Here is a 226414-nt window from a genome sequence, read left to right on the forward strand (position 1 = left end):
CGACAGCGCTTGCTTGCGCTCTTGCGCGAACAGCGAGAACTCCGTCGCATTGGTCGCGCCGCACAGGCTCGCCGCGATCATCATCACGATCAGATCACCGAGCCGGTGCGTGGCGTTGGCAGCACGCGGATCAGGAACCGAGCCGAAATAGCTCTCAAGGCTGGAAATGGCAGTCACTCCTCAGTGGACTGCCTTCCCAAAGAATCCCTTCTCACACCAACTTCAAGCGCAAAATCGCCATATGCGATTCCCCTGCCCCTCGGGGGGAGATGGCCGGCAGGCCAGAGGGGGTCGGTTCGACGGGACGCGACCTCCTGCCGCCGAAGAAGGTTGGCGCCCAGTCGAACCGACCCCCTCTGTCGCCTTCGGCGACATCTCCCCCTCGAGGGGGGAGATCACACTCCTCACAAGGACAACCCACAATGACATCCCCCCATGCCGAAACCCTCGGCAGGGCGCGGACGGCTGCCGAATTCGCGGCCGTCATCGCCTTGCTCGACACCGACCTCAACGACGCGCTCGCTCGCAAAAGCGCCCTGGCGCAAGCCGAGGACCGCGCGGTCTTTGGCGACGGCGACCTCGCCGCCGCGCGTGCCGCGCTGGACGACTGCAACGACGAGATCGCGCTGCTCGAAAAAACCATCGACGCCGCCGGCAAGCGCCGCGCGGAGCTTGCGCGGGGCGAAGCCCGCGCCGACATCGCAGCCCTTGGCGAGGAGATCAAAGCCAGGGCGGCAATGCTTGGCGGGCGCTGGCGCGGCGTCCATCGGCTGGTCGAGCAGCTGCGCCAGGAATTGTTCGAGGCCGATGCGCTCGCCCGTGGCATCGCCACCGCCAACGGTCTGTTCGACGCCGCCGGCGTCAGCGAGCTGAAGGTGAACCTGACCGCCACGCGCCGCGCCGCCATGGCCGGTCTGCGGGCCGCCGCGCCCGCCCGGCTCAGCCGGCCGGCGCTGCAGGCCGACAAGCTGCTTTTGTCCTTCCTCAGCCCCGGCGGCGCGCTCGACCCGCGCCCGCCGCTCGGCGCGCCCGTGGACGGCGTCAAAAGCAAATTCATTCCCGCAAGCACCTCCTTTAGCGAACGAGGCTGAGCCATGTGTACACTTGCCCTTATCGGCACGGTTCTTTCGGTCGGCGGCGCGTTGGTCGAAGGCCAGCAGCAGAAGCAGATGGCCGACTATCAGGCCAAAGCCTACGAGCAGCAGGCGCGGGCCGAGGCGCAAAGCGCCGCCTTCGAGCAGGGCCAGGAGCGCCACAAGCAGGACCTGCTGCAGGCTCAGGCGCGTGCCCAGGCCGGCGCCTCCGGCGCCGGTATTGCCGGCTCGCCGACCGAGGTGCTGGCGGCAAACGCCAGGCAGGGCCAACTCGACATCAAGGCGATCCAGTACGGATCGCAGTTGCGCCAGAACGGTCTCAACACCCAGGCCGCCATCTCGCGCTTTTCCGGCAAGCAGGCGGTGACGGCGTCGATCTTCAACGCAGGCAATTCGCTCGTTGGCGGCCTCTCCAAAATCTACGGCCCGACGACGGGCACGACAACAACCACGATGCCTGCGCGGTCCGTGATCTTCGGCAGCTCGTCGATCCGCGCACCCTGGGCAGGGAACAATTAAATGGCGACCATTCCTCTCCAGCTTGCCCAGCGCCGGCTCGATACCGGCAACGCGCCGCAATATCCGCGGGGATCGCCGATCGGCGGCGCCATGCAAGGGCTGGGCGATCACCTTTCCGCTGTCGCCGAGCGCTACCAGCAGATGAGGGATCAGCAGGAGGCCTTCGACGCCGAGCTGAAGCGCCGCCAGTTCAACGGGCAGATCGCGCAAGCGGAAGACGAGGTGGCGGCGAACGCGCCGGCCGATGGCGCCGGCCTGCATGAGACGATGTACGGCCAGGTCGACCCGCTCAGCGGCCGGGTGGTCAAGACCGGGCTGTTCGACATGCTGTTCGACAAGTTCTTGCCGACCATGCCCGAAAGCCAGCGCGCCAACTTCGCCAGACAGAAGGAACCGATTCGCGCGGTTGGCACACGGCGCTTGGCGCAGCGGCAGAAGGCGCAGCGCGACGACTATGAGCTGGCCGAGTGGACCAAGGTCGACACCATGTCGACCAGCGCCATCGCAAACAGCGATCCGGACGATACCGCGAACTTCGAGGCGATCCGGCAGAGCGGATCCGACCTGATCGGCAAGATCGGCAATCCGCTCATCAGGCAAGCGGCGGAAGCCGCCTGGCGCACCAACACGGCCAAGGCGCTGGCGCAGGCGATGATTGCCAAGGACCCGAAGCGGGCCGCCGAGATGCTGGGTGCGGCGCAGGGTCGGACGAAGGACGATACAGCTGAGCCAGTGGGTGGCCGGCAAGAAGCCGGTGCGAGTGGCGAGAACGAGACGGCCAGCGCTTCGGATAGCACGGCGACGGCTCCTTTGAATGCCGGCTCCAGAGCACCGGCACCAGCGGCCGACAGAACCGCCGTCCTGGCGGCAGCTCCATGGATTGCCGACCTGCCGCAGAACGATCTGCAGGTTCTCGGCCAGAAGGCCCAGGTCGCGATGACGGCGCAGCTCTTCGATGCGCGCACCGATGTCCAACTCGCTCATCAGAATGCGCCGGATGCCCTCATGTACACCGGCTCCTACTCCGGTAGGAGACCGGATGATGCAGACTTCGCCGCAGTCTATGGCGTGGAGGAGGGCGGTAAACAATCTCTGGATCTCGAACGGACGTTCAAGGTCGGCCACCAGGCATTCGACATGGTCAGGATGCCGAAAGATGCCATCGAGGCAAAAGTGCTCGCTGCCAAGCCCAAGCCGGGCAGCGCCACTCCGGAGCAGGATCAGGCAGAGTTTGACACAACAGCGGCCGCCGCCAGGCAGGTTTTGCAAGCCCGTGCCGCCGCTCCCGCCGACTTTGTTCGCAAAATCGACCCGACGGGGGATGCAAACTGGAATGCGGTATCGACCGAGGACAGCTACGACCCGGCTGCATACCAAAAAGCAATCGCCCGCTCGGTCGCGGTGCAGCTGCAGCTTGGAATCAAGCAAGTCCAGCCGCTGCCGCCATCTGTCGTCAAGAGCATCGTCGACACGTTGAACGACGAGAAGATCCCGCAACGCGAGCGGGATGACGTGCTGGAGGATTTGTTCGCGGGCACGTCCGATCGAGGTGTTCTGGCAGCCATGGCGCTGCAACTGAGCGACGAGAACCTGTCTCGCATAGCGCGAAGCATTGCGAACAGCGCAATTCCTGTATCCGCGGAGGAACGTGTCAACCGAAATCTGGCCGCCTTCGATGTCTTGCCCGCGCCCCTGAAGGCGCTCGTAGCGCTCAATGACACCGTCCGCCTGATGGCGGACGGAGCGACATTTGGGTACGCCGACAAATTCGCTGCCACCATGAATTCGCTGGCCCAGGGCAGCAGTTACGAGGACGAACTCGCCGTTCAACGTGCCGGGACACAGGATGCGAGAGACCGGGCTGGGTCCGCAGGGACCGCTGCGGAGATGCTTGGCGCATATGTGAGCGGCAGCGGCCTTGGAAATGCGGGCATCACGCTCACAGGCCGGTTCGGCACAGCTACGATGGAGGGCTTGTCCGGCATCCTTGCTCGCGCAGGTCTTATGGGCGTCGAGGGTGCGGCTTATGGCGGCGTCGAAGCGACCGGTCGTGATGAGCCGATCGGCAGCGGTATGGCTTCCGGCGCGCTGTGGGGAGCCGGCACTCAGTTCTTCAAGGAAAAGTCAACGGCGATTCACGACGAGTTGCCAGGCTGGCTCGGAGGCCGCTCCAAGTCTCTTCGTAAGAAATGGGAAGTGGAATACAATCTCGATTGGCCTATAGACCCTGACACGGGCCGCAACATGCACGTTCATCACAAGCGTCCTCGATCTGAAGGCGGGACAGATGATGTGTGGAACTTGGAACCTCTCAGTCAAGCCGATCACGTTAAACATCACATGGAACGGGGCGATTACAAGAGGTGGGGCGCCTTGGGCAAGGGTAGAAGGAAACCAAAGCCGTGATAAAAGATGTCGAAGACGCCAGCCCTGATCTGAGTAAGGTTAGGCTGTTGGCACCTGGCAATCTACGAGGCAGTGTCGAATTCAAGGATGCCCGGCGTCGGGCCCGTACGTATCTGGAGTCTCATAGCTGGGTTTCAGCTATCCGTGGAGAATATCTCGGATATCGCCTCGACGGCGTCATTTACATATTTCTCTTTAATTTTATGCCAGCCAAGCCGGACGTGCCATATTGGGTATGGGTAATTGTTGGTGATGTGCCTTCGGCCTATATAGACTGCGATTATGGAAAGACGCCCTATCTTGCGTTAGATGGCTATATTGGTGCTATGGAAGAATGGGTCGAAGCCGCCCGGGAGGGAAAGCCCGTCGATAATATTATCCCTGTCAATGTCCCGGCTACTCCTGAGTACGCCGAAATGCTGGGTGGACGCCTCAGATTCCTCAATGACAACGTTCTTCCGTTACTTCGAAAGTAATTTCGGACGGCATCACAAGGAAGCTGGGGATTTTCAGCGCTGGGCTAGGAGACGATGGCGCCAGAAAAAAATCAATATTGGGGAAACATCGTGAACGCAGTTACACCAGACCTCAATAAAGTTAGTCGTTTGCCGCTGGCTGCCGACGATCCTGACTCGGGGGATGATATTGATGCAGCTCTGATGGAATCCCATCAATACCTTCGGTCTTATAAATGGAGGAAAAGCTTGGGACCCCAAATATACCATCAAACAAAACATCTGCCTCACGGGACGAGGATTAACAAGGTAACGATCGGAGATCGGTAGTGCTTTCAAAATTTCGACAGAGTTTTTTCGCGGATACTGATCGTAAACCTGAGGTTGTCCGTAGTCGACACGGGCGTGCCAAGCCTGAATGAACTGCTTTCCAGTTTTGGCGGCGTCTCGTTCAACCACGGTCTCTACCGCATTGTCGGGGCTAAGGATTTGCCTGCTTGGAGTGACAGAATCACGCGGGGATTCCCCGCATTTGCGGGACGAATTACCAGTTTTGGATACGACTGGCTGGGAAGAACATTCGCGGTCGATACTAAAACAACCGAGGAAGGCGAGCCCGGCGTCGTGATGTTCGAACCTGGTACGGGTCAAGCGCTTCAAATACCGGCCAATGTCCAGACTTTCCATGAAGTTGAGTTGCAGGATTACGAGGATGCGGCGTTGGCTTCAAATTTCTATAAGGCGTGGCGTGGGAGTGGCGGTGCCGCCCCAACCTATGACCAATGCATCGGCTACAACGTTCCGCTCTTCCTGGGCGGGAAAGATGAAAGTGAGAATTTGGAGCTCACAGATTTGGAGGTCTATTGGCATATTGTTGGCCAACTCATCGCTAAGGCAAGAGACTTACCTCCGGGAACACCAATTAACATCAAAGGTGAGTGAATCTTGCGTGCAACTAGAAATTGTGATACGATGATGAGATCCATCCATTGATTGAAAAGAAGAAGTTACCAGAACTACGGTAACGGTGCGTTTTATCAGTCGCGCCCTAATGTTGCGCTCTCAGCGCAATTCCCGAAGACGAATGATTGCTGCGAATGCGGCAAACAAGATGCCAGTTTCACTGTCTATTCTGAGTATATACCGGTCGGCGCGTGAGCGCTTCGTTGGAGACAACTCCATGGCGTCCGCGAAGCGTAAGCGGCCACGCGACCTGCGCAGGCATATCAAATAGGCTGAGGCTAGCCAGCCAACGCACTGATCCCAAATTCCTTTCAAGCCTCGCTTTCGCGAGGCTTTTTTCATGGAGCAAGCCTTATGGCCCGACCTGCAACTGCCGCCGTTCGCCTGTTGACCGGCGAACGCGAACCCTGCCGCGTGGCGACCTCGGCGGACAAGGTCCTCTACGGGCTGCAGGTGATCGACACCATACAGCTCGAAGTCGGTGATCGCGTCCTGGTGAAAGCCCAGACCGATGCGCGCCAGAACGGCATCTATTCGGCAAGCGAGGGCCAGTGGTTCCGCGCTGCCGACGCTCGTACCTCGCGCGCCATGCAGAAGGGGACGACAGTCCCCATTCAGGCAGGCGGGATAAGTGCCGGCATGGTCTATTCATTCCAGACCGACGGGCCGGTGGTCGGCACCGACAACATCACGCTCTCGCTTTACCTGTCCGAAGACACGTTGGGCGATGCGCAAGCAGCTGCGACGGCCGCGGCCGGCAGCGCTTCCGCCGCCGCCGGATCGGCCACTGCCGCGTCGGTGAGCGCGACCAATGCCGCGACATCGGCCACTGCCGCATCCGGATCAGCCGCGGCGGCTTCCAGCTCGGCGTCGACGGCGGCAACGTCGGCCACCAATGCAGGTACCTCGGCAAGTGCCGCGTCCGGCTCCGCCTCGGGCGCCGCGACCAGCGCCACCAATGCCGGCAATTCGGCCACGGCGGCGGCCGGCTCGGCGAGTGCGGCCTCGGGCTCGGCCACGGCGGCGTCGACCTCGGCGACCAACGCCGCAACCGCCGCCACCAATGCCGCGGCATCGGCCACGGCGGCGGCAAATTCGGTGACGGCGCTGAGCTACACGTTTTCGACGACGACCATCGATGCCGATCCCGGCAGCGGCACCTTGCGGCTGAACAACGCCACCGCTGCCTCGGCCAGCGCTGCCTATGTCGATAATCTCGACGCCGGCGGTGTTGCGGTAACCGGCATTCTCGACACGTTCGACGACAGCACCAACACGATCAAGGGCCAGCTGACGCTGCGCTCAAAGGCTTCCGCCGCCGTCTCCTATGTTTACAACGTCACCGGCGCGGTGGTGGACGGCAGCGGCTACCGCAAGCTGACGCTCGCCTATGTCAGCGGCGCCGGCTCTTTGCCGACGGCGGCAAGTGGTATCTGGCTGATGTTTGACCGGGCCGGCGACAAGGGGGCGGATGGGCTGGGGGCGGGTGATTTCACCGGGCCGGCTTCTTCGGTGGCCGACAATATCGTGACCTTTGCCGGAACAACGGGGAAGATGGGTAAGGATAGCGGCATCAAGGCGACTGATCTGATTGCCGGCCCGGCCTCCGCGGTTGCTGACAACATCGCCACGTTCAACGGGACTACGGGCAAGATCGCCAAGGACAGCGGCGTCGCAGTGTCCAGTCTGGCGCCTAAGGCCAGCCCTACGTTTACAGGCACACCAGCCGCGCCGACAGCCGCGCCTGGGACGAACACGACGCAAGTGGCGACGACGGGATTCGTAAAGGCTGCGATCGATGTCGTGCTGGGTGGCGTGTCGGCGGCATTTGATACCTTGTCGGAAATCGTCGCGTCGATGGTGCGCAAGGATGCGGACACGACTTTGACCGCAGGATATTTCGGAATCGATGTTTCGGATGGCGTGAAGTCGAGCGGTGCCTATACGCCTTCGCCGGCTGGCGGCAACTTTCGTTCTGCGACCAACAACGGTGCTCATACCCTGGCCGCCCCCTCGGCTTCGGGCTCCTATTCCATGGTGATCGATTACACGAACGGCGCTTCGGCCGGCGCTATCACAATTTCGGGATTCACCAAGATTACTGGCGATGCTTTCACAACGACCAACGCGAGCAAGTTTCGACTGTTCATCTCGAAAGGGCAGGGAGGCACCCATCTTCACGTGCAGGCACTGCAATGAGCTTTCCATTTCCCATTGTGGCCCCGGCGGTTCCGGCAGCCGTTAACCAGGGCGCGGTCCTCAACCAGATCATCACCACAGACGGGACATCGTTTACGTTCACGTCTATCAGCGCCAACGTGGCCTTCGATACGTATCCAATCATCGGTGTGATGCTCCGCAGCGCGTCGACGCCAGACATAGCAAGCATGACTATGGGCGGCCTGCCTTGCACGCAGCTCTACGCGCAACTCGCCGGTACCACTTTGCTTGCCTTCTATGCCGCGCCGCGCGGAGCTACGGGCAATGTGGTTGTGACGTCGAGTGTTACGTGCGTGCGCGCAGCGGCTTGCGTGTTCCCGCTCGCCAATCTGGCCAGTTCGACCACACCAGCCGACGCCAACACCAATGCGTCAGATCCGATGGTCGCGACGATCAACTGTCCGGCAAATGGGTGGATTGGCGGCCTTGCTTACAATGGATCAACCTCGGACAACATCGTCTGGTCGAACCTCACTGAGAAATTCGATGTCCAGCCCGAGAGCGTGGCGTGCTTCAGCGGGGCAGGTGACGTGTTCGCTTCTGCCCAGACTGCGCGAAGCATCACCGCAAATCCCGCTAATGCGGGCTCCGGGCAGCTGCTGATCCTGATGGCAATGCGATAGGGAGAAAAGCCGTGTTAGTTCTGATGAAAGATGGCGCGATCATCCGCGCCGTGTCGAAGGCGGATGGGTGAGCTTGGACGCTGATCGATGCGTTTCACCCGCGACCGAGGGATGGCTCGACGAGGACGGCCATTGCCTTGTTCAAGTTCTCTCCGCCGATCCGATACCGGAGGGTCGGTGCGCGGTCGATACATCTGTACAATTGGTGAGCGGGTTGCCGAAGTTTGTTCATGAGCTGGCCAACATCCCGGTTCCCGATCGTGTATTTGCCCGGCAGTTTCGCATGCAGCTTCGAATTTCGGGGCTCGTTGATCCAGTCAAGGCTTGGATCTCGGCGCAGGAAGGCCTTGTGCAGGACTCTTTTGAATACAGCAGTTCGTTCGTGCGCACCGAGCCAATGATGCTGGCAGGCTTCGCCAAGCTCGGATTCTCGTCCGAGCAGGTCGACGCATCCTTCCTCAGCGCCAGCCGGATCGGCACAACGGAGCCTTAAGCCTCCACACCGTCGGAGAACCGACGCGTATACCTACGCAATTTCTCTTTGAACCGGTGGAGCCGATAAGCCGCCCTCGCCGAATAGGTCGGCTTAATCCGATACGGAGAGAAGAGCTGCTCCCATATTGTTTCCGTGCCACGCCAATCGTCAGCGAGAACGTCTTCTGGCGCTTCGATCAATGCATAAATTTTAGCAGGTGCCCTAGTATTCAAGTATTCTGCAATCGCGGATTTGGTTTCCGCCGCCGCTTCATTGGCAAACACAAACAATGTTGATGCTCGGTTGGTCAAAAATGATCTGGTCGTTGCGCACCATGTGTCGTGGTTTTGCCTTGCGGTCGCGTAGTGCAAATCAAGGACTGTTTCATCAATATGTTCGGAGGGGAATTCGTGATGATGCATCGTTCCGACACGCCTATTCACGACAATGCCCTTATCGGTGATCGTCAGATCCTCGCGTTCGAACATCCCCCTAAAGTCGGACTCGAGATAGAGGATCAGCGCGTCGCCTGACGTGATCTGCCAGTCGAAAACGCCGCGCTTGGCTGTGTGTTTCCCGTAGTAGCGCTGGATATGATATTTCGGACGGCAGTTTGGCCCCAGGCTAACGATCTGTTGAAATGAACTCGGATTATCCATCGTCCAGCTTTAACGTCATTTGGCCGTCGCCTCAATCGTAGCCCGCAATGCGGTCCTGCCGGCCGGCGGCACCAAGTACCGCTGCGCCAAAGTCACCGGCGAGGCCCCGTCTCGACAATCGACGCCTAGCTGGGCAGCCGTAGCGCGTTGCGCACGATGTCGGCATCGTTGGCCTTGCCGCTCATCTTCACTTCCCAAGGCCGTCCACCAGCGTCAGCAAGCCGCGATCGAAGGTATGGATCTCGCCAGCCGCGGCGGCGACCTCGTCGCGCAATCCCCGCCGTAGGTCCGACCATGGCTTGGGTGCGCTCGTCATCTTCCACTGGCAACCCTCCCGCTCGCGGCCGACCACTAGCCGATCACCCTAGAAGGAACACCCCATGGACCGCAATTTCGCGCGGGTGCTTGCGCTTGTCTTGAAATCCGAGGGCGGCTGGTCGGACAATCCGGCCGACACTGGCGGCGCCACTATGAAGGGCGTGACGCTGGCGAACTTTCGGCGCTATGTGAAGGCCGATGCCAGCAAGGCCGATCTGCGCAAGATCGGCGATGACCAGGTCGCGACCGTCTACCGGCGCTTCTATTGGGACGCCGTGGCCGGCGCCGAACTGCCCGATGGCGTCGACTATGCCGTTTTCGATTTCGCTGTGAACAGCGGGCCGGGCAGGGCGGCCAAATACCTGCAGGCAAGCGTCGGCGTCTCGCAGGACGGGCGCGTCGGTCCGGCGACGCTGGCGGCGGTCAGGGCAAGACCGGCCGGCGTCGTCGTCGACCAGCTTTGCGATGCGCGGTTGGCGTTTCTCAAGCGATTGCCGACTTGGGCGACATTCGGGCGCGGCTGGTCCGATCGCGTCCGATCGGTGCGGGCAGATGCCCTGCTGATGTCGGCCCCGGCGACAGTGTCCGCGCCCGTGCAGCCCGCCAAACCAGTGCCTCGGCCAGTCCCGACGCCGCCCTCGGTCGAAACACCCACCGGAAACGCGCCCGCGACCGAGCCGGCGTGGCCGGCACCTGTCGGTTCCGGTGTGCCGGCTGCCGCCAAGGCAGGCGGGATCGTCGCCGCCGTCCTGCTCATCGCCTATGCCGCCTGGCATCACATCGCCGTCGCCCTGCAAGGGATCTTCTGACCATGGCCACCATCACCCAACCGACCATCCTCCCGACCAACAAGCTGACTGCCGCGACCATCGCCGCCGCGGCCATGTCGGTCTCCGGCGTCTTCGTGCGCAACGTATGGCCCTCCTGGTACGACGCCGAGGCATGGGCGACGCTCCTGCCTATCGCCGTCTTTGCCATCGGCTATCTGGTCAAGGATGAGCCAAACCGATGAGCGCGCTTCTCACATTCCTGCTTGGCAACCCGACCCTTCTCGGCATCGGAGCGGCCATTGTCGCCGCGCTCGGCTGGGGCGTTCGCCAACGGCTTGCCGGCGAGCGCAGCGAACGTGCCCGGCTGGCCGCCGCCGAAGCCGCGGCGCACGACATCGCCGACCAGATCCAGAACGACATCGGCGCGCTGCCGGGCGCCAACGCGCGAAAGGAGCTCAAATCATGGGCAAGGGATTGATGCTGGTGTCCGTCCTGGCCGCGACCGTCGGCTGCACGACCGTCAAGGGCGGGTTCTGCGCAGTGTCCAGCCCGCTGCGCCTGTCGGCGACCGCGGTCGATGCGCTGTCGGACGCCGAGGTCAAGGCGCTGCTGGCGCATAACCGCAAGGGCGAAAAACTGTGCGGATGGAAGCCATGACCGTCGTCGCATTTCCGCTGGACCCGGCCATGCTGCCCGGTGGACTGGTCATTTTCGGCGCCGGATCGGTTTTCGGCTCCCTTGTCGCGAGGGCAATGAAATGATGCACGATCTCTTCGACCTGCTCGGCATCAAGGGGCCGGTCGTTGTCGCCGGTCTGGCCGGCGGTGTGCTGCGCGCCCTGTCGCGGCACCGCTACAAGCTGCGCGAAATGGTGGCGTCGCCGATTTGCGGCGCGCTCGCCGCTGCCTATCTGACGCTGCCCATGGTCCAGTATTCCCGCGCCACGGGCTTGCCCCTTGCCAATGACGACACCACCACGCTGGCGGCGGCGTTTCTCATCGGCGTATGCGCCATGTGGATCTCCGACATCCTGTTCGAGGTGATCGTGCGCAGGTTCAGGCCAAGTACTGAGGAATAGGCCTTGTCCAGGGGTCTGGGAAATCCGTACCTGACCGCTCGATCGAACCAAAGCCCGCCTCGGCTCACGCCGGGGCGGGCTTTTTTTGCGTTTGTGGCTCCCGACCGGCCACTGCTATATCCCGGTGCAGGGCCGCCGGACACGCGGTGGCGTCGATCCAGCCCAGGCATACGGATGCAGATTGAACGATATGACGGGGACCGCAAGGCTTTACAGCCGCTGTTTGCCCTGGCGGACGATTCCCCCACGCAAATCTCCTCCTATATCAACAAGGGCGAGGTGCTGGTCGCGCGCGACGGCAACAGGATCGTCGGCCATGTGCAGGTCATCGAGACGGGCGAGGGCGGTGTCTTCGAACTCAAGAGCCTTGCGGTCCGTCCGGCGAGGCAGAGCGAGGGCTTGGGGCGTGCCCTTGTCGCGGCGGCAATCACCCGCTGCCGCGAGCGCGGCGGCCGGCGCCTGATCGTCTCGACCGCAACGGCCGATATCGGCAATCTGCGATTTTACCAGCGACAGGGGTTTCGCATGTGCCGTATCGTGCACGACGCGTTCGGGCCATCGACCGGTTACCCCGAAGGCTTGGCCGTGAACGGCATTCCGCTGCGCGACCAGGTGATCTTCGAACGCGACCTCGGCGCGGATTGAGGGCAGTGGATCCGCCATGCCGGGCTCGGCTTCGGGACATGCGCAGACAATCCAATAGCCCGCCCGTTCGCCGGGGCGGGCTATTTGCGTTTCTGGGCCTAGGCGAGGATGTTGACGGCGCGGGCCGCGACCAGTGCGATCGTCAGCAGCGAGATCATTGCTTCGGCCATCATCAAAAGCTTGGCGCGCTGGGAGAGCGGCAAGGTGTCGGTTGGCGAGAACGCAGTCGCGTTGGTGAAGGCGAGGAAGAAATAGTCGACGAAGCCAGGCAGCCAGTCGCGAATCTCGCGGTCGTTCAAGGTCATTTGCGGGAAGAGGAAGTCGGAATGGGCTCGGTTGACGAGGCCGCAGGTCGGCGGCCCGCCGCGATCTGTGCTCCAGAACCACAAGGCAAAGACGATGACATTGGTGACCCAGATGTTGAGCGCGTCGATCAGAAGCGTCTCGCCGCTGGAGCCGGCATGGCCCGCCAGCAGGGCGCGCACCAGGAACACCAACGAACCGCAGTTCATGACGCTGACGACGCCGGTCATCACCAGCGCCGTCCTGCGGATCATGACGCGAAACCGGCCGACCAGCCACCAGTGCTCTTCCTCGACCGCCTTCTGGGTGGCGACCTGTGTCCAGGCGGTGGCGACGGACAGAGGCACGAGCAGGGCAGCCTCCAGCGCCGGCGCCAGCCAGCGAGGGCCGAACGAGAGATCGTTGATCACCAGGAGTTGCAGACAGATGATGACGAGGACAGCCGCGCGCGCCAGCCAGAAGTCGAGCGCGCGGTGGTGGATGACGGCATGGGGGTGACGCATCGAATATCCGGGATGTGCAGATTGGATCAGATGTACGGGCTGTTCTGCCGGGGAAGGGCAACGGAGCGCCGAAATTCCCGCCCAATCTTGGTCTTGCGATGGCGGTGGAAGTATACATTTTCGTAAGCTTCGATATCGGCACTATTCGGAAAACCTGTCGGTGTGATTTAAGCGCCGCATGACGGGAATTGACGACTCCATTGATGGTTGGCTGCCGACCAGCTTGCCTATCGCGGGCATCGACCGTGCATCGATCTGGCCCGGTCTCATCCGTCGTCCCTGGTACCTGCTGGCGCTTTTGTGCCTGGTGCAGATCGTCTGCTGGACGATGGTGCCCGCGCTGGTCGACGCAGCTCCGCCTCGCGATGTCGTCGAAGGCTTTATGTGGGGTCGCGAATGGGTGCTTTTGACTTATAAGCATCCGCAGCTTCCCGGCTGGCTGCTTGAGACCAGCCATCTTCTCACGGGATCGTTTCGCTGGCCGCAATATCTGCTCGCCCAACTGACGATTTCTTCGACCTTCGTTCTGGTCTATCTGCTGGGCCGCGACATGTTGGGGCGAAGCCGCGCGTTGGCCGCGGTGCTTTTGATGCCGTCGATCTATTTTTTCGGCTGGCCGACGCCGCAGTTCAATCACGACTATGCGCAGATGCCGTTCTGGGCAGCCATTTGCTGGCTGCTTTGGCGCGCCGGCCGCGGCGGCGGGCCGGGCTGGTGGCTGGCGCTCGGACTGGTGTCGGGCGTCGGGCTCTACGCCAAGTTCTCCACCGGCCTGCTGCTTGCCTTCGGCGCTCTCTGGCTCTTGTCCAATGCGCGTGCACGCAGCCGGCTAGCGACGCCCTGGCCCTGGCTCGGTCTAGCCGTTTTTTTCGCGGTTGCCGCGCCGCTGGCCATCCATCTTTACCGTATGGATTTTCTACCGCTGACCTATTTTGCCGACCGCGACCAATGGGTGATGGAGCACCGCGCGCGCCTTTATTATATCGGCGTTCAGCTGGCTGGCCTTTCCGGCTTTCTTTTGGTGTTGGCGATATCTGGATTGCTGCGCCGCTCACCAGCGCCGGATAAGCCTGTCGAACACGGTACGCTCGTCTATCTCGCGTGGATGGGGCTTGGACCAGCGATCCTAATCATGGTGGCTTCGCCGTTCACCGGTACCGGCGAAGCCTGGGGCGCGCCGATGTACAATCTTGTCGGTGTCGTGGTTCTCGCCCTCGTGGGCCATCGGCTTGGCACCCGCGAAATGCGAAGGCTGGCGATTTGCGCGCTGATCTGCATTGTCGGCACGTCCGGAGCCTATGCGGCAATGCGTTGGACGAACTGCAATTTGTGGGGGCACATGGAGCCAGTCTGCTGGCCTGCGCGACCGATCTCGGATGAGGCTGAAGCCGTCTGGCATTCGGCATCGCCCGGTCGGCTCGACATCGTTGGCGGGGATCCGGATCTGGCCATGCTTGCTGGCCTCAATGCCTATGACAAGCCGTCGATCTTCACTGACCTCGATATGCGGTTCGCGCCCTGGATCACAAGACAGCGATTGCGTGACCACGGCATGCTGATGGTTTGGCCAGGCCGTGACGTGCCGTCGGGGCTGCAGGCATGGCTGCATGACATCCCGGTCAAGACTGTTCTTTTCAGCTGGTCGCTCAAGGCGCCGCCTGTGGCCATAAGTTTTGCCGCCATTCCGCCTGGCACGCGCAACCTGCCGGTCGCCGTCGACAGCCGGACCCGGCATCTGCGCGGCTGAGGTCAGCGGCGGTTCGCTGCCGTTCCGCGTCGTGATATTATGGCCGCACGCACTCTGCCGGGTGTCGCCTTCATTCCCGGACGGCTGGACGAAGGCGCAGACAATGCCCATTTATGGGCTATCAAATTTGTTGTTGTGCAATTCAGGCCGGAAATCGCTAACCGTTTTCCCGTGAATTGCTCTTTGAGGAGAGGTGACATGGCGACTTCGACCGAACGCGCAGTGCTTGCCGGCGGCTGCTTCTGGGGCATGCAGGACCTGATACGGCGCTATCCCGGCGTCACTTCCACCCGTGTCGGCTACAGCGGCGGTGATGTACCCAACGCCACTTACCGCAACCACGGCACCCATGCCGAAGCTATCGAGATCAATTTCGATCCAGCGGTGATCAGCTATCGCACGCTGCTGGAGCGCTTTTTCCAGATCCATGATCCGACGACGCGCAATCGCCAAGGCAACGATGTCGGGATGAGCTACCGTTCGGCGATCTACTACACCAGCGACGAGCAGAAGCACGTTGCCGAAGACACTATCGCCGATGTCGATGCATCCGGCCTGTGGCCCGGCAAGGTCGTCACCGAGGTGGCCCCGGCCGGTGCCTTCTGGGAGGCGGAGCCCGAGCATCAAGATTATCTGGAGAAATATCCCAACGGGTACACCTGCCATTTCGTCAGGCCGGGCTGGAAGTTGCCGGTTCGTGAGAAGGCAGCGTCCTGACGGTTTGGCGATAAGAGCGCGATCGTCGATCGGTCTGTGCACCCTCTTCGCGACCCATGGAGTGATTGCGGGGAATGATTTTCGAAAGCCGCCGGGTGTCCGGCGGCTTTCCGATTTTGATCGATAGATTACTTGCCGCAGTTTTTGTCGTTCACGGTGGGCGCCGTCGCATTGCCGTTGGCATCGGACTGCGCGCCTTGCGGGCTGGTCGGGCAATTCTTATCCGCATTGGAGTTCATGTCGGTCGGTGCGGTGGTCGTGCTGTTGGTTGTTGCCGGATCGACCGGATTGGCCGAAGCTGGCGTGCTCGGGTCTACGGTGACCGATTTGCCGCTGCCGGACGATCCATCCGTGCCGGCTGCACTCTGCGCCATCGCCGACGTGGCCAGGGCAACGGTAAACGCCGAAGCTGCGAGGATTTTCATGAACATGGTTCTGTCTCCATTTCTGTGAACTCGTCGCCTTGCGACTGGTGGGACAACCTCGCGGGTTGGCGAAGGTTCCCGATAAAAGTCACTTGGGAGGACCTCCTCGCGTCCATCTGGTGACCAGGCCTGGTGCAACGCTTTTGGCGCAGTGCGCTGAAAAAACGTCTTTCCCTTCAGTTCGAATGGTGCTTTAACGCGCCCATCCACAGGGGTGCTCCGTACGGTCGGGGCTGAGACGGGGGCGGCAAGCCCACAGACCCTAGAAGCTGATCTGGGTAATACCAGCGGAGCGAGGCGGGCGATGTTTTCAGGCGCACAGATTTCCCTATATCCCATGGCCGACGATTTCGTCGGCGTTATCCTGGGCGCGCTCGGCGCGCTCGATCCCTATCGGGACAGGCTGAGGATCGAGACCGACGACATCTCGACCTTGCTGGTCGGGCCACCGGAAGTGTTGTTCCCGGCGCTGCGCGATCTGTTCGTGGCGGCGGCGCGGAGCGGCAAGCATTGTGTGCTGTCGGCCGCCATTTCGCGCGGCTGTCCAGGTGAGCCGGATGATCCGATCTGCCGCTCCGACGCATTTGGCGGACCTGTCGGGCCGCTCGGCCCACGCAAGGAAGCCGCCATCAGCGCCGTGCGCAATGCTGCTGCCACCGGCCAGCCGGCGGCGGCGCAGTTCTCGCTCTACGTCATGGGCACAGGCGACCACATGGACGAGATCTATGGCTGTATCGATTTCCTGAAACAATCCGGCGTCTATGATCGCTCCAAGAATTTCTGCACCAAACTGCGGGGCGATACGGGCGCGATCTTTTCGGCGCTGAACGAGGCTTTCTGCCGCTTCGGGCCGGGCGCCGGCCACGTAACCCTCGACGTCACGGTTTCGGCCAACAGCCCGTCGGCTGTCTGAGCCTACCGCGCTTGCGCGCGACCCCTCGTCAAAGGTTATGCCCGTGGTCTCACCAGTCGCGCCGCGCCCGCTCTCGGCTTCCCTTGCCAAGGCAGTACCCGCCATCATCTCCGTCGGGTTGCTCGCCGTGGCGTGGCAACTCTACGCTACCTATTCCGGCATCAAGCCGACGATTCTGCCAGCTCCCTCACGCGTCCTCGAACAGGCGATGCTCAATCGTGACGCGCTGATCGACAACGCCGTCCCCACCATCCGCGCCACGCTGGCCGGCTTTGCCTGCTCGCTCGCCGCCGCCTTCGCGCTGTCGATGCTGGTCGACTTTTTCCAGCCGATGCGGCGCGCGCTGTTTCCCGTCTTCATCGTCAGCCAGACCTTGCCGCTGGTGGCGATAGCGCCGCTGGTGGTGCTGTGGTTCGGTTTCGGCCTGGCCCCGAAGATCATGTTGGTGGCGCTCGTCACCTTCTTCCCGATGCTCGTGGCTCTGGTGCAGGGCTACGAGGCGACCGAGGTCGAGATCGGCCAGATGCTGCGCGCCATGGGGGCAGGGCGCTGGCGCGTCTTTGTGGTGGCGCGCCTGCCTTCGGCGCTGCCCTATTTCTTCGCCGGCCTCAGAATCTCCATCACCTATGCCGTGGTCGGCGCCATCTTTGCCGAATATGCCGGCGCCGCGAAGGGGCTGGGCATCTACATGCTCAACGCCAAGAACAATTTCCGCCCCGATCTGGTGCTGGCCGCCGTCGGTGTCAGCGCGACGCTGACGCTTGTCCTGTTTGGGCTGACAGTGCTCTTGCAGCGCCTCGCCATGCCCTGGGAGCGGGCCGGCCAGCAGCGCGCGGGAAAGGTGCCGCGGCAATGAGGCGGCTCGAATTGCGACATGTGCGCAAGGCGTTTGACGGGCTCGACGTGCTCGCGGACATTTCGCTCAGCGTCGGTGCCGGCGAATTCGTCTCGATCCTGGGACCTTCGGGTGCCGGCAAGTCGACGCTGTTCCAGCTTCTGACCGGCGCCGAGCATGGCGAAGGCGAGATGTTTTTCGACGGCGCGCCGCTCGACGATCATGGCAGGCATTTTGCCTTCATGCCGCAGCGCGACGCACTGATGCCGTGGCGGCGCATCCTCGATAACACGACGCTCGGGCTCGAGGTGCAAGGCGTTAAACGCAAGGCCGCGCGGGCGCGCGTCGCGTCGCTGTTCGCCGAGTTCGGGCTTGCCGGTTTCGAGCGGCATTTTCCGGCGCAACTCTCGGGCGGCATGCGCCAGCGCGCGGCACTTTTGCGCACGGTGGTGCAGGAGCGCGACATGCTTTTGCTCGACGAGCCGTTCGGCGCTCTCGACGCGCTGACACGCGCGGCCATGCAGCGCTGGCTCGAGCAGATGTGGCGGCACCATCGCTGGACGGCGCTGCTGATCACACACGATGTGCGCGAGGCCGTGTTCCTGTCCGATCGCATCTATGTGTTGTCGGCGCGCCCGGCTCGTGTGGTGCGTGAAATCAGGGTGCCGTTGCCCCGCCCGCGCGATCCGGCCGGCGCCGCCGCGCAACAGGCCGGCGCACTCGAAGCCGAGATCCTCGACATTCTGCTCAACCCTCAACCATTCAAAGGACACGACCATGATTGACTTGACGCGTCGACAAGCCCTGCTGCTCGCCCTTGCCAGCAGTCTTCCGCTCATCGCCGGATCTAGCCGCTCCTTCGCGGCAACGCAAAAGGTCTCCGTCGCGCTGGACTGGACGGTCAACACCAACCACATCGGGCTCTTCGTCGCCCGCGACAAGGGGCTTTATCGCGAGGCTGGCCTCGACGTCGACATTCTACCCTACAGCGACACCGGCGCCGGTACGCTGGTCGCCAACCGCGTTGCCGACTTCGGCATCAACGGCACGATCAGCCTGTTCACCCAGAAGACCGCCGGTGCCGACCTGAAGGCCGTCTATGCCGTGGTGCAGTCCGAAACCGGCCGAGTGGTCTTCAACGCGGCGCGCAGCGAGATCAAGAGCCCGAAGAATCTCGACGGCCTGATCTATGGCGGTTTCGGCAGCGCCTGGGAAAACGCGCTGATCTCGACCATCATCCGACATGACGGCGGCAAGGGCAATTTCGAAACGGTGACGCTCGGCACCTCCGCCTATGAAGCGCTGGCCAACGGCTCAGTCGACTTCACGCTCGAGGTCTCGACCTGGGAAGGCGTCGAGGCCGAGCTCAAGGGTGTCAAGCAGCGCAGCTTCGTCTATGCCGATTACGGCGTGCCTGACGAGCACACGACGCTGATCTCGTCGAGCGAAGCCTATCTCCAGGCGAATCCGGCGCTGGCGTCGGCCTTCGTCCAGGCAACGCGGCGCGGTTATCAGTTCGCGGTCGATCATCCCGGGGAAGCCGCCGCGCTGCTGATCGCCGCCAACAAGGATGCCCTGACCAATCCGGCATTGATCGAGGCGTCGCTGAAGTCGCTGATCGACGGCCACTATCTGCGCGCAAAAGACGGCGCTCTCGGCACGATGGATCCAGCCAAGATGGACGCGATCGGCGACTATCTCTTCACGGCGGGAATTCTGCGCGATGGCGATGGTAAAATTCTGGCGCAGCGCCCTGATTTCGCGAAGTATTTCAGCAATTCGGCTCTGGGCTAGGAGGCTTCGAAACATGCCGAGGCGAATTCCGGTAGCATCGTTTCGATCTTGCCGGTTAACCGCCCGGCAATGGTTGCGTGCAAAGGTCGCCCTGAGGGATCATCGGGGTGCTTGCGTTGCTCACGTCAAAGAGTGAAGCGTTTTCGCATAATCAGGGCGGGTTATTCTCGGCCGCGCGAAGGCGTGACATGCTGGTCGACCTACGCGAGGGCTTCTTCCGCATCTGTGCCCTGGCTTGCGCAGCCCTGTTCGTCTATCGCGGCTTGTATCAGGTCATCGAGGATCCGACCCGGCTCAACGCCGCGTTGGTTGCGATTTCCGAGATACTCACCTTCACCTGGCTGCTTCTGTCGCGGCGTCCGGTAACGCGTGACTGGAAACCGCTTACCGTCGTCGTCTCCGTAACGGCCAGTTTCGGTGTTGCCTTGGTCAGCCTCCAGCCTGGCGTGGCGCTTGTCCCGGTCTATATAGCGGCGCCGTTGCAACTCCTGGCGCTGATGTTTGTCATCTGGGGGAAGATTTCGCTCGGCCGTTCCTTTGCCATCCTGCCCGGAAACCGCGGCGTGATGACGGGCGGCGCCTACCGGGTGGTTCGGCACCCGATCTATGCCGGCTACCTAGCCGGCCATGTCCTCTTTTTGCTGTCGGCCTTTTCCCTCCACAACCTCTTTGTCTACGCCGTGATTACCTATCTGCAGCTCTATCGCATTTTGCGCGAGGAGGCGCTGCTGGCCGCCGAGCCGGAGTATCGCGCCTATATGGAACGGGTGCGCTACAGGCTGTTGCCGCGATTTTTCTGAGGGTAGGGCCGAACTGGCCGATCCTGTCTGCCCGGATTGGTCAACTGCGCTTCGTTGAAGCGGGTCGCGGTTCCAGACAAACGCCGGCCTCCTCCCTTTGTCCTACCGGAATTCTTGGCGGAAGCCGATGTCCGGTCTTTGCGCTCCGCGCCAGACGGCCTTATCTGTCGGCAATTCGGCAAGGGCCATAAAAAATCGTTATTCCTTTCGATATGTTGTACATATCGATATTACTGTTCTCAATCATGCAATATTTTTTTCAACTGTATTATAATTTTATTACTCTTATATATCCATCGTTTCTTTAATAAATACCATCGATTTCGTAATTACGTGTGGATTTGAAACTTGAGATCGCCTGTCTCGTAGTTGAAGTAGCAATCGGTTGTATGCCGAATGCTTTAGCACAACGACAACAGGAGAGTGTTATGGCTTCTATCATCAGAACAGTCGCCAGTGTTTTGGCTGGTAGTGCACTAGTTCTTGTTCTTTCCATGCCGACGAACGCGGCGGGTCTGGGCGTTGGTGTCGGCGCCTCCGTCGGCGGTAGCGGCGGCGTCAATGCCGGCGTGGGCGCATCGGTCGGCGGCAGCGGCGGTATCAATGCCGGCGCAGGTGCCTCCGTCGGTGGGAGCGGTGGCGTCAACGCCGGAGCCGGCGCCAATGTGGGCGGCTCGAGCGGTGTCAGCGCCGGACTTGGCGCCTCGGTCGGGGGCAGCAACGGCGTCAATGCTGGTCTTGGTGCCAATGTCGGCGGCACCAGTGGCGTGACGGCAGGGCTCGGGGCCAATGTCGGTGGCACTGGCGGTACCGGCGTCGGTGTTGGCGTGGGTATCGGCGGAACCAATCCCAGCAATCCGTCCAACCCGAGCAATCCCTCCAATCCCAGCAATCCTAGCCTGCCTGGCGTCGTGGCCCAGATGTCCAACAGCCAGCTGGCGCGCATGAAGAAGCGCTGCGTCGACGTGCTCAGCAGCGAAGGCACCTATGACCGGGACCTGCGTCAGCTCTGCCTGCTGATCGCCCGCCGCTGATTTCAGTAGCGTGGGGTTCGGAAGTGCGGAACCAGCCGTGAGGCTTTGACCGCACTCTCCTGACCTCCGGCCGGTCGGAAAGCCCGCCGTCCAGGCGGGCTTTCTGCATCTTCAGTGGTTCCAATCTCGCCCCTGTCTTGCCGGTGGGGTATCTGGCCTCTTGGTTTCCCGGCGAAATCTCTTCCTTGCGGATACCACTCTACGATCATACGGAACGGTAAGGCTGCCCGAACGTTCTCTTCTCCGAAACATCGTATGCGACGATGTTAGCCAGCGCGTCAGCGCCTACAGGAGCGGGAACCATGAGCTTAGGCACCATACTCATCATCATTCTTGTCATTGCGCTGCTTGGCGGCTTCAGCGGCCTCGGCGGCGGACCCTTCTACGGAACAGGTTACTATGGTGGCGGCGGACTCGGGCTTGTGCTCCTGATCATCATCGTCCTTGTCGTCCTCGGGCGAATTTAGAAGCTCGCAAAGCTTCGGATGGTCGCGATCTCGTGACCAGTTCCCGGTCGCGGCGCACCGGATTGTGATGACGACAAGCCGGCTTGTGATCCAAAATTCTTCGCGACTCTCGTATTGTCAATTCGGTCCACACCCCCCGTGGAAACAAGAGGACAGGGTCCCACCCCTTCATCCTCCTCCAAGGCCCGCCCCGGTATCCCGGAGCGGGCTTTCTTCTTTCCAAGGCAATTGTTTTGAAGGCTCGCCGCCCCGGCCCTTCATCGACGACGAGCATTCCGGCTTGACCGCCGGGCACCGTCAGTCAGTGCCCTCTGATCTTCCAGCGATCGTTGACAGGCTTGTCTCGGCCATATATTGAACAGGACTATACAGGTTCACTGAACAGGTATGAATATGAAGCGGCGCGCGGTTCAACTGTCTCCCGGCACGGGCAAGCCCGAGCAGATCGCCACTGTTCTGGAGCATGAAATCCGCTCCGGCGTGCTTGGCTTCGGCGATCGCCTGCAAAGCGAGAACGAGCTCGTCCAACGCTTCTCCGTCAGTCGCAACACGGTCCGCAAGGGCCTCGAGGAACTGTCCAGCCGCGGCCTGATCACCACCAAGGTGGGCATTGGCTCTTTCGTTACCTTTGACGGCAAGCCGGTCGACGACGCCATAGGCTGGTCGCGTGCGCTGGCCAACGCCGGTGCCAATGCCGAGACGAGGACGCTGCGGCTGGAGGTCATCGAAGACGCCGATCTCGCTGCCTTGCTGGAGATCGACAGCCCGTTCTTCATCGCCGTCGACCGGGTGCGCACCAATGCCAGCGATGGCCACGCGATTTCCATCGAGCGCAGCCGGCTGCCCCTGTCGCCGGAGCTGGAGGATGTGCCGCTCCGTGGCCTGCGCGAAGGCTCGCTGCACCAGACGCTGCGCGCCGCCGGCCTCATTCCCGACCATGGCGAGGAATGGGTCGGCATAGAGATGCTCAACGCCGAGGACGCGGCGATCCTTGGCTGCCCGCTAGGGACGCCCTTCCTGCGCGGCCGCCGGCTGACGCGGGCGGCCGACGACCGGCCGATCGAATATGTCACCAGCCTGCTCAATCCCGCGCATTTCGCGCTGCATATGAGGTTCTGAGCGATGCCGGACATGCTTGATCGCGCCATGGGCGCGCTTGTTGGCGGAGCGCTGGGAGACGCGCTCGGCATGCCGACGCAGCTTTTGTCGCCGGCGCGCATTGCCGAACTTCATGGCCATGTCGAGGATTTCATCGCGCCCTTCGCCGACCATCCGGTGTCCAAGGGACTTCTGGCCGGCACCATCACCGACGATACCGAACAGGCGCTGCTGCTCGGCCGTATATTGGTCGAATCCGGCGAGCGTTTCGATCATGCGCGCTGGGTCAACGCGCTGCTCGACTGGGAGCGCGAGGTCAAGGCGCGCGGCAGCTACGACCTTCTGGGTCCTTCGACCAAGCGCGCCATCGACGCCATCAACAATGGCGTGCCGGCCGAGGAAGCGGGGCGCGGCGGCGACACCAATGGAGCGGCCATGCGCATCGCGCCAGTCGGCATCATGATGCCGCTGGAGCCGCTCGATACATTCGTCGCCAAGGTGGCGGAGACCTGCCGGGCGACACACAACACCTCGATCGCCATAGCATCGGCAGCGGCGGTCGCGGCCGCCGTCAGCCGCGGCGTCGCCGGGGGTGACTGGCGCGCCGCGTCCGACAGTGCCGTGGCGGCGGCGAGGCGAGGGGCGACGCTTGGCCATTGGGTGACCGGCGGCGACATCGCCGCGCGCATCGTCTGGGCGCAGGACCTGGTGCGTGGCAAGGTGACGAGGGACGCCATCCGGCTGATCACCGATCTGGTCGGCACCGGCGTCGCCAGCCAGGAATCGGTTCCGGCGGCCTTCGCTGTGCTGGAAGTCGCTGATGGCGATCCTTGGCAAGCGGCGGTCATCAGCGCCAATCTCGGCGGCGACACCGACACGATTGGCGCTATCGCGGCAGGCATGGCCGGCGCCTGCACGGGCTTTTCGCGGCTGCCGCAGCAGCATATCGCGCGGCTGAAGGGCATCGACATGGCCGACGTTCGCGTGTTGGCCGCCGACCTCGTCGCTGCAAGGGTGGCGAGAGCCGGGTCCGGCAAGGACGCGGCTGCGTGAGCGGCCGTCTCGTCCATATCGGCAGCGCGGTGGTGGATTATGTCTACCGCATCGATGCCTTGCCGGCGCCCGGAATGGAAAAGACCGCATCGAGCTTCGCCCAGGTAGCCGGCGGTGGCTTCAATATGATGGTTGCCGCGGCCCGCACCGGCACGAAAGTCGTGTTCGGCGGCCAGCTCGGCAGTGGGCCGAACGGCGATTTCCTGCGCGCCGCCTTCGCAGCCGCAGGCATCGAGACGCTAACGCCGCCAGCGCCCGCCATGGACAGCGGCAATTGCGTCGCCATGATATCGAGCGATGCCGAACGCACCTTCGTCTCGTGGCCCGGTGCCGAAAGTGTGCTCAGCCTCGACATGATGGCGCCGGTATCGGTGGCGCCTGGTGATTGGGTGTTCGCCTCGGGCTATACGCTGAGCTATGCGGGCAGCCGCGACGCGCTTACCGACTGGATCGAGGCGCTGCCGGGAAACATTCCCTTCGTCTTCGACCCGACACCGATCATTTCAGACATTCCGCGCTCGATCCTGTCGCGTGTGCTTGCCCGCACCACCTGGCTGAGCTGCAACGCGACGGAAGCCGCGGAGATCGCCGGTCCTGGTGATGTCGAGGACCTCGCGGTGCGGCTGCTTGCCGAGCATTGCCCGCAGGCGGCGGGTGTCGTCATCCGCTCCGCCGCCAAGGGCTGCCATGTCGCGCTGGCCGACGGTACGGCGCAGACCGTTGCCGGGTTCAAGGTCGATGCCGTCGACACCAACGGCGCCGGCGACACCCATATCGGCGCTTTCGTCAGCGCCTTGGCGCGTGGCGCGCCGCCCTTTGAAGCAGCGCGCTACGCCAATGCGGCGGCGGCCATTTCGGTCACCCGCCACGGCGGTTCATCGGCGCCGACCGATGCCGAGATCCAGACTTTCCTGAGCCAGGCCGCCGCGACCGGCGCGCCGGGCCAGAACCAGAAGGCCCATCAGACAGCCTGACAAGCCCCGCCGAAGCGGGCAAACAAAGAGAGGAACCGACATGCGCATGCCAAGACTGACTGCTCTGTTGACGGCGACCGCCGTCCTCACCACCGCCTTCACGCTGGCCGCCAGTGCCGCTGAAGTGCATGTGCTCAACTGGAAGGGCTACGGCGCCGACGAGCCATGGGCCGTCCAGGCCTTCGAAAAAGCCACCGGCAACAAGGTCGTCAACGACTTCTTCAATTCCGAACAGGAAATGCTGACCAAGATCCGGACCAATCCGGGCCTCTACGACGTCGTCATGATCAACGCCGCCTTCAACGACCAGGCGATGTCCGAGAAGCTGATACAGCCGATCGATACGTCCAAGCTGCCGAACTATGCCGATATCAGCAAGGACAAGGCGGGCTCGCCGATGCTCGACCATGACGGCAAGGTCTATGGCGTGCCGTGGGTCTGGGGCCTGACCGCGCTCGCCATCAATGAAAAATCCTTCGACAAGCCACCGACGTCGATCGCAGAAATGTGGGATCCCGCGCATAAGGGTCGTGTCATCATCCGCGACGACGCCGTCGAGGCGGTGCAGTTCGGCGCCATCGCCACCGGCCAGAACATCAACGACATCAAGGATATGGACGCCGTCAAGACGAAGCTCACCTCGCTGATGCCGCAGATCAAGACTTTCTGGAGCTCGGAGAACGACTGGAACCAGATGGTCGCCTCCAACCAGATCGACATCGGCACCTATTGGAGCGGCTCGGCCGACCGCGCCAAGACCCACTTCAAGCTTCCGGTGTCGCTGGTCATTCCCAAGGAAGGCGCGGTCGCCTGGCTCGACGCGTTCTCGATCCCGGCCGGTTCGAAGAATGTCGAAGGCGCGCAGGCCTTCATCAACTGGATGATCGACCCGAAATTCTATGTCGAATGGGTCACCAAGGTCGGCGCTCCGGTGTCGGCCAACACCAAGGCGGTGGAGGCGCTGCCCGAGGATGCCTTCAACCGCAAGGTGATGGGCGACCCCGAAGTCGCCAAGCGCATCCAGTTCCAGGCGCCGATCACCGATGCCCAGCGCGAGGCCTATCTGGCGCTGTGGCAGCAGCTCAAGGTCGACGTGAAGTAGGCTTACATCCGGACCAGCCGGCGGTTCGCGCCGGCTGGTTCTTTCAATCCTGGGGAGGAGGAGGATGGCATGGCAGTACCAGGCGCGACCGCATCGCGCAGCGGGCTGAGATCGGCCCTGCCGCTGCTGGCGCCGGCCTATCTCTGGCTGACGGTGGCGATCTTCCTGCCGCTGTCGGCCATGGTCTTCTTCTCCTTCATGACTGACCTGCCGCTGTCCGGAAAGCCGTGGGCATTCACGCTGGGCAATTACGCCGCCTTCTTCTCGCAAAGCCTCTACCTGACACTGCTGCTCGCCTCGCTGCGCCTCGGTCTCGAAGTGACTTTGTGGTGCGTCGTCATCGGCTACCCGGCGGCCTATGTGCTCGCCAAGGTGCTAAAGGGACGCAGCCGCGAGGCAATCTTCCTGCTGGTCATCCTGCCGTTCTGGTCGAACGGGCTGGTGCGCATTTTTTCCTGGGCCATGGTTCTGCGCGAGGGCGGCATCCTGGACACCGCGCTCAACGCCGTGCTGCCGTTCAAGATCAACATCGATCTGATGTATTCCTACCCGGCCGTCATTATCGGCCTGGTGCACTCCTATGTGCCCTACATGGTGTTGACCTGCTACCTCACGCTGCAGGCGATCGACGACTCGCTGATCGAGGCCGGGCGCTCGCTCGGCGCCTCGCGGCTGCAGGTGCTGAAGCGGGTGATCATCCCGCTGTCCTTGCCCGGCCTGGTGGCGGGCGCGGCGCTGATCTTCGTGCCGGTCGTCGGTTCCTTCATGGAGCCGCGCATTCTCGGCGGGCGCACAGGAACCTTCTACGGCACCGTCATCGAGGACCAGTTCGTGGCCGTGTTCAACTGGCCACTTGGTGCCGCGCTGTCCTTCATCCTGCTCGCCGTCGTGCTGGTCATCCTGGCCGTCGCCGCGCCGGTGCTCAGGAGGGCTGCCTGATGATGACCACCCGCATCCTCGAAGGGCTTGGCCGCTTCTACATCGGGCTGCTGCTCGCCTTCCTCTATCTGCCTATCATCATCATGGCGCTGATGTCGTTCAACGTCTCGCCCTTCTACCAGCTGCCGTTCGAGTGGACGACGGAATGGTATGCGTCGCTGTGGCACAACGACCAGCTTATCGCGGCCACCTGGAACAGCCTCGAGATCGCAATCGTCACCACCATCATCTGCGTGGTGCTCGGCTCGGCCGCGTCGCTGGCGCTTTATCGATATGAGTTTCGCGGCAAGAAGCTGCTGCAGGCGCTGCTGTTTCCGCCGATCGCCATTCCGTGGCTGATCACCGGCACGGCGATGCTGATCTTCTTCTTCGGCGTCGGCATCGGGCGCGGCCTGTTCGCCATCCTGCTCGGCCATGTCGCGCTGGCGCTGCCCTACGTGATCGTCGTGGTCTCGGCGCGGCTGCAGACCTTCGCGCCGGAACTGGAAGAAGCGGCGCGCTCGCTTGGCGCCAACCAGTGGCAGGTCACGATGCGTGTCACGCTGCCCTGGATCATGCCGGGCGTCATTGCCGGCGGGCTGTTCGCCTTCGCGGTGTCGTTCGACCAGTTCGTCGTCTCCTATTTCCTGGCGACGCCCGGTCAGACGACGCTGCCGGTCGAAATCTACGCCGCGATCCGCAAGGGTTTCACGCCCGAGATCAATGCGGTCTCGACCATCATCATCGTCGTGTCGATGGCGCTCATGCTGCTGACGGCGCGCTTCTTCAAATTCGGCGGAGAGAAATAATGGCCGGCGTGCAGGTATCAAACGTCTCGCGCAGCTTCGGCGCGCACAAGGCGCTGGACGACGTGTCGATCGATTTCGCCGATGGCGGCTTCTATGCGCTGCTCGGGCCATCCGGCAGCGGCAAGACCACGCTGCTGCGCCAGATCGCCGGTTTCGATTTTCCCGACTCTGGCCGCATTTCCATCGGCGGCGAGAGCGTGGAGCGGGTGCCGGTCGAAAAGCGGCGCATCGGCATGGTGTTCCAAAACTATGCGCTGTTTCCCAATATGAGCGTCGCCGACAATGTCGCCTTCGGCCTGTCGGTGCGCGGCGAGAACAAGGCGGTGATTGCCTCCGAGGTGCAGCGCGCGCTCGACCTCGTGCAATTGGGCAAGCTTGGCAGACGGCGTCCGCACCAGCTGTCCGGCGGCCAGCGCCAGCGTGTCGCGCTGGCGCGCGCCATCGTCACTAAGCCGCGCGTGCTGTTGCTGGACGAGCCGCTGGGCGCGCTCGACAAGGCGCTGCGCGTCGACATGCAGATCGAACTGAAGCGTATCCAGCGCGAGATCGGCATCACCACCATCTTCGTCACCCACGACCAGGAAGAAGCGCTGACGATGAGCGACCGCATCGGCATTCTGCGCGACGGCAGGCTGGTGCAGGAAGGGCCGCCGGAGGAAATCTACGACCGGCCGAAAAGCGAATTCGCCGCCACCTTCCTCGGCAACGCCAACATCTTTCGCGGCGATGCGACCGGCAACGGCATCCGCCTGCCGGACGGCACGGCAATCGCGGCAAAGGTGGGCGACCGGCTTGCCGGCGGCGCCAAGGCCAGCTGCGCCGTGCGGCCCGAGCGCATAAGGATTGCGACGGACGCCGTGGTTTCGGATGCAGCCGATGCGAATATGCTCAAGGGCAAGGTCTCCAAGCGTATCTTCGCCGGCAACAACAGCACCTATTTCGTCGAGCGCGCCGGCCAGACGCTGAAAGTCATCGTGCAGAACACCGGCGCCGACAGGCTGGCGGAGGGGCAAGATGTGGTGCTGCGTTGGTCGCCGGAGAGCACGGTGTTGATCGCGGCTGGGTAGGTAGCGCGGTTCGATAGCTGGGACTGTCGGCGTTCCGTGGCGTCCCCCCTCTGTCCTGCCGGACATCTCCCCCACAAGGGGGGAGATTGGCTGTCGCCACCGATTTCGCAAATGTCCTGCATTGCAAGAATGAGCGCCAGGGTCGAAGCTGCCAATCTCCCCCCTTGTGGGGGAGATGCCCGGCAGGGCAGAGGGGGGCGCTGTCCCTCCGTCCTTTCCGACAACGAGCCGGGAGCTGCAATGACCTTGGAATTAACCGCACGGGACCGCTCCATGCTCGACGGCGGACAAGGCCCGTCCGCGGCCGCCGCGATGAAAATCCTCGTCGCCTTCTCCAACGCCATCGGCGCGCGCGGCCTGCTCGACATATCGGGCGCCCATATCGATGGTTGCCTTTATCATGGCAAGGCCGGGCTCGATTTCGTCGAACGGCTGGTCGAGGGCGGCGGCCGCGTGCAGGTGCCGACGACGCTCAATGTCGGCTCGTTCGATCTCATCCACCCCGGCATGGTGAAGATGCCGGCGGCGGAAGAGGTGCCGGCGCGGCGGCTGATGAAGGCGCATCTGGAGCTTGGCTGCCAGGCGACCTTCACCTGCGCGCCCTATCAGACGCGCTTCCGGCCTGACTTCGGACAGCAGATCGCGTGGGGCGAATCCAACGCCATCGTCTTTACTAATTCGGTGATCGGCGCCCGCACCAACCGCTATGGCGACTTCATCGATCTGTGCTGCGCGATGACCGGACGCGCGCCGGCCTGGGGCCTGCATCTCAGCGAAAACCGGCGCGGCCGCATCCTGTTCGACCTGGACATTGCCGAGGCCGAACCAAGCGACAGCCTGTTCGTCGGGGTCGGGCTGATCATCGGCCAAGCCAGCGGCGACCGCATTCCGGTGATCTCAGGCCTGCCGAAGCCGCGTGACGAGGACCAGTTGAAGGCGCTGGGTGCCGCGGCCGCGACGACGGGTGCGGTGGCGCTGTTCCATGCGATCGGGATCACCCCCGAAGCGCGGACGCTGGATGAGGCGTTCCAGGGTCATCTTCCTGAAGAGACCATACGCATCGCCCGGGCCGATATCGATCAGGCGCTAGCCAGGCTGTCGGGGGTGCCCGACGGTGCGTCGCTTGCAGCCGTGTCGCTGGGCACGCCGCATTTCTCGCATGAGGAATGGATGCGCCTGTTGCCGATGCTGCGGGAGGCTGCACCCGGCAGAGGCATCCCGATCTACGTCAACACCGGGCGTGCGACGCTGACGCGGCTGCGGGAGGAGGGCGCGCTGGCCGGCATGGAGGCTTTCGGCCTGATCCCGGTCGCCGACACCTGCACCTATGTCACCGCGATCCTCAAGCGGCTCGACGGCGTGGTGATGACCAATTCCGGCAAATGGGCGCATTACGCGCCGGGCAATATCGGCGTGACCGTCGCTTTCGCCGAGATGAAGGACTGCATCCGTTCCGCCGCCGTCGGCCATGTCGTGCGAGGTGTCTCATGACACCAGAGGCGGGAACGGCAGTCGTCGAACGGCTGGGCACTTTCCAACTTGCCGGCGAGGCCGATGGCCTGGCTCTGGTGTTCTCGCAGCCGCTCAGCTTCTGGGGCGGCATCGACGCCGAGACTGGGGAGATCATCGACCATTCGCATCCAGGGCTTGGCCAGAGCGTCACCGGCAGGATCCTGGTCATGCCGAGCGGGCGCGGCTCGTCGTCTTCGTCCTCGGTGCTGGCCGAAGCGATCCGCAGGGGAACGGCGCCGGCCGGCATTCTTCTGGAGCGTCCGGACCCGATCCTGGCGGTAGGCGCCATCGTCGCCGAGTTTCTCTACGACATCCATATGCCGCTGGTGGTGTGCGACATTTCCGGCATTGTCTCCAGCGACCGGATCGCGATCGGTGCGGATGAGGATGGTGGGGCGATGATAAGAGTTAGAGCAAAAAGCTAACCGCTCAGATCTCCGGGATATTCTCCTTGAAGATCACCTGCAGCCTCGGCTGGTGCAACTCATAGGGCAGCCCGCGGACCGCGTGGGTCAGCGTGTTGAGCGCCTCGCGCGCCTCGACGCGCGGGTTCTGGTCGATGACGGCATCGAGCGTGCCGTCGAGCAGAAGGTCCTTGGTGCCGTCGGTCACCTCGTGGCCGAGGAAAACCATGGATTGCGCGCGGCCGCGTTCCTTGAGCGCGCGGGCGATGCCGGTGTTGCCGGCGCCGACATTGTAGATGGCGGCAAGGTCGGGGTGGCGGTCCAGAAGTGCCGATGCTTCCGAATAGGCCTTCTCGCGGTCGTCGAGCATTTCGCGCATCTCGACGATCTCGAGATTGGGGGATTCCTCGGTCAATATGTGCCGGAACCCCATCTCGCGTTCCTCATGGCCGCGATAGGACAGCGAGCCGGCGAACAGCGCCACCTTGCCGGGGCGTTCCGGCCCCATGAAGCGGTTGAGCAGATAACCGGCCAGCCGCCCGGCGGCGCGGTTGTCGATGCCGATATAGGCGACCCTGGGCACATGCAGGATGTCGGAGGCGATGGTCACCACCTTGACATCGTTGGCCGACAGCGAGCGGAGCGCCTCGCGCACCGTCGGATGATCGAGCGCGATGACGCCGACGCCTTGCGTCTGTCCGCGCAAATCCTGCAGCAGGCGAGCGAGCCGGTCGGGGTTGAAGCCCTCTATGGTGGCGATGTGGACATCAAGATCGGGGCGCGCCACGGCCTGCGCCTCGATGTGACGATGCAGCATCTTGATGAAGGAATTGGTGCCGGCCGGCAGCGCGAAGTCGAGCCGGATGACCTCGCCGGGTAAGGGCCGTGGCGGCGCCCCGTTTGGGCTTTCGGCGATGTAGCCGAGGCGCTGCGCCATTTCGAGCACGATCTCGCGCGTGCGCGCCCGCACGCCGGGACGGTTGTTCAGCACGCGGTCGACGGTGGCGGCGGAAACGCCGGCTTCCCGGGCTATGTCGGTCAGGGTGGAACGCACCGTCTTTCATCTCCTCAACGCATCAGGATCACGCAATGCCGGCGGCCCGTCTGACGGCGACGGCTGCCAGCCATCGGCGATTCTGATGGGAAATGATGTATCCGGCCTTGGTCGAAGCGCAAGCCTTCGGACTAAATCAGGTCGCCCGGCACTGCTGTTCCAGGACGGGAAGACACATTTCCCATCAAATCGAGGCATAAGGAGCGATATATGAATCCCGGTATGACGCATTTCCTCGCCCCATTGCGATGTTGTGAGGTGTTTTGATTATTTATGATGTTGACAGCCTTCCGATACTGCCGTCAATATCCCTCATGGGCTCGTGGAGGAAACCTTGGCCCTGAGGGAGGAATTCCAATGTCTGATCTGATCCGCATATCGCGGCGCCGATTGTTGGCGTCCGGAGGAAAGGCGGCGGCGTTCGTGGCCGCGGCCGGTATTGCACCGCAGTTCATCCGCCCCGGCCGCGCCTTTGCCGCCGACGCACTGGCGCCGGGCATGATCGGCGGCCCGACCGGCTTCGAGGGCGCCGAGCGTTACCAATATGGCGCCGACACGCCGGAAGGCCGCGCCATCGAGGCGGCCAAGGCGCTGAAGGGGGCAGGCAAGGCGCCGGCCAAGATCGTGCTCGGCCTGTCTGACGGCTCGATCGGCCAGCTCACGCAGCCTTTCCCGGCCGGCGCGCCATCGATCAGGGAACTGTGGGAAAAGGAAACCGGGATTCCGATCGAGATCGTCGGCTTGCCGAACGGCCAGGAATTCACCAAGACGATGCAGGACATCTCCACCAAGGGTGGGGCCTACGACATCTATTCCACCGAATGGAACCGCCTTGGCGATCTCGCCGAAACCGGCGGCATCGCCAAGCTCGACGACTTCGTGGCCCAGTACAAGCCTGAATGGGACGACCCCAAGACCGGTTATGTCGACGGCGCCAAGGGCGTGTCGCTGCTCAACAAATATCGCGGCTCGAACTATGGCGTGTCGCTCGACGGCGACTTCCAGACCTGGGTCTATCGCACCGACCTGTTTGGCGACGCGGCCGAGCAGAAGGCGTTCAAGGACAAATACGGCTACGATCTGGCGCCGCCGAAAACCTGGAAACAGCATGGCGATATCGCCGCCTTCTTCCAGCGCCCGGACAAGGGCCTGTTCGGCTCGACCGATCTGCGCAACCAGGGCTGGGGCTACACCAACTGGTATCAGCGCTATGTATCGATGGCCTCGCCCAACCAGTTCCTGTTCGGCGACGACGGCAAGCCGCTGATCAATTCCGAGCATGGCATCGCCGCCACCAACGAATATGTGGAATCGCTCGTCCACCATTCGCCGGATGCGATCTCGTGGGGCTGGCCGGAGCAGTACGGCAATTTCGCCAAGGGCGGGGCGGCGATGACCTGTGCCTTCTCCAACCTGCCGAAATTCCTCGACAATGCCGGCAACAAGGATTCGGCCGTCACCGGCAAGATCGGCTCGATGCTGCCGCCGGGCCGAGAGATCGACGGCAAGCTGATCAGCCGCTCCGTTCTGTGGTTCTCGCTGACCGGCATGGTCTCGTCGCAGTCGAAAAACCAGGAGGTCGCCTACCTCCTGCTGCAATGGCTGGGCTCGGCCCGCATCTACGCCTGGATGAGCGCCAACCCCGGCGGCTATCTCGATCCGTTCCGCCTTTCGGACTTCTCCGATCCGCTGGTGCGGCAGACCTACCACGCCTACCACATGGACGTGGTGCGAGAGACGGTCGCCCGCACGGTGCCGACCATCAACTATCCCGGCGCCACCGCCTTCCACAATGCGCTCGACGAAAACCTCATGGCCTCGCTGACCAAGGCCAAGACATCGGAGCAGGCGATGGCCGACACCGAGGCCGAGTGGAAGAAGATCGCCCGGCGCATCGGCGAGGACAAATTGCTCGAAGCCATCAGAACCAACAAGGAGGCCTGGCCGACCGTTCTCGATCCGATCAGCTGATCCGTCTCCCTGGATCAGAGCTGTCTCCGGTCCAAACAAGCTGAGGGGAAGAGCGAAAGCTCTTCCCCTCAGCACTCAACGCCACCAGCAAAAGCAGCCAGATGAAGCGTTCCGTTCCTTTCGAGATATTCCGCTACGCCGCGATCCTCGCGGCGATGGCGGTGACGCTGGTGCCGATCCTGTGGATGGTATCGATGGCCTTCAAGCCGATCGCCGAATGGTCGGCGACCGGCGCCGACCTGACATGGTGGCCGAAGAATCCGACGCTCAGCAACTTCCGCTTCGTGTTCGGCGACTCCACCAACAGCCTGATCGTCGCGCTCGACCGCACCGCGCTGAAGCCGATCCTGTCGTCGCTCTTGTCGGCGGTGTTCGGCACCGCCATCGCCATGTCGGCCGGCACGGCGGCGGCCTATGGGCTGTCGCGCTTCGGCTCGGGCCAGAACCTGCCGCTGGCGCTGATCCAGCTCAGGCTGTTTCCGCCGATGGCGGTGATGATCCCGGTGATGATCATGTGGTCGTTCCTGAACTTCACCGACAGCTGGTGGGGCCTGGCGCTGATCTATGGTATCGTCACCTTGCCGTTCGCCTTCTGGCTGATGAAGACCTTCTTCGACGACATGCCGCGCGAGATCGAGGAGGCCGCCCTTGTCGAAGGCTGTTCGCGGCTGCGCGTCTTCACCCGCATCACGCTGCCGATGATGCGCGCGCCGCTGGCCAGCGCCGCCCTCTTCGTCTTCATCCTCAACTGGTCGGATTATCTGATCGCACTGCTTCTGACGACGCGCGAATGGGTGACCATCCCCGTCTACATGGCCTCGCTGTCGTCCTCGATGACGGGCCAGCTCTACGGCGCCAAGGCAGCGCTCGGGCTCATCGCCGCGGTGCCGCCGGTGATCATGGGCATCGCCATTCAGCGCCATCTGGTGCGTGGGCTCACCTTCGGGGCGCTCAAGCAATGAGCGCGGTGATGACGACGATTTCGGAGGGCGAGATGGACGCGCGGACAAAGCCGGCCCTGCGTGACGAAGGCGCGCGGCTGGGTTTCCGGCTGACGCTGCCGGCGCAGATCCTGGTGCTGTTCATCTCGGCCTTTCCGCTTTTGATGCAGCTCTACATCAGCGTCACCGACTGGTCGCCGCTCTCGGGTCTCGGCTGGTGGAATGCGTGGGAGATGTGGAACAGTTTCGCCAACTACACCGATCTCGCCGCCGATGCCCGCTTCTGGAGCGCGTTGAAACGCACGGCGATCGTCATGGTCGTCTGCGTGCCGGCTGAGTTCCTGCTGGGCCTCGCACTGGCGACGCTGTTCGCCGATGATTTTCCCGGCAAGCGCATCTTCTATTCGATCCTGCTGATGCCGATGATGGTGGTGCCGGCGGTGGCCGGCTACATGTTCTTCATGCTGTTCCAGTCGGGCGGCCCGGTGAACGACATCCTGTCGTCGCTAACAGGTTCTCCGGTCACCATCGCCTGGCTGTCGGACCCGACGCTGGCGCTGATCGCGGTGATGATCGCCGATATCTGGCAGTGGACGCCGCTGATGTTCCTCATCCTGCTTGCCGGCCTGGTCGGCGTGCCGGAGGATCAGATCAAGGCCGCGACCTTGCTCGGCGCCAATCCCTGGCAGCGCTTCACCACCATCGTGCTGCCGAAGATGAAGACCATCATCGTCATCGCGCTGGCGATCCGCGTTATCGAGAACTTCAAGATCTTCGACACGCTCTACATCATGACCGGCGGTGGCCCCGGCGTCGCCACGGAAACGATCTCCGTCTACATCTACAAGGTCACCACGCAGGATCTGATCTGGGGCTATGTCGCGGCGATCGCGCTCGCCATCCTGGTCGTCCTCTCCATCGTCGCCGTGTTCGCCATGAAGCGCATGGCGCGGACAAAACAGGTGGCGGCATGAGCGCGATCCAGCTCAGGCATCTCACCAAGACATTCGGCGACTTCACCGCGCTGAAGACGATGGACCTCGAGATAGCGGACGGCGAGTTCATGGCGCTGCTCGGGCCATCGGGTTGCGGCAAGTCGACGACGATGAACATGATCGCCGGCATGGAAGAGCCGAGCAGCGGCAATATCCTGTTCGGCGAGCGCGACATGGCCGGCGTGCCGATGGGGCGGCGCGGCGTCGGCTTCGTGTTCCAGAACTATGCCATCTTTACCCATATGACGGTGCGCCAGAACCTCGCCTACGGGCCGAGGATGCGCGGCGCCACCAAGGCCGAGATCGACCGCCGCGTCGGCGCCATCGCCGAGCTGCTGCAATTGACGCCGCTGCTCGACCGCAAGGCCGACCGGCTGTCGGTCAACATCCTGCAGCGTGTGGCGATCGGCCGCTCGGCGATCATGGAGCCGGCGATCTTCCTGCTCGATGAGCCGCTGTCCAATGTCGACGCCGCCTTCCGGGCGGTGATGCGCACCGAGCTGAAACAGCTGCAGCGCCAGTTCAGGCAGACCATGGTCTATGTCACGCACGACCAGCTCGAGGCGATGACCATGGCCGACCGCATCGCCGTCATGGACCATGGCGTGCTGCAGCAAGTCGGCACGCCGCTCGAGGTCTACAACAATCCGGCCAATGTCTTCGTCGCCCGCTTCATCGGCGCGCCGGGCATGAACCTGCTCAAGGGTAGGCCGGCGCAGAGTGATCGCGGGCTGGTTATCGATCTCGGCCCGCTGGGCATCACGCCACCCCTGCCGGATGAATTGGCTACCACCTTGCGTGCCGCACGCGGCGACGTGCTTTACGGCTTCCGGCCGGAACAGGTGGCTTTGGCGCCGGACAGGCGCGGGCTTGCCATGCCGGTCACCTTCGTCGAGCGCATCGGCGCACGCACCATCGTCCATCTCGGCGAAGGCGAGGGCACCGTGAAAGCGGTCTTCGACAATGATGTCGGGCTGTCGATCGGGCAAACCGCGGCCGTCGCGCCAACAGCGGCGGCGGTGCGCGTCTTCGACGCTGCCTCCGGCGTTGCGATGAAGGCAGGTTGAGATGGCTGACATCGTCTTTCGTAATGTGACCAAGCGCTACGGCAGCACGCTCGCCGTCGACGCCGCCTCGTTCACGGTCAACGACAATGAGTTCTTCTGCTTCTTCGGGCCGCCGCTGTCGGGCAAGTCGACGATCCTGCGCCTGGTGCTCGGGCTGGAAGCGCCGGACGCCGGCGAGATCCTGATCGGCGGCAGACCGGTCAACGCGGTGTCGCCGGCCGAGCGCAATGTCGCCATGGTGTTCCAGAACCTGGCGCTGTTCCCGCATATGAGTGCGCTCGACAATGTGCGCTTCCCCCTGGTCGAACGCGGGGTCGCCGAGCTCCAGATCAAAAAACGGGTCGCCGATGTCGCGGCCAAGCTGCATATCGGCCATATCCTGCACAAGCCGCCGGCGCAGCTTTCGGGCGGCGAGCGGCAGCGCGTGGCGATCGCGCGTGCGCTGGTGCGCGATCCCAACGCCTATCTGATGGACGATCCGATCTCGGCACTCGATGCGAGGCTGCGCGAGGAAACGCGGGTCGAGCTGAAGCGCATCCAGCGCGAGCTCGGCAAGACGCTGATCTATGTCACCCATGACCAGGAGGAGGCAATGTCGATCGCCGACCGCATCGCCATCCTGGACAATGGCAAGATCAGGCAGGTCGGCGCCCCGGCCGAGATCTATGACCGCCCGGCCAGCACCTATGTGGCGCGGCTGCTCGGTTCGCCTGTCATGAACATCCTGAAATCGGCGCGCGGCGAGGGCGGCGTCGAGGCGGCCGAAGGCACGATCCGGATTGCCGACAAGGCTGCTCCCGCCGATGCAATCGAGATCGGGCTAAGGCCGGAAGATATCAAGGTCAGTCCGTGGGCGGATGGTGGCCAGGGCCGCCCGGCGCGGGTGTTCGAGGTCGAGCCGCTTGGCGGCTATACCGTGGTGACACTCGCCGCCGGGCAGGCGCGGCTGAAGGCGCTGCTGCGCGGCCAGCCTGACATCAGGCCCGATGCGATGGTGGCGATATCCTGCGAGCCGGCGCGCGTGCATTATTTCGGGCAGAGCGGAGGCGCGTTGGCGAGATGATTGCGGCCGCGAGGACAGAATTTCGGGAGGAAGACATGGCAGGCAAAGGCTTCGAGCCGGACGTGAAGGTCCGCACCAAGGAATACAGGATCGGCTGCGTCGGCGCCGGCATGATCATGGCCGAGTGCCATCTCGCTGCTTACAAGGAGGCTGGCTTTCCAGTCGTGGCGATCGCGTCGCGCACCCCTGCGAACGCGCAGAAGGTCGCGACACGCTGGGGCATCCCGACCGTGCATGATACGCCCGAACAGCTGATCGAGGACGATGCCGTCGAGATCATCGACCTTGCCTTCCCGCCGGACCAGCAGCCGGCGCTGATCCGCCATGCGCTGAAGCAGAAGCACATCAAGGCGATCTTGGCGCAGAAGCCCCTGGCGCTGTCGGTCGAGGAAGCGGTCAAGCTGCGCGACGAGGCGGCGAAAGCCGGCAAGATCCTCTCGGTCAACCAGAACATGCGTTACGACCAGTCGATGCGCGTGTTGAAGCAGATCATCGACAGCGGCGCGCTCGGCGACATCGTCTTCGCGCAGATCGACATGCACGCCATCCCGCATTGGCAAACCTTCCTCGAGGATTACGACCGGCTGACGCTCGCCAATATGAGCGTGCACCATCTCGACGTGCTGCGCTTTCTGTTCGGCGATCCCGATGAGATCACCACGCTGACGCGCAAGGATCCGCGCACGACATTCGACCATCTGGACGGCATCACCGTGTCGACCCTGCGCTTCCCCACGGGCGTGCTCGCCGTGTCGCTGGAGGATGTCTGGTCCGGTCCGCGCCAGGAGGGCTACAAGGACGACCAGCACATCAACTGGCGTGTCGACGGCACCAGGGGTGTCGCCAAGGGCACGATCGGCTGGCCGACAGGTGCGGCCTCGACGCTGACCTATGCCTCGGCCGAGACGACCGGCGGCGAATGGGTCAGCCCGAGCTGGGAGACGATGTGGTTCCCGCATGCCTTCATCGGCGTCATGGAGCAGCTGCAGCATGCGGTGAAGAACGGCACGCCGCCGGCGCTCTCCGTCGCCGACAACGTCAAGACCATGGCGCTGGTTGAGGCGGGCTACCGGTCGATGGCATCCGGCCGCACGGTCAGGCTTTCCGAGATCGCCATCAACGCAACCGAAACACCAGACAACTGAATCGCTTACAGGGAGGAATTCACACCATGATGCAGGCAGGTATTTTCACGGGCTATTTCCCGTACGGCCTCGAAGAGACGGCACAGAAGATCCGCGGCCTCGGTTTCAACACGGTGCAGCTCGACCTGCATTTCAAGGATGTCGACCTGTCGGCTGGCCAGATCACCAAGGACAAGGCCAAGAAGGTGCGCGATGTCTTCCGCGACCACAATCTGCCGGTCTGCTGCGTGTCGGGCTATACCAACATCATCCATCCGGACAAGGCCGAACGCGAGAAGCGCGTCGGCTACCTCAAGGAGATCATCCGCAACGCCCGCCATTTCGGCTCGCCTTACGTGATCTCGGAAACCGGCACCTACAACACCGAATCCGACTGGGTGCATCACCCCAAGAACAAGACCGAGGAAGGTTTCGAGGAGTGCCGCAAGGTGATCGCGGACCTTGCGCAGACGGCTTACGACCACGGCGCGGTGTTCCTGCTCGAAACCTATGTCAACAACGTCGTCGGCTCGGTCGAGGAGACGGTGAAGATGTTCGCGCAGGTCGACCATCCCGGCCTTGGCCTGTTGATGGACCCGACCAACTATTTCGAGACCCACAATATCGACCGTATGGACCAGATCCTGAACCAGGTGTTCGACACGCTGACCGACAAGATCAGGATCGCGCATGCCAAGGACGTCAAGCGCTCGGGCGACGACAAGTCGGAGAAGCACGCCGATATCGGCGACGCCGATGCGATGGAAAGCCATACTTTCCGCGGCGTTGGCGAGATCGAGCTGCCGGCGCCGGGTCTCGGCTCGCTGAACTACGACCTCTATCTCAAGCGGCTGGCTGAGAAGCACCCGAACATCCCGGTGATCATCGAGCATCTGTCGGAGGACGACGTGCCGCGCGCCAAGAAATTCCTCGACGGGAAATTCCGCGCCAACGGCCTTTGAGGATTATTCCGCGCTGCCGGTTCGCGGCGGCGCGGCTCCAAACAAGGGAGGAAAGAATGTTGAAATTCGCTTGGAAATTGGCGGCCGCCGCGACAGTGCTCGCCGGCGTCGCCCTCGTCACGACGGCGCAGGCGGCGGAAGGCCAGAAGACCTTTTATCTCCTGTCGCATGGCGGCCCCTCGGATGCGTTCTGGATCGACTGGAATGCCGGTGCGACCAAAGCCTGCGACCAGCTCAAGGTGACCTGCAAAATCTCCTTCAGCGGCGGCGACATGGCGGCGCAGAAAGAGGCCTTCAACTCGGCGCTCGCCGCCAAGCCCGACGGCATCGCCACCACCTCGGCGCAGCCGGGGCTTTGGACAGAGGAGGTGAAGGCGGCGAAAACCGCCGGCATCCCAATTGTGTTCTTCAACACCGACGATCCGGCGACCGGCCGCCAGGCCTATGTCGGCGCCGACCTCAAGGAAGCAGGCGCGATCTGGGCGAAGTACCTGGTCGACCACAAGATGGTGAAGCAGGGCGACAAGGTGTTCCTGCCGGTGGAAGTTCCCGGCGCCAGCTATCAGCAGCTGGAAACCGAAGGCATCGCCGGCGTTTTCGATCCGTTGGGCATCAAATATGACGTCGTCGATTGCGGCACCGATCCGGCTGGCATCATCGCCAAGATGACCGACTACATGGTGGCCAACAATCCGCCGGCGATCATCGCGCTCGGCGATTCCGTGGCGGCCAGCGTCAAGCGGGTGTTCGATGGCGCCGGCGTGCCGGCCGGCAAGATCCCGGTCGTCGGCTGGGGCAATTCCAAGGAGACGGCGCAGGCCGTCAAGGACGGCTTCGTCAACGCCGCCGCCTGGCAGTACCCGTCGGCGCAAGGCTTCATGCCGGTGGCGCTGCTCGGGCTCGCCGCCTCGGGCGAGCCGATCGGCTACGACATCCACACTTTCGGCCTCTACGACGCCTCCAGCGTCGACCCGATCCTGAAGCTCTACGACAAGAAGTGAGAAAAGCAGCGCCCGCTGCGAAAGCGGCGGGCGCCTTTCAAGCATGGTTCAAACAGTCATGACGATCGCCGCAGAAGACGAAATGCCTGTCGGGAAACGCAGATCGAGCCTGATACGCTCGCCGCAATTCTCCTCGCTCGTCATCCTCATTGTCCTGCTTGCGGTGTTCGCCATCGCCGACCGCAACTTCCTGTCGCCGCTCAACATCTCCAACATGATGGCGTTCCTGCCGGAGCTCGGCATCATCGCGCTCGGCATGACGCTGCTTTTGACGGCGGGCGAATTCGACCTGTCCGTCGGCGCCGTGTTCGGACTGGCGCCGGTGTTGGTGATGCTGCTGGTGCAGAACGGCAACTGGGATATCGGCGTCGCCCTTCTGGCCGGGCTTCTGCTCTGCATCGCGATCGGCGCGATCAACGGGCTGATCGTCACCAAGATCGGCATCTCGTCCTTCCTGGTGACGCTGTCGATGCTGCTCGTCGTGCGCGGCGCGGCGCTCTACATCACGCAAGGGTTTCCGCTGAAATCCTGGGACCAGCCCGGCTTCTTCGTCACGCTGCTCGCCGGCAGCTTCAATGTCGGTTCGTTCCGCTTCTACACGTCGCTGTGGTGGTTCATCGGCCTGTCGGTGTTTGCCATCTACATCCTGCGTTACGCCAAGCTCGGCAACTGGATCAGCGCCATCGGCTCCAATCGCAACGCGGCGGTGGCGCGCGGCGTGCCGGCCGACGCGGTCAAGATCTGGCTGTTCATCGCGACCTCGGTGCTGGCCGGCCTTGCCGGCATGATCAGCGCCTTTCGCATCTCCGCCGCCTCGCCGGTGGCCGGCACCGGCTATGAGCTGGAAGTGATCGCCATGGTGGTGGTCGGCGGCACCGCGCTGACCGGCGGCCGGGGTACCATCCTGGGCACCATCGTCGGCGCGCTGATGCTGCGCGCCATCCGCAACGGCATCGTGCTGATCGGCGTGCCGGGGCTGGCCTACAACATCTTCGTCGGCCTCATCATCCTCGCCATGCTCATCCTGCACGCTTTGCTGCAGAAGAACGCCGCAAGGAGCTGACGATGGACGTGCTTCGGCTGCAGAATTTGCAGAAATCCTTCGGCAGCGTGCGAGCGCTGAAGAATGCCTCGCTGACGCTCAGGGAAGGCGAAGTGGTGGCGCTGCTCGGTGACAATGGCGCCGGCAAATCGACGCTGATCAAGGCGATCTCGGGCGTGTTCCCCATCGACCGTGGCGAGATCTTCGTGCGCGGCGAGAAGGTCTCGATCCGCTCGACCCGCGACGCGATGGACCTCGGCATCGAGACCATCCACCAGGACACCTCGCTGGCGCCGGATCTCAGCATCGCGCGCAATCTTTTCCTCGGCCGCGAGCCGGTCAATTTCGGCTGGCTCGGCGTGTTCGCGCCGCTCGATCTCGCCAAGCTGCGCAAGGCCGCTTCCGAACTGCTCAAGCGCGTCGGCATCTCGAAGAAACTCGACGCCGATGCGCTGGTCTCGACGCTGTCGGGCGGCGAACGCCAGTCGATCGCCATTTCGCGCGCCATGCAGTTCGCCGCCAAGGTGATCATCCTCGATGAACCGACCAACAATCTCGGCGTCGAGGAAACCCATGGCGTGCTGCGCTTCGTCAAGGAGGTGCGCGATGCCGGCCATTCGGTGCTGCTCATCACGCACAACATCCACCACGTGTTCCAGGTCGCCGACCGCATCATCGTCATGCGGCGCGGCGAGATCGTCGCCGAACAGACGGTCGCCGACACCGACCTTCTGACCGTGGAAAGCATCATCACCGGCGCCGACATGTCGGCCTTGCTCAAGGAGGCGAGGGCAAAGTGAAGGGCGTCGCATGGTAGAGCTTTACGGCAAGACGCTGTCGCGACGGCAAGTGGCCGAGCGGTCCGGCATGCTGTCGCAATTCGCCGGCGTGCGGCTGATGACGCTTGGCGACGGCGTCGAGCGCGGCATCCGGATGCTGGAGTTCCGCACCGGCTCTGGGCTTCGCTTCACCGCGCTGGTCGATCGCGCGCTCGACATCGCCGATTGCGACTTCAAGGGCCAGGCGATCGGCTGGCATTCGCCGAGCGGTTTTCGTCATCCCGGCCTGCACGATCATGAGGGGGAGAGCGGGCTTGCCTGGGCACGTTCGTTCTCCGGCCTGCTCGTCACCTGCGGCCTCGACCATATTCTGGGCCGCGAAAACGTGCCGGCCGACAATTACAACTATCCCACCAAGAAGACCGTCACCCATTCGCTGCATGGCCGCGTCGGCACTATACCGGCGCGGCTGACCGGTTATGGCGAGCGCTGGGATGGCGACCGGTGCGTGTTGTGGGCCGAGGGCATCGTCCAGCAATCGGCGGTGTTTGGCGAGGATCTGCACCTCATCCGCCGCATCGAGGCCGATGTCGGCGGCAACGAGATCCGGTTGTCCGACCGCGTCGTCAATCACGGCTTCAACAGCACGCCGCATATGTATTTCTACCACGTCAATGTCAGCCACCCCTTGCTCGACCGCGGCTCTCGCTACCTGGCGCCGATCCGCGACGTGGTTTGGGCCGGCCATGCCGGCGCGCGCTATGAGGCGCAGAACGTCGGCTACCGCACCGTGCCGGAACCGCAAATGGCGTTCAGCGAACAGGTCTGGCAGCATGAGATGGGCGCCGGCGCAAAGGGCGAGGTGCCGATGGCGGTGGTCAACGACCGGCTCGGCCTCGGCTTCGAAGTGGTGACGCGCAAGGACCAGCTTCCCTGCACCTATCAATGGCAGAATTTCCAGGCCGGCCAGTATGCGCTGGGCATGGAGCCGTCGACGCATCATGTGCTCGGCGATCTCGCCGCGCGTGAGCGCGGCGAGATGATCTGGCTGGAGCATGGCGAAAGCCGCTCCTATGATGCGGTGTTCCGCGTGCTCGACGGTCAGGATGCTATTGCCGCTGCCGAAGGCAGGATCGCGGCCATCGCCCGCCAGCCCGAGCACGATTATCCGCAGCCCTCCGGCAACTTCCCGAAACTGGCAGGCAGGACATGAGCGCGACATCTATCCATGGCAACCCCTCCGGCCCGCGGACCGGATTGCCAGCGCTGCGCGAGGATCGGAGGCAGATATGACGACAGCAAGAAAGCGCGACTACAGCCTGGTCGGCGAAAGCACGCGGACCGCGATCGAGACCGGGCTGGCTTCGGCCGAATGGTACCACACCGACGTGCCGCGCAAGGCGATGAAGGAGCTGATGCAGCGCTCCGACGGGCCAGCGATCCGCGACACCGTCATCTGGCTCGCCGTCATCCTCGGCTCCGCCGCCGGCATCGTCTGGTTTTGGGGTTCGTGGTGGGTGGTGCCGTTCCTGTTCGTCTATGGCGTGCTCTACGGCTCATCGAGCGACTCGCGCTGGCACGAATGCGGCCACGGCACAGCTTTTCGCACGCGCTGGATGAACGATGTCGTCTACCACATCGCCTCCTTCATGCTGATGCGCAATCCCGTGCAATGGCGCTGGAGCCATGCGCGCCACCATACCGACACCATCATCGTCGGCCGCGACGCCGAGATCGCGGTCATGCGTCCGCCGGACCTGGTGAAGGCAGCGCTCGCCTTCACCGGTATTCTCGATTTCCGCTATTCGCTGCCGACTTTGGTTCGCCAGGCCTTCGGCACGCTGTCGGACGACGAGAAGAGCTACATTCCCGAGATGGAGCAGCACAAGGCCGTGGTCGTCGCCCGCTGGCATGTCGCCATCTATGTCGCGACGATCGCGCTTGCGATCGCGCTGCGGTCGTGGATACCGCTGGTGCTGATCGGCCTGCCGCGCCTCTACGGCACCTGGCACATGGTGGCGACCGGCCTGTTGCAGCATATCGGGTTGGCCGACAACGTCACCGATCACCGGCTCAACAGCCGCACCGTCTACATGAACCCGGTCAGCCGCTTCATCTACTGGAACATGAACTACCATGTCGAACACCACATGTTCCCGATGGTGCCGTATCACGCGTTGCCCAGGCTGCACGAACTGATCAAGCACGATCTGCCCGAGCCGAACCCGTCGATGTGGCATGCCTATCGCGAGGTCTGGCCGGTTCTGCTCAGGCAGCTGAAATACGAGGATTTTTATCTGAAGCGCGAACTGCCGCCGACGGCCAGGCCGTATCGCGGCGAATTCCACGCGGTCGATATGTCGGCGGCGGCTGAATAGCTGAGGAGACCGAGATGGCTGATTGGGTTGAAGCGTGCGCGGTGGACGATGTCGAGAAAGAAGATGTCATCCGCTTCGACCATGGCGGCCGGACCTTCGCCGTCTACCGGTCGCCCGATGACAAGTTCTTCGCCACCGGTGGCTATTGCACGCACGAGAAGGCGCATCTGGCCGACGGGCTGGTGATGGACGACATCATCGAATGCCCCAAGCACAATGGCCGCTTCAACTACAAGACAGGCCAGGCCAAGGGCGCACCGGTCTGCGTCAATCTCGCGACCTATCCGGTGAAGATCGAGGCCGGTAAGGTGATGATCCAGATCTGATCCAGTACCAGGCAAGCACAGAGGGGACGTTTGAATGAGCCGCAAGAGACCGACCGTCGCTGACCTGCGCGCGATGAAGGGCAAGCGCCAGCTGACCATGCTGCGCGTGCTCAACCTGGACGAGGCGGAGGCGGCCGAACGGGCAGGGGTCGACATCGTTTCGGTGCCGCCTGAACTGGTGCTCAACCCGCAGTACCGCGATGCCGCGCCCAGCCTGTTCACCATGCCGGGCGAAAACTTCTTCGAGATCGGCACAGCGGACGATTTCGTGCGCTGGGCGTTCCGGCTCTACAAGGCAAGCGCCGACGCGGTCTATTGCAGCGCAGGCTATGCCACGATCAAGCGGATGGCGGACGATGCCATTCCCGTCATCGGCCATGTCGGCCTCATCCCATCCCGCGCGACCTGGACCGGCGGCTTCAAGGCGGTCGGCAAGACCGCCGACACCGCCATCCAGATCTTCGAGGCGGTGAAGCAACTGGAGGCGGCCGGTGCCATCGGCGCCGAGATAGAAGTGGTGCCGGTCGAGGTGGCCAAGGCGATCTCGGAGCGCACCTCACTGATCATGCTGTCGATGGGGGCGGGCACCGGCTGCGACGCACAATATCTGTTCGCCGACGACATCCTCGGCCAGAACCGGGGCCACATGCCACGCCACTCCAAGGTCTACCGCAACTTCGCCGCCGAGTATGACCGGCTACAGGCAGAGCGGGTGGCGGCGTTCTCCGAATATGTCGCCGACGTCAACAGTGGCGCCTATCCCGAGGACAGGCACATCGTGCACATGGACCCCGCCGAGCTCGGCCTGTTCATCAACAGGGTCGACGCAAAGCGCTGATTAATCGGGTTCTTTGCCGATGGTCGCTGCGGCTTGCCACGTTCCATCGGCGAGCATGGCGTGGAGCACCTCGGCGTCGGACCCCAGCGGCCGGTCGTTTTTCAGCATCGAAACATGCGCTCGCACCGCCGCGTAGATCGCGCCCGTGCGTGGCGCCAGCGTCAACCCTTCACGCAGGTCGACGGCCTGGGCGGCGGCCATCAGCTCGAAGGCGATCAGCCGCCGCCACAGCGCGATCATCCCGGCGCATTTCGAAACGGCGAAAAGCGACTGGGTCGCGTGGTCCTCGACGCCTTCCGAGACTGGAAGGAAGTCGAGCATCACCGGATTGGCCTTGTGGCGGATGGCGGCGAGGATCGATGTCGCCGTCTTCTGCAGCGGCACGAAACCGGCCGAAGCGCCGCCGATGGGGGACAGATATTTGGTCAGGCCGTTGCGGCCCGAACCGGTGAGCTGGATGAAGCGGGCGACGCTGGCTGCGGCGCATTGCGCGATCGCCAGGCCGAGCGTCTCGAAGGCGAGCGAGAGCCCTGCGGTGTGGAAATTGCCGGTCGACATCACCACGCCATCATCGGCGAGCACCAGCGGGTTGTCGGCGGCGGCGTTGAGCTCGATCTCTACGGCTCGTTTTGCCTGGCCGATCGCCTCGATCAGCGCACCGTGGATCGACGGCATGCAGCGGATCGACAGCGGATCCTGGATAGTGGTCGGCGCCGGCACTTCGTCGCGGGCGAGAAGATCGTGCAGCGCCTTGGCTGCTTCCGCCTGCCCGGCGGCCGGCCGTGCCATCTGCAGGCGCGGATCGAGGATGGTGCGGTTGGCACCGAAACCTTCCATGGTCAGCGCGCCGGCCTGCTGCTGCTGGGCCAGTGCCGACAGGGCATCGGTTATCGCGAGGGCGCCGCTGCCGCAGGAGACGGCCGAGGCGTTGATCAGGGACAGCCCATCTTTCGGCGCCAGGCTGATGGGTGCAAGGCGGGCCATCATAAGCGCCTTGGCCGCCGGCATGCGCCGGCCCTGATAATCGGCCTCGCCTTCGCCGATCAGGAGGCGGGCAAGCGCCGTCATCAGCACGAGGTCGCCGGCGCCGATCGAGCCGAGCGACGGCATCACCGGATGGACACCGGCATTGAGGGCCTCGACCAAAGCGATGAACACGGCAGGCGACAGGCCGGAGCCGCCGGCCGAAAGCATCGAGGCACGGGCGAGCATGGTGGCCCGCACCGTTTCAACCGGCAGCGCTTGGCCGACCGCACTGCTGCGACCTTCCAGAAGCTGGCGCTGGAAGGCGCTGGCGTCACCCTCGACTGATGTGCCGAGATTGGCGCCGAGGCCGGTGTTCAGGCCGTAGATCTGCTGGCCCGCGGCGGCGGCCCGGTCGAGCACTTTTCGCGCCGTCTCCAGCCTGCCGATGATTTCGGGTCCGATCTCCACCTTGCGCGCCTGGCGGGCCACGGCGGCGACATCGCCGACACTGACGCCAGCTCCGGTGAGGATGAGCGCGCTCATGCGAAACGCAGCCTCTGGCCGATGCCTTTTTCCCTTGCCTTGGCGAGCATCGCCTTGCCCAGCGCGATGTCGGACAGCGAGAGGCCGCGATGCCAGAACAGGATGGTCTCGTCGTCGCTCTGACGTCCTGGCTTGAGGCCGGCGGCGATCTGGCCGAGCTCGGCATGGAGCGTCGTCTCGCTCAGCCGCCCGGTCTCGACATGGGCGCGCAGCGAGCCGAACTTGCCGCCCTTGCACTGGCCCCAGTCGTCGACGACCATCTTCTGCATGATGTCGGTCAGCGACAGCTCGACCGCGCTCATCGTGCCGTAGGGCACGACCAGGGCGCCGGGCTTGATCCATTCGGTCTTGAGCAGTGGTTGCGGCTCCGGCAGGCGCGAGGCCTCGACAACGATGTCGGCGCCTTCGACGCAGCTCTTCCAATCGGCCACGGCGGTGACCTTCTTGCCGAGGTCGGCGGACAGTTTGGCGGCAAAGCCGTCCCGGCTTTCCGGCCGGCGCGAATGGACGCGGATCTCGTCGAAGTCGAAGAGATGGTCGAGCAGCCGCACGTTCCAGTAGGCGGTGCCGCGCGCCCCGATATGGGCGAGTACCTTCGAGTTCCTGCGCGCCAGATGCCTGGCGCCGATGGCGGTGACGGCGCCGGTGCGCATGTCGGTGATGACGGTGGCATCGAGGATGGCGCGCGGCGTGCCGGTGCGCGGATCGAACAGGTTGAGAATACCGAATTCCGAGGGCAGGCCGTGCAGATAATTGTCGACATAGTCGCCGACGATCTTCACGCCCGCCGCGTCGAGCGGCGCCACGTAGCCGCGCAGCACGTTGAAATGGCCGTGGAAAGCGGGATCGGGCTCGAGATGGACGCGCGGCTCGATCACCGTCTGGCCCTTGCCCTGGGCGACAAGGCCAGCTTCGACGGCTGCAATGATCTCGCCATCGGTCATGGCGAGCGCTTCGATGTCGAGGGCATTGAGATAGTCGATATAGATGGGCTTCATCTTATGCGCGCACTTTCCTCGGTCACCCCGCCCATCCCCATAGCAGGCCGCGGCGCGACACGAAAGTTTGTTGCGCTGACTATGGACTGCGCCAGCCAAATGTTGTTCAAACCCGTACCGACATGACGGCCATTCCCGAGACTGAAACCTCACCCGAAACGGTCACCAATGCACGGCGCGTGGCGCTGATCGTTGCCATCGCCTTCTTCATGCAGCTGCTGGATTCGACGATCATCTCGACCTCGCTGCCGCAGATGGGCGCCTCCTTCGGCGTGCCGGCGGTGGCGATGAGCATCGGCATCACTGTCTACATGTTGACCATGGCGGTGTTCGTGCCGCTGTCGGGCTGGCTCGCCGACCGCTTCGGCGCGCGCAACGTCTTTCTCGTGGCAATCGCTTTGTTCACGCTGGCATCACTCGCCTGCGGCTTCTCCCAGAACTTGACCCAATTCGTCGCCGCACGTGCCGTGCAGGGGCTGGGCAGTGCGCTGATGACGCCGGTCGGCCGCATTCTCGTGCTGCGCAATGCGTCGAAATCCGAACTGCTCAACGCCACCGCGCTGATCACCTGGCCGGCGCTATTCGCGCCGGTCGTCGGGCCGGTGCTCGGCGGCTTCATCACCACCTATCTGTCCTGGCATTGGAATTTCTTCATCAACATCCCGCTTGGGCTGATCGGCCTGGCGCTGGTCGCACGCTTCATTCCAGGCGACCGCGAGGCCGACCCCAAGCCGCTCGACTGGCCGGGATTTTTCCTGACCTCGCTCGGGCTGGCCTGCCTGCTCTACGGCCTCGAGCGCATCGCGCATCCCGAGGATGGCGTGCTGCCGACCGTGCTGCTGATCACGGCGGGCGTCGTCATCGGCTGGCTGGCGGTGCGGCATCTCGGGCGCGTGGCCCATCCGCTGCTCGACCTCTCTTCTTTCAGGGTGCAGACTTTCGCCATCTCGACGCTTGCCACCGGCACCATATTCCGGGTGGCGATCAATGCGACGCCGTTCCTGCTGCCGCTCTTGTTCCAGGTTGGCTTCGGCCTCTCGCCCGTCGATGCCGGCTTGATGATCCTGGCCTATTTCCTCGGCAATCTCGGCATGAAGACGGTGACGACGCCGACGCTGCGGCGTTTCGGTTTTCGCACGGTGATGGTGGTCAACGGCATCATCGCCGCGGCGTCGACCGTGGCTTGCGGAGCGATCTCGCCGCAGACGCCGCAAGCCCTGGTGATGGCGCTGATGCTGATTGCCGGCCTGTCGCGCTCGATGCAGTTCACGGGGTTGAACACGCTGGCCTTCGCCGACATCGAGGCGGCGCAGCGCAGCTCGGCGGCGACGCTGTCGTCCATGCTGCAGCAGATTGCGATGCTGTTCGGCGTCGCCGTGGCGGCGGCGATCCTCAACCTGTCGCAGATCGCGAGAGCCCGGCCAGCGCTCGACCTCGTCGATTTTCGAATCGCCTTTTTCGTGATCAGCGCCATCGGGCTGGTCGCGGCGCTGCGTTTTCTGGTGCTGCCGCCCGCCGCCGGGGCAGAGGTTTCCGGCCATGCAGCGGGGAACTGAGATCGAGTTTTCGCGTCCGAGGCGGAGATAAATTCCGCTTCATCCTTTCGCCTTGATGCCGAACTTTCGCGAATGGCGGCGATGGCGCAATCAATTGCCAAAAGTGCAGGAGTTTCCGGGCATTGCGCCAGTTTTGGCAATCGATGCGTCCACTCCACGAATATCGGCACCAACGTCTGTTCTGAACGCGGATTCATTTGACGAACCGGCGCCGAGCCGCTTAGCTTTGCTTTCGGGATGCCAAAACTGCCATCGGGATGGCAGCGCTGCCATCGGGGCAAATGCAGACATGAATGCGATTGGCTGGCTAAACCTAAAGAGCCTGAATCAGGAAGGCATTGTCTTTGCCATCGCGGTGGTGCTGTTCGTTGCCGCCGCCATAGGCCTGCCGGGTTTCATCGACCCCAACAACCTCGTCGCCATCGTCAGATCCGTGTCGGTGCTGGGCATATTGGCGCTTGGCATGGCGGTCGTCATCATCGGCCGCGGCATCGATCTGTCGGCGGTAGCTATCATGGCGATGTCGGTTGCCTGGTATCTGCAACTGCTCAACACGGGGACTTCGGACGGATTGGCCTTCGCCTATGTGCTGGCAGGCGTGCTCGCCATCGGGCTGCTCAACGGCTTTCTCGTCGCCTATGCCGATGTGCCGGCGATCTTCGTGACGCTGGCCACCGGCTCCTTCGTCTTCGGCTATGTGCGCTCGCAATTGATCACGCAGGATGCCGTGCCGGTGCCGCAGGGCCATTGGGTCGAACTGCTCGGCGGCCTGCGCTTCCTCGATATCCCGATCGAGGTGTTCGTTTTCGCCGGCCTGGCCTTCCTGTTCTTCCTGTTCCTGCGCTACACCAAATGGGGCCGCTATATCTATTTCGCCGGCGACAATCCGGTCGCCGCCCGCAACATCGGCATTCCGGTACGGCCGATGCTGGTGCTGCGTTATGTGCTCTCGGCTTTCGTGGCGCTGATCGCAGGTCTTTTGACGGCGGCCAGCCTGCACTCGATCAACACCCGTGTCGTCAACTCGACGCTGCTCTACGACATCGTCCTGGTGGCGGTGATCGGCGGCATCGGCCTGTCCGGCGGCAGGGGCGGGGTGCGCAACGTGCTGGTTGGCGCCGCGCTGATCGGCATCCTGCTCAACGCCATGACCATCATCGACATTCCGCTGCTCTACCAGAACCTGATCAAGGCGGCGATCCTGTTAGGGGCCATCATCGTCGACGGCATCATCAATCCGCGCGACGAACAGACCGCGCAACAGGGCGACATTTAGAGCAGATGGGCTAGCCCATCTTGCTCGGGGGTACCCGGCGCGATCGCGATGATCGGCCGGCAATGAAAACCGAACCAGAGGACGTGACATGAGACTGATCAAGACACTTATGGCCGCCGCTACGGCGCTCGCCATCACCGCCTTCGTGGCGCCGACCTTCGCCGCCGACGATCCGGGGCCGGCCGCCTATGCACAGGCGCTCAAGGGCAAGCGCGTCATGCTGGTGCCGCTGGCCATGGGCTTCGACCTGGCGCAGGGCTGGGCGCACTATCTGAAGAAGGAAGTCGAGGCCTGGGGCGGCACCTTCGAGACGCGCGATCCGAACTGGGTGGTCGATGCCGGCGCGCAGGCGATCACCGACGCGATCTCGTCGGACACCAGGCCCGACGTGCTGATCATCCACGCGCCGGACCTCAACTCCTATTCGAAGCTGATGAAGAAGGCGCAGGCCGCCGGAACCTATGTGATCCTGGTCGACAACCCCGCCAACTTCCCGGCAGATGCCTTTGTCGGCAGCGACTGGGACCGGCTCGGCCAGCTTGAGGCCGAGGCCGCCATCAAGGGCTGTGGCGAGAACTCGTCGAAGAAGATCGGCCTGGTGCAGGGCGACCAGGCGAATTCGTCCAGCCTCTACCAGTATGCCGGCATCATGAAGGTGCTGGACAAGCATCCCGACTTCAAGGTCGTCGCCAAGCCCGACTCCAACTGGGACGCGACGACCTCGCGCAACGTGACGACGACGATGCTGCAGCAGAATCCGGACATCTGCTCGATCATCGATTTCTGGGATGGTGATGCCACCGGCGCCTCCGCCGCGATCCGCGACGCCAAGCTCGACGGCAAGGTGTTTCTGGTCACCACCGGCGGCGGCGAGAAGGCGGCCGACTGCGACAAGCTTAACGATGGCACCTACGGCGCTGTCGTGATGACCGATCTCGCCCGCCAATCGGGCGACATGAACGCCATCATCAAGTTCCTGCTGCAGAGCGGCCAGCCGGCCGGCACCTCGCACACCTACATCTACACGCTGGAGAAGGCGACGACCAAGGCCGACCTCAAGCCCGACAGCTGCTGGGATTTGAAGGCGCTGCAGGCCGAGGCGGCGGCGAAGTAAGCCACGCCGTCGAAATTCCACGAGGTGGCCGGATCAGTTCGGCCACCTCTTTCTCTTGAGCAATGGCAGCCGATGTCCTTTCGCGAACGCCTCCAGTCCTGGCGCTACAATCTCGTGCCCGACCATCTGGTCGGTGAAATCCTGACCAAACGCTGGACCGACAACGCCATTCCGTTCCTGGCGCTGGTGGTGACGTTGGCGACCTTCGGTTCGATCATTCCGGGCTTCTTCAAGCTGAACGCGCTGCAGGAATCGACCCGCCAGCTTGGCGAGTTCTCCATGGTCGTGACCGGCATGACGGTGGTCATGCTGGGCGGCGGCATCGACCTCTCAGTGGGCTCGATCTTCGCGCTGTCGTGCTTCTCGGCCGTCTATGTCTTCTTCATCCTCGAACAGTCGATCTGGCTGGCGCTGGCCGCCTCGCTCGCCACTGGCCTCGTCTTCGGCGCCATAAACGGCTACCTCGTCGGCTACCTCAGGCTGCGTGCCTTCCTCACCACGCTGGTCACCTTCATTTTCGGCCGGGCGCTGTTCGACATCCTGGTCACCACCTATGCCGCCGACGTGCAGCTTTCCCAGGCCACGTCCGATGTGCTCGACTTCATCGGCGACAGTACCTTCTGGGGGCTCTCGGTCTCGGTGTGGCTGGCGATTATCCTCGCCATCGTCACCCATATCGCGCTGACGCGATCGCGGCCGGGATGGCATGTTCTGGCGGTCGGCGGCTCCCGGCGCTCGGCCCACAATGCCGGCATCCGCGTACGCCGCACCGTGTTCATGACCTATGTCTTCTCCGGCTTCTGCGCCTCGATCGGCGGCTTCCTCATTGCCTGCCGGTTGAGCGGGGCCGGGCCGGGCACCGGCCTGAACCTGGAAATCATGGCGCTGACGGCGGCGGTGGTCGGCGGCGTCAGCCTCGGCGGTGGCCGCGGCTCGGTGATCAAGGGCCTGATGGGCGCCATCATCGTCTTGACCATGACCAACGGGCTGATCCGGCTGGGCTATGGCACCGGCACCAACCAGATGGTGCTGGGCATCATGCTGGCCGTGGCGGTGACGATCGACATCCGCTGGCTGAAGAACCGCCACAAGGTGCTCAACGAAGTCTATGTCGCGCCGGTCTATCTCAAGATGGGCGAGACACAGTCGGCGGTGCCGGGTTCCGGCACGCCTTACGAACTCGACAATCGATTGTCAGAGGCGGACCATATCGGGCTTGGCGAACTGGAAGGACCGGAAGACGTCATTCTCGATCGCGACGACAATCTCTATTGCGGCACTCGCCATGGCGAGATCGTCCGCTTTTTCGCGCCGGACTATGTCAGGTCGGAAGTGTTTGCCCATATCGGCGGTTTTCCGCTTGGGCTCGCCTTCGACAAGACAGGCAATCTGATCAGCTGCGTCGGCGCCATGGGCCTCTATTCCGTCTCGCCGCAGCGCGAGGTGAAACGGCTTTCGGCCGAGACGTCGCGCTCATGGACCTCGATCGTCGACGATGCGCGGCTGCGTGATCCCAACGACTGCGACATCGCGCCTGACGGCCGCATTTATTTCACCGACTCGACCAAGCGTTACGACGCTCATGACTGGGCGCTGGATTCCATCGAGAACCGCGCCACCGGCCGACTGCTGGTCTACGACCCGAAGGACGGTTCGACGAAGACGCTGCTCGACGGCTACCGCTACACCAATGGTGTCTGCATGGCGCATGACGGCAAGTCGCTGTTCTTCGCCGAAAGCTGGGCCTGCCGCGTGCATCGCTACTGGCTGGAAGGGCCGAAGGCCGGCACCGCCGAATGCGTCATCCGCGACATGCCGGGCTATCCTGACAACATAAACCGGGCGTCGGACGGCAATTACTGGATGGCGTGGCTGGGCATGCGCACGCCAAGTTTCGATCTGTCGCTGCGCCACCCCGACATGCGCAAGCGCATGACGCGCCGCCTGCCGCAAGACGAGTGGCTGTTCCCCAACATCAACACCGGCGGCGTGGTGAAATTCAACGAGAAGGGCGGCATCGTCGAGGCTATGGGCGATCTCTCCGGCGGCGCGCACCCGATGGTCACCTCGATGCGCGAGCACAAGGGTTTTCTGTTCGTCGGCGGCATCCTCAACAACCGCATCGGCCGTTACAGGATTTCTGGCGCCGACCCGAACTGGACGAGCCCGGCTTCCTACTGGGGAGCGACCCCATGATCCTCGATCCGATCCTGGACATGTTTCGCGGCAAGGCCGTCACCATCCCGCCGCTCGACGGTGCCTTCCGGCCCAACACGCGGCTGGATGAGGCACCAGCTTTCGCAGAGTTGAGCGAGCCGGACAATCTGCTAGTCCGCGATGGCCGGCTGCTTGCCGCCAGTGGCAACGCCATTTATTCGATCGCCGCCGGAGCCGAGCCCAAGGTGGTCGAGACCTTTGCCTCGCCCATCACGGCGCAGGCGCTGTCGCCGTCGGGTGAATTGACGGTCGGACTTGAAAGCGGCAAGCTGCTGGTTGCCGGCAAGGAGGTTTCGCTACCGGCTGGTGTCAGCTGCATCACCGCGCTTGCCTATGCCGGGGACGGCACGCTGTGGCTGGCCAACGGCTCGGCCGAGCATGCGCCGTCGCAATGGGCCGTCGATCTGATGAAGAAGGGCGCATCCGGTTCGCTTTGGAGACGGGACGCGACGGGCGGCGAGTTCCGTAAGGTGGCCGGCGACATTGCCTTTCCCTATGGGCTCCATCCTCTCGGCGGGGACGTACTGGTCAGCGAGAGCTGGCGTCATCAGCTCGTCCGTTTCGACGGTGTGACAGGCAATCGGACCACAGTGCTGACGCACCTGCCCGGCTATCCGGCGCGGCTTTCGCCGTCTGGCGATGGCGGGGCATGGTTGAGCCTGTTCGCGCCGCGCAACCGACTGATCGAATTCGTGTTGCAGGAAACGCACTACCGCCAGGACATGATCGACCAGGTGCCGCCGGCTTACTGGATCGCGCCGGCGCTGGCTTCCAGCCGCAGCTTCCTCGAACCGCTGCAATGTGGCGCTATCCGCACCATGGGCATTCACAAGCCGTGGTCGCCGAGCCGCTCCTACGGGCTGGTGGTCAGGCTGGACCAGAATCTGCAGCCGCAATTCAGCCTGCACAGCCGCGCTAACGGCACACGCCACGGCATCTGCAGCGTGGCCGAGAACGAAGGTCGCCTGTTCATCGCCTCCAGGGGCGGCGACTGCGTGCTCGCCATCGACATCGCTTCGGGAGGTTTCTGATGGAGCCGATCGTTCGCCTGGAAAATGTCACGAAGACCTATCGTGGCGTGCCCGCGGTCAAGAACGTCACCTTTGAACTGCGCAAGGGCGAAATCCACGCGCTGCTCGGCGAGAACGGCGCCGGGAAATCGACGCTGACCAAGATCATCGCCGGCGTTGTCGATGCGACTTCGGGCAAGATGTTCCACAAGGGACAGGAGATCGCTTACGCTTCGCCGCATGCCGCATTGGAAGCCGGAATTGCCATGGTGTTCCAGGAGACCAGCCTGGTGCCGTCGATGACCGTGGCGCAGAACCTTTATCTCGGTACTGAAAAATTCCTCAACCGTCTGCGCGGCACGTATATTTCAGCACAGCAATTCCTGCAGTCGCTGAATTTCCCGGTCGATCCGAACGCCATGGTGGCGACGCTGGGTGCGGCCAAGCGGCAGATGGTCGAGATCGCGCGCGCGGTGCACCACAATGCCGAGATCATCATCTTCGATGAACCGACGGCGACGTTGACGCCGGAAGAAAAGCGCCACTTCTTCGCGCTGATCCGGAGGCTGAAGGCGATCGGCGTCTCCATCGTCTTCATCAGCCATGCGTTGGAAGAGGCGCTTGCCATCGCCGACCGCATCACCATCCTGCGCGACGGTGAACTGGTCATTACCGATGACACGTCGGCCTTCGACCGAGACAGAATTGTCGCCGCCATGGTCGGGCGCACGCTGTCGGGCCAGATCTACGGCCAGCGCGACGAGGCGAAACTGCGCAAGGCGGGCAAGAAGGTGCTGTCTGTGCAGGACATTTCGATGAGCAATGTCGTGCGCAATAATTCGTTCTCGATCTTCGAGGGCCAGATCACCGGCGTGTTCGGGCTGATCGGCTCGGGCCGCACCGAAACGTTCAAGATCGTGTCGGGCATCTACAAGCGCGACTTTTTGCGCGGCGGGGCGATCGAACTGGACGACAAACCGGTTCGCTATCTCGTGCCGAGCGAAGCGGTGGCCGACGGGATCGTCTATGTCACCGAGGACCGCAAGAGCGAAGGCATCTTCGAGACGATGGGTATTGCCGAAAACCTGTTCGGCGGGCTGTTGGCGGCCGGCCGCGAAAAGGCCTGGGTGATCAACCAGCAGGAGATGCGGCAGCTCTCGGCCGAATGGACGAAGACGCTCAACATCAAGGCGATCAACGACAATGCCCGCGTGGTCGAGCTCTCCGGCGGCAACCAGCAGAAGGTGGTGATCGGCAAGGGGCTGGTGCAGCAGCCACGCATCGTCATCTTCGACGAGCCGACGCGCGGCGTCGATGTCGGCGCCATCGCCGAAATCCACCAGATCATCAACCGACTCGCCGATGAAGGTCTCGCCGTCGTCGTCATTTCGTCCTACCTGCCGGAGATCATGAACCTGTCGGACCGGATTCTGGTGTGTCGCCAGGGCCGCATCGTCGAGGAGTTTTCGCCGGCGGAGGCCACGGAGGAGAAGATCATGTACGCGGCGGTGCATTAGATTCAGGTGAGGCCGGCCTGCAAACGACGGCTTCCTGCGCTCCGGTGCTCACGTACTGTAAGTACGCTCCGCTCCGGTTCTCGGAACCCGCCGTTTTCGACTCGGCCTGACCTGAATCTCCACGCCGGCGCTGGAAAAGTGAATCGGGCGAGTGGATTGGCCGCGATTGCTCAAGACCTGATTCAATTCACAGGAAGATCGAAACGGAAGGACCACACCATGGCCACGACCAAACTCCTCAGCGATGCCGAGGTCGAAAAAATCCCGGCGGCGAAGGCGGTGTTCGACGACATCAGGGCGACGCGCAAATCCGACTTCGTCAACAATTTCTGGCGCGGGCTGGCCAATGATCCAGTGTCGCTGAAACGGGTGTGGGAACAGCTCAAGGCGGTGATGGTGGCCGACAGCGCCATCGATCCGCTGACCAAGGAAATGATCTACATCGCCGTCTCGACCGCCAATGGCTGTTCCTACTGCGTCCATTCGCACACGGCGGCGGCGCGCGCCAAGGGCATGACTGACGCGCAGCATGGCGAGCTGGTCTCGATCATCGGGCTGGCCGGCCAGACCAATCATCTGGTGACGGCGATGCAGATCCCGGTCGATCCGCAGTTCGAGGTGAAGTGAGCTGTCCTTCTGCCTGACGTCACAGGATTATAGTAAGTATCTGAAATGTTTTAGATTTCTACGCTGCGTCGGGCGTCTATGACGTTCTTTGGCGGGCCTGTATCCGCAATTGCATGGGTTTATCCCCGCCGCTGTTAAGGAAGTGACATGGAACGGCACTAAGGAAGCCCGCATGCGATGCCGCTCGCCTGGGGGCCCGGCTCGCATGGTGGAGCCGGCATGAAAATCGTTCAGATCACAGATACCCACTTCAGCCCGACCAAGCCGCACTTCAACGGCAATTGGCAGCCGCTCGCCGCCTGGATCGAACAGAGCGGCGCCGACCTTGTCATTCACACCGGTGATCTCAGCGTCGACGGCGCCGACAAGGATGACGACATCGCCTTCTGCATGGATCTGATGCGCGAAATCTCCAAGCCGATGCTGCTGGTGCCCGGCAATCACGATGTCGGCCATCTGCCGGGTTCGCTGCAGCCGGTCAATGCCGGCCGTCTCGAGCGCTGGCGCCGGCTGGTCGGTCCCGATTACTGGATGGAGGACACTGGCACCTGGCGCCTCATCGGGCTCGACAGCCTGCTGATGGGTTTCGATGACGCCGAGGAGCACACCCAGTTCGAATGGCTGCAAGCGGCGCTGGAAGGCCGCGGCGCCCGGCGCGTCGCGCTCTTTGCCCACAAGCCGCTCTTCATCGACGAGCCCGGCGAGGGCGACACGGGATATTGGAGCGTCAGGCCGGCGCAGCGGCAGCGTCTTTATGAACTGATCGGCGCCCACGACGTCGCGCTGTTTGCCAGCGGCCACCTGCACCGAGCCTGGCAAGGCCATTACGAAGACACGTCGCTGGTATGGGGTCCGTCGGCGGCCTTCGTGGTCGGCGACATGGAGCGCGAGATGCCGGGCGAGCGCCTGCTTGGCGCCGTCATCCATGAATTCGGCGACGCGGTTGCAAGCGAGATTGTCGCCATACCCGGCATGACCGTCCATGTCCTCGATGACGTAGTCGAGGACGTCTACCCGCACGAGGCACACAAGGTGCGCAGGAAGGTTGCGTCATGAGCGCACTGTCACTGCGGGACCTGAACAAGTCCTTTGGCGGCAATGTTGTCCTGAACGGCATCAGCCTCGATGTCGAGCAGGACGAATTCATTGCACTCGTCGGCCCTTCCGGCTGCGGCAAGAGCACCTTGCTGCGCGTCCTGGCGGGGCTCGACCATGCCGACAGCGGTGACATCTTCGTCGGCGGCAGGGACATGTCGCCGGTTGCCGCGGCTGACCGCAACATCGCCATGGTCTTCCAGTCCTACGCACTCTACCCGCATTTGACGGCCGGCCAGAACATTGCCGTGCCGCTTGCCATGAAACGGCTGAGCCACTCGCAGCGGCTGCCGCTGGTTGGTTCCCTGCTGCCCGGCCAGAGGGAAATCCGCACCGGCATAGCGCGCGACGTTCGCGAGATGGCGGCGTTGCTCAAGATCGACCATCTGCTCGACCGCAAGCCGGGGCAGATGTCGGGCGGCCAGCGGCAGCGCGTGGCGCTGGCGCGCGCCATGGTGCGGCAGCCCTCGATCTTCCTGATGGACGAGCCGCTCTCCAATCTCGATGCCAATCTGCGCGTCCATGCGCGCGGCGAGATCGTCGAGCTGCATCGGCGCGCGGGCGTGCCGACGCTCTATGTGACGCACGACCAGGCCGAGGCGCTTTCGATGGCCGATCGCGTGGCGGTGATGATCGGCGGCAATCTGCTGCAGCTCGCCCCGCCCGATGTGATCTACAACGATCCCGCCCATATCGAGGTCGCGCGCTTCGTCGGCCAGCCGCGGATCAACATCCTCCAGGCGCAGGCCGAAAACGGTCGTGTCGGGTTCGAGGGCATCCGCCTGGCCTTGCTGGAGAAGGTGGCAAGCGGCCCCGTCAGCCTCGGCATCCGGCCTGAATTCGTCAAACTGTCCCCCAGCGGGCGTAGCGGCCTTGCCGGTCGGATCGAGCGCCTCGAATTCCTCGGCTCGGAAGTCATCGCCCATTGCCGGCTCGACGCCTCTGGCGAGATCGTCATTGCCAAGCTGGCGCCGCACGAGGCGAGGGACCTGATCGCCGGAATGCCGGTGGGCGTGCTTCTGCCCGCCGAACAGGCGATGATCTTCGCGCCGGAGGGACGGCGGCTGCGCATCGCGGATGTGGCGGGCGCACGGCAGGAGCCGGCCTATGTCTAGCGTCTCGCTGGCGGGCAATATCCCGAGCGCCGCGACACTTCAGGCGCGTAGCGAAGACCGGACCGCCTGGCTGCTGGCGGCGCCGGCCGTCGTGCTGTTGCTGCTGTTCGTGTTGTTGCCGGTGGCGGCCGTCATCTTTCTCGGCTTCACCGATTTCGAACTCGGCTACGGCAAGTTTCGCTTCGTCGGGTTCGAGAATTACGCGCATCTCATTTCCGACCGCACCTTCCGCCGCTCGTTGTGGAACACGTCGGTCTATACGGCGATCGTCGCGCCGGTCTCGATCGTTCTTGGCCTGGGCGTTGCCCTGCTCATCGAAGGCGAGGGGCGGGCGCGCGGCTTTTTTCGCACCGTCTATTTCCTGCCCGTCGCCTCGCTGATCGTCGCCATGGCGACGGTCTGGCAATACATCTTCCACCCGACGATCGGGCCGCTCAATGCGCTGCTTTCGCTCGTTGGCATTCCCGGCCCGAACTGGCTCGGCGCTTCGAATACCGTGCTTTACAGCCTTTCGATCATCGGCATCTGGCAGTCGGTCGGCTTCAACATGGTGCTGTTCCTGGCCGGCCTGACGGCGATACCCCGCGAGCTCTATGCCGCCGCTCATGTCGACGGCGCGAAATCGGCGCTCGACCGGTTTTTCCTAGTCACCTGGCCGATGCTCGGGCCGACGACGCTGTTCGTCGTCACCATCAGCATCACCAACGCGGTGAAGGTCTTCGAGACGGTGAAGATGCTGACCGACGGCGGCCCCAACAAGGCCTCCGAAGTGCTGCTTTTCACGATCTACCAGGAGGGCTTCGTCTATCTGCGCGTCGGCTACGCCTCGGCGATGACGGTCGTCTTCCTGGCGATCCTGGTGGTGCTGATGCTGCTGCAATACCGCGTTCTCGACCGGCGGGTGCACTACACATGACGAGCATCCCGGCCGGCCGCATCATCCGCTTCGCGCTGCTTTCGCTTGGAGCGCTGATGATCCTTGCGCCCTACATCTTTATGATCTCGACGGCGGGCAAGACGCAGAGCGACATCTTCACCTCTTCGCTGGCGCTCATCCCGCAACATTTCTATTTCGCCGAGAATTTCGCCAAGGCGCTCGCCAAGGTGCCGATGGCGACGCTGCTGTGGAACGGCGTCGTCGTCTGCGGCCTGATCTTCTTCTTCCAGGTCGTGGTCGCGATCCCTTGCGCCTATGCGATGGCCAAGCTGAAGTTCCGCGCGGCGCGGTTGATTATGGTGCTGGTCATGCTCGGCCTGCTGGTGCCGATCCATGCCACCGCGCTGCCGCTTTATGTCGCCTTCGACCGGATGTCGCTCTTGAACAGCTACACCTCGCTGGTGGCGCCGTTCACCATATCGGTGTTCGCGATCTTCATGTTCCTGCAGTTCTTCCGCGCCATGCCCGACGACCTTCTGCACGCCGCGCGGCTCGACGGCATGTCCGAGCTCGGCATCATCGCCCGCGTCATCGTGCCCAATGCGTGGCCGGCGGTCACCGCCTTCGCGATCTTTTCCGTCGTCGCGCATTGGAACGACCTCTACTGGCCGCTCATCGTCGTCAGCAAGCAGGCCTACGCCACGCCGCCGCTCGGCCTGATGTATTTCCGCGCCGCCGAGGCCGGTGACGACTACGGCGCGCTGATGGCAGCCACGCTGATAATCACCCTTCCTCTCGTCGCCGCTTTCCTGCTCGCGCAGAAGCGCTTCGTCGAGGGCATCACCATGACCGGTCTCAAAGGCTGACCGGTCAAGACCGACTGGCCAACAAGGAGCACGAACGATGAAGCATTTTTCCAGGATCTTTGCCGCGGCGGCGGTGTCGCTGGCGGCGGCCCTTCCGGCCCATGCCGAAACGACGCTGACGGTGCACTACCCGATGCCAGGCTTCTTCAAGAACGTGATGGACACGATCTCGAAGAAGTTCATGGAGGAAAACCCCGACATCAAGATCCAGTTCGCCAGCCCGTCGGCGACCTACGAGGAAGGCATCCAGACCATTCTTCGCCAGGCCGGCACCGACGAAATGCCTGACATCACCTTCATCGGCCTCAACCGCCTGCGCATGCTCAACGAGCGCAACGTTGCCGTCGATCTCGGCCCGCTGGTCAAGAAGGACGGCAATATGGCGGAGCTCGGCTTCTCCGACACGATCCTGAAGCTGGCGCAGGTCAACGGCAAGCAGGTCGGCCTCGCCTTCGCCACCTCCAACCCGATCATGTACTACAACGCCGACCTGGTGAAGGCGGCCGGCGGCGATCCGGACAATCCGCCCAAGACCTGGGACGAGGTGATCGCGCTCGGCGGCAAGATCAAGGCTCTCGGCAACGGCGTCGACGGCATCGACTTCCGCTGGCAGGGCGACGACTGGATGTTCTCGGCGCTGCTGTTCGGCGCCGGCGGCAAGATGCTGAACGAGGACGAAAGCAAGGTCGCCTTCAGCGGGCCGGAAGGCGAGAAGGCGGCGGAGATACTGGAGAGGATGGTCAAGGAGGGCGGCATGCCGGTCTTCACCAAGCCGGCGGGCGAGCAGGCTTTCGCGGCCGGCAAGGTTGGCTTCGAATTCCAGACCACCGGTGCTCTCGTCAACACCATCAAGAATGTCGGCGACAAGTTCACGCTGCGCACCGCCAAGATCCCGCTGATCGATCCGGTCAACGGCCATCTGCCGACCGGCGGCAATGCGGTGGTCATCCTGACCAAGGACGCCGCCAAGCAGGAAGCTGCCTGGAAGTTCGCGAAATTCGCCGCTGGCCCCTATGGCGCTTCGGTCGTCGTGCCGGGCACGGGCTATGTTCCCAACAACGAGCTGGCGGCGAAATCACCGAACCATCTCGGCGATTTCTATAAGAAGAACCCGCTGTTCCAGGCAGGGCTCAGCCAGATGCCGTTGATGGTTCCGTGGTATGCCTTCCCGGGCACCAACGGGGTCAAGGTGACGCAGACGATCGTCGACAATCTCTCGCGCATCGTCGACCAGTCGGCGACGCCGAAGGAAGCGCTCACGGATGCGGCAAGCGACGTCGAAGGCATGCTGCCGACGCAGTGAGGGTTGTGATGGCTTCTTCCTTCCCCCACAAGGGGAGAAGGAAGAAAGTCGGCATTAGGTAGCAAGCTCAAGGTCAACCCGAACCATGGTTGAGGTTCACTCTCGACTATGATATAAAATGCACAACGACGCTCCCGGAGTGGACCCGGAAAGCGCCGTTGCTCTTACCCCTTATGGAAGGGGGCAGTATGACCGCCAGCCTAAGCGGGACGGGTAGTCAACAAGAGGAGGTGGAACGGGACTACCAGCCCGGACCAGACCAGATACGAAAGCATCTGGGATACCTCCTTCCCGGCAACTACAGCGCCGGGTCTGCCGTGGGTAACGGAACGGTTGAAGTTCAGGGGCACCCTATGCATCCCTTGAACCCATATTTGGCAGCGAGGGCTCAATCTCGCCGTCGGTGATCTGCGAAGCGCTTTCCGATTGTTCGGGGAGCGCTTCATTCTTTAAGGGGAGATAGATCTTCCCCTCGCGTCGAACCCGCCCCTTCATGACGACCTTCGACAGATTGTTGTGGACGGAGCCGGCGGACAAGCCGCGCTCACGCATCACTTTCACTATTTCTCCAGCTTCTAAGCCGTCGCTCTCACCGATCACCCGGACTAGCATATCGGCGATGGTTCCTTCTCCGCTCCCATGGTAGTCTTCCCGTACTCCCGTTTGCACGAGCTCTATAAACGCCTCGTACTGATGGGGGAGGAATAGCCTCCCATGATGTTTTTTTATCTCTCCTGCCTTAGCCAGCTTAGCGGTGGCGTTATAAAGCCCGTTTGGGTTATTGGTTGCCTTCTCGCCCATTTGGCCCTGCCGAAGAACCTCAAGCACCTCGCCAGGGGTTGCCCCGTCCGGGTAATTGACGAGCGCCTTTAAAACTTCACTTGTCCATGTGCCACTATCCGCAGGTGATGGCCCCTTCTTCCCCCCAGCACCTTGCGTAGATAGGCGCGCGGTCGATATCGCCGGTATCCACTGTTCCTTGCCAATTGCGCGCAGATAGTCGAGCAGCTTAGCATAGCTAAGCTTCCTCGCCTCAAGCTCCTGCTCGGCCAACTCAATGGCCGCGCCTTCCTGGAAAACACTCTCCGCAGAGATGGTGATGATGGAATCAGACATGGTTAATCGCCGCTCTTCTTTCTCACCACTATATGTATCCGCGCGTCCGCGCAAGAGGGAGTGTGAGTGATAGCCGACGTGTAAACGGGGAAAACATGGCGGGGCGGATTTCGGTACAAAGGCGGAATCTCTTTTAAAATGTTTAAATTTTAGATTTGAGTTTGCTACCTAATGCCGAAGACGGCTGTGCTCACACCGGTCTGTAGACCCTATCCGCCGTGTTCCAGAAGATATCAGCCTCGACGGCCGCGCCGTGCTTCGCTACAGCCTCGCGGTGCGCCTTGATCAGCTCGGCGTGGCTGGTCCAGAGCTTCTCGATCGGGAAGTTCGAACCGAACATCAGATGATCCGAGCCCAGAATATCGATCGCGTTGTCGACGATATAGGCGATGAGCGCCGGGTCGTTGCGGTGGACGAAGGTGCCGAGACCCGAGAGCTTGGCATAGCAATTCGGTGCGGCTGAGAGCGTGCGCAGCCCGGCCTTCCAGGCTTCGGTGGTTTCCTTGCCCATGCCGGTCAGCATTCCGGCATGGGTGAGGATGAAGTTAGTCTGCGGGTTCTCGCCGACCAGCGTCAGCCCGTCCTTCATCTGGGCAGGAAAAAGCTGCAGGTCGAAGGACAGACCGTAATCCTTCAACCTTCCGACATTGGCGCGCACTTTTGGGTCGATCACCTGATCGGCCGAGGTAGCAAAGCGGAAGGCCGGTGTCTCGTGCCAGTGCAGTTGCATGCGCACGCCGCGCAGCAGCCTGTATTTCATCAGCCGGTCGATCTGCGGCCTGACATCGTCCACCGTCATGTCGGCATAGCCGACGATGGCATGCGGCCAGCCGGTCTCGTCAGCCGTCTTCTGCAGGAAGGCGACTTCCTTCTCGAAATCCTCCTTCGCCCAGTTGGTCTGGACGTAGACGGCCTTCTCGACGCCGGCGCCGTGCTGGTCCTCGAGGAACTCGCCGATCGGATAGTCGCGGCGGATCGGCTCGTAGGGACCGAAGATACGTGGCACCATCGGCCCGACCAGCCAAGGCTGGTCCTTCTGGCGCCAGATGTGGAAATGCGCGTCGATGGCTTTATGCATCAGGAAACCCTCTTCCAGATTGTCGCGGCCGAAGGGGCGGGGTGGGCGAGCGACAGGATGAAATCGGCTAGGCTTTTCACCGACGACCCGTCGATGAGATCATCGAGGTCAGGCAGGATGGCGCGCAGTGCCGCGGTGGCCGGCCGGAAGCGCGGGTCGCCGGCAAGCGGCGTTGCCAGCGACAGCCGGAAGGCACGGGCGCTCAGCCGGCGCATCGCCGTCTCCAGTTCGGCATGATCGCCACGCTCCAGCGCGTCCGACAGGATCACAACCGCCGCACCGCGCGCGAAGGATGAGAAGCGGGGAACAGAGAGGAAAGCGAGCAGTGTCGGTCCCATGCGGGTGCCGCCGTCCCAATCGTCGACCTGGGCCGCCGCGCGTGCCAGTGCCTGGTCGCGGTCGCGGATGCGCAATGCCGAGGTGATGCGGGTGAGCCGCGTGCCGAAGGTGAAGATCTCGGCACGGTCCGCGCCATGCACGGCGGCGTGCGCAAGCTTGAGATAGTCCGCTGTGTGCAGCTTCATCGAGCCGGAGACGTCGATCAAGAGCAGCAGCTTGCGCGGCACGGTCTGGCGGCGGCGCAGCAGAGGCGACGGCACATCGCCATCGGCGCTGACGATTTCGCGCAGCGACCGGCGCAGGTCGAGCTTGCCGCGCGAATGCGTGCGCACGGTGCGGAAGGAGCGGCGGGCGGGCAGGGCGGCTGACAGCTTCCGGCGGAAGGCGGCCAGCCTGTCGTCGTCGCGCTGGAAGTCGCGGCTGCTCAATTGTTCCAGGGCCGAGGACAATTCGCCGCCTTCCTGGTTGTTCTCGGCCGCGATGCGCTCGTCGTCGGCGCCGCCATCGTCCTTGATGCGGGTTTCCTCGTCGGGGTCGCCTTCGATGACGGCCGAATTGTTGCCGTAGAAATGGCTCTGGAAATGCGCTTCGAATTCGTCGCGGCGGTCGGGCGGCGGCGCCAGCGTGGCAAGGGCGGCCTCGCGGATGTCGCCCATCGAACGCGGGCCGAGCAGGGCCACCGCCTGCATGAAGCTGATGACCTGTTCGGGGGCGACGGCAAAGCCGTAGCGGCGCAGCAGCCGCCCGAAGCCGAGCAAGGGTGCGGCGGCGCGGGGCAGCTTTTCCGGACGCCTCATTCCTTCGCGCCCCCCTCTGTCCTGCCGGACATCTCCCCCACTAGGGGGGAGATCAGCTGTCGCTCCGGCTTTCGCCAATCTCCAACGTTGCAGGACCGAGCGGAGCGCCAAAACCGCCAATCTCCCCCCTTGTGGGGGAGATGGCCGGCAGGCCAGAGGGGGGCGCTGTCCCGCCAGCCTTGCGAGATAGGCGCGTTGTCCATCACCCCAGCGCCTCCTCGACGATCTGCCCGAGCTCCGGCGCGATATATGACAAATCCTCCTCGTCCTTGATCAGCACGCCGATGGCGCGGCGGAAGGCTTCCGGCCACGGACTACCGCCTTTTGCCAGAATGGTCGCGGCATTGGCCCACTCGACCGCCTCGGCGATGCCGGGCGGCTTGGCCAGCGGGCGGGCACGGATGGTCTGCACGGCTGCAGCAACGGCGCGCGCCGTGCTTTCTGCAACATCGCCGGCACGAAGCATGATGATGGCTGCCTCGCGACCTGCGTCGGGATAGCCGATCCAGTGATAGACGCAGCGACGGCGCAGGGCTTCGGCGAGTTCGCGGGTGCGGTTCGAGGTCACAATGACGATCGGCTGGGCGGCAGCGCGGATGGTGCCGCGCTCGGGGATACTGATCTGGAAATCGGAGAGGAACTCCAGCAGCAGCGCTTCGAACTCATGGTCGGAACGGTCGATCTCGTCGACCAGCAGCACGCGCTGTTCGGGCGCCTTCAGCACTTGCAGCAGCGGCCGGGCGATCAGGAAGCGGTCGTCATAGATATCGATCTCGTGCTCGCCGGCATGGCGGATCGCAAGCAACTGGCGCTGGTAATTCCACTCGTAGAGCGCATGCCCCGCGTCGATGCCTTCATAGCATTGCAACCGCACCAGCTCGCGGCCGAGCAGGTCGGCGATTGCTTTCGCTGCTTCCGTCTTGCCGACGCCCGGCGCGCCTTCCAGCAGCAGCGGTTTGCCGAGCTGGATCGCCAGGAAGATCGCCGTGGCAAGGCTGTCATCGGCCAGATAGCGCGAGGCAGCGAGATGCGCCGCCACCGCCTCCGGCGAGGATGCGACTGTCCCGGCGTTCAGCTCGGACATGTCAGTTCGCTTGCGCCTTGAGCGCGCGCAAAATGCGTTCCGGCGTGATCGGCAGCGTATCGATGCGTACCCCGACGGCGTCGAAGACGGCATTGGCGACCGCCGGTATTTGCGGGTTGGCACACATCTCGCCAGGCCCCTTGGCGCCGTAAGGGCCATCCGCGGAAGGCCGCTCCAGCACGATGATCTCGGTCTCGGCGAGGTCGCCGGGACCCGGCATCAGGTACTGGTTGAAGTCCGTGCCGCCATGGTCGCGGTTGGGATAATAGGGCTCTGTCGTCTCGTAGAGCGCGTGGCTGATGCCCATCCAGGAGCCGCCGACCAATTGCTGCTCGACCATTTTCGGGTTCAGCGCCCGGCCGATCTCGAACACGTTCTTCACCGTCAACACGGTGACCTCGCCGGTCTCGTCGTCGACCTCGACCTCGGCCACCGTGCAGGCGTGCGCGTAGCAGGTCGAAGGCTTCATCGCGCCGGTTTCCTTTTCCGGATAGGAGCGCGGGATGAGGAACATGCCGCGGCCGGAGATCGAGCGGCCGCGCTTGAAGTGGGCCGACAGCGCGACATCGAAGATCGAGATCGACTTTTGCGGCGCGCCCTTGACCAGTATGTTGCCCTGGCCGTCGGTCTCGAGATCGGAGGCGTTCACCTCCAGTTCCTCGGCGGCCACTTCCAGCATCACCTGGCGGGCTTCCCTGGCGGCCTGGATGACGGCGTTGCCGGCGCGGTGCGTGCCGCGCGAGGCGAAGGTGCCCATGCAGTGCGGGCCGGTGTCGGTGTCGGCGGTGTCGACAACGACGCGGTCGGTCGGCACGCCGATCGTCTCGGCGCAGATCTGCGCCATGATCTGCTTCATGCCCTGGCCGAGATCGACCGAGGACAGCGTCACCATGAAATTGCCGGTGGGGGTGGAATGGACCAGCGCCTGCGTCGGGTCGCCGCCGAGATTCATGCCTGTCGGATAATTGATCGCGGCGACGCCGCGCCCGCGCCGGATCGCCATCTCAAGCTCCCTTCCTGTAGGAGGACATTGCCATGTATTTTTCCGCCACCGGCCAGTTGGCGGCGCGCGAGGCTTCCTGCATGCATTCGATCAATGCCGCCCCCTCGGTCGGCTGGCGATGCGCCTTCATGTCGCCGTCGCGATAGGCGTTGATGAAGCGGAATTCGAGCGGGTCCATGCCGATCAGCCGGGCCAGCTTGTCCATCTGCACCTCCAGCGCGAAGTCGCCGATGGTGACGCCGAAGCCGCGCATGGCGGAGGAGGGGGTGCGGTTGGTGTAGACGCAGTAGGTGTCGATCCAGACATTGGGGATGGTGTAGGGCCCGGGATAGTGCCCCGCACCCTTCTGCGCGCCATAGGGCGAGTGGCGCGAATAAGCGCCGGCATCGGTGTAGCCGGTGACTTTTCGCGCGACGATGCGGCCGTCCTTCATGACACCGTCCTTGATGACGACCTTCTCCGCGGCGCGGGGCGAAGAGATCTGCATCTCTTCCTCGCGGCTGTAGATGAAGGAGACGGGCCGGCCGGTGAGCTTGGCACCGAGAATGGCGATCGGCTCGACGATGACGTCGACCTTGCCGCCAAAGCCGCCGCCGACGGTGCCGCCAACGAAATGCAGTTTCGAGCCCGGCATCTGCAGGATGATCGAGGCGTTGTCGAGGGTGAAGAACATCGCCTGGGTGTTGGTGTAGCAGGTGAAGCGGTCATTGCCCTCGGGGGCGACGACACAACCGGTCGTCTCGGTCGGCGCGTGCTCGATCGGCGAGGACTGGTAGCTTTGCTCCAGCACGTGGTCGGCGCCGGCAAAGCCCGCCTCGACATCGCCGAAGCGCACCTTGCGGCATTCGCCGCTGTCATAGAGATAGTAGTTCTGGCCGTGATATTCGTTGACCAGCGGTGCGCCTGGCTTCAGCGCTTCCTCCATGTCGAAGACTGCCGGCAGCACTTCATAGTCGACCTTGACCTTGGCGGCGGCCTCTTGCGCGGCGCGCTCGGTTTCGGCCAGCACCGCCACCACGGCCTCGCCCTTCCAGCGCACCTTGCCGTCGGCCAGCACCGTTTCGTCCTCCGGGCCGATCTGGATCAGGATCAGGATGGTGTAGACATTGTGCGGCACGTCCTTGGCGGTCAGCACTCGAACCACGCCCGGATGCCTTTCCGCCTCCGAGGTGTCGATCGAGCGGATGCGGGCATGGTGATGCGGGCTGCGCACCATCTTCAGGTGCAGCATGCCGGGAAAGTTGCGGTCGGCGAAATAGGCGGTCTTGCCGGTGACATGGCCGGGTGAGTCCGAACGCGGCCGTGGCTGGCCGATCTCGTGCAGATCGTCCTTGCGGACATCGGCGAAGTAATTCTTGCGCAATTCCATTCTTTGCCCCCTCAGGCCGCGTTCTGCGAATTGGCTCGGGCAGCGGTCAGCACCGCCTGGATGATCGGCTCGTAGCCGGTGCAGCGGCAGATGTTGCCCGACAGCGCCTCGACCACCTCGTCGCGGCTGGGGTTGGGCGTGTGGTCGAGCAGCACCTTGGCGGCCATGATCATGCCTGGCGTGCAGAAGCCGCATTGCGTGGCGAAAGTGTCGAGAAAAGCGCGCTGCAGCGGATGCAGCACGCCGCCTTCGGCGAGGCCCGATGTCGTGGTGATGGCGGTGCCGTTGCAGGTCTCGGCGAGCGTCAGGCAGGAGAGCCTCAGTTCGCCGTCGACGATGACCGAGCAGGCGCCGCAGGTGCCTTGCTGGCAGCCGCCCTTCGGCGAGGTGTCGCCGATCTTGTCGCGCAAGGCGTTGAGCAGCGTCGTGCCGCTGTCGATGAATTCGGCTTTTTCGGAGCCGTTGAGCGTGAATTGAACCGGGACCTTCGCCATGTTTCCTCCTTGCGCGTCCGCCCGAAGGATCGGACAGACGCGCGCCCCCCAACTTGTGATTTCAACTCAGCAGCAGCCGGCCGAGATGGACCGGCAGCACTTCAGCGCGATACCAGGCGCTGGCGATCGGATCGGTGATAGGCGTGGTGCCTTCGGCGGCGGCGGCCAGTGCCGGTGCGATGCCGTTCCGGTCAAGCGTCTTTCCCTTGAGCGCCTCTTCCGCCGCCTTGGCACGCACCGGCCGGTCGGCCATGCAGCCAAGCGCGATCCGCGCCGAGGAGACGGTGCCGTCGGCCGCTTGTTCGATGACGGCGGCAATGCTCAGCACCGAAACGCCCTTGGGCTTGATGCGCGACACTTTCAGGAAGCGGAAGCCGTCAGCCTTCGGCAGCGTGAAGCCGACTGACGTGACGATGGCACGACTGCTGTCCCGCCCGGAGAGAAAAGCCTCGATGGGCAATTCGCCGTCATCCGTGGTGATGGTGGCGTCGAGTGCCAGCAAGGCCACGGCGAAGTCGCCATAGGGCGCCGGCGCGAACAGATTGCCGCCGACGGTCGCCATGTTGCGGACCGCCGGACCACCGACGGCCCGCGCGGCCTTGGCGAGGGCGCCGAGTTCCGGATGACGGGCGACCGCCGCCATAGTCACCGAGGCGCCGATGCGGATCTTGCCGGCAGCGACCGCGATGGCCGACAAGGCCGGGTCGGTCAACCTGACAAGGCCGGAAACCGCGACATCGCCTTCATTGGCGGCGCGGACGACCAGCGTGCCGCCGCCGAGATAACGGGTGCCCTGAGCCTTCAGCGCCGCATTGGCGTCCCTCACCGTTGCAAAAGTCTGCAGTGCCAGCGCCATCGCCCGCTCCCTCAGCTCTGGCCGGCAAAATGGCTCTTCAGGGCGTTGAAGCCGCCCTGGAAGACATTGGCGCCCATGCCGGCGGCGATCTTGTCGGCCTCTTCTGGGGCAGCGTCGAAGCTGGCGGTCCATTCGGCATAGGTGCGGTCGCCATCGGTGACGCGGCGCAATTGCAGCGTCGCCTTGTGGTTGGTGAGCGGCTGCGGCGTTTCCAGGATGGAATAGCTGACGAGGAAGTTCTCGTCGGAGAAGTCGAGCAGCTTTTCACGGATGCGCGCGCCGCTGGCGAGTTCGAAATTGCGCACGCAGCCGATCGTTCCGGCATCCTTGCCGTCCTCGATATGGCTCTCGACCATGCGAGGATGCCAGCCCGGCAGGCCGTTGAAGTCGCGTATGCGTGCCCAGACCTTTTCGACCGGCGCGTCGATGACGCTGGAGATGGTGACTTTTGCCATAGGACGTTCCCTTGCCAATGCGACAGCTGGGCTAGGGTAGGGCGGCGGCAACGGCGGCGCTTATCAAAGCGTCTCGTGTGCGTATCAAGGAGTCTGAAAAAGCGGGGAGTCTGAAAAACCGGCTGCTGGAGTTCAGGCCGTGGCCCGTGCGGCCTCGCGGTAGAGCGTCGGCGGCACGCCGACATGGTCGCGGAAGAAGCGCGAGAAATTGCCCTGCGTGGTGAAGCCGAGATTGCAGGCGACCGAGATCAGCGGCTCCTGCGACCACTGCAACTGCCGTACCGCTTCTTCCATGCGCAGCGTGTTCCAGTAGACATTGGGCGTCAGATTGGTCTGTTCCTTGAACAGGGCGAAGAAATGCGGCCGCGACAGGCCGACGCTGCGCGCCACATCGTCGAAGGAGATGCGCTCGCAGACATTGGCTCGCATCAGCTGGATCGCCTTGCGGACGCGGAAATCCTGCATGGTGTTGATGCGGATGCGCTCCTGCGGCGCCGACGCATCGGCGGCATCGAGCACGGAATCGATGAAGCGCTCGATCTCGTAGTTGGCAACGTCGTCGACGCTTTCATTGTCGGTCAGATGGTCGAGCAGGCTGGCGGCGGCCTGGTGCAGCCAGGGCTCCAGCGCGATCGCCGCCTGCGAAAACAGCGGCGCGGAGGAGGGCAGGTCGCGGCGCCGGCGTGCCCAGTCCGCATCGATGTAGAAGGCGAGGAACAGGCCCGGCCTGCCATTTTGCGACAGGACGTGGCTGTGCGGCTGGAAGGAATTGATGCCGGCGGCGGTGCAGGGTCCAAGCTTGACTGTCTCGCGGCCGATTGTCATCTCGCCGGCGGTGCCTTCGAGCCAGATGATCAGATGCGCCTCGACATGGGCATGGGTGACGAAGTCGCTCACGACATTCAGGACAGAAACATGTCCGAACCGGCCCCAGTAGAGCCTGATCGCTTCCGTCATGGGTACATCCTCCCGCAAGCGACTGGCCTCCCTTCGCCTGCATCGAGGATTGTGCGGCCGGTTTTTGGTTTCCGTCAAGGCATTGGCTGTTGGCTGGCGCCCATGGCCGGCAGCCCCAGCCGATTTTCAGACTGAGCGATAGGCACCGGAACGAATAGCGCTTCGGCACTTTCCTTTCCCACAAGCGGTGAAGGAAAGGCGCTTGGATGTCAGTCGCTGCGCCTGAAATTGCGGATGCGGTCGAACAGCACGGCCATCAGGATGGCGCCGCCGATGAAGACACCTTGCCAGAAGGCGTTGATGCCGAGCAGGCCGAGGCTGTTGCGAATGACCTCGATGAGGGCCGCGCCGACAATGGCGCCGAAGGCGGTGCCGACGCCGCCGGCGAGATTGGCGCCGCCAATGACGGTGGCGGCGATGACCTGCAGCTCCATGCCGGTGCCGAGATTGGTGGTGACGGCGCCCAGCCATCCGGTCTGGATGATGCCGGCAATGCCGGCCGACAGCGCCGAGATCATGTAGACGGCGACCTTGATCTGCTTCACGGGAACGCCGGTCAGCGTCGCCGCGTGCTCGTTGCCGCCAATGGCGAAGATGTGCCGGCCGAACTTGGTCCAGCGCAGGATGAAGCCGGTTATCAGCGCCAAAACGATCATGTAGAGCACCGGATTAGCGATGCCGAACACCCAGGCGCCGCCGCCGAGCGCCAACAGCTTGTCGTGATCCGGCCCGAACTGGAAGACCACGGTGTTGTTTGAAGCGACCATGGCCAGGCTGCGGGCGATCGACAGCATGCCGAGCGTCACCACGAAGGGCGGAAAGCCGAGATAGGCGATCAGGACCCCGTTGAAACCGCCTATCACGAGCGCGGTGATGATCGTGGCCAGGATGCCGATCTCGATCGAATAACCTGCATGCATGGTGACGGCCAGCACCATCGAGCACAGACAAAGCACCGAGCCGACCGACAAATCGATGCCGCCGGTGATGATGACGAAGGTCATGCCGAGCGCGACGATGGCGACAAAGGTGATGTTGCGGGTGATGTTGTAGAGGTTCTTCGACGTTGCGAAGGCGTCGGTGGCGAACGACAGGAAAATGCAGGCAAGGATGACGGCGATCACCACCCAGAAGGTCTGGGTGGAGAACAGCCGCGACAGGAAACTGTGCTGCTTCTGTGCGATCGTCTGGTCAAGGGTGACTGCCATTATCGACCTTTCCTGCCGGCGGCGACACGCGCCAGCCTGGTGAAATCCGGATTAGCCGCGCTCACGAGACCTGCTCGATGGCGCCGGTGATGAGCCCGGTGACCTCCTCGGGCGAGCTCGATGCGATCGTCTTGTCGGCGACCTTGCGTCCGCGCCGCATGACGATGACGCGGTCGGCGACGTCGAACACGTCGGGCATGCGGTGGCTGATCAGCACCACCGCGATACCCTGGTCGCGCAGATGGCGGATCAGGTTGAGCACTTCGGCTACCTGCCTGACCGAGATCGCCGCCGTCGGTTCGTCCATCAGCACGATCTTGGCCTGCGAAAGCATGGTCCGGGCGATGGCGACCGCCTGGCGCTGGCCGCCCGACATCTGCTTGACGAGATCGCGCGGCCGGGTCTCGGATTTCAGTTCGGCAAAGAGCTGGCCGGCGCGTTTGTACATGGCGGCGTAGTCGAGGATGCGGAATGGGCCGACGCCGCGCCGCAACTCACGGCCAAGATAGACATTGGCCGCGGCCGTCAGATTGTTGCAGAGCGCCAGATCCTGGTGGACGATCTCGATGCCGTGCTGGCGGGCCTCAGCCGGCTTGTTCAGGATCAATTCCTTGCCGTCCATGCGCATGGTGCCATGGCTCGCGTGGAAATTGCCGGCGATCATCTTGACCAGCGTCGACTTGCCCGCGCCATTGTCGCCCATCAAGCCGACGACCTGGCCGGGTTCGATCGACAGCGACACGTCGTTGACCGCCTGGATGGCGCCGAAATGCTTCGAGATATTGGTGAGTTCGAGAACCGCCACCAGCCTATAGCCTCCCCATGCCTTGCCGCCTGCCTGGTTCCAGGTCGCGGCTCTCACATCGTGCTCCCCATTCCTCCCGGAAGCAACGTTGACGGGCATTTACGCGAATGGCCGCGCGGGCGTCAATTGTCGGATCGGCAAGAAGCATGTATTTGTCAGACGAATAGCGACATATGGTTCCGAAAAATCCGTTTTGTAGGACAAATAGCATTGACGTTGGCGCCGCGCCGTTATTAGTTGATGGTCGGAGAAAGATATCTGGTCCCGAGCCGTTGTTGCCGGGACCGGCGGGAGGTTACCGGCTGTTCCGGCATGTCGTCGGTCCGGCCGTATCTGAAAATGCTCATCGGCCTTTGCCTGGCGGCACGAGCGTTGGCTCTGCCATCTCGCATCTGGTCGGTTTGTGTGGCGGGCACGCCGTGTCCGTCTGTTTCCAAGGGAGGATTGACATGAGGAAAACAGTATTGCTCGCCGCCGTCGCCGCCATGGCGCTGGGCGCCGGGCCGGCTTTGGCCAAGAAGCAGCTCGTCATCGTGGTGAAAGGTCTCGACAATCCGTTCTTCGAGGCCATCCACCAGGGCTGCGAGAAGTGGAACAAGGAAAACGCCAGCTCGGAATATGAATGCTTCTACACCGGCCCGGCGTCGACTTCCGACGAAGCCGGCGAGGCGCAGATCGTCCAGGATATGCTGAGCAAGGCCGACACGGTGGCGATGGCGATTTCGCCATCCAACGCGCCGCTGATCGCGCAGACGATCAAGACCGCCAATCCGACGATCCCGATCATGACCGTCGATGCCGACCTGGCCAAGGCCGACGCGGCTTTGCGCAAGACCTATCTCGGCACCGACAACTACCTGATGGGCAAGAAGATCGGTGAGTACATCAAGAAGGCCAAGCCGAAGGGCGGCACGATCTGCACTATTGAAGGCAACCCGGCGGCCGACAACATCCTGCGCCGCGCGCAAGGCATGCGTGACGCGCTGACGGGCAAGGAAGGCCTCGCGGCACTTGCCGGCGAAGGCGGCTGGACGGAAGTCGCGGGCTGCCCGGTGTTCACCAATGATGACGGCGCCAAGGGCGTGCAGGCGATGACCGACATCCTCGCCGCCAACCCCAAGCTCGATGCATTCGGCATCATGGGTGGCTGGCCGCTGTTCGGCGCACCTCAGCCTTATCGCGACCTGATCGGACCTCTGAAGGATCGTCTGGCAAAGAACGACTTCGTCATCGGTGCCGCCGACACGATCGGCGACGAGGTGGCGATCGCCCGGGATGGCCTGGTCACTGCGCTGGTCGGCCAGCGGCCCTTCGAAATGGGCTACAAGGCGCCATCGGTGATGATCGACCTGATCGAAGGCAAGAAGAAGGTCGAAGATCCGGTCTTCACCGGTCTCGACGAATGCACCAAGGACACGGTCGACACCTGCATCCAGAAGTAACCGCAATGCCGGGGCGCCTTTCCTGGGCGCCCCGCCCATTCCCTCAGTGACAAGGACAGGCAGCATTGTCGGGGCGCAGGTTCCGGCTTGACGTGTTCGTGCGTCTTGCCATTCGGCATGACAATGCGGGGACGGACAATTCCGGACAATTTCCCAGACAAATTTGCCTACGCCGGAACGAAGATGCCGGACGACAAGTCTAGAAAGCGATCCGCTGGGGTCGAAGCGCCGCCCAGCTCGCCCGCCGCCACCGTTCGCCGGCCCGACATGGCGTGGAACCCGGGATCGAGCGTGCATGCCTCCCTGGCCGGTGAAATCGGCCTCCGAATCGTGCGTGGCGACTATCCGCCTGGCACTATCCTGCCCAATGAAGCCAAATGGTCGGAAACCTTCAACGTCAGCCGTTCGGCGGTACGTGAGGCGATCAAGATGCTGATGGCCAAGAGCCTCTTGGCATCACGTCCCAAGATCGGCAGTTGGGTCGAGCCCAAAGAACGCTGGAATCTGCTCGATCGAGACGTGCTTGCCTGGTACGCGACCTCACCCGACCGCGAGGTGTTCCTGCGCACCGTGCAGGAGTTCCGCCATATCATCGAGCCGGAAGCTTCCGCCTTTGCCGCCATGCGGCGTAGCGACGAGCAGATGGCCGAGATCAGCCAGGCCTGCCGCGAGATGGGTGCGGCGACAAACCTGCAGGAACGCACCCGCGCCGACACGCGCTTCCATCTCGCCATCCTGCGGGCTTCGGGCAACGACCTGCTGGTGCCGCTCGGCGTGCTGATCGAATCCGCGCTCGACCATCTGTTCGTTTTCGTCACGCGCGAGCACAGCGACCAGCGGCGCGCCCAGGCGCTGCATGAGGCGATCGAGAAGAACATCCGCCTGCAACGGCCGGCCGCCGCCAGGAGCGCGGTGCACAAATTGCTCGCCAATACCGACGAGGTCATCGAGCGGTCGAGGCGGTAGCAGCCGGCTGGTTCTCAGATCGTCTGCTTCTTGCCGTCCTTGGTCGGCATCAGGTCCACCCCGTTCACCTTGCCGATATGCGTCGCCAGCATCGGCACGAACTGTTCGGCCGGGCCGGTGGCGTGGGCGCCGGCGAAGGAATTCTTGGTGGCGTTGCCGAGCGGGTTGGCGATGCCGGCGGCGCCCGCCATGGACTCCAGGTAGGTCAGGTCCTTGAAGGCGTTGGCGATGGTGAATTTGTGGGCGTCGCGGTCGCCTTCCAGCGTCCAGCGCATGAAGGTCTGGTAGAAGCCGCAATCCATGCGGCCGTTGCGGATGACGCTGTCGAAGCGCGGCGGCGAGATGCCGACCTTCTCGGCCAGGGCCAAGGCTTCGGAATAGATGGCGGCGTAGCCCAGCGAGATGAAATTGTTCAGCAATTTCATGCGGTGGCCGTCGCCGGTGTCGCCGATATGGACGATGCGGCCGGCCCAGGTTTCGATCACCGGCTTGACCCTGGCAAAGAGAGCGTCGGGAGCGCCGACCATGGCGTCGAGCGTGCCTTCCCAAGCTTCCTTCGGCGTACGGCTCAGCGGCGCGTCGACATAGTCGATACCCAGCGCCTTGAGTTCGGCCGCCAGCGCCACGGTCGAAACCGGGTCGGAGGTCGAGCAGTCGACGACGACCGAACCCTTCTTCAAGTCTTCCTTGAGGCCGCCTGGGCCGCGGATGATGGCTTCCACTTCGCGCGACCCGGTGACGCAGATGAAGATTATATCGGATGCCGCCGCGACGTCGCGCGAGGTGGCGGCTTCCTTGGCGCCGCGGCCCAGCAAATCTTCCGCCGGCTTGCGGTTCTTGCGGCCGAGGAATGTCAGGGGATAGCCCTTGTCGACGATGTTCTTGGCGATCCCGTGCCCCATCAGGCCAAGGCCGATGAAGCCGATCTTTTCGCGCGCGGTGGTGGTGTTCATGTCGTCGGTCCTGTCCCGGATTATCGATAATTGCGATGCCGTTTTAGCCATATACGGTTGCGGAAAGCAATATTGTCTGACAATAGACGGTTATTCCAGAGCCTGTAGTGGAGACCAGAATGACGAAGCGGATCATGTTCACCGGCGGCAGCGGCAAGGCTGGGCGCCATGTCGTGCAATATCTTGTCGAGCAGGGCTGCCAGGTGCTGAACATCGACACCAAGCCGCTCGACAATCCCAAGGTGCGCACGCTGATCACCGACATCACGGATAGCGGACAGGTTTTCAACGCACTGTCGAGCTATATGGGTCTGCACGAATTCGACCCGTCGCTTCGCCCGCAGCCGGTCGACGCGGTGGTGCATTTCGCCGCCATCCCGCGCATCATGATCACGCCGGACAATGAGGTGTTCCGCATCAATGCGATGGGCACCTACAACGTCATCGAGGCAGCCGTGAAGCTCGGCATCCGCAAGGTCATCATCGCCTCCTCGGAGACGACCTACGGCCTGGTCTTCGCCAACGAGCCGCGCGATCCCAAATATTTCCCCCTCGACGAGGCGTATGACGTCGATCCGATGGACAGCTATGCGCTGTCCAAGATCGTCAACGAGCAGACCGCGCGCGCCTTCTCGCAGCGCAACGGCACCGATATCTATGCCTTGCGCATCGGCAATGTCATCGAGCCGCACGAGTATTCGCTGTTCCCGAAATGGTTCGCCGATCCCGGTTTCCGCAAGCGCATCGCCTGGAGCTATGTCGACGCGCGCGATCTCGGCCAGATCACGCTGCGTGCCGTCGAAAAGGACGGGCTCGGCTACCAGGTCTTCAACGCTGCCAATGACGACACCTCGTCCGACCTGCCGACGGCGGAACTCTTGAAGCGGTTCTATCCCAACGTGCCGGTCAAGGCCGAACTCGGCGAATACGAGACGCTGCTGTCGAACCGCAAGGCGCGCGACATGCTCGGCTTCCGCCCGGAGCACAGCTGGCGCCAATACGCGAAAACCGCCTGAGGGAGCGGATAGACGGGGTTGGCTTGTGTATAGCGGTGCGCTTTGCGGGCCAACCCTTGCGTGGCGCTTGACAGCTTGCGCAAACCGGCCTTTTTGAAGGGAATGCGGGACGCAAAGCCGAACAAGGAAAAATCGCCGAAAAAGGCTGATGCCGCCGAGCGCCCCTCAGGAGTTCGCCGGCCCGACGCGGCGCGCATTCCCGGCGCAAGCGTGCACACGTCGCTGGCGAGCGAAATTGGTTTGCGCATCGTGCGCGGCGACTATCCGCCCGGCACCATCCTGCCCAATGAGGCGAAATGGTCGGAGACCTTCAGCGTCAGCCGCTCGGCGGTGCGCGAAGCGATCAAGATGCTGATGGCCAAGAGTCTGCTTGCCTCACGCCCCAAGATCGGCAGCTGGGTCGAGCCGAAAGAGCGCTGGAACCTGCTCGACCGCGACGTGCTTGCCTGGTACGCGACTTCGCCCGACCGCGAGGTGTTCCTGAGGACGGTGCAGGAGTTCCGCCACATCATCGAGCCGGAGGCGACCGCCTTCGCCGCCATGCGGCGGACCGACGAGCAGATGGCCGAGATCAGCCAGGCCTGCCGCGAGATGGGGGAGGCGGCCAGCCTGCAGGAGCGCACGCGCGCCGACACGCGCTTTCACCTCGCCATCCTGCGGGCCTCGGGCAACGATCTTCTGGTGCCGCTCGGCGTGCTGATCGAATCCGCCTTCGACCATCTCTTCACCTTTACGACGCGGGCCGTTGACGATCTCAATCATGCGCAGAAGCTGCATGAGGCGATCGAAAAGAACATCCGCCTGCAGCGGCCCGACGCGGCGCGCGCCGCGGTGCGCAAACTGCTGGCCAATACGGATGGCGTGATCAGGTCACGCTAGGGTGTGCTGATATTCAGGTGATGCCGGCCTGCGAACGGCGGTTTTCCGCGCTTCCGGTGCTCATGTACCCAAACGTACGCTGCGCGCCGGTTCTCGAAAACCACCATTCTCGGCTCGGCCTGACCTGAATCTCGACACACCCTGGGCTAATCTTCCTTCTCGCGTCCGAAGGCCACGCGCAGTTCGTCCTTGGCGTGCTCGAGCACTCGTTTGCGCGCGGCGGGCAGGTTCTTGCCGGCGCGGTTGATATAGAAATTCAGCATCGACATGGCGGACTGGAAGGGTTCGGCCTTGCGGCGGTGGCTGTGTTCGGCCGACCGTTTGAGCGAGGCGGCGATCTTCTTGGCGTCGTCGGATTCGAAGATGCGATCTTCCAGATCCATCGCGTCGCTGTGCTCGGTCACCTCGGCCGACCATTTCTGCCTGGCAGCGGTCATGAGGGGTCTCCTTTGCGGGTTTGCTGATCGGAGAACTCCAGACATTGGCGTCGGTTCCCGCCTTCCTGCCCGCTCTGGAGCCACGGATTTGCCAGTCGTGGCGCTGCTGTGCGCCGAGAATGCGCCGATAGTGGTGCAAACGGCAGCCGGTTTTCGAGACCGCCGACAGGAAACGCCTTTGACCCGAACCGACTTGAGCCGGCCAAGCCCCGGCATCGACAGCCCCTATGCCTGGACGCGGCTGGCCATCTCGATGGTGCTGGCGACGATCGGTGCGGTCGGCATGTGGGCCGTTGTCGTGGTGCTGCCCTCCGTGCAGGCCGAGTTCGGGGTCGACCGCGCCGCGGCGTCGATGCCCTACACCGCGACCATGGTGGGCTTCGCCGCCGGCAATGTGCTGGTCGGCCGCGCCATCGATCGCATGGGCTATTGGATCCCGGCGCTGATTTCTTCAGTGGCGCTCTCGGCGGGCCTGCTGCTTGCCGCGCTTTCGACCTCGATCCTGCAATTCACCCTTGCCCAAGGCGTGCTGATCGGTGTCGGTACGTCGGTGATCTTCGGGCCGCTGATCGCCGATATCTCGCACTGGTTCAACCGCCGGCGCGGCGTTGCCGTCACCGCGGCGGCAGCCGGCAACTATCTCGCCGGCGCCCTCTGGCCAACCATCATGCCGACGCTGATCAAGGCCGAAGGCTGGCGCTTCACCTATGCGGCGATCGGCATCTTCTGCCTGGTCACCATGGTGCCGCTGGTGCTGTTGCTGCGGCGCGGCGCTCCGGAAGCCGCGGCCGCCGGCTCGCCGGGAAGCCGTACGGTGCAGCCGATGCCCATGTCGCCGGCGGCGCTGCAGGTGCTGCTCGTCGTCGCCGGCCTCGGCTGCTGCGTGGCGATGTCGATGCCGCAGGTGCACATCGTCGCTTATTGCATGGATCTCGGCTACGGCATGGCGCATGGCGCCGACATGCTGTCGATCATGATGGCGGCGGGGGTCGTCAGCCGGCTTGCCTCCGGCTTTATCGCCGATCGCGTCGGCGGCGCGAAAACCCTGATCATCGGTTCGGTGCTGCAATGCCTGTCGCTGCTGTTCTACATTCCGTTCGACGGGCTTGCCTCGCTCTATGTCGTGTCACTGGTGTTCGGCCTGTCGCAGGGCGGCATCGTGCCTTGCTATGCGATCATCGTGCGCGAATATTTGCCCGCCAAGGAGGCCGGCCAGCGCATCGGCCTCGTCATGATGGCGACGATTTTCGGCATGGCGATCGGCGGCTGGATGTCCGGCTGGATCTACGACCTGACCGGTTCCTACGCCGCGGCGTTCCTCAACGGCATCGCCTGGAATTTGCTCAATATATTGGCGGTCGGGCTGTTCATGTGGAAGGCCAGGCAAAGGGCCGTCATGGCAGCCTAAGGCAGGCAGCGGGGAGAGCCCGCCGAGTGCCTCGGCTTGACAATGGGCAGGCACTGGGCGACCCCAGGGGCCAAGGGGTGCGGCAACAGGCCGGTCAGATGGCTACAGCTCGGATGATCATATTAAGGACGTGGTTTGGTGGCCACGCGCAGGAGGCGTGGCCTTGATCAAGCCGCGCTCACGCCGGGGCGGCGGCCGCCCGACCATAGCGGATGTCGCGCGCAAGGCCGGCGTCGGCGCCATCACCGTGTCGCGTGCGCTGCGAGAACCGGAGCGCGTCAGCCAGGATCTGCGCCGCCAGATCCAGCTTGCTGTCGACGAACTCGGCTATGTGCCGGACCCCAATGCGCGGGCGCTGGCCTCGGCGCGTGCCGAGGTGTTCGGCGTGCTGGTGCCGTCGCTCACCAACAACGTCTTCGCCGAGGTGGTGCGCGGCATCTATGACAGCCTGTCGGACAGTCCGTTCCGCATCCAGCTCGGCAACACGCACTATTCCGGACTGGAGGAAGAGCGGCTCTTGCAGGTGTTCGGCTCGCAGCGGCCGGCGGCACTCGTCGTGGCCGGCATCGACCAGACGCCGACCTCGCGCAAACTGCTCGAAAATGCCGGCTGCCCGGTGGTGCAGGTGATGGAGACCGGCCCCGATCCCGTCGACATGATGGTTGGCTTCTCGCATCTTGACGGCGGCCGGACGGCGACCGAGCACCTGATCGAGATGGGGTATCGCCGCATCGGCTTCATCGGCGCGCGCATGGACCCGCGCTCGCAGCGGCGCCTGGCCGGTTACCACGCGGCAATGGAGAAGGCCGGCCTGTTCGACCCGCGCCTGGTCACCACCACGCCGCTGCTGTCCAGCGTTTCGCTTGGCCGTGAACTGTTTCGCGATGCTCTGGCCAAGATGCCGACGCTCGATGGCGTGTTCTGCAACAATGACGATATCGCGCTCGGCGTGCTGTTCGAATGCCATCGTGCCGCGATCGACGTGCCGAAGACCATCGGCATCGTCGGCTTCAACGATCTCGACATGATGCAGGTGGCGTTTCCCTCGATCACCAGCATCCGCACCCATCGCTACGAAATCGGCAGGCGCGCGGTCGCCATGGCGCTGGCGGCGATCGCCGGCAACAGGCCGCAAGAGCGGATCGTCGACCTCGGCTTCGAGCTGAGGCGCCGCGAGAGCACAGCCCGCTGAACTGGCTTTTCATCGACTTGTAAATGCCGCTTTACTCAACGTAATGGTAGCGCTACCATATGCATCGAAAGGACGCTCGGAACACGCCGGGAAATTTGTTTATTATACATAAGTGACAGCTGATACTTGTTTATTATGGATAATATGATAGTTTTTTGTTGCTCCGAGCAGGAAACGGGGGAGGGATCGGGTCGGCATTCGGCCGCCTGAATGGCGCTGAAAGCAAGGCGGGAGGTGCTTGGCCGGACGTGCCAAATTTCAAGACGTAAAAACGACAATCAGAACTACAAATGGGAGGATTATCGATGATCAAGTCACTGGTTGGTGGCATCGTTGCCGCCACTGCATTTGTCATGCTCAGCTCAGCCGCCATGGCTGCGGGTCCCGAAATCGTCAAGGGGCCGGCCGCCGAGCCGGACTGTTTCGCGCCCTGGGCGGCGGATACGCAATTCTTCAAGTTCCCCAAGAAGGCCGGCCCATACCGCATTGCGCTTGCCAATGGCTACATCGCCAACACCTGGCGCATCCAGATGGTGCAGACGGCGAAGGCTTATGCGGCACAGAAGGATGTCGCCGCGAAGCTGAAGGAATTCAAGGTCGTCTCGACCGGCGAGGATGTGCCGGCGCAGATTTCGGCGATCAACAACTTCATCGATTCCGGTTATGACGCGATCGTCGTCAACGCGCAGAACCCGACCGCATTCGGGCCGGTGATCAAGCGCGCCAAGGAAGCAGGCGTCGTGCTGGTTGCCTTCGACAATATTCTCGACACGAAGGACGCCATCAACGTCAACGTCGACCAGAAAGGCCTCGGCGCGCTGTGGGGCAAATGGTTGGTCTCGCATGTGCCGAACGGCGGCAAGGTCCTCGAAGTGCGCGGCGTTGCCGGTACTTCGGTCGACACCGACCGCCACAATGGCATCCATGAAGTTCTCGATGCGTCCGGCAAGAAATGGGCCGTCACCGAGGTCGTCGGCAAGTGGGATGACGGCGTTGCGCAAAAGGCTTCGGCCGACGCAATCGCCACCAACGGCCCCTTCGACGGCGTCACCGGACAAGGCGGCGACACCGGCATCGTGCAGGCGATGATCGATGCCAAGCATCCTTTCGTGCCGTTTGGTGGCGAGACCGAGAACGGTTTCCGCAAATTCTGCGCAGCCCATGCCGCCGACGGTTTGAAATGTTCCTCGGCCGGTACCGGTCCGGCGCAGGTGGCTGTCGCCATCAAGACCGCGATCGCCGCGCTTGAAGGCAATGTCGTCCCGCAGTCGGTCAAGCTGCCGCTTGCCATCGTCGAGGATCCGAACTTCAAGGCCGGTCAGGATTTCTTCCCCGACCAGTCCGACAATTTCTTCGTCGGCAATTCCTTCCCGACCTGCGGCATCAACTTCACCGCGCAGGAAATCATGGGCCAGACCAAGGCGGACCAATAGTTGCACACTCGGCGCCGCGGCACCGCCGCGGCGCCGGCCAACCGATATTCTCAGTCGTCAAAGTGCCTGGGGAGGGCCGATGGACGGTGCGGTACCGCTCTTCCAGATGGAAGGCATATCCAAACGTTATGGCGGTGTGCGGGCGCTGGAAAAGGCCGAACTTTCGGTCATATCCGGCAGCATCCACGCCGTTCTCGGTGAAAACGGCGCGGGCAAATCGACGCTGATCAAGGTCATGGCCGGTGTCGTGGCGCCCGACGAGGGCCGCATGATGCTGGACGGGCGCGACGTGACCTTCGCCTCGCCCGGTGCGGCGAACAAGGCCGGCATCGTCTGCATCTTCCAGGAATTGTCGCTGATCCCCGAACTCAGTGTCGCCGACAACATCGTCATATCAGATCCACCCAAACGCTTCGGCATGATCGATCGCGGAGCGCAAAGGCGCATTGCCGAGGAAGCCCTTGCTCGCGCGGGCGCCTCGGACATCCATCCGCTGGCGCTGGTGAAGGATCTTCCCCTTTCAAGACGGCAGATGGTGGAGATCGCCAAGGCCTTGGCGCGCAAGCCGCGCATCCTCATTCTCGACGAGGCGACGTCGGCGCTGACGGCAGCGGATGTCTCGAAGATATTCGGCGTCTTGAAGCGGCTGCGTTCGGAAGGGCTTGCGCTGCTCTACATCTCGCACCGCATGAACGAGATCGCCGAGCTTGCCGACCAGTGCACGGTGTTCCGCAACGGCCGCAACGTCGCCAGCTACAAGGCCGGCTCGAAGAGCGACAATGAGGTTGTCGAGCTGATGATCGGCCGCGAATACAGCCATATCTTTCCGCCCAAGCCGGCTGCAGCACCAGCCGGCACTGTGCCGGTTCTGGAAGCCCGCAAGCTCTCCTGGGCCGATCGGCTGGATAACATCTCGCTGACCGTCAGGGCGGGCGAGGTGGTCGGTCTCGGTGGTCTCGATGGCCAGGGCCAGCGCGAGTTGCTGCTGGCCTTCTTCGGCGTGCTGCGCGGCCTCAGCGGCGAGGTTCTGATCGACGGCAAGCCGGTGGCGATCGGCAGCCCCGCCAAGGCACGACAGGACGGCATCGGCATGGCGCTGATCCCTGAGGACCGCAAGACCGAAGGCCTCATGCTGCCGATGACGGTGCGCGAGAACCTGTCCTTTGCCGCGCTCGACCGGCTGTCCAAAGGCGGCATCATCGACCGGGCGGCCGAGCAGCGGCTGATCGACGACATGGTCGGCCTGCTGGCGATCAAGACCGCTGGTCTCGACATACCGGTCGGGGCGTTGTCGGGCGGCAACCAGCAGAAGGTTGTGATCGCCAAATGGCTGATGCGCCAGCCGCGCATCATCCTGCTCAACGATCCGACGCGCGGCATCGATGTCGGGACCAAGCAGGAGATCTACCAGCTGATGCGCAAGTTGGCGGAGGCCGGTGCGGCGATCCTGTTCTATTCGACCGACTATGACGAGCTGATCGGCTGCTGCGACCGGGTGCTGGTGCTCTATGACGGGGCGGTCAAGCGCGAGCTGGTCGGCGCCGAGATCACCGAGCGGGCGCTGATATCGAGCGCGCTCAACATCGATGGCAAGGAGAGCCCGGTGGGCCTGGGAGCGAGCGCGTGAAGGATTGGCGCTACTGGCTGGCCGAGCAGCGCGGAACGCTGCTGGCGCTCGGCATCTTCATCGTCATGTTTACCATCTACACCTCGAACCATCCGGCGGGTTTCACCGCCAATGTCGTTCAGACGGCGGCGAACAAAGGCGTATTGCTTGCCTTCGTCGCCATGGCGCAGACGCTGGTTGTGATCACCGCAGGCATCGACCTTTCTATCGGCATGATCTTCCTGCTCACCAACTGCCTGGCCTCCTGGCTGGTGGTGGGAACGCCGATGCAGACGGCGCTGGGTCTGATTGCCGTGCTGGTGGTCGGGCTTTTGTGCGGCGCCATCAACGGCGCCATTGTCATTTATGGGCGGCTGCAGCCGATCGTCGCCACCATCGCCACGGGTGCGGTTTATTACGGCATCGGCCTTCTGCTTCGGCCATTCCCGGGCGGCTCGGTCAATGAGGACCTGGCCGATGCGCTGACAGGCCGAGTGTTCGGCGTCGTGCCGGCGAGCCTCGTCGTGCTGGCGGCAATCGTGCTGGTGATCTGGGTGCCATTCAGCCGCTCGGTGCTCGGTCGAGCAGCCTATGCGGCGGGCTCGTCGGAGACGGCGGCCTATATGTCCGGTGTGCCGATACGACGCGGCAAATTCGCCGCCTATACGCTGGCCGGGCTGCTTGCCGCGATCGGCGGGCTGTTCCTGACCTTCTTCACCTATACGGGCGACGCGGCCTATGCCAGCGGCAACGCCTACACTCTGTTCTCGATCGCCGCCGTGGTGCTGGGCGGCGTTTCGCTGTTCGGCGGCAAGGGCAGCGCCATCGGTGCGATCTTCGGCGCGCTCGCCTTCCGGACCATCGGCGATCTGTTGTTTGTCTTCGATTTCGATCCGCTCTGGCAACCCCTGTTCCAGGGCGTCATCCTGCTGGTCGCCGTCAGTCTCGGCGCCTTCGCCCTGTTTCGGGTCCGCAACCGGCTGGAGTGGTTCCTGTGAGCGAAACGACGCCGATGGTTGGGAAGAGCAACGGCGGCATTGCCAGCCGCATGCCTAAATTCCTCCGCCGCGCCGATCCGGCGGTGCTGACGGCCTTTGCCTGCATCGTGCTTTTGCTGTTCCTGGGCAGCCTCTATTCCAGAAGCTTCCTGTCGCCTGAATATCTGCTGCAGCAGCTCAAGGTGGCGTCGTTCCTCGGCGTCATCGCCACCGGCATGATGCTGGTCATCCTGCTCGGCCAGATCGACCTGTCGGTGCCCTGGTCGGTCGCGGCCGGCGCCATGATGGCCTGCGCGGCAGCGGCATACGGTCCGGCCGGCGTGGCGCTGGCCATTCCCTTCGGCATCCTTTGCGGCGTGCTGATCGGCGTCGTCAACGGCATCGGCGTCGCCTATCTGCGCATTCCCTCGATGATCATCACGCTGGCCACCAACGCCGTCGCGCAAGGGCTGATGGTGGTCTATACCGGCGGCTTCTCGCCACAGGATTCGGCCACCGGCGCCATGCGCTACGTCGCCACCGGCTTTGCCATTCCGGGCGTTCCCAACGCGGTCATCATCTGGGCACTGATCGGGGCCGCGATGGTGTTCGTGCTGACCCGTACCGGCTTTGGCCGCATCGTTTATGGCATCGGCAACCGCGAGCGCGCCGCCTATCTTTCCGGCATCGACACAAGGCGCGTGGTGATGATCGCTTTCGCCGCCTCCGGCGGGCTCTCGGCCTTTGGCGGCGTGCTGCTCGCCGGCTACGCCTCCAAGGCGGCGCAGTCGATGGGCGATGCCTATCTGTTGCCGTCCATCGCCGCGGTGGTGCTCGGCGGCACCTCGATCCTCGGCGGGCGTGGCTCCTATCTCGGCACCGTCGCCGGCGTCATCTTGATCACGCTGCTGCAATCCATCCTGTCGGTGATGCAGATGCCGGAAGCGGGACGGCAGATCATCTATGGCGTCGTCATCGTCGCCATGCTTTTGCTCTACGGCCGCGCGCCGGCAAGCCGCTAGAGCCGGATGATTTCAGGTCGAATCGCCCTGAAATCTCAATCCAGATCTAAATCAAGGAGATAGAGCATGATGTCGTCCGAAAACCGCTTCACACTTTTCGGCATTATGTTCTAGCCGTGGACGAAGAAGCAGCGCAGGCGCCGGCGGGCGTTCCCGGCTCAGTGCCCCCGGCCATCGTGGTGATGGGCGTCGCCGGCTGCGGCAAGTCGGCCGTCGGCATCGCGCTGGCGGCCGCACTCGGCGCCATCTTCATCGAAGGCGACAGGCTGCATCCGCCGGAGAACGTCGCCCGCATGGCAAGTGGCGAGCCGCTCACCGACCAGTTACGCGAGGGGTGGCTCGACGCCATCGGCAGGCGCATCGCGGCATCGGTTGGGAAGGGGCAGGGCGTGGTCGCGGCCTGCTCGGCGCTGAAGCGCGGCTATCGCGAACGCCTGCGCGGTTTTTGCCCTGACATCGTCTTCCTCTATCTGGAGATCGACCCGGCGACGGCTCGTGAGCGGGTCGCCGGCCGCAAGGGCCATTTCATGCCGGCAAGCTTGGTCGACAGCCAGTTCGCCATACTGGAGCCGCCGGGGACGGATGAGCGGGCCCTGACAATTGACGCGACGCGTCCCGTCGCCGATGCCGTTGCCGATGCGACGGCTGCTGGCTAGAGTAATTCCAGGAAAAGTGTGAACGGTTTTCCCGGGAGAAGCGCATAGCGCTTCCCCTTGGGAATTGCGTCAAAACAAAGAGTCTAGGTCATGAACCGGCATCGTCGTCCGTCATGGCATCGGCCGAAGCTTCGGTCATCCGCCCGTTGCGGGACCAGGTCAGCATCTGGTCGGGAAACAGTTTCAGCGCTTCGAGCAGCCGGTCGCGCTTGAGCAGGATATAGCGTGCCTGCAGCACCATATCCTTGGCTCCGTCCCGTCCCATCTCCGCTTCAGCCGGCAACAGTTCCGGGCTGATCACGGCCCGGTATTCGCGGAAGGGAATGGTTTCGAAGGTCGACATGGCAAACAGCGCCGCCTTGCCCCTTGCGGCGAAATTCGCCGGTGCCGAGGCAAGATGCGTCCAGCCGCTTTCGCCGATGGCAACCTCCGTGAAGGTCGAGCCTGCGTGGATCGTGTTGGTCATCAGCACCACGCCATTGCTCTTCAAGATCTTCTGGATGCGAATGGTGACCTGATAGGCATCGTCGCGCTCGAAGACGATGCGGCTCTTCAGGTAGCGGTTTTCGACCTTGACCAGCGGCCAGTTCAGAAAACGCAGGCCGAACATCGATTCCGAGACGCCGTGGGAATTGACACTGACCTGATGCGCCTCGACGCCCGCCTCGTGCAGGGCGCGCTTGCCGAGGATGGTCTGGGAGGTGAATTGATCGCACCAGACAATGGCGCCATGGCCGCGCAGCAAGGCCGCCTGCAGTCCGTCCTGGCCGTCCAGCCTGATCGTGGGGGCCCATCGGAAGCCGGTGAGGTGCGCGGCAAGCTGCAGCCGGCGGCGGTGGCGCGCCGCGAGCAATGCCTCGAACAGCTTGCGCGCGTCGAGGCCGCCGCCAAGCACTGCGCGCGTGGCGGCGGCATAGGCTGGAAATTGCTTGCGGACATGGCGCTTCAGGCGGAGCCTGGACATCCGGTCGCAGATCGACGCCCACCAGCGCACCGGCATTGAAGCCGCCACCACAAGATAGAACAGGGCCATCGCGCTTTCGCGCAGGTCCTGGTTCGAGTACCGGCGCACCCTGCCGGGCCGGACGAGCTTGCGGCTGAAGAAGCGCACGTCCTCGGCCCTTTCCGGCACCGGGACGTCGGCGATGATTTCAGTGTGGAAGGTTGCCGCGGATGGCGGCTTGCGGGATTTTGCGAACCACGACAGCCTCATCGGTCCAGCCTGTTGTCCAAGACCGCTTTACTGCGTTGGCACGGGCCGTGCAACCTTGCGGCGCGGGGGCTTAGATCTGCGAGGACAGCTCGACCGGGAAATCGTCGTTGTCGGCATCGCGCATGGCGGCAAGGCTTCTGTTGTCCAGCACCTCGGCGATGGCCTGGCGCACTTCCAGCATCATGTGCCGGACCTGGCAGGTCGCCTCGTCGCAATCCTCGCAGCGCTGGTACTGCGTGCGGCTGGCACAAGGAATCGGCGCCAGCGGCCCGTCGAGCACGCGCACGACATGGCCGATCTTGATCTCGGAGGCTGGCCGGGCGAGGCGATAGCCGCCTTCCTTGCCCTTGCGGCTCTGGACGAAGCCGGCATTGCGCAATTCGCCGAGGATGGCGTCGAGGAATTTCTTCGGGATGTTGTTGGCGACGGCGATGTCGTTGACAAAGGCCAGTTGGCCGACCGGAAGACTTGAAAGATGCACAAGGGCCTTGAGGCCGTATTTGCCTTTTTTCGTCAGCATGCCCTGATAACCCGTTGAAGCCCCAACCACATCGCATCTGGCGGCTGTTTGTGTGCAAATGATGACGATATTGCCGTGCGATGGTGTTTCGCGAAAACAAGACGCCGAATGGTACATTAGGCACAAACGCGTTGATTCTTTGTAACGCTTTACAGGAAATGGCGCCGTATTTGTCGTGACCGATGGCAAAGACGATGAAAGCCGGCTCATTGCCGGCTTTCAATTGCCTGTTCTTCGCATGCCGTAGCGGTTAGCGGCTGCCATAGGCCTGGTCGAGCAGACCGCCCGCGGCGAAATGCTCTTTCTGGATCTTGTCCCAGCCGCCGAACACGTCTTCCACCGTCAGCAGGCGTACGTCCGGGAAGTCAGCCTTGTATTTGGCGGCGACAGCCGCGTCGCGCACCCGGTTGCCATTCTGGGCGAGGATGTCCTGGCCTTCAGGCGTGTAGAGGAAGTCGAGATAGGTCTTGGCCAGATCACGCGTGCCGTGCTCGTCGGCGACCTTGTCGACGATCGCCACCGGGAATTCGGCGAGCAGGCTGACCGAGGGCGTGACCTGCTCGAACTTGTCGTCGCCATATTCCTTGCGGATGCCGCGCGTCTCGGATTCGAAGGTGATCAGCACGTCGCCGATCTCGCGTTGCACGAAAGTGGTGGTCGCCGCGCGCCCGCCGGTGTCGAAGATCGGCACGTTGTTGAACAGCTTGGTGATGAACTCCTTCACCTGGGCGTCGTCGCCCTTGAAGGCTTCCTTGGCGTAGGCGGTGGCCGCCAGATAGGTGTAGCGCGCATTGCCCGACGTCTTCGGATTGGGGAAGATCACCTGCACGTCGTCGCGCACCAGGTCGTTCCAGTCCTTGATGTGCTTGGGGTTGCCGGCGCGGACAAGGAACGAAGGCAGCGAATAGAAGGGCGACGCGTTGTCGGCGAAATCCTTCTGCCAATCGGCCGAGACAAAGCCCTTCTTGACCAGGAAATCGATGTCGGTGACCTGGTTGAAGGTGACGACATCGGCGCCAAGGCCCTCGGCGATAGCGCGCGCCTGCGCCGAGGTGCCGGCATGCGACTGGTCGATGGTCACGCCAGGATGGCCGGCGATGAAGGCCTTGTTGACCTGAACGAAAAGTTCGCGGCCGACGTCATAGGAGGCGTTGAGCAGCTTGTCGGCCGACCAGGCTTGGGAGGATGCGAGGAGAAGGCCGGCAAGGGCGGCGGTGGCCAGGAAAAATCGCTTCATGAAAAGGCTCCGGATGCAATGCGTTTATAAGCTCAACATAGCGGTAATGCGTGATGTGCGACGAGGTACGCGCGGCGGTTGCATGGTGTCATCGTGAGAAAAGACGGCGTCACGAATGCCCGTCATTAGAACTCTATTCCAGTCTGCCGCCGGCTTGCAGGGCGGCCAATGCAATGGTGCGTGAGGGGACGCCGCCGTCTGCACCAACGATATAGTTGCGCCAGGAAAGGATCGGCCAAGCTGCTCAAGAAGGTCGAGGACCTGCTGGCTGAGATCCCTGTCTTGCAGCTCGATGCGCCGGTCGATGCTGAGTACGGCGCGCTTCGCGCCGAACTCGAGGCCGTTGGCCACAGTGACCTTTATATTGCCGCTCACGCCTGCGTGTTGGGAACCACGTTGGTGACGGCCAACATGGGGGAGTTCACCCGGCTACGGAAGCTGAAGGTCGAGAATTGGCTGGAATAATTTAGCGCTCGACCCGAATATTAGGCCGCCGGAAACAGCTTCCAACGTCCCGGACGGAACGCCACACGGCTCTTCTGCGCCGCGGGATGGCCGACCGGCAGTTCGATTTCGACCCGCTGGCGCTCGCCGCCGATCTCGAGTTCGACGCGCCTGGTGCCGGCGACGCGGCGGCTGGCGGCGACCGTGCCAGCGATGCAGCCGCTGCAGCCGTCGAGAAGTTCGACATCGTGCGGGCGGAAATAGAGCGTTGCCTCGCCCTCAGGCGCGTGCGGCGCCGACAGCCCGATCGGACGGTCGGCGAGCCAGATCTCGCCATTCTCGACCTTGACGGGAAGCGAGCTCGATTCGCCGATGAAGCCGTAGACGAAGGGCGAGTTCGGCGTGTCGTAAATGTCGTCGGCGGTGCCGACCTGCTCGATGCGGCCCTGGCTCATCACCACGACGCGGTCGGCAAGCTCCAGCGCCTCTTCCTGGTCATGGGTGACGAAGACGGTGGTGTGGCCGGTGCGGTCATGGATCTCGCGCAGCCAGCGGCGCAGCTCGCGGCGTACCTGCGCGTCGAGCGCGCCGAAGGGCTCGTCGAGCAACAGCACCTTGGGTTCGATCGCCATGGCGCGCGCCAGCGCGACCCGTTGGCGCTGGCCGCCCGAGAGCTGCGCCGGATAGCGTTTCTCAAGCCCCGAAAGCTGGACGAGGTCGAGAAGCTCGGAGGCGCGGCGACGGATTTCCTGGGCCGGTGGCCGCGAGGATCCATGCCGGACTTTCAGGCCGAAGCCGATATTGTCAGCGACCGTCATGTGCCGGAACAGGGCATAGTGCTGGAAGACGAAGCCGACATTGCGCTCCTGGATCGATTTCTGCGAGGCGTCGTCATCGCCGAAGAAGATCTTTCCACGCGTCGGCCGCTCCAGCCCGGCGATCAGCCTGAGCAGCGTCGTCTTGCCGGAGCCGGACGGTCCCAGCAACGCGATCAGCTCACCCGACTTGATGTCGAGCGAGACGTCGTGGAGCGCGGGAAACCGCTCGAATTCCTTGCGCACATTGGCAACGCGAACTTCCATTTAAAGAACCTTTTTTGGTGGATGCATGTCGTTATCCCAAAACCGGCGTCCACTTTTGGGCGACATGCACTTCTTTGTTCCATGCATGTCGTTGGCCCAAAATCGGCCTCCACTTTTGGGCGACATGCATCAGTGCCCGCGCGTCGCGGCGAGTTCGGCGCCGTAGCGCATCTCGAGCAATGTTTTCAAGACCAGGGTGACGAGCGCCAGACCGGCCAGCAGTGAGGCGACGGCAAAGGCGCCGACGGCGTTGTACTCGTTGTAGAGGATTTCGACGTGCAACGGCATGGTGTTGGTCAGGCCGCGTATATGGCCCGATACCACGGACACCGCGCCGAACTCACCCATGGCACGCGCGTTGCACAACAGGACGCCATAGAGCAGGCCCCATTTGATGTTGGGCAAGGTCACATACCAGAAGGTCTGCCAGCCATTGGCGCCGAGCGAAAGCGCCGCCTCCTCATCGCCATTGCCCTGTTCCTGCATCAGCGGGATCAGTTCGCGGGCGACGAAAGGGAAGGTGACGAAGACGGTGGCGAGCACAATGCCGGGCACCGCAAACAGGATCTGGATGCCATGTCCCTTCAGCCAGTCGCCGAGCAGCCCTTGCGCACCGAACAAAAGCACATAGACCAGGCCCGAAATGACCGGCGAGACCGAGAAGGGCAGATCGATCAGCGTGGTCAAAAACGCCTTGCCCTTGAACTCGAACTTGGCGATGGCCCAGGCGGCGGAGATGCCGAAGACGACGTTGAGCGGCACCGAGATCGCCGCGACAAGCAGTGTCAGGTGGATGGCCGAGCGTGCGTCGGGCTCACTCAATGCCTGCACATAGGCGCCAATGCCTTTCGCCAGCGCCTCATGGAAGACGATGATCAGCGGCAAAAGCAGAAAGACGCCGAGGAAGGCAAAGGCGATCGCCATCAACACGGCTTGCGCGGGGCGGCTTTCGGTCACCGCCGCCGAGCGGCTCTCATGATAGGGTTCATAGGATTTGATCTCGGGATCAGCCATAGCGCTTGCGGCTCCATGTCTGGACAAGATTGACGACCAACAGCATGACGAATGACAGAGCGAGCATGATTGCCGCGATCGCGGTCGCCGCCGGATAATTGTATTCCTCCAGCCGGATGACGATCAAAAGCGGCGCGATCTCGGATTTGTACGGCAGATTGCCGGCGATGAAGATGACCGAGCCGTATTCACCGACGCCGCGCGCGAAGGCCAGCGAAAAGCCGGTGATGATGGCTGGCGCCAGGCCTGGGAACAGCACGCGGGTGATGATCTGGAAGCGGCTGGCGCCTAGCGTGGCTGCTGCCTCCTCCACCTCCCTGTCGATCTCTTCCATGATCGGCTGCACGGTGCGCACGACGAAGGGCAGGCCGATGAAGACCAGTGCGACGACGATGCCGAGCGGCGTGTAGGCGACCTTGATGCCGAGCGGCATCAGCAACTTGCCGATCCAGCCGTTCGGTGCGTAGAGCGTGGTGAGCGCTATGCCGGCCACCGCCGTCGGCAGGGCGAAGGGCAGGTCGACCATGGCGTCGACGATGCGGCGGCCGGGAAAGCGGTAGCGCACCAGCACCCAGGCGACCAGCGTGCCGAAGACGACATTGACGGCAGCCGCGACGAAAGCGGTGCCGAAGCTGATTTTCAGCGCATTGATGGTGCGGCGGTCGCTGGCGATCGCCCAGAAGTCGATCCAGCCGAGAGAGGCCGAGCGCCAGATCAGCCCGGACAGCGGAATGAGGATGATGAGGGTGAGGTAGGTAAGCGAGAAGCCGAGCGTCAATCCGAAACCCGGAATGACACTCGGCTGCCTGAAACGCCACCCCGCCTGCGCGGGTGCTGTGGTCATGGAGTTCTGGATTGTCCCTTCTTGCTCAAGCAGACTTTGCCGAAGAAGCCCCTTGGCGGGCCCCCACTATCGAACCTCACTGGGCAGGCTTGTAGATTTGGTCGAATATACCACCGTCGCCGAAATGATAAGGTTGTGCCTTCTTCCAGCCGCCAAAAAGCGGGTCGTCGATGGAGATCAACTTGATGTCGGGGGTCTTGGGCAGATCCGCCGGCGCCACCAGTTCGGGCTTGGCCGGACGGTAATGGTTCTTGGCGATGATCGTCTGGCCTTCCTTGGAGTAGAGCCAGCCGAGGTAGGCTTCGGCCACCTTGCGCGTGCCCCTGGCATCGACATTGGCGTCGACGATCGCCACCGGCGGCTCGGCCAGGATCGATGTCGGCGGATAGACAATCTCGAAATTGTCGGCGCCGAATTCGTCGAGTGCCAGATAGGCGTCGTTCTCCCAGCCGATCAGCACGTCACCAATGCCCTTTTGCGCGAAGGTGACGGTAGAGCCGCGCGCGCCGGTGTCGAGCACCGGGGCGTTGGCGTAGAGCTTGCCGACGAATTCCTTGGTCTTGGCCTCATCGCCGCCATCGTTGGCGTTGGCGTAGGCCCAGGCTGCCAGATAGTTCCAGCGGGCGCCGCCCGAAGTCTTGGGATTGGGCGTGATCACCTGGGTGCCGTCCTTGACGAGGTCGCTCCAGTCGTGAATCCCCTTGGGATTGCCCTTGCGCACCAGGAAGACGATTGTCGAGGTGTAAGGCGCTGAATTGTTTTCGAATTTCTTGCGCCAGTCGGGATTGATCTTCTTCGATTTCGAGACGATGGCATTGATGTCGCCCTCAAGCGCCAGCGTCACCACATCGGCGTCGAGGCCATCGATCACGGCACGCGCCTGGGCGCCCGATCCACCGTGCGACTGCCGGATGGTGACCGTCTCGCCGGTCTCGGCCTTCCAATGCGCGGCGAAGGCCTCGTCATAGGCTTTGTAGAGCTCACGGGTCGGATCGTAGGAAACGTTGAGGATGGTGGTGTCGGCGAACGCGAAACCGAGCGTCCCGAACTGGACAGATGTGGCGACCAGTGCGCCGAGCAGTTTCCGGAAATGAGGTTTGGTCATTTCTGCCTCCGTTGAACCTGCGTTAAATCTAGCGAAGTGATAGAATTTAGATGCATCGAATGTTGCCTTTTTTGCCCTCCTGAAGAAAATCTTCGATGATCTTCCGCCGCCTCGCGAAATATTTTCCTCGCGGAGGCTCTGGACGGACTCGACGTCCTATCTGGAGACACACGGTTCCACGACAAGACCGTTTGGTGCGGCAATCAGTTGGCGCTCACCGGAAAATCGAAGCGCCGGCTAGGAAAGGGCTCGTGCCCGAGCGTAAAATGCCACCATTCGCGGGCGTAGTTCTTGAAGCCGCCTCGACGCATGGCGTCGACCAGCAGCTTGCGGTTTGCCGCCGCTTCACTGCCGAGTGGATGGTGGATTGTTTCGCTCATCGGATCGAAACAGTCGAAACCGGTACCGAAATCGAGCGTGTTCGCATCGACGGCGCCACAGGCGGGTCTGGAGACTGATGGATCGCCGGCCCGCGCGACCGCGACATCGACGGTCGAGCCGCGCGAATGGGTTGACAGTTCGCCGACATAACCCTTGGCGATGAGGTCGCCACGCCGAACTTTCGGATACCATTGCCGATCGGGTGGTCCGCCCTCTTGCGTCCATTCGCCCATGTCGGCCACAGCACGGGCAGGGCGATAGCAGTCGAACACGACGAGCGTGAGACCTTTGGCGGCCATCGTCTTCTGCACGCCGGCAAGAGCTTGCGCCGCCTGCAAGGTGAGAATGCAGACCGGCGCGTCATAGCCGTTCACCCTGCGATGCAGGAAATTGTCCGATCCGGCGTAGCGGATGTCCTGGCGGATCGAAGGGGCGATGTCGGCAAGGCGAACGAAGCCGGCGGGCAGGGGGTCTGCATGTGCCGGCAGAGCGGACGTGGCAAGCGTCAGCGCGCAAAAACCAACGCGCTGAATCGCCTGGCGCGCTCTATTCAACGAACACTTTCACGCTGGCCGCCCGTCCGGCCGCGTCGATCACCGTCAGCGTCGAATAGCCGGCGCCGTCGGGTTGCCAGGTCGCGGTGCGGCGGCGGTCGATGCCGGCCAAAGGCTTGCCGTTGGCCAGCCAGCGGAATGGCGCACGGCCGCCTTGCAGCTTGAGCACCAGCGGCAACGCATCGGCCGAATTGGTGGCGAGGTCGACGCGGGCGCCGTCCGGCGGGAAGATGATGGTTGGCGCGGGCTCGGTCGGCGCTGCCTGCACCAGGCCATCGGCGCCGGCGCCGAAACGGGCAAGCGTCACCGGCAGGTCCTCGCGCTTGGGGGTGAAGGCGCCCGGCGGCTTACCCGGCAGCGGTACGGTGGCGAGGCCCGAGCGGACAAAGCCCTCGAACAGGATGGGAGCGGCCGAGACATAGCCGGAAAGGCCCGGCACCGCACTGGCATCGGGACGTCCGACCCAGACACCCAAGACATAGCGGCCGTCGAAGCCGACCGACCAGGCGTCGCGATAACCGTATGAGGTGCCGGTCTTGTAGGCGATGCCGCGCTGCAAGGCGCCTTCCGGCGGCTTGACCCCCGACAAGATGTCGATGATCTGCCAGTTCGCCTGGTCGTTGAGGATGGTGGCGGTGGTGCGCTCGGCATTGGCCGGCTCGGTGCCGTCATGCAGCGTGTGCGTCTTGCCGCCATTGGCGAGCCCCGTATAGAGCTGGACGAGGTCGCGCAGCGCCACGCCGACGCCGCCAAGGCCGATGGCTAGGCCGGGCGCCTCGTTGATCGGCAGGATCGGGTTGACGCCGGCCTGGCGGAAGCGCGCCGTCAGCCGCGCCGGGCCGACGGCGTCGAGCACGCGGATCGCCGGCACGTTGAGCGACAGCTGCAGCGCCTGGCGGATCGAGACATCGCCCTGGTAGCCCATGTCGAAATTCTTTGGCCGGTAGCCGCCGAAATCGACCGGGCTGTCCTCGATCAGCGTTTCCTGCGCCACCAGTCCCTGTTCGAAGGCGAGGCCATAGATGAACGGCTTCAGCGTCGAGCCGGGCGAGCGGACGATCTTGGTCATGTCGATCCAGCCGGAGCGGCTGGCGTCGAAGAAGTTGGCCGAGCCGACTTCGCCCAGAATGTCGCCGGTGCGGGAATCGGCCAGCACCATGGCGACGGACAGACGCGGCCCAAGCCTGATCGCGGCGTCGCGTGCCACCTTTTCCAGACCTTCCTGGACGCTTTTGCGGATCGTCAACTGCAAGGGCTGGCCTGGAACAGCCTTGGGCAGCATCGCATAGGCGGCGTGGGCAGCGAGCGCCGGCAAGGTGCGGCGCAGGCCCGACACATCGTCGCGGGCGGCGCGTGCCGCCTCGCGTTCACCGATCAAGCCCGACGAGACCATACGGCTCAGCACACGGTCGCGGGCGGCGTGGGCGATTTCGAGGTTGCGGTCGGGCCGGCGCTTTTCCGGCAGTTGGGGCAAGGCGACGAGCAGGGCGGCTTCCGACACGGTAAGCCGTTTCGGCTCCTTGCCGAAATAGGCAAGCGAAGCGGCGCGCACGCCTTCCAGATTGCCACCATAAGGCGCCAGCGTCAGATAGCGTTCGAGGATCTCGCGCTTGGACAGTCGCCGCTCGATCTGGATGGCGCGCAGCATCTGCTTGATCTTGGAGCCGAGGCTGCGGCTTTCGCGCGGCTCGATCAGGCGCGCAAGCTGCATCGACAGGGTCGAGCCGCCGGAAACGATGTGGCCGCTGGTGACGAGCTGGCCGGCGGCACGGCCCAGCGCCAGCACGTCCACGCCCTCATGGTCCCAGAAACGCTTGTCCTCATAGGCGACCAGCATGTCGACGAACTGCTTGTCGACCTGGTCGAGCCGGGTCTCTAACCGCCAGTAGCCGTCCGGCGTGGCGAAAGCGCGCAACAGCTGGCCATCGCGGTCCTGGACCTCGGTCGAGACGGTGAGTTCCGCCGGCAGGGGCGGCGGGAAGGCGCGGTCGAGTTCCCACAGCTCGGCGACGGCTATTGCCGCAAAACCCACCAGGGAGGCGGCGGCGATGCCTGTTCGACGGAGAAATTTTCTGGAGAGCATGGCGCTGCCCCTCATCCGCCTGCCGGCACCTTCTCCCCGTTGAGCGGGGAGAAGGCAACTGTCGCGGATATCGGCGTGTTCATCTTCGCCAAGGCGCCTTACGGCGCCTTGATCTCCATCATGCCGGTGGCGGTGCGGGCCGAAAATTGCGGCCGGTACATGTCCTCCACCGTTGCCGCCGGATGTGCGTAGGTGCCCGGCGTCACGGCGCGCACGACATAGGCAAGCGTCAGATTGTGGTCGTGGTCGCCGTCGGCCGGGTTGAACGCCGCGACGAAACGGTCGTCGCGGAATTCAAGATGCGCGGCGTCGGTCTGTGCCAGCCAGGAGAAGTTCGTCAATTGGGCGCTGGAGACCAGGCCGGGATTGTCGATCTCGAAGCCCGCCGGCAAGAGGTCGGTGACCAGAAGGCGAGACGGCCAGCTGTTCTGCTCGGTGACCTTGAGTACGACGACATAGCGTTCGTTCTGGGTAGCCTCCGTCACATTGGCTTCGGTGCCGTCGAGCTTGTAGTAGGTGCGGCTGATGGTGAAGCCGTCACCGCCGGCCGGCAAGGGCTGTATCGGCGATGCCACGGTGGTGACGACGGCCTGCAGCGGGGTCTTGCCGGTGTTGGCGATTTCGAGCGGGCTGTCGACCAATTCGGAGCCGTTGACCTGGCTGGAATAACCGCCCGAATGCGGCGCGCCATTGACGGTCAGCGTGATCGAGTCATTGCCCTCCTTCAGCGCGCGGGCCGCCAGCAGCATCCAGGAATCGTCCTGGGTGCTGGTCCAGCGGACTTCGGCGCGTTCCCTGGTCACCAGCTTGATCAGTTCCGGCACGATCGTCGACACCGGCTTCGATTCCGCCGCCAACGACAGCATCGCCGCGCCGTCACGCAGCGCCGAGCCGTAGTCGGAGCGGTACCAGTCGTAGTCGGTCTGCGACTTGGCCAGCTGCAACGCGGTCTTGAACGTCGCCTCCGAGCGCTGTGTGTCGCCGTAGAGCGCAAGGCTCGCCGCCAGTTGGGCAACGGCCATCGGGCTCGAGAAGGCTTCGAGCTGGGTGTCGGCATAGTAGCGCAAGTCGCCGATCGAGGCCTTCTTGTTGCGGGCCAGAACGTAGAGGGCGTAGGCGATCTCGCTGCCGCGGTCCTGTACGCTCTGGTCGTAGCCGAGCGAGTTCTGCAGATTGCTCAGCGCCTGGTTCATGGCCAGCGCCGGCACCTCGTATTTCTGCTCGCGCGCCCTGGTCAGGAACTCGCTGACATAGGCATCGAGCCACAGATCGCCGGAACCCGGACCCCACAGGCCGAAGCTGCCGCTCGAGGATTGGTAGCTCAGGACCTTGTAGATGGCGTCCTGGATGCGGCCATGCAGGTCGGGGTCGCTTTCCATGCCGATGCCCGAGGCCATCTCGTTGACATAGAGAAGCGGCATGGCGCGGCTGGTGGTCTGCTCGGCGCAGCCATAGGGGTAGCGGTCGAGCGTCATCAGGAGAGAGGGCACGTCGAAGGCCGCCGCCTGCGAAACGCCGACGCTGACGGAGGCGCCGTCGAGCAGACTTGCCGCCAACAGCTCCTTGTCGACGCGGAGCGCGCCGCCATTGCCCTTGAGGTCGACCACAAGGCGCGTGGTGACCGGCAACTGCGCCGGGCGCACCGGTACGTACAGCGTCTGCTCGACCTTGGTGCCGTCGGCATGCGCCAGCTTGATGGTGAGCGAGGCATTGCCCGGCGTCTTGGCGATCAGCGGCACGGTCAGCGTCTGGCGCTTGCCCTGGGCGAGCGTCAGCTTCTGCGGCAGGGGCTTGTCACCCGTCGACAGGTCGCCTGTCGTGTCGATCGAGAAGGCATAATCGCCGGTGGGGCCATCGGTGTCGGCCACGTCGAGCCGCATGACGGCGGCGTCGCCGGGCGCCAGGAAGCGCGGCAGGCCGGCAGTGATGACCACCGGGTCACGCACGATCACGTCGGACTGCGCATGGCCGACCGCTTCCTTGGTCCAGGCGACGGCCATGACGCGCACGGTGCCGTTGAACTGCGGAATATCGAAGTCGATGCGTGCCTTGCCGTCGGCGTCAAGCTGGACCGGGCCGGAGAAGAAGGCGACCAGCTTTTCGGTCGGCGGGCTGCCCTGCGCCTGCATGTTGGCGCCGTCGCCGCCGGTCCTGAGCTTGCCGGTGGTGCCGAGCGAGCCATCGATCAGGCGGCCATAGATGTCGCGGATCTCCATGCCCAGCATGCGCTGGCCGAAGAACCAGTTCTCCGGGTCCGGCGCCTTGTAGTTGGTCAAATTGAGGATGCCGACATCGACGGCGGCCACCATGACATAGGCGTTGGTGCCCGGCTGCACGCCAGCCACGGCAACCGGGATCGACAGTTGCTGGCGCGGCGTCGTCTTGTCCGGCGGCGTCAGCGTGACGGCGAGCTTCTTCGATCCTGGATCGACCGTCAGCCATTTTACGCCGATGGCGCGGGCCGGCATGCGTGTTTCCTGGGCGTCGCCCGGCCGAAACAGGGTTGCCGTGACATAGGCGCCGGCGCCCCAATCGTCGCCGACCGGGATGTCGACGGTGCTGCCGCCGGCCGGCACCGTTGCCGTGATGGTTTTCAACAGCTTGTCGGAACCGACATTGATCAGAAGTTCGCCGGCAAAATGCGGCGAGACTTTCAGCTTCGCCACTTCGCCGGCGGCATAATTGTCCTTGTCGAGAGCGATCTCCAGGCCGTCGGGCGTTTCGGTGGTGGTCGAGGCGACATACCAGCCGGCGTCGAATTCGTAGCTGGTGGCGGGACCTTCGGGATCGGAGGTTTCCACCTCGAGCCGGTACTGGCCCCAGTCGACCGGCACGGAGACGGTTGCGTCACCATCGGCGCCGAGGTCGATCTGGCCGTTGGCGATCGACTTGATCAACGTGACCGGCTCGTAGCTCCACGAATTGTTGGAGCGGTACCACTGGTAATTGCGTTCGACCTTGACCAGCGTCCACTGCGCGCCTTTCAGCGCCTCGCGCTTGCCAGCCGGATCGACCGCGATCAGGCTGAACTTGGCCGTGCCGCCCTGCGGCACCTCGTCATCGGCGAAGTCCGGACGGATGCCGATCATATGGCCTTGCGGGCGGATGCCGATGTTGAGCGAGCGCTCGATGGCGCGGCCACCGGTTTCGCGCATGCGCACCGTCACCTTGCCGTTGACCAGCTTGGTGGTCGAGGGCAACTGGTCGACGGAGATCGGGAAGGTCGCCTTGCCGTCATCGCCGACCACCGGCAGGTTGGTCAGCGGCGTGACTGTCGGCTCCGCCGACTGCTCGTCGGCGAGGCCGAAGGAAAAGTTGGGGAAGCGGTCCCAGTCGCGGGACGTCGACAGCGTCAGTTCGCCTTCCAGTGCAAGGCCCGCCGCCGGCGCGCCATAGAGGAAGCGGCCGTCGATGTCGATGTTGGCGGTTTCGCCGCGCTCGATTTCCTGCTTGTTGGCCTTCATGTCGAATTCGATGCGATCCGGCACGAAATCCTCGACCAGGAACATCTGGCTGGCCACCGCCGGCTGCTTGGGATCGGTATGGATCGACACCGACCAGGTGCCGCGCATGGCGTTGGCTTCGAGCGGCAGGTCAACGGCATGGCCGCCGGCCGAAGCGCCGTCGCTGACGATGCGGCGGTCCTCGACGCCGTCGGGGCGCGAGAAGATGAAGGTCAGCGGCAGGTTCTCGACCGCCTTGGCGGCGCCATCGCGGGCAAGAGCCGCGACATGGACATCCTCGCCGGCGCGGTAGATGCCGCGCTCGGTCCAGGCATAGACGTCGAGCGCGCCGGGCGCCGCGCGCCCGGTAACGCCACGGTCGGAGAGGTCGAAGCCGGCCTTGGACATGTCGAGGAAGACGAAATCATTGTCGCCCTGCTTGGCCATCAGAACGGCCGGCACCATGCCGCCGTCACCGCGCGTCAGGCCGGGGTTGAAGACGGCATGGCCGTCGGCATCAGAGGTCGCGGTGCCGAGAATCTCGTTGTTGCGGGCAACCAGCGTCAGTTCGGCGCCGGCGATCGGCTTGGCCGAGCCAAGCGAACGGGCAAAGACGTTGAGCCCGTCCTGGCCGGTATAGGTCGACAGTCCGATGTCGGAGACGACGAACCACTGGGTGGCCATCGAATTGTAGTCGTCGCCCTTGCCGTTGACGGCCTGGGCGGTCAGCACATAGACGCCGGGCTTGCGCTGCGGCAGCGCTTCGTCGACCGGGAAGGAGGTGGTGACCTCCTTGTTGAGGTCGTTGACGATGTCGAGCTGGCCCTGCCAGACCGGCGCGCCCATCTGCTCGGAAATGTTGGAGATGTCATAGCCGTCGAGCTGGTGAAGGAACTGGTAGCCCGACAGCAGCTGCGCCAGCGAACGGTCGCCGATGCGGTAGAGCTTCATCTCGGCTGCATTCATGTTGACGGTGACCACAGGAATGCCGCGGCGCGCGCCAGCCGGCAACACGAAGCTGTCGCCGGTGAAGCGGGCGGACGGGGCGCGATCCTGCACGTAGATCGACAGCACCACGGGAGCGGCGGTCACTTCGCCGATCGCAGCCGGCAGGCCAGCGCGGAAGGTGACGTCATAATGCTGGCCGTGTTCGAGCCCTTCGACGCAGATCTGCTTGCCCTTGGCCTCGACGCCCTTCGGCGGCGCGTTGTCGACTGTCACGAACTGCGCATAATCGACACCGGTCTTGACCAGGTCCTCGGAGAATTGCGCGCAGATGCGCGGCGCGCTGGTGTCGGCGTCGACGCTGTGGTCGATGACACGGAAACCCTTGCGGGCCTTCAGATCGGCATAGTCGGCCTGCACGGCCGGTGACGTTACCAGCGCCAGGCTCGCCTCATATGCCTGCAGCGCCGGCCGGTAGAGATCGCGCTTGTCGAGACCGGCGCCGAGCAGGGCCAGCACGTCGGCGCGTGTCTTGGTGGTGCGCAAGAGCTTGTAGGCGTTGAAAGCGGCCGACGTGCCGTTCATCGGCAAGGTAGACGCTTCGGAAGTGTTGGCGGCGGGCTGCACGGCCAGCGTTTCGCGTGCCAGGTTGAGCCAGAGCTTGCCATCGTCAGGCATTACCGAGACAGCGGATTCGTATTTCTGCATGGCCGAGCGATGGTCGCCGGTCTGTACGGCCTGCTCGGCCGAGTTGATCAAGGCGGCCATGCCTTCGGTCGGCTTGTCAAAGGCCGGGCCAAGCAGCCTGTTGCGGTATTGCTGGGCCTGGTCGGCCATCCAGTTGGGGAAGAAGGCGAGTTCCGGCGGGGCGCCGATATCGGGATCGCCGTCAACTTTGACGATCTTGCCGGCGACCGCGCCGTTGAACGGCTTCAGTTGGTTGTAGTCGGATTTGAGAAAGCACCATTTGGCCTTAGTGTTGTAGGTGAAGGCGCGGCAGGCCGGATCGCCAAGGCATGTCGTCTTGCACTGGTCGAGGGTGACATTCTGGTCGGATCTGAGGTCAAAGCCGAAATAGTCGGAATTGTCGGTCGTTGCGATTCGCCGGGCCTCGGCCGCTTGCGCGACAGTTCCCCAAGCGAAGAAAAAAAGGATCAGGATCGACAGACCACGAGCCGCGCGCATTGTCATAACACCCTCCAGACAATTGCAGACGTCCGGGCATGTTCAAGCTTCAGTCGAGCTTGTCAACGCGCGGACGCGGCAGGTGCCGCCTGCCAACGGTTTATTTTCCGGCCAAGGACCGGTATGCGGACAGTAACCTCCATAGGACAGGGGATCACGCATTCTTGCGGACACGCAGAAGGTGTGAATTCCAAGCCCGTCCTATTTCAGACAATTGGATTGTGGCCCCTTTACGAGCGCTTCAGAACTTCATTCCAATTTTAGTTTTGTAACCTAGGTTGTCTTAATGCCGGCGCATGAAAAGCAGATGTCAGGAAGGACCGCGCCAGGGCGCGCCCTTCCGCGCGCCCTGCTTTTGGCCATGATGTGCACGAGCGCGCTGGTCGCCGAATCAAGGACCGCCGCTGCTTTCGAGCTTTTCGGCATCAAGCTGTGGGGATCGTCCAACGACCAGGACGCCGACATCGTCGATCCCCTGCGCTACGCCGTGACGCTCAACGCGCCCGACGCGGACAAGGACCTCACCAAGAAGCTTGAAAACGCCTCGGCGCTGAAGGGCGACGAGGATCGCCCGGTTTCGGGTTCGCTCGGGCTCATGGCCAAGGCGCGCAGCGACCGTGAGCAACTGGTCGCCGCCCTTTACGCCGATGCCCGCTATGAAGGCGTGGTCACCATCACCATAGACGGCAAGCCGCTCGACGACTTGCCACCGGACGCCGAATTCAAGGGCCCGCAGCCGATCCCGGTGGCGATCAATATTGCCACCGGCCCCAAATTCACCCTCGGTAACATAAGGCTTGAAGGCGATGCGGCCGGGCTGATGAGCGCCGATTACGGCCTGATATCGGGCGGCGACGCCGGGTCCGGCGCCGTGCTCAAGGCCGAGGCGCTGATCGTGCGGACGCTGAAGGAGCAGGGCAGGCCGCTGGCCAAGGTGACCGACCGGCAGATCGTCGCCGACCATGCCAGCTCGACGCTCGACGTGACGCTGACGGTGGCGGCCGGGCCGGTCGCCGGTTATGGCGCGACGACGGTCGAAGGCACCGAGAAGGTCGACCGCGATTTCACCGAGTACATGACCGGGCTGAAGCGCGGCAAGCAGTACTCGCCGCAGGAGATCAGCGACGCGCGCGACAGGCTGCTGGCGCTCGAGGTCTTCAACAGCGTGACCTTCAAGGAAGCCGACAAGCTCGACGCCGACGGCAACCTTCCGATCGGCGTTCAGGTCAGCGAGCGCAAGCCGCGCTATTTCGGCCTCGGCGGTACCCTCTCGAACACCGAGGGGCTGGGCCTGGAAGGCTATTGGGGGCACCGGAACCTGTTTGGTCACGCGGAAAAGCTGCGCATCGACGGCGCCATCTCGGGCATCGGCAGCAACAATCTGTCCGAACTGAACTACAATGCCGGCATCATGTTCGAGAAACCCGGCGTGATCGGACCGGCGTCGAAGTTCTTTGCCGGCGTGAAGACCGTGCTCGAGCATCCGGACGCGTACGACCATTTCTCGGTCAAGGGCAGCACAGGCCTGTCCTATGAACTCGACAAGAAGCAGACCGTCTCGGCGGAGGTCGCGCTCGACTATTCCAGGATCACGGATGCGTTCGGCAAACACACCTACCTGATCGCCAGTGTCCCGCTGCAATATGTCTATGACAACAGGGATAGCAGGCTGAACCCGACCAGCGGCTTCCGGGTCCTGGCCTATGCCGAGCCGAGCTACGACATCATGAGTGGCGCGGCCTTCCTCAAGCTGAAGGGCGAGGGCTCGGCCTATCAGTCGCTGGACACGGCCTCGAAGTTCGTGCTGGCCGAGCGCGTCGCCGTAGGTTCGATCGTCGGCACTGGACTGCAGAACGTGCCTGCCGACAGGCGCTTCTACTCCGGCGGCGGCGGTTCGGTGCGTGGCTATGCCTATCAGGGTATCGGCCCCAAGGATTTCAACGGCCAGCCGATCGGCGGCCTGTCCTTCTTCGAGACCTCAGTCGAGATGCGCATCGCCGTCACCGACACGATCGGCATCGTGCCGTTCGTCGATGCCGGCACGGTGTCGACGAAGTCGGTTCCGAACTTCTCCGACGTCAAGGTCGGTGCCGGCGTCGGCCTGCGCTATGTCACGCCGTTCGGGCCGCTGCGCATCGATGCGGCCGTGCCGCTCAACCGCGACCCCAGTGATCCGCATTTCGGCATCTATGCCGGCATCGGGCAGGCGTTTTGACATGAAGATCGTCTGGCGCATCCTCCGCATTGTCCTCTACACGCTGCTGATCGTGGTTGCAGGCGTGATCGGCGCGCTTGTCGTGCTGACCAAGACCGAGCGCGGACGCGACAATCTCGCCGGCATCGTTTCGCGATTGGCCTCGAACGACGACCGCAAGATCACGGTCAGCGGCATCGACGGAATCTGGTCGGGTAACCTCAGCGTCGATCATGTCGTGCTGGAAGACCGCCAGGGCGCCTGGTTGGTTGCCCGCAAGGTCGCCGTCGACTGGTCGCCGCTGGCGCTTCTGTCGAAAAGCTTCAGTGCCGACCGCATCGCCGCCGAGCGCATTGAACTCGCACGCCTGCCGGTCGCCGGCACGCAGCCGCCGCCGCCGAGTGGCGGCGCAACGACGCTGCCGGTTGCCATCGACGTCAAGCAGATAGATCTCCCCGAAATCGCGCTTGGCCCGCAACTGGCCGGCAGCGGCATCGCCGAACTTGCCGCCAAGGGGATGCTCAAGGCCGACGCCGCGCCGCTGGCGGTCGAAACGACGCTCGCCGTCACCCGCCACGACGGCAAGCAAGGCAATGTCGACGCCAAGATTCACTTTGCGCCTGGTGACAACAGACTCGACCTCGACCTCAAGGCTTCGGAGCCGGCAGGCGGCATCATCGCCAATCTGCTCAAGCTGCCGGACGCGCCGCCGGTCGACATAACCGTCTCGGGCACGGGACCGCTCGCCAACTGGAACGGCATCGCCACGTTCACGGTCGACGGCAAGATCGTCACGCAACTGACGGGCCGTCATCAGCTTACCGACAAGGGCAATCACGTCGAGGCCAAGGGCGATGGTGAGTTCGCGCCCTTCCTGCCGGAGAATCTGAGGCCGCTGTTTGCCGGCAAGACCAGCTTCGATGTCGCCGGCACCGCCACATCGGCCGGCGGCATCAGCATCGATCGGGCCAGCATCGAAAGCGATGCCATCCATGGCACCGCGACCGGCATCGCCGACCCGGCCGGCGCCAGCGATCTATCGGTTCAAATTGCCGCCAAGGGCGCGCCTGTGCAGATCACGGTGGGAAGTGCCGCGCAACCGATCACGCTGGCGATCAGGAACGCCACCGCCCGTGCGTTCGGCGACGGCAAGGCGCCGATTGTCGATATCGGTGCTTCGCTGGCCTCGGTGGTGGCGGGCGGCACGCAACTGAACGATCTGGCGGCACAAATCCATTCCGACGGCTTCGACATCCAGAACCGCGCCGGTCCGGTTGCCGTCAAGCTGACGGCGGGCGGGTTGAAGACCGATGTGGCGACGCTGGCGCCGCTGGTCACCGGCAAGGTCGATGTCGACCTGGCGGGATCGCTGAGCAAGGATGCCATCACTATCGACCAGGGCACAATGCGCTCCGATGCGCTCAACGCTTCGCTGACGATGACGGTGGCGCTTGCCGACCTCTCGATGCAGCTCAAGATGAACGCCGATGCGGTGTCGACCGCCTTGCCGCCGCAGATCAGCTCCGTGCTCGGCGAGCGGGTGAAATTCTCGGCCGCCGCGACGCGCGATCCGCAAGGCGCCTTTGCCGCCAATTCGATCTCGTTGACGTCCGGTTCGCTCAGCGCCAGCGGCACCGCCAGCGCGCAAGGAACCGACATCCAGGCCGACATCAAGGGCACGCTGGGCGACGTTTCGGTGCTGTCGCCAATGGTCGGCGTGCCGGTTGCCGGCGGCGTCAATTTCTCGCTGTCGGCCAGCGGCGCCCGGACGGCGCCGGATTTCACCGTCTCCGCCGACAGCGATAGCCTGACGGCGTCAGGCCGCACCGTGAAGGCGATCAAGCTGACGGCGAGCGGCAAGGCCGACATTGCAAGCCCTTCCGCCGATGTTTCGCTGACCGGCGCCGTCAACGACCAGCCGCTCGACGTCAAGGCGGCGCTGGTGACGAGCGAGGGCAAGCGCTCGATCAACGGTTTCCTCGTCGCGCTGGGCGACAACAAGGTTTCTGGCGACCTCGCGCTTGACGACAAGTTCATGCCGCTCGGCACGTTGACGCTCGCCGCACCGGCAGTCGACCAGTTGGCGGCACTCGCCGGCCAGGCGGTGACCGGCGACATCAACGGCACCATCCTCTTTGCTCGGGATGGCGAGGCGCCGTCCGTCACCATCGATGCGAAAAGCTCGTCGATCGCGCGCGGCGAGGTGACGGCCAAGACGATCGCCGTCAACGCGCTGATCGCCAACTATCTCAAGGCGCCGGCGATCTCGGGCACCATCAAGGCTGACGCGGTCACGGCGGGCGCCACCGAGATCAGCGGCATCGGTGTCGACCTGAAGCGCGATGGCGACTGGACCAATTTCACCGGCGGCGCGACGATTGCAGGCATTCCGGCGACAGCCGCCGGCCGGGTCAAGATCGCCGAGGGGACCACCAGCGTCGAGATCTCCTCGGGCGAGGCGACGATTCGCGGCATCAAGGCGGCGATCGCCGAGGCCTCGACACTGACCATCGCCAATGGCACGACCAGCATCGAGAGACTGGCGCTCGACATTGGCGGCGGCGCGGTGACGTTGTCGGGCAGCGCCGGCCAGACGCTCGATCTCGCCGCACAGTTCTCGGCGTTGCCGGCGGCGCTTGCCAATGATTTCGCGCCCGGGCTCGATGCCGTAGGTACGCTGGGCGGCACGGCGCAGGTGACCGGAACGCCGGCTGCTCCACAGGTTCGGTTCGACGCGCAGCTCACCGGCGTCGAAACCAGCCAGACCCGCCAGGCCGGGCTCGGGACGCTCGCTGTCGATGCGGCCGGCGCCTACACTTTGGCTGGCGGCGTCGCGCTCGACCATGCGACGCTCTCGGGCGAGAAGATTTCCGGCAAGGCCGCCGGTACGATCAATCCCAATGGCGCCAGCGATTTCGCGCTGGATCTCATCTCATCCGGTCCCAGCCTGCTGCTGACGGTCGGCAGCGCCGAGAGCCCGGTCAAGATCGAGGTCCAGTCCCTGTCGGCAAAGGTGGCGGGCGAGAGCACGCAGGCCCGCCTGGACGTTTCCGCGATCCTGCCGTCGGTCACCACCAGTCCGGCCAAGGTGGACGGGCTTGTCCTGGCGTTGCATTCGGACGCGTTCGATCTCAGGAACCGCGCCGGGCCGGTTTCCGGCACGGTGTCGGTCGACAAGGTCGGTCTCGACAATGCCGCGATCGCGCCGCTGATCGCCGGCAAGGTCACGGCCGCGCTCAACGCCCGGCTGACACCGGACTCCGTCGCCATAGACAGTGGCTCGCTCAAGAGCGATGCGCTCAACAGCCAGGTCGCCGGCCAGGTATCGCTGCGCGACGGCGCCATCGACCTTACGCTGAGCGCGGACGCCCCGTCGTCGGCCTTGCCGGCCGCGGCGCGCGGCATGCTCGGCGAACGCGCGCGGATCAGCGCCACACTGAAGCGCGATCCCAACGGCAGTATCAATGTCGATGGGCTGAAGCTGGCGTCGGGTGGACTGACCGCACAGGGGCAGGCGAGCCTTGCCGACAATAAGGTGGCGGCCGACATCACCGGCGCCCTTGCCGATATCTCGCCGCTGTCTAAGGACGCCAAGGGCGCCATTGCCTTTGCGCTAAGCGCACAGGGACCGGCCGTCGCGCCCGATCTGTCGCTGACGGTCAACAGCGATCGCCTGCTGGTTGCGGAGCGCGAGATCACCGGGCTGAAGCTCACTGCCACCGGCAAGGCGGATGCCGCCAACCCGGCGGCGAATGTGCAGCTCACCGGCAATGTCGCGGGACAAGCCTTGCAAGGCAGCGCGGTGCTGGCGACGGCGGACGGCAAGAGCGCCATCAACGGCCTGCTGCTGTCGCTGGGCAAGAACAAGATCTCCGGCGATCTGGCGCTGGACGACAAGTTCGTGCCCGAGGGAACCATCTCGCTCGATCTGCCCGATATCGGGCCGCTTGCGGCGCTGGCGCTGGAAAAGGCCGAGGGCGACGTGCGCGGCACGATCGCCTTCACCAGGAATGGCGCAGCGCCGCAAGTCGCCATCAAGGCTGCCACCGCCTCGATCACCCGCGGCGACCTGCAGGCAAAGGCCGTTTCCATCGATGCGCTGATCGCCAACTACCTCGCCGCGCCGGTGATCTCGGGCAAGATCCGAGCGGATACCGTCACATCGGGCGGTACCGTGATCAGCGGCATCAACGTTGATTTGAAGCGCGACGGCGACTGGACCGGCTTTTCCGGCGGCGCCACGGTCAAGGGCATTCCGGCGCAGGCCGCGGGCCGCGTGAAGGTGGCCAATGGCACCACCACCATCGAACTCGCCTCCGGCCAGGCGACCGTGCAGGGTATCAAGGCGGCAATCGCCCAGGCCTCGACGGTCAGCATCGCCAACGGTACGACGACGCTGGACAGGCTGGTCCTCAACCTTGGCGGCGGCACGGCAACGGTCACCGGCAAGGTCGGGCAAGCGCTCGACATCAATGCGACGCTCGCCAAGGTGCCGATGTCGCTCGCCAACAGTTTTTCGCCTGGCCTCGATGCCGCCGGCTCGATCTCCGGTACGGTGAAGGTGACGGGCGCGCCGGCCAGTCCCGCCGTCGCATTCAACATCGACGCGGCCGGTGTGCAGACATCGCAGACCCGGGGTGCCGGCGTCGGCGCGGTGAGCGTGTCCTCGTCCGGCACTTTTGCCGGCAAAAAGCTGACCTTCAACGCCAATGTCAGCGACGGCGCCGGCCTTGGCCTGAAGGGCGGCGGCACGGTGACCACGGCGGGCACGCCGGCACTGGTGCTCGACTTCAACGGCGCCGTGCCGTTCGGCATCCTCAGCCAGAAGCTTGCCGCGCAAGGCCTGGCGTTGACGGGAACCGCCAATGTCAATGTCCAGGTGCGCGGGCCGGCGACTTCGCCCGTCATCGGCGGCAGCGTCAGCACATCGGGTGCGCGGCTGGTCGATGCGCGCTCGGGGCTGGCCGTCAACGACCTCACGGCCGATGTCTCGATCGGCGGCGGCGTCGCCAGGATCAACCGGCTGACCGGAACATTGTCAACACGCGGCAGCCTGTCGGCCAGCGGCACGGTCGGCATCAACCCGGCGCAAGGTTTTCCGGCCGATCTGTCGATCAAGCTTACCGACGGGCGCTATACGGATGGGCGCGTGGTGACCGCCAATCTCGGTGGCGACCTGACGATCAAGGGGCCGCTGACATCGGCGCCGGCGATTGCCGGAACCGTCAATCTCGCCAAGACCGTCATCACCGTTCCCGATAAATTGCCGGGCTCGCTCTCGGCGCTCGACGTCAAGCACAAGAATGCGCCTGGTGCCGTCAGGGCGCAGGACAAGGCACTGCGGCCGGCGACGACCAGCGGCAAGAGCGGCGGCAGCGGGCTCGCGCTCGACGTCACCGTCAATGCGCCGAACCAGATCTTCATCCAGGGCAGGGGTGTCGACGCCGAACTGGGCGGCTCGCTCAGGCTGACCGGTCCGGCCTCGTCGCCGCAGGCGGTCGGCACCTTCACCCTGCAGCGCGGCCGGCTGTCGATCCTCGGCAAGCGGCTGACCTTCACCGAGGGAACGGTCGGCTTCTCCGGCTCGCTGGTGCCCTACCTCAACCTGACCGCGACGACGACGACGACCAGCGCCACCGTCACCATCGTTGTGTCGGGCGAGGCGACCAATCCGAAATTCACCTTCTCCTCGGTGCCGGCGTTGCCCGAGGACGAGGTGCTGGCGCAACTGATCTTCGGCCGCTCGATGTCGAACCTGTCGCCACTGCAGATCGCGCAACTGGCCGAAGCGGCCGGGCAGCTGGCCGGCGTCGGCGGCTCGACGTCATTGCTGGAGAACCTGCGCAGCGCCATTGGCGTCGACGATCTCGACGTCACCACCGATAGCCAGGGCGGCACGGCGGTGTCCGCCGGCAAGTACCTCAACGACCGTACCTATGTGACCATTCAGAAGGGTGACAAGCCGGGTTCGGGCAAGGCGACCATCGACCTCAATGTCGGGCGTGGCGTCAAATTGCGCGGCGAGGCGACCGACGCCGGCGAAGCCAAGGGCGGCATCTTCTACGAAAAGGAATATTGAGGGGCTGGCCCCTGCAAAGGCTGGAACTGGCGCTGTCGCAAGCCGTGCAAATGTCTCAGTTTAATGGCCAAAAAGAGATTTTGGCGAAATCTGGGCGCACTAGCACTTTTGCGCCAAGACTGTCGCTATCGCGCGAACCGCTCCCTTTTCAAAGTTGCACATTCGCTAACATGTTCCCATTCCACGCCGTCTTTGACATCATGGCCTGGATGCGGAATGTTAATCGGCGGAAAGCCAACAATGGGAGTTAGTCATGACGATTTATAAGAGCAACGGCGACAGCGTTCCGGATCACATCCTGGCCATGGCCAAAGAAGCCAAGGCAGGAACGGTGGATCGTCGCGAATTCCTGGCGCTTGCCAGCGTCTTCGGTGCGTCGACGGCCATGGCCTACGGACTGCTCGGCCTTGCCGCTCCGACCCCGGCCAGAGCCGAGGACGTGCAGGGCAAGAAGGGCGGCGTGATCAAGGTCGCCATGTCGGTGAAGGATCCCAAGGATCCGCGCACGGCGGACTGGTCGGAAATTTCCAATGCCGAACGCCAGGCGCTCGAGCCGCTGGTGAAATACACGAAGGAGTACACCTTCGCGCCGTATCTGCTGGCGAGCTGGGACATCAATGACGACGCTACCGAATACACGCTGCATGTGCGGCCGGGCGTCGAATGGAACAATGGCGACAAATTCACCGCCGACGACGTGATCTACAATTTCACCCGCTGGGCCGACAAGTCGGCGGCAGGCAACTCGATGCCGGGCCGCCTCGGCAGCCTCGTCGACGAGACGACCAAGAAGCTGCGCGCAGGCTCGGTCGTCAAGGTCGACGACATGACGGTCAAGCTCAAGCTGACCAAGCCCGATATCGCCATCATCCCGAACCTGTGCGACTATCCCGGCCTCATCGTCCACAAGACCTTCGACGAGAAGGGCGCGAACTTCAAGAACTGCCCGATCGGCACTGGTCCGTTCGAACTCGTTTCCTACGATGTCGGCCAGAAGGTCGTCTACAAGCGCCGCACCACCGGCAAATGGTGGCAGGGCGAGGCCTTCCTCGATGGCGTCGAGTTCATCGACTACGGCACCGATCCGGCCGCGACTGTCTCCGCCTTCGAATCGGGCGAAGTGCAGACCAACCACGAGACGACCGCCGACTACGTCAAGATCATCGAAGGCGTCGGCGCGCCGGCTTCGGAAGTCGTGACCGCGGCCACCGTGGTGTCGCGTTTCAACGTCAACGCCAAGCCTTATGGCGATCAGAAGGTGCGCCAGGCAATGGCTCTGGCCGTCGACAATTCGGTGGTGCTGCAGCTTGGCTACGGCAATGCCGGCACGCCGGCCGAGAACCACCATGTCGCGCCGATCCATCCTGAATATGTCGAACTGCCGAAGATCAAGCGCGACATGGCCAAGGCCAAGCAGATGCTGACGGAAGCCGGCGTGATCGATTTCGAGCACGAACTGATCAGCAACGACGAGGACTATCACAAGAACACCACGGACGCGATCGCGGCCCAGTTGCGCGAAGCCGGCATCAAGGTGAAGCGCACCGTGCTGCCGAGCTCGACCTTCTGGAATGACTGGACGAAATATCCGTTCTCGGAAACCAACTGGAACATGCGTCCGCTGGGTATCCAGGTCATCGCCATCGCCTACCGCACGGGCGAAGCCTGGAACGAGACGGCTTACGCCAATCCGGACTTCGACAAGAAGGTCAACGAGGCGCTCGGCATCGCCGATGCGGAGAAGCGCAAGGTTGTGATGAAGGACATCGAGACGATGCTGCAGGAGTCCGGCATCATCATCCAGCCGTACTGGCGCAAGCTCTACATCAACATCAAGCCCGAGGTGAAGAACCACTCGATGCACCCGACCTACGAGCACGATTTCGGCAAGGTCTGGCTCGATCAGGCGTGACCCACAGCTTGAAGAATGCGAGGGGCGCACGGCCCTTCGCATTCGCAGGATCGCCGCCGTTGCATGAGATGCAGCGGCGGCGTGACGTCACAAGGTTTTCGTCACAGGGTTGACTATATCTGACCCCAACCCGGCCGGCAGGGGGCACGCATGTTCTCATTCATCATCAGACGCATCGGCACAATTCTGCTCACGATGCTGTGCCTGACGCTGGTCGTCTTCTTCCTAGTCAATCTCGAACCCAATCTGAAGAAGCTGGCGATCAGCCAGACCGAAATGCACACCTCGGCCGATCAGCTCGAAAGCTGGCTGGTCAACCACGGCTACCGGCAGAATTTCTTCTCGCGCTACGGCCAGTGGCTCGGCGTCGTGCCCAAGCAGCCGATCACCGATCCGGCGACCGGAAAGACGACGCAGCGTTTCACCTTCTGCAACGACCCGACCGTGCCGACATTCTCCGGCGTGCTCGAGGGCGATTTCGGCTGTTCGACCAAATTCAAGACCACCGTTGCGGCCAAGCTGTTCCCGGCCCTCGGCGCCACCGGCATCCTGATGCTGTGCGTGCTGGGGGTGATGGTGCCGGTCTCGCTGCTGGTCGGCATTCTCGCCGGCATGCGCGAGGGGTCACGAACCGACCGGGTGCTTTCCGTCGCTTCCATCGCCTCGACGGCGACGCCTGAATATGTGTCGGGGGTCATCTTCACCGTCGTCTTCGCGTCATGGCTCGGCTGGCTGAACGGCTCGGCCGCCTCGGCGAGCCAGGGCATCACCTTCTACAATTTCACCCTGCCGGTGATCACGCTGGCGATCTACGGCATCGGCTATATCGCCCGCATGACGCGCGCCTCGATGGTCGAGGTGATGACGCAGCAATATATCCGCACGGCGCGGTTGAAGGGCCTTTCCTTCCGCGGCGTGGTGGTCAAGCACGCGCTGCGCAATGCGCTGATCGCGCCCTTCACCGTCATCATGCTGCAGTTTCCCTGGCTGCTCACCGGCGTCGTCATCGTCGAGGTGATGTTCCGCTACCAGGGCTTCGGCTACACGCTGGTCGAGGCCGCGGGCAACAACGACATCGATCTTCTGCTCGGCTGTTCGCTGGTTTCAGTGTTCATCGTGCTGATCACGCAGCTCATTTCCGATGTCGGTTACGCGTTCCTCAATCCGCGCATCCGGGTCCAGTAGGGGAGAAGGCGCATGCAAGCTCAATATATCGGCGCCTCCACCATCATCCTCGAAGTGCTCTGGCGCTTCTGGCCGGTCTGGGTCGCGCTCGCCATCGTCATGGGGGCGAGCTTCCTCTACAAGAAGAAGCTGGCGCTCTACGGCCAGCTGTTCGACAGCGGCGTCGGCATAGCGGGCGTGTTCATCTGCCTGTTCTGGCTGTTCACGGCGATCTTCGCCTCGACCATCTCGCCTTTCGATCCGCTCGGCCAGATTCCGATCATGAAGGACACGCTGCCCGGCGCCATCGAGCCGCAATCGGGGCTGGTCTACCTGTTCGGCGGCGACAAGCTGGCGCGCGACGTGTTTTCGCGCATGGTCTATGGCAGTCAGATCGTGCTGATCATCGCGCCGGCGGCGACCGGTTTCGCTCTCATGGTCGGCATCACGCTCGGCCTGCCGGCCGGCTATTACGGCGGCAAGATCGATTCCATCCTGTCGTTCCTGGCCAATCTGGTGCTGGCTTTCCCGGTGATCCTGCTGTTCTACCTGCTGGTGACGCCGGGGATCATGGACACGCCGATCCCCTATGCGCTGGCCGGCGTCTTCTTCCTGTTTCCGATCATCTTCTTCTGCGTTCTGTTCTGGACGCGCTTCAAGAACCGGCCGGACCGCATCTACATCCTGCTCGGCCTGACGTTGCTCATAGGCGGCTGGATCTATCTCGGCCTTGTCTTCGACAGGGACCCGCTGCACATCGTCCACATCGATCCCAACCAGCTCAACATCTTCGTGGCGGTGGTGTTCGCCTCCAGCCCCGGCGTGTTCCGCATCGTGCGCGGCCTGGTGATGGACATCAAGACGCGCGACTATGTGGCGGCGGCCCAGACGCGCGGTGAATCGCCCTGGTACATCATGCTATGGGAGATCCTGCCCAATGCGCGCGGACCGCTGATCGTCGATGCCTGCCTGCGCATCGGCTACACCACCATCCTGCTCGGGACGCTGGGTTATTTCGGCCTCGGCCTGGCACCGGAAAGTCCCGACTGGGGCACGGCGATCAAGGACGCAAGCCGCTTGCTGCGTTCCTTCATCCATCCGGCGCTGCCGCCGACGATCGCGCTGATGAGTTTCGTGCTGGGCTTGAACCTGCTCGCCGATTCCCTGCGCGAGCAATCGATGAAGGATTGACGGTGGGGTCCCAGACCCCACTTGGCTAAGAACTAGGATTGGAGCGACCCATGAACGAGGCAGTTCGAAATCCGGCCAAGCCGACCAACGGGCCGATCATCGAGATCGAAAACCTGTCGATCTCCTTCTTCACCCGCAAAGGCGAAATCCCTGCCGTCATGGATTTTTCCTGCACGGTCATGCCCGGCGAAGCGATGGGCATCGTCGGCGAATCCGGCTGCGGCAAGTCGACCGTGTCGCTCGGCATCATGCGCGACCTCTCCAACATCGGGAAGATCGTCGGCGGCAAGATCAAGTTCCAGGGCAAGGACATGGGCGAGCTCTCCGAAGAGGAGCTGCGCAGCATCCGCGGCAACAAGATCGCCATGATCTACCAGGAGCCGATGGCGAGCCTGAATCCGGCGATGAAGATCGGCCAGCAATTGATGGAAGTACCGCTGATCCACGACAAGGTGTCGAAGGAAGAGGCCCGTTCGAGGGCGCTGGAAATGGTGCGCTCGGTCAAGCTGCCCGATCCAGAGCGCATGATGCGCTCCTATCCGCACCAGCTCTCCGGCGGCCAGCAGCAGCGCATCGTCATCGCCATGGCGCTGCTGTCGAAGCCGGCACTGCTTCTGCTCGACGAGCCGACAACGGCGCTCGACGTGACGGTGGAAGCCGGCATCGTCGAACTGGTCAAGGGGCTCGGCGAGAAGTTCGGCACCTCGATGATCTTCGTATCGCACAATCTCGGCCTCATCCTCGAGACCTGCGACAAGATCACGGTGATGTATTCGGGCGAGGCGGTCGAGACCGGCAAGATCAAGGACGTCTTCGACCGGATGCGCCATCCCTACACGCAAGGGCTGTTCCGTTCGATCCCGCTTCCGGGCGCCGACAAGAATTCGCGGCCGCTGATTGCCATTCCGGGCCAGTTGCCGCTGCCACATGAGCGGCCGAAGGGCTGCAATTTCGGCCCGCGCTGCCACCATTTCGTCGAGGGCGTCTGCAACGCCGCCGAAATCCCGATGGTCGAGGTCGCCGGCCACGAAGGTCACTTCTCGCGCTGCGTGCGTTTCAACGAGATCGACTGGGAGGCGCTGCCGCCCGGGGCCAAGAAGGTCAACGAGAAGGTCGTGCCCGGCGCGCCGGTGCTCAAGATCGAGGACCTGCGGAAATACTACAAAGTCGGCGGCAGCGAGGTATTCGGTTCGAGCGAAGGCCGTGTCGTCAAGGCCAATGAGACCATCTCCTTCATGGCGCGCGAATCCGAGACCGTGGCCATCGTCGGCGAATCCGGCTGCGGGAAGTCGACGCTGGCCAAGGTGCTGCTCGGGCTGGAGACTGCAAGCTCCGGCAAAGTTTCGCTGGGCAACAAGGAAATCCAGTCGACGGGCATCGAAAGCCGCAGCGTCGACACGGTGTCGTCGATCCAGATGGTGTTCCAGAACCCCTTCGACACACTGAACCCCAGCCATTCGGTCGGGGCGCAGATCATCCGCACGCTCGAGAAATTCAATGTCGGCAAGACGGTCGCCGACCGACGCAAGCGCATGCTGGAGCTGCTCGACCTGGTGAAGCTGCCGCGCGCCTTCGAAACGCGCAAGCCGCGCCAGCTCTCCGGTGGCCAGAAGCAGCGCATCGGTGTGGCGCGCGCCTTTGCCGGCGACGCCAAGGTGGTGGTGGCCGACGAGCCGGTCTCGGCACTCGACGTGTCGGTGCAGGCGGCGGTGACCGAATTGTTGATGGACATCCAGCGCAAGAACAAGACGACGATGCTGTTCATCAGCCACGATCTGTCTGTTGTCCGCTACATCGCCGACCGCGTCGTCGTCATGTATCTCGGCTATATCGTCGAGCAGGGCACGACCGACCAGATCTTCGCGCCGCCCTATCACCCCTACACCGAGGCGCTTTTGTCGGCGATCCCGATCGCCGACACCAGCGTGATCAAGAAACACATCGTGCTGGAGGGCGATATCCCCTCGGCTATGAACCCGCCATCCGGCTGCCCGTTCCAGACACGCTGCGGCTACAAGAAGCTGGTTCCGGACAATCTGTGCGAGACCAAGGTGCCGCCGGTCAAGAACCTCGGCGACGGCCATATGAGCCTGTGCTGGCTGGCCGACGACGTGCTGGCGAAGATGGAGCCGGTGATCAAGTTCGACAAGGACCATGCCGCGCATGAAGGCGTGCCGGCTGATGCACCGCATGGGACCGGGCCTGGACTTGTCGGAACGCCGCCCAATCGGCCGCGCGGCAAAAAGGGAAATTTGAAGGCTGACCAGCTCGGCGAGGACGTCGAGGAGAGCCAGGCCGGCATGCGCGCCCGTCGTCACGAAGTCCGCGATGAGAGTTCGGAAACCGGCGTTTCAAAGCCGAAGGATACAACTAGGCGGCATTGAGCCAGGCAGGGACTTAGCCCCCGCACTGCCTTAGCTGCGCATCATAATCGCGGGCCATCTTGTCGGTAGCCCGGGCGTAGCCTTGTACGCCGGCGTCGCCACGGTTGCCGCGGCCATAGGCGGTCCAGCCGAGATAGTAGGCGAGATAGAGATTGTAGGTGTCGTTGCGGGCGACGCCGTATGTGTCCGCGGTCTTGGAATGGTACCAGCCGACGAAATCGATGGCGTCGGCGAATTTCGTGCGCCGCGCCGCCCAGTTGCCGGTTTCGCGTTGATATTGCGACCAGGTGCCGTCGAGCGCCTGCGAGAAGCCGGTGGCCGACGAGACGTGCTTCCACGGAATGAAGCCGAGCAGTTTGGTGCGCGGCGGCCGGGCATTGCTCTTGAAGCCGGATTCCTTGCGTACCGTCGCCATCAGCACTGGCACGGGGATGCCGTATTTCTGTTGCGTGCGCTCGGCCGCCGACTGCCAGTTGTCGAACCAGCCGTCATTCTGGCCGAAGATGGCACAGACATTGTTGATATGGCTGGGCGCGGTCGCGCAGGCCGAAAGAGCCAGCAGCACGCCAACCGCTACAATTTTACTAAAACTCGACCTACGCATCGGATGAGCAATAGGCCGAAATCATAAAAGGAATCTTGCTGTGTTCGTTAATGCTGCATCGGCTCGAATGTTCGGGGAAAAGCCGTATTGATAATCCGACGCAGTTTGTCGGTTTTTATAAATTGATATTCGAGAAATGCCGCCTTGGCTAAAATCACGCCTGGCGACGGCGTATTTCTGACAGCTTGCCCGGTTTGCCGAGGCTTTGATGCCCGCCATGAACGAACCAAGACGCAAGCGCGGCGCCGAGCGCACCAGCAACAGGGGGCCAGCGCCCATCCCGCAGCTGCCGACCAGGCGCGTGACCAATCCCTATCCGCCGATGGCGTTGCTATCGCCCGACCAGATCGAGGCGATCCACCAAGCGTCGATGCATATATTGGAGAATTTCGGCATCGAGGTGATGAGCCCGCGGGCGCTGTCGCTGTTCGAGAGGGCGGGTGCTGTGGTCGATCATGCCTCGGCCAATGTCCGCATCGATCGCGGCATGGTCGACGAGGCACTGAAGACGACGCGGTCCAGCTATACGCTGACGCCACGCAACCCGGCCAACACGATCCATCTCGGCGGCAACACCATCAACTTCACGCTTGTTGCCGGGCCGCCCAATGTGCACGACATGGAGCGCGGCCGCCGTGCCGGCAATTTGCGCGACTATGCCGATCTCACCCGGCTGGCGCAGCATTTCAACTGCGTCCACATGCTCGGCAACCAGGTCTGCGCGCCGGTCGAGTTGCCGGCCAATTCCCGTCATCTCGACACCTATTTCACCAATCTGACGCTGACCGACAAGAGTTTCCATGTCTCGGCGATCGGACGGGGCAGGGCGCTGGACGGCGTCGAGATGATGGCGATCGCGCGCGGGCTGACGCTGGACCAGCTGCGCGACGATCCGGGCATCGCCACCATCATCTCGGTCAACTCGCCGCGCCGCTTCGACGAGATGATGGCCGAGGGTCTGATGACCATGGCCGAGTTCGGCCAATCGGTGGCGGTGACGCCGTTCACGCTGATGGGAGCGATGAGCCCGGTGACGCTGGCCGGCGCGCTGGCGCAGCAGAATGCCGAGGCGCTGTTCGGCGTCGTGCTGACGCAACTGGTGCGGCCGGGCGCACCGGTGATGTATGGCGCCTTCACCTCCAATGTCGACATGAAGTCGGGCGCGCCGGCCTTTGGCACACCTGAAAACACCAAGGCCAACATCGCCTCGGGGCAATTGGCGCGGCGCTATCGCCTGCCTTACCGGACGACGCCGGGCTCGGCCTCCAACGTGGCGGACGCGCAAGGCGCCTATGAGACGCTGATGGCGCTGTGGGGCGCGGTGCTCGGCCACGGCAATCTGGTCTATCATGCCGCCGGCTGGCAAGAAGGCGGGCTGACAGCGTCGTTCGAGAAGCTCATCATCGATGTCGAGATGATCCAGCACATGATGGAGTTCCTGCGGCCGATCGTGGTCGACGAGGCCGAGCTTGCCGTCGAGGCGCTGGGCGCGGTGCCGACCGGCGGCCATTTCTTTGGTGAGCCGCATACGCTGGAACGTTACGCCACCGCATTCTACCAGCCGATGCTGTCCAACTGGCAGAATTTCGAGGCGTGGCAGGAGGCCGGCGGCCTTGATACGACCGCGCGCGCGACACGGCTGTGGAAGAAGGCGCTGGAAGATTATGTCGAACCGGCGATGGACATCGCCGTGCGCGAGGCGCTGGAGGCCTATGTCGCCAGGCGCAAGGAAGCCATCGGGCAGGGCGAGCCGTGACGCGAGGCGCCCAGAGAGGCGTGCCTGGCGCTGCTTTTTCGATTCACTTCATCTCCCTAACTCACTGAACTGACGAGAAAAACTGATGAAATCGCATGCAAAGGTCGTGGTCATTGGCGGCGGTGTCGTCGGGTGTTCCGTGCTGTTCCATCTCGCCCGCCATGGCTGGACCGACGTGGTGCTTCTGGAGCGCGACGAACTGACCTCAGGCTCGACCTGGCACGCGGCCGGCGGCATGCACACGATCAATGGCGACCCCAACGTCGCCAAGCTGCAGAAATACACGATCAGCCTCTACAAGGAGATCGAGGAACTGTCGGGCCAGGCGACAGGCGTGCACCTGACCGGCGGCGTGCTGCTCGCCGCGACCGAGGCGCGGCTGGACTGGTTGCGCGGCGTCGTCGCCAAGGGACGCTATCTCGGCATCGACCTGGAGGTGATCTCGGCCAAGGAGGCGGCCGAACTGATGCCGCTGATCGATCCCAGCCAATTCGTCGGCGCGGTGCGCAACAAGGAGGACGGTCATCTCGATCCGTCCGGGGTCACCCATGCCTATGCCAAGGCCGCGCGCAAGCTTGGGGCCGAGGTGGAGCGCTTCACCAAGGTCGAGGACATAGTGCGTCGGCCCGACGGCATGTGGCGCGTTATCACCAACAAGGGCGAGGTGGTGGCCGAGCATGTCGTCAATGCCGGCGGCCTGTGGGCGCGCGAGGTCGGCCGCATGGTGGGGTTGGAACTGCCTGTGCTGGCCATGGAGCACATGTACCTGATCACCGAGGACATGCCGGAGGTCGCGGCCTGGAATGCCAAGACCGGCACCGAGATCATCCATGCGGTCGATTTCGACGGCGAACTCTATCTGCGCCAGGAGCGCGGCGGCATGCTGATGGGCACCTACGAAAAGGCCAACCGGGTCTGGTCCGAGTTCCAGACGCCGTGGAATTTCGGCCATGAACTGCTGGAGCCCGATATCGACCGCATCGCGCCGTCGCTGGAAGTCGGCTTCCGCCATTTCCCGGCCTTCGAGAAGACCGGCATCAAGCAGATCATCAACGGACCCTTCACCTTCGCGCCGGACGGCAACCCGCTGGTCGGGCCGGTGCGCGGCCTGCCGGGTTTCTGGGTCGCTTGCGGCGTCATGGCCGGTTTCAGCCAGGGCGGCGGCGTCGGGCTGGCGCTGTCCAACTGGATGATCGAAGGCGATCCGGGCGCCGATATCTGGGCGATGGACGTGGCGCGCTATGGCGACTGGGCAACGATGGCCTACACCAACGCCAAGGTGCGCGAGAACTATTCCAGGCGCTTCTCGATCCGCTTCCCCAATGAGGAATTGCCCGCCGGGCGGCCGCTGAAGACCACCCCGGTCTACGACCTTCTGTCGGCCAGGGGCGCGCAGTGGGGCGTCGCCTATGGGCTGGAAGTACCGCTGTGGTATGCGCCGGAAGGCATCAAGGACGAGTTCTCCTGGCGGCGTTCCAGCGATTTTTCCCATGTCGCAAAAGAGGTCGCGACGGTTCGCGAGCGTGTCGGCTTGGCGGAGATTTCGAGCTTCGCCAAATACAAGGTGACGGGCGAGGGTGCGGCCGGATGGCTCGACCGCATGCTTGCCTGCAAGCTGCCCAAACGCGGCCGTATGACCTTGACGCCGATGCTGAAGGACGACGGCAAGCTGATCGGCGATTTCACGCTTGCCAACATCGATGACCATGAATGGTTTATCGCCGGCTCCGGCATTGCCGAGCAGTATCACATGCGCTGGTTCGAGGCGCATCTGCCCAAGGACGGCTCGGTCCATATCGAGGCGCTGGGGGCGAAGCTCACAGGCCTTGCCGTTGCCGGGCCGAAGGCGCGGGAGGTGCTGGCCAAGGTCAGCCGCGCCGACGTTTCCAACGCCGCCTTCCCGTTCATGGCGGTGGCGAAGATGGATATCGGCATGGCGCCGTGCCTTGTCGGCCGCGTCAGCTACACCGGCGATCTCGGTTACGAGATCTGGGTGGCGCCGGAATACCAGCGTGCGGCATTCAACTCGCTGATGACGGCGGGCGAGGAATTCGGCATCGGCCTGTTCGGCTCGCGCGCGCTCAATGCGCTGCGGCTGGAGAAGAACTACGGCTCATGGGGACGCGAATACCGGCCGATCTACGGGCCGCTCGAAGCCGGGCTCGACCGTTTCGTCGCCTATGGCAAGGAGGCGGACTTCATCGGCAAGTCGGCGGCACTGGCCGAGCGCAAGCAAGGCGGCAAGTTGCGGCTGCGGACCTTCATTGTCGACGCCGACGATGCCGATGTCATCGGCGACGAGCCGATCTGGTTCGGCGGGGCGGTGCGTGGCTGGGTGACATCAGGCGGTTACGCCCATCACTCGAAAAAATCGGTCGCCGTCGGCTATGTGCCGAAGGAAATCGCCGACGAGAGTGACGGCTTCGAAATCGAGTTGCTGGGCAAGCGCCACGCGGCGCGCATCCAGTCGACGCCGCTGTTCGACGCGAATTTCGAACGGATGCGGGGGTGAACTCTCACCCCCGCATCCTGCATCAAGCCTTGTCGCGGCTGTCGAGCGCAAACGCGCCGGCGCCGGCGAACACCAGATAGAGGAAAATGAAGCAGAACGAGATCGCCGCGTCGCCGCTGTTGTTGACCGGGAAGAAGTCACGCGGCATGTGCCCCATGAAATAGGCGATGGCCATTTCGCCGGCCAGAAGGAACGCGACGGGCCGCGTGAACAGGCCAAGCGCCAAGAGGATGCCGCCGGCGAATTCGAGGATGCCGGCTGCCGTCGTCAGCCCGGTGAGGGCGTGAGGCTGGGTGCTGACGGGGAAGTTGAACAGTTTCTGGCTGCCATGCTCGATGAACTGCAGCGCGGTCATGATGCGCAGCACGCCGAGCGCCTGCGGCTGGTATCTGACAAGGCCTTCAAAAAGCTTCATCTAAAACTCCAATTTTCACCCCCTCGGCTCGGCGATAGATTATCGCCCGGCGATGGACCATTCACTTCCCGTGGCTGACCATCAACAATCGGTGATTGGAAATGTTCCCCTGTATGCCCTCTCATATTATTCTTGTCAGGGTTGCATTAATATCGCCATGGTTGTACAAATATGGACGCTCTAAACCTTTGGGTTCCCTTGCCATGAAAGTCTTGTTGTCATGAAAAAAGTCATTGTCAGCCTCTTTGCATTGCTTGCAGGCACCGGCTTGGCCGTGGCCGAGGACGCCGGTTGCGAGGCCTTCAAATGGCCGGTGACGCGGGAACAGGCGCTGTTTGTCGCGGCGCCCGCAACGCCGGCTGGAGCGACACTGGCGGTGGGGGCCGCCGCTGATCTGGCCCTGGTGCCGGCCGAGAAAGCCGGTTTTGCGATGCCGCCCGAGCGCGCACCGGCGGAGGGCACGTTCGGTGCCGTCGCCAGCGTTGAGGTGCCGAGCGAAGGCGCCATCCAGATCAGCCTGTCGGGCGAGGCCTGGATTGATGTCATCCAGGATGGCAAGGCCGTGAAATCGGCCGGTTATAGCGGTGTGAAGACCTGCCCCGGCATCCGCAAGAGCGTGCGCTTCAAGCTTGCGGCCGGCCCGGCCACCGTGCAGTTCAGCGGCGCGAGAAAGGCTGAGTTGAAGGTCGCGGTGCTGACGCCGGAATAAGACCGGCAGGCGCAGGCATGCGGCCTTTCATCGAGGATGCGATGAAAGGCCGTGGTTTCCGGGCGGGGGGGTTGTTGCCGTCAGCGCACCGGCGCCATCAAGGCGAAATGCGCGCCTTGAGGATCCTGGCATTGCACAATCCAGCTGCCGCCGGGGACCTCCATCGGTCCCATCAGGATCTTGCCGCCATTGTCGGTGACGCGTTTCGCGGCCGCGTCGATGCCGGTGACGTTGAAATAGAACTGCCAGACCGGCACTGGAATCTGCGCGGGCTTGTTCATGATGCCGCCGCCGGATTCGGCGCCTGCGGTGAAGGTCTGGTAGATGCCCATCGGGCCCATGTCGAAATCGCCGGCATTGGCCCAGCCGAACTGGCCGGAATAGAAGTCGAACGCGGCCTTCCAATCGGTGGTGTAGAGCTCATGCCAGCCGATATGGCCAGGCGTGCTGGCCGGCACGACGGGCTGGTCGGGGCCGTTCGGCTGCAGGAACATGAAGGTCGCGCCTTGCGGATCGGCGACGACGGCAAATCGGCCGACGCCCGGAATGTCGCTGGGTTCGCAGTGGACGCCACCGCCGGCCGCTTTCAACGATTTGGTCGCGGCATCCACGTCCTTGGTATGGATATAGCCGAGCCACGCCGGCGGTGCGCCCATCTTCTTGACATCGTCGGGCATCGTCATCAGGCCGCCGACGCCACGCTCGCCGACATTCATGACGATGTAGCGCGGCATACCGGGCGCCTTGTCGAAGGGCTGCGCCGTCCAGCCGACGACCTTGGTGTAGAAGGCCTCGGCGGCGTCGAGGTCTGACGTCATCAGTTCGTACCAGAAAAAGGGCATCGGGGATTTCGGCATGGTAGGTCTCCTCACCGTTCAAGCATCGATCGTTGTCCGATCCACCCCAGGACGATCCGGGCGGCGGAAATCCGACAAGCGTCCGAACAATAATGTCTGTCCATGACATGCGTTAGCCGGTTGCGTGCTCCGCTGTTTTCGATTTCTTTACGGCAAGGGGGTCGTTTCATGCGCCTTATGTCGCTCACGCCGGAGCTTGTCGCACTGTGCCATAGGGAAGAGGTCGATCCCGGCCCGGACCCAAGCTGGACGGAGCTGAACGATGAGGATTTCAAGGCGCTGGCCTTGCGGCTCGCCGGTGAAGCCGACGAAGGACCGCTCTGGGTGTTCGCGTATGGCTCGCTGATCTGGAAGCCGGAATTCGATTCGGTCGAGCAACGGCTCGCCACCGCCTTCGGCTGGCACCGCTCCTTCTGCCTCGACATGGTTCGCTGGCGCGGCACTGCCGCGCAGCCGGGATTGATGATGGCGCTCGAACGGGGCGGACGCTGCAACGGGGTGATCTACCGCTTGCCGGAGGGCGAAAAGCCGGCCCAGGTCGAAAGGCTGCTGCGGCGCGAGATCAGCGACCATGAGAGCATCAGCTCGGTCAGATGGCTGCCTGTGCACACCGCGCAAGGCGCACTGCGGGCGCTCGGTTTCTGGGTCGGGGTGAAGGGGCGGGGAACGTCACCAGGCCAGCCGCTGGACAAGGTGGCACGCGTGTTGGCCAGGGCCTGCGGCCATATCGGCTCCGGCGCCGAATATCTCTACAACACGGTCAGCCATCTCGAAGCGTTCGGCATCCGCGACCGCAATCTGTGGCGGCTGCAGCAACTGGTGGCGGATGAAGTTCGCGCCCTTCATGGCCGGCCGGTCGACGAGAACTTCCCGTCCCGGCAGGAGCGGTCGACCGTCGCATAACATGAGTAAAAAAATCATATTTTTATCTAGCCTTTTCAGGAACTTGCGCCGAAAATTGACCAATTGATAAAAAAATAAAACGTGCTAGCCTTCCCCAAAACGAAAACATGGGGAACTGACAATGCCAGAAGGCCAGTTCAAGGAAGGTATCGTCGGCGGCCGGCTTGCGGCCGACCAGTACGCGGACAATTTTTCCGACCTGCATCCGCCGCTCGATCATCACGAGGCGCTGGTCGAATCCGACCGCTGCTATTTCTGCTACGACGCGCCGTGCATGAATGCCTGCCCGACCTCGATCGATATCCCGCTGTTCATCCGGCAGATTTCGACCGGCAATCCGATCGGTTCGGCCAAGACCATCTTCGACCAGAATATCCTTGGCGGCATGTGCGCCCGCGTCTGTCCGACAGAGACGCTCTGCGAAGAGGTCTGCGTGCGCGAGGTGGCGGAAGGCAAGCCGGTGCAGATCGGCCGCCTGCAGCGCTACGCCACCGATGTCGCCATGGCCGACAACAAGCAGTTCTATCCGCGCGCTGCGCCGACGGGCAAGACGGTCGCCGTGGTCGGCGCCGGTCCGGCCGGCCTTGCCGCCGCCCACCGGCTCGCGCGCCATGGCCATGACGTGACCATACTGGAGGCGCGGCCCAAGGCGGGCGGCCTCAACGAATATGGCATCGCCGCCTATAAGAGCGTCGATAATTTCGCCCAGGCGGAGGTCGACTATGTCACCGCGATCGGCGGCATCGACATCCAGAACGGCAAGGCGCTCGGTCGCGATTACCAGCTCTCCGACCTGATGCGCAATTATGACGCCGTGTTCCTCGGCATGGGGCTTGGCGGCGTCAACGCGCTGCGCGCCGATGGCGAAGATGCCGAGGGCGTCACCAACGCGGTGGAGTTCATCGCCGAGCTGCGCCAGGCCAGCGATCTTTCCGGCCTGCCGGTCGGCCGGCGCGTCGTCGTCATCGGCGGCGGCATGACGGCGATCGACGCCGCCGTGCAGTCGAAGCTGCTCGGCGCCGAGGAGGTGACGATCTGCTACCGGCGTGGCCAGGAGCACATGAACGCCTCGGAGTTCGAGCAGGATCTTGCCGCCGCTAACGGCGTCACCATCCGCCACTGGCTGCAGCCGAAGCGGGTAATTGCCGAAGGCGGCAAGGTCAGCGCCATCGAACTCGAATACACGGCACTCAACGGCGACAAGCTTGCCGGCACGGGCGAGACGCTGACGCTCACCGCCGACCAGGTGTTCAAGGCGATCGGCCAGAGTTTTGTTCCGGCCGCCCTCAACGGCAGCGGCGCGTCGATCGAGCTTGATGCCGGCCGCATCAAGGTCGACGGGGAAGGGCGCACCTCGCTGGCCAAGGTCTGGGCCGGCGGCGACTGCATCTTTGGCGGCGACGACCTGACCGTGTCGGCAGTGGCGCAGGGGCGCGACGCGGCCGAGAGCATCCACAGGAGTCTGACGCAGGGATAAGGGTCATGAGCACGGTGGAACCGGGCATTGCCCGTCACTACGACATATCGGGGCTTGAAGAGCGGATACTTGCCGCACTCGCCGATACTGGCGTGGACGTTGCCCATCTGCGCGTCAGCGATCTCGAAGCAGTCGACGAATTCCACATTGGCGGCGTCGCCGCCACCAGGGAACTGCTTGACCAGATGGGTTTGAAGCCGACAGCCAGGCTGCTTGACATCGGATCGGGCATTGGCGGTCCGGCCCGGTTTGTCGCCAACAGTGCCGAGGCCGATGTCACCGGCATCGACCTGACGCAAAGCTATGTCGATGTCGCGACCAGCCTGTCGAAGCGTACTGGAATGGCGGACAGGACCCACTTCGTGCAAGGCAGCGCGCTGGACATGCCGTTCGGCAATGGCAGTTTCGATGCGGCAATGATCCTGCATGTCGGCATGAACCTTCCCGACAAGGCGAAGCTGATGAGCGAGGCCGCGCGTGTGTTGCGGCCGGGCGGAGTCTTTGCCGTCTACGATGTGATGCGGCTGAAGGCCGGCGCGCTGACCTATCCACTGCCATGGGCCTCTGACGAAACCATGTCCTTCGTCGCTACGCCCGACGACTATCGATCGGCCGCCACCGCGGCGGGCTTTTCGGTGACATCGGAGCGGGCGCGTGGCGCCTTTGCCGTCGAGTTCTTCGCCACGATGCGAGCGCGGATGGCTGCCGCGCAGGCCGACGGCGGAAAGCCGCCGCCCGGCGTCGGCCTCGTCATGGGCGAGGATGCCGGCACCAAGATCGCCAACGTTACCGCCGCGCTTGAAGGCGGCATTCTTGCACCCGTCGAACTGCTTCTTCGTCTCGGCTGAAAGGGACCTGTCATGGCAGATATCCGCAACAATTTCGTCGGCATCAAATCGCCAAATCCGTTCTGGCTGGCCTCGGCGCCGCCGACCGACAAGGCCTACAACGTCATCCGAGCCTTCAAGGCAGGGTGGGGCGGTGTGGTATGGAAGACGCTGGGCGAGGAAGGCCCGCCGGTCGTCAACGTCAACGGCCCGCGCTACGGCGCGATCTGGGGCACCGACCGCCGGCTGCTCGGCCTCAACAATATCGAGCTGATCACCGATCGCGACCTGCAGACCAATCTGCGCGAGATGAAGCAGGTCAAGATGGACTGGCCCGACCGCGCGCTGATCGCTTCGATCATGGTTCCCTGCGAAGAGGCGAGCTGGAAAGCCATCCTGCCGCTGGTCGAGGAGACCGGCGCCGACGGCATCGAGCTCAATTTCGGCTGCCCCCACGGCATGTCGGAACGCGGCATGGGCGCGGCCGTCGGCCAGGTGCCGGAATATATCGAAATGGTGGTACGCTGGTGCAAGCAGTATACGCGCATGCCGGTCATCACCAAGCTGACGCCCAACATCACCGACATCCGCAAGCCCGCCCGGGCCGCACACGCAGGTGGTACGGATGCGGTGTCGCTGATCAACACCATCAATTCGATCACCGGTGTCGATCTCGACAGTTTCGCGCCGATGCCGACCATTGACGGCAAGGGCTCGCATGGCGGCTATTGCGGTCCGGCGGTGAAGCCGATCGCCATGAACATGGTGGCCGAGATCGCGCGCGATCCGGAAACACGCGGCCTGCCGATCTCGGGCATTGGCGGCATCACCACCTGGCGCGACGCGGCCGAATTCCTGGCGCTCGGCGCCGGCAATGTGCAGGTGTGCACGGCGGCGATGACCTACGGCTTCAAGATCGTGCAGGAGATGATCGCCGGCCTCGAAAACTGGATGGACGAGAAGGGCCACCGCACGCTCGACGACGTCATCGGCCGCGCCACGCCCAACGTCACCGACTGGCAGTATCTCAACCTCAACTATGTCGCCAAGGCGCATATCGACCAGGACGCCTGCATCAAATGCGGCCGCTGCCACATCGCCTGCGAGGACACCTCGCATCAGGCGATAACCAACATGGTCAACGGCGTCAGGCATTTCGAGGTGATCGAGGCCGAGTGCGTCGGCTGCAATTTGTGCGTCAACGTCTGCCCCGTCGACAATTGCATCACCATGGAGCCGCTGGCCGCCGGCGCGATGGATGAACGCACCGGCAAGCCGGTGTCGCCGGTCTACGCCAACTGGACAACGCACCCCAACAACCCGATGGCCAAGGTGGCGGCGGAGTAGGGTTGCCTTCGGAGAATTTGGGTTCCTCTCCCCGCTTCGCGGGGTGCGAGGAACCCAAGTCCTGTGAAGTCATCGCGAGCACGTTGAATTCTCCGTTTCCCTATTGCGGATAAAAACTATCCACAATAAAAGATATCCGTGAATAGGAGAGCGACACCATGAAGCTGGGTGAGGGCGTTGAGGCGGCCATCCACTGCGCGGCCACATTGGCAAGCGTGGACGGAAACAGCACCATGCCGGGCGCCGCGCTGGCGGAATCCTTCGGCCTGTCGCCGAGCTATCTGTTGAAGCATCTCAATATGCTGACGGCAGCGCGCATCCTGGAATCGGTGCCGGGGCCGGCGGGTGGCTACAGGCTGGCAAAGCCTGCCGAACGCATAACGCTGCTCGATATCGTGCTCGCCGTGGAAGGGCGCGAGCCGGCATTTCGCTGCGGCGAGATACGCCGCAACGGTCCAGTCAAGATCGATGCCTCGGCCTATGTCAAACCCTGCGGCATCAATGCAGCGATGCTCAGGGCCGAGCGCGCTTATCGTGCAGCGCTGGCCGAAACCAGATTGTCCGACATCGTCGCGGAATACGCGGAGGAGGGCGATCCCAGATCCTTTGCCGCGAGCTGCGCCTTCGTTGCGCGCCACCAACGGCCGCAGAAATCCAGTTCGAACCCGCGAAACCCAAAGCAGACATGAAAGGAAAAGCGATGCAACAGAGGATGCAATTTTTCGCCAAGGCCCCCGAAATCATGAAGGCGGTGTCGGCACTCAACAAGGCGGTCGACGAATGCGGGCTGGAGGTCGGCCTGCTGCATTTGATCAAGCTCCGGGCCTCGCAGATCAATGGCTGTTCCTATTGCGTCGAGATGCACAGCCGCGAGGCGAGGCGCGACGGCGAGACCGAGCAGCGGCTCTATCTGGTCGCGGCCTGGAAGGAATCGCCGCTGTTTTCGGAGCGTGAGCGCGCCGCCCTGGCCTGGACCGAGGCGGTGACCTTGATCGCCAACAATGGCGTGTCGGATGAGCTCTATGCGCGCACGCTGGAGCATTTCTCGGAAGAGGAGCTGGTCAAGCTGTCGGTTGCGCTCGGCATGATCAACACCTGGAACCGGCTCTGCATTCCGTTCCACGCCATTCATCCGATGCCGGCGGCCAAGGCGGCCTGATTTTCCATCGCGATGGGAGCGCCACCGAGGAGGCGGCGCTCTCCTTTTTATGGGAGCGTTTTGTGCCTGTCGATTTGCCTTCGACCTTGTTGTTTCTCGGCCGCCTGCCGCTCGGTGGTGCTTTCGCCTTCGCCGGCCTGCGCAGTCGCTCTGAAGGTCGCAGTCAGGCGGCGAACCGCAGGCCGCCATCACAGGTCAAAACCTGGCCGGTCATGAAGCCGTTGGAGACGAGGAAGGCTATCGCCGATGCGACGTCCTCGGCGCGGCCGATGCGGCCGACCGGGGTTTTGCCCGCATATTCGGCAAACACCGCCTGACGCTGCCCTTCGGGTAAAAAGTCCCACCATGGCGTGTCGATGACGCCGGGCGCCACGACATTGACGCGCAGCGGCTTCAGTTCGACCGCCAGGATGGGAGCCACCGTCAGCAGCATGCCGTTGATGGCGCCGATGCCAGCGATGCCGGGCATGGCGGCCTGCGCCGACACCGCCGATATGAAGGTGACGGAGCCCGATCTGTTCAGCGTCGGCATGGCCAGTTGCAGGCAGGACAGTTGCGGCCGTACTTTCTCCTCCACGCCGCTGCCGATGTCGGCAAGGTCGAGGGTCTCGAACGGGCCAAGGCCCTTGCCACCGCTCGCCGCCAGAACCAGGTGGTCGAACGGACCGAGACGCTCGAAGAACTGGCGCGCCTCATCCGGCTTCGAAGCATCGAAGGCTGCCTTGTCGGCGGCGCCGCCAAGGCCCTTCCAGGCGCTGACGAGCTTGTCCTGGTTGCGGCCGGTGATCGTCACCTTCATGCCGGGACCAAGCAGTTTTCGCGCGGTCGCGAGGCCGATGCCGGATGAGCCGCCGATGATGACCGTGTGTTCCGTTTTGTCGCTCATGAGTGTTGTTCCTTCGATCTTGATGAAACCAGCCCGACAAGGTCGAGGCAAAGGCTTCGCAATTGCTGTCGTGCCCCGGCGTCGTAAGCCTGGGCGTCGGCGCGCGATTCGTGCAGGCCATCGAAATAGAGGCCACTGCGCCCTTCGAGGGCGGATGAGGTGGCGAGGTTGACGATGGCTTCGGCGCCGGTTTCGACCGAACTCCATGGTGTCACGCCGATCTGCCTGACCATGGTGGTGTTCATGTAGCTGGCCGGATGCAACGCGTTGACGGTGACGCCGGTGCCTTTCAACTGTTCGGCCAGATCGACGGTGAACAGGATCTGCGCCAGCTTGCTCTGGCAGTAGGCGCGCACGCCGCTATAGCCATGGGTCAGCATGACATCGCTAAAGTCGATCGCCTGCTGGCCGGCCGAGGCGACATTGACGATGCGCGCCCGTACGCTCGCCTTCAGCAGCGGGAGTAGCTCCGAGGTCAGCAGGAAGCCGGCGAGATAGTTGACGGCGAAGCGCAGTTCATAGCCATCGGCGCTGATCTGTCGTTTGGCGCCAGCCGTGCCGATGCCGGCATTGTTGATGAGGATGTCGAGCCGGTCCGTTCGGGCGCGCACGGCATCGGCGAGGCGGCGCACCTCGGCCAGCGAGGCGAGGTCGGCGGCGAAGAACTCGGCCTTGCCGCCGGCGGCTTCGATTTCGGCGACGGCAGCCTTGCCGCGCGCGGCATCGCGACCGTGCACCAGAATGCGGGCGCCAGCGGCACCCAGCCTAAGTGCCACGACACGGCCGACGCCGTCGGTCGAGCCGGTGATGAGGATTGTCTTGTCTTCAGGTCCATGTCCGGAGCCTCCTGTCTGTTGCTCCGAACGCAAGATGGGACGTCCGATTGATCTCAAACAGTTCAAACTTTATCCTGTTATCAATACTGCTATAATAACCATCATGGATCCTCCCACTCACTCCGCTGAAGACAGCCGCCGACGCGAACTCGGCGCTTTCCTGCGGTCGCGCCGCGAAAGGCTGACGCCTGCGGCAACCGGCATCACGACCGGTCTCAGGCGCCGCACGCCCGGCCTGCGTCGCGAAGAGGTGGCGATGATCGCCGGCGTCGGCACCACCTGGTACACTTGGCTGGAACAGGGCAGGGATGTCAGGCCTTCCGTGGAGGTGTTGACCGCGCTTAGCGAGGCACTGCGGCTGGATCCGGCGGAGAAGCGGCATCTCTTCACGCTCGCCGGCCGCCAGCAGCCGGAGCGGCGGCGCATCGTGCCGTCAAAGGTCGAGGGGCCTTTGCTGCATATGTTGCAGAGCCTGGTCCTGCAGCCCGCCTATGTCGTCGGGCCGCGCTGGGATGTGCTGGCCTGGAACGACGCGGCCGTTGCCATTTTCGGCGATTACGGCCTGCTCGATGGCGATGCCCGCAATATCATCCACGGCGTGTTCACCGATCCGCACCGGCGGCATCTGCTGGTCGACTGGGAGCAGGTGGCCCGCGCCACTCTCGCCGCCTTCCGCGCCGAAAGCGCGAAATATGTCGGCGATCCGGATTTCGAGCGGCTGATCGCGCTGATGATGCGCTCAAGCCCCGAATTCCACGAATGGTGGCCGCAGCGCGATGTCGTTCACCGCCTGTCCGGCCTGAAGCATTTGCGCCACCCGATCGCCGGCGCGATGGTGTTCGAGCATATGAGCCTGTCGATCGACGACGGCTCGGACATGAAACTGATCGTCTACACGCCGCTCGCCGAGCAGAACTCGGTTGCCAAGTTGCGGACATTGCTGGACGAGCTTCCGGGCGAGCGACGCAGCGCGTGACGATGGCGCGGCAGCACTCCGCTTCGTCATCCTAGGGCGAAGCGGCGTCGCGGAGACTCTGGGATCCATTCCGTGACCTTGAATAACGGGTGCAGCGGTGCAGAATTCTGAACCGTGGTGACGCTTCAGAGTCCCGGCATGGATTCTAGGGTCTGCGCCGCGTCGCTTCGCTCCTTGCTTCGCCCTAGAATGACGAAGTGATGGGCCCCTCGGCCAATCGTCCTAACTGCCAAACCCGAGCTGCCTTGACGAGCCGCTACCCCTTCGGCTTCAACCCATCCAGAAACAACTGCTCCAGAAACCGCGCCGCATCTTCGAAACGGCCGTCGCCGCCTCGGTTTGGTCCGAGCACGGCGCGGACCTGGACGTCGAAATCGGCATAATGCTGCGTCGTCGCCCAGATCGAGAAGATCAGATGCCAGGGGTCGGTGCGGGCGATCTTACCGGCTCGCATCCAGCCCTTGATGACCGCGGCCTTCTCGTCGACCAGCGTCTTCAGTTCGCCGGCCAAGAGCGGCATGATGCGCGGCGCGCCTTGCAGGATCTCGTTGGCGAACAGCCGGCTCTCGCGCGGGAAATCGCGCGCCATCTCCAGCTTGCGCCTGATGTAGCTCCTGAGCTCGGTCATCGGATCGCCGATGTCGTCGAGTTCCCTGAGCGGCGCCAGCCAGGTGTCGAGCAGGCGCTGCATCAATGTCTCGTGAATGTCTTCCTTGCGGCGGAAGTAATAGAGCAGGTTCGGCTTCGACATGCCGGCGGCTTCGGCGATCTGGTCGATGGTCGAGCCGCGGAAGCCGTTGGTGGAGAACACTTCGAGCGCCGCCTCTAGGATCAGCTCGCGCTTTTCCTGCTGGATGCGCGTGCGGCGAGGGGCTTCCGTGCCGGTGTTCACCGTTGCCAGCCCTCCCATTGCCAGATCCGGCGTTCAAGGTCATCTGGACCAATTCTCTGGACCAGTTTTTCTCCGGGCTGTGGAACGCACTTCAGGAGCCGCATTTCCGCTAGTAATCCCTTGACCGCCGACAGGGCGGTGCTAACGTTTGTCCAATCGGTCAAAAATTTGCGTAGCATGAAAACAGCGCAAAGACCAAGCGTTGGACGCACCGAAACAGATTACAAGGGGAAGTCTTGGTCATGTCCAACCGGCTGAAAGTCACGCCGAACGATCTCAGCGCATTCTGGATGCCGTTCACGGCAAACCGGCAGTTCAAACAGGCGCCACGCATGTTCGTGTCCGCCAAGGACATGCATTACACCACCAGCGACGGCCGCAAGGTGCTGGACGGCACCGCCGGCCTGTGGTGCGTCAATGCCGGCCACTGCCGGCCCAAGATCACCGAGGCGATCCAGCACCAGGCCGCCGAGCTCGACTATGCGCCGGCCTTCCAGATGGGGCACCCGATCGTGTTCGAACTGGCCAATCGCCTGGTCGACATCGCGCCCAAGGGCATGGACCATGTCTTCTTCACCAATTCCGGTTCGGAATCGGTCGAGACCGCGCTGAAAATGGCGATCGCCTATCACCGGGTGAAGGGCGAGGGCTCGCGCACCCGTCTGATCGGCCGCGAGCGCGGCTATCACGGCGTCAATTTCGGCGGCATCTCGGTCGGCGGCATCGTTACCAACCGCAAGATGTTCGGCACGCTGCTCGGCGGCGTCGACCATATGCCGCACACGCATTTGCCGGAGAAGAACGCTTTCTCCAAGGGCGTGCCGGAATATGGCGCGGAGCTCGCCAACGAGCTGGAGCGCATCGTTGCCCTGCATGATGCCTCGACCATCGCCGCCGTCATCGTCGAGCCGGTCGCCGGCTCCACCGGCGTCATCTTGCCGCCCAAGGGTTATCTCGAGAAGCTGCGCGAAATCTGCACCAAGCACGGCATCCTGTTGATCTTCGACGAGGTCATCACAGGTTTCGGCCGTCTCGGCGCGCCATTCGCGGCCGATTATTTCGGGGTCACGCCCGACATCATGACCACCGCCAAGGGCGTCTCCAACGGCGTCATCCCGATGGGCGCGGTGTTCGTGAAGAAGGAAATCCACGACGCCTTCATGACCGGCCCCGAGCACATGATCGAGTTCTTCCACGGCTATACCTATTCGGGCAATCCGATTGCCTGCGCGGCGGCCCTCGGCACGCTCGACACCTACAAGGAAGAGGGCCTGCTGACGCGTGGCGAAGAACTGGCGCCCTATTGGGAAGACGCGCTGCATTCGCTCAAGGGCGAGCCGCATGTCATCGACATCAGGAATATCGGCCTGATCGGCGCGATCGAGCTCGCGCCTATTCCCGGCCAGCCGACCAAGCGGGCGTTCTCGGCGTTCTTGAAGGCGTTCGAGCGCGGCGCGCTGATCCGCACCACGGGCGACATCATCGCGCTATCGCCGCCGCTGATCATCACCAAGGGCCAGATCAACGAACTGATCGACCATGTGCGTGAAGTTTTGAGGTCTATCGATTGAATATCTGGGCGCGGATATCCCTCCCCCTCGAGGGGAGGGTGGCCGCGAAGCGGTCGGGTGGGGTCGGTGCGACTGGGCGCCGACCTGATCTTTTGCCGCGAGGTCGCTCCTGATGCCCCGCACCCGCGTGAGCTACGAAATGCGCGAGAAGGCGCGCGCTCTCCGAGTTCACGCGACCAAGGGCGAATCCCTGCTCTGGTATGAGTTGCGCGATCTCAAATCGATCGGCATAAAATTTCGCCGCCAGTGCCCGATCGGGCCGTACGTCGTCGACTTTGCCTGCTTCGGTGTGAAGCTGGTGGTCGAGGTGGATGGCGATCTGCACGAGCATGAGAAAGGCAAACGGCACGACGCTGTCCGTGACGCATATCTGCGTTCACTCGGGTTCGATATCTTTCGTGTTGACGAGCCCGATGTCATAAACAGCGCGTGGCATGTTGCGCAGGTGGTCAAAGGGAAGGTCGAGCTCATGTCAGGCGACCCCACCCGACCGCTTCGCGGCCACCCTCCCCTCGAGGGGGAGGGGGACGTCGGCGCTCCGCAATCCATGAGGTTTTAGAGAATGGCCGCACCCGGCGAAAATCTGCGAATCAATTCAGACCGTTTGTGGGATTCGCTGATGGAGATGGCGAAGATCGGCCCCGGCATTGCCGGCGGTAACAACCGCCAGACGGTGACCGACGAGGATGGCGAGGGCCGGCATCTGTTCAAGCGCTGGTGCGAGGCCGCCGGGCTCGAAATGGGCCTTGACGAAATGGGCACCATGTTTGCCCGCCGCGAAGGCACCGATCCCAGCCTGCCGCCGGTCTATGTCGGCAGCCATCTCGACACGCAGCCGACAGGCGGCAAATATGACGGCGTGCTCGGCGTTCTCGGCGGGCTGGAAGTGGTGCGCTCGCTCAACGATCTCGGCATCAAGACGAAACATCCGATCGTCGTTACCAACTGGACGAATGAAGAGGGCTCGCGCTTCGCCCCGGCGATGATGGCGTCGGGTGTGTTCGCCGGCGTGCTCGAGCAGGCCGATGTCTACGAACATACTGACAAGCAGGGCAAGAAATTCGGCGAGGAACTCGAACGTATCGGCTGGAAGGGCACCGAGAAGGTCGGCGATCGCAAGATCCACGCCTTTTTCGAACTGCATATCGAGCAGGGGCCGATCCTGGAGGACGAAGACATCGATATCGGTGTCGTCACCCATGGCCAGGGACTGAAATGGCTGCAGGTGACGCTGACCGGCAAGGAAGCGCATACCGGCTCGACGCCGATGCCCAAGCGTCGCAATGCCGGCCTCGGCATGGCTCGCGTGATCGAACTCGTGCACGAGATCGCCATGGACTACCAGCCGGACGCCGTCGGCGCGGTCGGCCATATGGAAGTGTTTCCCAATTCGCGCAACATCATTGCCGGGCGCACCGTCTTCACCATCGACATCCGTTCGCCGGAGAAGGAAGTGCTGGATGCCATGGATGGCCGCATCCGCGAAGGCATCGACACGATCTGCGAGGCGCTCGACATCCAGTACAAGGTCGAGCAAGTCGGCGCCTTCGACCCGGTGACCTTCGATGCCGGTTGCGTGAAGGCGATCCGCGATGCCGCCGACCGGCTTGGCTACACGCACCGCAACATCGTCTCCGGCGCCGGCCATGACGCCTGCTGGATCAACCGCGTCGCGCCGACCGCCATGGTGATGTGTCCCTGCGTCGATGGCCTCAGCCACAACGAAGCGGAAGAGATCACCAAGGAATGGGCATCGGCGGGCGCCGACGTGCTGTTCCATGCGGTGGTGGAGACGGCCGTCATCGTGGAGTGAGTTTACAGGTCTGCCTTTCAAACGCCGCTCGTAAAGAAGCGCGAAGAGAACAAGGGAACAAGAAAATGACCAAAGTCATCAAGAACGGCACCGTCGTCACCGCCGACCGCAGTTGGAAGGCCGACGTGCTGTTCAGCCACGGCAAGATCGTCGCCATCGGTTCGGACCTGCACGGCGACCACGAATACGACGCCACCGGCTGCTATGTCATGCCCGGCGGCATCGATCCGCACACCCATCTCGAAATGCCGTTCATGGGCACCTATTCGGCCGATGATTTCGAATCCGGCACGCGGGCCGCGCTCGCCGGCGGCACGACGATGGTGGTCGATTTCTGCCTGCCGGCGCCGCAGCAATCGCTGCTCGAAGCCTTGCAGATGTGGGACAACAAGACCTCGAAGGCCGCCTGCGACTATTCCTTCCACATGGCGATCACCTGGTGGGGCAAGCAGGTGTTCGACGAGATGGCTACCGTCGTCGACAAGGGCATCACTTCGTTCAAGCACTTCATGGCCTACAAGGGCGCGCTGATGGTGGATGACGACGAAATGTATGCGTCGTTCCAGCGCTGCGCCGACCTCGGCGCGCTGCCTTTGGTGCATGCCGAAAATGGCGATGTGGTCGCCGCACTTTCCCAGAAGCTGCTAGCCGCCGGCAACAACGGCCCCGAGGGTCACGCCTATTCGCGCCCGCCTGAAGTGGAAGGCGAGGCGACCAACCGCGCCATCATGATCGCCGACATGGCCGGCGTGCCGCTCTATGTCGTGCATGTCTCTTGCGAGCAGAGCCACGAGGCCATCCGCCGGGCGCGGCAGAAGGGCATGCGGGTGTTCGGCGAGCCGCTGATCCAGCACCTGACGCTGGATGAGAGCGAGTATTTCGACAAGGACTGGGACCATGCGGCACGCCGCGTGATGAGCCCGCCCTTCCGCAACAAGCTGCACCAGGATTCGCTGTGGGCCGGCCTGCAGGCAGGCTCGCTGCAAGTGGTGGCGACCGACCATTGCGCCTTCACCACCAAGCAGAAGCGCTTCGGCGTCGGCGATTTCACCAAGATCCCCAACGGCACTGGCGGCCTCGAGGATCGCCTGCCGGTGCTGTGGACCCGGGGCGTCAACACGGGACGGCTGACGATGAACGAGTTCGTCGCGGTGACCTCGACCAATATCGCAAAAATCCTCAACATGTATCCGAGGAAGGGCGCCATCGTCGAAGGCGCTGACGCCGACATCATCGTCTGGGATCCGAAGCGAAAGAAAACCATCACTTCGAAGAAGCAGCAGTCGGTCATCGACTACAACGTCTTCGAGGGTGTCGAGGTGACCGGCCTGCCGCGCTTCGTCTTCTCGCGCGGCGAGCTGTCGATCGAGGAAGCTGAGGTCAAGGCCAAGCCCGGCCATGGCCAGTTCGTCGGCCGCGAGCCGAACGCCGCGGTCAACCGGGCGCTGTCGACATGGAAAGACATCACAGCGCCGCGCAAGGTGGAACGCACCGGCATCCCGGCGACGGGGGTCTGAGGTGCGGACTGTTTTTCTCGCCCTTACGGCTGTGGCTGTGCTGACCGCCGGACAGGTCTCGGCCGCGGCCATCGACCTGTCAAAGCCTTATGGCGACAAGTATGGCTGCATCAACAAGAACGGCCAGGAGGTCGCGGCCGATCAGATGCTGCTTTTGACCGACAAGGAGCTGATCACGGCGGCCAGCGCCTGCACCTTCACCGAGACGAAGGCTCAGGCCGACGGTTCGCTGACGGTGAAGGCGGAGTGCGAAGCCGAAGGTGAGGACGGCAAGTCGCCGGCGACCTTCACCATCAAGCGCAGCGCCAAGAACGCCAAGAAACTGTCTGTCGCCGACGAGGACGGCGACGTCATGGGCGAAGTCTCGCGGTGCAAATGACGGCGAGAGCTTTTCCTCCTGCCTCAGGCGACCAGCGCATCAAGTTCCGGCAGCAGGACGACGCTTTCCTGTTCGTTGGGATCGGTGCGGGCAATGACCGCCGAAGAGGGCGCGTTGCTCAAATTGGCCGGCAGATGCGGAACGCCGGCCGGAATGTAGAAGAGGTCGCCGGCCTTGACGACGATATGATGTTCGAGCCGGTCGCCATACCAGGTATGGACCTCGCCGGAGAGCACGTAGATCGCCGTTTCGTGGCTCTCGTGCAGATGCGCCTTGGCGCGGGCGCCGGGCGGCATGGTGAGCACGTGCATGCAGATGCCGGAGGAGCCGACTGACTCGGCGGCGATGCCGGCGAAATAGGTCAGTCCCTGCTTGCCTTCATAAGTGCTTTCGGGGCGGATAAGATGACAAGTTGAATTGGGCGACATCGGGGAACTCCGGGCGTCGATTGAGTGGAACAGGGTCAATGGGACTGGGCGAGTGGAAAACAACATCGCGATAAAAGCAATCGGAATCCGGCCGGCGCGGCAGGGGTGGGAACAGGCAGGCTTCAGCCGATGACGGGAACTTCGCCAGCCGTCGTCGCGGCAAGCAAACTAGGCCTCACGTTCCAGACCAATGACGGGCCGGTGCAGGCGCTGTCCAATGTCGACCTGACCATCGGCAAGGGCGAGTTCGTCTCCTTCATCGGGCCGTCGGGTTGCGGCAAGACCACGCTGCTGCGTGTCATCGCCGACCTGGAGAAGCCGACCTCGGGAACGATTTCGGTCAACGGCATGACGGCGGAGCAGGCGCGCGAGAAGCGTGCCTATGGCTATGTCTTCCAGGCCGCTGCGCTTTTTCCCTGGCGCACCATCGAGCGCAATGTGGCGCTGCCGCTGGAGATCATGGGCCTGTCGAGGGCGGAACAGGCGGAGCGCATCAAGCGCACGCTGGACCTCGTCAACCTCTCCGGCTTCGAAAAGAAATACCCCTGGCAGCTTTCCGGCGGCATGCAGCAACGCGCCTCGATCGCGCGTGCGCTGGCTTTCGATGCCGACCTCTTGTTGATGGACGAGCCGTTCGGGGCGCTGGACGAGATCGTTCGCGACCACCTCAACGAGCAATTGCTGCAATTGTGGGCGCGGACGAACAAGACCATCTGCTTCGTCACCCACTCCATTCCGGAAGCCGTGTATCTGTCGACGCGCATCGTGGTGATGTCGCCGCGCCCGGGTCGCGTCAGCGACATCATCGAATCGACGCTGCCGAAGGAGCGGCCGCTCGACATCCGCGAAACGCCGGAGTTTCTGGCGATCGCCGCGCGCGTGCGCGACGGGTTGCGGGCAGGGCATAGCTATGATGATTGAGGGGGCACAGGACGAGGTTCCTCCTCTCCCCTCCGGGGAGAGGGTGGCCGCGAAGCGGCCGGGTGAGGGGGCGTCGCCGACGCATCCAACCAAGAGGAAGGCCGGGGTTACGGAGCGCGCCCGAGAGCTGCGGCTTGACGAAACCAAGGCCGAATACCGGCTTTGGGGCGAGCTACGGGGGCGTCACCTCAACGGCCACAAGTTCGTAAGGCAAGTGCCACTTGGACCGTTCTTCGCCGACTTTCTCTGCCGCGAGAAGAGCTTGATCGTTGAAATCGATGGCAGCCAACATGCCGAGTCCATGACTGATGAAAGCAGAACAGCTTGGCTGAATCGCAACGGCTACTCCGTTCTTAGGTTCTGGAACCACGAGGTTTTGGCCGAGCGACGAGCGGTGCTGGATACGATACTGGCTGTGCTTGAGGGGCAGATACACTCCCCCTCACCCGACCTCCGCTTCGCTCCGGCCACCCTCTCCCCGGCGGGGAGAGGAGACGGGGAGCGCTGATGGACACCTTCCGTGACAAGCTCATCCCCGTGACCTCGATCCTCGCCGGCGTGGTCGTGCTCTGGTACGTCTTCGCCGTCATCCTCAACTCGCCGTTCCAGCGCGATCTCGACACCCGGGCCAACGAAACCCCCGGCACCGTCGAGTTCATCGGCAAGACGCTGGCGCAGCCCAAGCCGACGCTGCCGGCGCCGCACCAGGTGGCGGTGAATTTCTTCGAGAACACGTTCCTGCGGCCGATCAATTCGAACCGCAGCCTGGTCTACAATGCCTGGGTGACACTGTCGTCGACGCTGCTGGGCTTTGCCTTCGGCACCGCGCTCGGCATCGTCATTGCGGTGGGCATCGTGCATGTGGCGACGCTCGACCGCAGCCTGATGCCATGGATCATCGCCTCGCAGACGATTCCCATCCTGGCGGTGGCGCCGATGATCATCGTCGTGCTGGCGGCTGTCGGCATCACCGGGCTTGTGCCGAAAGCGATGATCTCGACCTATCTGTCGTTCTTCCCGGTGACGGTCGGCATGGTGAAGGGGCTGCGCTCGCCCGAAATCATGCATCTCGACCTGATGCACACCTATAATGCCAGCGCCTCGCAGACCTTCTGGAAACTGCGCGTGCCGGCCTCGGTGCCGTTCCTGTTCACCTCGATGAAGGTGGCGGTGGCCGCAAGCCTAGTCGGCGCCATCGTCGGCGAACTGCCGACCGGTGCCGTCGCCGGCATCGGCGCCAAGCTGCTTGCCGGCGCCTATTACAGCCAGTCGATCGACATCTGGTCGGCGCTGGTTGCCGGTTCCATCGTCGCGGCCCTCCTGGTCATGGTGGTCGGCATTGCCGGACGCATCGTCGACCGCGCCATGGGCGGGAGGCCGGCATGAACTGGCTGAAACCCTCCTGGCAAGCGGTGCTGGCGATCGTGCTCTGCCTGATCGCGGTCGCCCTTGGCGCGATGTCGAAGCCGGAAGCGGCAGCGCTTGCGGACCCGACCACCAGCGTCAACTATCCCTATCTCGGAACCAAGGGTTTGATGCTCGCCCTGGCGATCGTGGCGGCACTGATCTCGATGATCAGGATCCCTTCGCTTGCGGAAGCCGTCGTGCTGTTTGTCGGCGCCCACCTCGTCGCCTGGCTGCTGATCTCGGGCATTACAGGTTTCGAGGGCACGGCACTGACACCATATTTCCTGCTGCTCACGGCCGCGTGGCTGCTCGGCTGGCGCTGCGTGGCGGTGCTGTCCAGCCTTCGCCCGATGGCGAACTCGGCCCGCAACGCGCTGCGCCTGATCATCCCCGCCATTTTCGGCGCCTGGATCTTGATCATCTGGGAAGCGGTGACGCGCGGCGCCGGCATTCCCTTCATCCTGTTGCCGCCGCCGAGCGCCATCGGCGCGCGCATCGCAACTTCGCTGCCTGTGCTCGGCGCCGACGTCCGGCAGACCATCTTCAAGGCGGTGCTGTTCGGCTATGTCGTCGGCAGCGGCGCCGGCTTCATCACCGCGATCCTGGCCGACCGCGTGCCGTTCCTGCGGCGCGGGCTCTTGCCGATCGGCAACATGGTCTCGGCGCTGCCGATCATCGGCGTCGCGCCGATCATGGTCATGTGGTTCGGCTTCGACTGGCAGTCCAAGGCGGCCGTCGTCATCATCATGACCTTCTTCCCGATGCTGGTGAACACGGTCGCCGGGCTCGCCGCGTCAGGCCATATGGAGCGCGACCTGATGCGCACCTATGCGTCGGGCTACTGGCCGACACTGATCAAGCTCAGGCTGCCGGCCGCCGCTCCCTTCATCTTCAACGCGCTGAAGATCAACTCGACGCTGGCGCTGATCGGCGCCATCGTCGCCGAGTTCTTCGGCACGCCCGTCGTCGGCATGGGCTTCCGCATCTCGACCGAGGTCGGGCGGATGAACATCCACATGGTCTGGGCCGAAATCGCAGTTGCAGCACTTGCGGGTTCGGTCTTTTATGGCGTGGTCGCTCTTGTCGAAAGAGCCGTCACGTTTTGGCATCCCTCTGTCCGTGGTGGATAGGGGCGGTGGGTTTAGGGCACTAACTTCAGAGGGTAAAAGAATGAAAAAACTGATTATTCCCGTTCTGGCCGGCGCGCTATCGCTGGCCGCTTTCCAGGCAATGGCCGCCGACAAGGTGACGTTGCAGTTGAAATGGGTCACGCAGGCGCAGTTTGCCGGCTACTATGTCGCCAAGGCCAAGGGTTTCTATCAGGCCGAGGGCCTCGACGTCGACATCAAGCCGGGCGGCCCCGATATCGCGCCCGAGCAGGTGATCGCCGGCGGCGGCGCCGACGTCATCGTCGACTGGATGGGCGGTGCGCTGGCCGCGCGCGAAAAGGGCGTGCCTCTGGTCAACATCGCCCAGCCGTTCAAGAAGGCCGGCATGGAGCTGGTCTGCCCGAAGGATGGCCCGATCAAGACCGAAGCCGACTTCAAGGGCCACACGCTGGGCGTCTGGTTCTTCGGCAACGAATATCCGTTCTATGCCTGGATGAACAAGCTTGGGCTGAAGACCGATGGCGGCCCGGACGGCGTCACCGTCTTGAAGCAGAGCTTCGACGTGCAGCCGCTGATCCAGAAGCAAGCGGATTGCATCTCGGTGATGACCTACAACGAGTACTGGCAGCTGATCGACGCCGGCTACAAGCCGGAGCAACTCACTGTGTTCAACTACTCGGCGATGGGCAACGACCTGCTCGAGGACGGCCTCTATGCGTCGGAAGACAAGCTCAAGGACCCGGCCTTCGAGGACAAGATGGTGCGTTTCGTGCGCGCTTCGATGAAGGGCTGGAAATACGCCATCGACAACAATGACGAAGCGGCAGGCATCGTCATGGACGGCGGTGGCCAGGACGAGAACCACCAGAAGCGGATGATGAGCGAAGTCGCCAAGCTGATCGACAATGCCGATGGCAAGCTCGACCCGGCGACCTATGAGCGCACCGCCAAGGCGCTGCTCGACCAGAAGATCATCACCAAGGAGCCGAAAGGCGCCTACACGACCGCGATCACCGACAAGGCGATCAAGTAAGCCTGGCTGTGAAGTAAGCCCAGTCAGCGACCAACGCCGCGAAAACGGCGCCTCTGGCAGTGTCAGAGGCGCCGTTCTTTTATGGTGTTCATGACGAAGCTGGTCTCTATCGAGGCGACGCATTTGAGCCGTGCGATCTTCTCCTTGATGAAGCGCTCATACTGTTCCAGGCTGCCTGTCACCACCTTCAGCACATAGTCGCGCGAACCGGTAACGAGGTGGCACTCCAGCACCTCTTCCCAGCCGCGGATCGCGTCCTCGAACATGACGATCTCGTCCTCGTTCTGCCGGCTGAGCCGGATGGTGGCGATGGCCACCATGCTCCAGCCGAAGGCGGCGGGATCGACCAGCGTCGTATAGCCCCGGATAACACCGGTCTCCTCCAGCCTGCGCACGCGCCGCAGGCAGGGCGACGGGGACAGGCCGATGCGCTCGGCGAGCTCGTTGTTGGTGATGCGGGCGTCCGCCCGCAATTCACGCAGAATCCTCAGGTCGAAATCATCCGCTATCTTCTGCTTCACTTTCGTCCTCTTGCGGCAGTTTGTTGCCCACATGCAGCCATGCGAGCCCAAGAATAGCAAGGACTGGCTGATCGGGATCGCATAAATTGCGGCAGAATGCCCCTCGAAAAGCAGGAAAAGCCATGACCGCGCCGCGCCCGTCGAAAACCCATATCGGTAACCACAAGCTCCATCCGGAGACGCTGATGCTAAGCTACGGCTTCGATCCGCAGCTTTCCGAGGGTGCCGTCAAGCCGCCGGTGTTCCTGACCTCGACCTTCGTGTTCAAATCGGCGGAGGAGGGGCGCGACTTCTTCGACTACACCTCCGGCCGCAAGGAACCGCCGAGCGGCACGGCGTCCGGCCTGGTCTATTCGCGCTTCAACCATCCCAACAGCGAGATCGTCGAGGACCGGCTGGCGATCCATGAGGGAACGGACGCCTGCATCCTGTTCTCGTCGGGCATGTCGGCGATCGCCACGACGCTGCTCGCCTATGCCCGCCCGGGCGATGTCATCCTGCATTCGCAGCCGCTCTACGGCGGTACCGAGACGCTGTTGACACGCACGCTCGCCGGCTTCGGCATCGACGCCGTCGGCTTCGCCGACGGTGTCGACGAGAAAGCGGTGCGGGCAGCCGCCGATGCGGCGGTTGCGAAGGGGCGCGTTTCGGTCATTCTGATCGAGACACCGTCGAACCCGACCAACAGCCTGGTCGATATCGCGCTGATGCGCACGATCGCCGACGAGATCGGCGCTGGCCAAGGCTCCGCACCGATCATCGTCTGCGACAACACGCTGCTCGGCCCGGTCTTCCAGCGGCCGATCGAGCATGGCGCCGATGTCTCTGTCTATTCGCTGACCAAATATGTCGGCGGACATTCCGACCTGATCGCCGGCGCGGCGATGGGCAGCAAGGCGGTCACCAAGCCGATCAAGGCGCTGCGCGGCGCGATCGGCACGCAGCTCGATCCGCATTCCTGCTGGATGCTTGGCCGCTCGCTGGAGACGCTCTCGATCCGCATGGAGCGGGCCAACGACAATGCGCGCCTGGTCGCCGAATTCCTGCGCGACCATGCCAAGGTCGACAAGGTGCATTATCTGCCGTTCCTCGGTGAGGATACGCCGGCGGGGCGCGCCTATCTCAGGCAATGCAGCGGCGCCGGCTCGACCTTTTCTTTCGACATCAAGGGCGGAGTGAAGGCAGCTTTCGCCTTTCTCAACAATCTGCAGATCTTCAAGCTGGCGGTAAGTCTCGGCGGCACGGAATCGCTCGCCAGCCATCCGGCAGCCATGACCCACTCAGGCATTCCCTTCGAGGTGCGCCAGCGCATCGGCGTGTTCGAGACGACGGTCAGGCTGTCTATCGGTGTCGAGCATCCCGACGATCTGATCGCCGACCTGACGCAAGCGCTGTCGGCGGTCTGACGGCTGCTCCCGCGGACAATGGCAGAGGCGAGCGATCAGCCCTTCTGATGCTGTCCCGGTAACAAAAACGTGTGTCGGGAAACATTGCGCCGCCCAGCCGTTCCGGTGAGGTATGCGCGTGCCGGGGGCAACGACGTATGCGACAAGCCAATCGGAGGTTCTTCATGCGCACACACTCCTTCCTGCCAGTGCTTTCGGCGCTGGCCGTTTCGACCGCTTTCCTGCTCGCATCGCCGGCCATGGCCGAGGTGGTGAAGTACAAGGCGACGCTCGATGGCGGCCAGCAGAACCCGCCCGTCACCACCAAGGGCAAGGGCACCGCCACGCTCACATTCGACACCACCAAGAAGAAGCTCAGCTGGAACGTCAAATATTCCGGCCTCAGCGGACCGGCGACGGCGGCGCACATTCACGGCCCGGCGGCGATGGGTGCGAATGCCGCTCCCGTCATCCCGTTCAAGGGCAAGCTCAAGAGCCCGATCAAAGGGTCGGCAACACTGACGGACGCGCAGGCCGCGGACCTGGCGGCCGGCAACTATTACGTCAACGTCCACACCGCGGCCAACAAGGATGGCGAGATCCGCGGCCAGATCGAGGCCGAGAAGTAGGCGCAAACCGCGTCGACAAAAGGGGCGGGAGACCGTCCCTTTTTTGTTGGATCACGCCTTGTCGCGAATCTGGGTCATCGTCCGTGTCGGCGTGATCGCTTCGGGATCGAGCTTGATCTCGATGATCGCCGGCTTGCCGCTGACGCGCGCCCGCTCGAAGGCTGGCGCGAAATCCGCCGTCTTCTCGACCGTCTCGCCATGGCCGCCATAGGCGCGGGCCAGCGACGCGAAGTCGGGATTCTTGAGATCGGTGGCGACGACACGACCGGGATACTCCCGCTCCTGATGCATGCGGATCGTGCCGTAAATGCCGTTGTTGACGACAATGACGATGATCGGAAGGTCGTATTGGACAGCGGTCGCGAACTCCTGGCCGTTCATCAGGAAGCAGCCGTCGCCAGCGAAAGCAACCACGGTACGCTCGGGAAACAGCGCCTTGGCGGCAACCGCCGCCGGGGTGCCGTAGCCCATCGAGCCGGAGGTCGGCGCCGCCTGCGTGGCGAAACGGCGGGAGCGGTGGAAGCGATGCACCCAGGTGGCGTAATTGCCGGCGCCATTGGTGAGGATAGCGTCGTCAGGCAGCGCCGTTTCCAGATAGTTCATGATCGGCCCCATCTGGACGGCGCCCGGCCCGGTCTCAGGCGGCGTCGACCAGTCGAGATAGGCGGCGTGTGTTTTCGCCGTCTCATCGGCCCAGGATGGCTCGGCTGTGGGCTTGCGCTTGGCGAAAGCCTCGACGAACGCCGAGGGCGAGGCATTGATCGCCAGCGTCGGCCGGTAGACGCGGCCAAGTTCGCCGGCATCGGCGTGGACATGCACCAGCGCCTGGTCAGGATAAGGGCTTTTCAGCAGCGTATAGTCCGAGGAGGGCATCTCGCCCATGCGACCGCCGATCAAGAGCACGACGTCGGCCGCCTTGATCCGCGCCGCCAGCTTGGGGTTGATGCCGATGCCGACGTCGCCGGCGTAATTCGCATGAAGATGGTCGAACAGCATCTGGCGGCGGAAAGAGCAACCGACGGGCAGCGACCATGCCTCCGATATGGCGCGCATGCGCGCCACAGCGTCCTCATTCCAGCGCGTGCCGCCGAGGATGACGAACGGACGCTTGGCGCCGTTGAGCAGCATTTCCAGGGCGTCGAGTTCAGCCCTGCCGGGATAGGTCTCGACCGGGGTGTGGGGAAGGGCTTGCGGTGCCTCGACCTCGCTGGTCAGCATGTCCTCCGGCAGGGAGATGACGACCGGGCCAGGCCGGCCGGACGTCGCCACGGCGAAGGCGCGGGTGACGAATTCCGGGATGCGCGAGGCGTCGTCGATCTCGACCACCCATTTGGCGATGTCGCCGAAGAACCTGACATAGTCCACTTCCTGGAACGCCTCGCGCTCCTTGGCGTGGCTGGCGACCTGGCCGATGAACAGGATCATCGGCACCGAATCCTGCATGGCGATGTGCACGCCGGCCGAGGCGTTGGTGGCGCCGGGGCCGCGCGTGACGAAGCAGATGCCGGGCTGGCCGGTCAGCCGACCCTGGCAGTCGGCCATCATAGCGGCACCGCCTTCCTGGCGGCAGACGAAGGTGCGGATCGCCGAGTCATGCAGCGCGTCGAGCACCGCCAGATAGGATTCGCCCGGCACGCAGAAGATGCGGTCGGTGCCGTTCGCTTCCAGCGCCTCGACGATCAGTTGTCCACCGGTCTTCATTTCGCTGATCTCTCCAGTTCGGCCAGTCTTGCCACTTCAGCAAGGATTTCGTCAGTGTGTTCGCCAAGGCGCGGCGAGGGGCGTTCATAGACCAAAGGCGTGCCGGACATCACCATCGGCGCGCGCACCGAGGGCAAACGGTTGCCGTGGCCGTCATCGAGGTCGAGCCGCATGCCGCGCGCGATCGTCTGCGGGTCGGCGAACATCTGGCCGATCGTGTTGATCGGGCTCGCCGGCACGCTCGCCGCTTCCAGCTTTGCCAGCAACGGACCGCGGTCATGGGTCTTCAGCGCCTCGACGATGCGTTCGCGCAGCTTCACCCGGTTGGCGACCCGGGCCGGATTGGTGGCGAAGTCGGGGTTGGCCGACAATTCATCCAAGCCGACGGCGGCGCAGAATTTGGCGAACTGGCCGTCATTGCCGACCGCCAGGATGATGTGGCCGTCGCGGACCGGCACCACCTCGTAAGGCGCGATGTTCATATGGGCATTGCCCATCTGCACCGGCGACTTTCCGGACACGAGATAGTTGAGGTTCTGATTGCCGAGCGCCGATATCTGCGTGTCGAACAGCGCCATGTCGATGTGCTGGCCGTCACCGGTCTGCTCGGCGTGGCGCAATGCGGCCTGGATGGCGATGACGGAATAGAGGCCGGTGAAGATATCGGAGATGGCGACGCCGGCCTTTTGCGGCTCGCGCCCGGGCTCGCCGGTGATCGACATCATGCCGGCCATGGCCTGGATGATGAAGTCGTAGCCGGCACGCGGCGCGTAGGGGCCGTCCTGGCCGAAGCCGGTGATCGAGCAATAGACGAGGCGCGGATTGATCTTGCGCAGGCTGTCATAGTCCAACCCGTATTTTTTCAGGCCGCCGAGCTTGAAGTTCTCGATCAGGACGTCGGACGTCGCAACCAGCCGGCGCACCGTTTCGGCGCCCTCCGGCGTCGAGAAATCGATGGCGATGGAGCGCTTTCCGCGATTGCAGGAATGGTAGTAGGCGGCCGACAGGTTCTCGCCGTCATGGCTCATGACGAAGGGAGGGCCCCATTTGCGGGTGTCGTCGCCGCCGTCGGGGCTTTCGACCTTGATGACATCGGCGCCGAGATCGGCAAGCAATTGCCCGGCCCAAGGTCCGGCAAGGATGCGGGCGAGTTCGACGACGCGGACGCCTTTCAGCGGAGGTTCGGCCATAAATCACCAGAAATTGGTCGGAAGCGCAGCCTCTATCAACACCTTGTGCTGCTGTCACGGCTCTTGCGATGGGCCAATCCCGTCACCTCTTCAGCACACCGTCGGCCCAGGCGGCAAAATCACCCATGATCACGTCACGGTTCACCTCGTTCAGGCTTTCGTGGCGGGTGTCGGCGTAAACCTTTGAAAGCAGATTCGAAAAGCCCATCTTGCGCATGCGCCCGGCAAGGTGGGTGATGCCCTTGCCATAGTCCGAGGCGGGGTCTTTCTCGCCGCCGACGACGGCGACCGGAAGGTCGCGCCGGACGCCGGCGAAGGCGGCATCCCTGCCGCCGTTGAGCGCCATCGAAACCACGTCGCGCCACATCGACACCGAGGCATCCCAGCCGCACAGCGGATCGGCGATGTATTTCGCCACTTCGGCCTCGTCGCGCGACAGCCAGTCGAACGGCGTGCGGTGGTTGGGCACCGCCTTGCCCCAGGCCTGGAAGGTGAGTTTCGGCAGCCGGCGCGACGGGACGTCGGAGCCCAGCCGCATGCGTTCCCAGGCGAGGATGGCGAGCGCCACCTGCCCAAGCAGGCCTTGTGAAAAATTGCCGTTCCAGATCGCGGCGGCATGGATGCGGGGTGAATGGCCCAGCAGGTAGTTCAGCGCCACCGACGCGCCCATCGAGTGGCCAAAGAGGATGACCGGCAGGTTTGGTTGTTCGCGGGCGATGAGATCGTGGATGGCGTCGACATCGACGATCACCTTGGCCGGGCCATCCCTGTCGGCGAATTGGCCGAGTGGTGCGTCCGGCGCCTTGGTCGCGCCATGGCCGCGATGGTCGTGGACATAGACGTGGAAGCCGCGTGTGGAGAGAAAATCGGCAAAGCGGGCATAGCGTGCGGCATGCTCGGCCAGTCCATGATTGATCTGGACGACGGCGCGTGGCTTGCCGTCAGCCTGCCTGACGAAGAGATTGAGATCGGCGCCAGTCGGCGAGCGGACCACGCGCTGCTGGCTGAATGACATGGCGCCTGATCCCCCTTGCTTTTTTTGTTGGCTTTGTTTGCGCCGCTGCCGATTATGCGTCAATCCGTCATGCCTGCTTTTGCGTGACGATGTTTCTTGCGTTTGGCCAGCAAAATATCGCAATTCTGACATGGAGACAGCTTCAGTCTGTCGCCCACTTCTTCAGCCGGGGATTTGCTCATGCGCATTGGTGTCGTTTTCGGATTGGCCATGCTGGCGATGTCGCTGGCTGGCGCGGCGCATGCCGAAGTCAAGATGAGCGGCACCTTCGTTGCCGACGCTGCCTGTCCGGCAACGCAGGCCATCAAGAACGGCAAGAACCCCGGCAATGTCTCGACCGATGCCGGACAGAGCTACCAGCTGCTTGCCGGCAACAAGGACGCACCGACGCATTATCTCATCCAGGTGCCGGGCGCCGATCCGGAGCGCCGCTGGGTGAAGGTCAGTTGCGGCCATCTGTCGGGCAGCGGCGCCGCCACGGTGCCGGCGGCGCCGGGCGGACAGGGCAAGCCCGCCACCTCGGGAAAGCCCGAATATGTGTTCGCGCTAAGCTGGCAGCCGGCCTTCTGCGAGACCAAGTCGAGCAAGGCCGAATGCAGAGCGCAGAACCCGAACGAGTTCGATGCCACCAACTTCACCTTGCACGGCCTGTGGCCGCAGCCGAACGGCAATTTCTATTGCCAGGTGGCGGCGGGCGACAAGGCCAACGACAATCCCGCCCACTGGAAGGACCTGCCGCCGGTCAATCTCGACGCCGGCACCCGCAAGGAGCTCGATCAGGTGATGCCGGGCACGGCCTCCCAGCTCGAGCGGCATGAGTGGATCAAGCACGGTACCTGCTACGGCAAGACCCAGCAGGAATACTTCTCCGACGCGCTCGGCCTGATGCGGCAGGTGAACGCCTCGCCGGTGCGCGATCTCTTCACCAAGAACATTGGCGGCAAGCTGACGGCGGACCAGATCCGTGGCGCCTTCGATACCGCCTTCGGCGCGGGGGCGGGGGATCGCGTGCGCGTGTCCTGCGTCATCGATCCTTCGAACGGCCGGCGGCTGATCGGCGAACTGACGCTCGGCCTTGCCGGGCCGATCGGCCCAACCAGCTCGCTCAAGGACCTGCTTCTGGCCTCAGTGCCGACCAACAAGGCCGGTTGCCCGACAGGCACCGTCGACGCGATCGGGTTCCAGTAAGCACGCGCGAACGGCTGTCGACCGCCCGTGAAGCACTGCGTTGAAATGGCTGGCGATCACGTTGATGGCGGTCTCGACGTTGTCGTGGATTCGACGCCAGAGAAAATCCCAGACCGGCGCTAGATCTGCGCCGACTTGGTCCAAGCTACCGCCATATCGGCCTCGGGGCCGCCCGGTTCGCCGACGACGCGATCGCGCCCGGTCGACTTGGCCTTGTAGAGGCGCTGGTCGGCGAGCGCGAACAGGTCGGCAAGGCAGCGCGTCGTTTCGCCGACGGTGGAAACGCCGGCGCTGACGGTCAGCTCGAAGCGGCTGGTGACGGCGGATGCCTTGAGCGCGTGGCGAATGCTTTCGCCAAACAGCCTGGCGACCGAATGCGGGCGCGAACTCAGGATGGCGAATTCCTCGCCGCCGATCCGGAAAACCGGGTCTTCGGCGCCGGCCACTTCGCGCAGCAGGACAGCAACCGCTTTCAGTACCTTGTCGCCCTCGGCATGGCCGAAACGGTCGTTGATCGACTTGAAATGGTCGACATCGATGATCAGCAGACTGAGCGGCCTTGCCGTGCGCAGGCTGACCTCGACGGCGGCCTCACCGTCGGCGTCGAAGCGGCCGCGATGCAGAAGGCCGGTCAGGCCGTCGCGGCCGACATGCTCGACCAGCGCTTCATAGCGCTCGCGATAGGTCAGGGTTTCGAAAATATCGGTCAGCCCACGCGGTATCTGGATGTCGCGGGCCTCGAACCATTTGAGGTAGGCGACGAGCATGGCGCTGAACGTCAGCGCCGCCACCATCTTGGCGAACCAGCCGCCGAAAAAAACCGCGACCGGCGCGCCGGCGACGAAATGCAGCGCGGTGAAGAAACCCGCCTGGTCGAAGGTGAGCACGCAGGCGACACAAGTCAGGATGCGCGCGAACTGCGCCCTGCGCAGGTACCGCCCAAGCTTTTCATAGAGCAGGATGATCAGGATGGCGTCGATGAACAAAAGCGTCGTGCCCCAGACCATCAGCCAGCCCATCTCGTCGATGAAGCCGATGTCGGGCAGCTTGCCGTCGGGCAGCGGTGCGATAACGTGCAGGCGCAACAGCAGCACCAGCCAGATCATCAGCGCATTGCCGAGCAGCAGGCCATAGATCGGCTGGCGCACGGTGGCGGCGTCCTCCTTGATGTAGAGCAGGAGCAACATCACCAGCTTGCCTGAAAACAGCACTGCCGAGCCCGGCGAGACCATGCCGAACGGCAAGGCGACGTAAAAGACGCTGGCGAGATAGGTTTCCAGGAAATGCATGACGCCGAGCGCGCAGACGAAGACGCCGAGACCAATGCGCTTGCGGAAGCGGAAAAGCGTCACCATGACGCTGAAGTAGACGATTGCTTCGGCAAGGAGCAGGAAACTGTTCAGCAATGCCGTCGATCCGCTCTTTCGCGCCAGGAATCGCGACCAGCCGGCGACTCCACCCCGATCCTGTTTTGACGCGCAAGGGTTAACCAGAGATTTCAGCGCACCTGGTGACTGGTGGAAAACTTTGGCGGTCAGCACACACTTGTCCGTGTGTTCAGCTTGAACTGGCAAAAGCGATTGCCGTTCGCCGCCGCATCGCCTACATAGCGGCCAACCTCATTCAAATCGGCAAATCCAGTCAGTTTTTCAGGGAAAGCGCGCGTGGCACGCCAGTTCATCTATCACATGTCGGGCCTGTCGAAGGCCTATGGCACCAAGAAGGTGCTCGATAACGTTCATCTGTCCTTCTATCCGGACGCCAAGATCGGCATTCTCGGCCCCAACGGTTCGGGTAAGTCGACCATCCTGCGCATCATGGCCGGGCTCGACAAGGAGTTCCAGGGCGAGGCGTGGCTGGCCGAGGGCGCCACCGTCGGCTATCTCCCGCAGGAGCCGCAGCTCGACCCCAACAAGACCGTGATGGAAAACGTCATGGAAGGTGTCGCCAGGAAGACCGCCATCATCGAGCGCTACAACGAGCTGATGATGAATTATTCCGACGAGACGGCGGACGAGTCCGGCAAGCTCCAGGACGAGATGGACAGGCTCAACCTGTGGGATCTCGAGCAGCAGGTCGAGATGGCGATGGATGCGCTGCAGTGCCCGCCAGGCGATTCCGAAGTGACCAATTTGTCGGGCGGCGAGCGCCGCCGCGTCGCGCTTTGCCAGCTCTTGCTGCGCCAGCCTGACCTTTTGCTGCTCGACGAACCGACCAACCATCTCGACGCCGAGACCACGGCATGGCTGGAAAAGCACCTGCGCGACTATCCGGGCTCGGTGCTGATCATCACCCACGACCGCTACTTCCTCGACAATGTCACCGGCTGGATTCTCGAACTTGATCGCGGCCGCGGCATTCCCTATGAGGGCAACTACACCAGATATCTCGACGCCAAGGCCAAGCGCCTGATCCAGGAAGGCCGCGAGGACGACGCCCGCCAGAAGTCGATCTGGCGCGAGCGCGAGTGGATCCAGTCGTCGCCCAAGGCACGCCAGACCAAGTCGAAGGCGCGTATCAAGGCCTATGAGGAACTGCTCGAGCAGTCGCAGAACCGCAAGCCGACCGACACCCAGATCGTCATCCCGTCGAGCGAACGCCTCGGCAACGTCGTCATCGAGGTCGACGGCCTCACCAAGGGTTTTGGCGACGAGCTGCTAATCGAGAACCTGTCGTTCCGGCTGCCGCCAGGCGGCATCGTCGGCGTGATCGGCCCGAACGGCGCCGGCAAGACCACGCTGTTCAAGATGTTTACCGGCCAGGAAAAGCCGGATGCAGGTACGGTGCGCATCGGCGAGACAGTGAAGCTCGGTTACGTCGATCAGAGCCGCGACGCGCTCGATGGCAACAAGACGGTCTGGGAAGAAATCTCCGGCGGCGCCGAAATCATCAAGCTCGGCAAGCACGAGATCAACAGCCGGGCCTATTGCTCGTCCTTCAACTTCCGTGGCGGCGACCAGCAGCAGAAAGTCGGCAATCTGTCGGGCGGACAGCGCAACCGCGTGCACCTGGCCAAGATGCTGAAGAACGGCGGCAATGTGCTGCTGCTCGACGAACCGACCAACGACCTCGACACCGAAACGCTCGGTGCGCTGGAAGACGCGCTGGAGGCCTACGCCGGCTGCGCCGTCATCATCAGCCACGATCGCATGTTCCTCGACCGCATGGCCACGCACATGCTTGCCTTCGAAGGTGATGCGCATGTCGAATGGTTCGAAGGCAATTTCGAGGAATACGAGAAGGACAAGCTTCGGCGCCTCGGCGCCGAAGCGGCAGCCCCGCACCGCATGACGCACAAGCGACTGACGCGGTAAGGATATCAAGGGGCGGCGAATTTTCTCAGGATACGAGGAGAGCTCGAATGGCTGACTGGTCCGCCGCCCAATATCTGAAATTCGAGGATGAGCGCACGCGGCCCGCGCGTGATCTCGCAGCCCAAGTGCCGGTCGATTTCCCGCGCCGGGTCGTCGACATCGGCTGCGGGCCGGGCAATTCGACCGAACTCCTGGTCGAGCGCTGGCCGGATGCGCAGGTGAGCGGCTTCGACACCTCTCCCGACATGATCGAAAAGGCGAGGGCGCGCCTGCCCAACGTCAGCTTCGACCTCGCCGATGCTTCGACATGGCAGCCGGCCGAGCCGGTCAATGTCATCTTCGCCAATGCGGTTTTCCAGTGGTTGCCCGAGCACCCTGCGGTGTTTCAGCGGCTGATGAGCTTCCTAGCGCCCGGCGGCGCGCTCGCCGTCCAGATGCCCGACAACATGGCTGAGGATTCGCACCGGCTGATGCGCGAGACCGCCGCCGAAATGCCGTTTGCGGCCAAGATAAAGGGCGCGGCGCGTGCGCCGCTGGCACCGGTGTCGTTCTACTATGACCTGCTTTCGCCGCTCTCCGACCGGCTCGACATCTGGCACACGGTCTACAACCATCCGCTGGCTGATGCCGAGGCGATCGTCGAGTGGGTGAAGTCGACCGGGCTGAAGCCTTTCCTCGATCCGCTGGAGGCCGACGAGCGCAAGATCTTCCTCGACAGCTACACGGCCAGGATCGCCAAGGCCTATCCGAAGACCGCAAGCGGCAAGGTACTGCTGCGTTTCCCCCGCATCTTCATCGTCGCAAAACGCGCCGGTTAGAAAAATCCCGTCATGCGCAATTCATGTGTGGCGTCATGACCCGAGTGGCAGGGGGATGAATGATCATGTTGAACCAGGTTCAAGCTAGTCTGAACTTTGGTTTAAGCCGGCGTAAACCGGCCTGATGAGAAAAGTGTTGCGCCGAAGCGTTTCGGCGCCCACATGAAGCCGCAACGCCCGCGGATGGGACGGACTGAAACATGCATCGCGTCATCATCAGCGGCATCGGCGCTGAAATTCCTGAACCTGTCATCACCAATGAAGAGCTGGTCGAGAGCTTCAACAGCTGGGTCGACATGGAGAATGCGCGGCGCCAGGGCACCGACGAGCCGCTGCTGCAGAAATCCGACAGCGACTTCATCGTCCACGCCTCGGGGGTGAAATCCCGTCACGTGATCGAGCGCGAAGGCATTCTCGATCCGACCCGGATGACGCCGCGCATCCCGGCTCGGCCCGACGACGCGCTATCGCTGGAGGCTGAGTTCGGCATCGCCTCGGCCAGGAAAGCGCTCGACCACGCCGGGCTGGAGCCGTCCCAGATCGATCTGATCATCTGCTCGGCCTCGCACCATCAGCGGCCCTATCCGGCGATCGCCATCGAAATGCAGGAGGCGCTGGGGACAAAGGGCGCCGGCTTCGACATGGGGCTCGGCTGTTCGTCCGCCGCGGCCGCTCTGCACTTGGCGGTCAATCTGGTGCGGTCGGGCGCGCACAAGCGCATCCTGGTGACCACGCCGGAGATCATCACCGGCCATCTCAATTTCCGCGACCGGCAGACGCATTTCATCTTCGGCGACGCCTCGGTGTCCCTGGTGGTGGAAGGACTTGCCCAGGGCGACAAGCGGCCGGGACGTTTCGAGGTGCTGGACACGCGGCTGTGGACGCAGATGTCGAACAACATCCGCACCAATCTCGGCTATCACACCCGCACCGCCCAGGATGATCCCTACATGATCAACCTCGAAGGCAACCTGATCAAGCAGGTCGGCAACAAGGTGTTCAAGGAAGTCACCGTCGCCGGGCAAAAATTCATCGTCGAATTCCTGGCCGAGCACGGGCTGACGCCGCAGGCGATCAGGCGCTTCTGGCTGCATCAGGCCAATGCGCGCATGAATGCGATGATCCTGAAACTATCGTTCGGCCATGATGTCGATCACGATCGGGCGCCGATGGTGCTGGAACGGCTGGGCAATACGGCGGGCGCCGGCGCCATCGTTGCGTTGTCGGAGAACCATGCCGACATGAAGTCCGGCGATTTCGGCCTGATCTGTGCGTTCGGCGCGGGCTATTCGATAGGCGGCGCGCTCATCAGAATGCTTTAGGCATATTGATATCGAGGTGACCTGGCCTGTAAGGGTCGTCTGGGATTTCGAAATCCGCCCACCCAGGCCGCTTCGCGCCTGTCTTCCCTCCCGTTTGGCCTGACCTGACCCCTGCACAGCCGTGTCGAGGGCTCAGCTTGAACCAACGCGCCTTCGTTTGAGAAAGGAGAGCTTTCCAATGGTTGATGCCCGATGCAGTTGCGGCGCTCTCACGCTGACGCTTCCAGGACCATCAAGACTGGTTGTCGCCTGCCATTGTTTTGACTGCCAGCGCCGAACCGGAGCGCCCTTCGGCGTCGGCGCGTTTTATCCGGCCGACGCTGTAGTCATCTCTGGAACGCCGAAAGAATTCACCCGCGACGCGGCAAGCGGCGGCAAGGTGCACAGCTACTTTTGCCCAGACTGCGGCTCGACGGTTTATTGGAAGGCCGACAGGCTGCCGTCGATGATCGGCGTGGCCGTCGGCGCGCTGGCCGACCCGAAATACCCGCCTCCCGTCAGGTCGATTTTCGAGCAGTCGAAACATGATTGGGTCCAGATCGACGATGCTGCAGACCATCTTTGGCGAGGCAGCGTGGCGGCGAAATCGAGCTGAGCTGGCGTTCGCCGCATCTTGCCGGTCAGGCTGGTGTGAAGGGGATCAGCATCGGCACTCGCCCGGCATAATCGTCGTAGGTGCTGCCGAGTTCGCCACGCAGGAAGCTCTCCTCGAGCCTTGCCTTGACGACGATGCCGATGATGAGCAGCACGGTGCCCGCAATGCCCCATACCGTGCCCTTGGCCGCCATGGTGGCGAGGATGGCGAGCAGCAGTCCGGTGTAGATCGGGTGGCGGACGAGGCCGTAAGGACCGGTGTCGACGACATGGTGATCGGCCTTGGCGGTGACCGTACCGGACCAAAGCCTGCCGAGATGCAGCCGCGCCCACCAGGCAATGGCAATGCCGACGGCAATTAGGGCGACGCAGATCCAGGCTTCGGCGAGATTAGGCATCCACAGCCTGAGCCGGCCCTCATAGCCATGCGCTGGAATGAACAACAGGATCGCACCCGCCAACCAAAGAACCCTGTAGCGGGCCTCCGCTTTGAATCCGACGCGCTTCAGGGCAGGGTCGGCCCACAAAGCGGCGGCGGCCCAGCTCACCGCCCAGATCAACCAAAGCAGCGTGATTGCCGTCCCCGGTCGCATTAGGACCTCCGCCGACTGTCCGGATCACCATGAAGCGGGTGCAACGCGGCAGCAATGCGGCGGTATCAGGAACCGGCGGCTGTTCCGGTAAGATGATCGTGATCGGCGTTTTCACGCGCCCGAGAACATCCACTGCACGCCAAAGGCATCGACAAGCATGCCGAAGTCGGTCCCCCAATATCGCCTCGCCAAAGGCACGGTGATGCGGCCGCCGACGGCCATGCTGGAGAAAACCTCCCGCATGGCCGTCAGGTCATCAAATTCCAGCATCATGGCGGAGCCCTTCATCGGCTCGGCATCGTCATTGTCGGAGGCATGGAACAAGACGCCCGAGCCCTCGAACCGCGCATGCAGCACTTTTCCGCGCATGGCTTCGGTTCGCACCGGCATGTCGTTGTCGCCCCAGCGCAGAAGGATTGTTTTCAGGCCAAGGCCGCACTGTTCGTAGAAGGCCAGCGCCGGCTCGCAATTGGTGGTGAAGAACAGCGAAGGGGAGAGCCGCATCCTAATGCGCGGCCATGGCGGCTGCGACGAGCGCATCGCCGGTATATTGCCTGTCACCGATACCCCAGCCGCCGTCTGGCGCGTTGACGATGTTGATCCAGGTATTTTCGGCCTTATGCCCGGGCACGCAGAGCTCCGCGACAATTGCGGCTGCGGTGGCGATGAAGGCTTTGCGGGCTTCGATCGAGCCGAGGCCGATATTGGGCAATTTCAACTCGACCATGACGACCGGCCGGTTGGCACCGCCGGCATAGATGTGGCGCGGCGGCAGGATGTGGACCGGTCCGCCGACAATCGCGCTGAAGAAGGAATTGCCTGACGCGCCGGAGGCTTCTATGAGCGCCGCGCTGAGGCGCGGCAGGATTTCGCGCTCTCCGGCCTCTGTCAGTACGCCTTCGGGGGCGGTCACGGTGATTGGCATTTGGGCTCTCCTGTCCTCTGGTTGCATGAGCCGGTGCTTCTGGCTTGCCATGTTTCGTATCAATTGTTACGTTATGTAAAACGAGCAAGTCAACAGGTTTCGTATCGATCGCTATGGATAATTTGGAGAAGGCTAGGGGCGGCCGGCCGCGCGCGTTCGACCCCGACCGGGCACTGGATGCGGCGATGCATCTGTTCTGGGAGCATGGCTATGAGGCGACGTCGCTGGCCATGCTGCGCGAGGCGATGGGGCTTACGCCGCCGCAGATCTACAATGCCTTCACTGACAAGGAGACTTTGTTCCGCAAGGCGCTGACGCGCTACCACGAGACCGAGATCGGCTTTGCGCTGGACGCGCTCAGCGCACAGGTGCCGGTGCGGGAGGCGATATCGCGGTTGCTGCTGGGGGCGGCGGATGCCTATTCCAGGCCCGGCAAACCGGGTGGCTGCCTTTTCGTCAGCGGCGCGCTGGCGGCCTCGCCGCAGGCGCAAGCCATTGCCGATGAACTCAGGGCCTATCGCAAGGCAAGTGAAGCGGCGATCGCGGACCGGCTGGCCAAGGGCAGGGCGGCGGGCGAGCTACCGGAAGAGCTCTCCGTCGAGAACCTCGCCAAATACATTGCCGGCGTCATGAATGGCATGTCGATCCAGGCGCGGGACGGCGCCTCCGCAGAAGAGTTGCGACTTTTGGCCCTAACCGCTCTTGCGGCCATGCCTGCCGAAGGGCAAAAATGGCAAGCGTGATTCAAGGACGGAACGCCATGCTGGATCTCTTTCCCGAGGCCGAGAAGCCGGTTGAAATCATCCCGACAAAGAAGCTTCCGGCCCGCGCGGCGGCGCTCTATGTCGCGCCGGCGGATCATTTCCAGACGCGTCCGGTGGACGAATTGCGGCTGGTTTTCGACGGCATTTCAGGCGATTTCCACGCCGGGCCGACACGGCGCTCGGGCGGGCGCGAACCCTGGTATCCGCGAGGCACCGAAATGCGCAACGAGCGGCAGCTGTCGATCGTCGCAGCGGACGAACTGGCCATAGTCGCCGAGCGGATGGGCTTGGCCCAAATCAAGCCGGAATGGATCGGCGCCAATCTGGTCATAGAAGGCGTGCCGCGTTTGTCGATGCTGCCCGCCGGCACGCTGCTGTTCTTCAAGAACGGCGTGACCCTCAAGGTCGACGCCCAGAACGGACCTTGCCGCATCGCCGGCCGATCGATCGCTGAAAATGCGGGAATGGCCGACATCGAGGCCGGCGCGCTGTTGTTCCCCAAGATGGCGAAGCGGCTGCGTGGCGTCGTTGCCTGGGTCGAGAAACCGGGAACGATCAGGTCCGGCGAAGAGATTTCGGCGCGGGTGCCGGAGCAGTGGATTTATCAGGCCTAGCCGCGCGTTCGCATCGTGGCCGAAAGGCTACGCCGCCCTAGCGGCGGAGTAGCATTAGCGCCGGGGCTCAGCCCTTGCGGTTCTTCTTCGCGCCTTGCGCCATGACGGACACGTGGTCCCACTTGTCCCAGGTGGCGAGGCGGTTGGCGTATTCCTGGCGGATCATCGGCAGGCCGCCATCGCCGAAGAAGACGCGCAGCGGCGGCTCGGCTGCGTCGACAATGGCCAGAATTGCCGGGCCGGTGGCCTCGGGATCGCCGGCGACCGAATTGGCGCGGCGCTCCGCCATCTTGGCGCGGGCCGGCGCATAGGCCTCGATCGGCTTGGAGACCTTGGCGGAGGCGCCGGACCAGTCGGTGGAGAAGCCGCCGGGCTCGACCAGCGTGACATGGATGCCGAATTCCGCGACCTCGATACTCAGCGACTGGCTGAAGGCTTCCAGCGCCCATTTCGAGGCGTGGTACAGGCCGAGCGAGGCAAAGGCATTGACGCCGCCGATCGACGAGATCTGGATGATGTGGCCGGACCGCTGCGCCCGCATGATCGGCAGGGCGGCCTGGGTGACCCAGAGCGCACCGAACACATTGGTTTCGATCTGGTCGCGGGCTTCCTGTTCGCTGACTTCCTCGATGGCGCCGAAATGGCCGTAGCCGGCATTGTTGATGACGACGTCTAGCCGGCCGAAGCGCTTGTGTGCCTCGGCTATCGCGGCATCGACGGCTTTCTTGTCGGTGACGTCGAGCTTTATCGCGGCGATGTTGTCGCCATATTTTTCGACCAGATCGGCGAGCGTGCCGGCGTCACGGGCGGTTGCGGCAACGCGGTCGCCGCGCGCCAATGCGGCCTCGGCCCAGACACGGCCAAAGCCCTTCGACGATCCGGTGATGAACCAAACCTTTGATGTCATGATGTGGGATCCTTGCCCCTGCGGGCGTGATTTTGGGTGAAAGCGGAGGCTTCTCCGCTTTCAGGCATATACGGTCCATCGCCTGATTTTCCAGAGGCGAGGGGAAATCTTTTGAACAAGATGGCCCTTTGATCAGGGGTAGTTCACCCGAGACGACCAAGCCGGGTCGTCGTGCTTTTGCCAATAGAGCGCCATCAGCCGGCCGGTGATCGGCCCGACCTTGCCGTCGGCGATCGCCGCGCCATCGATCCGCGTCACCGGCATGATGCCGCCGGCGGTCGAGGTGATGAAGACCTCGTCGGCCGCCTTGAGCGCGGCAACGCTGACATCGGTGGCGGCGGCGACGAGACCTTCTTCGGCGCAAAGATCGAAGACGGTGCGCCTTGTGATGCCGGGCAGGACGCCGATGGCCGGCGTCGACAGCCTGCCATCCTTGACGCAGAAGACGTTGAAGCCCGGGCCCTCGGCGACATTGCCGTTGAAGTCGAGGATGAGAGCGGTTTCGGCGCCGCCGTCATAGGCGTCGTACAGACCGCGCACGAGGTCGAGCCAGTGGTAGTTCTTGATCGACGGGTCGATCGAAGCCGGCGGAATGCGCACCTTGTCGCTGATGGCGACATGCAGGCCGCGCCGCAGCTGCTCGGCATTGGCGACCGAGCCGAAGGGGACGGCGAAGGCCATGAAGCGGTTGATCGCCTGGCGCGGATCGCGGCTGAAGGTCGGCGAGGCGCCGCGCGTGCACAGCATCTCGACATAGGCGGCGCGATGACCCGAAAGCGCCACGCAATTGTGCAGGATCTCGGCCACGCCATCCCTGTCGAACGGGATGGTCATGCGCAGCCTTTCCAGCCCGCCGAAGAAGCGGTCGAGATGCAGATCGAGGCGGAAGAAGCGTCCGTCCCAGACATGCACCGTGTCGTAGGTGGCGTCGGAATGCAGGAACCCCCAATCCAGCACCGACACCTTGGCTTGCGACATCGGCAGATACTGGCCGTCGAGGAAGGCGATGCCGTCGGGATAGGAATGCGGGTCGACGTGGCGGTCGCCGACCGCAGGCAGCGGCTTTGAAGCCTTTGGTGCCGTCGTCTGGTCCATCGCAGCCTCCTCGCGCACAGAGCGGACCAGCAGGCTATCGGTGCTGGACAGAAGATGTAGAGCCACCCGAGAGGTGCCATTCGTCCTCCACGATCCGGCCGATACATTGGATTGGAGTTGCCTTATGATCGGACGGCTCGGAGCGGGAGGGGACATGGGCAGGTTTGGGACCGTCATCGTAGCCATGATGATCTTCGCCACCGCGGGCGAAGCCGGCACGCTGTGCACCAAGGAGGGCGACGAACTCTGCCAGAACGGCCAGACCTATCGCTGCGAGAAGACCGGCAGCGAATTGACGCCGATCTTCCAGAACGTGCCTTGCGCGGTGAATGTGCCGGCACCGTCCCTGGCCGGCACCTGGGTTGGCAGAGGCCACCAGAGCCCGGCGGGTGATGCCGGCGCCGACTGGTCGATCACGATGACGATCAGGGATGACGGCGCGTCGATCGATTATCCCTCACTTGGCTGCGGCGGGTCGCTGTCGCAGACGTCCAGGGACGAGACGTTGGCCGAATTCCACGAGACCATCACCTACGGCCAGGACAAGTGCATCGATGGTGGCGATATCACCGTCCGGTTCTTCAAGGGAAATCTGTCGTGGACCTGGGTCGGCCAGGCCGACGGCCAGCCCTATAATGCCATCGCCGTGCTGACGCGGCAGTAGCGTCTTATTCTTCCTCGTCGTCTGCGTCGAGCAGACGTGTCGCGCGCCAGCGGGTGAGGACGGTGTTGGTCTGCTCGATGACGAAGAAGCGCGCCGAGTCGCGGTCATAGCCCTCGGCCAGCAGCTTTTCGTAGTCGGTGTGCATGTGACGGATATGGGCGATTGTTGCCAGCCACACCGCGATCGTCGGCGGCAAGGTCTTCATATGCACCGCGCCGGCATCAGCACGGATCTTTTCCATGTCGGCATAGGGCGCCAGCGGCAAAAGAGCTGTCAGCGCCTTGGCGATGGCGCGGCGGCGGCCGGTTGGCGCCGTCATTGTCGAACCTGCCTGGGCTCTTCGCGCCCCGCGACGGTCGCCTCGGCAATGGCATCGGTCGAGGCAAAGTAAGGCTTGATGTCGATGACCGGCGTGCCGTCGAGCACGTCGATGGCGTCAATGTCGATGCGTCCAGTGGCGAGGTCCAGCCCCACGAGCCTGGCCACATGAAGGCCGACCGGGTTCGGCCGGGCAGGGGAGCGCAGGCCGAATACGCCTTTGGCTTCAGCCGCATGGCGGGGTTTCTGCACAATCAGATTCCGCGGCGCGTGATGCAGCCAAGACAGGATGACGACATGGCTGGCGCGCTCCAGACCGCGCAAGCCTTCGCGATAGGGCGCGTCGATGGTCAGCACCGCCGGTTGCCCGGTCTCGCGGGCCTCGCGCATGTTTTTCGGGCAGCTCTCGCGCGTCACCCAAGGCGAAGCGATGCGGCCGATGAAGACGACGCCGGCATCCGCCGTCATCTTTGCCGGATCGTGTTCCAGCCTCTGCTCGCCTTCGCGTGCCTCGAACATTTCGCGTAGCCCGCTCATTCTGCCCATCTCTTGTTTGGTGTCTGTCATCAACCGACCGCACCACATTTTGGGGCGGCACGCACCGGAAAATCACGCATGCGGCATTTTCTGGTCCGGAAACGACATAGCGCTTGCAAGGCTGTCAAAACCGACATAAACATATGTTTATATCTTTTTCAAAGTGAACGCACTGAAATGAGAATACGCTGATGCATGTCTCGCTCGACACCATGGTGGATACGCTGAAGGCGGCGGCCGAATCCAGCCGTCTGCGCATATTGGCATTGTTGTCGCGCGGCGACCTCACTGTTTCCGACCTCACCGAAATTCTCGGCCAGTCGCAGCCGCGTGTCTCGCGGCACCTGAAGCTTTTGCTCGAGGCTGGGCTGATCGGCCGTTACCAGGAGGGGTCGTGGGCCTTCTTCCGCCTGTCGGATGCCGATTCCGCGCGTGACTTCGTCATGGGGCTGGTTTCCAGCATTCGCGGTGCCGATCCCCAGGTCGAGCGCGATCTCGAGCGCCTAGCCTCGGTCAAGCGCAAGCGGCAGGACCGGGCGACGGAGTATTTTTCGGTGAACGCGGCAAGCTGGGACCATATCCGTTCACTGCATGTACCGGACCGTGCCGTCGAGGCGGCGATGCTGAAGCTGGTCGGCAAGCGGCCGTTCCAGTCGATGCTCGACCTCGGCACCGGCACCGGGCGGCTGCTCGAGATATTCTCGCCGCTCTACCGGCGCGGCGTCGGCATCGACATGTCGCGCGAAATGCTGACCGTGGCGCGCGCCAATCTCGACAAGGCCGGCGTTTCGAACGCGCAGGTGCGGCAGGGCGATATATTCTCGCCGCCAGTCGAGCGCGATGCCTTCGATCTCGTCACCATCCACCAGGTGCTGCACTATCTCGACGATCCGGCCCGCGCCATCCACGAGGCGGCGCGGCTTTTGCGCCCGGCCGGCCGGCTGGTCATCGTCGACTTCGCACCGCACGCGCTGGAATTCCTGCGCGACGAGCATGCTCATGTCAGGCTCGGCTTTTCCGACCGGCAGATCAGCGAGTGGTTCGCCGAGGCCGGCCTCGACCTCGAGGATGCCCAGGAATTCGAGCCGCGCGGCGGCAACGAGGCAAGGCTCACGGTAAAACTCTGGCTTGGCCGCGACCGGCGGCTTTTGATCGCCGATCCGGCCAGTGAGCAGACCAAAGTAAACTCGATAGGGGAAATCGCCTGATGAACCAGTTCCGCTTTTCCCGCCGCCCCGACATTGGCGACAAGGTCAAGGTTTCCTTCGAATTCTTCCCGCCCAAGACCGATGAGATGGAGGCACGGCTATGGGACACGGTCACCCGGCTGGAGCCGTTGAAGCCGAAATTCGTCTCAGTGACCTATGGCGCCGGCGGCTCGACGCGTGAACGCACGGCGCGCACCATCAGCCGCATCCTGAACGAAACCAGCCTGACGCCGGCCGCGCACATGACCTGCGTCGACGCCGCCCGCCATGAGGTCGACGCGGTAATCCAGGAATTCGCCGATATGGGCGTGAAGCGCTTCGTTGCCTTGCGCGGCGACCCGGCCGCCGGCGTCGGCACAGCCTACCGTCCGCATCCGGAGGGCTATGCCAACGGTGCCGACCTGGTCGGCGCTCTGAAAGATGCCGGCGATTTCGACATTTCGGTCTCGGCCTATCCGGAGAAGCATCCTGAAAGCCCCGATTTCGCCACCGACATCGACATGCTGAAGCGCAAGGTCGACAATGGCGCGACGCGGGCAATCACCCAGTTCTTCTTCGATAATGATCTTTATGAGCGCTATGTCGAGCGGGCGCGCCGCGCCGGCATCTACATCCCGATCGTGCCGGGCATCCTGCCGGTGCACAATTTCACCCAGGTCGCCAATTTCTCGGCGCGCTGCGGCGCGCTGGTGCCGGCATGGCTGGCCGAGCGCTTCGAGGGCCTGCAGAACGACCCGCAGACGCATGCGCTGGTGGCTTCGGCCGTCGCCGCCGAGCAGGTGCTGGACCTGGTCGAGCGCGGCGTGGGCGACTTCCACTTCTACACGATGAACCGCGCCGACCTTGTCTTTGCCATCTGCCACATGATCGGCATCCGCTCGCACGAGGCGGAGGTGGCAGGCTCGGCCGCAGCGTAAGGGTTAGCCAGAAAGGCAAAAGGCCGGGTAAAAACCCGGCCTTTCGAATTGCTTAGACTATCTGGTGCTGGTCTTCCCCGTGTTGGCGGGTTCAGGGAAGGACGCCCATAATGAGGGCGCCGATGAAAGCGAACGCAGCACAAATCATCAATGCGTTGATTGGCCTCGTAAGTCCCATGACATAGCCTCCTCTTAAAGAGCTATGCTTGGGAGTCTAGGTTCATTTGTGCCACAGGCAAGCGGAAAATGTGCTGCATTGCGACGTGATTGTGAAGATTGCGACCCGATTTCTGCCGTTAGCCGTTGAAACTTCTCGGCAAAAACCCGCTTCGGACCTGTGAATAAATTATGGCGACGGCATGTCGATCCTGTGTCATGGCAGCGCTACCACCGCGAAACCCGACTTCGACTCTCGCGTCAATGCGGTTCAGTCTACCGCCTTGCAAGGACGCGCCCGTCAATTGTGAGAAGACCGAGCCCGATCAGCACCACGCCGCCGATCTCGAACAGTTCGAGCCGTTCTCCGAGGAAAAGAAAACCAAGCAGCATGGCGCTGGCCGGCACGATGAGCGTGACCAGCGAGGCGTTGGTGGCGCCGGCCGAGGCGACGAGGTTGAAATAGAGGATATAGGCAAAAGCGGTGGAGAGCAGCGCCAGCGCCAGCACCGCCGCCCAGACAGGCGGTGAGGCCGAGAACAGGCCGGCGGTGCCGTGCGCCAGCAGCACGACCGGAATCATGATGATGGTCGAAGCGGTCAGCTGTCCGGTGGCGATGACCGGCGAGGGCACGCCCTTGAAGCGGCGGGCGACCATCAGCGCGATGCCATAGGACAAAGACGCGCCGATCAACGCGAATTTCGCCCAGACAGGGCCGCCAAGCCCGGCGAGCAGGCCGGGGCCGATCATCACCGCGGTGCCGGCGACGCCGAGCCCAATGCCGGCGAGCTTGTTCCAGGATAGCTTTTCGTCCGATGTCAGCGCGTTGGCGAGGATCAGTGTCCAGAACGGCGTGGTCGCGTTGAGCACCGAGGCGACGCCGGCGCCAAGTTGGGTCTGGCCCGCGAAGATCAACGAGAAGGGGACGACATTGTTGGTGAAGGCCAGCAGGAAGAACAGGCCGGCATGGGGAAAGGCGAGACGGAAGGAAGGGCCGCGAATGGCCAGGTAGAGCCGCAGCGCGATCGCGGCGATGGCGACGCGAAACAGCACCAGTACCAGCGGGTGAAGCTCCGCCACCGCGATGCGGGCGAAGAAGAACGAGCCACCCCATATAGCGCCGAGCAGCAGCAACTGCCCCCAGTCGGTGAGCGTCATCGGTCCGCGTGGCGTTGAAGTCGCGGCTATTGCCATGCCCATGTCCCCCCCCCGATGACCGACATGCCGGCCCGAATGCCAGCCGGTCAGACACAGGCATATCCGGTCCGGCGACAAGGGCCACCCGAAACCTGATGGCTGACAACGTCGCTAAAAACTAGCGCCGCGGCGTGAGCGGCACGAGACACAGAATTGTTTTCATTAGCCGCTAGCTTGGATTAATTGTGCGCAGGCTGAAGTCGAGGATTCGTCAATGCAGCGATTCGAGAATGCCGGCGAGGCGGCCCTGGCCCTTCGTCCCGACGAACCGGTCTATTGCTTCCGCCCGCAGGTGCTGAAGGCCGACGCCCGGCAGTTCATGGGCATGTTCCCCGGCAAGACCGCCTATGCGGTCAAGACCAATGGCGAGCAGATCGTGCTGAAAACCTTGGTGGAGGCCGGCGTCACCGCCTTCGACGTCGCTTCGCCCGGCGAGTTCGCCGCCGTGCGCGCCGTCTCCGCCGATGCCGAGATGCTCTACATGCACCCGGTCAAGGCGCAGTCGGATATCAAGCTGGCGCTGGAGAAATACGGCATCCGCGTCATCTCGCTCGACCATGAGGACGAGATCACCAAGTTGACCCGGGTGGTTCGGGCGCTGGATATCGATCCGGGCGGGGTCAGCGTATTCGTTCGGGTGCAGACAAAGGGCCACGCGGCCTATGAATTGTCGAAGAAATTCGGCGCCGGGCCGGCCTATGCCGTGGAACTCGCGGAACGGCTGAACCGCACCGGCTACAAGGTCGGCCTGTGTTTCCATGTCGGCAGCCAGATCGAGGATCCCGACACCTATGAGCGGGCGCTGGCCTCGGCCGACTGGGTGCGCAACCGCCTGACGTTCGACCTCGCCGGGCTCGACGTCGGCGGCGGCTTTCCAGCCGAATACGGCCACGATCCCAACCGCAAGCAGGTCGAGATGCCGTCGCTCGGCCAGATCATGTCGCGGCTGTCGGGCGACCTGAAGGAATATCAGTTCGACCAGATACCGCTGGTGGCCGAGCCGGGCAGGGTGATCGTGGCGCGCTGCCTGTCGCTGATCGTGCGCGTGCTGTTGCGCAAGGGCAAGCGGCTCTACATCAATGACGGCATCTGGGCGTCGCTGTCGGATTCATGGACCGGCAAGATCACGCTGCCGGCCCGTTTCATTCCCGATCCGGCGATCAGGACCCGCAACGGCGATGAAAAGAACATCGTGCCGTTCAAGGTCTGCGGCGCCACCTGCGATTCCGTCGACATCCTGTCCAGGCCATTCTGGCTTCCGGAGACTGTGGACACCGGCGACTGGATCGAGATCGGCCATATCGGCGCCTACTCGCTGTCGCTGCGGACCCGCTTCAACGGCTTTTATCCCGATACGTTCGTCGAGGTGACGACACCGTTCGACGAAGGCGACGCGCCGCAGGGATTTGCCAGTCTGGAGACGATGGCGGATTAGGGGAGTAAGGCAGTAAGGCAGTAAGGCAGTAAGACAGTAAGGCAGTAAGGCAGTAAGGCAGTAAGGGGTGGTGGCAATCACTGCTTTCGGGTTCGTTTCCCCTTGCCCTAACCTACAGCGCTACAATTTCCCCAACAGCTCCGGTGTCGGCCAGCCATCCACCGGCAATCCCAATCGCATCTGTTCCTTGCGGATCGCTTCGCGGGTGTTGGTGCCGAGAATGCCGTCGACGGTGCCGACATCGTAGCCTCGGGCTTCGAGCTTGGTCTGCAGCTCTTTCATCTGGTCGTTGTTGAGGCCGGGTTCCGGAGCGCGCGGGTCAAGCGGCGGTGCGCCGGCCAGCCGCGCGGCGAGGTTGGCCGCGGTCAGGGCGTAGGTGAAGGACTGGTTCCATTCGAGATAGACGTCGAAATTCTCGTAGGTCAGGAAGGCTGGCCCCTTGCGCCCCATGGGCAGCGCCAGGCCGGCCTTCAGGCCCTTGTCAACCAGCGGCGAGCCGTCGCGATTGGTGACGCCCCATTCAGCCCACTGCGTCAGCGGCAATTTGTTGGTGCGCCCGGTCTGGTCCCACGGCATCTCGTCGGGTACGCGCACTTCCTGGATCCAGGGCTCGTCGCGCTTCCAGCCGCGCGACAGCACTTTGTTTGCCGTGGTCATGATCACGTCGGGCACGCTGCCCCGCAGGTCGATCTTGCCGTCGCTGTCGCCGTCGACGCCGCGCGCGAGATAGTCCGAAGGCAGGATCTGCGTCTGCCCGATCTCGCCGGCCCAGGCGCCGGTGACATCGGCCGGCAGCACGCCGCGATCGATCAGTTCCAGGAGCGGCACCAGTTGCTGACGAAACAGTTGCGGCCGGCGGCAGTCGTGCGAGAGCGTCACCAGCGCGCTCAGTGTGTGGAAGTCGCCTTGCACCGCGCCAAAATCCGTTTCCAGCGCCCAGAAAGCGGTGATGACAGGTGCCTGGACGCCGAACTGCTGGTCGGCGCGCGCGAAGATATCGGCGTATTTCTTCATGTTCGCCGCACCTTGCTTCAGCCGATAGGCCGAGATCATGCGGTTGGAGAATTGGACAAAAGTCTGCGTGAACACGCCCTGGGCACGGTCGCGTGCCAAAGCCCGGTCGTCGATCCTGGCATCTTCCAGCGCGTCGAGACCGACGGCGCCGACACCGGCTGCCTTGGCTTCCGCCGCCACGCCCTGTTTCCAGGTTTCGAAGTCGCCGCCGCATTCCTGCGCCATCGCCGGCAAGGCCGTGGCGCACAGGAATAGCGCCGCGAGGGCTTGAGAACGCAGTCGCATCAGCTTCCTTTCGAAACGAAGAGGGCATTGTCGTGCTTGGCTAAAACCCCAACGCCCTGAAGTACCGGCGGTTGCACTCTTCACCGCTGGCTGTGTCGAAAAGCAGGCGACAGGCCCGGTGTCAACGGTTCTTCTGCGGCAGCCACCATTCCCTATGGCTTCGTTGCCGTCGAACCCGGTTCAACGGGAACTCTCCCGGAGTGATTTAGTCGATGCGGTGCTGCCGTTGAACTGACGTCAACGGGAGTTCTGCCGCAGCCACTTGTTCCATGCAGCTTCCGAGCCGTTGAAGACATTGATGTCGGACTTGCCGGTCATGCCGGGAACGATGCCGGTTCCGGTGTACTGCCAGAAGGTAAAGGGGTGGCTGCCATATTTTTCGCGCGGGTGGCCGGCGACTGAGCGTAGCCAGTAGGGGTAGCCGCGGAAGGTCGACAGTTGATTGTCGTCGAAGAAGTCGACCGAGGTGTAGATGATCGGCTTCTTGCCGTAATGCCGTTCGACGATTTCGAGGAAGGTGGTCATTTCGCTGCGCACCGTGGCAGGGTCGGGGCGTAGTCGGCAGGTCGGCGATTTGGGGTTCCATTCCATGTCGAGGACGGGAGGCATGGATGAGCGGTCGACGGGCACGTTCTGGATGAACCAGCGTGCCTGCTGGGCGGCCGGGGTGCAAAAATAGAAGAAATGATAGGCAGCGCGCGGCACGCCGGCGGCTTTCGTGCGCGCCCAGTGCTCGTTGAAATACTCATCGAAGCGGTCGCCGCCTTCGGTAGCCTTGATGAAGGCGAAGGAAATGCCGTTCGACTTGGCCGTCGGCCAGTCGACCGAGGTTTGGTACTTGGAAACATCGGTGCCGTGGACGGCATAATTCCACGGCGCGCCGCTGTCCCATTCATGCGGCTTGGAATCGGCGAAGCGCGGCGCGCGCACCGCGACCGTCGGGCTGCTGGAAGCGGACGGCGACAGATCGTCGACGGTCGAGCAGGCGCCAAGCAGCGTCAGCATGAAAAGAACCGCAAGACGGCGCATCACAACTTCCAAGCCGGAATCAGCCGGTCGCTGATGGGTCTGTGCATCGATGGCCGGTTCGGCCCCCTCCGAACGATCGCCCCACGCATCGTCCGGCATTTTTCGTGCATGTCGTTGTCCCAAAATCGCTGAGCACTTTTGGGCGCATGCATCATGTGATCGCCGATCATGGTTGATAATCGGTTGACGGCGCTCGACAAGTACCCCGATTTTGCGGAAGCAATGGCGGCAATTCGATGACATAAGGTTCGGGCGAAAGCCTAAAGCGCGTCGCATTGAAACGGATTGGCGCGACGCGTTTTAGGTTTCTCATTTTTATGCATGTCGTTCTCGCAAAACCGCGGTCACTTTTGCGCGACATGCATTCGGAGGAAACAGATGCGGTTCGTGGTCAAGATCGTCAAATGGCTGCTTGGCCTGATCGTGCTGGCGGTCGCCGCGGTCTTCGCCTGGCTCTATATCGCGCCGCCCGAACTGATCCGTGTCGGTTCGGGCTATTCGGCCAAGATCGTCTGCTCCAACGTCTTCATTGCCGGGCGCGATGCGAAGGAGGTGCTTGCCGTCGACGTGCAGGCGCCCGGACACCCGCTGCTGCGGCTGATGCGAGTCTCGGTCGACAAGAACAGGGGGACGGTCTCGGCCGGGCTGCTCGGTTTCCTCGGCAAGAGCGAAGCGGTTTCGCGCGACGGGCTGGGCTGCGCCTCGGTTCCCGACAGTGATGTCGGCAAGGCGCGGCGCACGGCGGTCCATGCCGAGCCATTGGCAACCAGCCAGGATACGCTGTGGCCCGAAGGCGAGCGGGTCGACGCCTCACAGGATCCGGTTATTGCCAAGCTGCTGGACGACGCGGCGCTGACCGGTCCCGGCATGCGCGCGGTGGTCGTGGTCAAGAACGGCCGCGTCGTCGCCGAACGCTATGGCGATGGCTTCTCCGCCAAGACGCCGTTGCTCGGCTGGTCGATGACCAAGACGGTGAACGCCGCCATCATCGGCACGCTGGTCAAGGACGGCAAGATGGCGGTCGACAACAAGGGACTGTTCGCGCCGTGGAGGGCGGACGGCCGCGCAGCGATCAGCCTTGCCGACATGATGGCGATGTCGAGCGGGCTGGAATTCAACGAGGACTATGGCGACGTCGCCGATGTCACGCGCATGCTCTATCTCGAACCCGACATGGCGGGTTATGCCGAATCAAAACCGCTGGCGGCCGAGGTCGGCAAGGTGTTTTCCTATTCGAGCGGTACGGCGGTGATGCTGTCACGCCTCTGGCAGGATGCGATCGGCGACAAGGCCAAGGCGCTGACATGGCCGCGCTCGGCACTGTTCGAACCGCTCGGCATGCACAGCGCCGTGCTCGAAACCGACGAGCAGGGCACCTTCGTCGGCTCATCCTATCTCTACGCCACGGCGCATGACTGGGCCCGCTTCGGCCAGTTCCTGCTGCAAGGCGGGGTCTGGAACGGCAACCAGATCCTGCCCGTGGGCTTCGTCGACTGGATGCGCGAGCCGGCGCCGGCGTCAAAAGTATATGGCAAGGGCCAGTTGTGGATCGAAGCGCCGGGCGACGAGGGCAATCCCGGCGCCGGCGTGGCCGCCGGCTTGCCCAGGGACACCTACTGGATGGAGGGACATGACGGACAGACGGTCGCCATCATTCCGTCGGAGCAATTGGTGATCGTGCGGCTTGGCCTGACGCCGGCCAAACATGGCTACCGCCCGCAGACGATGGTCGGCGCGCTGGTGAAGGCGCTGCACTAGCCCTGCAAATCTTGTCTATGCGGCTGTCGGCAACGGCTTGGCGCGGTCAATACGCGCCCGTTCGTCGGGTGAATTCATGACCGCCCAAAGATCGCTGCGGCGTTGGACGTTCAACCAAAAGTCTGGGCTGTTGCCAAACACTCGCGACAGAATGAGCGCGGTTGCGGCAGTCACGTTGCGGCGGTCGTTGCACAATTCATTCACATGCTTGCGCTGAACACCCATCGCCTCAGCCAACGCCGCTTGTGTCAGACCGAGCGGCTGCATGAACTCTTCCGCGAGAATTTCTCCAACCGTTGCCGGCTTCCGTGTGGTCATCAACATGTATCACCTCACCTGTAGCTATGGTCGTCGAGATAGATGTCCGACGCTTCGCCTATGCGGCCGTCCCATCGGAATATCAGCCGCCATTGGTTATTCACGCGGATTGAGTGGAGGCCTTCGAGATTTCCACGCAGCTTCTCGAAGTGATTGCTGGGCGGTATGCGCAAATCCAGATCGGTCACTGCATCGTCGATCATCTGGAGCTTGCGAAACAATCGGCTTTCGAGATCGGACGGAATGTGGCGGGAATGAATATCCTCAACGAAGAATGCCCGTAGCCAGCCGTCTCGAAATCCGACGATCAATCCATATCTCCAATGCTGGGATAATGTACCACTCCTTGGGTCATTCTGCAACTTGCTTCTCAACGGGAAGCCGGCCGCTCCTTAGGTTGACAGGACGCCTGGGCTAGCCTCTCGATCGAGCGAAGAGTTGGTCCATTGCGTAAAATAGCGGCGATGAGACCGCTGAGCATCCTGAGCGTTTGGCGTCAAAGGCTAGGTTTGATGACGGCCAGCCAGGCATAACCGCGATAAAGCGTGCGAAAACGGAAGGTTGAGCCGGTTCGCCGCGATTCCGATTCAAGAACTTCGCGTAGGGTTGAGCGCGGTGCGACGTGGAATTTTTTGAGCCAGCCGCGCAGCAGGGAGCGGAACCAGCGCGGCAGGCCTTCCTGTTGGCCGAAGTCTACGATGTGCAGCGACCCGCCCGGCGACAACAAGGCCAATGCCGCCGAGACGGTCTTTTCCCAGCCCGGGATCATCGACAGCGAGTAGGACACGAACACGCGGTCAAAGCCGTCACGGCCGAACAGCGCCTTGGCGTTGAAGTCGGTGGCGTCGCCCCCTGCCAGGAGTACATGGCCGGACAGGCCTTCGCGGTCTATCGCCTTGGCGGCCGTCTCCAGCATTTCGGCCGAGATGTCGAGGCCAAAGAAGCTGATATCGGGGTAGCGGCGGGCGGCGAGCACGATGTTGCGGCCGGTGCCGCAGCCGAGTTCCAGTACCGTACCGCCGGGCGGCACATCCAGCCCCTCGATCAATCGGTCGCGCCCAAGCAGATAGTATTTGCGGGTCAGGTCGTAGATGTGGCGCTGCCAGCGGTAGACGCCGTCCATCAGTTCGGCATGGTTGGCCTTGAATTCGGGGCTGGCCGGCAGCTCGGTCGTGCTCATGCGGCGCGCTTCACATAGAGGTGGAAGCCGCCATAGATGGCTGAGCGGTCGCGGGCCGAGAAGTCGCGCGATGCCTCCTTCTGATAGTCCCACTGGTCGAGCAGCGAGGTCGAGACACGGCCCGGCAGCAGGCTGGGCTCGGCGGCGGTGCGGAAGATGACGCGGGCGCCGGTCGAGGCGGTGCGGGTGATTTCCGACCATAGCGCGTTGAGCTGGTCATCGGTCATCCAGTCCTGCGCGTCGAGCAGGATGAAGCGGTCGACGGTGCCGGCATCCTTGCCGGCGAGGAATTCGATCAGATTGGCATGGTGGATCGCGACGCGGTCGATATTGCCGCGGATGGTGTCGTAGTTCTGCTTTTCCAGGTAGGCGGGCAGGGCGGCTTCGCCGGGTTCTGGATAGCGGCGGGCGAAGGCCTGCCAGGCGAAGTAATTGTTTTCAAGGGGAAAATCGCAAGCGAGCTTTTCCAGCCGCGCTTTCAGCACGCTGACCATGGTGCCGTCGCCGGAGGTGATCAGCGAATCGTACTGCGCCGGCGGAATGCCGAGGCCGAACAGCGAGGCCTTGCGCGAGGTCGCCCATTTCAAGAGCTTCTTGTCGAAGACCGGCGCCAGCTCTTCGTTGAAGAAACGGCGCTGCTCGCCGATGTTCCTGGCTTCCATCATGCGGGCCGGGTTGACGCCGAAGAACTTGCCCGCGCGGTGGCCCATGGCGATGAACAGGCCAAGCAGTCCGGTCTGGTAGAAGTTGCGGTCGAAGACGCCGATGCGCCGGCGGCCGCGCCAGTTGCGGCGCTCCCAATAGTGGCGGCTGACCGGATCGAGATGCGGTGCGATGAAACGGTCATAGGCTTCCGAATTGTGGCTGGTGTCGGCGGCGCCGAAGAAGCGGAACAGATCGCCCTGCGAGGGCAGGCGGCGCACCGCCTCCAGCTTCATGCGGTTCAGCGCGATATGCGCGGCGTTGAGATCGACGGCGTCGATCCGAGCCGGCGAGCGGGTGAGGTAGGCCAGGATGTTGCAGCCGCCGGACGCGATCGTGACGACCCGATGACTGGCGCCAAGCTGCATGGCCTCCATGTCGACATCGGGGTCTTCCCAGATCTGCGGATAGACGAGGCCGGAAAACAGGAAGGCGAACAGCCGCTCGGAGATGCCCGCTTTCGACAGCGCGCGGTTCTGGTAGACGGCCTTTCCAACTTCCTTGCCGCGGCGAAAAACCAGGTCCGAGGAGACGTCCGTCATGACAAAGTGATTCCCCATTTGCTCTGGCGCAAGCGGGTAACCCAGGGTCATGACAGGCCGGTGACAGTCGGAGGCACCGATAATTCTACTGCGGCGGTCATCTGACGCGGCTTGCTGCGCTTCCGGTGCTCACGGAGTTCACTGTCCGCTCCGCTCCGTTTCTCGAAAGCCACGTAACCTTACTCGCCGCAGCAAATTCTCGAAGCCTGCTCAGGCGTGTCCAAACCCGCCCGGTGTCGGCGTCGTAAGGATCACCGCTTCACCGGCATCGAGTACCGTCTGGTCGCACGCCTTCAGCACATCGATCGTGCCATCCTTGCGGCGGACCTTGGTCGAGCCGACCTCGCCGTCGCCGCCCCCGTCCAGTCCCTGCGGCGGGCGGTTGCGATGCGAGGAGAGGATGGCGCATTCCATCTTTTCGAGGAACCGGATGGTGCGTTTGGTGCCGTCGCCGGCATTCCAGCGGCCCTTGCCGCCGGATCCTTCGCGGATGTGGAAATCCTCGAGCACCACGGGAAAGCGCAGTTCCAGCACTTCGGGATCGGTGAGGCGCGAATTGGTCATGTGGGTGTGGACGCCGGAGGTGCCGGCAAAGCCGCGGCCGGAGTTCATGCGGCCGGCCGGCGAGCCGGAGCAGATCGTCTCGTAGTACTGGTACTTGCTGTTGCCGAAGGTCAGATTGTTCATCGTTCCCTGCGCATTGGCCATGGCGCCCATGGCGCCGAACAGCGCATTGGTGACATGCTGCGAGGTCTCGACATTGCCGGCAACGACGGCGGCAGGGTAGGCGGGCTTCAGCATGCAGCCGTCGGGAATGATGATGTTGATTGGCCTGAGGCACCCGGCATTCATCGGGATCATGTCCTCGACCATGACGCGGAAGGCGTAGAGCACTGCCGCACGGGCTACGGGCTCCGGCGCGTTGAAATTGTTCTTCATGACAGGCGATGTGCCGGTGAAGTCGACCGTCGCCTCGCGCTTTTGCCGGTCGACCGATATCTTCACCTTGATAACCTGGCCGGTGTCCGTGGGATATTCATAGGCCGATGTGTCCGGCAGCCGCTCGATCACGCGGCGCACGCTTTCGGCGGCGTTGTCCTGGACGTGACCCATATAGGCCTCGACGACATCGAGACCGAAATGCGTGACCATCTTGCGCAATTCGGCGACGCCTTTCTCGTTGGCGGCGATCTGGGCCTTGAGGTCGGCAATGTTCTGGTGCGGGTTGCGGGCCGGGTAGCGATGGTCGGTGAGCAGTGCATGCAGCTCTTTTTCCCGGAATTTGCCGCGGTCGACGATGCGGAAATTGTCGAAGAGCACGCCTTCCTCGTCGACCGTGGTGGCAAGCGGCGTCATCGAGCCGGGAGCAGTGCCGCCAATATCGGCATGGTGGCCGCGCGAGGCTGCCCAGAACAGGATCTTTTCCTTGCCGTCGTCGAAGACCGGCGTCACGACCGTAATGTCAGGCAGATGCGTGCCGCCATTGTAGGGGGCGTTCAAGGCGAAGACGTCGCCTGGATGGATGTCGCCGGAGTTCAGCCGGATGATGGTTTCGACCGAGCGGTCCATCGAGCCGAGGTGTACCGGCATGTGCGGGGCGTTGGCCACCAGCGCCCCGGTGTGGTCGAAGACGGCGCAGGAAAAATCCAGCCTTTCCTTGATGTTGACGGAGTAGGCGGTGTTCTGCAGCGTCACGCCCATCTGCTCGGCGATCGACATGAAGAGGTTGTTGAAGACTTCGAGCATGACCGGATCGGCTGATGTGCCGAGGGGGGCAGTGCGCGCTTTCCTTGCCGTTCGGCGGATCACGACGTGGTTGAGGTTCGTGATTTCGGCCTGCCAATCCGGCTCGACGACGATGGTCTGGTTGGGCTCGATGATGAGAGCGGGGCCCCCGACCAGATTGGATGGGCGCAGGTTCTCGCGACGATGGATGCCCGCTTCATGCCACCGGCCTTCGGTGTAGATGCGGCGCGTCCCCGAAGCGCCAGCTTCAATCCTGGCGGGTCCGGCGGGCGCATGGGCTTCGGCGCTGCTTTCGCCGGTTTCGATGCCTTCGACGCCGACCGTCTCGACGATCATCGGCTTGTCGTCATAGACGAAGCCGAATTGCGCCTTGTGGGCGATTTCGAAATCGCGCTTTGCCTGGAAAATCGAGTCACTTTCGAAATTCACCGGCAGGGTCGTGTCCGTGCCGTCGTAGCGGATGTGCAGCACTGGCTTGGTGGCAACCGCGTCCTCGGCTATGCCCTGCGCCGAGAGTTCGGCGATGACGGCTTTTTTCAAGATGGCGATGAGGCTGCCGATCTCGGCTCTGGATCCTTCGGCAAGCGGCTTGAGCATCGCCTGCTGGCGCGAAGCAAAGACAGATGCAAGCCCGATGCCATAGGCCGAAAGCAGGCCTGAGAAGGGATGGATCAGCACAGCTTCCATGCCGAGCGCATCGGCGACCAGACATGCGTGCTGGCCGCCGGCACCGCCGAAGCAATTGAGCAGATATTCGGTGACGTCGTAGCCGCGCTGCACGGAAATCTTCTTGATGGCGTTGGCCATGTTCTCGACGGCGATGGTGATGAAGCCCTCGGCAACCGCTTCCGGCGAGCGGCCGTCGCCGATCTGGTCGGCCAGTGCCGCGAATTTTGCGCGCACGGTCGCGACGTCGAGCGGCTGGTCCTGGCCGGGACCGAAGATCGCCGGGAAGAAATCGGGCTGCAGTTTGCCGAGCATCACATTGGCGTCGGTGACGGCGAGCGGGCCGCCACGCCGGTAGGCGGCGGGACCGGGATTGGCGCCGGCGGAGTCCGGCCCGGCGCGAAAACGGCCGGCCTCGTAATGCAGGATGGAGCCGCCACCGGCGGCGACGGTGTGGATGCGCATCATCGGCGCGCGCACGCGCACGCCAGCGACTTCGGTGTCGAAGGCGCGCTCATACTCGCCATCATAATGGGCGACATCGGTAGAGGTGCCGCCCATGTCAAAGCCGATGACCTTGTCGAAACCGGCGAGCCTGGCGGTCTCGACCATGCCAACGACGCCGCCGGCCGGACCCGACAGCAGCGCATCCTTGCCCTGGAACATGTCGGCGGCGGTGAGGCCGCCGGAGGACATCATGAACATGAGATGGGGACTTTCCCTCCCCCTCGAGGGGAGGGTGGCGGCGAAGTCGCCGGGTGGGGTCGGTTCGACTGGGTGCGACGTTCTGGCGGTGCCTTCCGAGATGACCCCGTCTGTCGGCTTTGCGGCCTGCCTTTCGCTATGGCTCCTGGCATTCGTCGCTGAAAAAGCCAAATCGTTGGCTTTTTCTTGGCCTTCGGCCAACCGCTCCTCACCCCCCTCGAGGGGGGAGAGGACCCCAAGTTCTTGGCCAACCCTTTGTACATAGCGCGACAGGATGGGCGAGAGATAGCTGTCGACCACCGTGGTATCGCCGCGGCCGACCAGCTTGATCAGCGGCGAGACCTCGTGGCTGACCGAGACCTGGCCGAAGCCGAGCTTGCGGCAAACTTTTGCCACCGCCTTCTCGTGATCGGGGTATTTCCAGGCATGCATGAAGACTATGGCGACGGCATCGATGCCGTCGGCCTTCGCCTGCTCGATCGCCGGCCGGCATGCGGCGATGTCGAGCAGCCGTTCGACGCAGCCATCGGCGAGCACGCGCTCGTCGATTTCGATGACGCGCTCATAGAGCTGCTCGGGAAGGATGATCTCCTTGGCGAAAATGTCGGGCCGCGCCTGGTAGGCGAGGTTCAGCGCATCGCGAAACCCCTTGGTGATGAGCAGGAGCACGCGGTCGCCCTTGCGCTCCAGAAGCGCGTTGGTGGCGACCGTGGTGCCCATCTTGATGTCGCCGATCAGCCCGGACGGGATGGCAGCGCCCGGTTCCAGGCCGAGCAGGTCGCGGATGCCTTGGATGGCGGCATCTGCATAGGCTTCGGGGTTCTCCGAAAGCAGCTTGCGCGGATGCAGTTCGCCTTGCGGGTCACGGCCGATGACATCGGTGAAGGTGCCGCCGCGGTCGATCCAGAAATCCCATTTCGCGGCCATGGCTGATGTCTCCGGCATTTTTCGTTTCCGGTTCCGTTGTTAATGCGCCGCCGCGCCGGCAGCAACGTATCCCGTTGATGTTACATGCGGAAACGCAACGTTACGAAACTCATGACCGCTTGGTGCATTTTCCTTTCGACCGTTCACTGCAACGTGAGCGTGTGTTGAAGGAGAGATGTTATGAAAAAGCTCATTCTGGCTTCCGTGTCAGCTCTTGCCCTGCTCGGCGTCGCGGCCTGCAGCGACAGTGGTTCGGGCACTGACAAGACCACCACGCAGAGCACCAATCCGCCGGCCGCGGAGCAGCCGATGAAGCCTGCCGCACCTGCCAACAATTCGACCAAGCCTGCCGAGCCGGCTCCGGCAACGCCCGCTCCTGCGCCCGCGCAGTAGTTTGTAAAGCAGTAAGAGTGTCTTGAGAGGAAAGGGCTGGCGTCTCGCCGGCCCTTTCTTGCATGGCGATCATGGAGACCGTTCGCGCGCCGCGGCGGCCGTTATTGGCTTGATAGCGGGGACCGGTTGGCTCTATGAAGCGGGCCATGTCGATTTGGGACCGCCTCGGCGAGTTTATCACACGGGTATCATCTTCGGCGACGTCGGGCGTTGCCGAAGTCGTTGAGGCCGTGCGCACGGTTTTCTCGGGCGATGCGGACCTGCGCCGCCGCGTCGCTTTCTCGGTGGCGATGATCGCGCTTTCGGCCAAGATGGCCAAGGCCGACGGCATCGTCACCCAGGACGAGGTGCGCGCTTTCCAGGAAATATTCGAGGTGCCGCCGAGAGAGACGCGCAACGTGGCCCGGTTGTTCGATCTCGCCCAGAGGGATGTGGCCGGGTTCGAGACCTATGCCGAGCGCATGGCGCAGATGTGCGGCTCCGGGCATTCGAACTGTGTGATGCTGGAAGACATACTCGACGGGCTGTTCCACATCGCCAAGGCCGACGGGGTGGTGCATGAGGGCGAAGGCATCTTCCTGCATCGTATCGCAGAGATCTTCCGCATCGACGAGGCGCATTACGAAGCCATCTTGGCACGGCACGTCAACCTCGGCGCCGGCGACCCCTATGTCGTGCTCGGCATCGAGCGCGGCAAGCCGTTCGAAGAGGTGAAGAAGCGGTATCGCAAGCTGGTGTCCGACAACCATCCGGACCGGCTGATCGCGCGCGGCCTGCCGCAGGAATTCATCAAGATCGCGACGACCAGGGTCGCGGCGATCAACGCCGCCTATGAAATGATCGAGCGGGGCCTGCGGCACGCATGAGCGGCTTCCTGCCCGACGAGCCGAGCGCCGAGGTCAGGGTATCGCCGAATTTCGGGCCAAGGCGCGACACGCTGAAGCCCGACATGATCGTGCTGCACTATACTGGCATGGCGACGGGCACCGGGGCGGAGGCGTGGCTGTGCGATCCGTCGAGCGAAGTCTCGTCGCACTATCTGGTTCATGAGAATGGCCACATCGTGCAGATGGTCAGGGAAAGTGACCGCGCCTGGCACGCCGGCAAGAGTTCCTGGTTCGGACGCACCGACATCAATTCCTGCTCGGTCGGGATCGAGATCGTCAATCCCGGCCATTCGCTGGGCTATCCCGGCTTCCCCCGGCGCCAGATCGATGCGGTGATCGGCCTATGCAAGGGGATTGCCGGTCGGCATGAGATCCTCGCTACGCGCGTGCTTGCGCATTCCGACGTCGCACCGGGGCGCAAGATCGATCCGGGCGAGAAGTTCCCGTGGGCGGCACTGTTCGAGGCCGGCGTCGGCCATCTCGTACCAGCTGCACCCATCCGGCGCGGAGCCGCGCTGAGGCCCGGCGACAATGGCGCCGATGTCGAGGCACTGCAGTCGATGCTGGCGCTCTACGGCTATGGTGTCGAGATATCGGGGATTTTCGACGATCAGACACGGATCGTCGTCGAGGCCTTCCAGCGGCATTTCCGGCCCCGCCGGGTCGACGGGCTGGCCGACGGGTCGACGATGCGCACGCTGCGAGGGTTGCTTGCCTCCGTGAGCCGCTGACCCAGGTCAAGGCGCTGCTCAAGTAATGTTTTTCCGCTGTCAGGTTACAAACTGTCACTCAAAGTGACTTGCCTCGCCTTCATTGGCGCCAATTCGAACTTCAAACGGCAATCCGTACAGTTTGTCGGACATCCAGCCCCTCGGATGTTTCGATATTGATTAAGCCGCACCGCGCGAAAATCTTCGCGCGGTCCAGACAGAACAGGATCACATGCAGAAATTGACCGTTGTAACGGCAGCTCTTGCTGCCGGCGTAATGACTTTTGCCTTCAGTGCGGCTGACGCCGCATCGTTGAGCCCCCGGGCCGACCAGGGGCTCGTCGTGGCGACCGCCAAGGGCAAGGCCATTTCGGCCAAAAGCAGCAGGAGTGCGAAGGCAACGAAGCAGGCTTCCGCGAAGGTGGAAAAGGCCAGCTGGACCAAGGCGACGAAATCCAAGAGGCAGACGAAGCGCGGCCGCAAAACGGTCGACATGACGACAACGGCATCGATCGGGCTCAGGAATGTTGCCGCGTCAACCGCGGCGGTGGCCAGCAGCGGCCAGTATTCGGCGATCGTTGCCCGCTATGCGGCAAGCTACGGCGTTCCAGTCTCGCTGGCTAATGCCGTTATCAAGATCGAGAGCAACTACCGGCCGAACATGGTCGGCGGCGCCGGCGAGATCGGCCTGATGCAGATCAAGCCGGCGACGGCGCGGATGATGGGCTACAACGGTTCGGCCAAGGGACTGTTCGACCCCGACACCAACATCAAATACGGCATGAAGTATCTTGCCATGGCACGGGATCTGGGCGGCGGCACCACCTGCGGTACGATCCTGAAATACAATGCCGGCCATGGCGCGACACGGATGAACCCGGTGTCCGCCGCCTATTGCAGCAAGGTCAAGGTGCAGATGGCGGCGCTTTGATCGCATGTTGTGAGAGCCGGCGGACAAGCCGGCTTTTTCATTTGCGTTTTCTCGGCTGAACCCCTTTATACGCCTTGCCAGCTGGCTGGGCGGCCGCACTCGCAAACGCCGAAAGGCCGCGAGTGAGGAAAGTCCGGGCTCCATGGAGACACGGTGCCGGTTAATGGCCGGCGGGGGCGACCCCAGGGAAAGTGCCACAGAAAGCAAACCGCCACGACTTTGTCGGGGTAAGGGTGAAAGGGTGGGGTAAGAGCCCACCGCGCGACTGGCAACAGGAGCGGCACGGTAAACCCCACCGGGAGCAAAACCGAATAGGGGCGGTGCGAGGGGAAACCCTCGAGGGCTGTTTCCGGCTCACCGTCCGGGTAGGTTGCGTGAGGCGCATGGCAACATGCGCCCAAGATGAATGGCCGCCACGTTCTCGTGCCGCAAGGGGCGAGGGCCATACAGAACCCGGCTTACAGGCCAGCTGGCAGTTTCTCCGCGATGGCGAAATCCTTTGAGATCAGCAGGTTGCGCCCTCGGGCGCGCCTGTCGATTCAGGCTGGTTCAGCTGCTCCGCACCATAGGCCGGTAGTCGTTCGTTGCTTGAAGCTGGTGCGATTAAATCGTACCTTGGTTCCAAATCAATATCGGGAGCCTATCATGGGACAGGTCGACAAACGCAGCATCACGCTGTCGCCGGAACTGGCGCAAGCGGTGGACGATGTGGTCGCCGCCGGCGAATATGCCTCGGCGAGCGAGGTGATCCGCGATGCGCTCAGGCAATGGAAGGACCGGCGCGATCTCTTCGGCTATACGCTCGAGGAACTGCGCAAGCTGGTGCAGGAAGGCATTGACAGCGGGCCGGGGCACGACGGCCAGCCGATCATGGACAGGTTGCGCGCCAAATATCTGACGATGGCCGGCACCAAAGGCTTTGACGAGTGAAATACCGCCTGGTTCCACAGGCGGTGGCCGATCTCGAAAGCATCGGTGACTATATTGCCAGCCATGATCCGCGAGCGGCAGTTTACCTCGTGGAAGCGCTTGAACGACGGTGGGATTTATTGACGTTGCATCGCTTTGGACGACCTCGGGCCGTGATCGACCCGGTCAGCCGCTGACCCTGTCCAGCGACTTCTCGATGGCTCTCCAAAGCTCTTCCACCGGTTCACAGCCGATCGAAAGGCGCACAAATCCGGGTGCAACCGCATCGCCTCGCTTCATGCGCCGCTCGGCCGAAGTGTGGACGCCGCCAAAGGAGGTCGCGGCCTCTATCAGTTGGCAATTGTTGATGAAATCTTCGGCCTTCTGCTCCGAAGCGAGCTCGAAGGAGATGAGAAAGCCGAAGCGCTCCATCTGGACGCGGGCGAGGTTGTGCGACGGGTCGCCATTCAGGCCGGGAAAACGCAGGCCAGTGACCGCGCGATGCTCCTTCAGCCGTTGCGCGATCGTGTCGGCCGACGAGCACATGCGGTCGAAGCGGACCTCAAGCGTTTCGAGGCCACGATGCACCAGCCAGGCTTCGAACGGCCCGGGAATGCCGCCGGCCATTGCGCGCCAGTCTGTCACCTTGGTGATGATGTCGGCATTGCGGCTGGCGACATGGCCGAACAGCACGTCCGAGTGGCCGTTGACCGCCTTGGTGTCGGCGGAGACAACGACATCGGCGCCGAAATCGAGCGGACGCTGGCCGAATGGCGTCATCGTCGTGTTATCCACGACAAGAATCCCGCCCTGTTCGTGGACAGCCTTGGCGACCGCCGCGATATCGCAGATGTCCAGCCGCGGGTTGGACGGGGTTTCGACGAAAACCAGCGAATAGCCTTCGAAGCCGCCATCAAGGAGGGGCGGCGTCGGCCTGGTTTCGCACACTATGCCGAACGGTTTCAGGAAGCGTTCGGCCATTGCGCGCGTGGCATGATAACCGTCCGCGGGCAGGAGCACGCGGTCGCCCGATTTCAGGAGCGCGAAAAACACCGCGGAAATTGCACCCATTCCAGAGGGAAAGCTCACGCATTGCGCGTCTTCCAGATGGCCGAGCACATGTTCCACGGCGCGCCAGGTGGGGTTGTCGTAACGGCCATATTGGTCGATCCCGCTCTCGACGCCCGGCGTGTGGAAGATCGAGGCCATGGTCAGCGGCAAGGGGATCGGGTCGCCATTGGCGAAATCGCGGCTGCGCAAATGGGAAAGTTCGGCGGCGCGTGACTTTGCCGTCTCGGACATGAGCTCGATCCTTGTTATCTCAGCGGAAGACGTCGCTCGACGCTATGCGCGCGGGTGATCGACGGCAAGCCGGGTCTTTTGGGCCAGAGGGCTCTAAACGCTTCGTTAGGCTTAATGGATCATAAAGACGAGACGTGCCGTAACGGCTGCTCCGATTGGTCGCGGCGCGTGTGTTTGTGAAGCCCATTCCCGTTGACGCCCATAGTGCCCCATGATATCCCATTTCGACATCAAAGCCTTCGTTCCGCGTCAGGGTAAAGCGTACGCCAATCGGGCAGCCGCGGCGGCTGCGCGTTTGCCGGTTTTTGCCCATGCGGGCGGGGCTGATGCGGGGCAGGGAACGCGCTGCGGCGGCGCGTGCACGACGATGAAGAGGGGTGCGGCGGCGCAAGCGGCTGTAGCGTTTAATGGACCGGTTTCTGTCGAACACGGTGAGCAGGATCGATGCGAAGGGGCGCGTGTCCGTTCCGGCGCATTTCCGCGCCGTCGTGCAGAAGCGCGGCTATTCGGAACTCTATGCGCTGCGTTGCCTGGACCTGCCGGCGATGGATGTCGGCGGGCTCGACCTGCTCGACCGCTACGAGCAGCGCATTGCGCTCGAGGACCCGTTCCTGCAGACGGCGGACGACATGTCGTTCTTCTGCCATGGCGATGGAACCTTCCTGAAACTCGACCAGGACGGCCGCATCACGATGAGCGATTTCATTCGCGAACATACCGGCATCTCGGCGGAGGTGGCCTTTGTCGGGCGCGGCAATTTCTTTCAGATCTGGGAGCCGGGACGGCTTGCGGCCTATGGGGCGCAGGCGCGTGCCAGGCTGTTGCAGCTTCGGCAGGGGACGAAGGCTCACGAGGCCAAGGCTGGGGAGCGACCGGAATGACGGCGGGCCACGGCGATGACATCAACGCCGTTGGCGGACCGGTCCGCCACATTCCGGTCCTCCTTGGCGAAGTGATCGAGGCGCTGGCGCCGGCGGCGGGCGATATCATCATCGACGGTACGTTCGGCGCCGGCGGCTACACCAGGGCCATCCTGGCGGCCGGCGCTTCCGTCGTCGCCATCGATCGCGATCCCGACGCCATCACCGCCGGGCGCGATCTCGAGGCCCAATCGGGCGGCCGGCTGAAGCTGGTGCAGGCGCCGTTCTCGACGCTGGATGAGCATGTCGAAGGCGCTGATGGCGTCGTGCTCGACATTGGCGTGTCCTCGATGCAGCTCGACCAGGCCGAGCGCGGGTTTTCGTTCCGCAATGATGGGCCGCTCGACATGCGCATGGCGCAGGCGGGCTTGAGCGCCGCCGACGTCGTCAACAGCTTCAAACCAGGCGATCTTGCTCGCATCTTCGGCTTCCTCGGCGAGGAGCGCCACGCCGGGCGCATCGCCCGCATGATCGAGGCGCGCCGCGAAAAGAAGCCGTTCGAGCGCACCCTGGAACTGGCCGACGCCATCGAGACGCATATCGGCCGCGCGCCGAAGGACAAGATCCATCCGGCGACCCGCGTTTTCCAGGCGCTGCGCATCTACGTCAACGATGAGCTTGGCGAACTGGCCAAGGCGCTGTTTGCGGCCGAACGCGCGCTGAAGCCGGGCGGACGGCTCGTGGTGGTGACGTTTCATTCGCTGGAAGACCGCATCGTCAAGCGCTTTATTGCCGACCGTGCCGACGCCATGACCGGTTCGCGCCACATGCCCGAGGCGCAGGCGCGCACCGCGACCTTTCGCAAGGCTGGCGGCGGCGTGACGGCAGGCGATGCCGAGGTCGCCGCCAATCCGCGTTCCCGCTCGGCCAGGCTGCGCGCGGCGATCCGCACCGAGGCACCGGCGCGCGCCGGCGATTTTTCGATTTTCGGTCTCCCAAAGCTTCCCGGCATCGATCTGCCGGGGGAGAGGTAAGCACGTGTTCCGTACCAGCGACATTGTCCTGATCGCCGTCATGGTTTCGGCGGCGGCCCTGACCTACAAGACCAAGCGCGAGGCCGAAGACCAGTTGGCAGCGGTGCAGAAGATCCACAACCAGATACGCTATGAGGAGGAGACGATCGACCTGCTCAAGGCCGACTGGAGCCTGCTCACCCAGCCATCGCGGCTGCAGAAGCTCGCCGAACTCTACAAGTCGCAGCTCGCGCTGGAGCCGGTCAGTGGGCGCCAGATCGTCGGCCTGGGGGACCTGCCGGCCAAGGCCCTGGAAATTCAGGACATCCTGAAGGGACGCCAGGACAGCATGGCCGACAATTCCGACAAGGCGCCGTCTGGCGACAAGGATCCCGTGGTGACCGGAGGCATCGCCCAATGATCGGCAAACTGCTGAAGCGCCGCGCCAGGACAGGTGAAGACGGGTCGATCGTCGTCGAAGGCGCCCGCAAGGCGACCGGCGGCAAGGGCAAGGCGCGCATCGTGATGACGATGGCCGTGTTCTTCGGCATCTTCTCGACCATTTCGGGGCGGCTGGTCTATCTCGGCTTCCAGACGCCTGATCTGTCGGGCGGCCCGCAGAGCCGGATCACCGCCTCGCGACCCGACATTGTCGACCGCAACGGCGAAGTGCTGGCGACCGATATCAAGACGGCATCGCTGTTCGCGGAGCCGCGCCGCATCGTCGATGCCGACGAAGCGATCGAGAAGCTGCAGACCGTGCTGCCCGAGATCGATTACGAGCAGACCTACCACAAGCTGAAGAGCGGCGCCGGCTTCGTCTGGCTGCAGCGTCAGCTGACGCCCAAGCAGCAGGCCGACATCATGCAGCTCGGCATTCCCGGCTTCGGCTTCCGCACGGAGAAGCGCCGCTTCTATCCGAGCGGCGAAACCTCGTCCTACATTGTCGGGCTGACCAATATCGACAACCAAGGCATCTCCGGCATGGAGAAGTATATCGACGAGCAGGGCCTGAGCGACCTGCAGGCGTCGGGCCTGGCGGTGGCCAAGGATCTCAAGCCGGTGAAGCTGTCGATCGATCTGCGCGTCCAGCATGTGGTGCGCGACGAGATCGCCGCCGGCCTGGAGCGCTATCGCGCCATCGGTGCCGGCGCCGTCGTGATCAACGTCAAGACCGGGGAAGTAGTGGCCATGGCCTCGGTCCCGGATTTTGATCCGAACAATCCCTACAATGCACAGGAAAAGGACCGGCTGAACCGGATGTCGGCGGGCCTCTATGAGATGGGCTCGACCTTCAAGAGCTTCACCTCGGCCATGGCGCTCGATTCCGGCAAGGCGACGATGAACAGCCGCTTCGATGCCTCGCATCCGATCCGGGTCGGGCATCAGGCCATTCACGATTTCCACGGCAAGAACCGAGTGCTGTCGCTGCCGGAGGTGTTCCTCTATTCGTCCAACATCGGGTCGGCCAGGGAGGCCGAACTGGTCGGCATTGAGGGACACCGGGAATTCCTGCATCGCCTTGGCATCCTGGAGAGGATGCAGACCGAACTGCCGGAAGTCGCCCGCCCGACAGAACCGAAGGTCTGGAAACAGGTCAACTCGTTCACGATCGCCTTCGGCCATGGCGTATCGACGACGCCGCTGCAGGCGGCGGTCGGCTGCGCGGCGTTGATGAATGGCGGCTATCTGATGAATCCGACCTTCCTGGTGCGCACGCAGGAGGAAGCGATGGCGATTGCCAAGAAAGTGGTCAGCGAAAAAACGGTCGAGGGCATGCGCTACCTCTATTCGCTCAACGCCGAGAAGGGCTCCGCCAGAAACGCCAGGGTCCCCGGCTACCGCGTTGGCGGCAAGACCGGAACGGCCGAGAAGGTGATCAACGGCCGCTACTCCAAGGACTTGAATTTCAACACGTTCGTCGCCGCCTTCCCGATGGACGATCCGCAATACCTGGTGTTTACGATCGCCGACGCCCCGCATCCGGAAAAGCCCGGGATGACCGACGTCGCGGCCAACAATGCGGGGGTCATGGCCGGCAATATCATCAGGCGTTCCGCCGCCATGCTTGGCGTGAAGCCAGATTTCAGCCATGAAAATGGTGCAACGCTGGTTTCCTATCAGTGATTCTTGGGGCGCGCCGGCAACTGCGCGCTATTTTGTTGCGGTGAACGGGACTCGATGAAGCTCAGAGATCTAGCCGGTATCCTGCCAGTCGAAGGAACAGCTTCCGCCGATCTGGAGGTTGCGGGTATTTCATCCGATTCCCGCCAGGTAAAACCTGGCGTCGTCTTTTTTGCGCTTGCCGGAACCAAGGCCGATGGCGCGGCATATGCCGCCGACGCCGCCAGGCGTGGCGCGCTTGCGATCGTGACAGGCAAGGGCAGTGCGGTTGGCGGGCTGCAGGTTCCGGTGCTGGCGGTCGATGATCCTCGCCTGGCGCTGGCGTTGAGTGCCGCCCGTTATTTCGGCAAGCAGCCGTCGACCATGGTCGCGGTCACCGGCACCAGCGGCAAGACCTCAGTCGCGGCCTTCACCAGGCAGATCTGGGAGCAGGTGGGTTATGCAGCGGCCTCCATCGGCACCACCGGCGTGGTCGCGCCAGGCCGTAACGAGTACGGCTCGCTGACCACGCCCGATCCGGTCGCCTTGCACCAGTTGCTGAGCGAACTGGCCGATGCCGGCGTGACCCACGCCTCGATGGAAGCTTCGAGCCACGGGCTCGACCAACGCCGGCTCGATGGCGTGAAACTCGCCGCCGGCGGCTTCACCAACCTTGGCCGCGACCACATGGACTACCATCCGACGGTCGAGGACTATCATCGCGCCAAACTGCGCCTGTTCGACACGCTGCTGCCGAAAGGCGCGCCGGCGGTCATTTTTGCGGACGATCCGTGGTCGGCGCCGACGATCCAGGCGGCGAAGGCAGCCGGGCTCAAGGTGCTGACGGTCGGACGGCATGGCGATTTCCTCACGCTGAAGCGGGTCGAGCACGAACGCCATCGCCAGCGCGCGGAAGTCGAGGCCGAGGGCGTGCTTTACGAAATCGACCTGCCTCTGGCCGGCGATTTCCAGATTTCGAATGCACTGGTTTCGGCGGGACTTGCTATTTCGACGGGAACACCCGTCGCCAAGGCCCTGATGGCATTGGAGAAACTGAAGGGCGCGCCGGGCAGGCTCGACCTCGTCGGCACCACCGCCGGCGGTGCTCCGGTCTATGTCGACTACGCCCACAAGCCGGACGCGCTGGAAAATGTGCTGGCCTCGGTACGGCCGTTCACCACCGGCCGTGTCATGGTCGTGTTCGGCTGCGGTGGCGACCGCGATCGGGGCAAAAGACCGATCATGGGCGAGATCGCGACCCGGCTTGCCGATGTCGTCATCGTCACCGACGACAATCCGCGCTCCGAAGCGCCGGAGACGATCCGCGCCGCCATCATGGCCGCGGCTCCCCGCGCCATCGAGATCGGCGACCGGCGCAAGGCGATCCATGAGGCTGTCGGCATGCTGCATGCCGGCGACACGCTGATCGTGGCCGGCAAGGGTCATGAGGAGGGCCAGACCATCGGCGCCGAGACCCTGCATTTTTCGGACCACGAGGAAGTTCGCGCCGCGCTCAGGGAGCGTGCCGCATGAGTTTGCTGTGGACCTCCGAGGCGCTGGTTGCCGCCATGGATGGGCGGCCGCTCGGCCCTATGCCCGAGGGCATATCCGGCATTTCGATCGACAGCCGCAGCCTGCAGCCGGGTGATGCCTTCTTCGCCATCAAGGGCGAGGCGATGGACGGCCACGACTTCGTCACCGCGGCCATCAAGGCAGGTGCCGGCGTGCTGGTCGTCGCCGAGGGCAAATTACCGTCGCTTGGCCGGCTGACGGCGCCGATCATCGTCGTCGAGGATGTGCTGGTGGCATTGGAAAAGCTGGGCGTCGCGGCACGGACGCGCTCCCAGGCGAAGATCATCGCGGTGACCGGTTCGGCCGGCAAGACCACCACCAAGGAAGCACTGCGCCACGTGCTGTCGGCGGTCGGCAAGGTGCATGCCTCGGCGCAGTCGTTCAACAACCATTGGGGCGTGCCGCTGACGCTGGCGCGCATGCCGGATGATTGCGATTATGCGGTGTTCGAGATCGGCATGAACCATCCCGACGAGATCCGGCCGCTGGTGAAGATGGTTAGGCCGCATGTCGCCATCGTCACCATGATCGCGGCCGCGCATCTCGGCTTCTTCCGCAATCTCGACGAGATCGCCAAGGCCAAGGCCGAGATTTTCGAAGGGCTGGAACCTGGAGGCGCTGCCGTCCTCAACCGCGACGATGCGCGTTTCAAGCTTCTCGACAAGATGGCGCATGCCGCCGGCGTCGAGCATGTCTACGGCTTTGGCGAGAATGCGCGCGCGACCTTCAAGCTCACCAAATGCGAATTGCATGCCGACCATTCCGATATCGCGGCGCGGATCGGCGGCCATGACATGATCGCCCGTATCGGCGCGCCCGGCCGGCACATGGTGCAGAACGTGCTGGCGGTGCTGGGCGCGGCGCAACTGGTGGGCGCCGATCTCGACAAGGTGGCATTGGCGCTGGTCGATCTCTCGGCCGAGCGCGGCCGCGGCAAACGCCATGTGCTGCGCCATCCCGGTGGCTCGACTTCAAGCCACCCCGGGCCGATCACGCTGATCGACGAGAGCTATAACGCCAATCCGGCTTCGATGGGCGCCGCCATGGCGCTGCTCAACGCGACGCCGGTGACGGGCGAGGGGCGCCGCATCGCGGTGCTTGGCGACATGCTCGAACTCGGCGACCATTCGGCCAAGCTGCATGCCGCCCTTGCCGATCTCATCGTCGGCACCGGCACGCGGACGGTTTTTCTCGGCGGTCCGGAAATGCGGGCACTGGCGGAAGCGCTGCCGGGCGATATCAAGACGGAATACCGCAGTGGCGCCGAGGAGCTGAAGCCGGTGCTGCTTGCCGCGCTGAAGCCGGGCGACGTGGTGATGATCAAATCGTCGAAGGGCATCGGTTTTGCAAAATTGGTCGATGCGCTGCTGGGCAAGTTCCCGGCTGAAACGACAACCAGCAAACTTACCTAGGTCAAGTCGGGGACGAGAGCGCATGTTTACACTGCTGGTCGATTTCGCGGACAAGATCTCGGTCTTCAATGTCTTCCGCTACATCACGTTCCGCACCGGCGGAGCGTTGATCACCTCGGCGCTGATCGTCTTCATCTTCGGGCCGACCATCATCAATTCCCTGCGGCTCAGGCAAGGCAAGGGCCAGCCGATCCGCGCCGACGGACCGCAGACGCATTTCAAGAAAGCCGGCACGCCGACCATGGGCGGGCTGATGATCCTGTCGGGCATCATCGGCTCGTCGCTTTTATGGGCGAACCTGTCGAGCATCTATGTCTGGGTGGTGCTGCTGGTGACTCTGGGCTTCGGTTCGATCGGCTTCTATGACGACTATCTGAAGGTGACCAAGCAGTCGCATCTCGGCTTCTCCGGCAAGGCGCGGCTGGCGCTCGAATTCGTGATCGCCGGCATCGCCGCGTGGGTGATCATGCACAACGGCCAGGCTCCGTTCTCGTCATCGCTGACATTCCCCTTCGCCAAGGAATTAATCATCAATCTCGGCTGGTTCTTCATTCCGTTCTCCTGCTTCGTCATCGTCGGCGCCGGCAACGCGGTGAACCTGACCGACGGCCTCGACGGGCTGGCGATCGTTCCGATCATGATCGCCGCCGCGTCGTTCGGCGTCATCGCCTACCTCTCGGGCAATGCGGTGTTCGCCGAATATCTGCAGATCCATTTCGTCCCCGGCACCGGTGAACTGGCCGTCGTGCTGGGTTCGGTCATCGGCGCCGGCCTCGGCTTCCTCTGGTTCAACGCCCCGCCGGCGGCGATCTTCATGGGCGACACCGGCTCGCTGGCCATGGGCGGCCTGATCGGCACTGTCGCGGTCGCCACCAAGCACGAGATCGTGCTGGTCATCGTCGGCGGCCTGTTCGTGGTCGAGATCTTCTCTGTCATCATCCAGGTCGGCTACTTCAAGATGACCGGCAAGCGCGTGTTCCTGATGGCGCCGATCCACCATCATTTCGAAAAGCTCGGCTGGACCGAAAGCCAGGTGGTGATCCGATTCTGGATCATCGCCGTCATCCTGGCGCTGGTCGGCCTATCGACCCTGAAGCTCAGATAGGAAACCTCCTTGATCCCCGCCGCATCCTTCGCAGGCAAGCACGTTTCGCTCTTCGGGCTCGGTGGCTCGGGGATCGCGACCGCGCGCGCATTGATCGAGGGCGGCGCTGAGGTGCTGGCTTGGGACGACAACCCCGATAGCGTCGCCAAGGCGGCCGCGACGGGCATAGCGACCGCCGATCTGCGCGGCGCCGACTGGGCGAAGTTTTCTGCCTTCGTGCTGTCGCCAGGCGTGCCGCTGACCCATCCCAAGCCGCACTGGACGGTGGAACTGGCGAAGGGCGCCGGTGTCGAGGTGATCGGCGACATCGAGCTTTTCTGCCGCGAGCGGATTTTGCAGGCGCCAACGGCGCCTTTCATCGCCATTACCGGCACCAACGGCAAGTCGACGACGACGGCGCTGACGGCGCATATCCTCAAATCGGCAGGCCGCGACACCCAGATGGGAGGCAATATCGGCCGTGCGGTGATGACGCTCGATCCGCCGAAGCCCGATCGCCATTATGTCGTCGAGTGCTCGTCCTACCAGATCGACCTCGCGCCCTCGATCGACCCGACGGCCGGCATCCTGCTCAACCTGACGCCGGACCATCTCGACCGCCACGGCACCATGCAGCACTACGCCTCGATCAAGGAGCGGCTGGTGGCGGGCAGCGACACGGCGATCATCGGCATCGACGATTCCTGGTGCGCGCAGATCGCCGAGCGGCTGGAACGGGCAGGGCGGCAGGTCATCCGCATTTCCAAGCGGCTGCCGCTGACTGACGGCTATTTCGCCGACGGCACCAATCTGATGGAAGCCGTGCACGGCCGTTACAGCAAGGTCGCCTTCCTCGAAGGCATCGGCTCTCTGCGTGGCCAGCACAATGCGCAGAACGCGCTTGCCGCTGTCGCCGCTTGCCTGAAAGTCGGGCTCGACCTCGGCGAGATCCAGACGGGGCTTGAAAGCTTCCCCGGCCTCGCCCACCGCATGGAGCAGGTCGGCCGCAAGGATCATGTGCTGTTCGTCAACGATTCCAAGGCGACCAATGCCGATGCGGCGGCACCGGCGCTGTCGAGCTTTCCGCGCATCTACTGGATCGCCGGCGGCCTGCCCAAGGAAGGCGGCATCGAACCCCTGCGCGGCTTCTTCCCGCGCATCGCCAAGGCCTATCTGATCGGCGAGGCGGCACCCGCCTTTTCGGCGACCCTGGGCGAAGCGGTGCCCTACGAGATATCGGGCACGCTGGCAGCCGCCGTCGAGCATGCGGCGCGGGACGCGGGTAGCGACGACAGCGGCGAGGTGGTGGTGCTGTTGTCGCCGGCCTGCGCCAGTTTCGACCAGTTCAAGAATTTCGAAGTTCGCGGCGAAGCCTTCAGGCAAGCTGCGAATGCTATCGAGGGTGTGAAACCCATCGGAGGGGCACGATAATGCAGAGCCGTCTCGATAAAAGTCCTGTCGCAACCTGGTGGTGGACGATCGATCGCTGGTTCCTGGCGGCGTTCCTGTCGCTGATGGGACTCGGCATCGTGCTGTCCTTCGCCGCCAGCCCGGCGGTGGCCGAGCGCATCGGCCTCGACAGTTTCCATTTCGCCACCAGGCAGATCATCTTCACCGTGCCGGCGCTCGGCGTGATGCTGGCCGTCTCGTTCCTCGATTCCCGGCAGATCCGGCGCATGTCGCTGATCATGCTGTGCCTGATGCTGGTGCTGATGGTGGCGGTGCTCTATGTCGGCGTCGAGGTGAAGGGCGCGCGGCGCTGGGTCTCGCTCGCCGGCCTGTCTATCCAGCCGTCGGAATTCCTGAAGCCGGCCTTCGTCATCATGTGCGCCTGGCTGTTCGCCGAGCACAAGCGCCAGCCCGACATTCCTGGCAATCTGTTCGCCATGCTGCTCCTGGTGCTTGTCGTGTCGCTGCTGGTGGCGCAGCCGGACCTCGGCCAGACCATGCTGACGACCGGCACCTGGGGCATCATGTTCTTCATGGCCGGGCTGCCCTGGCTGTGGATCATCGTGCTCGGCGCCGCCGGCGTCGGCGGCGTCTTTGCCGCCTACACGGTGTTTCCGCACGTCGCGTTGCGCATCGACAAGTTCCTCACCGGCGAAGGCGACACCTTCCAGGTCGACATGGGGCGCGACGCACTGATCAATGGCGGCTGGTTCGGCGTCGGACCGGGCGAGGGCACCGTCAAACGGGTCATCCCCGATAGCCACGCCGACTTCGTCTTTTCGGTCGCGGGCGAGGAATTCGGGCTGATCATGTGCTTCTTCATCATGTCGATCTTCGCCTTCATCGTGCTGCGCGGCCTCAACACGGCGCTCAAGGAACATGACGATTTCACCCGCTATGCCGTTGGCGGCCTCGTCACCGTGTTCGGCTTGCAGGCCGTCATCAACATGTGCGTCAACCTGCAGCTGGTGCCGGCCAAGGGCATGACGCTGCCCTTCATCTCCTATGGCGGCTCCTCGCAGATCGCCATCGCCATTTCGATGGGCATGGTGCTGGCGCTGACGCGCAAGCGGCCGGAAAAGCGCAAGCAGATGGGCTTCGCCCTGCCGCAGCGCGCCATGCCGGCGGAGTGACATGGCGAGGGGTGTCATCCTTCTCGCGGCGGGCGGAACCGGCGGACATCTGTTTCCGGCCGAGGCGCTGGCGCATGAGCTGATCGAGCGCGGCTGGACGGTGCAACTGGCGACCGACGACCGCGCCGAGCGGTTTGCCGGCCATTTTCCGGCTGTCGCCATTCATCCGATCCAGTCGGCGACGATGGGCTCGAAAAATCCCATCGCCGTGCTTGGCGCCTTCTGGAAAATCTGGCGCGGCGTGCGCCAGGCCTCCGCCATCATCGGCAGGATCAAGCCGGACGCGGTTGTCGGCTTTGGCGGCTACCCGACCCTGCCGCCGCTCTATGCGGCGACGCGGCGCAAGGTGCCGACGCTGATCCATGAGCAGAACGCTGTGATGGGGCGCGCCAACCGGGCGCTGGCCGGCCGCGTGGATGCCATCGCCGGCGGCTTCCTGCCGCAGGATACGAGTGCCGCCGGCGCCAAGACGGTGACGACAGGCAATCCGGTCAGGCCCGCGGTGCTCGAGGCGGCCAAGACGCCTTACGCCGTGTCGACGGGGCAGGAGCCTTTCCGCCTGCTGGTGTTCGGCGGCAGCCAGGGCGCACAGTTCTTTTCCGATGCCATGCCGGGCGCCATCGCGCTGCTTTCCGATGCGCAGCGCCGGCGCCTGGTGATCACCCAGCAGGCGCGCGCCGACGACGTGGCGCGGGTGAAGGCAGCCTATGCCGCCCTTGGCGTCGCCGTCGAGATCTCGCCCTTCTTCACCGACATGGCGGCGCGGATGGCGGCGGCGCATCTGGTGATCTCGCGCTCCGGCGCCTCGACCGTCTCGGAGATCGCCGTCATCGGCAGGCCCGCGCTGCTGGTGCCCTATCCCTATGCGCTCGACCATGACCAAGCAGCCAACGCGGCGGCGCTTGCCGCCGCCGGCGGCGGCGAAGTGCACCCGCAATCCTCGTTGTCGCCCGAGAGCATCGCGGCTCTCCTTGGTGGGCTGATGGACAATCCCGAGCGGCTGGCGGCGATGGCCGCCGGCGCGAAGTCGGCCGGCAGGCCGGACGCGGCACGGTTGCTCGCCGATCTCACAGAGGCTATTGCGTCCCGCAAAACGATATCGGATTTCAGGAAGGGGACGCACGCATGAAGATGCCGCAGACCATCGGCCTTGTGCATTTCATCGGGATTGGCGGCATCGGCATGAGCGGCATCGCCGAAGTGCTGCACAATCTCGGTTACAAGGTGCAAGGGTCGGACCAGGCCGACAGCGCCAATGTCCAGCGGCTGCGCGACAAGGGCATCGAATGCTTCGTCGGCCACAGGGCCGAGAATCTCGGCGATGCCGAGGTGGTGGTCGTTTCGACGGCGATCAAGAAATCCAACCCGGAACTGAAGGCCGCGCGCGAAAAATTGCTGCCCATCGTGCGCCGCGCCGAGATGCTGGCCGAGCTGATGCGCTTCCGCCAGTCGGTGGCGATCGGCGGTACGCACGGCAAGACGACGACGACCTCGATGGTCGCGACGCTGCTCGAAGCGGGCGGGCTCGACCCGACCGTCATCAATGGCGGCATCATCAATGCCTATGGCACCAATGCCCGCATGGGCGACGGCGAATGGATGGTGGTCGAAGCCGACGAGAGCGACGGCACCTTCCTCAAGCTGCCGGCCGATATCGCCGTCGTCACCAACATCGATCCCGAGCATCTCGATCACTATGGCAGCTTCGACAAGGTGCGCGAGGCGTTCCGCCAGTTCGTCGAGAACGTGCCGTTCTACGGTTTCGGCGTCATGTGCACCGACCATCCGGAAGTGCAGGCGCTGGTCAGCCGTATCGAGGACCGCCGCGTCATCACCTATGGCGAAAACGCGCAGGCCGATGTGCGCTTTACCAACCACCGCATGGCCGGTGCCATTTCGGAATTCGACGTGGTGATCCGCGACCGCAAGACCGGCAGCCAGAAGACGATAGCGGACCTGCGGCTGCCGATGCCCGGCCGCCACAATGTCTCCAACGCCACCGCCGCCATCGCCGTCGCGCATGAGCTCGGCCTATCGGGAGAAGCCATCAAGAAGGGCCTGTCGTCTTTCGCCGGCGTCAAGCGCCGTTTCACCCAGACCGGTTCATGGAACGGCGTCGATGTTTTCGACGATTACGGCCATCATCCGGTCGAGATTTCGGCGGTGCTGAAGGCGGCGCGCAGCGCCACCAAGGGCCGCGTCATCGCCATTGCGCAGCCGCATCGTTTTACCCGTCTGCACGATCTGTTCAACGAGTTCTCCGCCTGCTTCAACGACGCCGATACCGTCATGGTGGCGCCGGTCTACGCGGCCGGCGAAGATCCGATCGACGGTGTCACCTCGGATGAGCTGGTTTCGCGCATCCGCGCCGGTGGCCATCGCGACGCGCGTTACATAGAGGGGCCGGCCGCTATCGCGCCAATCGTCCGTGATCTGGCCAAGCCCGGCGATTTCGTCGTCTTCCTCGGCGCCGGCAACATCACCCAATGGGCCTATGCCTTGCCCAAGGAGCTTGCCGCCTCATGATGCACGGCCAGGCCCTGATCGACAAACTCGGCGACCGGCTTGCCGGCCTGCGCGGCCGCCTGACGCCGAATGCCGAGATGGACAAGATCACCTGGTTCCGCGCCGGTGGCCTGGCCGAGGCGCTGTTCCAGCCGGCGGACGAGGAAGATCTTGCCGCGTTCCTGCGCGCGGTTCCCGAAGAGATCCCGCTGACCATTGTCGGCGTCGGCTCGAACCTTCTGGTCCGCGACGGCGGTATTCCAGGCTTCGTCGTCAGGCTTTCGGCCAAGGGTTTCGGCGAGGCTGAGATTGTGTCGCCGATAAGGATCAAGGCAGGGGCCGCCACGCCCGACAAGCGCGTGGCTGCCGCCGCCTATGAGGCAGGCATTGGCGGCTTCCATTTCTATCACGGCATTCCCGGTGCCATCGGTGGCGCGCTGAGGATGAACGCCGGCGCCAATGGCGTCGAGACGCGCGAGCGCGTTGTCGAGGTGCGCGCTCTCGACCGCAAGGGCAATGTCCATACCTTGCTCAACGCTGACATGGGCTACGCCTATCGCCATTCGTCCGCCCCTGCCGGCCTGATCTTTACCTCGGCGGTGTTCGAAGGCTTTGCCGAGGACAAGGCCACCATCAAGGCGGCGATGGACGCAGTGCAGAACCACCGCGAGACGGTGCAGCCGATCCGCGAGAAGACCGGCGGCTCGACCTTCAAGAATCCCGAAGGCACGTCGGCCTGGAAGGAGATCGACAAGGCGGGGTGCCGTGGCCTGATGATCGGTGGCGCGCAGATGTCGCCGATGCACTGCAATTTCATGATCAACACCGGCACCGCGACCGGCTACGACCTTGAGTATCTCGGCGAGACGGTGCGCGCCCGCGTGCTCGAACATTCGGGCATCAGGCTGCACTGGGAGATCAAGCGCATAGGCAATTTCCGGCCTGGGCATGCCGTGCAGGAGTTTTTGGGGCAGCTCCTCTAGTTCATGTGATGGATGAACTTCAACGGGCTCACGAAACGCGCGAAACCGTTGCCGCAAAGACTCAGCCGTGCGGTTTTCGCAGCCATTTTCTCAGAAAGTGAATCTCTCGGAATCATAAATACTTGCCAGTGAATCAACTCTCTGATTCTCTGCACTTAAAGCGTTTCCTGATTTGAGTCGTTCGACGCGTTACCCGCGTTTTCCGTCTGGGGGGGCAACCTGCCGGGAGACTCGGACTCAATGTTGCGGAAATCTGGTTTCTGGTCCGCCATGAGAGGGGATGACGGGGAATGAAAAGTAAGCATGTGGCCGTCCTGTTGGGAGGTTTTTCGTCCGAGCGGCCCGTGTCCCTGTCCTCTGGAAAGGCCTGCGCCGATGCGCTGGAGAAGGAAGGCTATCAAGTCACCCGCGTCGATGTCGGGCGCGATGTCGGCTCCGTGCTTGCCGAACTCAGGCCTGATGTCGCTTTCAATGCGCTGCACGGCCCGTTCGGCGAAGACGGTACCATCCAGGGCATCCTCGAATATCTCGGCATTCCCTACACGCATTCTGGCGTGCTCGCCTCGGCCCTCGCCATGAACAAGGAGCAGGCGAAGAGGGTCGTCAAATCGGTCGGCGTTCCTGTCGCCGAATCGAAGGTCGCCAATCGCTTCGCCATTCAGAACAAGCACCCGATGAAGCCGCCCTACGTGATCAAGCCGGTCAATGAGGGGTCGAGCTTCGGCGTCGTCATCGTGTCGGAGGGGCAGTCGCATCCGCCGCAGGTCGTCGGTTCGTCCGAGTGGAAATATGGCGATACCGTCATGGTCGAGCGTTACATCCACGGGCGCGAGCTGACCTGTGCCGTCATGGGCGATGTGGCGCTCGGCGTCTGCGAGATCATCCCGACGGGCCATTCCTTCTACGATTACGATTCAAAATATGTCGCGGGCGGATCAAAACACGAATGCCCCGCAAAAGTTTCACCGAATATTTACCAAAAAATACAGACACTGGCGCTCAAGGCTCACCAAGCTGTCGGCTGTCGGGGCGTTTCCCGGTCGGACTTCCGTTATGACGATCGTCACTCCGAAAATGGCGAGGTTGTATGGCTCGAGGTCAACACTCAGCCGGGCATGACGCCGACGTCTTTGGTGCCTGAAATCGCAGCCCATGCCGGGCATTCGTTTGGTGAATTGTTGAGTTGGATGGTGGAGGACGCTTCGTGTCTGCGTTGAAATGGGGGCAGGGCAAGGGGAAGGGCGCGGCAGGGCCGTCGCTGTTCGGCTTGTCGCTGCCATCAGGCCATTTCGTGCTGCCGCGCGTGCTTCGCCGCCCGGTTCGCATCCTGGCGCGCCTTGGCTATGGTGACTTCGAGGCGCCGCGCTTCTCCGCCGCGATCATGTCGGCCGTGCTGCTTGCTTCGAGCGGTGTCTACGGTTCCTATCTCGGCGGCCATGCCGACGGCATCATCCAGAGCATCACCGCCCGCACCGGCTTTGCCGTCGATCAGGTCAAGGTGGTCGGCAACCGCCAGACCTCCGAGATCGACATTCTCGACAGGCTCGAACTCGACGGCTGGACTTCGCTGATCGGCTTCGACGCGGAAGCGGCGCGCGAGCGCATCTCCGGCCTGCCGTGGGTCGAGATGGCGGCGGTGCGCAAGGTCTATCCGCACACGCTGGAAGTGCGCGTCGAGGAACGTGAGGCCTTCGCGCTGTGGCAGCAGGGCAATGATCTTTCGGTCATCGAGAAGGATGGCGCTGTCATCGCGCCGTTCTCCGGCGGCAAGCAGGTGCTGTTGCCGCTGCTGATCGGCGACGGCGCGCCGGCCAAGGCGCCGGATTTCCTCGCCAAGATCGAAAAGTATCCTGCTCTGGCGAGCCGGGTCAAAGGCTATATCCGCGTTGGCGATCGGCGCTGGGACCTGAAGCTGGACAATGGCATCACCGTCAAGCTGCCCGAGGGCGCGGAAGACCAGGCGCTGGCCGAACTCGTCACGATGGACAAGGAAAAAGGGTTGCTGTCGCGCGACATCGCCGCTGTCGACATGCGCCTGACCGACCGGCTGGTCGTGGAGCTGACGCCCGAAGCGGCGACGCAGCGCGAAGCCGCGCTCAACGAAAAACCGAAAACCCTCAAGCGCAAGCCGGAGACGAAGATATGAGCTGGCTTGGCGGTTCAGGCGATGCCTCGTCGCGCCGGTCCGGCACTCTCACGGTGCTGGATGTCGGCTCGAACAAGGTCTGCTGCATGGTGGCCAAGCTCAAGCCGAACGATGACGGCAAGCTTTTGCGCGGCCGCTCGCACCGCATCCAGGTGATCGGCATCGGCCATCAGAAGTCGCAAGGCGTGAAGTCGGGCGTGGTCGTCGATCTCGACCGCGCCGAGCATGCCATCCGCCTGTCCGTCGACGCCGCCGAGCGCATGGCGGGGCTGACGGTCGATTCGCTGATCGTCAACATGACCGCCGGCCGGCTGAAGAGCGAAAGCTTCTCGGCAACCATCAATCTTGGCGGCCACGAGGCCGACGAGGCCGACATCAAGCGCGTGCTTGGCGCGGGCGCCAAGCAGGCGCTGAAAGCCGAGCGAGAGGTAATCCATTCGCTGCCCGTCGGCTTCTCGCTCGATGCCGAACGCGGCGTGCGCGATCCGCGCGGCATGGTCGGCGATGCGCTCGGTGTCGACATGCATGTGCTGACGGGCGACGCCGCCCCGATGCGCAACCTGGAGCTTTCCATCAATCGCTCGCATCTGTCGGTCGAGCGCATGGTGGCGACGCCCTATGCCAGCGGGCTGGCGGCTCTGGTCGACGACGAGTTGGAACTGGGCGCGGCCTGTATCGACATGGGCGGCGGCACGACGACCATTTCGGTGTTTTCGGAAGGCAAGTTCGTTCATGGCGACGCCATCGCCATTGGCGGCAATCATGTCACGCTCGACATGGCCAAAGGGCTTTCGACCTCGCTCGATGCCGCCGAACGGCTCAAGGTCATGCATGGTTCGGCGCTGCCGGGCAGTGCCGACGACCGCGACCTGGTTTCGATCCAGCCGATCGGTGACGATGGCGACGTGCCACTGCAGATCCCGCGCTCGGTGATGACGCGCATCGTGCGTGCCCGCATCGACGAGACGCTCGAACTCCTGCGCGACCGGCTGAACAAGTCCGGCTACGGCAATGCGGTCGGCAAGCGCGTCGTGCTCACCGGCGGCGCCAGCCAGCTGGCCGGCCTGCCGGAGGCGGCGCGCCGCATCCTGGGGCGCAATGTGCGCATCGGCCGCCCGCTCGGCGTGGCCGGCCTGCCCGAAGCCGCGAAGGGACCGGCCTTCTCGGCCGCTGTCGGGCTTCTGATCTATCCGCAGATGGCGAGCTTCGAGAGCCATCCGGCGAAAGGCATTTCCGGTCTCAAGATGACCGGAACGGGTGGAAAACTGCATCGCATGAGTCAGTGGTTGAGAGACAGTTTCTAATTGACGGGGACAGCCCCATAGGCGGCCGCGGCGGCGAAGCGGCGTGAAAGGCAAAGGACGGAGACAATGACCATCAATCTGCAAAAGCCGGACATCACCGAGCTTAAGCCGCGCATCACCGTGTTCGGTGTCGGCGGCGGCGGCGGCAATGCCGTGAACAACATGATCACCGCCGGTCTGCGCGGTGTCGAGTTCGTCGTGGCGAACACCGACGCGCAGGCGCTGACCATGTCGAAGGCCGACCGGCTGATCCAGCTTGGCGCGCATGTCACCGAAGGCCTCGGCGCCGGCTCGCAGCCGGAAGTCGGCCGCGCGGCGGCGGAAGAGTGCATCGACGAGATCCTCGACCATCTCACCAATACCCATATGTGCTTCGTCACCGCCGGCATGGGCGGCGGCACCGGAACCGGTGCTGCTCCCGTGGTGGCCCGCGCCGCGCGCGAAAAGGGCATCCTCACCGTCGGCGTCGTCACCAAGCCGTTCCATTTCGAAGGCCAGCGCCGCATGAAGACGGCCGACATGGGCATCGAGGAACTGCAGAAATGCGTCGACACCCTGATCGTCATCCCCAACCAGAACTTGTTCCGGCTGGCCAATGACAAGACCACCTTCGCCGACGCCTTCGCCATGGCCGACCAGGTGCTCTATTCCGGTGTTGCCTGCATCACCGACCTGATGGTCAAGGAAGGCCTGATCAACCTCGACTTCGCCGACGTGCGTTCGGTGATGCGCGAGATGGGCAAGGCGATGATGGGCACCGGCGAAGCTTCGGGCGAGGGCCGTGCGATGGCCGCCGCCGAGGCTGCGATCGCCAACCCACTGCTCGACGAGACCTCGATGAAGGGCGCCAAGGGCCTGCTGATCTCGATCACCGGCGGCCGCGACCTCACCCTGTTCGAAGTCGACGAGGCGGCGACCCGCATCCGCGAGGAAGTCGACCAGGACGCCAACATCATCCTTGGCGCCACCTTCGACGAAGAACTCGAAGGCGTCATCCGGGTCTCGGTGGTTGCCACGGGTATCGACAAGTCGGCGGCCGACATCGCCGCCGCGCCGATCTCGATCCGTGCCGCGCCGCCGCAGCAGAAGCCGGCCGCCCGCCCGGCCATCGCCGCGGTGGAAAGCCGCCCGGCGCCGGTCCAGCAGCCTGTCTACGAGCCGCGTGCCGCCGACCCGGTCGCCGAGGCGATCCAGCTCGCCGAGGCAAATGCCGCGGCGATGGCGCAGGCCCGTCCGGCTCCGGTCGCCCATGCCGACGATTTCCGCCCGCAGAGCAAGATCTTCCAGGCGCCGCCGCAGCAGCCGATGCCGCAGCCGGTCGTCCAGCAGATGATGCAGCCGGCCCCGCAGCCGCGTGAAATGCTGCGCGAGGTCCAGCAGCCGGTGGCGATGGCGCCGCAGCGCATGCCGCGAGTCGAGGACTTTCCGCCGGTGGTGAAGGCGGAAGTCGACGCCAAGAGCCGCCCGGTGGACCACGAGAACAACAGCGGGCCGATGGGCCTCCTGAAGCGCCTGACCAATGGCCTGACCCGTCGCGAGGAGGAGCCTGCAAGGCTGCAGCCGGCACAGCCGCGCGAGCCCAAGCTGCGCCAGGCTGCCCCCGAAGTGCGCCGGCTCGCCAGCCAGGACGCCCAGCTCTACGCGCCGCGCCGCGGCCAGCTCGACGACCAGGGCCGCCTGACGCCGCAGACCAGGGCGACTCAGGATGACGATCAGCTGGAGATTCCGGCGTTCCTGCGCCGCCAAGCCAACTGAGCGGTTAACGGACCGTAACAATTGTTAACAGGCAGGCAAGGAATTGCTTGCCTGTTAACGTTTTAAATGGTGTAAAATCAGAAGGTTACAATGTCGAGCTCGCTCCGGCTCGCGGTTACAAAGGGTAAGAAACCGTGATTTGGAGTCTCCCTGCCAGGACACTATCTTCGCTGCCTACCATGGTCGGTGCGCCGGGATTTCGGGGGAAGTGCCCCTGCCTGCCGATTTAACAAGAGCCGCGCCCTCGGGCTGGAGAAGCGGACCTAGGCATTTCGGGCTTATGGGGATTGTCTTGCACGACCATCAGACGACAGTGAAGACGCGCGCGTCGCTTACGGGCACCGGCGTTCACAGTGGCAAAGAAGTTTCCATCAGTTTCCTGCCCGCGGATGCCGATACCGGTATCGTGTTCCAGCTCCTCAATGAGGAAGGGCCGGGCCGCGAGTTCCGTGCCCTGTTTTCCGAAATCGGCGCCACCGATTTGTGCACCATGCTTGGCGATCCCGCAGGCGAGCATATCGCCACGGTCGAGCACATCATGGCCGCCCTGTTCGGGCTCGGCATCGACAATGTTCTCATCGAGATCGACGGCCACGAGGTGCCGATTCTCGACGGCAGCGCCATGGCCTTCGTGGAAGCCATCGACCACGCGGGAATCGAGACGTTGCCGGTCAAGCGGCGCTATATCAGGGTCGTCAAGCCGGTCCGCATCGAGAACGGCGCTTCCTGGGCGGAGTTCAGGCCTTATGACGGCACCCGCTTCGAGGTCGAGATCGATTTCGAAAGCCCGGCCATCGGCCGTCAGCTCTTCGCCTCTGATATCAATGCCGACATTTTCCGCCGCGACATCGCGCGGGCCCGTACCTTCGGTTTCATGAAGGATGTCGAGCGGCTGTGGGCCGCCGGCTATGCACTGGGATCCTCGCTCGAAAACTCGCTGGTGATCGGCGACGACAACCGGGTCATCAATATGGGCGGCTTGCGTTATCCCAATGAATTCGTGCGCCACAAGACGCTCGACGCCATGGGCGACCTGGCGCTGGCCGGTGCCCGCTTCATCGGCTGTTTCCGTTCCTATCGCGGCGGCCACAGGCTGAACGCGGCGGCGCTGCGGCGCCTGCTGTCGGACCGCACGGCCTTCGAGATCGTCGAGACGACACGCCGCGAGCGTGGCCGTGCGGCGGAGATGAGCGCCGTCAATGCGCCGCTCTACGCTCCTTGGATGATCTGATTCTCTTCATTTTTCTCTGATAGGATGGCCGTGCGGGTGTTGCATGAATGCATCATCGGCCAGCGAAATGGCGTGGACGAGCAAGCCGCGCTTCGCCGCCACAAAAATGCGCGATTGCCCGGAGATAGCGTTGCCGGGCAAGGCGGTTATGGTTTATGGCTGCTGCCGTCGATTAGTGCATGTCGCTCAAAAGTGGGGACCAGTTTTGGGACAACTGCATGCAAGAGGCATTAAAATAACGCCGAAAGGGCGCAATCCAATCATGTTCTTCACGCGAGTCGGTCAATCGAAAGCGCCACAGCGGTCTGTTCTCCTGGGGCTTTCGCTGGTTGTTCCATCGCTCTTTCTGTCGGCCTGCATGTCGTCGCCGGAAAAAGACATCAACCTGTCGACCTATGTCGACCAGACCGAACCGGCCGATGTCCTCTACAATCAGGGCCTCGCCAACATGAATGCGGGACGCCTCGATGAGGCGAGCAAGAAGTTCGACGCCGTCGACCGCCAGCATCCCTATTCGGAATGGGCCCGCAAATCGATGGTGATGGGCGCCTTCGCTGACTATCGGAAGGGCAGCTACGACGACGCGATCTCTTCGGCCAAACGCTATCTAGCGCTTTATCCGTCCACTGAGGACGCGCCCTATGCACAGTACATCATCGGCCTGAGCTACTATCGCCAGATCAAGGATGTGACGCAGGATCAGAAGGAAGCGCGTCAGACCCTGCAGACGATGCAGGATCTGGTCACCCGCTGGCCGACGTCGGAATATGTCGACGACGCCAAGGAGAAGATCCGCTTCGCCAACGACCAGCTCGCCGGCAAGGAAATGCAGATCGGCCGCTATTATCTGGAGCGCCGCGAGTATATCGCCGCCGTCAAGCGCTTCCGCACCGTGGTCGAAAGCTATTCCAACACACGTCACGTCGAGGAAGCATTGGCCCGCCTGACTGAAAGTTATTACGCGCTGGGGCTGACGTCCGAGGCCCAGACGGCCGCCGCGGTGCTCGGCACCAACTACCCCGACAGCCCGTGGTACAAGGATTCCTATAAGCTGTTGCAGAGCAACGGCCTGGCGCCGCGCGAGAATGCCGGCTCGTGGATATCCAAGGCCGGGAAGCTGATCACCGGCGCCTGACATCCAAAGCGCGTCGCAGCGACGCGCTTTTTCGGATTGATCCGATGCTGAAACAAAAAGATAGTGCGGCGCTGCGACTCTGATTGGTCGCATGCCGCTTCCAAAGCGGTTCAGCGATTTGATTGAAGCGCTGAACCGTCCTGTCTCGTTGTTGACGCAATTCCGGTGGGAAACCGCTACGCACTTTTCCTGGAATTGCCTGAGGTCCGGGTTCTGATGCTTTCCAGACTGTCGATCCGCGATATCGTCCTGATCGAGAAGCTGGATATCGACTTCCAGCCGGGCCTTTCCGTGCTGACCGGCGAAACCGGCGCCGGCAAATCCATCCTTCTCGATGCCCTGTCGCTGGCACTCGGCGCGCGTGGCGACGCCTCGCTGGTGCGCCATGGCGCGCTACAAGGCCAGGTCATCGCCGTGTTCGATGTGCCGCGCAACCATCCGGTGCGCGCCCTGCTTGCCGAAAACGCCATCGAGGATGACGGCGACGTCATCCTGCGCCGCGTGCAGACGGCGGACGGCCGCACCCGCGTGTTCGTCAACGACCAGCCATCCAGCGTGACCCTGATGCGCGATGTCGGCCGTGCGCTGGTCGAGATTCACGGCCAGCATGACGAGCGCGCCTTGGTCGATCCCGGCGCTCACCGTGATGTGCTCGACGCTTTCGGCGGCCATCTCGGCGCCGTTCGCTCGACCGGCGAGGCCTGGCGGCACTGGCGCGCCGGTGAGCAGGAGCTTACGCGCCACCGCGCCAAGGTGGCGGCCGCAGCGCGCGAGGCGGACTATCTGCGCGCCGCGGTGGCGGAACTGACCAAGCTCGATCCGCAGCCCGGCGAGGAAACGGAACTGGCAGAACTGCGCGCCCATATGATGCGCGCCGAAAAGATCGCTTCCGAAATCCATGATGCGCAGGATGTGCTGTCCGGCCCATCCTCGCCCTTGCCGCAACTCGCCAGCCTGTTGAGGCGGTTGCAGCGCAAGGCGACGGAGGCGCCCGGTCTGCTCGAGGACGTCGTCAAATCGCTGGATGAAGCGATGCTGTCGCTCGACGCGGCGCAATCGGGCGTCGAGGCTGCCCTTCGCGCGACCGAGTATGATCCACAGCGGCTGGAGAAGGCGGAAGAGCGGCTGTTTTCGCTGCGCGCGGCGTCACGCAAGCACAGCGTCGCCGTCGACGACCTGGCGCAACTGCGTGACACGATGGTTGCCGATCTCGCCGATCTCGATGCCGGCGAGGAACGCCTGCATGGACTGGAAAAGCAGGCGGCCGCGGCACGCGAGGCCTATGACATCGCGGCAGTGCAGCTTTCCTCGCTTCGCCACGCCGCGGCAGTCGGCCTGACCAAGGCCGTGATGGCCGAACTGCCGGCGTTGAAGCTCGAGCGCGCGGCTTTCATCGTCGAGATGAAGAGCGAGGCCGAGACGCGCATGGAAGAGGGCATCGACCAGATCGAGTTCTGGGTGCGCACCAACCCCGGCACACGGCCGGGGCCGATGATGAAGGTGGCCTCCGGCGGCGAGCTGTCGCGCTTCCTGCTGGCGCTCAAAGTGGCGCTGGCCGATCGCGGCTCGGCGCCGACGCTGGTCTTTGACGAAATCGACACCGGTGTGGGCGGCGCAGTGGCCGACGCGATCGGGCAGCGGCTGGCGCGGCTGTCGAAGCGCGTGCAGGTGCTGTCTGTCACCCATGCGCCGCAGGTGGCGGCGCGCGCGGCGACGCATTTCCTGATCTCCAAATCGGGCAGCACCGACCGCGTGGCGACCGGCATCGCCGAGATGGACAGGACGGCCCGGCAAGAGGAGATCGCCCGCATGCTGGCCGGCGCCACCATCACCGATGAGGCACGTGCCGCCGCCGAGCGGCTGCTGCGTGAAAATACAAGCGCGGCGTAAGACATACTGCGTCATGAGGCGAGTCAGGATATGGCTCCATCCTGCTGTTCAGGAATGATCTTTCCCGAAAACCGGTTCTCTCTTTTCGGGATCATGCTCTATTGTGACGCGCCACCGTTCGGGGGAGAAAAGCATGGCCGAAAAACCTGTCGATTCGCTCAGCGAAAGCGAGGCTGAAGCCGAGCTCCGGCGGCTGGCCGAAGAGATCGCCATGCACGATGTGCGCTATCACGCCGAAGACGCGCCCACGATCACGGACGCGGAATATGACGCGCTGCGGCAGCGCAACCTCGCCATCGAGGCGCGCTTTCCCGACTTGGTGCGCGACGATTCGCCGTCGCGCAGGGTGGGTGCCGCGCCCGCGGAAGGTTTCGCCAAGGTGCGCCATGCCGTGCCGATGCTCAGCCTCGCCAAGGCCTATACCGACGAGGACGTCGCTGATTTCATCGAGCGCGGCCGGCGCTTCTTCGATCGCGACAAGGACCTCGACATCGCTTTCACCGCCGAGCCGAAGATCGACGGACTGTCGGCTTCGCTGCGCTATGAGAATGGCGTGTTCGTGCAGGGCGCAACGCGCGGCGACGGCACTGTGGGCGAAGACATCACCGCCAATCTCCGGACCATCGCCGACATCCCCGCCAGGCTGAAAGGCTCTGGCTGGCCTGATGTTATCGAGATACGCGGCGAGGTCTACATGACCTATGCCGAGTTCGAGGCGTTGAAGGCGCGCTCGGCGGCGGCCGGCGGCCAGGATTACGTCAATCCACGCAACACGGCGGCCGGCTCGCTGCGCCAGAAGGATGCCTCCGTCACCGCCGCTCGCAACCTCAAATTCTTCGCCTATGCCTGGGGCTTCACGACAGCGGATCCGGCGCCAACCCAGTACGATGCCGTGCAGAAATTCGCCGACTGGGGCTTCAAGGTCAGTCCTTTGATGGTGCGGGCGAAGTCGGTCGAGGACCTTATCGCGCATTACCATCTGATCGAGGAGCAACGCTCCTCGCTCGGCTATGACATAGATGGCGTCGTCTACAAGGTCGACCAACTGGAACTGCAGCGCCGATGGGGCTTTGTTACCGGCGAGCCGCGCTGGGCCGTTGCGCATAAATTCCCGGCCGAACAGGCAATGACATCAGTTCAGAAGATCGACATCCAGGTCGGACGCACCGGTACGCTGGCGCCGGTCGCGCGGCTTGCACCCGTCACCGTCGGCGGTGTCGTGGTCGAGAATGTCACGCTGCACAATGAGGACTACATCAAGGGTTTCGACAGCAACGGCCAGCCGATCCGCGACGGCATCGACGTTCGCATCGGCGACACGGTGGTGATCCAGCGGGCAGGGGATGTCATTCCGCAGATCGTCAGCGTCGTCATCGACAAGCGCCCGGCCGATGCCGTGCCTTACGAATTCCCGCATATTTGTCCTGTCTGCGGCTCGCCCGCGACGCGGGAGATCAACGAGAAGACCGGCAAGGAGGACTCGCGCCGGCGCTGCACCGGCGAGCTGATCTGCGCCGCACAGGCCGTGGAAAGATTGCGCCATTTCGTTTCGCGCGGAGCGCTGGATATAGAGGGCCTGGGTGCCGAAAACATCGACACATTCTTCAATGCCGGGCTGATCAAGACGGCCGCCGATATTTTCACGCTTCGGGATCGTCGCCCGGCCGTCACCAAGGCACTTGCCGAGCGGCGCGAGGAGCAGGCCAGGCAGCGCGAGGCGGTGTCCGGCAAGACGCGCAAGAATGTGCGCAGTGTCGAGGACCGCAACTATGAAGGCCTGGACAAGCTGTTTGCGGCCATCGATTCGCGCCGCGAGCCGGAACTCGACCGCTTCATCTTCGCGCTCGGCATCCGCCATATCGGAGAGACGACGGCCGCCGTGCTCGCCAAGACCTTCTCGACCATCGAAGAGCTGATCCGCGTCGGCAAGGAGACCGCGGCGGCGGCGGATCCGCACACCGTCTTTCCGTCGGTCAACGGCATTGGCGACACGGTGATCGGTGCTTTGCGCGATTTCTTCGGCAATGAGCGCAATGACGACGTGCTCGACAAGCTGCTCGAGCAGGTCAAGCCGAAGCCGTATGTCGTCACCGTTTCGGCCGACAGCGAGGTCGCCGGCAAGACCATCGTCTTCACCGGCACGCTGGAGAAGATGACGCGATCGGAAGCCAAGGCGATGGCCGAGCGTCTCGGCGCCAAGGTGGCCGGCTCGGTTTCGGCCAAGACCGACCTCTTGGTGGCGGGGCCGGGTGCCGGCTCCAAGCTCAAGCTTGCCAGCGAACTCGGCGTCGAAGTCATCGACGAGGACACCTGGCTGCAGCGGGTCGGCAAGTCGTGACGGACGGCGCGTTCAAAGGGTTCGGGCCAAAGGCCATTCCATTCCTGAAGGCACTCGATTTCCACCAGAGCCGCGAGTGGTTCCTGGAAAATCGCGATCTGTTCGAACAGGAGTTGCGCGATCCCCTGGGCGATCTGGTCGACACGCTGACGCAGCGTTTCGCGGATGCCGGGCTTGGCTTGCGCGGTGACCGCAAGAAATCACTGTTCCGCATCAATCGCGACGTGCGCTTTGCCAAGGACAAGCGCCCCTACAACCGGCATGTCTCGGCGATCCTGTCGCCTGATGGCAGCAAGGCCGTGCAGGGCGTCTTCTACATTCACATCGGGCTCGAGGGCTGCTTTGCCGGCGTCGCCTGGTGGCAGCCGGAGGCAGCGCTGCTACTGGCGATGCGGCGCGCCATCGAGACGTGGCCCGACAGGTTTCGCGCCATGGTGAAGGCGTTGAAGAAGAACGGCCTCGAACTCGATGCCGAAGGCGCCATGAAACGCACGCCACGCGGCTTCGAGCACGTTACGGACAAAGACCTCGTCGGCGCCATCCGCAGCCGGCATTTCGCCGTCCGCCACGCCATCGATCCGGCTGGGATCCATAAGGTTGCGCTTGTCGATGAGCTCGTTGATTTCACCCTTCGCGCCAAGCCGCTGCTCGACTGGGGCAGGGCGATCGAGGGCAACGTGCCGGAGTGTTAAATTTCCGGCACTTGGGATGCGATGGCTACATTCGCATCAACAGTCCGCCGTCGACGGCAAGCTCGATGCCGGTGATATAGCTCGCCGCGTCCGAGAGCAGGAACAGCGCGGCATTGGCCATGTCCTGCGGCGTGCCGATGCGGCCGAGCGGGGTGTAGTCGGCCACCGCGGCGCGCTTCTCCTCGGTGTCCCAGCGCGCCTGGAGCGGCGTCAGCGCCATGCCGGGGCAGATCGCATTCGAGCGGATGCGTTCGCCGGCAAGTTGCATGGCCAGCGACTTCGAGAGTGCGCAGACGCCCGCTTTCGACGCCTGATAGGCATCCTGCGGCTTCAGGTCGCCGCGATACCACTGGATGGTCGAGAAATGCACCATGGCGCCGCCACGGCCGCCGGCGCGCATCTGGGGAACAACCGCGCGCGCCGTATGCACGAAGGACTTCAGGTTGATGTTGAAGACCTGGTCCCAGACATCGAGGTCCATCTCAAGAGCCGATTTGTCGCGGCCGAACCAGAGCACCCCTGCGACATTGGCGAGGTAGTCTATGCCGCCGCGTTCGCGGCCGGCGCCGCCGATGGTCCGCTCGACGAAAGCGGCGTCGGTAAGGTCGCCCTGGGCGAAGGTAAGCCTGTCGTCATAGGAGGCAAGCGAGGCCGGGCGGGGCTTGATGTCGATGGCGGTGACCGAGGCACCGGCATCGAGCAGCGCCAGCGTGATCGCTTCGCCCATGCCGCCGCCCGCTCCGGTGACGACCGCATGCCTGCCGGTGAAATCATAAGCGATCATCTGAGCCCCGTCCGCAAATTCGCGATGACAGGACAATAGGGGCGCAGACGGCGCAAAGGCAACGTTGTTGAGCAGTATCTATGCACGATATCGCGCGCATGCTGGCGACGATCATTTCCGCTGATCATTTGGCTCAAGCGAATTCGTGTGACAAGGCGGGCCGCACTTCCTAAATCGGCGGTTTCCATCAGGAGCGGCCTATGGCGACGGACGTGATCTCACAGAGCGGCGGCAAAAGCGACTTCTGGCAGGGCGTGCGGCTCTCCATGCCGGTGGTGGTGGCGTCGGCGCCGTTCGCGGTGCTGTTCGGGGCGCTTGCCGTCGATCAGGGCTTCTCGGTACTCGAAGCATTCCTGATGAGCGCACTGGTGTACGGCGGCGCCAGCCAGATGGTCGGCATCCAGCTGTTCGGCCAGCATGTTGCGCCGTGGCTGATCGTGCTGTCGATCTTCGCCGTCAATTTCCGCCATGTGCTCTACTCCGCCGGCATCGGCCGGCGCATCGCGCACTGGCCGATCGTGCAGCAGGCGCTTGGCTATTTCATCCTTACCGATCCGCAATTCGCGGTGGCCGAAGCGCGGGCGCAATCGGGCCAAACGGTCGGCTTCGCCTGGTATCTGGGGCTTGGCCTGCCAGTCTATTTGTTCTGGATTGTCGAGAGCGGGCTCGGCGCTCTCTTCGGCAAGCTCATTCCCGACACGCATGCGCTGGGCATCGATTTCCTGCTGCCGATCTACTTTCTCGGCCTCGTGATGGGCTTCCGAAAGCGGCCGCTGTGGCTGCCAGTGGTCGTGGCCAGTGGCTGCGCCTCGATCATCGCCTACAAGACGGTGGGTTCTCCCTGGCATGTTTCGATCGGCGCTATTGCCGGCGTGCTGCTTGCCGTCATCCTGCCGCCGCACCATAGCGGAGTGGAAGAGCGGCCATGAGCACGACATTCTGGATCATCATCGCCGGCGCCATCGCCACGTACCTCACGCGCATCGGCGGACATCTGGTCATCTCCCGCTTCGACAACATCCATCCGCGTGTCGAGGCCGGCCTCAACGCCGTGCCGGCGGCGGTGTTGACGACGCTGGTGGCGCCGGAACTGTTGAATGCCGGACCGGCGGAATGGCTAGCACTTGTCGTCACCGCCGTGGTTTCGCTGCGCGGCGGACTGATGGCGATGTTTCTGGCCGGCGCGGCGGCGCTGATCGTAGCGCGGCAGTTCGTGGGGTAGGGCATCTCGATATTCAGGTGATGACGGCCTGCAAACGGCTTCCTGCGCTTCCCAGTTCTACTGCGTCGCAGTAGAACTGTGCTCACGTACCCAAAAGTACGCTCCGCTCCGGTTCTCGGAAACCACCATTTTCGGCTCGTCCTGACCTGAATCTCGACACGCCCTGCGTCTCGGAAACTCTAAATCTTCGCGTCGTGCGGCAGTGGCGCTGTCGCCTTTTCCAGCCAGGCCAGCGTTTCGCCGTCGAGCATTGGTCCGATCTCGGCCAGCACGCGGGCGTGGTAGGCGTCGAGCCAGTGCAACTCTTCGCGCGTCAACAGGTCCGACCGCACCAGCCTGATGTCGATCGGCGCCAGCGTCAGCGTCTCGAAGCCATGCATGGCGATGTCGCCGCCCTCAATCTGTTCGGCCGGCGTCACCAGGATGAGGTTTTCGATGCGGATGCCGTAAGACCCTTCCTTGTAGTAGCCGGGTTCGTTGGACAGCATCATGCCTTCGAGCAGCTTTTCGGTACCGGTGCGGGCAATGCGTTGCGGGCCTTCATGCACGGCCAGATACGAGCCGACGCCATGGCCGGTGCCATGGGCGAAGTCGCAGCCATGCTTCCACAGCGCCATGCGGGCGACGGCGTCGATCTCCGAGCCGCGTGTGCCGGCGGGGAAGCGCAGTGTCGAAATGCCGATCATGCCCTTCAGAACCAGCGTGAAGCGCTCGCGCATCTCCTGCGTCGGCTCGCCGATCGGCACGGTGCGGGTGATGTCGGTGGTGCCGTCCTGGTACTGCGCGCCGGAATCGAGCAGGAACAGCTCGCCGGCATTGAGCTTGCGGCTGGTGGCGCGCGACACGCGGTAATGCATGATGGCGCCGTTCGGGCCGGCGCCGGAAATGGTGTCGAAGGAGACATCGCGCAGCGGCATCTGGGTTTCCTCGCCGGTCTGTCGGCGGCTTTCTTCCAACCTGGTGACGACCGCTATCTCGTCAAGCGAGCCGGGTTTTTGCCGCTCCAGCCAGCACAAAAGCTTCGCCACCGCGGCACCGTCGCGGCGATGCGCTGCGCGCGAGCCGTTGATCTCGGCCTGGTTCTTGGTGGCGCGCGGGATGCGGGCGGGGTCGGGGGCTGCGATCACCGTGCCGCCATTGTCCTCCACCAGCATGCGCAGCCTGTCGGCGGCCAGCATCGGGTCGAGCGCGATCTTGGCGCCGCCCCTGGCAAGCGCGGCGATCGCTGCCTCGAATTCGCCGGGCTCGTGCGGATCGGCAAGCTGCGTGAGATAGGCCGCGACCTGGCGCGAGAATTTCTTGCTGTCCATGAACAACTGATGCGAGCCGTCGGCGGCGAGAATGGCGAAGCCGAGCGCCAGCGGCGTATGCGGCACGTCACCGCCACGGATGTTGAAGGCCCAGGCGATGGAGGAGGGGTCGGTCAGCACCGCATGGGTCGCGCCGTCCTTGCCGATCACTGTTGCCAGCCGCGCCAGCTTGTCCCTGGCGAGTTCGCCGGCAAAACCGATCGGATGCAGCTCGACCGGGGTCACCGGCGCGGCGGGCTGATCCTTCCAGATGATGTCGATCGGGTTTTTCTCGAGCGGCACCAGCACGGCGCCGGTCTTGTCGGCCGCGGCCTGCAGCGCCTTGACCTCGCCGATCGTGTGCAGCCAGGGGTCGAAGCCCAGCCGCGCGCCTTTGCCCAGATGATCCTTGAGCCAGACCGCGGGCGGGTTGTCGACCAGGCTTTCGACCGAAAAGATGTCGAGATCGACCTCACTGCGCACCTGCAGCGTGTAGCGCCCGTCGACAAAGATGAAGGCGCGGTCCCGCAGCACGATGGCGACACCGGCAGAACCGCTGAAGCCGGTCAGCCATTTAAGCCGTGCCGAACGATCGGCGACATATTCGCCCTGATGCTCGTCGGCCCGCGGAACGATGAAGCCGTCGAGGCCATTAGCGGCCAGCCATTGGCGCAGCAGCGCCACGCGCGGCTTTCCGACCGAAGGGTCGCCCGCGGAATCGAAGGTCTGGAACATGATGGGCCTCCCTTGCACTGGCTCAACCGTAGCTCACGGCCCTGGAAATCGGAATCGATTTCCAGCTGGCGCAACCTGCTACAGCCCCGCCTGGCTGACAACCAGATGGGGCTGGTCCAGCCGGAGCGTTGACGGCCTGCCTGCCTCAGTGCTTGAGGTGGATCGTCACCCAGCCTTCGCGGTGCAGCGTGCGCACGTGGCGAAAGTTCTGGCCGACATAGGCCGAGATGACGGCGTCGCGCTGGCGCTCGAGGATGCCTGACAGCACGATCGAGCCGCCGAGTGAGATATGCCGGGCCATCTGCGGCGCCAGCCGCATCAGCGGCCGCGCCAATATGTTGGCGACGATCAGATCGAAGGGAGCGCGCTTGCCGAAGATCGGGTGATGGAAGCCCGGTGCGGTCACCGTTTCGATCAAGGCCTTGACGTGGTTGAGCCGCGCATTGGCGGCGGCGACCTTCATCGCCACCGGATCGATGTCGGTGGCGAGCACTGGAATATGCGCCAGCTTGGCGACGGCGATCGCCAGCACGGCGCTGCCGGTGCCGAGGTCGAGCGCGTTGCGCGGATGCTCGCGCCGCACCACCTTCTCCAGCATTTCCAGGCAGCCTGATGTGGTGCCGTGGTGACCGGTGCCGAAGGCAAGGCCGGCCTCGATCTCGATGGCGAGTTCGCCGCTGTGGCGCTTCCTGCGGTCATGCGCGCCATGGACGAAGAAACGGCCGGCGCGCACCGGCTTCAGGCCCTCCAGCGAGCGCGCCACCCAGTCGATGTCGGGCAGCGCCTCACGCTCGATCGGTTTTGACAGAGCTAGATCGGTTAGAACGTCCTTTACCCGCGCCTCGACCGCGTCGACGTCGCCATCGGTATAGAGCGAGACTTCGTGGATGTCCCGGTCCTCGTCGACTTCCAGCACGGCGATCGGCAGGCCTTCTTCCTCGAAGGCCAGCTCGAGCGCCGCGAATATGCGCTCAGCCTCGATCTTTCCGGTGGTGAAATGGAGCCGCGTCTGGGTCATGTTGTCCGGATCAACCCTTGGCCGCGAGCCGCTTCAGCTTTTCCACGGCGGTGCTGGCGCTCTCGCCATAGGCGATGGTGCCGGCAAAGTCGCCCTTGGAGTTGAGCAGCAGCACCGAGGCGGTGTGGTCCATCGTGTAGTCGCCGTCACCGGTATCGACCTTCTTCCAGTAGATGCCGAACGACTTAGCCATGGCGTATACTTTGTCGGGGTCGCCGGATATGCCGGTGATGCGGTCGGAGAAATTGCTGACATAGGCGTTCATCACCGCCGGCGTGTCGCGGGCCGGGTCGATCGAGACGAAGTAGGCATGCAGGTTCTTGCCGTCGTCGCCCAGCGTCTTCAGCCAGCCGGAGAGCTCGAACAGCGTGGTCGGGCAGACCTCGGGGCAGTGGGTGAAGCCGAAGAAGACGACGCTGGGCTGCCCGCGGAACGCCGCCTCGGTGATCGGCGCGCCTTTCTGGTCGACCAGCGTGAAGGGGGCGCCGAACGGTTCGCCGCCATAATGGCCGCGATACCAGTCGAAGGTCAGCCAGCCGATGCCCGCCGCCATCAAGACGAGAATGCCGACCAGGATAGAACGCATCATCAGAAAAGTCCGTCCGCTGAAATCATCGCGCCGGCTCGATGCCGCGCCGGTGCGACACTCTTAGCGGTTCGGCCCCGTGCAGGCAAAGTGCCGCGTTGCCGCAACCGTTGTGTTGACGCTTCCGCTTGCAAAGCCGCACAACGCGTCCCACCTGAGACCGGAAACTCGAACCGCAGGAGGCTCCTTTGCTCGAATTGATTGGGCGCGAACGGATTGGGCGAAAACTGATCGGCGGCGCGCTCGCCGCGTGCGTTGCGCTCGGCGCCGGCAGCGCCGTCGCCGAAGAGGTCGGCAAGGTCGGCGTCGACTGGATCGGCAACGACATCATCGTCGAGGCGATCAAGGACCCGAAGGTGGAGGGGGTGACCTGCCATGTCTCCTATTTCGACCGCAGCGTCATCGATCGCCTGCACAAGGGCAACTGGTTCGAGGATCCTTCCGATTCCTCGATCTCCTGTCGTCAGACCGGTCCGATCACGATCGGCGACATCGACATGAGCGAGGGCGGCGAGGAGGTTTTCAAGCAAGGCATAAGCCTGATCTGGAAGAAGCAGGTGGTGAACCGCATCTACGACAAGACCAACGAGACGCTGATCTATCTCTCGCATTCGCGCCAGGTGCAGAACGGCTCGGCCAAAATGTCGGTCACAACCGTGCCGCTCTACGGCCAGAGCGTGGTGTGGAGCAAGGGCAAGCCGAAATAGGGGGCTCTTTACTGGAACTGGCTTGGCGGACGATTGGTCCCGCTTGCGGGACCAGTCGCTCGGAGGTAAAGCCGCCGGCATGGACCGTTCCGAAAATCTCGTCCTGAAAGATCCAGAGCCGCGCATCCACCCAACCGCGGAGTTGAAGGCGTGCAAGCTCGGCCGCTACGCTTCGATCGGCGAGCGGGTGGTGCTGCGCGAGGTGAGCGTCGGCGACTTCTCCTATTTCGAGCGTCATGCCGAGGCGATCTATACGAGCATCGGCAAATTCTGCTCGATCGCCGCCAACAGCCGCATCAACGCGCTGGAACATCCGATCGAAAGGCTGACCCAGCATAAGGTCAGCTATCGGCCAAACGAATATTTTCGCTGGCTGGGCGTCGATGCGGCGTTCCGCGAGCGGCGGCAGGCGAAAGCCGTGACCATCGGCCATGATGTTTGGATCGGCCATGGCGCGGTGGTCATGCCCGGCATCACCATCGGCATTGGCGCCGTCGTCGGCGCCAATGCGGTGGTGACGCAGGACGTGCCATCCTACACGATCGTCGCCGGCGTGCCGGCGAAGCCGCTCAGGCCGCGCTTTGCGCCTGACACAGCGGCGCGGATCGAAGCGCTCGCCTGGTGGGACTGGCCGGTCGATAAACTCGCCAGGGCGGTTCCCGACATCCAGGTGATGCCGATCGAGGCCTTCCTCGATCGTTGGGAAAACGACGCCGACTAGAGCCCGCACACGCTTGCGAGGCAAGCTCCGGACTGAAACCCCTTCCGCCATGCGGGGGTGGCGCGGCGGAAGGGGCTGGAGGTAAACCGCTGTGAAGCGGAAGGAACAGGCTCTCTGCCTGCACGGCTACCATGACACTAAACCCATAAGGCGTGTTTTCCATCCCATGCGCGCGTCGCGTGTATCCAATTGCACCTGACGTATTTGTTGCCGGTGGGAACCCGAGACGGGCGACGGTTGTTTCTCATCGCGGCAGCCATTGAGGATCTCGATAGATGGAAAAGCTTTTCACCAAGGTCGCCAACTCGGTCGCCCACATAACGGGCCTGCCGCTGACCTTTGCCGGCTGCTGCCTGATCGTCATTGTCTGGGCGGTGAGCGGGCCGTTCTTCGGGTTCTCCGACACCTGGCAATTGGTGATCAACACCGGCACCACCATCATCACCTTCCTGATGGTGTTCCTCATCCAGAACACCCAGAACCGCGACGGCGCGGCGATCCAGGCCAAGCTCGATGAGCTGATCCGGGTCAGCGAAGGCCACAATCGCTTCATCGGCATCGAGCACCTGACCGAATCCGAGGTCGAGGAAATCCGCGACAAGTGCGAGCGCGCGGCATTGCGCCATGACAAGAAGATCGCCGCCATGGCGGCAAAGAAGGCCGTGGCGCAGAAGCGAGCTCCGAAGAAGAGGGCGGCTTGAAGACCTGGAAAATCAGCCCTTCATGAAGGCCGCGAACGCGTCCTTGTGATCGGCGTGCCAACGCGACAAGGCAGGGCGGTTTTCGATTATGTCGCCGATCGCCCAGGCCATGCGCTTTTCATCCATGGGGCGTGCCACATCATTGTCCGGGCACAGGATATAGAAGTCGCCCCTGACCAGGGATTCCAGCATGAAATCGATGACCTGCTCGCCGGTCCAGGCGCCGGCCGGCTTTTCCGTCGCACCCTCGGTGAGGCCGGTATAGGTGAAGCCGGGAATCAGTAGATGCGCCGACAGGCGAGCGCCGGGCTCGTTGCGCAGCGCATGCGCGACGCCTTCGGTGAATGTTTTCACGCCCGCCTTGGAGACGTTGTAGGCAAGGTTGCCGGGCGGCGTGGTGATGCCTTGCTTGGAACCGGTGTTGACGATCAGCCCCGGCCTAGCCGACGCCAGCATGCGCGGCGCGAAGGCTTCGACGCCATGCACGACACCCCAGAAATTGATGTCGAGCAACCGTTTCCAGGCATCGCGGTTTTCCCAGGGTTTTCCCGGGTTGTCGCCGACGCCGGCATTGTTCATCAGCAGCGAGACCTCGCCGAAGGCGCCGAATGCCCGGTCGGCGAGACGATCGACCTCATCGGCCTTCGAAACGTCCGATGCAACGGCAAGCACGGCGTCGTCGCCGGCAATGGCCGAGACGGCCCGGAACGCATCGTCAAGGCGGGTGCCGCCAATGTCGGCGAGCACGATCTTCATGCCCATCAGCGCTAGCCGCTTGGCTGCCGCCAGGCCAATGCCGCTGGCGGCGCCGGTGATGACGGCGGCGTTGCCGGGGCTGAGCGCGGGCAGGGCGGACTGGATTTCGGCGTCGGTAATCATGAGCAATGGGATCCTTTTCTCGATGGCGCCGAACTTAGCGCTGGAACAGGCTTGTGCAAGCCTCCGTCGGCACGTGTCCGGGTTGACCAGCAGGGCCGTGGCTGCGCATGTTGCCGGGACAAAAGAGATTTTTGCCGGGGCAAAGGAGACTTTTGCTGGGACAAAAGGAAACTTTTGCCCTGGGCGTAAAAGGAGATTTCGCGAGTGACGGACTGGGTCGCAATTCTGAAGGAGCAGACCGCCACCGGCGACCAGATGGGGCGCGAGGTGCCGCAGATGCTGGCCAATCCCGACATCAGCGAAGCTCAGGTGAAGACGCTGTTCTCGGCGCTGGAAAAACAGGCCGAGTTCGTCGAGAAACTGCGCATGGCGCTGGAGAAGTTCGGCCATGATTTCTCGATCATCAAAGCGGCCGAACGGCTGGAGGAGCGCTATGCCGACCTTGCCGCGTCGGTGGCGGAAAAGCTGAAGGCGATGCGTAAATAGAATTACTTCTCCAGGACGCGCGAAAAACGCGTGTCCGGCACCAGCCACACCAGGGCGACGGCGACATAGAGCGCCACACCGATCCATCGGTCGAGGAAGGTCAGGACAACAGCCGCGATGTAGACGGCTAGCGAAAGCCTGCCCTTTCGGTCGTTGCCGATTGCCTTGGCGAAGGCGGTATCCGGTCCATGCAGGCGCTGCAAAACGGTGACCAGGATGGCATAGGCGGCCGCGCACAAGGCAAGGTCGACGCCATAGACCGCGACTGGAGCCGTGGCGAAGTGGTTCTCACCCATGAAGGCGGTCGTTACGGGCATCAAGGACAGCCAGAACAACAGGTGCAGGTTCGCCCAAAGCACCCGGCCGTCGACCCGCTGCACGGTGTGGAACATGTTGTGCAGGTTGTTCCAGTAGATGCCGACATTGATGAAAGAAAGCACGTAGCACAGGAAGATCGGCCACTGCGGCAGCAGTGTCGAAAAATCCTCACCCTCCGGCACTTTCAGGTCCAGCACCATGATGGTGATGATGATGGCCACCACGCCATCGGTGAATGCCTCGACCCTGCCTTTGCCCATGATGTCCCCCTGTTGGAAAGACGTTACGGGAGGATTTCGCGCAAGACCATACTGCCAGGATTATCAAGAGCAAGTTCGGTCGGGGAAAAGGCGCTTCGGGCACGCTTCTGTAGATGAAGCGTGTCAATCAAGGTCCGCGTCGGCTCGCGCGATCAGGCCGTCAGCATTTAGGGTGATCTTCAGAGTTCCGACCTCGTGTCCGAAATCGCCTGTGAAATCCAGGCGGACATTCGCATGGACGTCATCGATTGTTTTGATGGACACAAGCTTGCTGCACGTATGGTACCCGACGAAGAATCGCTCGAGATAAAGGCGGACGCTGTCCCTGCCGACGAACGTGTCTCCAACCGAGACATCGTCAATAATGGCATCGGGCGCGAACAGCGAAAGCGCTCCAGCGACATCGCCGGCGTTGGTTGTTTCGATGAAATTTTTGATCAATTCCTGCATGGGGCTGCGTCTTTGGCTTTTCCCGGGAAATCCGTTTCACACTTTTCCTGGAATTGCTCCGGTTCAAATGATGTAGCCGCCGGAGACTTCGATGTTTTGTGCGTTGATCCAGCGACTGTCCTCGGAGAGCAGGCCGGCGATGACGCCGCCGATCTCTTCGGGTTCGCCCACGCGACCAAGCGCGGTCTGCCCGGCGAGCAGGGCTTCGAATTCGTCGTTCAGGCCACCACCAAGTTCTGTTCGGATCGCACCCGGCGCGATTGAGTTCGCCCGGATACCACGCTCGCCGAACTCCTTGGCCATGTAGCGCGTCAGAACCTCCAGACCGCCTTTGAACGAGGCGTAGGGGGCAACGCCCGCCGTTGCGACGCGGCTCGTCGCGCTTGTCATGTTGATGATATGACCACCATCTTCCATCAGGGCAAGCAAGGTCTGGGTGAGGAAGAACGGCCCCTTGAGATGGACATTGAGCAGGCCGTCGAACTGCTCTTCCGTGACTGTCGAGATGCGGTTGTAAAGGCCGTATCCGGCATTGTTGACGAGGTAGTCGAATGTCCGGCGTTCCCAGACGGACTGGAGCAGTGCGGTCAACGCGTCCCTGAACTCGGGGAAGGCGCAGATATCGCCGACATCAAGCTTCAGCGCCATTGCCTTTCCGCCATGGGATGTGATCGCCGCAGCGACCTCATCGGCCTTTGCCCGATTGTTGTTGTAGGTGACGACGACGCCCATGCCGCGCTCGGCGCATTTGAGTGCGGTGCAGGCTCCGAGCCCGCGGCTGCCGCCGGTGACGATGACGATTTTCATTTTGTTTTCCTCATGCATTCGGAGTGGCCTGAAGCTAGGTCCATCCAGAGTTGCGCACTCACCCGATCCTCTTCGAAGCTTGCCTATTTCTGCTTTTTGGCTTGTGCTGCAGCCGGGCATCGGGCAGAGTCGGATCCATGGAGCAGCAACTGCGGGAAATACGCGCTCTGGCCTCCAAGGCGGAAAACAGGCGCACGGAAACCAGTATCCCGCGTGTCGCCATGGTCCAGGGCGAGATACCCGAGCACCGGCTTGCTGCCATCTATGACCCAATGGTCAACCTAATCCTGACGGGCAGCAAGACGATGACGGTTGGAGAACGGACGTTCCACTACGACCCGGCGACATATTTCGTCATGTCGGTCGACCTTCCTGCGGTCGGTACCGTCCATCCGTCCGCCAAGGGAGATCCGTATCTTGCCATCAGCCTCACACTTGATCCCACGATCGTCGCCAACCTCCTGGCCGACATTGCGAGACCGTCCGGCGCAGGACTTTATGGCTCGGGTTTCTCGGTTGCTCCCGTAACGCCGGAGCTGCTCGACGCCTGGCTGCGCATAATGAGGCTACTCGAGAGACCGGACGAGATAGCCGCGCTGGCCCCTGTCTATGAGCGGGAAATCCTGTTCCGGGTCCTGCAAGGACCGCACGGCTGGATGCTCAGGGACATCGCGACGCCGGACACGGCGCTCTCGCGGATCGGCGTGGCGATCGACTGGATCCAGCGGAACTTCGCGCAGGAGATCAGGGTCGAGACGCTCGCGGGCATGGCCGCCTTGAGCGTTTCCGCGTTCCATCGCCACTTCAAGGCCGTTACGGCGCTGAGCCCGCTCCAGTATCAGAAGCGCATTCGTCTTCTCCACGCCAGGTCTCAGCTGATCGCCGGGCAGGGAAGCGCGACGTCGATCGCCTTCGGCGTGGGTTATGAAAGCCCAAACCAGTTCAGCCGTGAATATGCGCGCTTGTTTGGGCTGCCGCCGTCGAGGGACTTGGTGAGGGTAACACGGGACCTGCGGCAAGCCGGACACCCATCAGATCACGCTGTTGCAATCTGACAAACGAATGGAGCACGGGGCTCGGGGCTCGCGCCGGATCGCATAATAGTGGAAAGGGCATACACTTGCCTCCGCACCTTCCGTAAGAGATACCGAGACAGGTTTTTTAGCCGTTCGGCGTTTCAGGAGCCATGTTGGCGCGCCCACGCGGCACGCCGAGGCCCGTATCCGGCGGTTCGCCGGCGGCCGGCCTGTTCTCGATCATGTGCAAGCTGCGCCAGCCGCCGAAGCGGTAGTAGGCCGCGGCCAGAACCAGCGAGGTGATCGAGCCGGCCGGAAAACTCCACCACAGCGCTTCCTCGCCGATGACGCCGCGCATGAAGTAGGCAAAGCCGGTGCGCACGATCAGCACCGAAATCACCAGGATGACCAGCGGCGGCATGACGGCTCCGGTGGCGCGCACCGTGGCGAACAGCACGATGGTGATGCCGAACAGGATGAACGACCAGGACGCGACCGTGTTGATGTGGGCGGCGACGTTGATCGCCGCGCTGTCGCTGCTCAGGAACAGGCTGAGGATCGAACGGTCGAAGAGCCACAGCAGCGCGACCAGGGCGCCGGTCAGGACGAGGTTGAAGCCGACGCCGGAGGCGGCGATGCGGC

General features: G+C 63.5%; 214 protein-coding genes, 1 other RNA gene and 1 riboswitch (1 of these 216 cut by a window edge). Of the genes, 145 read left to right on the top strand and 70 right to left on the bottom strand.

Annotation, left to right across the window (positions count from 1 at the left end; all coding sequences use genetic code 11):
* Nucleotides 1-177: transposase family protein (locus A3AU_RS1000000137455; RefSeq protein WP_245235398.1), on the bottom strand; the 177-nt coding region annotated here is incomplete at its 3' end.
* Nucleotides 178-422: 245 nt separating this feature from the next.
* On the opposite strand from A3AU_RS1000000137455, the gene A3AU_RS0100010 reads away from it, so the two are divergent.
* The 8 genes from A3AU_RS0100010 (at nt 423) to A3AU_RS1000000140230 (ending at nt 8773) form a co-directional block, all read left to right on the top strand.
* Entirely contained in the window at nt 423-1091 is a 669-nt protein-coding gene (locus tag A3AU_RS0100010) for a hypothetical protein (RefSeq protein WP_027050931.1), read from the top strand.
* A gap of 3 nt (nt 1092-1094) precedes the next feature.
* Nucleotides 1095-1613, top strand: a complete 519-nt coding sequence (locus tag A3AU_RS0100015; RefSeq protein WP_027050932.1) for a hypothetical protein — start codon at nt 1095-1097, stop codon at nt 1611-1613.
* Nucleotides 1614-4019, top strand: a complete 2406-nt coding sequence (locus A3AU_RS1000000139460) for an HNH endonuclease signature motif containing protein (protein WP_161633484.1) — start codon at nt 1614-1616, stop codon at nt 4017-4019.
* On the top strand, nt 4016-4495 hold the full coding sequence (locus tag A3AU_RS1000000137460) for a hypothetical protein (protein ID WP_245235390.1): 480 nt from the start codon (nt 4016-4018) through the stop codon (nt 4493-4495). Before A3AU_RS1000000139460 ends, A3AU_RS1000000137460 begins: the two co-directional genes overlap by 4 nt.
* Nucleotides 4496-4879: 384 nt before the next feature.
* A complete protein-coding gene (locus tag A3AU_RS0100025) occupies nt 4880-5416 on the top strand; it encodes a T6SS immunity protein Tdi1 domain-containing protein (RefSeq protein WP_245235391.1) in 537 nt (178 codons plus the stop codon).
* Between the two features lie 375 nt (nt 5417-5791).
* On the top strand, nt 5792-7636 hold the full coding sequence (locus A3AU_RS1000000137185) for a hypothetical protein (protein ID WP_027050934.1): 1845 nt from the start codon (nt 5792-5794) through the stop codon (nt 7634-7636).
* A complete protein-coding gene (locus A3AU_RS0100035; RefSeq protein ID WP_027050935.1) occupies nt 7633-8280 on the top strand; it encodes a hypothetical protein in 648 nt (215 codons plus the stop codon). The genes A3AU_RS1000000137185 and A3AU_RS0100035 overlap by 4 nt, the downstream gene beginning before the upstream one ends.
* Before the next feature lie 73 nt (nt 8281-8353).
* The gene (locus A3AU_RS1000000140230; RefSeq protein WP_245235392.1) at nt 8354-8773 is read left to right on the top strand and encodes a hypothetical protein; all 420 of its coding nucleotides are present in this window, start codon (nt 8354-8356) and stop codon (nt 8771-8773) included.
* Here A3AU_RS1000000140230 and A3AU_RS0100045 read toward each other — a convergent pair.
* Both A3AU_RS0100045 and A3AU_RS1000000140695 read right to left on the bottom strand, forming a co-directional pair.
* Nucleotides 8770-9414, bottom strand: a complete 645-nt coding sequence (locus A3AU_RS0100045) for a DUF1796 family putative cysteine peptidase (RefSeq protein WP_027050936.1) — start codon at nt 9412-9414, stop codon at nt 8770-8772. The two genes, A3AU_RS1000000140230 and A3AU_RS0100045, sit on opposite strands and share 4 nt — an antisense overlap.
* Nucleotides 9415-9601: 187 nt before the next feature.
* On the bottom strand, nt 9602-9730 hold the full coding sequence (locus A3AU_RS1000000140695; protein ID WP_272481078.1) for a hypothetical protein: 129 nt from the start codon (nt 9728-9730) through the stop codon (nt 9602-9604).
* A gap of 64 nt (nt 9731-9794) precedes the next feature.
* Here A3AU_RS1000000140695 and A3AU_RS01000000134790 point away from each other — a divergent pair, with 64 nt between their 5' ends.
* The 6 genes from A3AU_RS01000000134790 (at nt 9795) to A3AU_RS0100085 (ending at nt 12225) form a co-directional block, all read left to right on the top strand.
* Nucleotides 9795-10541, top strand: coding sequence for a glycoside hydrolase family 108 protein (locus tag A3AU_RS01000000134790; protein ID WP_081709399.1), 747 nt, complete (start codon nt 9795-9797; stop codon nt 10539-10541).
* A gap of 2 nt (nt 10542-10543) precedes the next feature.
* The gene (locus A3AU_RS0100060; protein ID WP_027050937.1) at nt 10544-10744 is read left to right on the top strand and encodes a hypothetical protein; all 201 of its coding nucleotides are present in this window, start codon (nt 10544-10546) and stop codon (nt 10742-10744) included.
* Complete coding sequence (locus A3AU_RS0100065) at nt 10741-10980, top strand: hypothetical protein (protein ID WP_027050938.1); 240 nt, start codon at nt 10741-10743, stop codon at nt 10978-10980. The genes A3AU_RS0100060 and A3AU_RS0100065 overlap by 4 nt, the downstream gene beginning before the upstream one ends.
* Nucleotides 10965-11159 carry a hypothetical protein gene (locus A3AU_RS0100070; protein ID WP_027050939.1) on the top strand — a complete coding sequence of 65 codons (195 nt, stop codon included), beginning with the start codon at nt 10965-10967 and terminating at the stop codon, nt 11157-11159. Before A3AU_RS0100065 ends, A3AU_RS0100070 begins: the two co-directional genes overlap by 16 nt.
* Before the next feature lie 103 nt (nt 11160-11262).
* The gene (locus A3AU_RS0100080; RefSeq protein WP_027050940.1) at nt 11263-11580 is read left to right on the top strand and encodes a hypothetical protein; all 318 of its coding nucleotides are present in this window, start codon (nt 11263-11265) and stop codon (nt 11578-11580) included.
* 174 nt (nt 11581-11754) lie between these two features.
* On the top strand, nt 11755-12225 hold the full coding sequence (locus tag A3AU_RS0100085; protein WP_027050941.1) for a GNAT family N-acetyltransferase: 471 nt from the start codon (nt 11755-11757) through the stop codon (nt 12223-12225).
* A gap of 98 nt (nt 12226-12323) precedes the next feature.
* Here A3AU_RS0100085 and A3AU_RS0100090 read toward each other — a convergent pair whose 3' ends face one another.
* The gene (locus A3AU_RS0100090) at nt 12324-13031 is read right to left on the bottom strand and encodes a hypothetical protein (RefSeq protein WP_027050942.1); all 708 of its coding nucleotides are present in this window, start codon (nt 13029-13031) and stop codon (nt 12324-12326) included.
* A gap of 178 nt (nt 13032-13209) precedes the next feature.
* On the opposite strand from A3AU_RS0100090, the gene A3AU_RS0100095 reads away from it, so the two are divergent.
* Together A3AU_RS0100095 and msrA are read left to right on the top strand one after the other, a co-directional pair.
* A complete protein-coding gene (locus A3AU_RS0100095) occupies nt 13210-14778 on the top strand; it encodes a glycosyltransferase family 39 protein (protein WP_027050943.1) in 1569 nt (522 codons plus the stop codon).
* Between the two features lie 198 nt (nt 14779-14976).
* On the top strand, nt 14977-15495 hold the full coding sequence (gene msrA / locus A3AU_RS0100100) for a peptide-methionine (S)-S-oxide reductase MsrA (RefSeq protein ID WP_027050944.1): 519 nt from the start codon (nt 14977-14979) through the stop codon (nt 15493-15495).
* A gap of 128 nt (nt 15496-15623) precedes the next feature.
* On the opposite strand, the gene A3AU_RS0100105 is transcribed toward msrA, so the two are convergent.
* Nucleotides 15624-15926: a hypothetical protein gene (locus tag A3AU_RS0100105; RefSeq protein ID WP_027050945.1), complete on the bottom strand. Its 303-nt coding sequence runs from the start codon at nt 15924-15926 to the stop codon at nt 15624-15626.
* A gap of 194 nt (nt 15927-16120) precedes the next feature.
* Nucleotides 16121-16234: riboswitch (TPP riboswitch) on the top strand.
* On the opposite strand from A3AU_RS0100105, the gene A3AU_RS0100110 reads away from it, so the two are divergent.
* The 16 genes from A3AU_RS0100110 to A3AU_RS0100185 all read left to right on the top strand — a co-directional run bounded on the left by A3AU_RS0100110 (nt 16225) and on the right by A3AU_RS0100185 (nt 30721).
* Nucleotides 16225-16833, top strand: coding sequence for a YkoF family thiamine/hydroxymethylpyrimidine-binding protein (locus A3AU_RS0100110; RefSeq protein WP_027050946.1), 609 nt, complete (start codon nt 16225-16227; stop codon nt 16831-16833). It overlaps the preceding riboswitch by 10 nt.
* A 37-nt stretch (nt 16834-16870) precedes the next feature.
* Nucleotides 16871-17689, top strand: a complete 819-nt coding sequence (locus A3AU_RS0100115; protein WP_027050947.1) for an ABC transporter permease — start codon at nt 16871-16873, stop codon at nt 17687-17689.
* Nucleotides 17686-18453, top strand: a complete 768-nt coding sequence (locus A3AU_RS0100120; RefSeq protein ID WP_027050948.1) for an ABC transporter ATP-binding protein — start codon at nt 17686-17688, stop codon at nt 18451-18453. Before A3AU_RS0100115 ends, A3AU_RS0100120 begins: the two co-directional genes overlap by 4 nt.
* Entirely contained in the window at nt 18446-19462 is a 1017-nt protein-coding gene (locus A3AU_RS0100125) for an ABC transporter substrate-binding protein (protein ID WP_027050949.1), read from the top strand. The genes A3AU_RS0100120 and A3AU_RS0100125 overlap by 8 nt, the downstream gene beginning before the upstream one ends.
* A gap of 188 nt (nt 19463-19650) precedes the next feature.
* Nucleotides 19651-20262: a methyltransferase family protein gene (locus A3AU_RS0100130; protein WP_245235393.1), complete on the top strand. Its 612-nt coding sequence runs from the start codon at nt 19651-19653 to the stop codon at nt 20260-20262.
* A gap of 428 nt (nt 20263-20690) precedes the next feature.
* Entirely contained in the window at nt 20691-21296 is a 606-nt protein-coding gene (locus A3AU_RS0100135) for a hypothetical protein (protein WP_051355248.1), read from the top strand.
* A gap of 302 nt (nt 21297-21598) precedes the next feature.
* Nucleotides 21599-21763: a DUF3309 family protein gene (locus A3AU_RS1000000137465; protein ID WP_064988046.1), complete on the top strand. Its 165-nt coding sequence runs from the start codon at nt 21599-21601 to the stop codon at nt 21761-21763.
* Between the two features lie 393 nt (nt 21764-22156).
* Nucleotides 22157-22882, top strand: coding sequence for a GntR family transcriptional regulator (locus A3AU_RS0100145; protein WP_027050952.1), 726 nt, complete (start codon nt 22157-22159; stop codon nt 22880-22882).
* 3 nt (nt 22883-22885) lie between these two features.
* Nucleotides 22886-23914, top strand: coding sequence for an ADP-ribosylglycohydrolase family protein (locus tag A3AU_RS0100150; RefSeq protein ID WP_027050953.1), 1029 nt, complete (start codon nt 22886-22888; stop codon nt 23912-23914).
* Complete coding sequence (locus A3AU_RS0100155) at nt 23911-24888, top strand: PfkB family carbohydrate kinase (protein WP_027050954.1); 978 nt, start codon at nt 23911-23913, stop codon at nt 24886-24888. The genes A3AU_RS0100150 and A3AU_RS0100155 overlap by 4 nt, the downstream gene beginning before the upstream one ends.
* A 40-nt stretch (nt 24889-24928) precedes the next feature.
* A complete protein-coding gene (locus A3AU_RS0100160) occupies nt 24929-25990 on the top strand; it encodes an ABC transporter substrate-binding protein (protein WP_027050955.1) in 1062 nt (353 codons plus the stop codon).
* A gap of 69 nt (nt 25991-26059) precedes the next feature.
* A complete protein-coding gene (locus tag A3AU_RS0100165) occupies nt 26060-26929 on the top strand; it encodes an ABC transporter permease (protein ID WP_027050956.1) in 870 nt (289 codons plus the stop codon).
* Entirely contained in the window at nt 26929-27717 is a 789-nt protein-coding gene (locus tag A3AU_RS0100170) for an ABC transporter permease (RefSeq protein WP_027050957.1), read from the top strand. Before A3AU_RS0100165 ends, A3AU_RS0100170 begins: the two co-directional genes overlap by 1 nt.
* A complete protein-coding gene (locus A3AU_RS0100175) occupies nt 27717-28784 on the top strand; it encodes an ABC transporter ATP-binding protein (RefSeq protein WP_027050958.1) in 1068 nt (355 codons plus the stop codon). Before A3AU_RS0100170 ends, A3AU_RS0100175 begins: the two co-directional genes overlap by 1 nt.
* 240 nt (nt 28785-29024) lie before the next feature.
* Nucleotides 29025-30275, top strand: coding sequence for an aconitase X (locus A3AU_RS0100180; RefSeq protein WP_027050959.1), 1251 nt, complete (start codon nt 29025-29027; stop codon nt 30273-30275).
* A complete protein-coding gene (locus A3AU_RS0100185; protein WP_027050960.1) occupies nt 30272-30721 on the top strand; it encodes an aconitase X swivel domain-containing protein in 450 nt (149 codons plus the stop codon). The genes A3AU_RS0100180 and A3AU_RS0100185 overlap by 4 nt, the downstream gene beginning before the upstream one ends.
* A gap of 4 nt (nt 30722-30725) precedes the next feature.
* On the opposite strand, the gene A3AU_RS0100190 is transcribed toward A3AU_RS0100185, so the two are convergent.
* Nucleotides 30726-31754 (bottom strand): LacI family DNA-binding transcriptional regulator, encoded by a 1029-nt coding sequence (locus A3AU_RS0100190; RefSeq protein WP_027050961.1) that lies wholly within the window; start codon nt 31752-31754, stop codon nt 30726-30728.
* 357 nt (nt 31755-32111) lie between these two features.
* Here A3AU_RS0100190 and A3AU_RS0100195 point away from each other — a divergent pair, with 357 nt between their 5' ends.
* The 14 genes from A3AU_RS0100195 (at nt 32112) to A3AU_RS0100260 (ending at nt 46241) form a co-directional block, all read left to right on the top strand.
* Entirely contained in the window at nt 32112-33725 is a 1614-nt protein-coding gene (locus A3AU_RS0100195) for an extracellular solute-binding protein (RefSeq protein WP_027050962.1), read from the top strand.
* A 101-nt stretch (nt 33726-33826) separates the two neighbouring features.
* Nucleotides 33827-34687 carry a carbohydrate ABC transporter permease gene (locus A3AU_RS0100200; RefSeq protein ID WP_027050963.1) on the top strand — a complete coding sequence of 287 codons (861 nt, stop codon included), beginning with the start codon at nt 33827-33829 and terminating at the stop codon, nt 34685-34687.
* Complete coding sequence (locus A3AU_RS0100205) at nt 34684-35640, top strand: carbohydrate ABC transporter permease (RefSeq protein WP_027050964.1); 957 nt, start codon at nt 34684-34686, stop codon at nt 35638-35640. The genes A3AU_RS0100200 and A3AU_RS0100205 overlap by 4 nt, the downstream gene beginning before the upstream one ends.
* Nucleotides 35637-36728: an ABC transporter ATP-binding protein gene (locus A3AU_RS0100210; RefSeq protein ID WP_027050965.1), complete on the top strand. Its 1092-nt coding sequence runs from the start codon at nt 35637-35639 to the stop codon at nt 36726-36728. Before A3AU_RS0100205 ends, A3AU_RS0100210 begins: the two co-directional genes overlap by 4 nt.
* A 1-nt stretch (nt 36729) precedes the next feature.
* Nucleotides 36730-37791 (top strand): ABC transporter ATP-binding protein, encoded by a 1062-nt coding sequence (locus A3AU_RS0100215; RefSeq protein WP_027050966.1) that lies wholly within the window; start codon nt 36730-36732, stop codon nt 37789-37791.
* A gap of 35 nt (nt 37792-37826) precedes the next feature.
* Nucleotides 37827-38936: a Gfo/Idh/MocA family protein gene (locus A3AU_RS0100220; protein WP_032916651.1), complete on the top strand. Its 1110-nt coding sequence runs from the start codon at nt 37827-37829 to the stop codon at nt 38934-38936.
* A 26-nt stretch (nt 38937-38962) separates the two neighbouring features.
* The gene (locus A3AU_RS0100225; protein WP_027050968.1) at nt 38963-39877 is read left to right on the top strand and encodes a sugar phosphate isomerase/epimerase family protein; all 915 of its coding nucleotides are present in this window, start codon (nt 38963-38965) and stop codon (nt 39875-39877) included.
* A 56-nt stretch (nt 39878-39933) separates the two neighbouring features.
* Nucleotides 39934-40878 (top strand): sugar ABC transporter substrate-binding protein, encoded by a 945-nt coding sequence (locus A3AU_RS0100230; RefSeq protein WP_027050969.1) that lies wholly within the window; start codon nt 39934-39936, stop codon nt 40876-40878.
* A gap of 82 nt (nt 40879-40960) precedes the next feature.
* Nucleotides 40961-41941 carry an ABC transporter permease gene (locus A3AU_RS0100235; protein ID WP_032916689.1) on the top strand — a complete coding sequence of 327 codons (981 nt, stop codon included), beginning with the start codon at nt 40961-40963 and terminating at the stop codon, nt 41939-41941.
* Nucleotides 41938-42720: an ATP-binding cassette domain-containing protein gene (locus A3AU_RS0100240; RefSeq protein ID WP_027050971.1), complete on the top strand. Its 783-nt coding sequence runs from the start codon at nt 41938-41940 to the stop codon at nt 42718-42720. Before A3AU_RS0100235 ends, A3AU_RS0100240 begins: the two co-directional genes overlap by 4 nt.
* A 10-nt stretch (nt 42721-42730) precedes the next feature.
* The gene (locus A3AU_RS0100245) at nt 42731-43912 is read left to right on the top strand and encodes an aldose 1-epimerase family protein (protein ID WP_027050972.1); all 1182 of its coding nucleotides are present in this window, start codon (nt 42731-42733) and stop codon (nt 43910-43912) included.
* A 76-nt stretch (nt 43913-43988) separates the two neighbouring features.
* The gene (locus A3AU_RS0100250) at nt 43989-45077 is read left to right on the top strand and encodes a fatty acid desaturase family protein (protein ID WP_027050973.1); all 1089 of its coding nucleotides are present in this window, start codon (nt 43989-43991) and stop codon (nt 45075-45077) included.
* Between the two features lie 14 nt (nt 45078-45091).
* Entirely contained in the window at nt 45092-45403 is a 312-nt protein-coding gene (locus A3AU_RS0100255; RefSeq protein ID WP_027050974.1) for a MocE family 2Fe-2S type ferredoxin, read from the top strand.
* Nucleotides 45404-45437: 34 nt separating this feature from the next.
* On the top strand, nt 45438-46241 hold the full coding sequence (locus tag A3AU_RS0100260; protein ID WP_027050975.1) for a 3-methyl-2-oxobutanoate hydroxymethyltransferase: 804 nt from the start codon (nt 45438-45440) through the stop codon (nt 46239-46241).
* On the opposite strand, the gene A3AU_RS0100265 is transcribed toward A3AU_RS0100260, so the two are convergent.
* Entirely contained in the window at nt 46242-47750 is a 1509-nt protein-coding gene (locus A3AU_RS0100265; protein ID WP_027050976.1) for an HAL/PAL/TAL family ammonia-lyase, read from the bottom strand.
* Nucleotides 47747-48748 carry an ornithine cyclodeaminase family protein gene (locus A3AU_RS0100270; RefSeq protein ID WP_027050977.1) on the bottom strand — a complete coding sequence of 334 codons (1002 nt, stop codon included), beginning with the start codon at nt 48746-48748 and terminating at the stop codon, nt 47747-47749. The genes A3AU_RS0100265 and A3AU_RS0100270 overlap by 4 nt, the downstream gene beginning before the upstream one ends.
* Before the next feature lie 122 nt (nt 48749-48870).
* Here A3AU_RS0100270 and A3AU_RS0100275 point away from each other — a divergent pair, with 122 nt between their 5' ends.
* From A3AU_RS0100275 to A3AU_RS0100330, 12 genes are all read left to right on the top strand, one after another.
* Entirely contained in the window at nt 48871-50304 is a 1434-nt protein-coding gene (locus tag A3AU_RS0100275) for a DHA2 family efflux MFS transporter permease subunit (protein ID WP_027050978.1), read from the top strand.
* A gap of 289 nt (nt 50305-50593) precedes the next feature.
* Entirely contained in the window at nt 50594-51580 is a 987-nt protein-coding gene (locus A3AU_RS0100280; protein ID WP_027050979.1) for an ABC transporter permease, read from the top strand.
* 88 nt (nt 51581-51668) lie between these two features.
* The gene (locus A3AU_RS0100285) at nt 51669-52694 is read left to right on the top strand and encodes a sugar ABC transporter substrate-binding protein (RefSeq protein ID WP_027050980.1); all 1026 of its coding nucleotides are present in this window, start codon (nt 51669-51671) and stop codon (nt 52692-52694) included.
* A 72-nt stretch (nt 52695-52766) separates the two neighbouring features.
* Nucleotides 52767-54890, top strand: a complete 2124-nt coding sequence (locus tag A3AU_RS0100290; protein ID WP_027050981.1) for an ABC transporter permease — start codon at nt 52767-52769, stop codon at nt 54888-54890.
* Nucleotides 54887-55942: an NHL repeat-containing protein gene (locus A3AU_RS0100295; protein WP_027050982.1), complete on the top strand. Its 1056-nt coding sequence runs from the start codon at nt 54887-54889 to the stop codon at nt 55940-55942. The genes A3AU_RS0100290 and A3AU_RS0100295 overlap by 4 nt, the downstream gene beginning before the upstream one ends.
* Nucleotides 55942-57438, top strand: coding sequence for a sugar ABC transporter ATP-binding protein (locus A3AU_RS0100300; RefSeq protein ID WP_027050983.1), 1497 nt, complete (start codon nt 55942-55944; stop codon nt 57436-57438). Before A3AU_RS0100295 ends, A3AU_RS0100300 begins: the two co-directional genes overlap by 1 nt.
* 219 nt (nt 57439-57657) lie before the next feature.
* The gene (locus A3AU_RS0100305; RefSeq protein WP_027050984.1) at nt 57658-58065 is read left to right on the top strand and encodes a carboxymuconolactone decarboxylase family protein; all 408 of its coding nucleotides are present in this window, start codon (nt 57658-57660) and stop codon (nt 58063-58065) included.
* A 219-nt stretch (nt 58066-58284) separates the two neighbouring features.
* Nucleotides 58285-59121 carry a metallophosphoesterase family protein gene (locus A3AU_RS0100310; RefSeq protein ID WP_027050985.1) on the top strand — a complete coding sequence of 279 codons (837 nt, stop codon included), beginning with the start codon at nt 58285-58287 and terminating at the stop codon, nt 59119-59121.
* The gene (locus A3AU_RS0100315) at nt 59118-60275 is read left to right on the top strand and encodes an ABC transporter ATP-binding protein (RefSeq protein ID WP_027050986.1); all 1158 of its coding nucleotides are present in this window, start codon (nt 59118-59120) and stop codon (nt 60273-60275) included. Before A3AU_RS0100310 ends, A3AU_RS0100315 begins: the two co-directional genes overlap by 4 nt.
* On the top strand, nt 60268-61191 hold the full coding sequence (locus A3AU_RS0100320) for a carbohydrate ABC transporter permease (protein WP_027050987.1): 924 nt from the start codon (nt 60268-60270) through the stop codon (nt 61189-61191). The genes A3AU_RS0100315 and A3AU_RS0100320 overlap by 8 nt, the downstream gene beginning before the upstream one ends.
* Nucleotides 61188-62018 carry a carbohydrate ABC transporter permease gene (locus A3AU_RS0100325; RefSeq protein WP_027050988.1) on the top strand — a complete coding sequence of 277 codons (831 nt, stop codon included), beginning with the start codon at nt 61188-61190 and terminating at the stop codon, nt 62016-62018. Before A3AU_RS0100320 ends, A3AU_RS0100325 begins: the two co-directional genes overlap by 4 nt.
* Nucleotides 62019-62055: 37 nt before the next feature.
* Complete coding sequence (locus A3AU_RS0100330) at nt 62056-63321, top strand: ABC transporter substrate-binding protein (RefSeq protein WP_027050989.1); 1266 nt, start codon at nt 62056-62058, stop codon at nt 63319-63321.
* 351 nt (nt 63322-63672) lie between these two features.
* On the opposite strand, the gene A3AU_RS0100335 is transcribed toward A3AU_RS0100330, so the two are convergent.
* The 12 genes from A3AU_RS0100335 to A3AU_RS0100390 all read right to left on the bottom strand — a co-directional run bounded on the left by A3AU_RS0100335 (nt 63673) and on the right by A3AU_RS0100390 (nt 74882).
* Nucleotides 63673-64437, bottom strand: coding sequence for a hypothetical protein (locus A3AU_RS0100335; protein ID WP_027050990.1), 765 nt, complete (start codon nt 64435-64437; stop codon nt 63673-63675).
* A 190-nt stretch (nt 64438-64627) separates the two neighbouring features.
* Nucleotides 64628-65515, bottom strand: a complete 888-nt coding sequence (locus A3AU_RS0100340) for an amidohydrolase family protein (protein ID WP_027050991.1) — start codon at nt 65513-65515, stop codon at nt 64628-64630.
* Nucleotides 65515-66651: a vWA domain-containing protein gene (locus tag A3AU_RS0100345; RefSeq protein ID WP_027050992.1), complete on the bottom strand. Its 1137-nt coding sequence runs from the start codon at nt 66649-66651 to the stop codon at nt 65515-65517. Before A3AU_RS0100345 ends, A3AU_RS0100340 begins: the two co-directional genes overlap by 1 nt.
* 202 nt (nt 66652-66853) lie before the next feature.
* Nucleotides 66854-67735 carry an AAA family ATPase gene (locus tag A3AU_RS0100350; protein WP_027050993.1) on the bottom strand — a complete coding sequence of 294 codons (882 nt, stop codon included), beginning with the start codon at nt 67733-67735 and terminating at the stop codon, nt 66854-66856.
* 1 nt (nt 67736) lies between these two features.
* The gene (locus tag A3AU_RS1000000140700) at nt 67737-68738 is read right to left on the bottom strand and encodes a xanthine dehydrogenase family protein molybdopterin-binding subunit (protein ID WP_027050994.1); all 1002 of its coding nucleotides are present in this window, start codon (nt 68736-68738) and stop codon (nt 67737-67739) included.
* 1 nt (nt 68739) lies between these two features.
* Nucleotides 68740-70107 (bottom strand): xanthine dehydrogenase family protein molybdopterin-binding subunit, encoded by a 1368-nt coding sequence (locus tag A3AU_RS1000000140705; RefSeq protein WP_027050995.1) that lies wholly within the window; start codon nt 70105-70107, stop codon nt 68740-68742.
* Between the two features lie 11 nt (nt 70108-70118).
* A complete protein-coding gene (locus tag A3AU_RS0100365) occupies nt 70119-70601 on the bottom strand; it encodes a (2Fe-2S)-binding protein (protein WP_027050996.1) in 483 nt (160 codons plus the stop codon).
* Between the two features lie 61 nt (nt 70602-70662).
* The gene (locus A3AU_RS0100370; RefSeq protein ID WP_027050997.1) at nt 70663-71457 is read right to left on the bottom strand and encodes an FAD binding domain-containing protein; all 795 of its coding nucleotides are present in this window, start codon (nt 71455-71457) and stop codon (nt 70663-70665) included.
* A gap of 11 nt (nt 71458-71468) precedes the next feature.
* The gene (locus A3AU_RS0100375; RefSeq protein WP_027050998.1) at nt 71469-71912 is read right to left on the bottom strand and encodes an SRPBCC family protein; all 444 of its coding nucleotides are present in this window, start codon (nt 71910-71912) and stop codon (nt 71469-71471) included.
* A 132-nt stretch (nt 71913-72044) separates the two neighbouring features.
* Entirely contained in the window at nt 72045-72869 is an 825-nt protein-coding gene (locus A3AU_RS0100380; RefSeq protein WP_027050999.1) for a helix-turn-helix domain-containing protein, read from the bottom strand.
* Between the two features lie 209 nt (nt 72870-73078).
* Nucleotides 73079-74077, bottom strand: coding sequence for an ABC transporter permease (locus A3AU_RS0100385; RefSeq protein ID WP_027051000.1), 999 nt, complete (start codon nt 74075-74077; stop codon nt 73079-73081).
* A gap of 61 nt (nt 74078-74138) precedes the next feature.
* A complete protein-coding gene (locus tag A3AU_RS0100390) occupies nt 74139-74882 on the bottom strand; it encodes an ATP-binding cassette domain-containing protein (RefSeq protein ID WP_027051001.1) in 744 nt (247 codons plus the stop codon).
* Nucleotides 74883-75331: 449 nt separating this feature from the next.
* Between A3AU_RS0100390 and A3AU_RS0100395 the strand changes: the two genes are divergently transcribed.
* Nucleotides 75332-76324 (top strand): sugar-binding protein, encoded by a 993-nt coding sequence (locus A3AU_RS0100395; protein WP_027051002.1) that lies wholly within the window; start codon nt 75332-75334, stop codon nt 76322-76324.
* A 183-nt stretch (nt 76325-76507) separates the two neighbouring features.
* Nucleotides 76508-77290, top strand: coding sequence for a FadR/GntR family transcriptional regulator (locus tag A3AU_RS0100400; RefSeq protein WP_027051003.1), 783 nt, complete (start codon nt 76508-76510; stop codon nt 77288-77290).
* A gap of 14 nt (nt 77291-77304) precedes the next feature.
* Here the strand turns inward: A3AU_RS0100400 and A3AU_RS0100405 are convergent, their stop codons facing one another.
* Nucleotides 77305-78294, bottom strand: a complete 990-nt coding sequence (locus tag A3AU_RS0100405; protein ID WP_272481079.1) for an NAD(P)-dependent oxidoreductase — start codon at nt 78292-78294, stop codon at nt 77305-77307.
* A gap of 68 nt (nt 78295-78362) precedes the next feature.
* On the opposite strand from A3AU_RS0100405, the gene A3AU_RS0100410 reads away from it, so the two are divergent.
* Nucleotides 78363-79259, top strand: a complete 897-nt coding sequence (locus A3AU_RS0100410; RefSeq protein WP_027051005.1) for an NAD-dependent epimerase/dehydratase family protein — start codon at nt 78363-78365, stop codon at nt 79257-79259.
* Nucleotides 79260-79361: 102 nt separating this feature from the next.
* Nucleotides 79362-80138, top strand: a complete 777-nt coding sequence (locus A3AU_RS0100415) for a FadR/GntR family transcriptional regulator (protein WP_027051006.1) — start codon at nt 79362-79364, stop codon at nt 80136-80138.
* Between the two features lie 146 nt (nt 80139-80284).
* Here A3AU_RS0100415 and A3AU_RS0100420 read toward each other — a convergent pair whose 3' ends face one another.
* Nucleotides 80285-80575, bottom strand: coding sequence for a DUF3175 domain-containing protein (locus A3AU_RS0100420; protein WP_027051007.1), 291 nt, complete (start codon nt 80573-80575; stop codon nt 80285-80287).
* Between the two features lie 178 nt (nt 80576-80753).
* Here A3AU_RS0100420 and A3AU_RS0100425 point away from each other — a divergent pair, with 178 nt between their 5' ends.
* From A3AU_RS0100425 to A3AU_RS0100455, 7 genes are all read left to right on the top strand, one after another.
* Nucleotides 80754-81983: an MFS transporter gene (locus tag A3AU_RS0100425; protein ID WP_027051008.1), complete on the top strand. Its 1230-nt coding sequence runs from the start codon at nt 80754-80756 to the stop codon at nt 81981-81983.
* Nucleotides 81984-82146: 163 nt separating this feature from the next.
* Complete coding sequence (gene gntR / locus A3AU_RS0100430; protein WP_027051009.1) at nt 82147-83175, top strand: HTH-type transcriptional regulator GntR; 1029 nt, start codon at nt 82147-82149, stop codon at nt 83173-83175.
* Between the two features lie 305 nt (nt 83176-83480).
* On the top strand, nt 83481-84608 hold the full coding sequence (locus A3AU_RS0100435; protein ID WP_027051010.1) for a sugar ABC transporter substrate-binding protein: 1128 nt from the start codon (nt 83481-83483) through the stop codon (nt 84606-84608).
* Between the two features lie 79 nt (nt 84609-84687).
* Nucleotides 84688-86235: a sugar ABC transporter ATP-binding protein gene (locus tag A3AU_RS0100440; RefSeq protein WP_027051011.1), complete on the top strand. Its 1548-nt coding sequence runs from the start codon at nt 84688-84690 to the stop codon at nt 86233-86235.
* Nucleotides 86232-87212 (top strand): ABC transporter permease, encoded by a 981-nt coding sequence (locus A3AU_RS0100445; RefSeq protein ID WP_027051012.1) that lies wholly within the window; start codon nt 86232-86234, stop codon nt 87210-87212. Before A3AU_RS0100440 ends, A3AU_RS0100445 begins: the two co-directional genes overlap by 4 nt.
* Nucleotides 87213-87226: 14 nt before the next feature.
* Entirely contained in the window at nt 87227-88213 is a 987-nt protein-coding gene (locus A3AU_RS0100450; RefSeq protein ID WP_154674506.1) for an ABC transporter permease, read from the top strand.
* Between the two features lie 116 nt (nt 88214-88329).
* On the top strand, nt 88330-88869 hold the full coding sequence (locus tag A3AU_RS0100455) for a gluconokinase (protein WP_027051014.1): 540 nt from the start codon (nt 88330-88332) through the stop codon (nt 88867-88869).
* An 88-nt stretch (nt 88870-88957) separates the two neighbouring features.
* Here A3AU_RS0100455 and A3AU_RS0100460 read toward each other — a convergent pair whose 3' ends face one another.
* The 3 genes from A3AU_RS0100460 to A3AU_RS0100470 form a co-directional block, all read right to left on the bottom strand.
* A complete protein-coding gene (locus tag A3AU_RS0100460; RefSeq protein WP_027051015.1) occupies nt 88958-90082 on the bottom strand; it encodes a hypothetical protein in 1125 nt (374 codons plus the stop codon).
* A gap of 70 nt (nt 90083-90152) precedes the next feature.
* Nucleotides 90153-90602: an RrF2 family transcriptional regulator gene (locus tag A3AU_RS0100465; protein ID WP_010910348.1), complete on the bottom strand. Its 450-nt coding sequence runs from the start codon at nt 90600-90602 to the stop codon at nt 90153-90155.
* A 250-nt stretch (nt 90603-90852) separates the two neighbouring features.
* Nucleotides 90853-91839, bottom strand: coding sequence for a sulfate ABC transporter substrate-binding protein (locus tag A3AU_RS0100470; RefSeq protein WP_027051016.1), 987 nt, complete (start codon nt 91837-91839; stop codon nt 90853-90855).
* 180 nt (nt 91840-92019) lie between these two features.
* Here A3AU_RS0100470 and A3AU_RS1000000136750 point away from each other — a divergent pair, with 180 nt between their 5' ends.
* On the top strand, nt 92020-92304 hold the full coding sequence (locus A3AU_RS1000000136750) for a PIN domain-containing protein (RefSeq protein ID WP_418001055.1): 285 nt from the start codon (nt 92020-92022) through the stop codon (nt 92302-92304).
* Nucleotides 92305-92324: 20 nt separating this feature from the next.
* Here the strand turns inward: A3AU_RS1000000136750 and A3AU_RS0100480 are convergent, their stop codons facing one another.
* The 7 genes from A3AU_RS0100480 to A3AU_RS0100510 all read right to left on the bottom strand — a co-directional run bounded on the left by A3AU_RS0100480 (nt 92325) and on the right by A3AU_RS0100510 (nt 104925).
* A complete protein-coding gene (locus tag A3AU_RS0100480; protein ID WP_027051017.1) occupies nt 92325-93365 on the bottom strand; it encodes a sulfate/molybdate ABC transporter ATP-binding protein in 1041 nt (346 codons plus the stop codon).
* Nucleotides 93366-93494: 129 nt separating this feature from the next.
* Nucleotides 93495-94379 (bottom strand): sulfate ABC transporter permease subunit CysW, encoded by an 885-nt coding sequence (cysW, locus tag A3AU_RS0100485; RefSeq protein ID WP_027051018.1) that lies wholly within the window; start codon nt 94377-94379, stop codon nt 93495-93497.
* A complete protein-coding gene (gene cysT, locus A3AU_RS0100490) occupies nt 94372-95223 on the bottom strand; it encodes a sulfate ABC transporter permease subunit CysT (protein WP_027051019.1) in 852 nt (283 codons plus the stop codon). Before cysT ends, cysW begins: the two co-directional genes overlap by 8 nt.
* A 76-nt stretch (nt 95224-95299) precedes the next feature.
* Nucleotides 95300-96328, bottom strand: coding sequence for a sulfate ABC transporter substrate-binding protein (locus tag A3AU_RS0100495; RefSeq protein ID WP_027051020.1), 1029 nt, complete (start codon nt 96326-96328; stop codon nt 95300-95302).
* A gap of 203 nt (nt 96329-96531) precedes the next feature.
* Complete coding sequence (locus A3AU_RS0100500; protein ID WP_051355249.1) at nt 96532-97263, bottom strand: M15 family metallopeptidase; 732 nt, start codon at nt 97261-97263, stop codon at nt 96532-96534.
* Nucleotides 97256-99346, bottom strand: coding sequence for a penicillin-binding protein 1C (pbpC, locus tag A3AU_RS0100505; RefSeq protein ID WP_245235394.1), 2091 nt, complete (start codon nt 99344-99346; stop codon nt 97256-97258). Before pbpC ends, A3AU_RS0100500 begins: the two co-directional genes overlap by 8 nt.
* Before the next feature lie 98 nt (nt 99347-99444).
* Nucleotides 99445-104925, bottom strand: a complete 5481-nt coding sequence (locus A3AU_RS0100510) for an alpha-2-macroglobulin family protein (protein WP_027051023.1) — start codon at nt 104923-104925, stop codon at nt 99445-99447.
* Nucleotides 104926-105205: 280 nt separating this feature from the next.
* Between A3AU_RS0100510 and A3AU_RS0100515 the strand changes: the two genes are divergently transcribed.
* From A3AU_RS0100515 to A3AU_RS0100540, 6 genes are all read left to right on the top strand, one after another.
* Nucleotides 105206-107134 carry an autotransporter assembly complex protein TamA gene (locus A3AU_RS0100515; protein ID WP_027051024.1) on the top strand — a complete coding sequence of 643 codons (1929 nt, stop codon included), beginning with the start codon at nt 105206-105208 and terminating at the stop codon, nt 107132-107134.
* A 1-nt stretch (nt 107135) separates the two neighbouring features.
* Complete coding sequence (locus tag A3AU_RS0100520; protein ID WP_027051025.1) at nt 107136-113192, top strand: translocation/assembly module TamB domain-containing protein; 6057 nt, start codon at nt 107136-107138, stop codon at nt 113190-113192.
* A gap of 253 nt (nt 113193-113445) precedes the next feature.
* Entirely contained in the window at nt 113446-115104 is a 1659-nt protein-coding gene (locus A3AU_RS0100525) for an ABC transporter substrate-binding protein (RefSeq protein WP_027051026.1), read from the top strand.
* Nucleotides 115105-115254: 150 nt separating this feature from the next.
* Nucleotides 115255-116289 carry an ABC transporter permease gene (locus tag A3AU_RS0100530; protein WP_027051027.1) on the top strand — a complete coding sequence of 345 codons (1035 nt, stop codon included), beginning with the start codon at nt 115255-115257 and terminating at the stop codon, nt 116287-116289.
* 12 nt (nt 116290-116301) lie between these two features.
* On the top strand, nt 116302-117459 hold the full coding sequence (locus A3AU_RS0100535) for an ABC transporter permease (protein ID WP_027051028.1): 1158 nt from the start codon (nt 116302-116304) through the stop codon (nt 117457-117459).
* 50 nt (nt 117460-117509) lie between these two features.
* Complete coding sequence (locus A3AU_RS0100540) at nt 117510-119843, top strand: dipeptide ABC transporter ATP-binding protein (RefSeq protein ID WP_027051029.1); 2334 nt, start codon at nt 117510-117512, stop codon at nt 119841-119843.
* Between the two features lie 13 nt (nt 119844-119856).
* Here the strand turns inward: A3AU_RS0100540 and A3AU_RS0100545 are convergent, their stop codons facing one another.
* The gene (locus tag A3AU_RS0100545) at nt 119857-120447 is read right to left on the bottom strand and encodes a transglycosylase SLT domain-containing protein (RefSeq protein ID WP_027051030.1); all 591 of its coding nucleotides are present in this window, start codon (nt 120445-120447) and stop codon (nt 119857-119859) included.
* Between the two features lie 21 nt (nt 120448-120468).
* On the bottom strand, nt 120469-120666 hold the full coding sequence (locus tag A3AU_RS1000000139465) for a hypothetical protein (protein WP_161633485.1): 198 nt from the start codon (nt 120664-120666) through the stop codon (nt 120469-120471).
* On the opposite strand from A3AU_RS1000000139465, the gene A3AU_RS0100550 reads away from it, so the two are divergent.
* Together A3AU_RS0100550 and A3AU_RS0100555 are read left to right on the top strand one after the other, a co-directional pair.
* Complete coding sequence (locus A3AU_RS0100550) at nt 120665-122203, top strand: trimethylamine methyltransferase family protein (RefSeq protein ID WP_027051031.1); 1539 nt, start codon at nt 120665-120667, stop codon at nt 122201-122203. The genes A3AU_RS1000000139465 and A3AU_RS0100550 overlap by 2 nt on opposite strands.
* Nucleotides 122204-122288: 85 nt before the next feature.
* Complete coding sequence (locus A3AU_RS0100555) at nt 122289-124715, top strand: GcvT family protein (RefSeq protein WP_027051032.1); 2427 nt, start codon at nt 122289-122291, stop codon at nt 124713-124715.
* A 22-nt stretch (nt 124716-124737) separates the two neighbouring features.
* Here A3AU_RS0100555 and A3AU_RS0100560 read toward each other — a convergent pair whose 3' ends face one another.
* Nucleotides 124738-125130, bottom strand: coding sequence for a DoxX family protein (locus A3AU_RS0100560; protein WP_027051033.1), 393 nt, complete (start codon nt 125128-125130; stop codon nt 124738-124740).
* 220 nt (nt 125131-125350) lie between these two features.
* On the opposite strand from A3AU_RS0100560, the gene A3AU_RS0100565 reads away from it, so the two are divergent.
* The gene (locus tag A3AU_RS0100565; protein WP_027051034.1) at nt 125351-125839 is read left to right on the top strand and encodes a hypothetical protein; all 489 of its coding nucleotides are present in this window, start codon (nt 125351-125353) and stop codon (nt 125837-125839) included.
* Between the two features lie 80 nt (nt 125840-125919).
* Here A3AU_RS0100565 and A3AU_RS0100570 read toward each other — a convergent pair whose 3' ends face one another.
* The gene (locus A3AU_RS0100570; RefSeq protein WP_027051035.1) at nt 125920-126696 is read right to left on the bottom strand and encodes a VOC family protein; all 777 of its coding nucleotides are present in this window, start codon (nt 126694-126696) and stop codon (nt 125920-125922) included.
* Nucleotides 126697-126864: 168 nt separating this feature from the next.
* On the opposite strand from A3AU_RS0100570, the gene A3AU_RS0100575 reads away from it, so the two are divergent.
* From A3AU_RS0100575 to A3AU_RS0100600, 6 genes are all read left to right on the top strand, one after another.
* Nucleotides 126865-127599, top strand: coding sequence for a gamma-glutamylcyclotransferase (locus A3AU_RS0100575; RefSeq protein ID WP_027051036.1), 735 nt, complete (start codon nt 126865-126867; stop codon nt 127597-127599).
* A 121-nt stretch (nt 127600-127720) separates the two neighbouring features.
* On the top strand, nt 127721-129076 hold the full coding sequence (locus A3AU_RS0100580; protein WP_027051037.1) for an NAD(P)-dependent oxidoreductase: 1356 nt from the start codon (nt 127721-127723) through the stop codon (nt 129074-129076).
* Between the two features lie 5 nt (nt 129077-129081).
* Complete coding sequence (locus A3AU_RS0100585) at nt 129082-129924, top strand: class I SAM-dependent methyltransferase (protein WP_027051038.1); 843 nt, start codon at nt 129082-129084, stop codon at nt 129922-129924.
* Nucleotides 129925-129936: 12 nt separating this feature from the next.
* Entirely contained in the window at nt 129937-131250 is a 1314-nt protein-coding gene (gene preA / locus A3AU_RS0100590) for an NAD-dependent dihydropyrimidine dehydrogenase subunit PreA (RefSeq protein WP_027051039.1), read from the top strand.
* A 158-nt stretch (nt 131251-131408) separates the two neighbouring features.
* Nucleotides 131409-131939: an RrF2 family transcriptional regulator gene (locus A3AU_RS0100595; RefSeq protein WP_027051040.1), complete on the top strand. Its 531-nt coding sequence runs from the start codon at nt 131409-131411 to the stop codon at nt 131937-131939.
* Between the two features lie 11 nt (nt 131940-131950).
* Nucleotides 131951-132409, top strand: coding sequence for a carboxymuconolactone decarboxylase family protein (locus A3AU_RS0100600; protein ID WP_027051041.1), 459 nt, complete (start codon nt 131951-131953; stop codon nt 132407-132409).
* Nucleotides 132410-132572: 163 nt separating this feature from the next.
* Here the strand turns inward: A3AU_RS0100600 and A3AU_RS0100605 are convergent, their stop codons facing one another.
* Nucleotides 132573-133295 carry an SDR family oxidoreductase gene (locus tag A3AU_RS0100605; protein WP_027051042.1) on the bottom strand — a complete coding sequence of 241 codons (723 nt, stop codon included), beginning with the start codon at nt 133293-133295 and terminating at the stop codon, nt 132573-132575.
* Entirely contained in the window at nt 133292-134164 is an 873-nt protein-coding gene (locus tag A3AU_RS0100610) for an SDR family oxidoreductase (RefSeq protein ID WP_051355250.1), read from the bottom strand. The genes A3AU_RS0100605 and A3AU_RS0100610 overlap by 4 nt, the downstream gene beginning before the upstream one ends.
* A 70-nt stretch (nt 134165-134234) precedes the next feature.
* Here A3AU_RS0100610 and A3AU_RS0100615 point away from each other — a divergent pair, with 70 nt between their 5' ends.
* On the top strand, nt 134235-135107 hold the full coding sequence (locus A3AU_RS0100615; protein ID WP_027051044.1) for a helix-turn-helix transcriptional regulator: 873 nt from the start codon (nt 134235-134237) through the stop codon (nt 135105-135107).
* 256 nt (nt 135108-135363) lie between these two features.
* Here the strand turns inward: A3AU_RS0100615 and A3AU_RS0100620 are convergent, their stop codons facing one another.
* Nucleotides 135364-136017 carry a TetR family transcriptional regulator C-terminal domain-containing protein gene (locus A3AU_RS0100620; RefSeq protein ID WP_051355251.1) on the bottom strand — a complete coding sequence of 218 codons (654 nt, stop codon included), beginning with the start codon at nt 136015-136017 and terminating at the stop codon, nt 135364-135366.
* 224 nt (nt 136018-136241) lie between these two features.
* Between A3AU_RS0100620 and aptA the strand changes: the two genes are divergently transcribed.
* The 5 genes from aptA to A3AU_RS0100650 all read left to right on the top strand — a co-directional run bounded on the left by aptA (nt 136242) and on the right by A3AU_RS0100650 (nt 141279).
* Nucleotides 136242-137570, top strand: coding sequence for an omega-aminotransferase AptA (aptA, locus tag A3AU_RS0100630; protein ID WP_027051046.1), 1329 nt, complete (start codon nt 136242-136244; stop codon nt 137568-137570).
* A 112-nt stretch (nt 137571-137682) separates the two neighbouring features.
* Nucleotides 137683-138129 (top strand): endonuclease domain-containing protein, encoded by a 447-nt coding sequence (locus tag A3AU_RS0100635; RefSeq protein ID WP_027051047.1) that lies wholly within the window; start codon nt 137683-137685, stop codon nt 138127-138129.
* Nucleotides 138130-138132: 3 nt separating this feature from the next.
* A complete protein-coding gene (locus tag A3AU_RS0100640) occupies nt 138133-139383 on the top strand; it encodes a Zn-dependent hydrolase (protein ID WP_027051048.1) in 1251 nt (416 codons plus the stop codon).
* Between the two features lie 65 nt (nt 139384-139448).
* The gene (hydA, locus tag A3AU_RS0100645; RefSeq protein ID WP_027051049.1) at nt 139449-140900 is read left to right on the top strand and encodes a dihydropyrimidinase; all 1452 of its coding nucleotides are present in this window, start codon (nt 139449-139451) and stop codon (nt 140898-140900) included.
* Between the two features lies 1 nt (nt 140901).
* Entirely contained in the window at nt 140902-141279 is a 378-nt protein-coding gene (locus tag A3AU_RS0100650) for a hypothetical protein (protein WP_027051050.1), read from the top strand.
* Between the two features lie 23 nt (nt 141280-141302).
* Here the strand turns inward: A3AU_RS0100650 and A3AU_RS0100655 are convergent, their stop codons facing one another.
* Nucleotides 141303-141707, bottom strand: coding sequence for a cupin domain-containing protein (locus A3AU_RS0100655; RefSeq protein ID WP_027051051.1), 405 nt, complete (start codon nt 141705-141707; stop codon nt 141303-141305).
* Between the two features lie 129 nt (nt 141708-141836).
* On the opposite strand from A3AU_RS0100655, the gene A3AU_RS0100660 reads away from it, so the two are divergent.
* From A3AU_RS0100660 to A3AU_RS0100680, 5 genes are read left to right on the top strand one after another with little or no spacing between them, the layout of a single operon-like run.
* A complete protein-coding gene (locus A3AU_RS0100660; RefSeq protein WP_027051052.1) occupies nt 141837-142628 on the top strand; it encodes an ABC transporter ATP-binding protein in 792 nt (263 codons plus the stop codon).
* Nucleotides 142621-143136, top strand: coding sequence for an endonuclease domain-containing protein (locus A3AU_RS01000000134800; protein ID WP_245235395.1), 516 nt, complete (start codon nt 142621-142623; stop codon nt 143134-143136). The genes A3AU_RS0100660 and A3AU_RS01000000134800 overlap by 8 nt, the downstream gene beginning before the upstream one ends.
* Nucleotides 143136-144014 carry an ABC transporter permease gene (locus A3AU_RS0100670; RefSeq protein ID WP_027051053.1) on the top strand — a complete coding sequence of 293 codons (879 nt, stop codon included), beginning with the start codon at nt 143136-143138 and terminating at the stop codon, nt 144012-144014. Before A3AU_RS01000000134800 ends, A3AU_RS0100670 begins: the two co-directional genes overlap by 1 nt.
* The gene (locus tag A3AU_RS0100675; protein ID WP_027051054.1) at nt 144011-145165 is read left to right on the top strand and encodes an ABC transporter permease; all 1155 of its coding nucleotides are present in this window, start codon (nt 144011-144013) and stop codon (nt 145163-145165) included. The genes A3AU_RS0100670 and A3AU_RS0100675 overlap by 4 nt, the downstream gene beginning before the upstream one ends.
* 40 nt (nt 145166-145205) lie before the next feature.
* Nucleotides 145206-146177, top strand: coding sequence for an ABC transporter substrate-binding protein (locus A3AU_RS0100680; protein ID WP_027051055.1), 972 nt, complete (start codon nt 145206-145208; stop codon nt 146175-146177).
* 62 nt (nt 146178-146239) lie between these two features.
* On the opposite strand, the gene A3AU_RS0100685 is transcribed toward A3AU_RS0100680, so the two are convergent.
* A complete protein-coding gene (locus A3AU_RS0100685; RefSeq protein ID WP_027051056.1) occupies nt 146240-146698 on the bottom strand; it encodes an Lrp/AsnC family transcriptional regulator in 459 nt (152 codons plus the stop codon).
* A gap of 122 nt (nt 146699-146820) precedes the next feature.
* Here A3AU_RS0100685 and A3AU_RS0100690 point away from each other — a divergent pair, with 122 nt between their 5' ends.
* Together A3AU_RS0100690 and A3AU_RS0100695 are read left to right on the top strand one after the other, a co-directional pair.
* Entirely contained in the window at nt 146821-148104 is a 1284-nt protein-coding gene (locus tag A3AU_RS0100690) for a cystathionine gamma-synthase family protein (RefSeq protein WP_027051057.1), read from the top strand.
* Between the two features lie 164 nt (nt 148105-148268).
* The gene (locus A3AU_RS0100695) at nt 148269-148712 is read left to right on the top strand and encodes a CHRD domain-containing protein (protein ID WP_027051058.1); all 444 of its coding nucleotides are present in this window, start codon (nt 148269-148271) and stop codon (nt 148710-148712) included.
* A gap of 51 nt (nt 148713-148763) precedes the next feature.
* Here the strand turns inward: A3AU_RS0100695 and A3AU_RS0100700 are convergent, their stop codons facing one another.
* The 3 genes from A3AU_RS0100700 to A3AU_RS0100710 all read right to left on the bottom strand — a co-directional run bounded on the left by A3AU_RS0100700 (nt 148764) and on the right by A3AU_RS0100710 (nt 152618).
* A complete protein-coding gene (locus tag A3AU_RS0100700) occupies nt 148764-150413 on the bottom strand; it encodes a thiamine pyrophosphate-binding protein (RefSeq protein WP_027051059.1) in 1650 nt (549 codons plus the stop codon).
* A complete protein-coding gene (locus tag A3AU_RS0100705) occupies nt 150410-151603 on the bottom strand; it encodes a CaiB/BaiF CoA transferase family protein (protein WP_027051060.1) in 1194 nt (397 codons plus the stop codon). Before A3AU_RS0100705 ends, A3AU_RS0100700 begins: the two co-directional genes overlap by 4 nt.
* Before the next feature lie 82 nt (nt 151604-151685).
* A complete protein-coding gene (locus A3AU_RS0100710; RefSeq protein ID WP_027051061.1) occupies nt 151686-152618 on the bottom strand; it encodes an alpha/beta fold hydrolase in 933 nt (310 codons plus the stop codon).
* Nucleotides 152619-152798: 180 nt separating this feature from the next.
* Here A3AU_RS0100710 and A3AU_RS0100715 point away from each other — a divergent pair, with 180 nt between their 5' ends.
* Nucleotides 152799-153806 carry a ribonuclease T2 family protein gene (locus tag A3AU_RS0100715; RefSeq protein ID WP_027051062.1) on the top strand — a complete coding sequence of 336 codons (1008 nt, stop codon included), beginning with the start codon at nt 152799-152801 and terminating at the stop codon, nt 153804-153806.
* 119 nt (nt 153807-153925) lie between these two features.
* Here A3AU_RS0100715 and A3AU_RS0100720 read toward each other — a convergent pair whose 3' ends face one another.
* The gene (locus tag A3AU_RS0100720; protein ID WP_027051063.1) at nt 153926-155212 is read right to left on the bottom strand and encodes a GGDEF domain-containing protein; all 1287 of its coding nucleotides are present in this window, start codon (nt 155210-155212) and stop codon (nt 153926-153928) included.
* 258 nt (nt 155213-155470) lie between these two features.
* Between A3AU_RS0100720 and ettA the strand changes: the two genes are divergently transcribed.
* The 4 genes from ettA (at nt 155471) to A3AU_RS0100740 (ending at nt 159855) form a co-directional block, all read left to right on the top strand.
* On the top strand, nt 155471-157120 hold the full coding sequence (gene ettA, locus A3AU_RS0100725) for an energy-dependent translational throttle protein EttA (protein ID WP_027051064.1): 1650 nt from the start codon (nt 155471-155473) through the stop codon (nt 157118-157120).
* A gap of 47 nt (nt 157121-157167) precedes the next feature.
* Complete coding sequence (gene tam / locus A3AU_RS0100730) at nt 157168-157938, top strand: trans-aconitate 2-methyltransferase (protein ID WP_027051065.1); 771 nt, start codon at nt 157168-157170, stop codon at nt 157936-157938.
* Nucleotides 157939-158138: 200 nt separating this feature from the next.
* Nucleotides 158139-159260: a beta-ketoacyl-ACP synthase III gene (locus A3AU_RS0100735; protein ID WP_027051066.1), complete on the top strand. Its 1122-nt coding sequence runs from the start codon at nt 158139-158141 to the stop codon at nt 159258-159260.
* 178 nt (nt 159261-159438) lie between these two features.
* Nucleotides 159439-159855, top strand: a complete 417-nt coding sequence (locus tag A3AU_RS0100740) for a GFA family protein (RefSeq protein WP_027051067.1) — start codon at nt 159439-159441, stop codon at nt 159853-159855.
* A 25-nt stretch (nt 159856-159880) separates the two neighbouring features.
* Here A3AU_RS0100740 and A3AU_RS0100745 read toward each other — a convergent pair whose 3' ends face one another.
* From A3AU_RS0100745 to A3AU_RS0100755, 3 genes are all read right to left on the bottom strand, one after another.
* Nucleotides 159881-160447, bottom strand: a complete 567-nt coding sequence (locus tag A3AU_RS0100745) for a methyltransferase family protein (RefSeq protein WP_027051068.1) — start codon at nt 160445-160447, stop codon at nt 159881-159883.
* A gap of 111 nt (nt 160448-160558) precedes the next feature.
* Nucleotides 160559-160951 (bottom strand): VOC family protein, encoded by a 393-nt coding sequence (locus tag A3AU_RS0100750; protein WP_027051069.1) that lies wholly within the window; start codon nt 160949-160951, stop codon nt 160559-160561.
* 1 nt (nt 160952) lies between these two features.
* Nucleotides 160953-161372: a tautomerase family protein gene (locus tag A3AU_RS0100755; RefSeq protein WP_027051070.1), complete on the bottom strand. Its 420-nt coding sequence runs from the start codon at nt 161370-161372 to the stop codon at nt 160953-160955.
* 113 nt (nt 161373-161485) lie between these two features.
* Between A3AU_RS0100755 and A3AU_RS0100760 the strand changes: the two genes are divergently transcribed.
* Both A3AU_RS0100760 and A3AU_RS0100765 read left to right on the top strand, forming a co-directional pair.
* Complete coding sequence (locus A3AU_RS0100760; RefSeq protein WP_027051071.1) at nt 161486-162115, top strand: TetR/AcrR family transcriptional regulator; 630 nt, start codon at nt 161486-161488, stop codon at nt 162113-162115.
* A 17-nt stretch (nt 162116-162132) separates the two neighbouring features.
* A complete protein-coding gene (locus A3AU_RS0100765) occupies nt 162133-162750 on the top strand; it encodes an MOSC domain-containing protein (RefSeq protein WP_027051072.1) in 618 nt (205 codons plus the stop codon).
* A gap of 67 nt (nt 162751-162817) precedes the next feature.
* Here the strand turns inward: A3AU_RS0100765 and A3AU_RS0100770 are convergent, their stop codons facing one another.
* Together A3AU_RS0100770 and A3AU_RS0100775 are read right to left on the bottom strand one after the other, a co-directional pair.
* The gene (locus tag A3AU_RS0100770) at nt 162818-163657 is read right to left on the bottom strand and encodes an SDR family oxidoreductase (RefSeq protein ID WP_027051073.1); all 840 of its coding nucleotides are present in this window, start codon (nt 163655-163657) and stop codon (nt 162818-162820) included.
* 132 nt (nt 163658-163789) lie between these two features.
* Nucleotides 163790-164752 (bottom strand): D-amino acid aminotransferase, encoded by a 963-nt coding sequence (locus tag A3AU_RS0100775; RefSeq protein WP_027051074.1) that lies wholly within the window; start codon nt 164750-164752, stop codon nt 163790-163792.
* A gap of 154 nt (nt 164753-164906) precedes the next feature.
* On the opposite strand from A3AU_RS0100775, the gene A3AU_RS0100780 reads away from it, so the two are divergent.
* Nucleotides 164907-165416 (top strand): hypothetical protein, encoded by a 510-nt coding sequence (locus tag A3AU_RS0100780; RefSeq protein ID WP_027051075.1) that lies wholly within the window; start codon nt 164907-164909, stop codon nt 165414-165416.
* Between the two features lie 4 nt (nt 165417-165420).
* On the opposite strand, the gene A3AU_RS0100785 is transcribed toward A3AU_RS0100780, so the two are convergent.
* Entirely contained in the window at nt 165421-165735 is a 315-nt protein-coding gene (locus A3AU_RS0100785; RefSeq protein WP_027051076.1) for a DUF2293 domain-containing protein, read from the bottom strand.
* A complete protein-coding gene (gene tsaA / locus A3AU_RS0100790; RefSeq protein WP_027051077.1) occupies nt 165732-166271 on the bottom strand; it encodes a tRNA (N6-threonylcarbamoyladenosine(37)-N6)-methyltransferase TrmO in 540 nt (179 codons plus the stop codon). Before tsaA ends, A3AU_RS0100785 begins: the two co-directional genes overlap by 4 nt.
* Before the next feature lie 191 nt (nt 166272-166462).
* On the opposite strand from tsaA, the gene A3AU_RS0100795 reads away from it, so the two are divergent.
* Nucleotides 166463-167479 carry an ArsR/SmtB family transcription factor gene (locus A3AU_RS0100795; RefSeq protein ID WP_027051078.1) on the top strand — a complete coding sequence of 339 codons (1017 nt, stop codon included), beginning with the start codon at nt 166463-166465 and terminating at the stop codon, nt 167477-167479.
* Complete coding sequence (metF, locus tag A3AU_RS0100800) at nt 167479-168396, top strand: methylenetetrahydrofolate reductase [NAD(P)H] (protein WP_027051079.1); 918 nt, start codon at nt 167479-167481, stop codon at nt 168394-168396. The genes A3AU_RS0100795 and metF overlap by 1 nt, the downstream gene beginning before the upstream one ends.
* Nucleotides 168397-168828: 432 nt before the next feature.
* Here metF and A3AU_RS0100805 read toward each other — a convergent pair whose 3' ends face one another.
* Nucleotides 168829-169746 carry a DMT family transporter gene (locus A3AU_RS0100805; RefSeq protein WP_027051080.1) on the bottom strand — a complete coding sequence of 306 codons (918 nt, stop codon included), beginning with the start codon at nt 169744-169746 and terminating at the stop codon, nt 168829-168831.
* A gap of 217 nt (nt 169747-169963) precedes the next feature.
* On the opposite strand from A3AU_RS0100805, the gene A3AU_RS0100810 reads away from it, so the two are divergent.
* Nucleotides 169964-171184, top strand: a complete 1221-nt coding sequence (locus tag A3AU_RS0100810) for an alanine racemase (protein ID WP_027051081.1) — start codon at nt 169964-169966, stop codon at nt 171182-171184.
* Between the two features lie 120 nt (nt 171185-171304).
* Here the strand turns inward: A3AU_RS0100810 and A3AU_RS0100815 are convergent, their stop codons facing one another.
* Complete coding sequence (locus A3AU_RS0100815; RefSeq protein ID WP_027051082.1) at nt 171305-172483, bottom strand: lytic murein transglycosylase; 1179 nt, start codon at nt 172481-172483, stop codon at nt 171305-171307.
* 237 nt (nt 172484-172720) lie between these two features.
* Nucleotides 172721-173512, bottom strand: coding sequence for a glycoside hydrolase family 25 protein (locus A3AU_RS0100820; protein WP_027051083.1), 792 nt, complete (start codon nt 173510-173512; stop codon nt 172721-172723).
* 378 nt (nt 173513-173890) lie between these two features.
* Here A3AU_RS0100820 and A3AU_RS0100825 point away from each other — a divergent pair, with 378 nt between their 5' ends.
* Entirely contained in the window at nt 173891-175270 is a 1380-nt protein-coding gene (locus A3AU_RS0100825; RefSeq protein WP_027051084.1) for a serine hydrolase domain-containing protein, read from the top strand.
* A 15-nt stretch (nt 175271-175285) separates the two neighbouring features.
* On the opposite strand, the gene A3AU_RS0100830 is transcribed toward A3AU_RS0100825, so the two are convergent.
* From A3AU_RS0100830 to A3AU_RS0100850, 5 genes are all read right to left on the bottom strand, one after another.
* Nucleotides 175286-175594, bottom strand: a complete 309-nt coding sequence (locus tag A3AU_RS0100830) for a HigA family addiction module antitoxin (RefSeq protein WP_027051085.1) — start codon at nt 175592-175594, stop codon at nt 175286-175288.
* Nucleotides 175595-175602: 8 nt separating this feature from the next.
* Nucleotides 175603-175899: a type II toxin-antitoxin system RelE/ParE family toxin gene (locus A3AU_RS0100835; RefSeq protein WP_027051086.1), complete on the bottom strand. Its 297-nt coding sequence runs from the start codon at nt 175897-175899 to the stop codon at nt 175603-175605.
* Nucleotides 175900-176084: 185 nt separating this feature from the next.
* Entirely contained in the window at nt 176085-176768 is a 684-nt protein-coding gene (locus tag A3AU_RS0100840) for a class I SAM-dependent methyltransferase (protein WP_027051087.1), read from the bottom strand.
* Complete coding sequence (locus A3AU_RS0100845) at nt 176765-178063, bottom strand: BtaA family protein (RefSeq protein WP_027051088.1); 1299 nt, start codon at nt 178061-178063, stop codon at nt 176765-176767. The genes A3AU_RS0100840 and A3AU_RS0100845 overlap by 4 nt, the downstream gene beginning before the upstream one ends.
* Before the next feature lie 159 nt (nt 178064-178222).
* Complete coding sequence (locus tag A3AU_RS0100850; protein ID WP_027051089.1) at nt 178223-182056, bottom strand: hydantoinase B/oxoprolinase family protein; 3834 nt, start codon at nt 182054-182056, stop codon at nt 178223-178225.
* A gap of 180 nt (nt 182057-182236) precedes the next feature.
* Here A3AU_RS0100850 and A3AU_RS0100855 point away from each other — a divergent pair, with 180 nt between their 5' ends.
* From A3AU_RS0100855 to A3AU_RS1000000137485, 7 genes are all read left to right on the top strand, one after another.
* Nucleotides 182237-182449 (top strand): hypothetical protein, encoded by a 213-nt coding sequence (locus A3AU_RS0100855; RefSeq protein ID WP_027051090.1) that lies wholly within the window; start codon nt 182237-182239, stop codon nt 182447-182449.
* 146 nt (nt 182450-182595) lie between these two features.
* On the top strand, nt 182596-183315 hold the full coding sequence (locus A3AU_RS0100860; RefSeq protein WP_027051091.1) for a J domain-containing protein: 720 nt from the start codon (nt 182596-182598) through the stop codon (nt 183313-183315).
* The gene (locus tag A3AU_RS0100865; RefSeq protein WP_027051092.1) at nt 183312-184067 is read left to right on the top strand and encodes a peptidoglycan recognition protein family protein; all 756 of its coding nucleotides are present in this window, start codon (nt 183312-183314) and stop codon (nt 184065-184067) included. The genes A3AU_RS0100860 and A3AU_RS0100865 overlap by 4 nt, the downstream gene beginning before the upstream one ends.
* Nucleotides 184068-184278: 211 nt before the next feature.
* Nucleotides 184279-184977, top strand: a complete 699-nt coding sequence (locus tag A3AU_RS0100870; RefSeq protein WP_027051093.1) for a lytic transglycosylase domain-containing protein — start codon at nt 184279-184281, stop codon at nt 184975-184977.
* Nucleotides 184978-185054: 77 nt separating this feature from the next.
* Nucleotides 185055-185454, top strand: an RNA gene (gene rnpB, locus A3AU_RS1000000137195) — RNase P RNA component class A.
* A gap of 168 nt (nt 185455-185622) precedes the next feature.
* Nucleotides 185623-185907, top strand: coding sequence for a type II toxin-antitoxin system ParD family antitoxin (locus tag A3AU_RS01000000134805; protein ID WP_051355253.1), 285 nt, complete (start codon nt 185623-185625; stop codon nt 185905-185907).
* A complete protein-coding gene (locus tag A3AU_RS1000000137485; RefSeq protein ID WP_081709406.1) occupies nt 185904-186083 on the top strand; it encodes a type II toxin-antitoxin system RelE/ParE family toxin in 180 nt (59 codons plus the stop codon). Before A3AU_RS01000000134805 ends, A3AU_RS1000000137485 begins: the two co-directional genes overlap by 4 nt.
* Here A3AU_RS1000000137485 and A3AU_RS0100880 read toward each other — a convergent pair.
* Nucleotides 186073-187188 carry a cystathionine gamma-lyase gene (locus tag A3AU_RS0100880; protein WP_027051094.1) on the bottom strand — a complete coding sequence of 372 codons (1116 nt, stop codon included), beginning with the start codon at nt 187186-187188 and terminating at the stop codon, nt 186073-186075. The two genes, A3AU_RS1000000137485 and A3AU_RS0100880, sit on opposite strands and share 11 nt — an antisense overlap.
* Nucleotides 187189-187595: 407 nt before the next feature.
* On the opposite strand from A3AU_RS0100880, the gene mraZ reads away from it, so the two are divergent.
* From mraZ to A3AU_RS0100985, 21 genes are all read left to right on the top strand, one after another.
* A complete protein-coding gene (gene mraZ, locus A3AU_RS0100885; RefSeq protein WP_027051095.1) occupies nt 187596-188069 on the top strand; it encodes a division/cell wall cluster transcriptional repressor MraZ in 474 nt (157 codons plus the stop codon).
* Entirely contained in the window at nt 188066-189082 is a 1017-nt protein-coding gene (gene rsmH, locus A3AU_RS0100890; protein ID WP_027051096.1) for a 16S rRNA (cytosine(1402)-N(4))-methyltransferase RsmH, read from the top strand. Before mraZ ends, rsmH begins: the two co-directional genes overlap by 4 nt.
* A 4-nt stretch (nt 189083-189086) precedes the next feature.
* Nucleotides 189087-189482: a cell division protein FtsL gene (ftsL, locus tag A3AU_RS0100895; protein WP_027051097.1), complete on the top strand. Its 396-nt coding sequence runs from the start codon at nt 189087-189089 to the stop codon at nt 189480-189482.
* The gene (locus tag A3AU_RS0100900) at nt 189479-191188 is read left to right on the top strand and encodes a peptidoglycan D,D-transpeptidase FtsI family protein (RefSeq protein WP_027051098.1); all 1710 of its coding nucleotides are present in this window, start codon (nt 189479-189481) and stop codon (nt 191186-191188) included. Before ftsL ends, A3AU_RS0100900 begins: the two co-directional genes overlap by 4 nt.
* 54 nt (nt 191189-191242) lie before the next feature.
* Nucleotides 191243-192697 carry a UDP-N-acetylmuramoyl-L-alanyl-D-glutamate--2,6-diaminopimelate ligase gene (locus tag A3AU_RS0100905; protein WP_027051099.1) on the top strand — a complete coding sequence of 485 codons (1455 nt, stop codon included), beginning with the start codon at nt 191243-191245 and terminating at the stop codon, nt 192695-192697.
* Complete coding sequence (locus A3AU_RS0100910; protein ID WP_027051100.1) at nt 192694-194148, top strand: UDP-N-acetylmuramoylalanyl-D-glutamyl-2,6-diaminopimelate--D-alanyl-D-alanine ligase; 1455 nt, start codon at nt 192694-192696, stop codon at nt 194146-194148. The genes A3AU_RS0100905 and A3AU_RS0100910 overlap by 4 nt, the downstream gene beginning before the upstream one ends.
* 22 nt (nt 194149-194170) lie before the next feature.
* Nucleotides 194171-195253 carry a phospho-N-acetylmuramoyl-pentapeptide-transferase gene (gene mraY / locus A3AU_RS0100915; RefSeq protein ID WP_027051101.1) on the top strand — a complete coding sequence of 361 codons (1083 nt, stop codon included), beginning with the start codon at nt 194171-194173 and terminating at the stop codon, nt 195251-195253.
* A gap of 9 nt (nt 195254-195262) precedes the next feature.
* On the top strand, nt 195263-196663 hold the full coding sequence (gene murD / locus A3AU_RS0100920; protein ID WP_027051102.1) for a UDP-N-acetylmuramoyl-L-alanine--D-glutamate ligase: 1401 nt from the start codon (nt 195263-195265) through the stop codon (nt 196661-196663).
* Entirely contained in the window at nt 196663-197814 is a 1152-nt protein-coding gene (gene ftsW, locus A3AU_RS0100925) for a putative lipid II flippase FtsW (protein ID WP_027051103.1), read from the top strand. The genes murD and ftsW overlap by 1 nt, the downstream gene beginning before the upstream one ends.
* Nucleotide 197815: 1 nt before the next feature.
* Nucleotides 197816-198943, top strand: coding sequence for an undecaprenyldiphospho-muramoylpentapeptide beta-N-acetylglucosaminyltransferase (gene murG / locus A3AU_RS0100930; protein ID WP_027051104.1), 1128 nt, complete (start codon nt 197816-197818; stop codon nt 198941-198943).
* A complete protein-coding gene (gene murC / locus A3AU_RS0100935; RefSeq protein ID WP_027051105.1) occupies nt 198940-200340 on the top strand; it encodes a UDP-N-acetylmuramate--L-alanine ligase in 1401 nt (466 codons plus the stop codon). Before murG ends, murC begins: the two co-directional genes overlap by 4 nt.
* On the top strand, nt 200337-201302 hold the full coding sequence (murB, locus tag A3AU_RS0100940) for a UDP-N-acetylmuramate dehydrogenase (protein WP_027051106.1): 966 nt from the start codon (nt 200337-200339) through the stop codon (nt 201300-201302). The genes murC and murB overlap by 4 nt, the downstream gene beginning before the upstream one ends.
* 290 nt (nt 201303-201592) lie before the next feature.
* Nucleotides 201593-202519 carry a D-alanine--D-alanine ligase gene (locus A3AU_RS0100945; protein WP_027051107.1) on the top strand — a complete coding sequence of 309 codons (927 nt, stop codon included), beginning with the start codon at nt 201593-201595 and terminating at the stop codon, nt 202517-202519.
* Nucleotides 202507-203448 carry a cell division protein FtsQ/DivIB gene (locus A3AU_RS0100950; protein ID WP_027051108.1) on the top strand — a complete coding sequence of 314 codons (942 nt, stop codon included), beginning with the start codon at nt 202507-202509 and terminating at the stop codon, nt 203446-203448. Before A3AU_RS0100945 ends, A3AU_RS0100950 begins: the two co-directional genes overlap by 13 nt.
* A complete protein-coding gene (gene ftsA, locus A3AU_RS0100955; protein WP_027051109.1) occupies nt 203445-204752 on the top strand; it encodes a cell division protein FtsA in 1308 nt (435 codons plus the stop codon). Before A3AU_RS0100950 ends, ftsA begins: the two co-directional genes overlap by 4 nt.
* Nucleotides 204753-204818: 66 nt before the next feature.
* Entirely contained in the window at nt 204819-206507 is a 1689-nt protein-coding gene (gene ftsZ / locus A3AU_RS0100960) for a cell division protein FtsZ (protein WP_027051110.1), read from the top strand.
* Nucleotides 206508-206787: 280 nt separating this feature from the next.
* The gene (lpxC, locus tag A3AU_RS0100965) at nt 206788-207738 is read left to right on the top strand and encodes a UDP-3-O-acyl-N-acetylglucosamine deacetylase (protein ID WP_027051111.1); all 951 of its coding nucleotides are present in this window, start codon (nt 206788-206790) and stop codon (nt 207736-207738) included.
* A gap of 262 nt (nt 207739-208000) precedes the next feature.
* On the top strand, nt 208001-208873 hold the full coding sequence (locus A3AU_RS0100970; protein ID WP_027051112.1) for an outer membrane protein assembly factor BamD: 873 nt from the start codon (nt 208001-208003) through the stop codon (nt 208871-208873).
* A gap of 216 nt (nt 208874-209089) precedes the next feature.
* A complete protein-coding gene (gene recN, locus A3AU_RS0100975; RefSeq protein WP_027051113.1) occupies nt 209090-210763 on the top strand; it encodes a DNA repair protein RecN in 1674 nt (557 codons plus the stop codon).
* 133 nt (nt 210764-210896) lie between these two features.
* The gene (ligA, locus tag A3AU_RS0100980; protein ID WP_027051114.1) at nt 210897-213101 is read left to right on the top strand and encodes an NAD-dependent DNA ligase LigA; all 2205 of its coding nucleotides are present in this window, start codon (nt 210897-210899) and stop codon (nt 213099-213101) included.
* Nucleotides 213098-213793 carry a DUF2461 domain-containing protein gene (locus A3AU_RS0100985; RefSeq protein WP_027051115.1) on the top strand — a complete coding sequence of 232 codons (696 nt, stop codon included), beginning with the start codon at nt 213098-213100 and terminating at the stop codon, nt 213791-213793. The genes ligA and A3AU_RS0100985 overlap by 4 nt, the downstream gene beginning before the upstream one ends.
* A 25-nt stretch (nt 213794-213818) precedes the next feature.
* Here the strand turns inward: A3AU_RS0100985 and A3AU_RS0100990 are convergent, their stop codons facing one another.
* Nucleotides 213819-214577 carry an SDR family NAD(P)-dependent oxidoreductase gene (locus A3AU_RS0100990; protein WP_027051116.1) on the bottom strand — a complete coding sequence of 253 codons (759 nt, stop codon included), beginning with the start codon at nt 214575-214577 and terminating at the stop codon, nt 213819-213821.
* 200 nt (nt 214578-214777) lie between these two features.
* On the opposite strand from A3AU_RS0100990, the gene A3AU_RS0100995 reads away from it, so the two are divergent.
* Together A3AU_RS0100995 and A3AU_RS0101000 are read left to right on the top strand one after the other, a co-directional pair.
* Complete coding sequence (locus A3AU_RS0100995) at nt 214778-215506, top strand: AzlC family ABC transporter permease (protein ID WP_027051117.1); 729 nt, start codon at nt 214778-214780, stop codon at nt 215504-215506.
* Complete coding sequence (locus tag A3AU_RS0101000) at nt 215503-215799, top strand: AzlD family protein (RefSeq protein ID WP_027051118.1); 297 nt, start codon at nt 215503-215505, stop codon at nt 215797-215799. Before A3AU_RS0100995 ends, A3AU_RS0101000 begins: the two co-directional genes overlap by 4 nt.
* 179 nt (nt 215800-215978) lie before the next feature.
* Here the strand turns inward: A3AU_RS0101000 and A3AU_RS0101005 are convergent, their stop codons facing one another.
* The 3 genes from A3AU_RS0101005 to A3AU_RS0101015 form a co-directional block, all read right to left on the bottom strand.
* Entirely contained in the window at nt 215979-217823 is a 1845-nt protein-coding gene (locus tag A3AU_RS0101005; RefSeq protein WP_032916658.1) for an aminopeptidase P family protein, read from the bottom strand.
* 145 nt (nt 217824-217968) lie between these two features.
* Nucleotides 217969-218841, bottom strand: coding sequence for a 50S ribosomal protein L11 methyltransferase (locus A3AU_RS0101010; protein WP_027051120.1), 873 nt, complete (start codon nt 218839-218841; stop codon nt 217969-217971).
* 10 nt (nt 218842-218851) lie between these two features.
* Nucleotides 218852-219430, bottom strand: a complete 579-nt coding sequence (locus A3AU_RS0101015) for an SCO family protein (RefSeq protein WP_027051121.1) — start codon at nt 219428-219430, stop codon at nt 218852-218854.
* Nucleotides 219431-219615: 185 nt separating this feature from the next.
* On the opposite strand from A3AU_RS0101015, the gene A3AU_RS0101020 reads away from it, so the two are divergent.
* From A3AU_RS0101020 to A3AU_RS0101030, 3 genes are all read left to right on the top strand, one after another.
* The gene (locus tag A3AU_RS0101020) at nt 219616-220134 is read left to right on the top strand and encodes a CreA family protein (RefSeq protein WP_027051122.1); all 519 of its coding nucleotides are present in this window, start codon (nt 219616-219618) and stop codon (nt 220132-220134) included.
* Nucleotides 220135-220213: 79 nt separating this feature from the next.
* Nucleotides 220214-220855, top strand: a complete 642-nt coding sequence (locus A3AU_RS0101025) for a transferase hexapeptide repeat family protein (RefSeq protein WP_027051123.1) — start codon at nt 220214-220216, stop codon at nt 220853-220855.
* Between the two features lie 275 nt (nt 220856-221130).
* Complete coding sequence (locus tag A3AU_RS0101030) at nt 221131-221556, top strand: low affinity iron permease family protein (RefSeq protein WP_027051124.1); 426 nt, start codon at nt 221131-221133, stop codon at nt 221554-221556.
* A gap of 12 nt (nt 221557-221568) precedes the next feature.
* Here A3AU_RS0101030 and A3AU_RS0101035 read toward each other — a convergent pair whose 3' ends face one another.
* Nucleotides 221569-222435, bottom strand: coding sequence for an SDR family NAD(P)-dependent oxidoreductase (locus A3AU_RS0101035; RefSeq protein ID WP_027051125.1), 867 nt, complete (start codon nt 222433-222435; stop codon nt 221569-221571).
* 204 nt (nt 222436-222639) lie between these two features.
* Between A3AU_RS0101035 and A3AU_RS0101040 the strand changes: the two genes are divergently transcribed.
* The gene (locus A3AU_RS0101040; RefSeq protein WP_023668298.1) at nt 222640-222921 is read left to right on the top strand and encodes a hypothetical protein; all 282 of its coding nucleotides are present in this window, start codon (nt 222640-222642) and stop codon (nt 222919-222921) included.
* A gap of 2 nt (nt 222922-222923) precedes the next feature.
* On the opposite strand, the gene A3AU_RS0101045 is transcribed toward A3AU_RS0101040, so the two are convergent.
* The 3 genes from A3AU_RS0101045 to A3AU_RS0101055 all read right to left on the bottom strand — a co-directional run bounded on the left by A3AU_RS0101045 (nt 222924) and on the right by A3AU_RS0101055 (nt 224756).
* Nucleotides 222924-223499, bottom strand: a complete 576-nt coding sequence (locus tag A3AU_RS0101045) for a TMEM175 family protein (protein ID WP_027051126.1) — start codon at nt 223497-223499, stop codon at nt 222924-222926.
* Nucleotides 223500-223622: 123 nt separating this feature from the next.
* The gene (locus A3AU_RS0101050; protein WP_027051127.1) at nt 223623-223949 is read right to left on the bottom strand and encodes a nuclear transport factor 2 family protein; all 327 of its coding nucleotides are present in this window, start codon (nt 223947-223949) and stop codon (nt 223623-223625) included.
* Between the two features lie 63 nt (nt 223950-224012).
* On the bottom strand, nt 224013-224756 hold the full coding sequence (locus A3AU_RS0101055) for an SDR family NAD(P)-dependent oxidoreductase (RefSeq protein ID WP_027051128.1): 744 nt from the start codon (nt 224754-224756) through the stop codon (nt 224013-224015).
* 137 nt (nt 224757-224893) lie between these two features.
* On the opposite strand from A3AU_RS0101055, the gene A3AU_RS0101060 reads away from it, so the two are divergent.
* Complete coding sequence (locus A3AU_RS0101060; protein WP_027051129.1) at nt 224894-225811, top strand: AraC family transcriptional regulator; 918 nt, start codon at nt 224894-224896, stop codon at nt 225809-225811.
* 106 nt (nt 225812-225917) lie between these two features.
* On the opposite strand, the gene A3AU_RS0101065 is transcribed toward A3AU_RS0101060, so the two are convergent.
* On the bottom strand, nt 225918-226414 hold the 3' end of the coding sequence (locus A3AU_RS0101065; protein ID WP_027051130.1) for an MATE family efflux transporter. 976 nt of this gene lie beyond the right edge of the window; only the last 497 of its 1473 coding nucleotides appear in the window; its start codon lies beyond the right edge, outside the window — the gene reads right to left on this strand; the stop codon is at nt 225918-225920.

This window comes from Mesorhizobium erdmanii USDA 3471, assembly GCF_000472705.1.
Lineage (GTDB): Bacteria > Pseudomonadota > Alphaproteobacteria > Rhizobiales > Rhizobiaceae > Mesorhizobium > Mesorhizobium erdmanii.

Bases quoted from the DNA above. Each gene is read 5' to 3' on its own strand.
- A3AU_RS0100010 (WP_027050931.1), top strand. From the start codon at position 423: ATGACATCCCCCCATGCCGAAACCCTCGGCAGGGCGCGGACGGCTGCC.
- A3AU_RS0100015 (WP_027050932.1), top strand. From the start codon at position 1,095: ATGTGTACACTTGCCCTTATCGGCACGGTTCTTTCGGTCGGCGGCGCG.
- A3AU_RS1000000139460 (WP_161633484.1), top strand. From the start codon at position 1,614: ATGGCGACCATTCCTCTCCAGCTTGCCCAGCGCCGGCTCGATACCGGC.
- A3AU_RS1000000137185 (WP_027050934.1), top strand. From the start codon at position 5,792: ATGGCCCGACCTGCAACTGCCGCCGTTCGCCTGTTGACCGGCGAACGC.
- A3AU_RS0100035 (WP_027050935.1), top strand. From the start codon at position 7,633: ATGAGCTTTCCATTTCCCATTGTGGCCCCGGCGGTTCCGGCAGCCGTT.
- A3AU_RS0100045 (WP_027050936.1), bottom strand. From the start codon at position 9,414: ATGGATAATCCGAGTTCATTTCAACAGATCGTTAGCCTGGGGCCAAAC.
- A3AU_RS1000000140695 (WP_272481078.1), bottom strand. From the start codon at position 9,730: ATGACGAGCGCACCCAAGCCATGGTCGGACCTACGGCGGGGATTGCGC.
- A3AU_RS01000000134790 (WP_081709399.1), top strand. From the start codon at position 9,795: ATGGACCGCAATTTCGCGCGGGTGCTTGCGCTTGTCTTGAAATCCGAG.
- A3AU_RS0100060 (WP_027050937.1), top strand. From the start codon at position 10,544: ATGGCCACCATCACCCAACCGACCATCCTCCCGACCAACAAGCTGACT.
- A3AU_RS0100065 (WP_027050938.1), top strand. From the start codon at position 10,741: ATGAGCGCGCTTCTCACATTCCTGCTTGGCAACCCGACCCTTCTCGGC.
- A3AU_RS0100070 (WP_027050939.1), top strand. From the start codon at position 10,965: ATGGGCAAGGGATTGATGCTGGTGTCCGTCCTGGCCGCGACCGTCGGC.
- A3AU_RS0100080 (WP_027050940.1), top strand. From the start codon at position 11,263: ATGCACGATCTCTTCGACCTGCTCGGCATCAAGGGGCCGGTCGTTGTC.
- A3AU_RS0100085 (WP_027050941.1), top strand. From the start codon at position 11,755: ATGCAGATTGAACGATATGACGGGGACCGCAAGGCTTTACAGCCGCTG.
- A3AU_RS0100090 (WP_027050942.1), bottom strand. From the start codon at position 13,031: ATGCGTCACCCCCATGCCGTCATCCACCACCGCGCGCTCGACTTCTGG.
- A3AU_RS0100095 (WP_027050943.1), top strand. From the start codon at position 13,210: ATGACGGGAATTGACGACTCCATTGATGGTTGGCTGCCGACCAGCTTG.
- msrA (WP_027050944.1), top strand. From the start codon at position 14,977: ATGGCGACTTCGACCGAACGCGCAGTGCTTGCCGGCGGCTGCTTCTGG.
- A3AU_RS0100105 (WP_027050945.1), bottom strand. From the start codon at position 15,926: ATGTTCATGAAAATCCTCGCAGCTTCGGCGTTTACCGTTGCCCTGGCC.
- A3AU_RS0100110 (WP_027050946.1), top strand. From the start codon at position 16,225: ATGTTTTCAGGCGCACAGATTTCCCTATATCCCATGGCCGACGATTTC.
- A3AU_RS0100115 (WP_027050947.1), top strand. From the start codon at position 16,871: ATGCCCGTGGTCTCACCAGTCGCGCCGCGCCCGCTCTCGGCTTCCCTT.
- A3AU_RS0100120 (WP_027050948.1), top strand. From the start codon at position 17,686: ATGAGGCGGCTCGAATTGCGACATGTGCGCAAGGCGTTTGACGGGCTC.
- A3AU_RS0100125 (WP_027050949.1), top strand. From the start codon at position 18,446: ATGATTGACTTGACGCGTCGACAAGCCCTGCTGCTCGCCCTTGCCAGC.
- A3AU_RS0100130 (WP_245235393.1), top strand. From the start codon at position 19,651: ATGCTGGTCGACCTACGCGAGGGCTTCTTCCGCATCTGTGCCCTGGCT.
- A3AU_RS0100135 (WP_051355248.1), top strand. From the start codon at position 20,691: ATGGCTTCTATCATCAGAACAGTCGCCAGTGTTTTGGCTGGTAGTGCA.
- A3AU_RS1000000137465 (WP_064988046.1), top strand. From the start codon at position 21,599: ATGAGCTTAGGCACCATACTCATCATCATTCTTGTCATTGCGCTGCTT.
- A3AU_RS0100145 (WP_027050952.1), top strand. From the start codon at position 22,157: ATGAAGCGGCGCGCGGTTCAACTGTCTCCCGGCACGGGCAAGCCCGAG.
- A3AU_RS0100150 (WP_027050953.1), top strand. From the start codon at position 22,886: ATGCCGGACATGCTTGATCGCGCCATGGGCGCGCTTGTTGGCGGAGCG.
- A3AU_RS0100160 (WP_027050955.1), top strand. From the start codon at position 24,929: ATGCGCATGCCAAGACTGACTGCTCTGTTGACGGCGACCGCCGTCCTC.
- A3AU_RS0100165 (WP_027050956.1), top strand. From the start codon at position 26,060: ATGGCAGTACCAGGCGCGACCGCATCGCGCAGCGGGCTGAGATCGGCC.
- A3AU_RS0100170 (WP_027050957.1), top strand. From the start codon at position 26,929: ATGATGACCACCCGCATCCTCGAAGGGCTTGGCCGCTTCTACATCGGG.
- A3AU_RS0100175 (WP_027050958.1), top strand. From the start codon at position 27,717: ATGGCCGGCGTGCAGGTATCAAACGTCTCGCGCAGCTTCGGCGCGCAC.
- A3AU_RS0100180 (WP_027050959.1), top strand. From the start codon at position 29,025: ATGACCTTGGAATTAACCGCACGGGACCGCTCCATGCTCGACGGCGGA.
- A3AU_RS0100185 (WP_027050960.1), top strand. From the start codon at position 30,272: ATGACACCAGAGGCGGGAACGGCAGTCGTCGAACGGCTGGGCACTTTC.
- A3AU_RS0100195 (WP_027050962.1), top strand. From the start codon at position 32,112: ATGTCTGATCTGATCCGCATATCGCGGCGCCGATTGTTGGCGTCCGGA.
- A3AU_RS0100200 (WP_027050963.1), top strand. From the start codon at position 33,827: ATGAAGCGTTCCGTTCCTTTCGAGATATTCCGCTACGCCGCGATCCTC.
- A3AU_RS0100205 (WP_027050964.1), top strand. From the start codon at position 34,684: ATGAGCGCGGTGATGACGACGATTTCGGAGGGCGAGATGGACGCGCGG.
- A3AU_RS0100210 (WP_027050965.1), top strand. From the start codon at position 35,637: ATGAGCGCGATCCAGCTCAGGCATCTCACCAAGACATTCGGCGACTTC.
- A3AU_RS0100215 (WP_027050966.1), top strand. From the start codon at position 36,730: ATGGCTGACATCGTCTTTCGTAATGTGACCAAGCGCTACGGCAGCACG.
- A3AU_RS0100220 (WP_032916651.1), top strand. From the start codon at position 37,827: ATGGCAGGCAAAGGCTTCGAGCCGGACGTGAAGGTCCGCACCAAGGAA.
- A3AU_RS0100225 (WP_027050968.1), top strand. From the start codon at position 38,963: ATGATGCAGGCAGGTATTTTCACGGGCTATTTCCCGTACGGCCTCGAA.
- A3AU_RS0100230 (WP_027050969.1), top strand. From the start codon at position 39,934: ATGTTGAAATTCGCTTGGAAATTGGCGGCCGCCGCGACAGTGCTCGCC.
- A3AU_RS0100235 (WP_032916689.1), top strand. From the start codon at position 40,961: ATGCCTGTCGGGAAACGCAGATCGAGCCTGATACGCTCGCCGCAATTC.
- A3AU_RS0100245 (WP_027050972.1), top strand. From the start codon at position 42,731: ATGGTAGAGCTTTACGGCAAGACGCTGTCGCGACGGCAAGTGGCCGAG.
- A3AU_RS0100250 (WP_027050973.1), top strand. From the start codon at position 43,989: ATGACGACAGCAAGAAAGCGCGACTACAGCCTGGTCGGCGAAAGCACG.
- A3AU_RS0100255 (WP_027050974.1), top strand. From the start codon at position 45,092: ATGGCTGATTGGGTTGAAGCGTGCGCGGTGGACGATGTCGAGAAAGAA.
- A3AU_RS0100260 (WP_027050975.1), top strand. From the start codon at position 45,438: ATGAGCCGCAAGAGACCGACCGTCGCTGACCTGCGCGCGATGAAGGGC.
- A3AU_RS0100265 (WP_027050976.1), bottom strand. From the start codon at position 47,750: ATGAGCGCGCTCATCCTCACCGGAGCTGGCGTCAGTGTCGGCGATGTC.
- A3AU_RS0100270 (WP_027050977.1), bottom strand. From the start codon at position 48,748: ATGAAGCCCATCTATATCGACTATCTCAATGCCCTCGACATCGAAGCG.
- A3AU_RS0100275 (WP_027050978.1), top strand. From the start codon at position 48,871: ATGACGGCCATTCCCGAGACTGAAACCTCACCCGAAACGGTCACCAAT.
- A3AU_RS0100280 (WP_027050979.1), top strand. From the start codon at position 50,594: ATGAATGCGATTGGCTGGCTAAACCTAAAGAGCCTGAATCAGGAAGGC.
- A3AU_RS0100285 (WP_027050980.1), top strand. From the start codon at position 51,669: ATGAGACTGATCAAGACACTTATGGCCGCCGCTACGGCGCTCGCCATC.
- A3AU_RS0100290 (WP_027050981.1), top strand. From the start codon at position 52,767: ATGTCCTTTCGCGAACGCCTCCAGTCCTGGCGCTACAATCTCGTGCCC.
- A3AU_RS0100295 (WP_027050982.1), top strand. From the start codon at position 54,887: ATGATCCTCGATCCGATCCTGGACATGTTTCGCGGCAAGGCCGTCACC.
- A3AU_RS0100300 (WP_027050983.1), top strand. From the start codon at position 55,942: ATGGAGCCGATCGTTCGCCTGGAAAATGTCACGAAGACCTATCGTGGC.
- A3AU_RS0100305 (WP_027050984.1), top strand. From the start codon at position 57,658: ATGGCCACGACCAAACTCCTCAGCGATGCCGAGGTCGAAAAAATCCCG.
- A3AU_RS0100310 (WP_027050985.1), top strand. From the start codon at position 58,285: ATGAAAATCGTTCAGATCACAGATACCCACTTCAGCCCGACCAAGCCG.
- A3AU_RS0100315 (WP_027050986.1), top strand. From the start codon at position 59,118: ATGAGCGCACTGTCACTGCGGGACCTGAACAAGTCCTTTGGCGGCAAT.
- A3AU_RS0100320 (WP_027050987.1), top strand. From the start codon at position 60,268: ATGTCTAGCGTCTCGCTGGCGGGCAATATCCCGAGCGCCGCGACACTT.
- A3AU_RS0100325 (WP_027050988.1), top strand. From the start codon at position 61,188: ATGACGAGCATCCCGGCCGGCCGCATCATCCGCTTCGCGCTGCTTTCG.
- A3AU_RS0100330 (WP_027050989.1), top strand. From the start codon at position 62,056: ATGAAGCATTTTTCCAGGATCTTTGCCGCGGCGGCGGTGTCGCTGGCG.
- A3AU_RS0100335 (WP_027050990.1), bottom strand. From the start codon at position 64,437: ATGTCTGATTCCATCATCACCATCTCTGCGGAGAGTGTTTTCCAGGAA.
- A3AU_RS0100340 (WP_027050991.1), bottom strand. From the start codon at position 65,515: ATGCATAAAGCCATCGACGCGCATTTCCACATCTGGCGCCAGAAGGAC.
- A3AU_RS0100345 (WP_027050992.1), bottom strand. From the start codon at position 66,651: ATGAGGCGTCCGGAAAAGCTGCCCCGCGCCGCCGCACCCTTGCTCGGC.
- A3AU_RS0100350 (WP_027050993.1), bottom strand. From the start codon at position 67,735: ATGTCCGAGCTGAACGCCGGGACAGTCGCATCCTCGCCGGAGGCGGTG.
- A3AU_RS1000000140700 (WP_027050994.1), bottom strand. From the start codon at position 68,738: ATGGCGATCCGGCGCGGGCGCGGCGTCGCCGCGATCAATTATCCGACA.
- A3AU_RS1000000140705 (WP_027050995.1), bottom strand. From the start codon at position 70,107: ATGGAATTGCGCAAGAATTACTTCGCCGATGTCCGCAAGGACGATCTG.
- A3AU_RS0100365 (WP_027050996.1), bottom strand. From the start codon at position 70,601: ATGGCGAAGGTCCCGGTTCAATTCACGCTCAACGGCTCCGAAAAAGCC.
- A3AU_RS0100370 (WP_027050997.1), bottom strand. From the start codon at position 71,457: ATGGCGCTGGCACTGCAGACTTTTGCAACGGTGAGGGACGCCAATGCG.
- A3AU_RS0100375 (WP_027050998.1), bottom strand. From the start codon at position 71,912: ATGGCAAAAGTCACCATCTCCAGCGTCATCGACGCGCCGGTCGAAAAG.
- A3AU_RS0100380 (WP_027050999.1), bottom strand. From the start codon at position 72,869: ATGACGGAAGCGATCAGGCTCTACTGGGGCCGGTTCGGACATGTTTCT.
- A3AU_RS0100385 (WP_027051000.1), bottom strand. From the start codon at position 74,077: ATGGCAGTCACCCTTGACCAGACGATCGCACAGAAGCAGCACAGTTTC.
- A3AU_RS0100395 (WP_027051002.1), top strand. From the start codon at position 75,332: ATGAGGAAAACAGTATTGCTCGCCGCCGTCGCCGCCATGGCGCTGGGC.
- A3AU_RS0100400 (WP_027051003.1), top strand. From the start codon at position 76,508: ATGCCGGACGACAAGTCTAGAAAGCGATCCGCTGGGGTCGAAGCGCCG.
- A3AU_RS0100405 (WP_272481079.1), bottom strand. From the start codon at position 78,294: ATGGCTAAAACGGCATCGCAATTATCGATAATCCGGGACAGGACCGAC.
- A3AU_RS0100410 (WP_027051005.1), top strand. From the start codon at position 78,363: ATGACGAAGCGGATCATGTTCACCGGCGGCAGCGGCAAGGCTGGGCGC.
- A3AU_RS0100415 (WP_027051006.1), top strand. From the start codon at position 79,362: ATGCGGGACGCAAAGCCGAACAAGGAAAAATCGCCGAAAAAGGCTGAT.
- A3AU_RS0100420 (WP_027051007.1), bottom strand. From the start codon at position 80,575: ATGACCGCTGCCAGGCAGAAATGGTCGGCCGAGGTGACCGAGCACAGC.
- A3AU_RS0100435 (WP_027051010.1), top strand. From the start codon at position 83,481: ATGATCAAGTCACTGGTTGGTGGCATCGTTGCCGCCACTGCATTTGTC.
- A3AU_RS0100440 (WP_027051011.1), top strand. From the start codon at position 84,688: ATGGACGGTGCGGTACCGCTCTTCCAGATGGAAGGCATATCCAAACGT.
- A3AU_RS0100450 (WP_154674506.1), top strand. From the start codon at position 87,227: ATGGTTGGGAAGAGCAACGGCGGCATTGCCAGCCGCATGCCTAAATTC.
- A3AU_RS0100460 (WP_027051015.1), bottom strand. From the start codon at position 90,082: ATGAGGCTGTCGTGGTTCGCAAAATCCCGCAAGCCGCCATCCGCGGCA.
- A3AU_RS0100465 (WP_010910348.1), bottom strand. From the start codon at position 90,602: ATGCTGACGAAAAAAGGCAAATACGGCCTCAAGGCCCTTGTGCATCTT.
- A3AU_RS0100470 (WP_027051016.1), bottom strand. From the start codon at position 91,839: ATGAAGCGATTTTTCCTGGCCACCGCCGCCCTTGCCGGCCTTCTCCTC.
- A3AU_RS0100480 (WP_027051017.1), bottom strand. From the start codon at position 93,365: ATGGAAGTTCGCGTTGCCAATGTGCGCAAGGAATTCGAGCGGTTTCCC.
- cysW (WP_027051018.1), bottom strand. From the start codon at position 94,379: ATGGCTGATCCCGAGATCAAATCCTATGAACCCTATCATGAGAGCCGC.
- cysT (WP_027051019.1), bottom strand. From the start codon at position 95,223: ATGACCACAGCACCCGCGCAGGCGGGGTGGCGTTTCAGGCAGCCGAGT.
- A3AU_RS0100495 (WP_027051020.1), bottom strand. From the start codon at position 96,328: ATGACCAAACCTCATTTCCGGAAACTGCTCGGCGCACTGGTCGCCACA.
- pbpC (WP_245235394.1), bottom strand. From the start codon at position 99,346: ATGCTCTCCAGAAAATTTCTCCGTCGAACAGGCATCGCCGCCGCCTCC.
- A3AU_RS0100510 (WP_027051023.1), bottom strand. From the start codon at position 104,925: ATGACAATGCGCGCGGCTCGTGGTCTGTCGATCCTGATCCTTTTTTTC.
- A3AU_RS0100515 (WP_027051024.1), top strand. From the start codon at position 105,206: ATGCCGGCGCATGAAAAGCAGATGTCAGGAAGGACCGCGCCAGGGCGC.
- A3AU_RS0100520 (WP_027051025.1), top strand. From the start codon at position 107,136: ATGAAGATCGTCTGGCGCATCCTCCGCATTGTCCTCTACACGCTGCTG.
- A3AU_RS0100525 (WP_027051026.1), top strand. From the start codon at position 113,446: ATGACGATTTATAAGAGCAACGGCGACAGCGTTCCGGATCACATCCTG.
- A3AU_RS0100530 (WP_027051027.1), top strand. From the start codon at position 115,255: ATGTTCTCATTCATCATCAGACGCATCGGCACAATTCTGCTCACGATG.
- A3AU_RS0100535 (WP_027051028.1), top strand. From the start codon at position 116,302: ATGCAAGCTCAATATATCGGCGCCTCCACCATCATCCTCGAAGTGCTC.
- A3AU_RS0100540 (WP_027051029.1), top strand. From the start codon at position 117,510: ATGAACGAGGCAGTTCGAAATCCGGCCAAGCCGACCAACGGGCCGATC.
- A3AU_RS0100545 (WP_027051030.1), bottom strand. From the start codon at position 120,447: ATGCGTAGGTCGAGTTTTAGTAAAATTGTAGCGGTTGGCGTGCTGCTG.
- A3AU_RS0100550 (WP_027051031.1), top strand. From the start codon at position 120,665: ATGAACGAACCAAGACGCAAGCGCGGCGCCGAGCGCACCAGCAACAGG.
- A3AU_RS1000000139465 (WP_161633485.1), bottom strand. From the start codon at position 120,666: ATGGCGGGCATCAAAGCCTCGGCAAACCGGGCAAGCTGTCAGAAATAC.
- A3AU_RS0100555 (WP_027051032.1), top strand. From the start codon at position 122,289: ATGAAATCGCATGCAAAGGTCGTGGTCATTGGCGGCGGTGTCGTCGGG.
- A3AU_RS0100560 (WP_027051033.1), bottom strand. From the start codon at position 125,130: ATGAAGCTTTTTGAAGGCCTTGTCAGATACCAGCCGCAGGCGCTCGGC.
- A3AU_RS0100565 (WP_027051034.1), top strand. From the start codon at position 125,351: ATGAAAAAAGTCATTGTCAGCCTCTTTGCATTGCTTGCAGGCACCGGC.
- A3AU_RS0100570 (WP_027051035.1), bottom strand. From the start codon at position 126,696: ATGCCGAAATCCCCGATGCCCTTTTTCTGGTACGAACTGATGACGTCA.
- A3AU_RS0100575 (WP_027051036.1), top strand. From the start codon at position 126,865: ATGCGCCTTATGTCGCTCACGCCGGAGCTTGTCGCACTGTGCCATAGG.
- A3AU_RS0100580 (WP_027051037.1), top strand. From the start codon at position 127,721: ATGCCAGAAGGCCAGTTCAAGGAAGGTATCGTCGGCGGCCGGCTTGCG.
- A3AU_RS0100585 (WP_027051038.1), top strand. From the start codon at position 129,082: ATGAGCACGGTGGAACCGGGCATTGCCCGTCACTACGACATATCGGGG.
- preA (WP_027051039.1), top strand. From the start codon at position 129,937: ATGGCAGATATCCGCAACAATTTCGTCGGCATCAAATCGCCAAATCCG.
- A3AU_RS0100595 (WP_027051040.1), top strand. From the start codon at position 131,409: ATGAAGCTGGGTGAGGGCGTTGAGGCGGCCATCCACTGCGCGGCCACA.
- A3AU_RS0100600 (WP_027051041.1), top strand. From the start codon at position 131,951: ATGCAACAGAGGATGCAATTTTTCGCCAAGGCCCCCGAAATCATGAAG.
- A3AU_RS0100605 (WP_027051042.1), bottom strand. From the start codon at position 133,295: ATGAGCGACAAAACGGAACACACGGTCATCATCGGCGGCTCATCCGGC.
- A3AU_RS0100615 (WP_027051044.1), top strand. From the start codon at position 134,235: ATGGATCCTCCCACTCACTCCGCTGAAGACAGCCGCCGACGCGAACTC.
- A3AU_RS0100620 (WP_051355251.1), bottom strand. From the start codon at position 136,017: ATGGGAGGGCTGGCAACGGTGAACACCGGCACGGAAGCCCCTCGCCGC.
- aptA (WP_027051046.1), top strand. From the start codon at position 136,242: ATGTCCAACCGGCTGAAAGTCACGCCGAACGATCTCAGCGCATTCTGG.
- A3AU_RS0100635 (WP_027051047.1), top strand. From the start codon at position 137,683: ATGCCCCGCACCCGCGTGAGCTACGAAATGCGCGAGAAGGCGCGCGCT.
- A3AU_RS0100640 (WP_027051048.1), top strand. From the start codon at position 138,133: ATGGCCGCACCCGGCGAAAATCTGCGAATCAATTCAGACCGTTTGTGG.
- hydA (WP_027051049.1), top strand. From the start codon at position 139,449: ATGACCAAAGTCATCAAGAACGGCACCGTCGTCACCGCCGACCGCAGT.
- A3AU_RS0100655 (WP_027051051.1), bottom strand. From the start codon at position 141,707: ATGTCGCCCAATTCAACTTGTCATCTTATCCGCCCCGAAAGCACTTAT.
- A3AU_RS0100660 (WP_027051052.1), top strand. From the start codon at position 141,837: ATGACGGGAACTTCGCCAGCCGTCGTCGCGGCAAGCAAACTAGGCCTC.
- A3AU_RS01000000134800 (WP_245235395.1), top strand. From the start codon at position 142,621: ATGATTGAGGGGGCACAGGACGAGGTTCCTCCTCTCCCCTCCGGGGAG.
- A3AU_RS0100670 (WP_027051053.1), top strand. From the start codon at position 143,136: ATGGACACCTTCCGTGACAAGCTCATCCCCGTGACCTCGATCCTCGCC.
- A3AU_RS0100675 (WP_027051054.1), top strand. From the start codon at position 144,011: ATGAACTGGCTGAAACCCTCCTGGCAAGCGGTGCTGGCGATCGTGCTC.
- A3AU_RS0100680 (WP_027051055.1), top strand. From the start codon at position 145,206: ATGAAAAAACTGATTATTCCCGTTCTGGCCGGCGCGCTATCGCTGGCC.
- A3AU_RS0100690 (WP_027051057.1), top strand. From the start codon at position 146,821: ATGACCGCGCCGCGCCCGTCGAAAACCCATATCGGTAACCACAAGCTC.
- A3AU_RS0100695 (WP_027051058.1), top strand. From the start codon at position 148,269: ATGCGCACACACTCCTTCCTGCCAGTGCTTTCGGCGCTGGCCGTTTCG.
- A3AU_RS0100700 (WP_027051059.1), bottom strand. From the start codon at position 150,413: ATGAAGACCGGTGGACAACTGATCGTCGAGGCGCTGGAAGCGAACGGC.
- A3AU_RS0100705 (WP_027051060.1), bottom strand. From the start codon at position 151,603: ATGGCCGAACCTCCGCTGAAAGGCGTCCGCGTCGTCGAACTCGCCCGC.
- A3AU_RS0100710 (WP_027051061.1), bottom strand. From the start codon at position 152,618: ATGTCATTCAGCCAGCAGCGCGTGGTCCGCTCGCCGACTGGCGCCGAT.
- A3AU_RS0100715 (WP_027051062.1), top strand. From the start codon at position 152,799: ATGCGCATTGGTGTCGTTTTCGGATTGGCCATGCTGGCGATGTCGCTG.
- tam (WP_027051065.1), top strand. From the start codon at position 157,168: ATGGCTGACTGGTCCGCCGCCCAATATCTGAAATTCGAGGATGAGCGC.
- A3AU_RS0100735 (WP_027051066.1), top strand. From the start codon at position 158,139: ATGCATCGCGTCATCATCAGCGGCATCGGCGCTGAAATTCCTGAACCT.
- A3AU_RS0100740 (WP_027051067.1), top strand. From the start codon at position 159,439: ATGGTTGATGCCCGATGCAGTTGCGGCGCTCTCACGCTGACGCTTCCA.
- A3AU_RS0100745 (WP_027051068.1), bottom strand. From the start codon at position 160,447: ATGCGACCGGGGACGGCAATCACGCTGCTTTGGTTGATCTGGGCGGTG.
- A3AU_RS0100750 (WP_027051069.1), bottom strand. From the start codon at position 160,951: ATGCGGCTCTCCCCTTCGCTGTTCTTCACCACCAATTGCGAGCCGGCG.
- A3AU_RS0100755 (WP_027051070.1), bottom strand. From the start codon at position 161,372: ATGCCAATCACCGTGACCGCCCCCGAAGGCGTACTGACAGAGGCCGGA.
- A3AU_RS0100760 (WP_027051071.1), top strand. From the start codon at position 161,486: ATGGATAATTTGGAGAAGGCTAGGGGCGGCCGGCCGCGCGCGTTCGAC.
- A3AU_RS0100765 (WP_027051072.1), top strand. From the start codon at position 162,133: ATGCTGGATCTCTTTCCCGAGGCCGAGAAGCCGGTTGAAATCATCCCG.
- A3AU_RS0100770 (WP_027051073.1), bottom strand. From the start codon at position 163,657: ATGACATCAAAGGTTTGGTTCATCACCGGATCGTCGAAGGGCTTTGGC.
- A3AU_RS0100775 (WP_027051074.1), bottom strand. From the start codon at position 164,752: ATGGACCAGACGACGGCACCAAAGGCTTCAAAGCCGCTGCCTGCGGTC.
- A3AU_RS0100780 (WP_027051075.1), top strand. From the start codon at position 164,907: ATGGGCAGGTTTGGGACCGTCATCGTAGCCATGATGATCTTCGCCACC.
- A3AU_RS0100785 (WP_027051076.1), bottom strand. From the start codon at position 165,735: ATGACGGCGCCAACCGGCCGCCGCCGCGCCATCGCCAAGGCGCTGACA.
- tsaA (WP_027051077.1), bottom strand. From the start codon at position 166,271: ATGAGCGGGCTACGCGAAATGTTCGAGGCACGCGAAGGCGAGCAGAGG.
- A3AU_RS0100795 (WP_027051078.1), top strand. From the start codon at position 166,463: ATGCATGTCTCGCTCGACACCATGGTGGATACGCTGAAGGCGGCGGCC.
- metF (WP_027051079.1), top strand. From the start codon at position 167,479: ATGAACCAGTTCCGCTTTTCCCGCCGCCCCGACATTGGCGACAAGGTC.
- A3AU_RS0100805 (WP_027051080.1), bottom strand. From the start codon at position 169,746: ATGGCAATAGCCGCGACTTCAACGCCACGCGGACCGATGACGCTCACC.
- A3AU_RS0100810 (WP_027051081.1), top strand. From the start codon at position 169,964: ATGCAGCGATTCGAGAATGCCGGCGAGGCGGCCCTGGCCCTTCGTCCC.
- A3AU_RS0100815 (WP_027051082.1), bottom strand. From the start codon at position 172,483: ATGCGACTGCGTTCTCAAGCCCTCGCGGCGCTATTCCTGTGCGCCACG.
- A3AU_RS0100820 (WP_027051083.1), bottom strand. From the start codon at position 173,512: ATGCGCCGTCTTGCGGTTCTTTTCATGCTGACGCTGCTTGGCGCCTGC.
- A3AU_RS0100825 (WP_027051084.1), top strand. From the start codon at position 173,891: ATGCGGTTCGTGGTCAAGATCGTCAAATGGCTGCTTGGCCTGATCGTG.
- A3AU_RS0100830 (WP_027051085.1), bottom strand. From the start codon at position 175,594: ATGTTGATGACCACACGGAAGCCGGCAACGGTTGGAGAAATTCTCGCG.
- A3AU_RS0100840 (WP_027051087.1), bottom strand. From the start codon at position 176,768: ATGAGCACGACCGAGCTGCCGGCCAGCCCCGAATTCAAGGCCAACCAT.
- A3AU_RS0100845 (WP_027051088.1), bottom strand. From the start codon at position 178,063: ATGACCCTGGGTTACCCGCTTGCGCCAGAGCAAATGGGGAATCACTTT.
- A3AU_RS0100850 (WP_027051089.1), bottom strand. From the start codon at position 182,056: ATGGCCGCGAAATGGGATTTCTGGATCGACCGCGGCGGCACCTTCACC.
- A3AU_RS0100855 (WP_027051090.1), top strand. From the start codon at position 182,237: ATGAAAAAGCTCATTCTGGCTTCCGTGTCAGCTCTTGCCCTGCTCGGC.
- A3AU_RS0100860 (WP_027051091.1), top strand. From the start codon at position 182,596: ATGTCGATTTGGGACCGCCTCGGCGAGTTTATCACACGGGTATCATCT.
- A3AU_RS0100865 (WP_027051092.1), top strand. From the start codon at position 183,312: ATGAGCGGCTTCCTGCCCGACGAGCCGAGCGCCGAGGTCAGGGTATCG.
- A3AU_RS0100870 (WP_027051093.1), top strand. From the start codon at position 184,279: ATGCAGAAATTGACCGTTGTAACGGCAGCTCTTGCTGCCGGCGTAATG.
- A3AU_RS01000000134805 (WP_051355253.1), top strand. From the start codon at position 185,623: ATGGGACAGGTCGACAAACGCAGCATCACGCTGTCGCCGGAACTGGCG.
- A3AU_RS0100880 (WP_027051094.1), bottom strand. From the start codon at position 187,188: ATGTCCGAGACGGCAAAGTCACGCGCCGCCGAACTTTCCCATTTGCGC.
- mraZ (WP_027051095.1), top strand. From the start codon at position 187,596: ATGGACCGGTTTCTGTCGAACACGGTGAGCAGGATCGATGCGAAGGGG.
- rsmH (WP_027051096.1), top strand. From the start codon at position 188,066: ATGACGGCGGGCCACGGCGATGACATCAACGCCGTTGGCGGACCGGTC.
- A3AU_RS0100900 (WP_027051098.1), top strand. From the start codon at position 189,479: ATGATCGGCAAACTGCTGAAGCGCCGCGCCAGGACAGGTGAAGACGGG.
- A3AU_RS0100905 (WP_027051099.1), top strand. From the start codon at position 191,243: ATGAAGCTCAGAGATCTAGCCGGTATCCTGCCAGTCGAAGGAACAGCT.
- A3AU_RS0100910 (WP_027051100.1), top strand. From the start codon at position 192,694: ATGAGTTTGCTGTGGACCTCCGAGGCGCTGGTTGCCGCCATGGATGGG.
- mraY (WP_027051101.1), top strand. From the start codon at position 194,171: ATGTTTACACTGCTGGTCGATTTCGCGGACAAGATCTCGGTCTTCAAT.
- ftsW (WP_027051103.1), top strand. From the start codon at position 196,663: ATGCAGAGCCGTCTCGATAAAAGTCCTGTCGCAACCTGGTGGTGGACG.
- murG (WP_027051104.1), top strand. From the start codon at position 197,816: ATGGCGAGGGGTGTCATCCTTCTCGCGGCGGGCGGAACCGGCGGACAT.
- murC (WP_027051105.1), top strand. From the start codon at position 198,940: ATGAAGATGCCGCAGACCATCGGCCTTGTGCATTTCATCGGGATTGGC.
- murB (WP_027051106.1), top strand. From the start codon at position 200,337: ATGATGCACGGCCAGGCCCTGATCGACAAACTCGGCGACCGGCTTGCC.
- A3AU_RS0100945 (WP_027051107.1), top strand. From the start codon at position 201,593: ATGAAAAGTAAGCATGTGGCCGTCCTGTTGGGAGGTTTTTCGTCCGAG.
- ftsA (WP_027051109.1), top strand. From the start codon at position 203,445: ATGAGCTGGCTTGGCGGTTCAGGCGATGCCTCGTCGCGCCGGTCCGGC.
- ftsZ (WP_027051110.1), top strand. From the start codon at position 204,819: ATGACCATCAATCTGCAAAAGCCGGACATCACCGAGCTTAAGCCGCGC.
- lpxC (WP_027051111.1), top strand. From the start codon at position 206,788: ATGGGGATTGTCTTGCACGACCATCAGACGACAGTGAAGACGCGCGCG.
- A3AU_RS0100970 (WP_027051112.1), top strand. From the start codon at position 208,001: ATGTTCTTCACGCGAGTCGGTCAATCGAAAGCGCCACAGCGGTCTGTT.
- recN (WP_027051113.1), top strand. From the start codon at position 209,090: ATGCTTTCCAGACTGTCGATCCGCGATATCGTCCTGATCGAGAAGCTG.
- ligA (WP_027051114.1), top strand. From the start codon at position 210,897: ATGGCCGAAAAACCTGTCGATTCGCTCAGCGAAAGCGAGGCTGAAGCC.
- A3AU_RS0100990 (WP_027051116.1), bottom strand. From the start codon at position 214,577: ATGATCGCTTATGATTTCACCGGCAGGCATGCGGTCGTCACCGGAGCG.
- A3AU_RS0100995 (WP_027051117.1), top strand. From the start codon at position 214,778: ATGGCGACGGACGTGATCTCACAGAGCGGCGGCAAAAGCGACTTCTGG.
- A3AU_RS0101000 (WP_027051118.1), top strand. From the start codon at position 215,503: ATGAGCACGACATTCTGGATCATCATCGCCGGCGCCATCGCCACGTAC.
- A3AU_RS0101005 (WP_032916658.1), bottom strand. From the start codon at position 217,823: ATGTTCCAGACCTTCGATTCCGCGGGCGACCCTTCGGTCGGAAAGCCG.
- A3AU_RS0101010 (WP_027051120.1), bottom strand. From the start codon at position 218,841: ATGACCCAGACGCGGCTCCATTTCACCACCGGAAAGATCGAGGCTGAG.
- A3AU_RS0101015 (WP_027051121.1), bottom strand. From the start codon at position 219,430: ATGATGCGTTCTATCCTGGTCGGCATTCTCGTCTTGATGGCGGCGGGC.
- A3AU_RS0101025 (WP_027051123.1), top strand. From the start codon at position 220,214: ATGGACCGTTCCGAAAATCTCGTCCTGAAAGATCCAGAGCCGCGCATC.
- A3AU_RS0101030 (WP_027051124.1), top strand. From the start codon at position 221,131: ATGGAAAAGCTTTTCACCAAGGTCGCCAACTCGGTCGCCCACATAACG.
- A3AU_RS0101035 (WP_027051125.1), bottom strand. From the start codon at position 222,435: ATGATTACCGACGCCGAAATCCAGTCCGCCCTGCCCGCGCTCAGCCCC.
- A3AU_RS0101045 (WP_027051126.1), bottom strand. From the start codon at position 223,499: ATGGGCAAAGGCAGGGTCGAGGCATTCACCGATGGCGTGGTGGCCATC.
- A3AU_RS0101050 (WP_027051127.1), bottom strand. From the start codon at position 223,949: ATGCAGGAATTGATCAAAAATTTCATCGAAACAACCAACGCCGGCGAT.
- A3AU_RS0101055 (WP_027051128.1), bottom strand. From the start codon at position 224,756: ATGAAAATCGTCATCGTCACCGGCGGCAGCCGCGGGCTCGGAGCCTGC.
- A3AU_RS0101060 (WP_027051129.1), top strand. From the start codon at position 224,894: ATGGAGCAGCAACTGCGGGAAATACGCGCTCTGGCCTCCAAGGCGGAA.